Annotated in this window: 219 protein-coding genes, 6 tRNA genes and 2 riboswitches (2 of these 227 running past the window's edge); of the genes, 147 read left to right on the plus strand and 78 right to left on the minus strand. The window is 66.5% G+C overall.

Annotation, left to right across the window (positions count from 1 at the left end; genetic code table 11):
- A protein-coding gene (locus sphst_RS07575; protein WP_031395635.1) for a TetR/AcrR family transcriptional regulator crosses the window boundary here: on the minus strand, positions 1–79 show its beginning. Its footprint begins 536 nt before the window's first position; only the first 79 of its 615 coding nucleotides appear in the window; its start codon is at positions 77–79; its stop codon lies beyond the left edge, outside the window.
- A 22-nt stretch (positions 80–101) separates the two neighbouring features.
- Between sphst_RS07575 and sphst_RS07580 the strand changes: the two genes are divergently transcribed.
- Complete coding sequence (locus sphst_RS07580) at positions 102–1,103, plus strand: NAD(P)-dependent oxidoreductase (RefSeq protein WP_325049458.1); 1,002 nt, start codon at positions 102–104, stop codon at positions 1,101–1,103.
- Here the strand turns inward: sphst_RS07580 and sphst_RS07585 are convergent.
- The 5 genes from sphst_RS07585 to sphst_RS07605 form a co-directional block, all read right to left on the minus strand.
- Entirely contained in the window at positions 1,100–1,471 is a 372-nt protein-coding gene (locus tag sphst_RS07585; RefSeq protein WP_107045367.1) for a thiol-disulfide oxidoreductase DCC family protein, read from the minus strand. The two genes, sphst_RS07580 and sphst_RS07585, sit on opposite strands and share 4 nt — an antisense overlap.
- Positions 1,468–2,037, minus strand: a complete 570-nt coding sequence (locus sphst_RS07590) for a TspO/MBR family protein (RefSeq protein WP_107045368.1) — start codon at positions 2,035–2,037, stop codon at positions 1,468–1,470. Before sphst_RS07590 ends, sphst_RS07585 begins: the two co-directional genes overlap by 4 nt.
- 3 nt (positions 2,038–2,040) lie before the next feature.
- Positions 2,041–2,289: a glutaredoxin domain-containing protein gene (locus tag sphst_RS07595; protein WP_031394956.1), complete on the minus strand. Its 249-nt coding sequence runs from the start codon at positions 2,287–2,289 to the stop codon at positions 2,041–2,043.
- 94 nt (positions 2,290–2,383) lie between these two features.
- On the minus strand, positions 2,384–3,403 hold the full coding sequence (locus sphst_RS07600; protein WP_107045369.1) for a phytase: 1,020 nt from the start codon (positions 3,401–3,403) through the stop codon (positions 2,384–2,386).
- Complete coding sequence (locus sphst_RS07605; RefSeq protein ID WP_107045370.1) at positions 3,403–6,501, minus strand: TonB-dependent receptor; 3,099 nt, start codon at positions 6,499–6,501, stop codon at positions 3,403–3,405. The genes sphst_RS07600 and sphst_RS07605 overlap by 1 nt, the downstream gene beginning before the upstream one ends.
- A gap of 236 nt (positions 6,502–6,737) precedes the next feature.
- Between sphst_RS07605 and sphst_RS07610 the strand changes: the two genes are divergently transcribed.
- A tRNA-Gly gene (locus sphst_RS07610) sits at positions 6,738–6,811 on the plus strand.
- Between the two features lie 95 nt (positions 6,812–6,906).
- Here the strand turns inward: sphst_RS07610 and sphst_RS07615 are convergent.
- Both sphst_RS07615 and sphst_RS07620 read right to left on the minus strand, forming a co-directional pair.
- Complete coding sequence (locus sphst_RS07615; RefSeq protein ID WP_199848935.1) at positions 6,907–8,529, minus strand: OFA family MFS transporter; 1,623 nt, start codon at positions 8,527–8,529, stop codon at positions 6,907–6,909.
- Positions 8,530–8,652: 123 nt separating this feature from the next.
- The gene (locus sphst_RS07620; protein WP_031393742.1) at positions 8,653–9,327 is read right to left on the minus strand and encodes a fumarylacetoacetate hydrolase family protein; all 675 of its coding nucleotides are present in this window, start codon (positions 9,325–9,327) and stop codon (positions 8,653–8,655) included.
- 141 nt (positions 9,328–9,468) lie between these two features.
- Between sphst_RS07620 and sphst_RS07625 the strand changes: the two genes are divergently transcribed.
- Positions 9,469–10,560 carry a catalase family protein gene (locus sphst_RS07625; RefSeq protein WP_031393741.1) on the plus strand — a complete coding sequence of 364 codons (1,092 nt, stop codon included), beginning with the start codon at positions 9,469–9,471 and terminating at the stop codon, positions 10,558–10,560.
- 1 nt (position 10,561) lies between these two features.
- Positions 10,562–11,326, plus strand: a complete 765-nt coding sequence (locus sphst_RS07630) for a metallophosphoesterase family protein (RefSeq protein ID WP_031393740.1) — start codon at positions 10,562–10,564, stop codon at positions 11,324–11,326.
- Positions 11,327–11,439: 113 nt separating this feature from the next.
- Here sphst_RS07630 and rpoC read toward each other — a convergent pair whose 3' ends face one another.
- Together rpoC and rpoB are read right to left on the minus strand one after the other, a co-directional pair.
- The gene (gene rpoC / locus sphst_RS07635) at positions 11,440–15,726 is read right to left on the minus strand and encodes a DNA-directed RNA polymerase subunit beta' (protein ID WP_031393739.1); all 4,287 of its coding nucleotides are present in this window, start codon (positions 15,724–15,726) and stop codon (positions 11,440–11,442) included.
- 125 nt (positions 15,727–15,851) lie between these two features.
- Positions 15,852–20,033 carry a DNA-directed RNA polymerase subunit beta gene (gene rpoB, locus sphst_RS07640; RefSeq protein WP_031393738.1) on the minus strand — a complete coding sequence of 1,394 codons (4,182 nt, stop codon included), beginning with the start codon at positions 20,031–20,033 and terminating at the stop codon, positions 15,852–15,854.
- Positions 20,034–20,695: 662 nt separating this feature from the next.
- Between rpoB and sphst_RS07650 the strand changes: the two genes are divergently transcribed.
- Positions 20,696–21,883, plus strand: coding sequence for an EAL domain-containing protein (locus sphst_RS07650; RefSeq protein WP_031393736.1), 1,188 nt, complete (start codon positions 20,696–20,698; stop codon positions 21,881–21,883).
- Positions 21,884–22,009: 126 nt separating this feature from the next.
- Complete coding sequence (locus sphst_RS21175; protein WP_234387505.1) at positions 22,010–23,353, plus strand: hypothetical protein; 1,344 nt, start codon at positions 22,010–22,012, stop codon at positions 23,351–23,353.
- 210 nt (positions 23,354–23,563) lie between these two features.
- Here sphst_RS21175 and rplL read toward each other — a convergent pair whose 3' ends face one another.
- Together rplL and rplJ are read right to left on the minus strand one after the other, a co-directional pair.
- Positions 23,564–23,938, minus strand: coding sequence for a 50S ribosomal protein L7/L12 (gene rplL, locus sphst_RS07660; protein ID WP_031392842.1), 375 nt, complete (start codon positions 23,936–23,938; stop codon positions 23,564–23,566).
- 64 nt (positions 23,939–24,002) lie between these two features.
- Entirely contained in the window at positions 24,003–24,518 is a 516-nt protein-coding gene (gene rplJ, locus sphst_RS07665) for a 50S ribosomal protein L10 (RefSeq protein WP_031392843.1), read from the minus strand.
- A gap of 402 nt (positions 24,519–24,920) precedes the next feature.
- On the opposite strand from rplJ, the gene sphst_RS07670 reads away from it, so the two are divergent.
- Together sphst_RS07670 and sphst_RS07675 are read left to right on the plus strand one after the other, a co-directional pair.
- Positions 24,921–27,425, plus strand: a complete 2,505-nt coding sequence (locus sphst_RS07670) for a PhoX family protein (RefSeq protein WP_031392844.1) — start codon at positions 24,921–24,923, stop codon at positions 27,423–27,425.
- 95 nt (positions 27,426–27,520) lie between these two features.
- The gene (locus sphst_RS07675; protein ID WP_031392845.1) at positions 27,521–28,375 is read left to right on the plus strand and encodes an oxidoreductase; all 855 of its coding nucleotides are present in this window, start codon (positions 27,521–27,523) and stop codon (positions 28,373–28,375) included.
- Positions 28,376–28,460: 85 nt separating this feature from the next.
- Here the strand turns inward: sphst_RS07675 and rplA are convergent, their stop codons facing one another.
- Together rplA and rplK are read right to left on the minus strand one after the other, a co-directional pair.
- Positions 28,461–29,153: a 50S ribosomal protein L1 gene (gene rplA / locus sphst_RS07680; protein WP_031392846.1), complete on the minus strand. Its 693-nt coding sequence runs from the start codon at positions 29,151–29,153 to the stop codon at positions 28,461–28,463.
- 4 nt (positions 29,154–29,157) lie between these two features.
- Positions 29,158–29,589: a 50S ribosomal protein L11 gene (gene rplK, locus sphst_RS07685; RefSeq protein WP_031392847.1), complete on the minus strand. Its 432-nt coding sequence runs from the start codon at positions 29,587–29,589 to the stop codon at positions 29,158–29,160.
- 342 nt (positions 29,590–29,931) lie between these two features.
- Here rplK and sphst_RS07690 point away from each other — a divergent pair, with 342 nt between their 5' ends.
- From sphst_RS07690 to sphst_RS07700, 3 genes are all read left to right on the plus strand, one after another.
- Positions 29,932–30,426, plus strand: a complete 495-nt coding sequence (locus sphst_RS07690) for a hypothetical protein (RefSeq protein WP_234387506.1) — start codon at positions 29,932–29,934, stop codon at positions 30,424–30,426.
- A 122-nt stretch (positions 30,427–30,548) separates the two neighbouring features.
- Complete coding sequence (locus sphst_RS07695; protein WP_051916154.1) at positions 30,549–31,928, plus strand: sensor domain-containing diguanylate cyclase; 1,380 nt, start codon at positions 30,549–30,551, stop codon at positions 31,926–31,928.
- Positions 31,929–31,933: 5 nt separating this feature from the next.
- Positions 31,934–33,334, plus strand: a complete 1,401-nt coding sequence (locus sphst_RS07700) for a methyl-accepting chemotaxis protein (protein ID WP_107045371.1) — start codon at positions 31,934–31,936, stop codon at positions 33,332–33,334.
- A 33-nt stretch (positions 33,335–33,367) separates the two neighbouring features.
- On the opposite strand, the gene sphst_RS07705 is transcribed toward sphst_RS07700, so the two are convergent.
- The 3 genes from sphst_RS07705 to sphst_RS07715 form a co-directional block, all read right to left on the minus strand.
- Positions 33,368–36,367, minus strand: a complete 3,000-nt coding sequence (locus sphst_RS07705) for a TonB-dependent receptor plug domain-containing protein (protein ID WP_056406170.1) — start codon at positions 36,365–36,367, stop codon at positions 33,368–33,370.
- Between the two features lie 130 nt (positions 36,368–36,497).
- Positions 36,498–37,175, minus strand: a complete 678-nt coding sequence (locus sphst_RS07710) for a FadR/GntR family transcriptional regulator (RefSeq protein ID WP_056406405.1) — start codon at positions 37,173–37,175, stop codon at positions 36,498–36,500.
- Positions 37,176–37,214: 39 nt separating this feature from the next.
- Positions 37,215–38,561: a GntP family permease gene (locus sphst_RS07715; RefSeq protein WP_056406171.1), complete on the minus strand. Its 1,347-nt coding sequence runs from the start codon at positions 38,559–38,561 to the stop codon at positions 37,215–37,217.
- Between the two features lie 366 nt (positions 38,562–38,927).
- Here sphst_RS07715 and sphst_RS07720 point away from each other — a divergent pair, with 366 nt between their 5' ends.
- A complete protein-coding gene (locus sphst_RS07720; RefSeq protein WP_037529849.1) occupies positions 38,928–39,140 on the plus strand; it encodes a helix-turn-helix domain-containing protein in 213 nt (70 codons plus the stop codon).
- A gap of 85 nt (positions 39,141–39,225) precedes the next feature.
- A complete protein-coding gene (locus tag sphst_RS07725; protein ID WP_107045373.1) occupies positions 39,226–42,222 on the plus strand; it encodes a glycosyl hydrolase family 28-related protein in 2,997 nt (998 codons plus the stop codon).
- Between the two features lie 33 nt (positions 42,223–42,255).
- Here the strand turns inward: sphst_RS07725 and sphst_RS07730 are convergent.
- The 3 genes from sphst_RS07730 to sphst_RS07740 all read right to left on the minus strand — a co-directional run bounded on the left by sphst_RS07730 (position 42,256) and on the right by sphst_RS07740 (position 44,597).
- A tRNA-Thr gene (locus sphst_RS07730) sits at positions 42,256–42,331 on the minus strand.
- A 17-nt stretch (positions 42,332–42,348) separates the two neighbouring features.
- Positions 42,349–43,203 carry a hypothetical protein gene (locus sphst_RS07735; RefSeq protein WP_031396686.1) on the minus strand — a complete coding sequence of 285 codons (855 nt, stop codon included), beginning with the start codon at positions 43,201–43,203 and terminating at the stop codon, positions 42,349–42,351.
- Positions 43,204–43,277: 74 nt separating this feature from the next.
- The gene (locus tag sphst_RS07740) at positions 43,278–44,597 is read right to left on the minus strand and encodes a replication-associated recombination protein A (protein ID WP_056406173.1); all 1,320 of its coding nucleotides are present in this window, start codon (positions 44,595–44,597) and stop codon (positions 43,278–43,280) included.
- Positions 44,598–44,773: 176 nt separating this feature from the next.
- Between sphst_RS07740 and sphst_RS07745 the strand changes: the two genes are divergently transcribed.
- Positions 44,774–45,385 (plus strand): PadR family transcriptional regulator, encoded by a 612-nt coding sequence (locus sphst_RS07745; RefSeq protein WP_043157622.1) that lies wholly within the window; start codon positions 44,774–44,776, stop codon positions 45,383–45,385.
- Positions 45,382–45,672 carry a DUF2218 domain-containing protein gene (locus tag sphst_RS07750; RefSeq protein WP_031395273.1) on the plus strand — a complete coding sequence of 97 codons (291 nt, stop codon included), beginning with the start codon at positions 45,382–45,384 and terminating at the stop codon, positions 45,670–45,672. The genes sphst_RS07745 and sphst_RS07750 overlap by 4 nt, the downstream gene beginning before the upstream one ends.
- Before the next feature lie 37 nt (positions 45,673–45,709).
- Here the strand turns inward: sphst_RS07750 and sphst_RS07755 are convergent, their stop codons facing one another.
- Positions 45,710–46,861 (minus strand): glycosyltransferase family 4 protein, encoded by a 1,152-nt coding sequence (locus sphst_RS07755; RefSeq protein WP_031395274.1) that lies wholly within the window; start codon positions 46,859–46,861, stop codon positions 45,710–45,712.
- Positions 46,862–46,985: 124 nt separating this feature from the next.
- Between sphst_RS07755 and radA the strand changes: the two genes are divergently transcribed.
- From radA to sphst_RS07780, 5 genes are all read left to right on the plus strand, one after another.
- The gene (gene radA, locus sphst_RS07760) at positions 46,986–48,356 is read left to right on the plus strand and encodes a DNA repair protein RadA (RefSeq protein ID WP_031439611.1); all 1,371 of its coding nucleotides are present in this window, start codon (positions 46,986–46,988) and stop codon (positions 48,354–48,356) included.
- Positions 48,357–48,466: 110 nt separating this feature from the next.
- Complete coding sequence (locus sphst_RS07765; protein WP_031439610.1) at positions 48,467–49,033, plus strand: CvpA family protein; 567 nt, start codon at positions 48,467–48,469, stop codon at positions 49,031–49,033.
- On the plus strand, positions 49,030–49,518 hold the full coding sequence (locus sphst_RS07770; RefSeq protein ID WP_107045374.1) for an iron-sulfur cluster assembly scaffold protein: 489 nt from the start codon (positions 49,030–49,032) through the stop codon (positions 49,516–49,518). Before sphst_RS07765 ends, sphst_RS07770 begins: the two co-directional genes overlap by 4 nt.
- Positions 49,518–51,281, plus strand: coding sequence for a cation:proton antiporter domain-containing protein (locus sphst_RS07775; RefSeq protein WP_031439608.1), 1,764 nt, complete (start codon positions 49,518–49,520; stop codon positions 51,279–51,281). The genes sphst_RS07770 and sphst_RS07775 overlap by 1 nt, the downstream gene beginning before the upstream one ends.
- Positions 51,281–51,607 (plus strand): DUF423 domain-containing protein, encoded by a 327-nt coding sequence (locus sphst_RS07780; RefSeq protein WP_031395247.1) that lies wholly within the window; start codon positions 51,281–51,283, stop codon positions 51,605–51,607. The genes sphst_RS07775 and sphst_RS07780 overlap by 1 nt, the downstream gene beginning before the upstream one ends.
- Before the next feature lie 16 nt (positions 51,608–51,623).
- Here the strand turns inward: sphst_RS07780 and sphst_RS07785 are convergent, their stop codons facing one another.
- From sphst_RS07785 to sphst_RS07795, 3 genes are read right to left on the minus strand one after another with little or no spacing between them, the layout of a single operon-like run.
- Positions 51,624–51,764 (minus strand): DUF2256 domain-containing protein, encoded by a 141-nt coding sequence (locus tag sphst_RS07785; RefSeq protein WP_081874135.1) that lies wholly within the window; start codon positions 51,762–51,764, stop codon positions 51,624–51,626.
- On the minus strand, positions 51,764–52,864 hold the full coding sequence (gene aroB / locus sphst_RS07790; protein ID WP_031395246.1) for a 3-dehydroquinate synthase: 1,101 nt from the start codon (positions 52,862–52,864) through the stop codon (positions 51,764–51,766). The genes sphst_RS07785 and aroB overlap by 1 nt, the downstream gene beginning before the upstream one ends.
- The gene (locus tag sphst_RS07795) at positions 52,861–53,400 is read right to left on the minus strand and encodes a shikimate kinase (protein WP_031395245.1); all 540 of its coding nucleotides are present in this window, start codon (positions 53,398–53,400) and stop codon (positions 52,861–52,863) included. The genes aroB and sphst_RS07795 overlap by 4 nt, the downstream gene beginning before the upstream one ends.
- Before the next feature lie 103 nt (positions 53,401–53,503).
- Here sphst_RS07795 and sphst_RS21490 point away from each other — a divergent pair, with 103 nt between their 5' ends.
- Genes sphst_RS21490 through sphst_RS07810 form a run of 4 tightly spaced genes read left to right on the plus strand, consistent with a single transcriptional unit; the run spans position 53,504 to position 57,463 of the window.
- A complete protein-coding gene (locus tag sphst_RS21490) occupies positions 53,504–53,638 on the plus strand; it encodes a hypothetical protein (protein WP_260171443.1) in 135 nt (44 codons plus the stop codon).
- Complete coding sequence (locus tag sphst_RS07800) at positions 53,622–55,520, plus strand: hypothetical protein (protein WP_107045375.1); 1,899 nt, start codon at positions 53,622–53,624, stop codon at positions 55,518–55,520. Before sphst_RS21490 ends, sphst_RS07800 begins: the two co-directional genes overlap by 17 nt.
- Before the next feature lie 13 nt (positions 55,521–55,533).
- On the plus strand, positions 55,534–56,484 hold the full coding sequence (locus sphst_RS07805; RefSeq protein WP_056406179.1) for a tyrosine-type recombinase/integrase: 951 nt from the start codon (positions 55,534–55,536) through the stop codon (positions 56,482–56,484).
- Positions 56,485–56,515: 31 nt separating this feature from the next.
- Complete coding sequence (locus sphst_RS07810; RefSeq protein WP_031396232.1) at positions 56,516–57,463, plus strand: acetyl-CoA carboxylase carboxyltransferase subunit alpha; 948 nt, start codon at positions 56,516–56,518, stop codon at positions 57,461–57,463.
- Between the two features lie 76 nt (positions 57,464–57,539).
- Here the strand turns inward: sphst_RS07810 and sphst_RS07815 are convergent, their stop codons facing one another.
- A complete protein-coding gene (locus sphst_RS07815) occupies positions 57,540–57,713 on the minus strand; it encodes a Flp family type IVb pilin (protein WP_031396231.1) in 174 nt (57 codons plus the stop codon).
- 120 nt (positions 57,714–57,833) lie between these two features.
- Complete coding sequence (locus sphst_RS07820) at positions 57,834–58,049, minus strand: Flp family type IVb pilin (protein WP_414711882.1); 216 nt, start codon at positions 58,047–58,049, stop codon at positions 57,834–57,836.
- A gap of 31 nt (positions 58,050–58,080) precedes the next feature.
- Here sphst_RS07820 and sphst_RS07825 point away from each other — a divergent pair, with 31 nt between their 5' ends.
- Positions 58,081–58,491 carry a (deoxy)nucleoside triphosphate pyrophosphohydrolase gene (locus sphst_RS07825; RefSeq protein WP_031396229.1) on the plus strand — a complete coding sequence of 137 codons (411 nt, stop codon included), beginning with the start codon at positions 58,081–58,083 and terminating at the stop codon, positions 58,489–58,491.
- Between the two features lie 39 nt (positions 58,492–58,530).
- Here sphst_RS07825 and sphst_RS07830 read toward each other — a convergent pair whose 3' ends face one another.
- Positions 58,531–59,112, minus strand: a complete 582-nt coding sequence (locus sphst_RS07830) for a DUF1989 domain-containing protein (RefSeq protein ID WP_031439601.1) — start codon at positions 59,110–59,112, stop codon at positions 58,531–58,533.
- Positions 59,105–59,803 (minus strand): guanitoxin biosynthesis heme-dependent pre-guanitoxin N-hydroxylase GntA, encoded by a 699-nt coding sequence (gene gntA / locus sphst_RS07835; protein WP_056406180.1) that lies wholly within the window; start codon positions 59,801–59,803, stop codon positions 59,105–59,107. The genes sphst_RS07830 and gntA overlap by 8 nt, the downstream gene beginning before the upstream one ends.
- A gap of 122 nt (positions 59,804–59,925) precedes the next feature.
- On the opposite strand from gntA, the gene sphst_RS07840 reads away from it, so the two are divergent.
- The 4 genes from sphst_RS07840 (at position 59,926) to sphst_RS07855 (ending at position 64,429) form a co-directional block, all read left to right on the plus strand.
- The gene (locus sphst_RS07840) at positions 59,926–60,660 is read left to right on the plus strand and encodes a Crp/Fnr family transcriptional regulator (RefSeq protein ID WP_031394876.1); all 735 of its coding nucleotides are present in this window, start codon (positions 59,926–59,928) and stop codon (positions 60,658–60,660) included.
- A complete protein-coding gene (locus sphst_RS07845; RefSeq protein WP_042466584.1) occupies positions 60,657–60,875 on the plus strand; it encodes a hypothetical protein in 219 nt (72 codons plus the stop codon). The genes sphst_RS07840 and sphst_RS07845 overlap by 4 nt, the downstream gene beginning before the upstream one ends.
- 138 nt (positions 60,876–61,013) lie before the next feature.
- Positions 61,014–63,140: a M3 family metallopeptidase gene (locus sphst_RS07850; RefSeq protein WP_234387507.1), complete on the plus strand. Its 2,127-nt coding sequence runs from the start codon at positions 61,014–61,016 to the stop codon at positions 63,138–63,140.
- Positions 63,140–64,429, plus strand: a complete 1,290-nt coding sequence (locus sphst_RS07855; RefSeq protein WP_031395035.1) for an MFS transporter — start codon at positions 63,140–63,142, stop codon at positions 64,427–64,429. Before sphst_RS07850 ends, sphst_RS07855 begins: the two co-directional genes overlap by 1 nt.
- Positions 64,430–64,573: 144 nt before the next feature.
- On the opposite strand, the gene sphst_RS07860 is transcribed toward sphst_RS07855, so the two are convergent.
- The 5 genes from sphst_RS07860 to sphst_RS07880 form a co-directional block, all read right to left on the minus strand.
- Positions 64,574–65,890: a sensor histidine kinase gene (locus sphst_RS07860; RefSeq protein ID WP_081877652.1), complete on the minus strand. Its 1,317-nt coding sequence runs from the start codon at positions 65,888–65,890 to the stop codon at positions 64,574–64,576.
- A 52-nt stretch (positions 65,891–65,942) separates the two neighbouring features.
- Positions 65,943–66,662, minus strand: coding sequence for a response regulator (locus tag sphst_RS07865; RefSeq protein ID WP_031395033.1), 720 nt, complete (start codon positions 66,660–66,662; stop codon positions 65,943–65,945).
- 84 nt (positions 66,663–66,746) lie between these two features.
- A complete protein-coding gene (locus tag sphst_RS07870; RefSeq protein WP_234387508.1) occupies positions 66,747–67,397 on the minus strand; it encodes a hypothetical protein in 651 nt (216 codons plus the stop codon).
- 148 nt (positions 67,398–67,545) lie between these two features.
- Entirely contained in the window at positions 67,546–68,322 is a 777-nt protein-coding gene (locus tag sphst_RS07875; protein WP_031394438.1) for a thioesterase family protein, read from the minus strand.
- Positions 68,319–69,884, minus strand: a complete 1,566-nt coding sequence (locus sphst_RS07880) for a class I adenylate-forming enzyme family protein (RefSeq protein WP_031394439.1) — start codon at positions 69,882–69,884, stop codon at positions 68,319–68,321. Before sphst_RS07880 ends, sphst_RS07875 begins: the two co-directional genes overlap by 4 nt.
- 77 nt (positions 69,885–69,961) lie before the next feature.
- On the opposite strand from sphst_RS07880, the gene sphst_RS07885 reads away from it, so the two are divergent.
- From sphst_RS07885 to sphst_RS07895, 3 genes are all read left to right on the plus strand, one after another.
- Positions 69,962–70,576 (plus strand): glutathione S-transferase family protein, encoded by a 615-nt coding sequence (locus tag sphst_RS07885; RefSeq protein WP_031394440.1) that lies wholly within the window; start codon positions 69,962–69,964, stop codon positions 70,574–70,576.
- 682 nt (positions 70,577–71,258) lie between these two features.
- Positions 71,259–74,438, plus strand: a complete 3,180-nt coding sequence (locus tag sphst_RS07890) for a TonB-dependent receptor domain-containing protein (RefSeq protein WP_159043548.1) — start codon at positions 71,259–71,261, stop codon at positions 74,436–74,438.
- Between the two features lie 79 nt (positions 74,439–74,517).
- Positions 74,518–75,840 (plus strand): spinster family MFS transporter, encoded by a 1,323-nt coding sequence (locus sphst_RS07895; RefSeq protein WP_234387509.1) that lies wholly within the window; start codon positions 74,518–74,520, stop codon positions 75,838–75,840.
- Positions 75,841–75,903: 63 nt separating this feature from the next.
- On the opposite strand, the gene sphst_RS07900 is transcribed toward sphst_RS07895, so the two are convergent.
- Positions 75,904–77,133 carry a TetR/AcrR family transcriptional regulator gene (locus tag sphst_RS07900; protein ID WP_037527374.1) on the minus strand — a complete coding sequence of 410 codons (1,230 nt, stop codon included), beginning with the start codon at positions 77,131–77,133 and terminating at the stop codon, positions 75,904–75,906.
- Between the two features lie 156 nt (positions 77,134–77,289).
- Between sphst_RS07900 and sphst_RS07905 the strand changes: the two genes are divergently transcribed.
- From sphst_RS07905 to sphst_RS07925, 5 genes are all read left to right on the plus strand, one after another.
- Positions 77,290–78,573 carry an acyl-CoA dehydrogenase family protein gene (locus tag sphst_RS07905; RefSeq protein ID WP_031394444.1) on the plus strand — a complete coding sequence of 428 codons (1,284 nt, stop codon included), beginning with the start codon at positions 77,290–77,292 and terminating at the stop codon, positions 78,571–78,573.
- Between the two features lie 123 nt (positions 78,574–78,696).
- A complete protein-coding gene (locus sphst_RS07910) occupies positions 78,697–79,779 on the plus strand; it encodes a Zn-dependent alcohol dehydrogenase (protein WP_107045377.1) in 1,083 nt (360 codons plus the stop codon).
- Positions 79,776–80,855 (plus strand): phosphotransferase family protein, encoded by a 1,080-nt coding sequence (locus sphst_RS07915; RefSeq protein WP_107045378.1) that lies wholly within the window; start codon positions 79,776–79,778, stop codon positions 80,853–80,855. The genes sphst_RS07910 and sphst_RS07915 overlap by 4 nt, the downstream gene beginning before the upstream one ends.
- Before the next feature lie 35 nt (positions 80,856–80,890).
- Entirely contained in the window at positions 80,891–81,655 is a 765-nt protein-coding gene (locus tag sphst_RS07920) for an SDR family NAD(P)-dependent oxidoreductase (RefSeq protein WP_031394449.1), read from the plus strand.
- Between the two features lie 13 nt (positions 81,656–81,668).
- Positions 81,669–82,481, plus strand: a complete 813-nt coding sequence (locus sphst_RS07925) for an SDR family NAD(P)-dependent oxidoreductase (protein ID WP_031394450.1) — start codon at positions 81,669–81,671, stop codon at positions 82,479–82,481.
- A gap of 10 nt (positions 82,482–82,491) precedes the next feature.
- On the opposite strand, the gene sphst_RS07930 is transcribed toward sphst_RS07925, so the two are convergent.
- The 6 genes from sphst_RS07930 to sphst_RS07955 form a co-directional block, all read right to left on the minus strand.
- Positions 82,492–82,905 carry a BLUF domain-containing protein gene (locus tag sphst_RS07930; protein ID WP_031394451.1) on the minus strand — a complete coding sequence of 138 codons (414 nt, stop codon included), beginning with the start codon at positions 82,903–82,905 and terminating at the stop codon, positions 82,492–82,494.
- A gap of 76 nt (positions 82,906–82,981) precedes the next feature.
- The gene (locus sphst_RS07935; protein ID WP_031394452.1) at positions 82,982–83,869 is read right to left on the minus strand and encodes an acyl-CoA thioesterase; all 888 of its coding nucleotides are present in this window, start codon (positions 83,867–83,869) and stop codon (positions 82,982–82,984) included.
- Positions 83,870–84,025: 156 nt separating this feature from the next.
- Entirely contained in the window at positions 84,026–85,153 is a 1,128-nt protein-coding gene (locus sphst_RS07940; RefSeq protein ID WP_031394453.1) for an acyl-CoA dehydrogenase family protein, read from the minus strand.
- A gap of 90 nt (positions 85,154–85,243) precedes the next feature.
- Positions 85,244–86,425: an acyl-CoA dehydrogenase family protein gene (locus tag sphst_RS07945; protein ID WP_031394454.1), complete on the minus strand. Its 1,182-nt coding sequence runs from the start codon at positions 86,423–86,425 to the stop codon at positions 85,244–85,246.
- A gap of 46 nt (positions 86,426–86,471) precedes the next feature.
- A complete protein-coding gene (locus tag sphst_RS07950) occupies positions 86,472–88,502 on the minus strand; it encodes a 3-hydroxyacyl-CoA dehydrogenase NAD-binding domain-containing protein (protein ID WP_031394455.1) in 2,031 nt (676 codons plus the stop codon).
- A gap of 30 nt (positions 88,503–88,532) precedes the next feature.
- Entirely contained in the window at positions 88,533–89,762 is a 1,230-nt protein-coding gene (locus sphst_RS07955; RefSeq protein ID WP_031394456.1) for a serine hydrolase domain-containing protein, read from the minus strand.
- A gap of 187 nt (positions 89,763–89,949) precedes the next feature.
- Here sphst_RS07955 and sphst_RS07960 point away from each other — a divergent pair, with 187 nt between their 5' ends.
- From sphst_RS07960 to sphst_RS07975, 4 genes are all read left to right on the plus strand, one after another.
- Entirely contained in the window at positions 89,950–91,659 is a 1,710-nt protein-coding gene (locus tag sphst_RS07960) for a class I adenylate-forming enzyme family protein (RefSeq protein WP_107045379.1), read from the plus strand.
- Positions 91,660–91,902: 243 nt separating this feature from the next.
- A complete protein-coding gene (locus sphst_RS07965) occupies positions 91,903–93,051 on the plus strand; it encodes an AI-2E family transporter (RefSeq protein WP_107045419.1) in 1,149 nt (382 codons plus the stop codon).
- A gap of 55 nt (positions 93,052–93,106) precedes the next feature.
- A tRNA-Asp gene (locus tag sphst_RS07970) sits at positions 93,107–93,183 on the plus strand.
- Between the two features lie 89 nt (positions 93,184–93,272).
- Positions 93,273–93,349 (plus strand) — tRNA-Asp (locus sphst_RS07975).
- Between the two features lie 61 nt (positions 93,350–93,410).
- On the opposite strand, the gene sphst_RS07980 is transcribed toward sphst_RS07975, so the two are convergent.
- From sphst_RS07980 to sphst_RS07995, 4 genes are all read right to left on the minus strand, one after another.
- Positions 93,411–93,611 (minus strand): DUF2842 domain-containing protein, encoded by a 201-nt coding sequence (locus sphst_RS07980; protein WP_031396564.1) that lies wholly within the window; start codon positions 93,609–93,611, stop codon positions 93,411–93,413.
- A complete protein-coding gene (locus sphst_RS07985) occupies positions 93,608–94,141 on the minus strand; it encodes a 5-formyltetrahydrofolate cyclo-ligase (protein WP_031396565.1) in 534 nt (177 codons plus the stop codon). The genes sphst_RS07980 and sphst_RS07985 overlap by 4 nt, the downstream gene beginning before the upstream one ends.
- 216 nt (positions 94,142–94,357) lie before the next feature.
- Positions 94,358–94,666, minus strand: a complete 309-nt coding sequence (locus sphst_RS07990; protein WP_031440961.1) for a cell division protein ZapA — start codon at positions 94,664–94,666, stop codon at positions 94,358–94,360.
- Entirely contained in the window at positions 94,666–94,890 is a 225-nt protein-coding gene (locus sphst_RS07995; protein ID WP_031396567.1) for a hypothetical protein, read from the minus strand. Before sphst_RS07995 ends, sphst_RS07990 begins: the two co-directional genes overlap by 1 nt.
- A 144-nt stretch (positions 94,891–95,034) precedes the next feature.
- Between sphst_RS07995 and gap the strand changes: the two genes are divergently transcribed.
- From gap to sphst_RS08010, 3 genes are all read left to right on the plus strand, one after another.
- Positions 95,035–96,045: a type I glyceraldehyde-3-phosphate dehydrogenase gene (gap, locus tag sphst_RS08000; protein ID WP_031396568.1), complete on the plus strand. Its 1,011-nt coding sequence runs from the start codon at positions 95,035–95,037 to the stop codon at positions 96,043–96,045.
- Positions 96,046–96,208: 163 nt separating this feature from the next.
- Entirely contained in the window at positions 96,209–96,619 is a 411-nt protein-coding gene (locus sphst_RS08005; protein ID WP_051916703.1) for an MOSC domain-containing protein, read from the plus strand.
- Positions 96,616–97,806, plus strand: a complete 1,191-nt coding sequence (locus sphst_RS08010; RefSeq protein ID WP_031396570.1) for a phosphoglycerate kinase — start codon at positions 96,616–96,618, stop codon at positions 97,804–97,806. Before sphst_RS08005 ends, sphst_RS08010 begins: the two co-directional genes overlap by 4 nt.
- Here the strand turns inward: sphst_RS08010 and sphst_RS08015 are convergent.
- Positions 97,803–98,312, minus strand: coding sequence for a TlpA disulfide reductase family protein (locus sphst_RS08015; RefSeq protein ID WP_031396571.1), 510 nt, complete (start codon positions 98,310–98,312; stop codon positions 97,803–97,805). The genes sphst_RS08010 and sphst_RS08015 overlap by 4 nt on opposite strands.
- A 154-nt stretch (positions 98,313–98,466) precedes the next feature.
- Between sphst_RS08015 and relB the strand changes: the two genes are divergently transcribed.
- The 26 genes from relB to sphst_RS08145 all read left to right on the plus strand — a co-directional run bounded on the left by relB (position 98,467) and on the right by sphst_RS08145 (position 122,558).
- Complete coding sequence (gene relB, locus sphst_RS08020; protein ID WP_037527511.1) at positions 98,467–98,697, plus strand: type II toxin-antitoxin system RelB family antitoxin; 231 nt, start codon at positions 98,467–98,469, stop codon at positions 98,695–98,697.
- Entirely contained in the window at positions 98,694–99,023 is a 330-nt protein-coding gene (locus tag sphst_RS08025) for a type II toxin-antitoxin system PemK/MazF family toxin (RefSeq protein ID WP_081877811.1), read from the plus strand. The genes relB and sphst_RS08025 overlap by 4 nt, the downstream gene beginning before the upstream one ends.
- Before the next feature lie 13 nt (positions 99,024–99,036).
- Complete coding sequence (locus tag sphst_RS08030; RefSeq protein ID WP_031396574.1) at positions 99,037–99,957, plus strand: class I fructose-bisphosphate aldolase; 921 nt, start codon at positions 99,037–99,039, stop codon at positions 99,955–99,957.
- A gap of 75 nt (positions 99,958–100,032) precedes the next feature.
- A complete protein-coding gene (thiE, locus tag sphst_RS08035) occupies positions 100,033–100,719 on the plus strand; it encodes a thiamine phosphate synthase (RefSeq protein WP_031440955.1) in 687 nt (228 codons plus the stop codon).
- A 155-nt stretch (positions 100,720–100,874) separates the two neighbouring features.
- Entirely contained in the window at positions 100,875–101,885 is a 1,011-nt protein-coding gene (locus sphst_RS08040) for a L,D-transpeptidase family protein (RefSeq protein ID WP_031393849.1), read from the plus strand.
- Between the two features lie 4 nt (positions 101,886–101,889).
- Positions 101,890–102,498, plus strand: a complete 609-nt coding sequence (locus sphst_RS08045) for a M23 family metallopeptidase (protein WP_031393848.1) — start codon at positions 101,890–101,892, stop codon at positions 102,496–102,498.
- 73 nt (positions 102,499–102,571) lie between these two features.
- On the plus strand, positions 102,572–103,135 hold the full coding sequence (gene efp, locus sphst_RS08050; RefSeq protein WP_037527514.1) for an elongation factor P: 564 nt from the start codon (positions 102,572–102,574) through the stop codon (positions 103,133–103,135).
- A gap of 159 nt (positions 103,136–103,294) precedes the next feature.
- Positions 103,295–104,107, plus strand: coding sequence for an inositol monophosphatase family protein (locus tag sphst_RS08055; RefSeq protein ID WP_031393846.1), 813 nt, complete (start codon positions 103,295–103,297; stop codon positions 104,105–104,107).
- A gap of 251 nt (positions 104,108–104,358) precedes the next feature.
- Entirely contained in the window at positions 104,359–104,733 is a 375-nt protein-coding gene (locus sphst_RS08060) for an NADH-quinone oxidoreductase subunit A (RefSeq protein ID WP_031393845.1), read from the plus strand.
- Positions 104,724–105,293: a NuoB/complex I 20 kDa subunit family protein gene (locus tag sphst_RS08065; RefSeq protein ID WP_037527518.1), complete on the plus strand. Its 570-nt coding sequence runs from the start codon at positions 104,724–104,726 to the stop codon at positions 105,291–105,293. Before sphst_RS08060 ends, sphst_RS08065 begins: the two co-directional genes overlap by 10 nt.
- Complete coding sequence (locus sphst_RS08070; RefSeq protein WP_031393843.1) at positions 105,290–106,138, plus strand: NADH-quinone oxidoreductase subunit C; 849 nt, start codon at positions 105,290–105,292, stop codon at positions 106,136–106,138. Before sphst_RS08065 ends, sphst_RS08070 begins: the two co-directional genes overlap by 4 nt.
- Positions 106,139–106,158: 20 nt before the next feature.
- Positions 106,159–107,370, plus strand: a complete 1,212-nt coding sequence (locus tag sphst_RS08075) for an NADH-quinone oxidoreductase subunit D (RefSeq protein ID WP_197975229.1) — start codon at positions 106,159–106,161, stop codon at positions 107,368–107,370.
- Positions 107,370–108,038 (plus strand): complex I 24 kDa subunit family protein, encoded by a 669-nt coding sequence (locus tag sphst_RS08080; protein WP_031393841.1) that lies wholly within the window; start codon positions 107,370–107,372, stop codon positions 108,036–108,038. Before sphst_RS08075 ends, sphst_RS08080 begins: the two co-directional genes overlap by 1 nt.
- Positions 108,038–109,339 (plus strand): NADH-quinone oxidoreductase subunit NuoF, encoded by a 1,302-nt coding sequence (gene nuoF, locus sphst_RS08085; RefSeq protein ID WP_031393840.1) that lies wholly within the window; start codon positions 108,038–108,040, stop codon positions 109,337–109,339. The genes sphst_RS08080 and nuoF overlap by 1 nt, the downstream gene beginning before the upstream one ends.
- A complete protein-coding gene (nuoG, locus tag sphst_RS08090) occupies positions 109,339–111,333 on the plus strand; it encodes an NADH-quinone oxidoreductase subunit NuoG (RefSeq protein WP_031393839.1) in 1,995 nt (664 codons plus the stop codon). The genes nuoF and nuoG overlap by 1 nt, the downstream gene beginning before the upstream one ends.
- Positions 111,330–112,379: an NADH-quinone oxidoreductase subunit NuoH gene (gene nuoH / locus sphst_RS08095; protein ID WP_031393838.1), complete on the plus strand. Its 1,050-nt coding sequence runs from the start codon at positions 111,330–111,332 to the stop codon at positions 112,377–112,379. Before nuoG ends, nuoH begins: the two co-directional genes overlap by 4 nt.
- Positions 112,376–112,861 carry an NADH-quinone oxidoreductase subunit NuoI gene (nuoI, locus tag sphst_RS08100; RefSeq protein WP_031393837.1) on the plus strand — a complete coding sequence of 162 codons (486 nt, stop codon included), beginning with the start codon at positions 112,376–112,378 and terminating at the stop codon, positions 112,859–112,861. Before nuoH ends, nuoI begins: the two co-directional genes overlap by 4 nt.
- Positions 112,862–112,980: 119 nt before the next feature.
- Positions 112,981–113,592 carry an NADH-quinone oxidoreductase subunit J gene (locus sphst_RS08105; protein ID WP_031393836.1) on the plus strand — a complete coding sequence of 204 codons (612 nt, stop codon included), beginning with the start codon at positions 112,981–112,983 and terminating at the stop codon, positions 113,590–113,592.
- Positions 113,589–113,897, plus strand: a complete 309-nt coding sequence (gene nuoK, locus sphst_RS08110) for an NADH-quinone oxidoreductase subunit NuoK (RefSeq protein ID WP_031393835.1) — start codon at positions 113,589–113,591, stop codon at positions 113,895–113,897. The genes sphst_RS08105 and nuoK overlap by 4 nt, the downstream gene beginning before the upstream one ends.
- Before the next feature lie 5 nt (positions 113,898–113,902).
- Positions 113,903–116,011, plus strand: coding sequence for an NADH-quinone oxidoreductase subunit L (nuoL, locus tag sphst_RS08115; protein WP_031393834.1), 2,109 nt, complete (start codon positions 113,903–113,905; stop codon positions 116,009–116,011).
- Positions 116,011–117,543 carry an NADH-quinone oxidoreductase subunit M gene (locus sphst_RS08120; protein WP_031393833.1) on the plus strand — a complete coding sequence of 511 codons (1,533 nt, stop codon included), beginning with the start codon at positions 116,011–116,013 and terminating at the stop codon, positions 117,541–117,543. The genes nuoL and sphst_RS08120 overlap by 1 nt, the downstream gene beginning before the upstream one ends.
- Entirely contained in the window at positions 117,543–118,988 is a 1,446-nt protein-coding gene (gene nuoN / locus sphst_RS08125) for an NADH-quinone oxidoreductase subunit NuoN (protein WP_031440946.1), read from the plus strand. The genes sphst_RS08120 and nuoN overlap by 1 nt, the downstream gene beginning before the upstream one ends.
- Entirely contained in the window at positions 118,955–119,722 is a 768-nt protein-coding gene (locus tag sphst_RS08130; RefSeq protein WP_199848936.1) for a biotin--[acetyl-CoA-carboxylase] ligase, read from the plus strand. Before nuoN ends, sphst_RS08130 begins: the two co-directional genes overlap by 34 nt.
- A 72-nt stretch (positions 119,723–119,794) precedes the next feature.
- Positions 119,795–120,571 carry a type III pantothenate kinase gene (locus tag sphst_RS08135; protein ID WP_031393780.1) on the plus strand — a complete coding sequence of 259 codons (777 nt, stop codon included), beginning with the start codon at positions 119,795–119,797 and terminating at the stop codon, positions 120,569–120,571.
- A 63-nt stretch (positions 120,572–120,634) separates the two neighbouring features.
- Positions 120,635–122,272 carry a ribonuclease J gene (locus sphst_RS08140; RefSeq protein ID WP_031393779.1) on the plus strand — a complete coding sequence of 546 codons (1,638 nt, stop codon included), beginning with the start codon at positions 120,635–120,637 and terminating at the stop codon, positions 122,270–122,272.
- A 4-nt stretch (positions 122,273–122,276) separates the two neighbouring features.
- Complete coding sequence (locus sphst_RS08145; protein ID WP_031393778.1) at positions 122,277–122,558, plus strand: DUF1467 family protein; 282 nt, start codon at positions 122,277–122,279, stop codon at positions 122,556–122,558.
- A gap of 23 nt (positions 122,559–122,581) precedes the next feature.
- On the opposite strand, the gene sphst_RS08150 is transcribed toward sphst_RS08145, so the two are convergent.
- A complete protein-coding gene (locus sphst_RS08150; protein ID WP_325049460.1) occupies positions 122,582–124,777 on the minus strand; it encodes a hypothetical protein in 2,196 nt (731 codons plus the stop codon).
- Positions 124,778–124,959: 182 nt separating this feature from the next.
- Here sphst_RS08150 and sphst_RS08155 point away from each other — a divergent pair, with 182 nt between their 5' ends.
- The 4 genes from sphst_RS08155 (at position 124,960) to sphst_RS08170 (ending at position 129,095) form a co-directional block, all read left to right on the plus strand.
- Positions 124,960–125,253, plus strand: a complete 294-nt coding sequence (locus tag sphst_RS08155; protein WP_031394562.1) for an Hpt domain-containing protein — start codon at positions 124,960–124,962, stop codon at positions 125,251–125,253.
- Positions 125,254–125,333: 80 nt separating this feature from the next.
- Positions 125,334–126,515, plus strand: coding sequence for a hypothetical protein (locus tag sphst_RS08160; protein WP_031394561.1), 1,182 nt, complete (start codon positions 125,334–125,336; stop codon positions 126,513–126,515).
- A gap of 34 nt (positions 126,516–126,549) precedes the next feature.
- The gene (locus tag sphst_RS08165; RefSeq protein WP_031394560.1) at positions 126,550–127,680 is read left to right on the plus strand and encodes a DUF2336 domain-containing protein; all 1,131 of its coding nucleotides are present in this window, start codon (positions 126,550–126,552) and stop codon (positions 127,678–127,680) included.
- Positions 127,681–127,688: 8 nt separating this feature from the next.
- The gene (locus sphst_RS08170; RefSeq protein ID WP_107045421.1) at positions 127,689–129,095 is read left to right on the plus strand and encodes a sensor histidine kinase; all 1,407 of its coding nucleotides are present in this window, start codon (positions 127,689–127,691) and stop codon (positions 129,093–129,095) included.
- Here the strand turns inward: sphst_RS08170 and sphst_RS08175 are convergent.
- Genes sphst_RS08175 through gltX form a run of 3 tightly spaced genes read right to left on the minus strand, consistent with a single transcriptional unit; the run spans position 129,051 to position 132,067 of the window.
- Entirely contained in the window at positions 129,051–129,251 is a 201-nt protein-coding gene (locus sphst_RS08175) for a hypothetical protein (protein WP_031395754.1), read from the minus strand. The genes sphst_RS08170 and sphst_RS08175 overlap by 45 nt on opposite strands.
- 1 nt (position 129,252) lies before the next feature.
- Positions 129,253–130,536, minus strand: a complete 1,284-nt coding sequence (locus tag sphst_RS08180; protein WP_031395755.1) for a citrate synthase — start codon at positions 130,534–130,536, stop codon at positions 129,253–129,255.
- Between the two features lie 25 nt (positions 130,537–130,561).
- Entirely contained in the window at positions 130,562–132,067 is a 1,506-nt protein-coding gene (gene gltX, locus sphst_RS08185) for a glutamate--tRNA ligase (RefSeq protein ID WP_081877730.1), read from the minus strand.
- Between the two features lie 19 nt (positions 132,068–132,086).
- Between gltX and sphst_RS08190 the strand changes: the two genes are divergently transcribed.
- Positions 132,087–134,294, plus strand: coding sequence for a ComEC/Rec2 family competence protein (locus tag sphst_RS08190; protein WP_234387510.1), 2,208 nt, complete (start codon positions 132,087–132,089; stop codon positions 134,292–134,294).
- 504 nt (positions 134,295–134,798) lie between these two features.
- Here the strand turns inward: sphst_RS08190 and lexA are convergent.
- Both lexA and sphst_RS08200 read right to left on the minus strand, forming a co-directional pair.
- Positions 134,799–135,530 carry a transcriptional repressor LexA gene (gene lexA / locus sphst_RS08195; RefSeq protein WP_031394628.1) on the minus strand — a complete coding sequence of 244 codons (732 nt, stop codon included), beginning with the start codon at positions 135,528–135,530 and terminating at the stop codon, positions 134,799–134,801.
- A gap of 68 nt (positions 135,531–135,598) precedes the next feature.
- Positions 135,599–136,783 carry a molybdopterin molybdotransferase MoeA gene (locus sphst_RS08200; RefSeq protein WP_107045381.1) on the minus strand — a complete coding sequence of 395 codons (1,185 nt, stop codon included), beginning with the start codon at positions 136,781–136,783 and terminating at the stop codon, positions 135,599–135,601.
- Between the two features lie 237 nt (positions 136,784–137,020).
- Positions 137,021–137,233: riboswitch (cobalamin riboswitch) on the plus strand.
- A 179-nt stretch (positions 137,234–137,412) separates the two neighbouring features.
- On the opposite strand from sphst_RS08200, the gene sphst_RS08205 reads away from it, so the two are divergent.
- The 7 genes from sphst_RS08205 to cobJ all read left to right on the plus strand — a co-directional run bounded on the left by sphst_RS08205 (position 137,413) and on the right by cobJ (position 146,600).
- Positions 137,413–138,450 (plus strand): HoxN/HupN/NixA family nickel/cobalt transporter, encoded by a 1,038-nt coding sequence (locus tag sphst_RS08205; protein ID WP_442800389.1) that lies wholly within the window; start codon positions 137,413–137,415, stop codon positions 138,448–138,450.
- Between the two features lie 160 nt (positions 138,451–138,610).
- A riboswitch (cobalamin riboswitch) is annotated at positions 138,611–138,827 on the plus strand.
- A 137-nt stretch (positions 138,828–138,964) separates the two neighbouring features.
- Entirely contained in the window at positions 138,965–140,014 is a 1,050-nt protein-coding gene (cobW, locus tag sphst_RS08210) for a cobalamin biosynthesis protein CobW (protein ID WP_107045382.1), read from the plus strand.
- A 5-nt stretch (positions 140,015–140,019) separates the two neighbouring features.
- Positions 140,020–143,313, plus strand: a complete 3,294-nt coding sequence (cobN, locus tag sphst_RS08215; protein ID WP_107045383.1) for a cobaltochelatase subunit CobN — start codon at positions 140,020–140,022, stop codon at positions 143,311–143,313.
- Positions 143,310–144,434 (plus strand): cobalamin biosynthesis protein CobG, encoded by a 1,125-nt coding sequence (locus tag sphst_RS08220; RefSeq protein WP_107045384.1) that lies wholly within the window; start codon positions 143,310–143,312, stop codon positions 144,432–144,434. Before cobN ends, sphst_RS08220 begins: the two co-directional genes overlap by 4 nt.
- Positions 144,434–145,063 (plus strand): precorrin-8X methylmutase, encoded by a 630-nt coding sequence (locus sphst_RS08225; RefSeq protein WP_107045385.1) that lies wholly within the window; start codon positions 144,434–144,436, stop codon positions 145,061–145,063. The genes sphst_RS08220 and sphst_RS08225 overlap by 1 nt, the downstream gene beginning before the upstream one ends.
- Positions 145,060–145,839: a precorrin-2 C(20)-methyltransferase gene (gene cobI / locus sphst_RS08230; RefSeq protein WP_107045386.1), complete on the plus strand. Its 780-nt coding sequence runs from the start codon at positions 145,060–145,062 to the stop codon at positions 145,837–145,839. The genes sphst_RS08225 and cobI overlap by 4 nt, the downstream gene beginning before the upstream one ends.
- Entirely contained in the window at positions 145,836–146,600 is a 765-nt protein-coding gene (gene cobJ, locus sphst_RS08235; RefSeq protein ID WP_107045387.1) for a precorrin-3B C(17)-methyltransferase, read from the plus strand. Before cobI ends, cobJ begins: the two co-directional genes overlap by 4 nt.
- Here the strand turns inward: cobJ and sphst_RS08240 are convergent.
- Entirely contained in the window at positions 146,576–147,325 is a 750-nt protein-coding gene (locus tag sphst_RS08240) for a cobalt-precorrin-6A reductase (RefSeq protein ID WP_107045423.1), read from the minus strand. The genes cobJ and sphst_RS08240 overlap by 25 nt on opposite strands.
- Between sphst_RS08240 and cbiE the strand changes: the two genes are divergently transcribed.
- Genes cbiE through cobF form a run of 6 tightly spaced genes read left to right on the plus strand, consistent with a single transcriptional unit; the run spans position 147,315 to position 152,475 of the window.
- Positions 147,315–148,520 (plus strand): precorrin-6y C5,15-methyltransferase (decarboxylating) subunit CbiE, encoded by a 1,206-nt coding sequence (gene cbiE / locus sphst_RS08245; RefSeq protein WP_442800388.1) that lies wholly within the window; start codon positions 147,315–147,317, stop codon positions 148,518–148,520. The two genes, sphst_RS08240 and cbiE, sit on opposite strands and share 11 nt — an antisense overlap.
- Positions 148,517–148,882, plus strand: a complete 366-nt coding sequence (locus sphst_RS08250; protein WP_056406226.1) for a cobalamin biosynthesis protein — start codon at positions 148,517–148,519, stop codon at positions 148,880–148,882. The genes cbiE and sphst_RS08250 overlap by 4 nt, the downstream gene beginning before the upstream one ends.
- A complete protein-coding gene (gene cobM, locus sphst_RS08255) occupies positions 148,879–149,664 on the plus strand; it encodes a precorrin-4 C(11)-methyltransferase (RefSeq protein WP_056406227.1) in 786 nt (261 codons plus the stop codon). The genes sphst_RS08250 and cobM overlap by 4 nt, the downstream gene beginning before the upstream one ends.
- On the plus strand, positions 149,661–150,995 hold the full coding sequence (locus tag sphst_RS08260) for a cobyrinate a,c-diamide synthase (RefSeq protein ID WP_107045389.1): 1,335 nt from the start codon (positions 149,661–149,663) through the stop codon (positions 150,993–150,995). The genes cobM and sphst_RS08260 overlap by 4 nt, the downstream gene beginning before the upstream one ends.
- Positions 150,992–151,711, plus strand: coding sequence for a uroporphyrinogen-III C-methyltransferase (gene cobA / locus sphst_RS08265; protein WP_107045390.1), 720 nt, complete (start codon positions 150,992–150,994; stop codon positions 151,709–151,711). Before sphst_RS08260 ends, cobA (sphst_RS08265) begins: the two co-directional genes overlap by 4 nt.
- The gene (cobF, locus tag sphst_RS08270; protein ID WP_107045391.1) at positions 151,708–152,475 is read left to right on the plus strand and encodes a precorrin-6A synthase (deacetylating); all 768 of its coding nucleotides are present in this window, start codon (positions 151,708–151,710) and stop codon (positions 152,473–152,475) included. The genes cobA (sphst_RS08265) and cobF overlap by 4 nt, the downstream gene beginning before the upstream one ends.
- A gap of 3 nt (positions 152,476–152,478) precedes the next feature.
- On the opposite strand, the gene sphst_RS08275 is transcribed toward cobF, so the two are convergent.
- Entirely contained in the window at positions 152,479–155,637 is a 3,159-nt protein-coding gene (locus sphst_RS08275) for a helicase-related protein (RefSeq protein WP_107045424.1), read from the minus strand.
- Positions 155,638–155,728: 91 nt separating this feature from the next.
- Positions 155,729–156,484, minus strand: a complete 756-nt coding sequence (locus sphst_RS08280) for a Crp/Fnr family transcriptional regulator (RefSeq protein WP_107045392.1) — start codon at positions 156,482–156,484, stop codon at positions 155,729–155,731.
- Between the two features lie 114 nt (positions 156,485–156,598).
- Between sphst_RS08280 and sphst_RS08285 the strand changes: the two genes are divergently transcribed.
- From sphst_RS08285 to sphst_RS08320, 8 genes are all read left to right on the plus strand, one after another.
- Positions 156,599–157,720: an alpha/beta hydrolase gene (locus sphst_RS08285; protein WP_234387511.1), complete on the plus strand. Its 1,122-nt coding sequence runs from the start codon at positions 156,599–156,601 to the stop codon at positions 157,718–157,720.
- A 134-nt stretch (positions 157,721–157,854) separates the two neighbouring features.
- Complete coding sequence (locus sphst_RS08290; protein WP_031393591.1) at positions 157,855–159,888, plus strand: alpha/beta fold hydrolase; 2,034 nt, start codon at positions 157,855–157,857, stop codon at positions 159,886–159,888.
- Positions 159,889–160,070: 182 nt separating this feature from the next.
- A complete protein-coding gene (locus tag sphst_RS08295) occupies positions 160,071–162,065 on the plus strand; it encodes an HAD family hydrolase (RefSeq protein WP_234387523.1) in 1,995 nt (664 codons plus the stop codon).
- Complete coding sequence (locus sphst_RS08300; protein WP_056406234.1) at positions 162,062–163,174, plus strand: glycosyltransferase; 1,113 nt, start codon at positions 162,062–162,064, stop codon at positions 163,172–163,174. The genes sphst_RS08295 and sphst_RS08300 overlap by 4 nt, the downstream gene beginning before the upstream one ends.
- Positions 163,175–163,237: 63 nt before the next feature.
- Positions 163,238–164,158 carry a glycosyltransferase family 2 protein gene (locus sphst_RS08305; RefSeq protein WP_056406235.1) on the plus strand — a complete coding sequence of 307 codons (921 nt, stop codon included), beginning with the start codon at positions 163,238–163,240 and terminating at the stop codon, positions 164,156–164,158.
- The gene (locus sphst_RS08310) at positions 164,155–165,228 is read left to right on the plus strand and encodes a glycosyltransferase (RefSeq protein WP_056406236.1); all 1,074 of its coding nucleotides are present in this window, start codon (positions 164,155–164,157) and stop codon (positions 165,226–165,228) included. The genes sphst_RS08305 and sphst_RS08310 overlap by 4 nt, the downstream gene beginning before the upstream one ends.
- On the plus strand, positions 165,225–166,133 hold the full coding sequence (locus sphst_RS08315) for a polysaccharide pyruvyl transferase family protein (protein WP_234387512.1): 909 nt from the start codon (positions 165,225–165,227) through the stop codon (positions 166,131–166,133). Before sphst_RS08310 ends, sphst_RS08315 begins: the two co-directional genes overlap by 4 nt.
- Positions 166,130–167,056, plus strand: a complete 927-nt coding sequence (locus sphst_RS08320) for a glycosyltransferase family 2 protein (RefSeq protein ID WP_107045395.1) — start codon at positions 166,130–166,132, stop codon at positions 167,054–167,056. Before sphst_RS08315 ends, sphst_RS08320 begins: the two co-directional genes overlap by 4 nt.
- A 68-nt stretch (positions 167,057–167,124) precedes the next feature.
- Here the strand turns inward: sphst_RS08320 and nusG are convergent, their stop codons facing one another.
- The 3 genes from nusG to sphst_RS08335 all read right to left on the minus strand — a co-directional run bounded on the left by nusG (position 167,125) and on the right by sphst_RS08335 (position 168,584).
- Positions 167,125–167,661: a transcription termination/antitermination protein NusG gene (nusG, locus tag sphst_RS08325; protein WP_031393771.1), complete on the minus strand. Its 537-nt coding sequence runs from the start codon at positions 167,659–167,661 to the stop codon at positions 167,125–167,127.
- A 9-nt stretch (positions 167,662–167,670) separates the two neighbouring features.
- Positions 167,671–167,868, minus strand: a complete 198-nt coding sequence (secE, locus tag sphst_RS08330; RefSeq protein WP_031393770.1) for a preprotein translocase subunit SecE — start codon at positions 167,866–167,868, stop codon at positions 167,671–167,673.
- Positions 167,869–168,507: 639 nt separating this feature from the next.
- Positions 168,508–168,584 (minus strand) — tRNA-Trp (locus tag sphst_RS08335).
- A gap of 315 nt (positions 168,585–168,899) precedes the next feature.
- Here sphst_RS08335 and rpsL point away from each other — a divergent pair.
- The 38 genes from rpsL (at position 168,900) to sphst_RS08525 (ending at position 196,730) form a co-directional block, all read left to right on the plus strand.
- Entirely contained in the window at positions 168,900–169,271 is a 372-nt protein-coding gene (gene rpsL, locus sphst_RS08340) for a 30S ribosomal protein S12 (protein WP_010164594.1), read from the plus strand.
- 76 nt (positions 169,272–169,347) lie between these two features.
- Positions 169,348–169,818 carry a 30S ribosomal protein S7 gene (gene rpsG / locus sphst_RS08345; RefSeq protein ID WP_031393769.1) on the plus strand — a complete coding sequence of 157 codons (471 nt, stop codon included), beginning with the start codon at positions 169,348–169,350 and terminating at the stop codon, positions 169,816–169,818.
- Positions 169,819–169,941: 123 nt separating this feature from the next.
- On the plus strand, positions 169,942–172,038 hold the full coding sequence (gene fusA / locus sphst_RS08350) for an elongation factor G (RefSeq protein ID WP_031393768.1): 2,097 nt from the start codon (positions 169,942–169,944) through the stop codon (positions 172,036–172,038).
- Positions 172,039–172,144: 106 nt separating this feature from the next.
- Entirely contained in the window at positions 172,145–173,338 is a 1,194-nt protein-coding gene (gene tuf / locus sphst_RS08355; RefSeq protein ID WP_031393767.1) for an elongation factor Tu, read from the plus strand.
- Positions 173,339–173,448: 110 nt separating this feature from the next.
- A complete protein-coding gene (locus sphst_RS08360) occupies positions 173,449–173,889 on the plus strand; it encodes a hypothetical protein (RefSeq protein ID WP_159043549.1) in 441 nt (146 codons plus the stop codon).
- A 373-nt stretch (positions 173,890–174,262) separates the two neighbouring features.
- Positions 174,263–174,571 carry a 30S ribosomal protein S10 gene (gene rpsJ, locus sphst_RS08365; protein WP_007406109.1) on the plus strand — a complete coding sequence of 103 codons (309 nt, stop codon included), beginning with the start codon at positions 174,263–174,265 and terminating at the stop codon, positions 174,569–174,571.
- Between the two features lie 287 nt (positions 174,572–174,858).
- Positions 174,859–175,605: a 50S ribosomal protein L3 gene (gene rplC / locus sphst_RS08370; protein WP_031393765.1), complete on the plus strand. Its 747-nt coding sequence runs from the start codon at positions 174,859–174,861 to the stop codon at positions 175,603–175,605.
- A gap of 2 nt (positions 175,606–175,607) precedes the next feature.
- Positions 175,608–176,234, plus strand: coding sequence for a 50S ribosomal protein L4 (gene rplD, locus sphst_RS08375; protein ID WP_031393764.1), 627 nt, complete (start codon positions 175,608–175,610; stop codon positions 176,232–176,234).
- Positions 176,227–176,541 carry a 50S ribosomal protein L23 gene (locus sphst_RS08380; protein ID WP_031393763.1) on the plus strand — a complete coding sequence of 105 codons (315 nt, stop codon included), beginning with the start codon at positions 176,227–176,229 and terminating at the stop codon, positions 176,539–176,541. The genes rplD and sphst_RS08380 overlap by 8 nt, the downstream gene beginning before the upstream one ends.
- 4 nt (positions 176,542–176,545) lie before the next feature.
- Positions 176,546–177,385: a 50S ribosomal protein L2 gene (gene rplB, locus sphst_RS08385; protein ID WP_031393762.1), complete on the plus strand. Its 840-nt coding sequence runs from the start codon at positions 176,546–176,548 to the stop codon at positions 177,383–177,385.
- Between the two features lies 1 nt (position 177,386).
- On the plus strand, positions 177,387–177,662 hold the full coding sequence (gene rpsS / locus sphst_RS08390) for a 30S ribosomal protein S19 (RefSeq protein ID WP_031393761.1): 276 nt from the start codon (positions 177,387–177,389) through the stop codon (positions 177,660–177,662).
- Positions 177,662–178,039, plus strand: a complete 378-nt coding sequence (gene rplV, locus sphst_RS08395; RefSeq protein ID WP_037529220.1) for a 50S ribosomal protein L22 — start codon at positions 177,662–177,664, stop codon at positions 178,037–178,039. Before rpsS ends, rplV begins: the two co-directional genes overlap by 1 nt.
- Positions 178,039–178,746 carry a 30S ribosomal protein S3 gene (rpsC, locus tag sphst_RS08400; RefSeq protein ID WP_031393759.1) on the plus strand — a complete coding sequence of 236 codons (708 nt, stop codon included), beginning with the start codon at positions 178,039–178,041 and terminating at the stop codon, positions 178,744–178,746. The genes rplV and rpsC overlap by 1 nt, the downstream gene beginning before the upstream one ends.
- A gap of 15 nt (positions 178,747–178,761) precedes the next feature.
- Complete coding sequence (rplP, locus tag sphst_RS08405) at positions 178,762–179,196, plus strand: 50S ribosomal protein L16 (RefSeq protein WP_031393758.1); 435 nt, start codon at positions 178,762–178,764, stop codon at positions 179,194–179,196.
- 4 nt (positions 179,197–179,200) lie between these two features.
- Positions 179,201–179,407: a 50S ribosomal protein L29 gene (rpmC, locus tag sphst_RS08410; RefSeq protein ID WP_031393757.1), complete on the plus strand. Its 207-nt coding sequence runs from the start codon at positions 179,201–179,203 to the stop codon at positions 179,405–179,407.
- 10 nt (positions 179,408–179,417) lie between these two features.
- Positions 179,418–179,690, plus strand: coding sequence for a 30S ribosomal protein S17 (gene rpsQ, locus sphst_RS08415; RefSeq protein ID WP_031393756.1), 273 nt, complete (start codon positions 179,418–179,420; stop codon positions 179,688–179,690).
- A gap of 164 nt (positions 179,691–179,854) precedes the next feature.
- Positions 179,855–180,223, plus strand: a complete 369-nt coding sequence (gene rplN, locus sphst_RS08420) for a 50S ribosomal protein L14 (RefSeq protein WP_031393755.1) — start codon at positions 179,855–179,857, stop codon at positions 180,221–180,223.
- Positions 180,223–180,540 carry a 50S ribosomal protein L24 gene (gene rplX / locus sphst_RS08425; RefSeq protein ID WP_031393754.1) on the plus strand — a complete coding sequence of 106 codons (318 nt, stop codon included), beginning with the start codon at positions 180,223–180,225 and terminating at the stop codon, positions 180,538–180,540. The genes rplN and rplX overlap by 1 nt, the downstream gene beginning before the upstream one ends.
- Positions 180,533–181,147 carry a 50S ribosomal protein L5 gene (rplE, locus tag sphst_RS08430; RefSeq protein WP_042466294.1) on the plus strand — a complete coding sequence of 205 codons (615 nt, stop codon included), beginning with the start codon at positions 180,533–180,535 and terminating at the stop codon, positions 181,145–181,147. The genes rplX and rplE overlap by 8 nt, the downstream gene beginning before the upstream one ends.
- 65 nt (positions 181,148–181,212) lie before the next feature.
- The gene (gene rpsN, locus sphst_RS08435; RefSeq protein ID WP_031393752.1) at positions 181,213–181,518 is read left to right on the plus strand and encodes a 30S ribosomal protein S14; all 306 of its coding nucleotides are present in this window, start codon (positions 181,213–181,215) and stop codon (positions 181,516–181,518) included.
- 10 nt (positions 181,519–181,528) lie between these two features.
- Entirely contained in the window at positions 181,529–181,924 is a 396-nt protein-coding gene (gene rpsH, locus sphst_RS08440; protein ID WP_031393751.1) for a 30S ribosomal protein S8, read from the plus strand.
- On the plus strand, positions 181,924–182,457 hold the full coding sequence (gene rplF, locus sphst_RS08445) for a 50S ribosomal protein L6 (RefSeq protein ID WP_031393750.1): 534 nt from the start codon (positions 181,924–181,926) through the stop codon (positions 182,455–182,457). The genes rpsH and rplF overlap by 1 nt, the downstream gene beginning before the upstream one ends.
- Positions 182,457–182,813 carry a 50S ribosomal protein L18 gene (gene rplR / locus sphst_RS08450; RefSeq protein WP_031393749.1) on the plus strand — a complete coding sequence of 119 codons (357 nt, stop codon included), beginning with the start codon at positions 182,457–182,459 and terminating at the stop codon, positions 182,811–182,813. The genes rplF and rplR overlap by 1 nt, the downstream gene beginning before the upstream one ends.
- Before the next feature lie 3 nt (positions 182,814–182,816).
- Positions 182,817–183,608: a 30S ribosomal protein S5 gene (rpsE, locus tag sphst_RS08455; protein ID WP_043156692.1), complete on the plus strand. Its 792-nt coding sequence runs from the start codon at positions 182,817–182,819 to the stop codon at positions 183,606–183,608.
- A 6-nt stretch (positions 183,609–183,614) separates the two neighbouring features.
- Positions 183,615–183,791 (plus strand): 50S ribosomal protein L30, encoded by a 177-nt coding sequence (gene rpmD, locus sphst_RS08460; RefSeq protein ID WP_031393747.1) that lies wholly within the window; start codon positions 183,615–183,617, stop codon positions 183,789–183,791.
- Between the two features lie 117 nt (positions 183,792–183,908).
- On the plus strand, positions 183,909–184,451 hold the full coding sequence (gene rplO / locus sphst_RS08465; RefSeq protein ID WP_031393746.1) for a 50S ribosomal protein L15: 543 nt from the start codon (positions 183,909–183,911) through the stop codon (positions 184,449–184,451).
- Between the two features lie 324 nt (positions 184,452–184,775).
- Positions 184,776–186,140: a preprotein translocase subunit SecY gene (gene secY, locus sphst_RS08470; RefSeq protein ID WP_031393745.1), complete on the plus strand. Its 1,365-nt coding sequence runs from the start codon at positions 184,776–184,778 to the stop codon at positions 186,138–186,140.
- Between the two features lie 51 nt (positions 186,141–186,191).
- Positions 186,192–186,842 carry an adenylate kinase gene (locus sphst_RS08475; RefSeq protein ID WP_037529375.1) on the plus strand — a complete coding sequence of 217 codons (651 nt, stop codon included), beginning with the start codon at positions 186,192–186,194 and terminating at the stop codon, positions 186,840–186,842.
- A gap of 210 nt (positions 186,843–187,052) precedes the next feature.
- Positions 187,053–187,745 (plus strand): winged helix-turn-helix domain-containing protein, encoded by a 693-nt coding sequence (locus tag sphst_RS08480; RefSeq protein ID WP_031395241.1) that lies wholly within the window; start codon positions 187,053–187,055, stop codon positions 187,743–187,745.
- A 6-nt stretch (positions 187,746–187,751) separates the two neighbouring features.
- Positions 187,752–189,095 (plus strand): sensor histidine kinase, encoded by a 1,344-nt coding sequence (locus tag sphst_RS08485; RefSeq protein WP_031395240.1) that lies wholly within the window; start codon positions 187,752–187,754, stop codon positions 189,093–189,095.
- A 49-nt stretch (positions 189,096–189,144) separates the two neighbouring features.
- The gene (locus sphst_RS08490) at positions 189,145–189,378 is read left to right on the plus strand and encodes a hypothetical protein (RefSeq protein WP_031395239.1); all 234 of its coding nucleotides are present in this window, start codon (positions 189,145–189,147) and stop codon (positions 189,376–189,378) included.
- A gap of 215 nt (positions 189,379–189,593) precedes the next feature.
- On the plus strand, positions 189,594–189,962 hold the full coding sequence (rpsM, locus tag sphst_RS08495; protein WP_031395238.1) for a 30S ribosomal protein S13: 369 nt from the start codon (positions 189,594–189,596) through the stop codon (positions 189,960–189,962).
- 84 nt (positions 189,963–190,046) lie between these two features.
- Positions 190,047–190,436, plus strand: coding sequence for a 30S ribosomal protein S11 (gene rpsK / locus sphst_RS08500; RefSeq protein WP_031395237.1), 390 nt, complete (start codon positions 190,047–190,049; stop codon positions 190,434–190,436).
- A gap of 100 nt (positions 190,437–190,536) precedes the next feature.
- On the plus strand, positions 190,537–191,607 hold the full coding sequence (locus sphst_RS08505) for a DNA-directed RNA polymerase subunit alpha (protein WP_031395236.1): 1,071 nt from the start codon (positions 190,537–190,539) through the stop codon (positions 191,605–191,607).
- A gap of 252 nt (positions 191,608–191,859) precedes the next feature.
- The gene (rplQ, locus tag sphst_RS08510) at positions 191,860–192,282 is read left to right on the plus strand and encodes a 50S ribosomal protein L17 (protein WP_031395235.1); all 423 of its coding nucleotides are present in this window, start codon (positions 191,860–191,862) and stop codon (positions 192,280–192,282) included.
- Positions 192,283–192,376: 94 nt separating this feature from the next.
- Positions 192,377–193,933, plus strand: coding sequence for a glutamine-hydrolyzing GMP synthase (guaA, locus tag sphst_RS08515; RefSeq protein WP_107045396.1), 1,557 nt, complete (start codon positions 192,377–192,379; stop codon positions 193,931–193,933).
- 107 nt (positions 193,934–194,040) lie between these two features.
- Positions 194,041–195,657: a carboxylesterase/lipase family protein gene (locus sphst_RS08520; RefSeq protein WP_107045397.1), complete on the plus strand. Its 1,617-nt coding sequence runs from the start codon at positions 194,041–194,043 to the stop codon at positions 195,655–195,657.
- A 641-nt stretch (positions 195,658–196,298) separates the two neighbouring features.
- A complete protein-coding gene (locus tag sphst_RS08525; protein WP_107045398.1) occupies positions 196,299–196,730 on the plus strand; it encodes a c-type cytochrome in 432 nt (143 codons plus the stop codon).
- A gap of 5 nt (positions 196,731–196,735) precedes the next feature.
- Here the strand turns inward: sphst_RS08525 and sphst_RS08530 are convergent.
- Positions 196,736–196,812, minus strand: a tRNA-Arg gene (locus sphst_RS08530).
- A gap of 106 nt (positions 196,813–196,918) precedes the next feature.
- Between sphst_RS08530 and sphst_RS08535 the strand changes: the two genes are divergently transcribed.
- Positions 196,919–197,620, plus strand: a complete 702-nt coding sequence (locus sphst_RS08535; RefSeq protein WP_051916672.1) for a queuosine precursor transporter — start codon at positions 196,919–196,921, stop codon at positions 197,618–197,620.
- Positions 197,621–197,723: 103 nt separating this feature from the next.
- Here sphst_RS08535 and purQ read toward each other — a convergent pair whose 3' ends face one another.
- The 6 genes from purQ to sphst_RS08565 all read right to left on the minus strand — a co-directional run bounded on the left by purQ (position 197,724) and on the right by sphst_RS08565 (position 202,937).
- A complete protein-coding gene (purQ, locus tag sphst_RS08540) occupies positions 197,724–198,392 on the minus strand; it encodes a phosphoribosylformylglycinamidine synthase subunit PurQ (RefSeq protein WP_031396308.1) in 669 nt (222 codons plus the stop codon).
- Entirely contained in the window at positions 198,389–198,619 is a 231-nt protein-coding gene (gene purS, locus sphst_RS08545) for a phosphoribosylformylglycinamidine synthase subunit PurS (RefSeq protein WP_031396309.1), read from the minus strand. The genes purQ and purS overlap by 4 nt, the downstream gene beginning before the upstream one ends.
- Positions 198,620–199,399, minus strand: coding sequence for a phosphoribosylaminoimidazolesuccinocarboxamide synthase (gene purC / locus sphst_RS08550; RefSeq protein WP_031396310.1), 780 nt, complete (start codon positions 199,397–199,399; stop codon positions 198,620–198,622).
- 148 nt (positions 199,400–199,547) lie between these two features.
- Positions 199,548–200,651 carry an acyltransferase family protein gene (locus tag sphst_RS08555; protein ID WP_156360329.1) on the minus strand — a complete coding sequence of 368 codons (1,104 nt, stop codon included), beginning with the start codon at positions 200,649–200,651 and terminating at the stop codon, positions 199,548–199,550.
- Positions 200,652–200,791: 140 nt separating this feature from the next.
- Positions 200,792–202,006 (minus strand): kynureninase, encoded by a 1,215-nt coding sequence (gene kynU, locus sphst_RS08560; protein ID WP_056406244.1) that lies wholly within the window; start codon positions 202,004–202,006, stop codon positions 200,792–200,794.
- Positions 202,007–202,040: 34 nt separating this feature from the next.
- A complete protein-coding gene (locus sphst_RS08565; protein ID WP_082446785.1) occupies positions 202,041–202,937 on the minus strand; it encodes an alpha/beta hydrolase in 897 nt (298 codons plus the stop codon).
- A 222-nt stretch (positions 202,938–203,159) separates the two neighbouring features.
- Between sphst_RS08565 and parC the strand changes: the two genes are divergently transcribed.
- On the plus strand, positions 203,160–205,409 hold the full coding sequence (gene parC / locus sphst_RS08570) for a DNA topoisomerase IV subunit A (RefSeq protein WP_031396316.1): 2,250 nt from the start codon (positions 203,160–203,162) through the stop codon (positions 205,407–205,409).
- A 186-nt stretch (positions 205,410–205,595) separates the two neighbouring features.
- Entirely contained in the window at positions 205,596–207,272 is a 1,677-nt protein-coding gene (locus tag sphst_RS08575) for a putative bifunctional diguanylate cyclase/phosphodiesterase (RefSeq protein ID WP_037530078.1), read from the plus strand.
- Positions 207,273–207,276: 4 nt separating this feature from the next.
- Here sphst_RS08575 and sphst_RS08580 read toward each other — a convergent pair whose 3' ends face one another.
- The 4 genes from sphst_RS08580 to sphst_RS08595 form a co-directional block, all read right to left on the minus strand.
- On the minus strand, positions 207,277–208,470 hold the full coding sequence (locus sphst_RS08580; protein WP_107045399.1) for a CCA tRNA nucleotidyltransferase: 1,194 nt from the start codon (positions 208,468–208,470) through the stop codon (positions 207,277–207,279).
- Positions 208,461–209,057 (minus strand): CoA pyrophosphatase, encoded by a 597-nt coding sequence (locus tag sphst_RS08585; RefSeq protein ID WP_031395196.1) that lies wholly within the window; start codon positions 209,055–209,057, stop codon positions 208,461–208,463. The genes sphst_RS08580 and sphst_RS08585 overlap by 10 nt, the downstream gene beginning before the upstream one ends.
- The gene (locus sphst_RS08590; RefSeq protein ID WP_081877670.1) at positions 209,054–209,644 is read right to left on the minus strand and encodes a DUF1285 domain-containing protein; all 591 of its coding nucleotides are present in this window, start codon (positions 209,642–209,644) and stop codon (positions 209,054–209,056) included. Before sphst_RS08590 ends, sphst_RS08585 begins: the two co-directional genes overlap by 4 nt.
- A gap of 76 nt (positions 209,645–209,720) precedes the next feature.
- Positions 209,721–210,230 carry a GNAT family N-acetyltransferase gene (locus sphst_RS08595; RefSeq protein WP_031395198.1) on the minus strand — a complete coding sequence of 170 codons (510 nt, stop codon included), beginning with the start codon at positions 210,228–210,230 and terminating at the stop codon, positions 209,721–209,723.
- Positions 210,231–210,368: 138 nt separating this feature from the next.
- Here sphst_RS08595 and sphst_RS08600 point away from each other — a divergent pair, with 138 nt between their 5' ends.
- Positions 210,369–210,740, plus strand: coding sequence for a dihydroneopterin aldolase (locus tag sphst_RS08600; RefSeq protein WP_031395199.1), 372 nt, complete (start codon positions 210,369–210,371; stop codon positions 210,738–210,740).
- Between the two features lie 4 nt (positions 210,741–210,744).
- Positions 210,745–211,035 carry a Rossmann fold domain-containing protein gene (locus sphst_RS08605; RefSeq protein ID WP_031395200.1) on the plus strand — a complete coding sequence of 97 codons (291 nt, stop codon included), beginning with the start codon at positions 210,745–210,747 and terminating at the stop codon, positions 211,033–211,035.
- A 24-nt stretch (positions 211,036–211,059) separates the two neighbouring features.
- Here sphst_RS08605 and sphst_RS08610 read toward each other — a convergent pair whose 3' ends face one another.
- Positions 211,060–212,019 (minus strand): hypothetical protein, encoded by a 960-nt coding sequence (locus sphst_RS08610; RefSeq protein WP_234387513.1) that lies wholly within the window; start codon positions 212,017–212,019, stop codon positions 211,060–211,062.
- Positions 212,020–212,273: 254 nt separating this feature from the next.
- On the opposite strand from sphst_RS08610, the gene sphst_RS08615 reads away from it, so the two are divergent.
- The 5 genes from sphst_RS08615 to sphst_RS08635 all read left to right on the plus strand — a co-directional run bounded on the left by sphst_RS08615 (position 212,274) and on the right by sphst_RS08635 (position 215,415).
- Positions 212,274–212,954: an energy transducer TonB gene (locus sphst_RS08615; protein WP_056406249.1), complete on the plus strand. Its 681-nt coding sequence runs from the start codon at positions 212,274–212,276 to the stop codon at positions 212,952–212,954.
- A 51-nt stretch (positions 212,955–213,005) separates the two neighbouring features.
- Complete coding sequence (locus sphst_RS08620; protein WP_031395815.1) at positions 213,006–213,800, plus strand: MotA/TolQ/ExbB proton channel family protein; 795 nt, start codon at positions 213,006–213,008, stop codon at positions 213,798–213,800.
- Between the two features lie 92 nt (positions 213,801–213,892).
- The gene (locus tag sphst_RS08625; RefSeq protein WP_031395816.1) at positions 213,893–214,372 is read left to right on the plus strand and encodes an ExbD/TolR family protein; all 480 of its coding nucleotides are present in this window, start codon (positions 213,893–213,895) and stop codon (positions 214,370–214,372) included.
- Positions 214,373–214,405: 33 nt separating this feature from the next.
- Complete coding sequence (locus sphst_RS08630; protein WP_031395817.1) at positions 214,406–214,834, plus strand: ExbD/TolR family protein; 429 nt, start codon at positions 214,406–214,408, stop codon at positions 214,832–214,834.
- A 233-nt stretch (positions 214,835–215,067) separates the two neighbouring features.
- Positions 215,068–215,415 carry a tetratricopeptide repeat protein gene (locus tag sphst_RS08635; RefSeq protein ID WP_234387514.1) on the plus strand — a complete coding sequence of 116 codons (348 nt, stop codon included), beginning with the start codon at positions 215,068–215,070 and terminating at the stop codon, positions 215,413–215,415.
- 90 nt (positions 215,416–215,505) lie between these two features.
- Here sphst_RS08635 and dcd read toward each other — a convergent pair whose 3' ends face one another.
- A complete protein-coding gene (gene dcd / locus sphst_RS08640) occupies positions 215,506–216,060 on the minus strand; it encodes a dCTP deaminase (protein WP_031395819.1) in 555 nt (184 codons plus the stop codon).
- A 119-nt stretch (positions 216,061–216,179) separates the two neighbouring features.
- Here dcd and sphst_RS08645 point away from each other — a divergent pair, with 119 nt between their 5' ends.
- Positions 216,180–217,727 (plus strand): porin, encoded by a 1,548-nt coding sequence (locus sphst_RS08645; RefSeq protein ID WP_107045425.1) that lies wholly within the window; start codon positions 216,180–216,182, stop codon positions 217,725–217,727.
- Positions 217,728–217,734: 7 nt separating this feature from the next.
- On the opposite strand, the gene sphst_RS08650 is transcribed toward sphst_RS08645, so the two are convergent.
- Genes sphst_RS08650 through sphst_RS08660 form a run of 3 tightly spaced genes read right to left on the minus strand, consistent with a single transcriptional unit; the run spans position 217,735 to position 219,365 of the window.
- Positions 217,735–218,199, minus strand: coding sequence for a cytidine deaminase (locus tag sphst_RS08650; RefSeq protein ID WP_031395821.1), 465 nt, complete (start codon positions 218,197–218,199; stop codon positions 217,735–217,737).
- Positions 218,196–218,873 carry a GH25 family lysozyme gene (locus sphst_RS08655; RefSeq protein WP_031395822.1) on the minus strand — a complete coding sequence of 226 codons (678 nt, stop codon included), beginning with the start codon at positions 218,871–218,873 and terminating at the stop codon, positions 218,196–218,198. Before sphst_RS08655 ends, sphst_RS08650 begins: the two co-directional genes overlap by 4 nt.
- A 9-nt stretch (positions 218,874–218,882) precedes the next feature.
- Positions 218,883–219,365 carry a UPF0262 family protein gene (locus tag sphst_RS08660; protein WP_031395823.1) on the minus strand — a complete coding sequence of 161 codons (483 nt, stop codon included), beginning with the start codon at positions 219,363–219,365 and terminating at the stop codon, positions 218,883–218,885.
- Positions 219,366–219,508: 143 nt separating this feature from the next.
- On the opposite strand from sphst_RS08660, the gene sphst_RS08665 reads away from it, so the two are divergent.
- The gene (locus sphst_RS08665) at positions 219,509–220,999 is read left to right on the plus strand and encodes a replicative DNA helicase (RefSeq protein ID WP_031395824.1); all 1,491 of its coding nucleotides are present in this window, start codon (positions 219,509–219,511) and stop codon (positions 220,997–220,999) included.
- Between the two features lie 165 nt (positions 221,000–221,164).
- Here the strand turns inward: sphst_RS08665 and sphst_RS08670 are convergent, their stop codons facing one another.
- The 5 genes from sphst_RS08670 to cobA (sphst_RS08690) all read right to left on the minus strand — a co-directional run bounded on the left by sphst_RS08670 (position 221,165) and on the right by cobA (sphst_RS08690) (position 225,338).
- The gene (locus sphst_RS08670; RefSeq protein WP_031395825.1) at positions 221,165–221,917 is read right to left on the minus strand and encodes a phosphoadenylyl-sulfate reductase; all 753 of its coding nucleotides are present in this window, start codon (positions 221,915–221,917) and stop codon (positions 221,165–221,167) included.
- Complete coding sequence (locus tag sphst_RS08675; protein ID WP_031395826.1) at positions 221,910–222,350, minus strand: DUF934 domain-containing protein; 441 nt, start codon at positions 222,348–222,350, stop codon at positions 221,910–221,912. Before sphst_RS08675 ends, sphst_RS08670 begins: the two co-directional genes overlap by 8 nt.
- Positions 222,343–223,974, minus strand: a complete 1,632-nt coding sequence (locus sphst_RS08680; RefSeq protein WP_031395827.1) for a nitrite/sulfite reductase — start codon at positions 223,972–223,974, stop codon at positions 222,343–222,345. The genes sphst_RS08675 and sphst_RS08680 overlap by 8 nt, the downstream gene beginning before the upstream one ends.
- A 282-nt stretch (positions 223,975–224,256) precedes the next feature.
- A complete protein-coding gene (locus sphst_RS08685) occupies positions 224,257–224,553 on the minus strand; it encodes a DUF2849 domain-containing protein (RefSeq protein ID WP_031395828.1) in 297 nt (98 codons plus the stop codon).
- Complete coding sequence (gene cobA, locus sphst_RS08690) at positions 224,550–225,338, minus strand: uroporphyrinogen-III C-methyltransferase (RefSeq protein ID WP_031395829.1); 789 nt, start codon at positions 225,336–225,338, stop codon at positions 224,550–224,552. Before cobA (sphst_RS08690) ends, sphst_RS08685 begins: the two co-directional genes overlap by 4 nt.
- 199 nt (positions 225,339–225,537) lie before the next feature.
- Between cobA (sphst_RS08690) and sphst_RS08695 the strand changes: the two genes are divergently transcribed.
- On the plus strand, positions 225,538–226,513 hold the 5' portion of the coding sequence (locus tag sphst_RS08695; protein WP_031395830.1) for a DUF885 domain-containing protein. The gene runs 842 nt beyond the window's last position; only the first 976 of its 1,818 coding nucleotides appear in the window; it begins with the start codon at positions 225,538–225,540; its stop codon lies off the right edge, out of view.

Below are 226,513 nucleotides of genomic sequence, written 5' to 3' on the forward strand. Positions count from 1 at the left end.
GCGCGGCCGCGAGCGCTTCCTCGAGATCGAACTCGCGGGGGCGGCCCTTGGGGGCGGTGAGCGTGCACAAGCTATTCATACCAGTCGGTATATAGGCACAAGTGGAAAAACGTCCAGTATCCCGGACGTTCCGGGATCCAGCGACCGGATCGCGCACGTCGAACATCCGCGCCGCCCGCGCGTTGGGCGGGGCAGGACCGGCGGGTGATCCTGCTGCGGTCGGACAAGGTATTATGATCATGAGAATCGGGTTTATCGGTCTGGGCCAGATGGGGCATGCGATGGCCACCAATCTGGTCGAGGCGGGTCATGAGGTGACGGTGTGGAACCGCTCGCCGGACAAGGCCGATGCGCTGGTCGAACGTGGCGCGACTCGGGCCGCGACGCCCGCCGAAGCGGCGCAGGGCGACGTGGTGATGACGATGCTGGCGGACGATGCCGCGCTGGAGGCGGTGGTCTACGGCAATGACGGGATCCTCGGTGCGCCGGCGGTCCATGTATCGCACAGCACGATCAGCGTCGCGCTGGCGGAGCGGCTGACGGCGGACCAGAACGAGGCCGGTGGCTATGTCGCGGCCCCCGTCTTCGGTCGTCCGCCCGCGGCGGCGGCGGCGATGCTGTTCGTCGTCGCGGCGGGACGCGACGATCTGATCGCCCGGTGCGAGCCCGCACTGGATGCGATCAGCCAGCGCGTGTTCCGTGTCGGCGAGATGCCGTCCGCCGCCAATCTGGTGAAGCTCAGCGGCAATTTCATGATCATGGCGGCGGTCGAGGCGATGGCGGAGGCGATGACGCTGGCGGAAAAGGGCGGGGTCGAACCGGCGCTGCTGCTCGAGGTGCTGACGGGTACGCTGTTCAACGCGCCGGTCTACAAGACGTATGGCGAGATGCTGGTCGAACAGCGGTTCACGCCCGCAGGTTTTGCCGCGCCGCTGGGGCTGAAGGACATGAACCTCGTCGACACCGTAGCGGGGCGACTGCGTACGCCGATGCCGCTGCTCGGCGTGGTGCGCGATCATCTGCGCGCCGCGATCGCGCAGGAGGGGGAAGATGTCGACTGGTCGGCGGTGGGCGCCGCCGTCCGGCGCAACGCCGGGCTTTAACGCCGCCGCTCGCCCGCCTGTCGGCCGTGCAGTGCGGCCTGCAGGCGGGGTCGCACCACGAGAAAGCCGAGATAGGCGCGCTCGAGCAGGCGGAGCGCGGTGCGATTGCGCGCGAGCAGGCCGAGCGGCCGCAGGACCGGGATTGCGCGCCACATCGCAGCGAACGCCGCCGCGCCCGACAGCATCGTCCCGTCCTCACGGGCATGAAACCGCGCGAGTAGGTCCCGGCGGTCGATCGGGCAACTCGCATCGGGATCGGTGGCATCGACGAACGTGATCGCACCGCGCCGGTCGAGCCGCCGCATGAGCGCGATCTCGCGCCGGCATAGCGGGCAGTTGCCATCATGCCAGACGACCAGATCGGTCACCGGGCGTCCGCCGCGTCGGCGTCGGGATTGCGCGCGCTGATGCGCGTGGCGAGCAATGTCGCAAAGCCGAGCCAGCCCACGAACGGCACGCCGAGCAGTGCCGCGGGACGATCGACCTTCGCCGCCGCCGCAACATACGCGCCGCCGGTCGCGACCATCGAGCCTGCAACGACCGCGCCGGATCGCAGCGCTCGCTTGCGGAAGAAGATCTCGGTCCAGCCGCCGACCATCGCGGTGTTGAGCAACCAGAGCCCGACCGCACTCGTGCGACGTGGCCCTGAGGGCTGGCGGAGCAGACGATATCCACCGACGGCGAGCCCGGTCTCGAGCACCGGCCACACCGCGCCGAACACGGCATCGGGCGGCGTATAGCTGGGCTTGTCGAGCCGCTTGTACCAGCGGCGGGTGCGCGGGTGGGAGGGGTCGGGCGCATTGCGACGACCGATCGCGGCGCTGACGCCGAGGACCGACAGGACGATCAGCGCGGCAGCAGTCCGCGACAGTGCTGGCGATGGCGCAAGCGGCGGAACGGGCAGCGCGACGGGATGGTGATCAGGATGGGCCATCGCTCAGCGCTCCGCGAGATAGCGTTCGAGATCGTCGCAGCCACCGATCGTCTCGCCATCGATGACGATCAACGGGGTCGTCGCGATACCGTGCTCGGTCTTGAACGCCTCGACCGTGTCCCGATCGCGCAGAATCTGGTCGTCGACGTCATAGCCTTCGGCCTGAAGCAGCTGCTTGGCGCGGACGCCGAACGGGCAGGTGTGATCGGGCAGCACCATCCGGTGCAGCGTCGCGGTACGGGTCTGGGTCATCATCGTCCTCGGATCTGCGGCCTCTCGATACGCCGATCGATGCCAGATCCTATAGCGCGGGATGGCCCCAGACGTTCCCTGCGGACGTTGCGGGCTAGCGGCGCAGGGCGCGACGCACGGCGGTCCAGCTGACGAGCTTGAAGTTCTGCGTGTCAGGGGCATTGTCGCCGTCCTGCGCGACGAACAGGCCGCCCGGATAGGCCGGGCCGAAATCGCCGAGCATCAGGTCGATGCCGTCGGTATCGCTGGTCCCGTCGATCGCCCCGCCGCCGATCCGGAACCGCCCCGCATAGGTGACGCCGGGCAGGCGGTAGAGCGTATAGGCGTTGTCGCCCTGGCTCGAGACGACCAGATAGCCGCCGCGGCTACCCGAGGGCGCGAGCGCGAGGCCTTCCGCATCGGCGACGAGCGTCTTGCCGTCGACCTGCGCGATCGGCGTCGCGGTCCCCGGTGCCGACGGATCCGCGTCGAACCGCCAGAGCCCGACATCTTCCTCCGCGACGTAGAGCAGCCCGGTCCGGTCGTCGACGACGCAGCCCTCGGCCTGGCTCGCGAGCTTCATCGATCGGACGGTCGTGACCTTGGGGACGCCGCCCGAGACGTCGATCGCGACCTGATCGATCCGCCCGTCCTTCAGCACGACGAAGCCGAACAGCGCGTGATCGCGCGCGCGTGTCCACAGGCACATGCCGTAAGCCTCGCCCGGGCCGACCGGGAACCGGCCGAGCGGCACGAGCCTCGCCGCCGCGGTGTCGAGCGCGAACAGCGCCACATGCGCGACGTCGACATCGGCGCGGTCGCTCGCCGCCGCGATCACGCGCGTGCCGACGGTGCGAAGGTCGACATTGTTCAGCCGGTCGGCGGGCGTGAAGCTCAGCCGCTTGCCGGCCAGGCTGTAGACGTGGATGCCCGCCTTCTTGTCCGTCCCGATGACCAGGCTCTTCGCCGGGTCGGCGGGGTTGCGCCAGATGGCGGGATCGTCCGCCGCATCGGCCGCGGTATCGACCGGATCGGTTTCCGCGGTCGCCGCGACCAGCGGCGCGGTGGCCGTCTGGGGCACGCTCGTGGTCGCGCACCCGGCGAGGATCAGCGCGACGAGCGGCAGTCCGCGCATCAGAAGGTCACCCGCACGCCGCCGGTATAGCGCCGCCCGAACGTTTCATGCTCGATCGTATAGGCAGACGAGCCGGCATAGCGGCGGCCCGGGCCGTTCAGCAGATTGGCAAAATCGCCATAGATTTCGACATTGTTGTTGATCGCGTAGCGCACGCTGGCGTCGAGCTCATTGTCCTTCGCCCAGTAGAAATCGCCGCCGTCGATCCCGCGGACGACGCCGCCGATCGTGTCGGTGCCGCCGATCGCATCGAGCCATGCCGACCGGTTCTGGTAGGATACCCGCGCCGAAAAACCGTATTTCTCGTAATAGGCGATCAGATTGTAGATCGCGTCCGACGCGCCGGGCAGCGGCACCTTGCGCGAGGGCAGGGCAGCGGTCCCCGGCGTCTCGGCGCGGCTCTTGTTGATCGTCGCGTTGAACTGGACGCCGAAGCCACCCATCCATTCGGGCAGCCCGAGATCGGCGGTGAAGGGCTCGAGCTGCTGCTGGATCGCACCCTCGATGCCCATGATATAGCCGCTGCCGCCGTTGACGATCGTCGAATAGAGATAGCCCGATCGGTCGACGCCGCCGGTGTTCAGCGTCGTCCGCCCGAACGTCTGCGTCGAGTCGAACAGGACGTCGGTGACGTCCTTGTAATAGGCGCCGATCGACAGGAAGCCGCGCGGCATCGTGTAATATTCGACATAGAGATCGACGCCCTTCGCCTTTTCGGGCTTCGCATCGGGATTGCCGCCGGAGATGGTGGCGTTCGCATCGTTATAGCTGAGATTGGGGCGCAGCTGATCATAATCCGGACGCGCGGCGCCGGTGTTGAACGACAGTCGTGCCTTCATCCGGTCATCGACGTCCCAGTTGAGGTGGAGGCTGGGATAGACCAGCGTCTGGCTCGACTTCACGTCGATCGGGGTGGTGACCGTCGTCGCCGCGGTGCCGGTGCCGACCGTGCCGATCGAGAAGGCGCGTGCGTCATTGCGGATATGCTCGACGCGGGCGCCGCCGATGATGCTGCCCCAGCCGGTCGTCGCGGTCGCCATACCATAGGCCGAATAGACCTTTTCGCCGACGTCGTAGAAATTGGCGTCGCTACGGACATAGCTGCCGACCGCCTTGGCTTGATCGACCAGTCCGAGAACCTTGTCGCGGTCGAAATACTGGAAGGTGTAGCCGAGCGGGATCTCGCCCTGGAACCCGCCGGGCTTGGCGATCGCCGAATAGTTCGTCGCGATGCCCGCCGCGGCAAACTGCGCGGGCGTCGACAGGTCGAGCAGATATTCGTTCGACGTCTTGGTGCGGTCGTCATAGCGCACGCCGGCGGCGAGGATCGTCGAGGCGCCGAACACCGACGCCTCGCGGCTGATGTCTAGCTTGGCGGTATAGGCCTCGGTCACGTCCTGCGCCTTCAGCGAGCGCAGGCGCGACAGGGTGCGCGGGAAATCCTCGATCGCCGTGACCCGGTCGCCGCGCGAGAAGCTGCCATCGGCGTTGCGGATCGTCCGGTACAGCTGCACCTTGGCGAGCTGCGGATCGGTCAGGTCATAGCCGACGGTCAGGCGGTTGGCGGCATTTGCGCCATTGGTCCCGAACGAGGGGCTGTCATAGTTGAGCTGCGCAGGCTGCGACCGGTCGTCGATCGAGCGAGTGTAGTTGCCGCGCCACGCGACCTTCCAGTCGCCGAGTTCGTGATCGCCGCCGAGCGTGTTGGTGAACACCGACTGCTTGTACTTGCGCACCGTGAAGTTCGAATTGAGATCGATCCCGTACACCGTGCCGAGCAGGGGGGTATTGCCCGTGCAGACATCGGCATAGCCCGTGGTGCCCGAGGCGGGTCGCGCATTGACCGCGCACGCTGCGGTGCCGTTCGGGGTGCGCGACTGCTGGTCGTCGAGATCGAAGATGTAGTTGTTGCGCTGCTCGTCATCCTCGAACGCCGAATAGATCGTCTCGGCGAACAGCTTGTGGCCGGGGGCGGGGCGCCAGTCGAGCCGGCTCGACAGCGAATAGTTCTTGCGCGTCAGCCGGTAGAGCTTGTTCTCGGTCTCGCGCGCCCAGTTGCGCGTCTCGTACCCGGGGCGCAGGTCGCGGTCGACCGCTTCGAAATCGGTCTCGAAATTGTCGGTGACCATGCCGCGGCGATAGAGGCTGGCGGACGAGACGATGCCGAATTCGCCGATCCCCGTGTCGAATCGGTCGGACACGACGAGCGAGCCTTCATATTCGGTCTTCTTGCCGAGCTCGACATGGCCGAGGCCGCCCTTGGCCTGAACCTTCAGCCCCGGATAGTCGAACGCCGACCGGGTGATGATGTCGACATTGCCCGCGATCGTCTCGCCGGTCATGTCGGGGGTCACCGCTTTCCGCACGATGATCTGCGACGCGATCGCCGAGGGGATCGAATCGAACCGTGCGTCGCGACCTTCCGGGCTGACCACGTTGATCCCGTCGAACGACAGCGTCGTCCAGTTGATCGGGCTGCCGCGCAGCGTGATGTAGCGGGCCTGGCCCTGGTCGCGCTGGACGCCGACGCCGGGCAGGCGGCTGACCGCCTGCGCGACATTCTGGTCGGGCAGGCGCCCGATCGAATCCGACGCGATTACCGAGACAAGCGAGGGGCTGGTCCGCTGAATCTGCAGCGCTGCCGCTTCTGACTCGGCGATCGGGCGCGATCCCGAAACGACGATCTCGTCGCCGGCCGCGTTGGTCTCGATCGTCATTGCGACATCGAGCACGACCGCCGCGTCGGTGACCGTGACGCTGCGCCGGGCATCGGGAAAGCCGACATAGCGGACGACGACGTCATGCGTCCCGGCGGGGATCCCGGCCAGCGTAAACTGGCCCGCGCGATCTGCCGCGGTCGCGAGCCCCAGCGCGGGGATCGAAACCGATGCGCCGTCGAGATAGTCGCCGCTGCCGGCCTGCGAGATCGTCCCGGTGATGCTGGCATTGCCACGCGGGGCGGGGGCTGCGGCTGCGGCAGGGCCATCGACCGGTTCGGCGCGGGCGATCCCGATCGCGAGCGGGATCATCGCGCTGCCGATAAGAAGCGCGCGCAAGACAGCAGGGCCGCGTGCGCGGTGTGACAGGCCGATGATCATGATGGTCCCCCGATTGGTCCAGCTATGGGCTGGCTTGCCGGGGTGCCTATTGCAGACCAATGGCAGCGTGGTGACACGGGGGTGACAGTTTCGTTACGTCGTGCCCCGCGTCCCTCGACACAGCGCGCCATTCCGCGTCGAGAAGCATCTTGCGTCGCTAACGCCGAGCCGATAGACGCTCGCCATCGCATCGCGACCGCCGGCGCTCATCCGCCGCACGGACGTACAGTCGATATGCGGGTGTAGCTCAATGGTAGAGCTTTTGCTTCCCAAGCAAGTGACGAGGGTTCGATTCCCTTCACCCGCTCCACGCCGACACCGTCGGTGCCAACGCAAATCCCTTTCCACGCCGACCACCGGGTCGCGATCGCCTGTCCGGCGATGCGACCGCGGTGTCGCGTTCGTTCACTTGATCAGGATGACCGCCTTCGACAGCGTCATGTAGATCCCCCAGAGGATCGGCACGCCCACCGCCAGCCAGGCGAGGATGACGGTCGACCGCGATCCACCGCCATGCTGTGCGCTGGTGGTGGCCGTCGCGGCGTCGACGGCAGTCGTCGACGCCACACCCTCGGTAACCGGCATGTGGAAGCGGCTTGCCACCGGCTTGACGAACAGGTTGGCGACGAAGCCGACCACGAGCATCGCCGCTAGCATCAGGAAGATCGGCTGATAGACCTGATCGCGCGGGATCCCTGCGGCGATCCGCCCGTCGCGCATGTTGGCGACGAGCAGCGGCCCGACGACGCCCGCGGTCGACCAGGCGGTCAGCAGCCGGCCGTGGATCGCGCCGACGAACTTTGTCCCGAATATGTCCGCCAGATAGGCGGGCACGGTCGCGAAGCCGCCGCCATAGGTCGAGGCGAGGATGCAGAAGACGAGGATGAAGAGACCGAGGCTGGTGCCGGCGAGTGCGGGGGCGGCGATACCATAGAGCACAGCGCTGATCGCCAGGATCACCGCGTAGAGCGGCTTGCGCCCCAGCCGGTCAGAGAACCACGCCCAGAAGAAGCGGCCACCGATGTTGAACAGGCTGATCGCGCCGACGAACCCGGCACCGACCGCCGCCGCGGCGACCTTCTGACTGTCGCTGAATGCGGTGAAGAGCACGCCCGGCGCATCGATCAGGCGACCGCCGAAGATCTCCTGGAGCATCGGCGAGGCGACACCGATGATGCCGATCGACGCGGAGACGTTGAGCAGCAGGACGATCCAGATGAGCCAGAATTGCGGCGTCTTGTGCGCATCCTTCAGATCGACGTTGAACCGGCTGATCGTTGCCTTGGCATCGGTCGGCGGGGTCCAGCCGGCGGGCTTCCAGCCCTCGGCAGGCACGCGGTAGCCGAGCGCGCCGGCCATCATGAACACGAAATAGATGACTGCGAGGACGAGGAACGTCTGCCAGACGCCGACGCCGGTCGGGCCGGAGAAGTGCTTCATCAGAGAATTGGCGAGCGGGCTGCCGATCATCGCGCCGCCGCCAAAGCCCATGATCGCCATGCCCGTCGCCATGCCGCGCCGGTCGGGAAACCATTTGATCAGCGTCGAGACGGGCGAGATATAGCCGAGACCCAGACCGATGCCGCCGATCACGCCCGAACCGAGCCAGATAAGCCACAACTGGTGCATCGACACGCCGATCGCGCCGATCCCCATCCCGCCGCACCAGCAGAACGCGGCGACGACGCCGGCCTTGCGCGGACCGGCGCGTTCGAGCCAGCCGCCCCAGATCGCCGCGGCGGCGCCGAGGACGACGAAGAAGAGCGTGTAGGTCCAGACGAGGTCGCTGACCCGCCAGTCGCAGGTCGTGGTCGTCAGCGCCTGGGCCAGCGTCATGCTTTCGCAGAGCACCGGATCGGTGATTCCGATCGCGCGCGACAGCGGCAGCCAGAACACGCTGAAGCCATAGGCCATGCCGATGCACAGATGGATGGCGAGCGCGCAGGGCGGCACCAGCCAGCGATCAAAACCCGGCCCCGCTACCGTCCGTGCCCGGTCGAGCAGCCCGCCGGTTGATCCATCCGCCATCATCATCCCCTTTTTATGAAGGGGATGCATGCGGGCGGGCGGCGACAAAGGAAAGCCGACTAAGGTCGGGGACGACTATATTTATACAAAAACATCGTCCCCGCCACGTCGATCAGGGGTCGGTCAGGCGTCGAACAGGATCTCGAGCGGCTCGAGATCGGTGATCGTCGCGCGGACCTGTGCCCCGGGCAGGATCGGCCCGACGCCCGCGGGGGTGCCGGTGAAGATCAGATCGCCGGGGGCGAGCTCGACCTGACGCGACAGCGCGGCGACCACTTCGGCAACCGACCAGATCATCATTGACAGGTCGCCCGACTGGCGCGGTTCGCCGTCGATCGTCAGCCCGATCGCACCCGTTGCGGGCGGCGCGCCGGGCGTGAGCGCGGCGATCGGGGCGGACCGGTCGAACCCCTTGGCCATGTCCCATGGCCGCCCGGCCGCCTTGGCCGCCGCCTGCAGGTCGCGCCGCGTCAGGTCGATACCGACCGCATGACCGAAGATCTTCGCCGTCGCCTCCGTCGCATCGATGTCCCGCCCGCCCGCGCCCAGCGCGACGACCAGTTCGACCTCGTGATGCAGATCCTGCGTCATGCTCGGATAGGGCAGGGTGCCGCCTCCGGGCACGACGGCATCGGCTGGCTTGGAGAAGAAAAAGGGCTGCTGCCGATCGGGATCCGACCCCATTTCGCGCGCGTGGTCGGCGTAATTCTGCCCGACGCAGAAGATCCTGCGGACCGGAAACCGCGCCGAGGATCCGACGATCGCGATCGTGGGGGCGGTGACGACGGGAATCTGCATCGGTTTCTCCTTCGATGGGCGCCGACCGCGTGGACCGGGGCGCGGTGCTTTGCAACAGCGTGCGGGATCGTACCGATCGCCCGTGCAGCGGGAACGTCGCGGAGTTCGGCGGGTTTGGATCGGAAACGACAGGAGATCCGCATGTCCACCCAGCCCGTACGATTCGCCCCCTCGGTCGAAACCATCGCCGACGACGAGGCCGAGACGCTGGCGTCGCTCAAGGACAGCTTTCGCGAGATCCTCGAGACCACGTCGCAGGACTATGCGCATGCCGTGCGCGCGGTTCATGCCAAGGCGCATGGCATCGCGCGCGGCACACTCACGATCGCCGACGGCCTGCCCGAAACGCTCGCGCAGGGCATTTTCGCGCAGCCGGGGCGTCATGAAGCGGTGCTGCGCATCTCGACGAACGCGGGCGACATTCTGGATGACAGCGTCAGCCTGCCGCGGGGCGTCGCGCTGAAGATCTTGGACGTCCAAGGCGATCGCCTGCCGGGTTCGGAAGGCGAGACGACGCAGGACTTCATCATGGTCAACGCGCCCGTTTTCGCGGCACCCGATCCCAAGGCCTTCTCGAAGAACCTCAAGCTGCTCGCCAAGACGACCGACCGTTTCGACGGTGTGAAGAAGGCGATGTCGGCGACCTTCCGCGTCGTCGAATCCGCACTGGAGGCGGTCGGGGCGGAGTCCGCGACGCTCAAGACGCTCGGCGGCGCAAAACCCGTCCACCCGCTTGGGGAAACCTATTTCTCGCAGACGCCGCTGCGCTACGGCAATTATATCGCCAAGGTCGCGCTGTTCCCGGTCTCGCCCGCGCTGACGCGACTGACCGGCGATACGGTCGACATCACCGCGCGCCCCGATGCGTTGCGGGAAGTCGTGCGCGAGGAGCTGATCGAGCATGGCGGTGTCTGGGAACTGCGCGTCCAGTTGAACACCGACCTCGACGCGATGCCGATCGAGGACGCGACGGTCGAATGGGATCAGCAGGTGAGCCCGTTCGTCACGGTCGCCACGCTCGAGGTGGCGCCGCAAATCTCCTGGGAACATGGCGTCACCGATCATACCGACGATGCACTGTCCTACAGCGTTTGGCACGGGGTGGTCGACCATCAGCCGCTGGGCGGCGTCAATCGCGTCCGCAAGGAGACCTATGAGCTCTCGGCGGGATTCCGCGGGACGTTCAACGGGTGTCCGATGCACCAGCCCAAGACGCTGGCCGAACTTGCCTGACATGGCAGATGTTTCAGGACGCTCGCACACGCTGTTTCACGTCAGCGACGTTCATTTCGGGGCGGAGGATCCGGCAGCGCTCGCCTGGTTCTCCGCCTGTGTCGAGGCGGAGCGGCCCGACGCGGTGATCATGACCGGCGATCTGACGATGCGCGCCACGAAGGAGGAGTTCCAGCGTGGCGGCGACTGGTTGCGCAGCCTTGGCGTGCCCGTCACGCTCGAGGTCGGCAATCACGACATCCCCTATTACTGGGACCCGTTCCGCCGGTTCTTCTCGCCCTATCAGCGTTACGCTGCGGTCGAATCGATGATCGAGAAGCCCCTGGAACTGCCCGGGATCACGATCGTCCCGCTCAAGACGACGGCACGCGCGCAGTGGCGCTGGAACTGGTCGAAGGGGCGTGTCAGCCCGGGGTCGCTGTCGCGCGCGCTGGCGATGATCGAGGATGTGCCGAAGGATCACCTGGTCTTCGTCGCGGCGCACCATCCGCTGATCGAAGGCGGCACGACCGGGACAGCAAAGACCCGCCATGGCGACAGCGCATTGACCGCACTGGCCGATGCGGGAGCGCATGCCGTGCTGTCAGGTCATGTCCACGATCCCTTCGACATTCCCGTCGAACGCAGCGGCCGGGAAATCCGCATGATCGGTGCCGGCACCCTGTCCAAGCGGACGCGCGGCAGTCCGCCCGCGTTCAACGAACTGCGCGTCACCGGCCAGCAGCTCCGGACGATCCCGCGCACGATGGGCGAAAGCGCCGGCTGAAGCCGTGACGGGGCGCGCTTCGACCGGTCCGCCCCGCCATTCGCCTGAAACGACAAAGGCCGCCGCCCGGATATCCGGACGGCGGCCTTTTTATTGGCGTCTGATGCGCCCGATTACTCGGGCTTGTTCAGATACTCGCCGGCATCCGCATCGGTGCCGGTGCCCGACGTCACGACTTCGCCAAGCGCGTCGTCCCCCGTGCCGCCGGAATCGCGCGGCGAGCGGGCGAGTTCGGCGTCATGCTCTTCCTTCGCCGACTTCGGCGCGATGATCGAGGCTTCGGCCATCTTGCGCTGGGCGACGCGCATCGAGGCATCGCGGCTGTTCGCCACGACCCGCAGGCGGTTGAGGCCTGCGCCGGTGCCTGCCGGGATGAGCCGGCCGACGATCACGTTCTCCTTCAGACCCATCAGCATGTCCTGCTTACCCTGGACCGCGGCCTCGGTGAGAACGCGGGTGGTCTCCTGGAACGATGCCGCCGAGATGAAGCTGCGGGTCTGCAGCGACGCCTTGGTGATACCGAGCAGGATGGGCTTGCCCTGTGCACGGGTCTGCTTCTTGTCGAGCTTCTCGTTGGTCGCGTCCATTTCCTCGCGATCGACCTGCTCGCCCTTCAGCAGCGTGGTGTCGCCGCCGTCGGTGATCTCGACCTTCTGCAGCATCTGACGAACGATCGTCTCGATGTGCTTGTCGTTGATCTTCACGCCCTGGAGTCGATAGACCTCCTGGATTTCCGACACGAGATACTCGGCGAGGGGCTCGATACCCATCGTCTCGAGGATGTCGTGCGGATCGGGCGAGCCGCCGATCAGGTTGTCGCCGCGCTTGACGTAATCGCCTTCCTGCACGTCGATGACCTTCGACTTCGGCACCAGATACTCGACGACGTCGCCGCCATCCTCGGGCTGGATGCCGATCTTGCGCTTCGCCTTGTAATCCTTGCCGAACACGACGCGGCCCGAGATCTTGGCGATGATCGCCGAGTCCTTTGGGATACGCGCCTCGAACAGCTCGGCAACGCGCGGCAGACCACCGGTGATGTCGCGCGTCTTGGCGCTCTCGCGGCTGACGCGGGCCACGACGTCGCCGCCGAACACCTGTGCACCATCCTCGACCGACAAGGTCGCACCGATCGCCAGCATGTAGCGGCCGGTCTCGCCCGACGTCTCGTCGAGCAGGGTCATGCGCGGACGCAGATCCTCCTTCGACTTGGTCGCCGCACGATATTCGATCACGACGCGCTGGGCGATGCCCGTGGCTTCGTCGGTCTGCTCGGTGAGCGTCTTGCCCTCGATCAGGTCGACATACTTGATCGTGCCCGGGTTCTCCGTGATCACCGGCATGGTGAACGGATCCCACTCGGCCATCCGGTCGCCGCGCGACACGATGTGGCCATCGTCGAACAGCACATATGCGCCGTACGGGATACGATCGACCGAGAGCTCGCGGCCGTCCATGTCGACGATCGCGATTTCACCCGAGCGGCTGAGCACCACACGACGGCCACGCTGGTCGACGATGATACGCAGATCACGGAACTGCACCGTGCCGTCGGCATGCGCCTCGAGGTTCGACGTCTCGTTGAGCTGCGCTGCGCCACCGATGTGGAACGTACGCATGGTCAGCTGCGTGCCCGGCTCACCGATCGACTGCGCAGCAATGACGCCGACAGCTTCACCGATGTTTACCGGCGTACCGCGGGCGAGATCGCGCCCGTAGCACTTGCCGCAGACGCCGATCTTGGACTCGCAGACCAGCGGGCTGCGGATCTTGCACGACTGCGTGCCGAGGCCTTCGATCGTCGTGATCATCGGCTCGTCGAGCAGCGTGCCCGACGGGATGATGACCTTGCCGGTCTTCGGATCGGTGATGTCCTCCGCGGTCGTACGACCGAGGATGCGCTCGCCGAGGCTTGCGATCGTCGAACCGCCCTGAAGGATCGCCTTCATTTCGAGTGCGCGCGTCGTGCCGCAATCGGGTTCGATGATGACGCAATCCTGCGACACGTCGACCAGACGACGCGTGAGGTACCCCGAGTTCGCCGTCTTCAATGCCGTATCCGCGAGGCCCTTACGAGCGCCGTGGGTCGAGTTGAAGTACTCAAGGACGGTCAGACCTTCCTTGAAGTTCGAGATGATCGGCGTCTCGATGATCTCGCCCGACGGCTTGGCCATCAGGCCACGCATACCGGCAAGCTGCTTGATCTGCGCCTGCGAACCACGAGCACCCGAGTGGGCCATCATGTAGATCGAGTTGATCGGCTTTTCACGGCCGGTCTCCGTATCGACCTTCACCGCACGGATCTCGTCCATCATGGCGTTCGCGACCTGGTCGCCGCAACGGCTCCAGGCGTCGATCACCTTGTTGTACTTCTCCTGCTGCGTGATCAGACCGTCCTGATACTGCTGCTCGAAGTCCTTCACGAGCGCCTTGGTGTCGTCGACCAGACCGACCTTGGCGTCCGGAATGATCATGTCGTCCTTGCCGAACGAGATGCCGGCGCGGAAGGCGTGCCGGAAGCCGAGCGTCATGATCGCATCGGCGAACAGCACGGTCTCCTTCTGGCCGGTGTGACGATAGACCTCGTCGATCACGTCGCCCACGTCCTTCTTGGTGAGCAGGCGGTTGACGGTGTCGAACGGCACCTTGTGGCTGTGCGGCAGGCACTCGCCGAGCAGCATGCGGCCCGGCGTCGTCTCGTAGCGCTTGAGATACTGCTTGCCGTTCTCATCGGTCTGCGGAACGCGGCTGATGATCTTGCTGTGCAGCGTCACGGCCTGTGCGTTCAGCGCCTGATGCACTTCGGCCATGTCGCCGAGCAGCATGCCCTGGCCTGGCTCGTTCTCCTTCATCATCGACAGATAATAGAGACCCAGCACCATGTCCTGCGACGGCACGATGATCGGCTTGCCGTTGGCGGGCGACAGGATGTTGTTCGTCGACATCATCAGGACGCGCGCTTCCAGCTGCGCTTCGAGCGACAGCGGGACGTGGACGGCCATCTGATCGCCATCGAAATCGGCGTTGAACGCGGAGCAGACCAGCGGGTGAAGCTGGATCGCCTTACCCTCGATCAGCACCGGCTCGAACGCCTGGATGCCAAGACGGTGAAGCGTCGGCGCACGGTTCAGCATGACCGGATGCTCGCGGATCACCTCGTCCAGGATGTCCCAGACTTCCTTGCGCTCCTTCTCGACCCACTTCTTCGCCTGCTTCAGGGTCATCGACAGACCCTTCGCATCGAGACGCGCGTAGATGAACGGCTTGAACAGCTCGAGCGCCATCTTCTTCGGCAGGCCGCACTGGTGCAGCTTGAGCTCAGGCCCGGTCACGATGACCGAACGACCCGAGTAATCGACGCGCTTGCCGAGAAGGTTCTGGCGGAAGCGGCCCTGCTTGCCCTTGAGCATGTCGGACAGCGACTTGAGCGGACGCTTGTTGGCGCCCGTGATCGTGCGACCGCGGCGACCATTGTCGAACAATGCGTCGACGGCCTCCTGCAGCATGCGCTTCTCGTTGCGGACGATGATGTCCGGCGCGCGAAGCTCCATCAGGCGCTTCAGGCGGTTGTTGCGGTTGATCACGCGGCGATACAGATCGTTCAGATCCGACGTCGCGAAACGACCACCGTCCAGCGGCACCAGCGGGCGCAGCTCGGGCGGGATGACCGGCACGACCTCGAGGATCATCCATTCGGGGCGGTTGCCCGAATCGATGAAGCTCTCGACGACCTTCAGGCGCTTGATGATCTTCTTAGGCTTCAGCTCGGACTTGGTGACCGCGAGCTCTTCGAGCAGCGTGGTACGCTCACCCTCGAGATCGAGCGACTCCAGCATGATGCGGACCGCCTCGGCACCGATGCCGGCCGAGAACGCGTCCTCGCCATACTGGTCCTGCGCGTCGAGGAGCTCGTCCTCGGTCATCAGCTGATACTTCTCGAGCGGGGTCAGGCCCGGCTCGATGACGATGTACGCCTCGAAGTACAGCACGCGCTCGAGCTGCTTCAGCTGCATGTCGAGCAGCAGGCCGATGCGGCTCGGCAGCGACTTCAGGAACCAGATGTGCGCGACCGGGGCGGCGAGCTCGATATGGCCCATGCGCTCGCGGCGGACCTTCGAGACGGTAACCTCGACGCCGCACTTCTCGCAGACGATGCCCTTGTACTTCATGCGCTTGTACTTGCCGCACAGGCACTCGTAATCCTTGATCGGACCGAAGATGCGCGCGCAGAACAGGCCGTCACGCTCGGGCTTGAACGTGCGATAGTTGATGGTCTCGGGCTTCTTGATCTCGCCGAACGACCAGCTGCGGATCTTGTCCGGCGATGCGATGCCGATCTGGATCTGGTCGAACGTCTCGGCCTTGGCGACCGGATTGGCGAAGGGGGTCATCTCGTTCATATTTGAACTCCTTAGCCCCTCCCCTTCAGGGGAGGGGTTGGGGTGGGGCCTTTAATATCGGGCGAGGCGTGCGCGGCACGACCCCACCCCCAACCCCTCCCCTGAAGGGGAGGGGGGCATGACGGTTACTCCGCCGCGATCTGGATGCCGTCGCTGTCGAAGCCGGGCTCCGACTGCTTCAGGTCCACATTCAGGCCCAGCGAGCGCATTTCCTTGACGAGCACGTTGAAGCTCTCCGGAATGCCCGCCTCGAACGTGTCGTCACCCTTGACGATCGCCTCGTAGACCTTGGTGCGGCCGACCACGTCGTCCGACTTCACCGTGAGCATTTCCTGCAAGGTGTACGCCGCGCCGTAGGCCTGGAGAGCCCAGACCTCCATCTCGCCGAAGCGCTGACCACCGAACTGCGCCTTACCACCCAGCGGCTGCTGCGTGACGAGCGAGTATGGCCCGATCGACCGTGCGTGGATCTTGTCGTCGACCAGATGGTGAAGCTTGAGCATGTAGATGTACCCGACCGTCACCTTGCGATCGAACTTGTCGCCGGTACGTCCGTCGAACAGGTCCGACTGGCCCGACGGGTCAAGACCCGCCAGTTCCAGCATCGCCGACACGTCCGCCTCGCGCGCACCGTCGAACACCGGCGTCGCCATCGGCACGCCGCCCTTCAGGTTCTTGGCCAGCTCGATGATCTCGTCACCCGAACGGGCGTCGATCTCTTCGTGATACTGCTCGCCATAGACCGTCTTGAGACGATCGCGGACCGCCTCCGGCATCGCGCCGGCCTTGGCCTCCGGATTCTCCTCGCGCCAGGTTTCGAGCGCGTGAGTGATCTGCTGACCCAGACCACGTGCGGCCCAGCCCAGATGCGTCTCGAAGATCTGCCCGACGTTCATGCGCGACGGCACGCCCAGCGGGTTGAGCACGATATCAACCGGCGTCCCGTCGGCGAGGAACGGCATGTCCTCCGCCGGCAGGATGCGGCTGATGACGCCCTTGTTCCCGTGACGGCCAGCCATCTTGTCGCCCGGCTGTAGCTTGCGCTTCACCGCGACGAACACCTTGACCATCTTCAGCACGCCCGGCGACAGCTCGTCACCACGCTCCAGCTTCTCGCGACGATCGTGGAACTTGTCCGTGATCAGCTTGGCGGCATCGTCATACTGGATCTTGACCGCTTCCAGATCGCTCTGGATCTTGTCGTCGGCGACCGCGAACTTCCACCATTCGTGGCGGTCGACGCTGTCGAGCAGATCCATGTCGATCACGACGCCCTTCTTGACGCCCTTGGGCGCCGAGGTGGCCGTCTGGTCGAGCAGCATCTCGCGAAGACGCGACCAGGTCGCACGGTTCAGGATCGAACGCTCGTCGTCCGAATCCTTCTTCAAGCGCTCGATCTCCTCGCGCTCGATCGCCATCGCGCGCTCGTCCTTGTCGATGCCGTGGCGGTTGAAGACGCGAACGTCGACGACCGTACCCGACACGCCCGGCGGCAGGCGAAGCGAGGTGTCGCGCACGTCGCTGGCCTTCTCGCCGAAGATCGCGCGGAGAAGCTTCTCCTCCGGCGTCATCGGCGATTCACCCTTCGGCGTGATCTTGCCAGCGAGAATATCGCCCGGCTCGACCTCTGCACCGATGTAGACGATGCCCGCTTCGTCGAGGTTGCGAAGCGCTTCCTCGCCGACGTTCGGAATGTCGCGCGTGATGTCCTCAGGCCCGAGCTTCGTGTCGCGGGCCATCACCTCGAACTCGTCGATATGGATCGACGTGAACACGTCGTCCTTCACGATCCGCTCGGAGATCAGGATCGAATCCTCGTAGTTGTAGCCGTTCCACGGCATGAACGCGACGAGGCTGTTACGCCCCAGCGCCAGCTCGCCGAATTCGGTCGACGGACCGTCGGCGAGCACGTCGCCGGCACGGACCACGTCGCCCACCTTCACCAGCGGACGCTGGTTGATGCAGGTCGACTGGTTCGAACGCTGGAACTTCATCAGCGTGTAGATGTCGACGCCAGACTTGCCGGCATCGATCTCGCCGGTTGCACGGATCACGATACGGGCCGCGTCGACCTGGTCGACGATGCCCGCACGCTTTGCCGAGATGGCTGCACCCGAGTCACGCGCGACCGTCTCTTCCATGCCGGTGCCGACGAACGGCGCCTCGGCCTGGACGAGCGGCACGGCCTGACGCTGCATGTTCGAGCCCATCAGCGCGCGGTTGGCGTCATCGTTTTCCAGGAACGGAATGAGCGATGCGGCGACCGAGACGAGCTGCTTGGGGCTGACGTCCATCAGCGTGATGTTGTCGGGCAGCGCCATCAGGAATTCGCCCGCCTGACGCGACGAGACGAGTTCCTCGGTGAAGCCGCCGTCACCGGTCAGATCGGCGTTGGCCTGCGCGATCGTATGCTTGGCCTCTTCCATCGCCGACAGGTACACGACGTCGTCGGTCACCTTGTGGTCGACGACCTTGCGGTACGGCGTCTCGATGAAGCCGTACTTGTTGACGCGCGAGAACGACGCGAGGCTGTTGATCAGACCGATGTTTGGGCCTTCCGGCGTCTCGATCGGGCAGATGCGGCCGTAATGCGTCGGGTGAACGTCGCGGACTTCGAAGCCGGCGCGCTCACGCGTCAGACCACCTGGTCCAAGTGCCGACACGCGACGCTTGTGGGTGACTTCCGACAGCGGGTTGGTCTGATCCATGAACTGCGACAGCTGCGACGAGCCGAAGAATTCGCGGACCGCGGCAACCGCAGGCTTCGCGTTGATCAGGTCGTTCGGCATGACCGTCGACACGTCGACCGACGACATGCGCTCCTTCACGGCGCGCTCCATGCGGAGCAGGCCGACGCGATACTGGTTCTCGAGCAGCTCGCCGACCGAACGGACACGACGGTTACCGAGGTTGTCGATATCGTCGATCTCGCCCTTGCCGTCCTTGAGGTTCACGAGCGTCTTGATGACCTCGAGAATGTCCTCGGTGCGCAGCGTCGTGACGGTGTCCTCGACGTCGAGGTCGAGACGCATGTTCAGCTTCACGCGGCCCACGGCCGACAGGTCGTAGCGATCCGGATCGAAGAACAGACCCGAGAACAGCGCCTCGGCGGTCTCCAGCGTCGGCGGCTCGCCAGGGCGCATCACCCGGTAGATGTCGGACAGCGCCTGCTCGCGCTCTTCGGCCTTGTCGACCTTGAGCGTGTTGCGGATCCACGGGCCGGTCGCGACGTGATCGATGTCGAGCAGGTCGAGACGCTCGATGCCTGCCTGGTCGAGCAGTTCGAGGTTCTCGGCGGTCACTTCGTCACCGGCTTCGATGTAGATGCGGCCGGTCGACTCGTCGATCAGGTCGTACGCCGAATAGCGGCCGAAGATTTCCTCGGTCGGGATCAGCAGGTCGGTCAGACCGTCCTTGAACGCCTTGTTCGCAGCGCGTGGGGAGATCTTCTGGCCGTTCGGGAACACGACTTCGCCGGTCTTCGCATCGACGATGTCGAACATCGGCTTCTGGCCACGCCAGTTCTCGACCTGGAACGGAACGATCCAGCCACCCTGGCCGCGGACGAACGTCACGCGGTTGTAGAAATAGTTGAGGATTTCTTCCGACGTCATGCCGAGCGCGTAGAGCAGCGCCGTGACAGGCAGCTTGCGCTTGCGATCGATACGGACGTTGACGATGTCCTTCGCGTCGAACTCGAAATCGAGCCACGAGCCGCGGTACGGAATGACGCGGGCAGCAAACAGATACTTGCCCGAAGCATGAGTCTTGCCGCGATCGTGATCGAACAGAACGCCCGGCGAACGGTGCATCTGGCTGACGATGACGCGCTCGGTACCGTTGATGAAGAACGTGCCGTTCTCGGTCATGAGCGGCATGTCGCCCATGTACACGTCCTGCTCCTTGATATCGATGACCGACTTGGCCTCGGTATCGGGATCGACCTCGAAGGCGGTCAGACGCAGCGTGACGCGCATCGGCGCGGCATAGGTGATCCCGCGCTGGCGGCACTCCTCGACGTCGAACTTCGGTGGCTCAAGGACGTAATCGTCGAAATCGAGATAGGCGGTGCCGGCGAAATCCTGGATCGGGAACACGCTGCGCAGCGTCTTCTCGAGACCCGAGACATGGCCGATCGACTTGTCGGAGCGCAGGAACTGCTCGTAGCTCTCGCGCTGGACTTCGATCAGGTTCGGCATCTGCACGACTTCGTGGATGTTGCCGAAGACCTTGCGGATGCGGCGCTTTGCGGTGCCGCCGTCGCGACGCTGCTTGGCAGCGCCCTCGTTGATCGCCTTGGAAGCCATAGGTTATTTGCCCTCAATAAACTGACGGGTCAGCCGTAATTTCGTGCCCGGGAACCCCCGGACGGGGCGTGCCGTAACGCAAAAAGGCCGCGCGCAATCACATGCGGCGGCTTTCGGCGAATGAAACCCCGGCATCCAATACGATCGACATGCTGCGCGACGGCCTGTCATTTCCCGGATGCTGTGGTGAGTGGCTCATATAGGACGGTGGTCGGCGCTTGTCAAAGCGGTCCGGTCTCGCGCGGAAAATGTCGAAGGCGGGATGCCCTTGCGACCGGGCGGGCGCAGCGCAGCGGCTCGTGGAAAAATATTTGTAATAAAATCACAATGCCACGCAACGGCTTATTGGGCGACGAGCGACTTGGTGCGAATGCGGCGCGGTTCGCGGGGATGACAGTCCTGATCAGGATTAGTAGATACCAATTGGCTACCGGGATTGAATCCGCCGCACGGCGGGGCCTTGCCGGTGTCGTTCAGCCGTCAGTCGTCAGCGTCCACCCTATTGCCGAGTTCACGCCCATGTCGATAGCCGCCCGGTCGGACCCGTCCGCGTGAGCGCCGATCCCAGTCTGGCGCCCCAAACGGGTGCGGCAGCAGGCTTCGGCCCGGGGCTGGGAAGCCCGGCCTCCGCTTGTCTGCCTGTGTCGGGCGCTTGTCTGCCTGTGGCGGGGGAAGGGCGCGCGGTTCTGCCGCGACTGCTGTTCATCCATGCCGCCGACGCGGCATCGTGCCAGGCGCATGCCGAGCTCCGGTCGCGCGGCTATGCCGTCGCCTGGATCGGCCATGCGGCGGAGATCGCGGCGGGAACGGCGTTCGCGCCTGACGTCGTGATAGCCGACGCGCAATCGCGGGGCGACGATCTGATCACCGTGCTCGATCAGATCGGGCACGACGGCCGGATCTGCCCGGTGATCGAGTTGCGGCCGCCGGGCGAATATCCGTCCGCCGTCCTCGGCGAGGCGATGATCGGCGAGCATCCGCTCGTCGGGTCGCTCGAGCGGACCTACAAGATCGGCGCACTCACCGCGATCCTCGCGTCGCTCGCGACCGGAACGGGCCGGTCGGAAGACGCTGCGGGCGACCGGCGCATGATCGCGGCGCTGCTTGTGGAATCGCGGCTGCTGCCGAACCTGCATTACGAGTTCCTGCCCAAGATCGATCTGACCACCGATCAGGTTGCCGGCTATGAAGCGCTCGCCCGGCTGCGCAACATCCCGGGTGTGAACCCCGAATGGCTATTCGCCGCGATGACCGACGCGGGGATCGAGGCGGCAGCGACAATGAAGGCGGTCACCGCCGCGCTCGACCTCTGGCTTGCGCTGAGCGTCGAGCAACGGTCCGCGCCGGTCGCGATCAACTGCAGCCAGGCGGTGCTGGCCGATCCGCTGTTCCAGGCGGCGCTGGGCGATGAACTGCGCCGGCGGGGCGTCGCGTCGAACGGGCCGGGACGGGGCGTCCTGATCATCGAGATCACCGAGGATGCCCGGCCGGTCGATACCCAGCGGCTGGTCCGCGACATGAACGGGTTGCGCGATCTGGGCGTGGTGTTCTCGCTCGACGATTTCGGCAAGGGGGCGACGAATTTCGATCGCGTCTTCACGCTGCCGATCGCCGAGCTGAAGATAGACAAGGACTTTTTTGGCCATTGCGCACGCCACGTGCACGAACTCGGCATCCTGCGCGAGGTCGTCCGGTCCTGCCACGCGCGGGGGCTGAGCACGGTCGTCGAGGGGGTCGAGACCGAAGAGCATCTCGCGATCGCCCGCGATCTGGGCGCTCGCTGTGCGCAGGGCTTCTACTGGGGCCGGCCGATGGCGGCGGGGAGCTTCGCGCACGTCCGCGTGATCTGAAGGCCAGAGGTTCGCGATGCGGACGATCATCTGGTCGCCCTGGCGGCGCGGCTCATCGCATGGCGACTTGCCGCCGCGACCCGTTCGGCCTCCCCGCGCTAGCGTTGCAGGAGGGAATTTTCGACGATGAGCATACAATGGCGCCGCGCGCTTCTGATCGTGCCGGCTGGCCTGGCGCTAGCGCCGCCCGCGGTCGCGCAGGAGGCGGGCCAGACGTCGGACACCGCGTCGCAGCAGTCGACCCCACCGGCGCCCGCCGGGACGGTTCGCGGGCTCGAGCCGCTTCAGGCCCGCGACACGGGGACGGCAGCGGTTCCCGTACCCGATACGCCGCGGCTGGTTCTGCCGGCTCCGGCGACTGCGGAGGCGCCGCCGCGCGGCCGCACCCCCGCGCGGGCGCCGGCGACACGCACTGCAGACCCGGATACGCCGAGGGCCGGGCGGGTCGATGCCGCGACGACGTCCCGACGTGCAGCGGAGGCGGTGCCGTCCGCCGCACCGCGCGACGCGGCGGACGTTCGGCCGGATCCGGCGCCCGCATCGACCGCCACCACCGCGCCGACGGCTCCGGCACCAGTCGTTCCGGCAACCACCGCGAGCCCCGAAGTCGCCCCCGCCGCCGCGCCGTCCTCCGCTCCCGTCGAACGCACGATCGCCGCGCCGGAGCAGGGCAGGGCGATGCCGTTCTGGCTCTGGCTGGCGGTCATCCCGATCGTCGTCATCGCGCTGTGGTTGCTGCGCAGGGGGCCGCGTAAACGGCATGATCGGCTGGACTATCACGAGCCCGAACCGCTGATTGAAGCCGAGGCACCGCCGGCAAGACCGGTTCCCCCGCTACCCACGCCGGCGCCGGTCCCGCCGATCCCCGCGCGGGTGGTAGCGCCGACCCCGGCAATCGCACCGCCGTCAGCGCCTGAGCCTGCGACGACGGCAGCCCCGCAATTTCTCGACCGGCGCGCGCGCGAGCCGGAGCGGGCGCGTCTGTCGGTCGAGCTGCGCCCGCTTCGTGCTGGACTGAACCTCCTCAGCGCGACGGCTGAATGTGAGCTCGTGGTGACGAACGTCGGCGCGGGCGTCGCGGAGGCGATCCGCGTCCAGGCGGTCCTGCTGAGCGCGCATGCCGGTCAGGACGCCGATCTGACGGCGGTGAATGCGGGTCAGGTCCCGCGTCCGGCGACCGCGCCGTTCACGCTCGCGCCGGGCGAGTCGCGCACGATCCGGACGGTCTCGGCCATGTCGCGCGAGGCGATCCACAGCATGACCGCAGCCGACCGGCCGATGTTCGTGCCGATCGTCGCGGTCAACATCCGCTATGCCAGCGGGGCGATTGCCGGTCAGACCGCGCGTGCCTGGGCGATCGGTGTCGAGCGGGTCGACTCGGCCAAGCTTGCGCCGTTCTGGCTCGATATCCCCGCGCGCATGTATGACGGGATCGCCGCGCGCCCCCATGCGCCCGCGATCATAGTCTAGGCGCTCAGACGACAGGCCGGGTTGCATCGATCCGGCCCGGTCGCGTTCTATCAGGCACAAAAAAAGGGCGACCCCATCGCTGGGGCCGCCCTTTTTTTAGCTGCGGCCAGCAGGGGCGGAGCCCCTGCTTCGTCGGTCGGCATGAATGCCGCCGGCCGGCCTTGCGGGGAGTGCGCTTCAGCGTGGCTGAAGCGTCTCTCCCGCTGCGGCTTACTTGACCTCGACGGTCGCGCCAGCTGCTTCGAGCTGTGCCTTGATCTTGGCGGCTTCGTCCTTCGACACGCCTTCCTTGACGGCCTTGGGAGCCGACTCGACCAGCGTCTTGGCTTCGGTCAGGCCGAGCGACGTGATCGCGCGGACTTCCTTGATGACGTTGATCTTCTTGCCACCGTCGCCGGTCAGGATGACGTCGAATTCGGTCTGCTCTTCAGCGGCCGGTGCGGCTGCGCCGCCGCCAGCTGCCGGTGCTGCGACCGCTGCTGCGGCCGAAACGCCCCACTTTTCTTCGAGCAGCTTCGAAAGCTCAGCTGCTTCGAGAACGGTCAGTTCGCTCAGGCTCTCAACGAGCGCGTTCAGGTCTGCCATGATAAATCTCCATCTCGGGGCATGTGCCCCATCAGTTCAAAAAGTAACGAAAGAGCCTGCAAGATCAGGCGGCTTCCTTCTCCGCGTAGGCGGAAAGCACGCGCGCGAGCTGCGCTGCCGGAGCCTGCGTGATCGTCGCCAGCTTCGTGGCAGGTGCCACGATGAGGCCGAGGATCTTGGCACGCAGTTCATCCAGCGAGGGCAGCGTTGCGAGCGCCTTCACACCGTCGACGTCGAGGGTCGTCGCGCCCATCGCCCCACCCACGATTTCGAACTTGTCGTTCGTCTTCGCGAATTCCACGGCCACCTTGGCGGCCGCGACGGGATCGATGGAGCTGGCCAGACCGACCGGACCCGTGAGCATGTCGCCCAGCGAGCTGTAGTCGGTGCCGTCCATTGCGATCTTGGCAAGCTTGTTCTTCGAGACCTTGTAGGTCGCGCCGGCGTCGCGCATCTTGTTCCGCAGCACAGTGGACTGTGCGACGGTCAGGCCGAGGTTGCGCGTCACAACGACGACGCCGACCTCGGAGAAGGTGCGGTTCAGCTCGGCTACGGCCGCGGTCTTTTGATCACGATCCATGCCATTCTCCACGTTTTCAGGTTCACCATTTGCACGGTGGACCCGGTTACTAACCGGAGGCGCAGACAAGCCCGCGCTTCCGGGTGTCTCGTCGATGGGGCATGGGAGAGGGCAGGCGCCGGAGCGCTCCGCAAAATCTCATTCCCCGTCTAGGTGGGAGATTAAGCGCCGGCAAACCCGGTGCACCCACTGTCTCGGACGGAGTTCGGCAGGCAGACCCGCCGAACGAAGCCGCCGCATAGCCGAATCGGTCGCGAAGTCAATCGCCCAGATGCGGTCCGGTGCGTGTCGCGGAACCGTCACGCGACTGACGCGAAGGTGTCTCCGTTCCTTCACCGCACTGCCGCTTTACCCGGCCAAAGCTCAGTCCAGCGGTCAGATCGGCCGATCCCGGGGGGACGTATGAAAATTCCGACGAACATGACGATGGCCTATCACGATGGCGATATCGACACGAACACCAGCGCCAATCCGCATCTGAACGATCTGATCGCGGTGCGCTATTCCCGTCGCCAGACACTGATGGGTGGCCTGTCCGCCGCGACCGCCGCGGTGTTCGGCGGCATGTTGCTCGCAGGGTGCGACGAGGATGATCCGCGGCGTGCGGTCACCGTGCAGGCCGGTGCATCGGGCGCGACCTCGGCAGGCAAGACGGTCACGCTGACGGGCACGGTAGCGTCGGGCAGCGCGACGGGTGTCGCCTGGGCCCAGACCGGCGGCCCGGCCGTGACGCTCGCCAACGCGAACACCGCGACCGCGACCTTCACCGCACCCAGCGTCGCTGCCGACACCACGCTCACCTTCACCTTCACCGGCACCAGCACCGACGGCATCCGCAGCGAGACCTCGACCAGCGTCACCGTCAGCCCGGCGCGGCTCGACTTCACCGCAGTCCCCAAGAGCCTTGCCGACGTCGTCGCGGTGCCGGCCGGCTACAGTGTCACCGTGCTCTACCGCCTGGGCGATCCGATCGCGAGCGGTGTCGGCGCCTATGCCAATGACGGCAGCGATACAAACTTCGCACGCCGTGCGGGCGATCATCACGACGGCATGAGCTATTTCGGGCTGGCCGCGACCGGCAGCACCCCCGACGCCAACGGCAACACGCGCGGCCTGCTCGTGCTCAACCACGAGAATATCACCCAGGCCTATCTGCACCCCAACGGCGCGACCAGCACTGGCGGCGCGATCGGCGCGGGCGGTGTCCGCCCCGAGTCCGAGGCGCTGAAGGAGATGGAATGCCACGGCGTCTCGGTGATCGAGATCAGCCGGTCGGCCACCGCCTGGAGCTATGTCCCGGCCTCGGCGCTCAACCGCCGTATCACGCCGCTGACGCCGATGAGCTTCAGTGGTCCGGTCCGCGGCAATGCGCTGCTCAGGACGCGCTATTCGACCGACGGCACAGCGGGCCGCGGGACGATCAACAATTGCGCGAACGGCACGATGCCGTGGCACACCTATCTGACCAACGAGGAGAATTGGGCGGGCTATTTCCGTCGCCAGTTCGGTGACGTCGCCGCACGCGGCGGGTCGACCGCCAAGCAGAATGTCTCGCTCGCCCGCTACGGCATCCGCGAGACCGCCAACGCCACCACCTTCAACGGCAATTACGGCTGGGCCTCGGTCGTGCCGGCCGATTCCGCCAACACGCTCTATGCGCGCTGGAACGTCACCACGACCGCCGCGGCCGACGCCACCGGCGATTTCCGTAACGAGGCGTTCCAATATGGCTGGGTGGTCGAGATCGATCCGTTCGATCCCGCTTCGACCCCGCGCAAGCGCACCGCGCTCGGCCGCATGAACCATGAGGGTTGCGAGATCGGCCGGACGATCGCGGGCGTCAAGCCGGCCTTCTACATGGGCGACGATGCGCAGAACGAATATATCTACAAGTTCGTGTCCGCCACGCCCTGGTCGGCGGCAGACGCGACCGCGACCAACCGGCTCGCGATCGGCGACAAATATCTCGACTCGGGCACGCTCTATGTCGCCAAGCTCAACGCCGACGGTTCGGGCCAGTGGCTGCCGCTGGTGTTCGGTCAGGGGCCGCTGACCAGCGCCAACACGACCTATCCGTTTGCGGATCAGGCCGATGTGCTGATCAATGCGCGTTTGGCGGGCGACGTGCTGGGCGCGACCAAGATGGATCGTCCCGAATGGACCGCGGTGAACCCGGCGACGGGCGAGATGTACTGCACGCTGACCAACAACTCGTCGCGCACTGCGGCGAATGTCGATGCGTCGAACCCGCGGGCCTATACCGATCCCAAGACCACCGGTGGCCAGACCACGGGCAACGCCAACGGCCATGTCATCCGTCTGCGCGAGACCGGCGACACGTCGGAGGCGACCGCCTTTACGTGGGACATCTACGCATTCGGTGCGGGCAGCGATCTTGATGCGACCAACATCAACCTGTCGGGGCTCGACGCGACCAACGACTTCTCGTCGCCCGATGGCCTGTGGTTCGGCCTGCCGAGCAATCCGACCGGCAACGTCACGCCGGTGATGTGGATCGAGACCGATGACGGCGCCTATACCGACGTCACCAACTGCATGCTGCTCGCGGCGATCCCGGGCCGTGTCGGCGACGGTGGCACGCGCGCCGTGACGAGCACGCTCGGCGGGACCAGCAACACGGTCACGACGCGGATCGGCAAGGCACCGGCCACGACGCTGCGGCGCTTCCTGGTCGGGCCGAAGGAATGTGAGATCACCGGCATCCACTCGACCCCGGATGGCCGCTCGCTGTTCGTCAACATCCAGCATCCCGGTGAGAATGGTGGTCCCACCAACATCACCAGCAGCTGGCCCGCGAACCAGGCCGGCGCGGTTGCGACCCCGTCGCGTCCGCGTTCGTCGACGATCGTCATCACCAAGAACGATGGCGGTATCATCGGGCTGTAAGCAGGGCAGGGGGCGGGTCGCACAACGGACCCGTCCCCGGCTTTCGGCGTTACCTCCTGCGAACGCGTATCCAGCGTATCCGGAAAGGTTCGTCCATGACTCTCCCCGCATCGCCCGTCTGGTTCATCACGGGTTGCTCCACCGGCTTCGGCCGCGATCTCGCGAGGCTGGTGCTCGATCGCGGGTGGCGCGCCGTCGTCACCGCACGCGATGCCGACCGCGTAGCCGATCTTGTCGAGGGCCATGACGACACCGCGCTTGCCCTTGCGCTCGACGTCAACGACCAGGCGCAGGTCGAGGCGGCGGTGGCGGCCGCCAAGGCGAAGTTCGGCCAAATCGACGTGCTCGTGAACAATGCTGGCTATGGCTATCAGGCGACCGCCGAAGAGGGGGACGAGGCCGAGATTCGTTCCCAGTTCGACACCAATGTGTTCGGACTGTTCGCGATCACCCGCGCGGTCCTGCCGATCATGCGCGCGCAGGGCAGCGGCAACATCGTCAACTTCACCTCGGTCGCCGGGCTCATCGGGTTTCCGGGATCGGGCTATTATGCAGCATCGAAGCATGCGGTCGAGGGTTGGTCCGACGCACTGCTCGCCGAGGTCGGGCCACTTGGCATCGGCGTGACCTGTGTCGAGCCGGGCCCTTTCCGCACGGACTGGGCGGGGCGATCACTGCGCCAGACGCCAAGCCAGATTGCCGATTATGCCGATACCGCGGGCGCCCGGATGGCGGGAACGAAGGACGTCAGCGGGGCACAGGCCGGGGATCCGGTCCGGGCAGGTGAGGCGATCATCGCCGCGGTCGGCCAGGACGTGCCGCCGCGCCATCTGGTGCTCGGAGCGTTCGGCTATGAGGCCGTGACCGCAAAGCTGCGTGAACGGCTCGCCGCGATTGAGGCGGCGCGCGACATCAGCCTGGGTGCAGACTTTCCAGCCGAGGCGACCTGAGCGCATCAGGCGGCCGTGACGCAAAAAGGGGCCGGGAGATCGCTCTCCCGGCCCCTTTCCTAACACTCGAAAGCGCGAACGCCGATCAGGCGCCGGCGACTTCCGTCGTGTCGACCTTGATCCCGGCACCCATGGTGCTCGAAACCGCGATCTTGCGGACATACTTGCCCTTCGCGCCCGACGGCTTGGCCTTGACCACGGCGTCGACCAGCGCGTCGAAGTTCGCGCGCAGGTCTTCTGCCGGGAACGACGCCTTGCCGATGCCCGAGTGGATGATGCCGGCCTTCTCGACGCGGTATTCGATCTGGCCGCCCTTGGCGTCCTTGACCGCCTGCGCGACGTTCATCGTCACCGTGCCGAGCTTCGGGTTCGGCATCAGGCCCTTGGGACCCAGCACCTTACCGAGACGACCGACGATGCCCATCATGTCCGGGGTCGCGATGCAGCGATCGAAATCGATCGTGCCACCCTGGATGGTTTCCATCAGGTCTTCCGCGCCGACGACGTCTGCGCCTGCTGCGAGGGCCTCTTCAGCCTTCGCGCCGCGGGCGAACACGCCGACGCGGACGGTCTTGCCGGTGCCCTTGGGCAGCGTCACCACGCCGCGGACCATCTGGTCTGCGTGACGCGGATCGACGCCCAGGTTCAGCGCGACTTCGATCGTCTCGTCGAACTTCGACGTGGCGCCCAAGCGTGCGAGCGCGATCGCTTCGTCAATTGCGTGAAGCTTGACGGTGTCGACCGTGACGGCCTTCTGCTTCTTGGTCAGCTTTGCCATGATATCAGCCCTCCACCACTTCGAGGCCCATTGCGCGGGCGCTGCCTTCGATGATCTTCGTCGCAGCGTCGATATCGTTGGCGTTGAGGTCCTTCATCTTCGTCGTGGCGATCTCGCTCAGCTGCGAGCGCTTGATCTTGCCAGCGACGACCTTGCCCGGCTCCTTCGAACCCGACTTGAGACCGGCGGCCTCCTTGATCAGGTACGATGCCGGCGGGGTCTTCGTCTCGAACGAGAACGAACGATCCGCATAGACCGTGATGACGGTCGGGATCGGCATGCCCTTCTTCAGTTCGCTCGTGCCGGCGTTGAACGCCTTGCAGAACTCCATGATGTTCACGCCGCGCTGACCCAACGCAGGCCCGATCGGCGGCGCGGGCTTTGCCTCGCCTGCAGGGACCTGCAGCTTGATGTATCCGGTAATCTTTTTAGCCATGTCACTCTCTTGATAGGGGCCGCCCGCATAAGCGCGTACAGCCCGGTTTCGAGTCTAGCGGTACGAACGACGCACGCTCGACGCGCGTCTCCCGCAGGTTCCATCATCAGATGTTGGAAGCTGGCGCGCATAGCCGAGGCGTGCCGCTCGTGCAAGCCCATGCACCGACCAGTGGCTATTGCTGCGCAGGCGCCCGCCATTCCCAGGCGTCGGGACTACCCAGGCGGTCACAGCAACGGCCGACGCCAAGTATGCAACCGATTGCAGTCCGAAAGTCTCCACCTTCATCGCAATGATGCAGATCAGCAAATTTCAAGTTATTCGTACAAGATGATCTAAATCATGAGCGAAAACACAGTAAATGTGGCAAGTCCTGCACGAGGAGAGATTAGGACAGCCATGAGAGCGGCCTTTGATCATGACAGCGGAACATTGAGATTCCTTACAATGGCGCTCGGGCTAGCGCTTGGTTTAATGATCCCGCTTGGATTCATATTGGCATGCTCGCTTATACTTGATCGGCCGGTGACGATACTTATCGTCGGAATTATCTTTGGAATATCCGCAACCTATGCCCTGTCGGTGATCCTGATGCGGCCGTCGAAGCATGACGAGGAGCATGTCGGGGACGCCGTTCCCAAGGTTTCGCTTGCCATGATTTGCCTGGCAACGGCGCTGATCGTCTGCGGGTTCAGCATCTATGTGTCCGACCGGCCGCATTATCTTCTCTACCGGGACATGCCCCATATCGCCGCAGCGATGCTGTTCCTCCCCGGCATGCTCATCGGGTCTGGCTGTATCCTCTGCATGATCGCCGGGCGCGCCGTCTCGCGCTAGGCCGCACGGTTCGTAGCGCGGACCGCGCCAAAAAAGTGCCGACACGCCCGGGGCCCCATGGTGCCGGCCTATAATGGAGGCCGGACGTGTCGTTGCACGCCCGTCACTCCGAGAGTTTCGGCATGGATACGATGATCAACGTCGCGGACGGCGGCGGCAGATGGGATATGGCGAACGCCCCGTTCGTCGTCGACGCGCTGGCACGTTCGATCCCAACGGTGCAATTCTCGATGGAAGGCGAGGTGCTGGCGGTCAATGATCGCTATCTGCGCATTTTCGGTCGCGAGGCGCAGGACCTGATCGGCGGCCATCATAGCAGCTTCGTCCGGCTGACCGCGGCGGGGGCGGCGGACTATGCGACCGTCTGGAACACGCTGCGCAAGGGGCGGCTGATCCAGACCGAGTTCGGCAGCGTCGCCAAGGATGGTCGCGAAGTCTGGTTGCAGGCGACCTATATGCCGGTGCTGAACAGCAACGGCGTCCCGCAGCGCGTGTTCAAGCTCGCCAACGATATCACGCATGAGCATCAGCATGCCGCGGACAAACTCAAGATGATCGAGGCGATCTCGCGATCGACCGCGATGATCGAATTCGCGCTCGACGGGACGATCCTGTCCGCCAATCCGCTCTATCTCGCAATCACCGGCTATACCGAGACCGACATTCGCGGTCGGCATCACCGCATGTTCGTGACCCCCGAGGACGCCTGTGATCCCAGATATGAGCGATTCTGGGAACGGCTGCGCGAGGGGGAGTTCATACGCTCCGAATTCCGCCGGATCGGGCGGGACGGGCGGCCGATCTGGCTGCAGGCCAGCTACAACCCCATCCTTGACGCGTGCGGCAAGCCGACACGGATCGTCAAGATCGCGACCGACATCACCGAATCGGTCGAGCTGCGCCTCGAAAACGCGCATCACGCGTTCAGCGACGCGCTGACCCAGCTCGCCAATCGGCGACGGTTCAACCGGACGCTGGCGGAGGAGGTACGCCGCGTGATCCGGTCGGGTGACGACCTGTCGCTGATCCTCATCGACATCGATCATTTCAAGCGTTTCAACGATACCCATGGTCATCAGCAGGGCGATGCGTGCCTGCGGATCGTCGCGACCGCCATCCGGTCGGCGGTGCGGCGCGCCAACGATCTGGTCGCGCGTTTCGGCGGCGAGGAATTTGCGGTGCTGCTGCCCAGTGCCGGTGCCGATGTTGCGGCGACCGCGGCGGAAACGATCCGTGCGGCGGTCGAGACGTTGCGCGTCGACCATCAGGACGGGACACGCCCGGTGCTGACCGTCAGCGTGGGTCACGCATCGCTCAGCCGGGATCACCGCAGCGCCGACGTCCTCGCCGATGATCTCGTCGAGCGCGCGGACCGTGCGCTCTACCGGGCCAAGGAAGCCGGCCGCAACACCGTGTGCGACGACCGCGCCATCCACCCGAGGGGGTCCGCGACGCCGTCGTCCCGCGCCCCACTTTCCCGCTCGATCTCTCCCAAAGGATAACCCGAATGCTATGGTTCAAAGCCGACGCGCCTATCCGCCTGAAACTGCTGATCGCCTTTTCCAGTTTCGTCGTTCTGGTCGCCTGCACCGCGATTGCGGGATTGGTCCTTAAGGGCACCGCGCTGATCGGCGCGGGCGTCGCGGCAACGCTGATCGCGGTTGGGCTCGGCTATACCTATCGCGAGATGATCGCGGTGCCCTATGTCACCACCGTCGTTCGTATGGAGGCGCTGGCCGCGGGTGATCTCGAAAGCCCGATCGAGTTCACGAACTTTCGCGACTGCGTCGGCCGCATGACCAAGGCGATGGGAACGTTCCAGGAGAATGCGCGGGTGCAGATTGCACTGAACGTCGAGGCGTCGCGCAACGCCGATGTGGTCAACCGCATGGCGCAGAATTTCAAGCAGGTGGCCGAGGGCAATCTGACTGTCGACATCACCGAGGACTATCCGGCGATCTACGAGGACCTGAAAGCGAACTTCAATATCGCGCTTGCCAGCTTGCGCGACCTGATCCGCTCGGTCGCGCAGGGCGCCTCCAGGATCCAGATCGGCTCGGGCGAGATTGCGCAGGCGTCCGAGGATCTGGCGCGGCGAACCGAGAGCACCGCGGCGAGCCTGGAGGAGACGTCGGCGGCGATCCATCAGATGGACAATCGCCTAAAGGATACCGCGCAGGGCGCGACGCGGTCGGTGGCGACCTCCGAGCAGGCGCTGAGCGCGCTCGATCATGGACGCCACAAGACCGACACAGCGGTCCAGGCGATGGAGCGCGTCAGCGATAGCGCCAAGGGGATCGACAGCGTCATCGAGGGACTCGACAAGATCGCGTTCCAGACCCGCGTCCTAGCGATGAACGCGGCGGTCGAGGCGGGACGCGCAGGCGATGCCGGACGAGGCTTTGCGGTGGTCGCCGATCTGGTGTCCGCGCTGGCGATGCGCGCCGAGGAAGAGGCCAAGCGCGCGCGTAACCAGCTGACCGTGACGCAGGTCGATATCGGAGCGGCGGTCGACGCGGTGCAACTGGTCGATCAGGCACTGTCGGGGATCGTCGCCTCGGGGCGTGAGGCGGCGGATATTTCGCGGCAGATCGCGACCGACAACCAGGCGCAGGCCCTCGCGATCACCGAGGTGAGCGCCGCGGTCGGCAGCATGGACCAGGCGACGCAGAAGAACGCGGCGATGGTCGAGCAGACGTCCGCCGCGGCGCGGCAGCTCGCGCAGGAGGTCCAGCTGCTCGCGCAGCACGCGCAACGCTTCGTCGTCAATGGCGGCGGGGCCCGGCAGGCGGCACCGGCCTCGGCGGCGCAGCCGGCAACGGGCGGACGCGACCATTATACGCTGGCGAGCGATACCCGGCGGCTGCCCGCCTCCGCGATCACCGCGCTGACCCGGCCGAGCTGGTAGGATCGACCAGCCGGGTCGGGGGCGGGTCCCGGTCTAGAAGCGGGCTCGCATGCCGAGGCGGTAGATGCGGCCGAGCGTGTCGTAGAGCGCGGGGTTCACGTCGAGGCCGGTATTAGTCTGCGGCGCGGGTTCGGGATCGTGATCGAACAGGTTGTCGACCTTGAAGAACAGACTGACCTGTTTGGACAGGTTCACCGACCCGCCGAGATCGACGTAGAAGGCGCCTTTCATCGTGTTGTAATCGATCGTCGGGTTATTGGCGGTCGAAGCGGGGCAGGCGGTCGTGCACACGACATACTGGTTGCCGAAATTGCCGTCGGAGAACCAGCGTTCCTGCAACGTCAGGCTGAAGAGGTCATTGTCGTAGCTCTGCGTAGCGAGCCATTTCCAGTCGGGTGTCGCACCATTGTTGGCGCCCGCCTGGTCGACCGTCGCGACACCGGCGATGCCCGCCTTCACTAGGAACTCGCGAACATTGGTGCCGAGCGCGCGGAGGGTGAAATTGCCCGGCAGGCCGAGCGGCTGCTTCCACTGGTAGCTCGCCTCGATGTCGAACCCGCTGGTCTTCCACGAGGCGAGGTTGAACGGTTGGACGTTGATGAAGTTGCCGCCTTGGGTCGGGCTGTTCAGCACGAAGCCGCCGCAGAACGCCTGATTGCCCTCGAAGCAGAAGCGCACGATCTGGTCGGCCGACAGCGTCGAGATCACGCCGTCGAGCTTGATGCTGTAATAGTCGAACGACAGGCCGAGCCCGGGCAGCCAGGACGGGTGTGACAGGACGATGCCGGCTTCGGTATTGCGCGCGATCTCGGGCTTCAGGTCCGGATTGCCGATGGTGTTCTGGAACGCCTGGACGCCGCCGCCGGGGGGGAAGGGGTTGGTGAAGTTGGGCAAAGTCGTGACGGTCGGCGCGGCGAACAGTTCGGACAAATTGGGCGCGCGAACGTCGCGCGACGTCACTGCGCGCAGGCGGATGCCGTCGAGCGGCGTCTCCCAGGTGCCGCCGATCTTCCATGCCCAGATCGTCCCCGACGTGCTGTAATGCGTGACGCGGCCCGCGCCGTTCAGGTTCGCGCGGCCGATCGCGTCGCCCTTGAACAGCGGCAGGTTCAGCTCGAGAAAGCCTTCATAGACCTCGTATTTGCCGCCACCGTTCTTGTAGTTGCCCGCCGCCCAGTTGCTGCCCAGCGTCGAATTCAGCAGCGGGTCCGCGGGATAGTCGGCGCTGTTGGGGCTGAGCGCCGTGACCCCGGCGCCATAGGGATCGCCGTGGACGCGGTAATATTCCCGCCGATATTCGCCGCCGAACGCGACCGCGAGCGGCCCCGCCCACAGGCCGAGCGGCTCGCCCGAGAAGTTGAGGCTGGCGACGTCCTGCGTCAGCTTAGTGCGCTGCAACGGTCCGTTGACCGGCGTGACATAGGCGAGCGCCGCGGCGGAGGGGGGCGACCCGCCGAAGATGTTGATCGGCTGACACCCGGCAGCGCGAGCGGCGGCGTCGGCGCAGACGATCGCGCCGTTCAGCGTGATCGCGTTGGCAGCCGCGACATAGCGGTTCTGCAACACGGTGTTCTCGACATCGATATGCGCGATCGTGATGCCATGTTCGTAATAGCCGTCGTAATTCCAGTCGGTGCCGGCCAGATCGAACCGCCCCTTAAGCCCGCCCACGAACCGGTATTGGCGGCGGTCGGTCTGCACCAGCGGATCGGGGAAATTGCCGTTGCTCGTGCCGAAGCCGAACTGCGTGATCCCGGCGGTCGCGCAGCGATCGCGGATCAGCTGCGGCAGATACGGATTGGCGCACTGCACGGTCAGACTGGGGCGGTTATAGCCCGGGCTCGGTTGGTTGCTCGTCTTCACCTGCGCGAGGTTGACGGTGACATAGGCTTCGTTGTTCTCGGCAAAGTCGAAACCGACGCGGGTAAAGCCATTGAGGCGTTCGAGTGAGGACTTGAGCGACGCGCCCGACCCCGGCGCACCCGACAGGTCGCCGCCGACGCAGAAGCTGTTGCCGGGGAAGCAGCCGGTCACGCCACCCGTTCCGGTCGGGCGGCCGTTCGACCCGTAGTTGAAGTTGAACGGCGCGCCATTCTGGTCGAACGCGATCCCCTGCAAGGGGCCGTTGTTGATCAGCCCGAACCGCGCATATTGATAGGGCTGGGCATAGTCGCGATAGTTGAACTGCGGCAGGCCGTTGTTCGCCTGGCCGGTATTGACCAAAGTCGTCGCGCGGTACCAGTCGCGCCCCTTGGCGAGATCGGTGCCGAAATCGCCGGGCCCGACGCCGTCCTCATGATCATATTCGGCGCTGACGATCAGGTGCAGCCGGTCGCCCAGCAGCGATTTGCCGAACGCCGCCTGGACCAGCGCCTGCTGATCGTCGCCGTAATTGGTGATGCCGCCCTGGATATTGCCCTTGAACCCGGTGAACCGCGTGTCGGTGATGAAGTTCACCACGCCGCCGACCGCGTCCGAGCCATAGGAGGCGGACGCACCGCCCGTGACGACGTCGACGCGCTTGACGAGCAGCTGCGGGAACATGCTGATGTCCGGAACGCCCGTCACGTTCGCGCCGACGACGCGTTGCCCGTCGAGCAGGGTCAGCGTCCGGATCGGTCCAAGACCCCGCAGCGAAAACGAGCTGAGCCCCTGCGTTCCGCTCGACGTGCTGAACGTGCCGGTCGCCGCGCCGGTCGAGCCTTGCAGCGACGGCAACTGCGCGATCGCGTTGAAGATGTTCGGCTGGGCATTTTTGAGAATCTGTTCCTCGCCGATCACGGTCGTCGGCGTCGGCGCGTTGAACCCGCTGGTGGTGATGCGCGTGCCGGTGACGACGATGTCGGCCGCGGACGCCGGCGGCGGGCTGTCCTCGGCAAGCGGCGGCGCCGGCGTCACGGTCGGGGGCGGGGCCGGGGGGGCGGTCTGGGCGAGAACGGGTGTCCCGATCAGCGCGATCGCCGACACCATCATCCCGGTCGCGGTGCCGCCGATGCGTGCGGCAAAATCTCGGTCGTGCCTGGCCTTCGCCATGATCCCATCCCCTTTCGGTCATGGCCCAGACCGTCTGTCCGGTCCGGGTCCGCAATCCGTTATGCGGCGATCCTATCGTGGACCGGCGGGGGGAACATCTACGACCATCGTCGCAACGTTCGGGGGGCAATCAGGGCATGAGACGCTTGCGGCCCTGCGACAAATGCCAGCGCATCGCCAGCGCGGCACCGTCCGCGTCCTGCGCCCGGATCGCCTCGACGATCGCGTCATGCTCGTCCATCATCGCGCCGATCACCTCCGGCGCGCGCGATCGCGATATGTCCACACCGGCGCGCAGGATCCGCATCACCGCATCCTGGAGATGCTCGAACACCGGCAGGAACGCCGCGTTGGCGGTCGCCTCGACGATCGCGCGGTGGAGCAGCCAGTCCTCGTCATGCGCCGGGGCGTTCGACAGCAATGCCGCGCGCAACGCCTCCAGCGCCTGCTCGATCGCCGCAAGCTGTTCGTCCGAGCGTCGCTGTGCCGCCAGCCGCGCCGCCTCCGCCTCCAGCACGAAGCGGACCTCATAGGTGCCGAGCGTCGCGGCGAGCGCATCCATCGGCATGTGCGTGCCGAGCCGCGCGGACGGCCGCCGCTTGACATAGGAGCCCGCGCCAAGCCGTGCCTGGGTGATGCCGTCCGAAGCAAGCCGGGCCAGCGCCTCGCGGACGATCGTCCGGGACATGCCGAACATCGCCGCGAGCTTCGCCTCCGATGGCAGCCGGTCGCCGATCGCGAGTTCGTCATCGGTGATGATCCGCACGATCGCGGTATAGGCGCGATCCGCCAGCCGCCCCTCGCTCACGAGCACCCGCCCCCTCTCGTCACCGCATCCTGTCCCATCTCAGACGACATAGCTCAGCGCCAGGACGAGGACGAGGCCGACCACCGAGATCGCGGTCTCGAGCAGCGACCAGGTGCGGAAGGTGTCGGCAGTGCTCGTGCCGACATAGCTCTTAACCAGCCAGAAGCCGGGATCGTTGACATGGCTGAAGAAGACCGAGCCCGCGCCGATCGCGAGCACGACGAGTTCGGGGGAGACGCCCGAGTTCGCAACGACGCCGGGCATGATCCCGACCGCGGTGATCGTCGCGACCGTCGCCGACCCCGCCGCGAGCCGGATCGCGACCGCGACGAGCCAGCCCAGCAGCAGCGGGGAGATTGCGTACATCAGCACCGTCCGCGCGAGCAGGTCGGACAGCCCGGCGGTCACCAGCACCTGTTTCAGTGCGCCGCCCGCGCCGATCGCCAGCAGGATCGCCCCCGCCGCGCCCATCGTTTCATGCCACACCGCGTCCTGGATCGCCGCCTCGCGCAGCCGTCGCCCGAACAGCAGCGGCAGCGCGACGAGGTTGGTCAGCAGCAGCGCGACGACCGGGTTGCTCGCCGCGACGAGCCAGCCCGCCCCCTTCAGCGCGGGCATCATCTGCCCCAGCTCACCGGTCGCGATCATCAGCACCGGCAGCAGCACGATCAGCAGCGACCAGAGCTGCGGCGGCGGTGTGATGGCGAGCCCGGCATCGGTCGCAACCGGTGACGCAAGCCGGACGCCGCGCGTCGTGATCTTCGCCAGCAGCGGACCCGCGATCACCGCGGTGGGGATCGCGATCAGGATGCCGTACAGCATCGTCCGCCCCAGATCCGCGCCCAGCGCCTCGACCGCGAGCAACGGGCCGGGATGCGGCGGGACGAGCGCATGGACGACGCCGAGCCCCGCCAGCGCGGGCATGATCAGCCGGAGCTTGGCGGCATCCCGTACCGGGCCGTCCTCGCCCGTCATTTCCTCCGCGGCGGCGACGACGATCGGCAGCAAAAGGACGAGCCCGGTTTCGAAGAACAGCGGCAGGCCGACGACGATCGCAATGCCCAGCGTTGCCCAGGGGGCGGCGCGTGCGCCGGTCATCTGCAGCGCACCGCGGGCGAGCGACGCCGCGGCCCCCGACAGATGAAGCATCGCGCCAAGCGACAGGCCGAGCGCGACGACCAGCCCGGTCCCGCCGATGATGTCGCCGACACCCTTCTGCACCGCCTTGGCGACGTCGGGCAGCGGCAGGCCGGCCAGCAGCCCGACGGTGAACGCGCCGCACAACAGGCCGATAAAGGGATGCAGCCGGCCGCGGACGATCATCACGACGGCCAGCGCGATCCCCGCCAGCGCCGCGATCACGAGCCTCAGGTCGCCGCCGATCACGGATGGGTGCCGTTCGTTCGCATGCGACCGCGCTGTGACTGCATCATCGACATCACTCCCAATGATCCGACGACGCGTTCGCCTGTCGGTTTGGTGACAGCTGTAGGACAGGTTTCTGTCTGACGACACCGAAAAGGCTTGATCACCGCGAAAATGCGGAGGCATAGTGAGGACCTGTCCAACCGACTCCGCAAGAGAGATGGGTGGGCGGGCACTGAGAAGCCTTTGACCGCGGCGATCGACCGGGGCGTGAAAAGCCGACAGCAGAGGAGGATGACCATGGACGGGACTGCCCAGACCGCACGGCAAATCCAGCACGCCCCCACGACCTCGAACGCGATCTCGAACGCGGGCCAGGCGCTGGCGATGCGCGCGCCGCTGCCGCGGCTGACGCCGACGCAGATCAAGGTCCTGCGCGGGGTGCATTCGGGATTGCTCAACAAGCAGATCGCCTTCGATCTCGGCATAGCGGAAGCGACCGTGAAGGCGCACATGACGGCGTTGATGCGCAAGCTCAACGTGCGCAACCGCACGCAGGTCGCGGTGCTCGCGCATACGCTCATGCTGCAGGCGGCCTGACCGGACTACGACCTTTGTCGCGCCTGAAGCGATCAGCGGCCTTCGTTAGGCCGGCACCCGGGCGGCACTCACGGAGAGATGAATGATGGACGTGAAATGGCTGGCGGGCACAGCGCTGCTGCTGCTCGCGACCCCGGCGTTCGCCGGGACGACGTCGGTCTATCACACCGCGCCGGCCGATCCGCGGGCGATCACGGTCCGCGGTGTCGGCGATGGTCGTGCCGATGACAGCGCCGCGATCCAGCAGGCGATCGACGCGGCGGCGGCGGGCGGCAAGGGCGGCGTCGTCTTCCTGCCATCGGGGCGGTACCGGATCAGCCGGACGATCTTCGTCCGCTCGGCGGTTCGCCTGTTCGGGGTGGGACTGACCCGGCCCGAGATCCTGCTCGCGGATAACAGTGCAGGCTTCGCATCCGGGGTGGCCGCGATGGTCAGCTTCACCGGCGAGGATCAATATCGGGTCGGCAAGGCGCCGGTGCCGCCGCGGACCAGCGTGCCGTTCGATCCGAGCATCTTCGACGCGACGTCGAGCACCTTCTACTCGGCGCTGTCGAACATCGACTTCCGGATCGGCGCGGGCAATGCGGGCGCGGTCGCGGTGCGCTTCCGTGTCGCGCAGCATGGCTATCTGCGGCATGCCGACTTTCACATCGGATCGGGGCTGGCGGGCGTCTATCAGGCGGGCAATGCCTTCGAGAATCTGCGCTTCTTCGGTGGGCGCTATGGCATCATGTCGGAAAAGACGTCGCCCGCCTGGCAGTTCACGCTGCTCGATTCGGAATTTTCCGGGCAGCGCGATGCAGCGATCCGCGAGCATGAGGTCGATCTGACGCTGGTCAACGTCGTCATCCGCGACACGCCGGTCGGTATCGAGATCGATCGCGGCTATTCGGATTCGCTGTGGGGGAAGGACGTCCGGTTCGAGAAGGTGACGCGCGCCGGCGTCGTCGTCTCGAACGAGGGCAGCGTCTTCACGCAGATCGGGTTCGACAATGCGGTGGCGGTCGATACCCCGGTCTTCGTGCGGTTTCGCGATAGCGGCAAGACGGTGGCGGGATCGGGCGCGCGCTACCGGGTCAGCGATTTCTCCTATGGCCTGAAGCTGCCGGCACTGGGTGTGATCGGCGACTATGCGACCGACGTCGCGATGACGCCGCTTGCACGTACGCCCGCGCGGCCCGCGCGCGCAATCCGGGCCATGCCGCCGGTTCAGGACTGGGCCAATGTCCATGATCTCGGCGTCAAAGGCGACGACGAGACCGACGATACCGCCGCGCTGCAGCGCGCGGTCGACACGCACCGCGTGCTGTATTTCCCGACCGGGCGCTACCGGGTCACCGACACCATCCGCCTCCGGCCCGACACCGTGCTGATCGCGCTCCATCCCGGCCTCACGCATCTCTATCTGGCCGATTCGACACCGGCCTTCATGGGGGTCGGGGGACCCAAGGCGCTGATCGAAAGCGCCAAGGGGGGCGATGCGATCGTGTCCGGGCTGGGGCTGTGGACCGGTGGGGTCAACCCGCGCGCGACCGCATTGCTGTGGAAGGCGGGCGAGGCGTCGATGGTCAACGACGTCAAGATCCAGGGCGGCGGCGGCACCGCGCTGACCAAGGGAAGCCCGATCGGCTTCGGCGATCCGCGGGCGCGCTTCGACGGGCAATATCCCAGCATCTGGGTGACGGACGGCGGCGGCGGCACCTTTGCCGCCTTGTGGTCCCCCAACACGCTGGCATCGGCGGGGTTTCACGTGTCGAACACCAGCACGCCGGGCCATGTCTACCAATTGTCGGCCGAGCATCATTATCGCGCCGAAATCGTGCTCGATCATGTCGCGAACTGGGAATTCCTCGCACCACAGACCGAGCAGGAGGTTCGCGACGGCGTCGACGCGATCTCGACCGAGATCCGCCATTCGCGCAACATCCTGTTCGCCAATTATCACGGCTACCGCGTCACCCGCTCGATCAAGCCGATGGATGCGGCGATCAAGCTCTACGAGTCGGGCGATATCCGCTTCCGCAATGTGCATGTGAACGCGGAGAGCGGCTTTGCGAGCTGCGATGCCAAGGGCTGCGGCACCTTTCTGCGGGCGAGCAAATATCCGTTCGAAAACGCGATCAAGGACATCACCGGCGGACAGGAGGTCCGCGAGCGCGAATTCGCCCGGCTCGACGTGCCTGCGACTCCCGCGCCCAGGGTTCCGGCTCCGACGGCGGTCGAGAAGCTCGCCGACGGCTTCTATTCGATCGCCGGCGGTGCGGTCGACGCGAACGGCAAGCTCTACTTCATCGACCGCCATTTCCAGCGCATCCATGGCTGGTCGAAGCGCGAAGGGCTCTCGATCGTCGCGGAGGCACCGCTCGATCCGGTCAATCTGATGGTCGATCGATCGGGGCGGCTGCTGGTCCTGTCGTCGGCAGGACGCGATGCCACGGTCTACAGCATCGATCCGGCAAAGCCCGCCGATGTCCGGGTCATCGCGCCGACCGCGATCGCCGAGTCCGGCCCGGCGAACAGGGATGCCGCCACCGTGCTGCCCGTCAACGTCTGGGAAAACGGCGAATTCGCGGACCGGATCGATCCCGTCACCTATCAGTATCCGACGATGGCGGACCTGTTCGCGGCGAAGATGGGCGAGGCCAAGGCGGCGCACTATGTGTCGCCCGACGGTTCGCTCGCACTTCCTGCCTTTCGCGTGTGGAATCAGGGGCCAGACGATCATCAGGGATGGCGCTGGTCGGATACGCTCAACGCGAACGGCTTCGTCGCCGCGCGGCCCGGCGAGCGCGTCGTCCAGACCAACGCGTCGGAGAACCGCACCTATAGCGGCCTGGTCGGGGCGCAAGGCAGGGTCACCGACCTGAAGCCGGTGGCCGATCGCGGCGGTGAAAGCGTCGCCCGCGATGCCTCGGGCCGGCTCTACGTCGCCAATGGGCAGGTGTTCGTCTACGATGCCGGCGGCGCGCTGGTCCGGCGGATCGACGTGCCCGACCGTCCGCTGCAGCTGGTGATCGGCGGCCCCGACAATCACACGCTCTTCATTCTCTCCCACCATGCGCTGTACGCCACAGCGATCTGAGGGCGCGGGTGGTGGTGCGGTCGGGTGGAGGAGTGGTGCCGGTTGCAGGAATCGAACCCGCGACATCCAGTTTACAAAACTGGCGCTCTACCAACTGAGCTAAACCGGCAGCGGGCGCCTCATGCGTCAGGTGACGCCGAACGTCCAGCCTTCGGTTGCAGCAATAAGCGAAGTCATCGCTCGAGGACACCAGAAATCGGCGTTCTTCGCATTGGCGCGGAGCCAGGCTGCGGTAAGGATCGCGTCGGTCGCATGGTCGTCATAGCGCGCGAGGGGGTGGTGCGGTGCGGAGCCGAGCGCTGCGAGCGCGTCGTCGAGCGTCGCGCCGTCGCGCATCTTGCTGCGGCCGACGGGGCGCCCCGCGGCGCGTGCGGCGATGCTGGTATAGATTTCGACGATCGCGGCGCCCGATCGCGGCGGGGCATCGAACGGCCAGACCGGGATCCGCCCGTCGAGACGGTGCAGCAGGCGCATCCCGGCAAAGCTCGCCTTGGCGACCTGCGCCGCGCCGATCGCGTCATACACGGTCGAAGGTTTGCGGCTGCCGTCGTCCGGCATCTCGCACCGACGCCAGTGCAGGAAATCCGCCTTGGTCCCGTCCGCCGCGCCGAGATAGAAATGCGTGCCGCGGCGGCGCTCGATGAACGATGCCGCGCCGAGATCGGCATCGTCGCTCTGCGCGTCGACCATCGCCCAGAGCGCGCGGGCATCGGCGGTCGGCGGTTCACCGGGCAGATGCGCACCACGGGTCACGAAGGGGGCGGAAAAGCTGAAGTCGAAGCCGGCAAGCAACGGCAAATCGCGGCGTGCGACCAGCCAGTCGAGCACCGCCTGGCGTGACCAGATCCCGTCCGGCGCGGGGACAAGCGTCGGGGCGGCGTGATCACGGCCACAGATCGCAACGGCGATCCCCTTGTGCCGCTGTCCTTTCGCGCCGGACCAGTCGATCGCGACGAACTGCGTGAAGTGATCGGGGGTCATCGAAGACGCACGCAGCACACATCGACCCGGCGGGGCGCGGGCCGTCCAGTCGTCTCACAGGCGTTCATGCGGGGCTAGGCGTCCTTGGCCTGCCGGCGTTCGTCCCACCAGGCGAGGCGCTCGGCAATACGCTTCTCGAACCCGCGGTCGGTCGGCGCGTAGAAGGTCTGCGGCGTCATCTCGTCGGGCCAATAGTCCGACCCCGAAAAGGCGTTCTCGGCATCATGGTCATAGGCATAGCCCTTGCCATAGCCGATATCGCGCATGAGCTTGGTGGGGGCGTTGCGGATCGCGGCGGGCGGCATCAGCGACCCCGTCTCGCGCGCCGATTTCCAGGCCGCCTTCTGCGCCTTGTAGACCGCGTTCGATTTGGGCGCGGTGGCGAGATAGACACAGGCCTGGGCGATCGCGAGTTCGCCTTCGGGACTACCAAGGAAATCATAGGTGTCCTTGGCGGCGATACACTGGACGAGCGCCTGGGGGTCGGCGAGACCGATATCCTCGACCGCGGCGCGCGTCAGGCGGCGCAGCAGGAACAGCGGTTCCTCGCCCGCGGTAAGCATACGTCCGAGATAATAGAGCGCCGCCTGCGGATCGCTGCCGCGGATCGATTTGTGCAGCGCGCTGATGAGGTTGTAATGCCCTTCGCGATCCTTGTCGTACACCGCGACGCGGCGCTGGAGGAAGTTCGACAACCCCGCCGGATCGAGCGGTTCGGGCAGGTCGACCGAGAACAGCGTCTCGGCCTGGTTGAGCAGGAACCGTCCGTCGCCATCGGCACTGGCGATCAGCGCATCGGTCGCCTCGGGCGTGAGCGGGAGCGGGCGGTCCATCAGCGTCGCCGCGCGGGTCAGCAACAGCTCGAGCGCACCGCGGCCCAGTCGCTCAAGGATCAGTACCTGCGCACGGCTGAGCAGTGCCGCGTTGAGCTCGAAGGACGGGTTTTCCGTCGTCGCGCCGACCAGCGTCACCGTGCCGTCTTCCACATAGGGAAGAAATCCGTCCTGCTGCGCGCGATTGAAGCGGTGAATCTCGTCGACGAAGAGCAGCGTACGCTTGCCCAGTCGCGCGTGGTCGCGGGCTTCGGCAAACGCCTTTTTTAGATCGGCCACGCCCGAAAACACCGCGGAGATCGCGACGAACCGCAGATCGACCGCGTCCGCAAGGAGGCGCGCGATCGTCGTCTTGCCGGTGCCGGGCGGTCCCCAGAGGATGATCGACGACAGTCGTCCCGCCGCCACCATGCGCCCGATCGCGCCGCCTGCGCCGGTGATGTGATCCTGCCCGACAACCTCGTCGAGCGTCCGCGGACGCAGGCGATCGGCGAGCGGTGCGTTTTCGGGATGCGCGTCGGGTGGGGGGGCGGGTTCGAAACCCGCAAAAAGGTCGGCCATGCTCGCAATGTAGTCGATACGCCCGACTCTGCCACCCTGGGCCTAGCCTCGCGTTCCGCTGTCTGACCACGCGTCCTCTGCCCAAGACATGCGAAAGATATATCTTGGTAGATCTTGCGAAGCACAGCTGAAGATATATCTTGCACGTATCGGGATGCGCTCGACAGGAGATTCGAATGTTCATGCACATGCACGGCCGCGGATGCGGTCATCGTGACGGACACCATGCCGCGATGGGCGGCGGCTATGGCGGCGGTCGGGGCGGCGGGCGCTTCGCCTTCGCCTGGGGGCCGGGTGAGGGTGAGCGGCCGGGTGGCGGGCGGCAGCGGCGGATGTTCGACGGGGGTGAACTGCGCCTCGTCCTGCTCAGGCTGATCGCCGACTCACCGCGCCACGGCTATGACCTGATCCGCGCGATCGAGGAGTTGACCGGGGGCGCCTATGCGCCGAGTCCGGGCGTGGTCTATCCGACGATCACGCTGCTCGACGAAATGGGGCTGGTCGAGGAGCAGCAGTCCGAAGGCGCGAAGAAGCGCTTTGCGATCACGCCGGCCGGCACCACGCATCTTGACGAGAATGCAGAGCAGGTCGCGGCGTTGATGGCGCGGCTGGCCGCGGTCGGCGAGCACCGCGAACGCGCGGATCGGGCTCCCATCCGGCGCGCAATGGGCAATCTGCGCCATGCGGTGCAGGACCGGCTGCTCGGCGACGGCTTTTCGGAAGAGGCGGCGCACCAGGTGGCGGCGCTGATCGACGAGGTCGTCCAGAAGATCGAGCGCGTGAAGTGAGCGTGTCGGTCGCACGCGTGCCGACGCAGTCGGCGAGCCGATATCTTCAGCAGCTCGCCAAGCACTGGAGCCACAAGATGGAAGTGCGCTTCACCGAACAGGAGGGGCGTATCGCGTTTCCGGGTGGTGCGGTGCTCGAGATGCGCGCGGACAGCCAGACGCTCGACGTCGCGCTGACGGTGCCCGAGGGCGGGGATGTCGAACGGATGCGCGACGTGGTGTCGAGCCATCTCGACCGGTTCGCGTTTCGCGAGGCGCCGCTGACGTTCGATTGGGTGGACGCGTAACCTTACGGGTGCGCGTCGCCCGCAATTACTCCGACGATTATCGGTGCCGGCGCGCCGTCACCGCCAGATAGGTGTCGAGTACCGTCTGGTTGATCGTGTCCCAGCGATAGCCCGCGGCCTTGGCGTGTCCGGCTTCGCCCATCGACTGCCGCAGCGCGGGATCCGACACGATCCGACCGATCGCATCCGCATAGGCGCCGATATCGGTGGGTGGTACGAGGAAGCCGGTCGTGCCGTCCTCGATCAGGTCGACCGCGCCGGTCGCGCGCGCGGCGACCACGGGCACGCCCGCCGCCATCGCCTCGAGCGTCACGTTGCCGAAGGTCTCGGTGATGCTCGGATTGAAGAACACGTCCATCGACGCGACTGCGCGGCCGAGCGCGTCGCCCGACTGGAAGCCGGCGAACACGGCTTCGGGGACATGGCCCGCGAACCAGTCGCGTGCAGGACCCTGACCGACGACGACCACGCGGTGCGGCACGCCCCGGCGGCGCAGTTCGGTGACGACGTCGGCAAAGACGTCGAGGCCCTTTTCCTTCACCAGCCGGCCGAGAAACCCGACCACCATCTCGTCGTCCGCGATGCCGAGCGACCGGCGCCAGGCCGTGTCGCGCCGCGCCGGGTCGAACCGCGCGTGATCGATACCGCGCGACCAGATGCCGATCGACGACTTCACGCCCCAGCCGCGGAGCAGCTCGGCCATGCTGGTCCCGGGCACCAGGACCTCTTCCACGCGGTTGTAGAAGCGCGTCAGCCGCTTCTTTGCGATCGGCTCGAGGAAGCCAAGCCGGTAATAGCGAAAATAGGTCTCGAACCGGGTGTGGAAGGAGGCGACGGTCGCGATGTCGCGTTTGCGCGCATAGGCGACCGCGGCATGGCCGAGAAACTCGGGCGCCGAGACATGGACGATATTGGGAGCGAACGCGTCGATGTCGCGGCGGACGCGCGGCGTGATCCCGAGTGCGGCGCGATATTCGCCGCGTCCGCCGACCAGCGGGATCGCGGGCACGTCGACCAGATCGCCAATTGCGGGGAAGGCGGGCTCCGCGACCGTGGGCGAATAGACCCGCACCTTGACGCCGCGCGACAGCAAATGGCCGACGAGCAGGTTCAGCGACTGGTTCGCACCATCGCGGACGTAATTATAGTTGCCGCTAAACAGGGCCACGCGGAGGTCGGTCGGCTGCATCGCTCGGGCGGATAGCGTTGCCCGTCGGTTAGCGCCAGACAATCCTCCGTCGCCGAGGCGGTGGCGTTTTGCCGCGCGGGTGATCGCTGTTCCCTTATCGTTCCTATCTGGCTACACCGCGGCGATGGCGAAAATTCAGAAACGGTATGTGTGTCAGGCGTGCGGTTCGGTCGCATCGCGCTGGGCCGGGCAATGCGCCGACTGCCACGAATGGAACACGCTGGTCGAGGAGGCGAATACCGCCGCGACTCCGTTTCATTCGAAGCACAATCTGCAGACCGGCGGCCGCGCGATCCAGCTCGTCGGGCTGGATGCGGAGATCAAGCTGCCGGACCGGATGGCGACCGGTATCGCCGAGCTCGACCGTGCGCTGGGCGGGGGCTTTGTCGAGGGGTCGGCGACGCTGATCGGCGGCGATCCGGGGATCGGCAAGTCGACCTTGCTGTTGCAGGCGGCGGCGAAGATGGCGCTTGCGGGCCAGTCGGTGGCCTATGTCTCGGGCGAGGAGGCGGCGGACCAGGTCCGGCTGCGCGCGCGGCGTCTCGGGCTCGGCAATGCGCCCGTGCAGCTCGCGGCGGCGACCTCGACGCGCGACATCCTGACGACGCTGCAGACAAGACCGCCGGCGATGCTGGTAATCGACTCGATCCAGACGATGCATTCCGACCTGATCGAAGGCGCGCCCGGTACGGTCAGCCAGGTACGGGCATCGGCGCAGGAGCTGATCCGGTTCGCCAAGGAGCGCGGGACCGCGGTGGTGCTGGTCGGCCATGTGACGAAGGACGGCAGCATCGCGGGGCCGCGCGTGCTCGAGCATATGGTCGACACGGTGCTGAGCTTTGAAGGCGAGCGTAGTCATCAGTACCGGATCCTGCGCGCGATCAAGAACCGCTTCGGCGGCACCGACGAGATCGGCGTCTTCTCGATGCAGACCGAGGGGCTGGCGGAGGTCGGCAACCCGTCGTCGCTGTTCCTGACGACGCGCGACGACGCGATGACCGGCGCCACGGTGTTCCCGGCGCTGGAGGGGACGCGACCGGTGCTGGTCGAGATCCAGGCGCTGACGGTGCGGCTGGCGAGCGGCGCCACGCCGCGGCGCGCTGTCGTCGGATGGGATTCGGGGCGGCTGGCGATGATCCTCGCGGTGCTCGAGGCGCGGTGCGGGCTGAGCTTCTCGTCGGCCGAGGTCTATCTCAACATCGCCGGCGGGTACCGAGTGCAGGATCCCGCCGCCGATCTCGCGGTAGCTGCGGCGCTGATATCGGCGATGGCGGAGCGTCCCGTACCGGTCGATGCGGTCGCGTTCGGCGAGGTCGCCTTGTCGGGCGAGATCCGGCCGGTCGCGCACGGTCCGCTACGGCTGAAGGAAGCGAGCAAGCTGGGGTTCGAGCGCGCGCTGGTCCCCGCATCGATGAGCGACGAGAAGAGCGGGATGCGGCTGTCGGGGTTCAAGACGCTCGCTGCGTTCGTCGACCACATGCTCGGGCGGGGATAAGTCGGGGCGGGGCGTCCGGCGTCGGGGCGGGCGACCGCGGGGTGGCGATGATCGGGCGGTTCGCGCGGCTGCACTAGCGGTCCGCGGCGCTCGTCCCTATTCCAGACATCATGAACCTCACCGCCCTCGATGTCATCGTCCTGCTCGCGGTTGCCGGCGCCGCCGTACTCGGCCTGATTCGCGGGTTCGTGACCGAGGTGCTGTCGATGTTCGCCTGGGTCGCGATGGTCGCGATGCTCAAGCTGTTCCACATCCCCGTCGCGGCCGCGCTGACGCCGGTCATCGGGACGGTCAGCGGAGCGGCGGTCCTTGCCTTCGCACTTATCACCGGGCTGACCTATATCGGCGGGCGGCTCGTCGCCAACGCGATCGGCGCGCGGACGCGGACGTCGATCCTGGGGCCGGTCGACCGCGCGCTCGGGTTCGGGTTCGGGGCGCTGAAGGGACTGATCCTCGCCAGCCTCGTCTTCCTGCTGGCGACGCTGGTGATCGACACGATGAGTGGCGGGGCAGCGCGGCGGCCCGAATGGATGACCCGCTCGCGCACCTATCCGCTGCTCAATGCGACGAGCGCGAGCATCGCCGATTTCGTCGATCGCCGCCGTCGCGGCAAACCGGTGTTCGGCACGAAGCCGAACGTCTCCCGATCCGATACCGCAAGTGAGCCGACCCCATGAACGCCCCCCTCTACAATGCCGAGATCCTGCGTCTTGCCGCGTCGATTCCCCATCATGAGCGCCTGACCGCGCCGATGGCGACCGCGGAACGCCGCTCGCCGATCTGCGGCAGCCGCGTGACGGTGGACGTCGATATGGGCGCGGACGGCCGCGTCGCCGCGGTTGGGCTGCTGGTGCGCGCCTGTGCGCTGGGTCAGGCGTCCTCGTCGTTGCTCGCCTCGAGCATCGTCGGGCGGACGCCTGCGGAGCTGGCGGCGGCACGCGATGCGATCACCGCCTGGCTCGCGCGCACCGGCGAGGCGCCCGACTGGCCCGGGATGGATGTCTTCGCACCCGCACTCGACTATACCGCGCGGCATCCGTCGATCCGCCTCGCCTTCGAAGCGGCGGCGGAGGCGGCCGAGACGGCGGCGAACAGCGCGTCGGGTCATGCGGAAGTGTCGGTCACGGCCCCCGCGAGCGCATCTGCCGGGACCGATGTCTGATGCATGACGGCACGCCGACGTCGCTGTTGCGGGACGGGGTGGTCCTGCTCGGCTTCGGGCTGGTGTTCGTACTGCTGTTCCGAAGGATCGGCCTCGGCGCGACGCTGGGCTATCTCGTCGCGGGGGCGGTCGTCGGGCCGCATGTCCTGGGACTGGTAGGCGACGCCGAGGCCAAGCTCGGCTTTGCCGAACTCGGTATCACGCTGCTGCTGTTCATCGTCGGGCTCGAGCTCAACCCGAGCCGGCTGTGGCGGATGAAGCATGAAATCTTCGGGCTGGGCCTGATGCAGGTGGTTGCCTGCGGTCTCGCGATCACCGCGATCGTGTGGCTCGGCGCGCGCTTCTCGCTGCCCGCCGCGCTCGCCTTGGGACTGCCGCTCGCGCTGTCGTCGACCGCGCAGGTGTTGCCAATGCTGCAATCCTCGGGGCGGATGCGGACGCCCTTTGGCGAGCGCGCCTTCTCGATCCTGTTGTTCCAGGATCTGTCGATCGTCCCGCTGATCACGATCGTCGCGGCGATGAGCCGCAATCCCGCCGATGCGAATGCGCCTCCTGGATGGCTGCTAGCGCTTTACACGGTCGCCGCGGTCGTCGGGCTGATCATCGCCGGGCGGTTCCTGTTGCGGCCGTTCTTCCGGCTGATCGGCAATATGGGCGAGCGCGAGATGTTCGTGTTCGCCGGCCTGTTCACCGTCATCGCCAGCGCCGCGGTGATGGAATGGCTCGGCCTGTCGACGGCGCTCGGTGCGTTCATCGCCGGCGTGATGCTCGCGGACAGCCCGTATCGGCATGAGCTTGAGGCGGATGTCGAGCCGTTCCGATCGATTCTGCTCGGACTCTTCTTCCTCGCGGTCGGCATGCTGCTCGATCTCGGCGCGATCGCCGAGCGGCCGCTGTTCGTGCTGGCGATGGCCGCGGCACTGATCGCGACGAAGACCGGCGTGATCATGGCGATCGGCATGGCGTTCAAGATGACCTGGCGGCAGGCCTTCGCGCTCGGCCTGTTGCTGAGCCAGGGCGGCGAATTCGGGTTCGTGCTGTTCGCACAGGCACAGGCGGGGCTGCTGATCGATCCGGAAGCGGCGAGCCTGTTCGGCGCGATCATCACGCTGTCGATGGCGACGACGCCGTTCCTGATGGGGATCACCCGCCGGTTCAGGACCGAGCCGATCGCACCGGGCACGGATCGCGAGGGGCCCGTCGCCGATGGCGCCAATGCGATCATCGTCGGCTATGGCCGGTTCGGGCAGACGGTCGGTCAGATGCTCCTCGCTCAGGGCATCCCCGTCACGCTGATCGATACCGATATCGAGATGATCGACATTGCCGGCGAGTTCGGCGCCAAGGTCTATTATGGCGACGGCACCCGGCTCGACCTGTTGCGTCAGGCGGGGGCGGCGGACGCCGAACTCATCTGCATGTGCATCGACGGCGATCAGATCGAACCCGAGACGATCGCGGCGATCCACGAGGCGTTTCCCAAGGCGGAGATCTATGTCCGCGCGTTCGATCGCCGTACGCTGGTCAAGCTGAAGAACGGCCCGGCGACCTATGTCGTTCGCGAGGTTCTCGAATCGGCGGTAAAGATGGCGCGGCTGGCACTACGTGGGCTCGGCGTTGCGCCGGCCGAGATCGATCGTGCCGAAGAAGCGTACCGGGCGCGCGACAAGGAGCGGTTGCGCATCCAGATCGCAGCCGGCGACATCCGCGCGGCGCGCACCGAAACCGCGCAGCGCTTTCCATGGGGGAATGATCCACAATGATGCTCGTGGTTCTGGCGGCGCTGTCGGGCGCCATGGCAGTCGCGGCAGGCGCGTTCGGTGCGCATGGCGCAAGCGGTGCTGCTGTGGAGTGGTTGAAGACGGGCGCGCAGTATCAGTTGATCCATGTCGTCGCGGCGCTAATCGCGGTGCGAATGGAGGCGCGGGGGCCGGCATGGCTGTTCGTCATCGGTGCAGCGATCTTTGCGCTGACGCTTTACGCCATGGCGCTGGGGGCGCCGCGCTGGTTGGGTGCGATTACGCCGATCGGCGGCGCGCTGCTCATCGGCGGCTGGCTGTGGCTGGCGTGGAGCGCGGCGCGCAGCTGACTTCCTTGTTCATGCGCTAGCGTTTCTTGCGGCAGGCATCCGAGCAGTAGATCACCGAATCCCAGTCCCGCGCCCATTTCTTGCGCCAGGTGAACGGCCGTTCGCACGCCGGGCAAATCTTCGTCGGCAGGTTCTGCTTGGCGACGCCATTGGGCATCAGCGGGGCTCCGCATCGAGGAAGGCGGCGACATCGGCGAGGTCGACGGTCGTGTCGAGATAGGTCCGGCCGATCCCGTGGGCGAGCAGGAAGGGCAGGGTGCCCGCCGCCATCTTCTTGTCGTGGCGCATGTGATCGACGAGCGTCGCGCCATCCGCGGCGACATGCGCGCCGGCCAGTCCGTCGGGGAGCTGAACAGCGCGCCAGTGCGCCGCCACCCGATCGGCCTCGTCGCGCGAACAGAGCCCGTGGGCCGCGGAATAGCGGAACGCCAGCGCACAGCCCGCGGCGACGCCCTCGCCGTGGATCAGCGTCTGCGAAAAGCCCGTCTCGGCCTCGAGCGCATGGCCGAAGGTGTGGCCCAGATTGAGCAGCGCGCGCGTGCCGGTCGTCTCATGTTCGTCCGCCGCGACGATGCGCGCCTTGGCGGACACGCTGTGTATGATGGCGTATTCGCGCAGTGCGATGTCGCCGGCGAGCAACGCCGCACCGTTCGTCTCGCACCAGGCGAAGAAGGCGGGGTCGTCGATCAGCCCGTATTTCACCACCTCGGCATAGCCCGCGCGCAGCTCGCGGATCGGCAGCGTGTCGAGCACCTGCGGGTCGATCAGGACCATCGCCGGCTGGTGGAAGGCGCCGATCAGGTTCTTGCCCGCGCGCGTGTTGATCGCGGTCTTGCCGCCGACCGAACTGTCGACCTGCGCCAACAGCGTGGTCGGGATCTGGACGAAGCGGCAGCCGCGCTTGAGGATGGCGCAGGCAAAGCCGACAAGATCGCCGATCACCCCGCCGCCAAGCGCAACGACGTGATCGCCGCGCTCGATGCCGATGTCGAGCAGGCGGTCGCACAGCCGTTCCAGCGTCGCCCAGCTCTTCGATCCCTCGCCGGGCGAAAGCACGATCGCCTCGCTCGCGACACCGTGCGCCGTGAGTGACGCCTGCAGCGTCGCCAGATGGCCGCTCAGATTCTCGTCGGTGACGATCGCCATCGTCCGACCGCGCGCGAGCGGCGCCAGATGATCGCCGGCATCCTCGAGCAGCCCGGCCCGGATATGGATCGGATAGGTCCGTGCGCCCAGGTTCACGGTGATGACGGTCATAGGCCGATGGCTTTCAGGATGGAGGCGACGGTCGCCTCGTGCGGCGCCTTGTTGCTGGCGATATGGATATGCGCCTTGGCGTAGATCGGGTTGCGGACGCGCGCGAGCTCGGCAAGCACCTGGCCCGCGTCGCGGTTGCGCAGCAGGGGGCGGGTGTTGCGACGCCCGACGCGCTCGACAAGGATCTCGGGCGGCGCGCTGAGCCAGATCGCGGTGGCTTCGGCGAGGATCAGGCTGCGCGTCTCGTCGTTGATGAACGCGCCGCCGCCGGTCGCGATGACCTTCGGCGTGCCGTCGATCAGCCGCGCGATCACGCGGCGCTCGCCGTCGCGGAAATAGGCCTCGCCATATTTGGCGAAGATCTCGCTCACGCTCATGCCGGACGCCGCCTCGATCTCGTGATCGGCGTCGACGAAGGGCAGCCGCAAGCGGTGCGCGAGGCGGCGGCCGACGGTGGTCTTGCCCACGCCCATCAGGCCGACGAGCACGATCGGGGGGCCGCTCCAGGGGGCAATCGGGTTGTGGCTTTGCAACATCGCGGTCCGCGCTATACAGCGGCACTGCGCGGGGGGAAACGGCATCCGCATGCCTATTCGCATCCGTCAGCAATGTCCTATCAGTCATTACAAGGTTTTGCGTATGTCCCGCCTGATAGTCTCGGTCGTCGTTATCCTGGTCGTCGTCGTCGGTGGGTTGTTCCTGCTCGCCGGTCGCGCAACCGAGCGCCCGCAGACGCAAGTCGAGAAGGCCGTGACGCTTGCGAACCTGTCCTAAGGTCACGCTGGCGGCGCTCGCCGCCGCCTGCAGCCTTGCCGCGCTCGCGCCGGCGATCGGGCAGGACCGACCGGAATCGCTCCTGCCGCCCGGTTTCGGTGACACGACGCCAACACCGGCGCCTGCACCGCGGCGGACTCCCCCGTCCGCCAGCCCGGCGCAGTCCCAGCCGCCCGGACAGGCACCAGCCCGGTCCGCACCGACGACCCCGTCTCCGGGGCCGACCGCGTCCCCCGGCGCTCCCGTTCCGGCGCCGCCGGCCGGGATGGCGACGATCCAGCCGCTGCCCGCACCTGATGACAGCGTTGCGCCGCTGACGACGACGCCTGCCGCTGACACGCCGCCACCGATCGATCCGGCGGTGCTCGCGCAATATGAGATGCCGGCCTCGGCCCGCCGTTCGCTCGACCGTGTGGGGCCGATCGGTCCCGGCGAGGGCGGCCTTGCGGCCGACGCGTTCGGCGATGCCGAGGGCCCCTATCTCGAAACGCTGATGCGGCGGTTGAGTGCGCCGCTCCCGTCGCGCTGGATGTCGATCCTGTTGCGGCGAGCGCTCGTGTCGCGGGTCGAGACCCCGGTCGGCGTCAACGGCGCGGATTTCGCCGCCGAGCGCGCCTGGCTGTTGCTGCGCATGGGCGAGTCCGTCGCCGCGCGTGCGGTGGTGCAGGGCGTCGATACCGGCAATTACACGCCCAAACTCTATCAGGTGGCGATGAACGCCGGTCTCGCCGCGGGCGATCCGGGGGCGTTGTGCCCGCTCGTCGAGGGCGCGATGCAACGCGCGCCAGCGCGTGGCTGGATCATGGCGCAGGCGATGTGCGCGGGGCTGTCGGGATCGCCGACCCAGGCCGGCGCGCTGATCACCGCGGCACGGCGCCGCAACGTCGCGTCGGGCGTCGACATGCTGCTCGCGCAGAAGGTCGTTGGCGCGGGCGGGCAGGGGCGTCAGGCGGTCACGATCGAATGGGATTCGGTCGACCAGCTGACCTCCTGGCGGTTCGGCCTGGCGATGGCGACCGGCGTCGCCGTTCCCGATGCGCTGTACCGTACCGTGGGCGTGCAGGCGACCTATTGGCGCGCGCTGTCCCCTGCGATGACGATCGCCGACCGCCTGCCCGCTGCGGACGCCGCCGCGGCGCAAGGGGTGCTGTCGAGCGCAGCGCTGGTCGATCTCTACGCCGCAGCGGAGGCGGACGACAGCGTGCAGAGCGCGGTGGCCGCGACCGTGCAGGACCTGCGCACCGCCTATGCCGACCGCAATGCCGAAGGCCGGATGACCGCGCTGCGATCGATCTGGGGCAAAGCGGAAGATGCTTGGCCGTCCTATGCCCGGATGGTGCTGACCGCGCGGGCGGCGGCACGGATCCCGCCCGCAAATGGCGAACGCGATGCGGACCGGATGGTCGCCGCGATGCTGTCCGCGGGGCTCGACCGGACTGCGGCGCGCTGGCGCGGCACGGTCGCCAAGGGGGGCGATGGCTGGGCGATGATCGCGCTGACGGATCCCGATGCGACCGGTCGCCTGAGCTATGGCGATCTGGCGGCCTATAGCGGTGGCCGTGGCGATTCGGCCCTGAAGCAGCGTCTGCTGTTCGCCGGACTGGCCGGTCTCGGGCGTCTGAGCGCGGGCGATATCGAACGCGCCGCGCAGGCGCTGGCGGTTCCGATCGGCACCGAAAATGGCTGGACGCGTGCGCTTGACAAGGCAGCGCGAGCGGGCCAGCCGGGGACGGTCGCGCTGCTCGCGGCGACGGGCATGCAGACCGCCAGCTGGCACGGCATGCCGCCCGAGGCCTTGTACCGGATCGTCGCCGCGTTGCGCGCTGTGGGTCTTGAGGGCGAGGCGCGTATGATCGCGGCCGAGGCAATCGCGCGCGCGTGACGCGGGCCCGATCATGACCGATGCGGTCGCCGGGGCGGATGCGGTCGAGCGCGCGCCGCCGGCGGCGAGCGACCGGGCGCTGATCGAGCGGTTCCTCGAGATGATGGCGGCGGAATCGGGCGCTGCGCCGAACACGATTGCGGCGTATCGCAGCGATCTCATGCTCGCATCACGCGTTGCCGAGGGTGCGCTGGCGGGCGCGGACGGCGATGCGCTGGGGCGGCTGGCGGACAGCTGGAGCAGCCTGTCGCGCGCGACGGTCGGCCGCAAGTCTGCAGCCTTGCGCCGGTTCTTCGGATTTCTCGCGGACGAAGGGCATCGCAGTGACGATCCGGGCAAGGCACTGCCGCGGCCAGGGACGGCACGCCCCTTGCCGAAGATCCTCAGCCACGGCGATGTCGACCGGTTGTTCGCCGCGATCGTCGAGCGCGTGGCGCGCGATCCGATGGATCCGGTCGACCTGCGGCTCTCCGCGCTGATCGAACTTCTTTACGGATCGGGGCTGCGTGCGACCGAGCTCGTCAGCCTGCCACGCGCCGCGGTGCACCCCGACCGGCCGTTCCTGATCCTGCGCGGCAAGGGCGGACGCGAGCGGCTCGTGCCGATCTCGGACCGGGCGCGTGCCGCCGTCGCGCTGTGGCGCACGCACGTCGCGGCGGATCAGCCCTGGCTGTTCCCCTCAGGCAAGGGGCATTTGTCACGAATTCGCCTGTACCAGATCGTCAAGGCGCTGGCGGCAGAGGCGGGGGTGCCCCCCGACCGCGTCAGCCCGCATGTCCTGCGCCACGCCTTCGCGACGCATCTGCTCGCGGGGGGCGCCGATCTGAGGGCGTTGCAGGTGATGCTCGGGCATGCCGATATCGCGACCACGGAGATCTATACGCATGTCGAGGCGAGCAAACTCATCGAGCTCGTCAACACCCGCCACCCCCTGACCGATCCTGAGCACGCGACCTCACGTTGACGTTCCGGCGCGCGCCCCGTAACCGACGCGGATGCCAAGCTTCCTCGACTTTGAGAAACCCATCGCCGAACTGCAGGGGCGGATCGACGAACTTCGTGAGACCGCCAGCGATGGCAATCTCGATCTGTCCGCCGATATCATGCGGTTGCAGGCGAAATCCGACAAGCTGCTGAAGGACACATTCGCCCGGTTGACGCCGTGGCAGAAGACGCAGGTCGCGCGCCATCCCGAGCGGCCGCACTTCAAGGATTATGCGGCCGCGCTGTTCGAGGAATTCGTGCCGCTCGCCGGTGACCGGGCGTTCGGCGACGACCAGGCGATCCTGGGAGGCTTTGCGACGTTCCGCGGCCGCAAGATCATGGTGCTCGGCCATGAGAAGGGCGACGATACCGCGAGCCGGTTGCGGCACAATTTCGGCATGGGCAAGCCCGAGGGCTATCGCAAGGCGATCCGCCTCGTTGAACTCGCGGACCGTTTCGGCCTGCCGATCGTGACGCTGGTCGACACGTCGGGGGCGTTTCCCGGCATCCAGGCGGAAGAGCGCGGACAGGCGGAGGCGATCGCCCGGTCGACCGAAGCCTGCTTGAACGCAGGCGTGCCGATCGTCTCGGCGATCGTCGGCGAGGGCGGATCAGGTGGCGCGGTCGCGCTGGCGGCGGGCAACCGCGTGCTGATGTTCGAACATGCCATTTATTCGGTGATCAGCCCCGAAGGCTGTGCGTCGATCCTGTGGCGTACCGCGGACAAGGCGGCCGAGGCCGCGGAGGCGATGCGCATCACGGCGCAGGATCTAAAGGCGTTCGGCGTGATCGACACGATCGTCCCCGAACCGCTGGGTGGCGCGCACCGTGACCGCGCGGTGGCGATCGACGCGCTGGGCAGCGCGCTGACGGATGCACTCGACTCGCTCGTTCCTTTGTCGCCGGTCGAGCTGCGCAAGGAGCGCCAGGCCAAGTTCCTCAAGATGGGCCGTCTCTGAGCCCGACAACGAAAGGGCGGCGGATCCGAAGATCCGCCGCCCTATGCGTTTCGTTTCGATCCTGGGACCGAGCAGATCAGGTCGTCGAGCCGTTCAGCTTGGTCGAGACGTTGTTGAACGTCTTGTTCAGGCTGCCACCCAGGCCCTGCATCGCGGCGATGGCTGCGACGGCGATCAGCGCGGCGATCAGGCCGTACTCGATTGCGGTTGCGCCCTTGGTATTCTTGAAAATCTTCCGAAGCGTCTGCATTCCGGTCTCCATCGTTAAAAGCATCAGTCACCCGGCCGCCCGGGGCTACACCGGATCAGCAATTTCGTGACTAGACGTGACCCATTGAGAAAAGCTTAAACGGGCGGATTTTTGCTATGGTTAGCGCGCGTTAGCCACTCGGTTGTGCAGCATACCCCAGAGCGCCGTGGTGCCATCAGCAAGATAGACGAGTCCGGCAATCATGCCGAGAACGACCAGCGCAAGAATAAGGCCGTATTCGACTGCGGTAGCGCCGCGCCGATCGGTGATAAGCGCGGCCGCAGCGGCGCGGATCTTGCGACGCATGGTCTTTACGACGATCAGCTTCGGCCTCATGGCGTGCCTTATACAGCGCGGAGATTAACGAATGACCAAAGCCGCTTACCTATTGCCGGTCGTCGCCGCCGCGCTGGTCGATGCGGATGGCCGCGTCCTGTTGCAGCAGCGCCCCGAGGGCCGCTCGCTGGCCGGGCTGTGGGAGTTTCCGGGCGGCAAGGTCGAGCCAGGCGAAACGCCCGAAGCCGCCTTGATCCGCGAGCTTGAAGAGGAACTGGCGATCACCGTGCCGCAGGCCTGCCTTGCCCCCGCCGCGTTTGCCAGCGCGCCGCTCGACGACCGGCATCTGCTCCTGCTGCTCTATATCACGCGCAAATGGATCGGCGTGCCTCGCGCGCTCGAGGCATCCGCGTTGCGCTGGGTCCGCCCGGCGGACATGCACGACCTGCCGATGCCACCTGCCGACCGGCCGTTGATCGGACTGCTCGACGCCTTGCTGTAAGCGCACCCTCGGCGTTTCGGCGCCAAAGGGCACATTGCGTCAGTCGATCCGGTACTGGATCGGCTTGAACGCGCCGCCATTGGACTGGAGCGCGGAACAGGCGGTCAAGCCGATGATCAGGTCCATCTCCGCGCGGAACGTGACGGTGTCGCCGGCGCGGCTGAGCGGTGGTTCGACGGTAAACGCCCCCGTCGTGCCATCGATCGGCACGTTCATGAAGCAGTTGAACGCGACCGGGATCGCATCCGGCTCGATACCATAAGGCGCGAGCGCCGCCGCGAGATTGCCGAAGCAGCCCCGGTGCGGATCGGTGTCGCCGTAGATGATGGCGAAGGTTTCCTTCGAACACGGCGTGAGCAGGAAATCATGCCGGCCGACATCATCGGCGATGATGTCGAGCATCACGGTGCTGCGGTTCGAATAGAGCCGGTCGCCGGTGGTGAGATACAGCCGGCTGGCATAGTCCAGCGTCCGCCCCGACGAAATCACCTCGCGCGTGTCGGCGCGGCTATAAGCCAGAAGATCGGCGACCTGCCGACCCTCGGGATCGATCACGGTCAGCGTCTGGCCACGATCGAGCGTGAAGGCGGTCCCGGACCGGGGACTGATCGTCTCAACCATGCGCACTGCTCCGCTTGAACGGGCATTTCCAAGAATCGTCGACGGCCCGCCCGCTATACTGGCGTGCCTCGCTCGATTCGCCGTGCCGCGCAAGCATCGGGTTCATCGACCCCGCCAGCTCGAGATCGCGCGCCAGGATCGACGTGCGCAACTTGTCGTAGCGCTGTTGCGTCCGCAGCACCTCGAACTGATCGTGGAGGTTGAACACCATCGCCGGCGCCTCGAAACGACGCGCGGGGCGGCTGGCCTGCGGATGCAGGCCGACGACGAAAAACGCCTCGCCGGAAAAGCTCAGCGAAAAATGCGGATCGTCGGGATCGGCGCTGACCGAGGGATCGGGACGATGGCCTAGCCACGCGTCCTTGTCGCTCAGCGACTGGGCCCGCGCCCAGAGGTGCGATTCGAATTCCTCTTCGCTCAGGTGCGTGGCACTGTCGGCCGGGCCTTCGAACAACACCACGAGCGTACGGAAGATCGCGCGATCCTGGTGATATTTGCGGACCGTGTCGCCCAACATGGGCAGGATGCGCAGGTCGTCCCATGCCGATCGAAGGTCGCGCGCAACGATGATGTCCATCTGCCCCTTCGCCAGCGCCGACTTGGCGCCGACACACGGGAAGGCAGTGTCCTTGATCGTCGCGATGAACGCGCGTGCGAGCGGATGGTCGTTTTGGGATTGCGGCTGATACATGGTCGACGAGGAACAGATGGCCGGCGGCTTTGTTTCGCCTTCGACGCGATTGACTCATCTCGATCAATATGAATCCGCTGATGAGCGCGTCACGTGCGCGGTATTGCGGTGGGGAAACAGGCATGCTGACGGAAAAATTTTTGCTGGGCCGAGGCCGCGAGGACCTGAGCGCACAGGAAAAGCAGATCCTGGAGGACAGCGTCGCCGAGGTAAGGTCGCTGCCGCCGCGCCATCGCCTCGTGCGTGCCGGCCAGCCCGTCCAGACGAGCACCCTGCTGCTCGAAGGGTTCATCTGCCGTTACATGGATGATCGGGATGGTCTGCGGCAGCTCGTCGCCGTCCATATCCCGGGGGATTTTGTCGATCTTCACGCCTTCCCGATGAAGCGGCTGGATCATGACGTCGCCACATTGGGGCCGGTAAAGGTCGCGACGTTCGACCATGCGACGCTGAAGACGATTACGGAACGGCATCCGCATCTGACGCAGCGGCTCTGGTTCAGCACGCTGCTGGATGCAGCGATGCACCGCGAATGGATTTTCCGGATGGGGCGGCTCGGCGCCGAGGGCCGCGTGGCGCATCTGTTCTGCGAGATCTACGCAAGGCTGGCGATGGTCGGCTTGGCGAAGGACGGCTGCTACACGCTGCCGATGACCCAGCCCGATCTGGCGGAGGCCTGCGGCATCACCGGCGTCCATGTCAATCGCGTGCTGCGCTTGCTGCGAGAGCGCAAGCTGGTGACATTCCGGGCAAATACCGTCGAGATCATGGATCCAGCCGGGCTGGCGAGTGTTGGTGAATTTCAGCCCGACTATCTTTACGGGACGAGCGCCACCCCCGCCGGAGCCTTTGCATGAACGACAGGTTGAAGCCGGAGGATGAGCCGGGCGTAGCGGCGGCCGAGCAGGGGCAGGTGACGCTCGATGGTCCCAATGGCCTGGCGATCGCGATGACGCCCGCGGCGGCGGCCGAAACGGGCCGCCGGCTGATCGAGGCGGCACGTTTGGCTGAACAGCAGACCCCGCCTTTAAACGCTATGGATGGGCATTCAGAGGCGTCTGACGACGTCTAGTCCCGGGCAGCCTGACCGGTCCTTTGGCACCATGGACACGGCCTGCCAGCGCGGGCCGGGGGGTGCCGCCGCGGTACGCGGGGTTCCGCATCTGCACATTGTCTCTATGATGGCGTCAACATCGTCCGGGAGAACCATGTGCATTTTCTATCCCTCGCGATCAGTGCAGCCGCATTGATGGCGTCAGCATCTACCATGGCGCAGACCGCGGTCGCGCCCTCCGCCAATCCGCTGCTTGCCGACTGGACCGGCCCCGCCGGCGGGGTGCCGCCCTGGGACAAGGTTCGCCCCGAACTGTTCCCGCAGGCGTTCGAGACGACGCTCGCCGAGCGCACCGCCGAATATCGCAAGATCGCCGACAACCCGGCCAAGCCGACCTTCGCGAACACGATCGTGCCGATGCAGCTTGCGGGCAAGCGCTACGGGCAGGTGATGACGCTGTTCGGCGTGATGACGGGCAACATGAACACGCCCGCCTATCAGAAGCTCGACCGCGAATGGTCGCCCAAATTCTCCGCCGCGTCGGATGCCATCACGTTCGACAAGCCGCTGTTTGCGCGGATCCAGGCGATCTACGACGCGCGCAACTCGAGTGGGCTGGACGCGCAGCAGATCCGGCTCGTGACGCGGATCTATGACAGCTATGTGCGCCAGGGCGCGAAACTGAACGATGCGCAGAAGGCGCAGCTGTCTCAGTATAACCAGCAGCTCGCGACGCAGTTCTCGACCTTTGGCGAGAAGCTGCTCGCCGACGAGAGCAAGGCCATCTCGGTGACCGACGAGGCGCAGCTGGCCGGGCTTCCCGACAGCGTGAAGGCGGTCGCCAGGGCCGCGGCGGCCGAGCGCAAGCTGCCGGGCTTCGCGATCGTCAACACGCGCTCGGCGGTCGATCCGGTGCTGACCTACGCGACCGACCGCGCCCTGCGTGAGAAGGTGTGGCGCGCGTTCGTCAATCGCGGCGATAACGGCGATGCCAACGACACGAACGCGACGATCGCGCAGATCGTCAAGCTGCGTGCCGATCGCGCGCATCTGCTCGGGTTCAAGACGCATGCCGACTGGCGGATGCAGGACACGATGGCCAAGACGCCCGCCGCGGCGATGGACCTGATGATGCGTGTCTGGCCCGCCGCCAAGGGGCGCGTCGCCGAGGAAGTCGCCGACATGCAGAAGATCGCCGGCACGTCGCTGACGATCGAGCCGTGGGATTACCGCTTCTATCAGGAGAAGGTCCGCAAGAGCCGCTACGATCTCGACCAGGCGCAGCTCAAGCCGTATTTCGAGCTCGGCAACATCATCCAGGGATCGCTCTACGCCGCCAACCGGCTGTACGGGCTGAACTTCAAGGAGATCACCGGCACGGTGCCGGTGTTCGAGCCGAACATGCGTGTGTGGAGCGTGACGGACAAGGCCGGCAAGGATGTCGGGCTGTTCTACCGCGACGATTTCGCGCGGACCGGCAAGCGCTCGGGCGCATGGGCGAACACCTATCGCGGGCAGCGCGGGCTGGCCCCGGCGCAGCTGGTGCTGTCTTCGAACAACAACAATTTCGCCAAGGGCGCACCCGGCGAGCCGATCCTGATCAGCCTCGACGATGCGCAGACGCTGTTCCACGAATTCGGCCATGCGATCCACGCGATGCTGCAGAACGTCCAGTATCCGGGCCTTGCAGGGACGCCGCGCGACTTCGTCGAATATCCGAGTCAGGTGAACGAGCATTGGCTGCTGACCCGTGACGTGCTCGACAAATATGCGCGGCATTACCAGACCAAGGCGGCGATGCCGCAGGACCTGCTCGACAAGATCGAGAAGTCACGGACGTTCAACCAGGGCTTTGCCACCGCGGAATATCTGTCGTCGGCGATCGTCGACATGAAGATCCACACCGTGGCCAATGGCGTGATCGACCCGGACAAATTCGAGGCTGCGACGCTCGCCGAGATCGGCATGCCGAAGCAGCTGGTGATGCGGCACCGCGTGCCGCAGTTCCAGCATCTGTTCTCGTCCGACAGCTATTCGGCGGGCTATTACAGCTATCTCTGGTCCGAGACGATGGACGCGGACACGTTCGCCGCGTTCGAGGAGGCGGGCAGCCCCTGGGACAAGCCGACCGCGGACAAGTTCGCAAGGCTCCTGCTGTCGACGGGTAACGAGACCGATCGTGCCGAGGCGTACCGCGCCTTTCGCGGTCGCGACCCGGATGTGAACGCGTTGCTCAAGAAGCGCGGCTTCGCCCCAACTCAAGCCGCACAGGACGCGAAATAATGGCCCCCGATCAGAAAACTCGCCTGAAAGCGATCATCGGCGGATCGACGGGCAATCTCGTCGAATGGTTCGACTGGTACGTTTATTCCGCCTTCACGCTCTACTTCGCGCCGCATTTCTTCCCGTCAACGGATCGCACCGCGCAGCTGCTGAGTGCGGCGGCGATTTTCGCCGTCGGCTTCCTGATGCGGCCGATCGGCGCGTGGATCATGGGGGTCTATTCGGATCGCCACGGCCGCAAGGCGGGGCTGACAGTCGCGGTCACGCTGATGTGCGCGGGGTCGCTGATCATCGCATGTACGCCGGGATACGAAACGATCGGCGTGTTCGCGCCGATCATGCTGGTGATCGCACGCCTGATGCAGGGGTTGTCGGTCGGCGGTGAATATGGCGCGTCGGCGACGTATCTGACCGAGATGGCAGGCAAGGATCGCCGCGGGTTCTTCTCGTCGTTCCAGTATGTCACGCTGATCTCGGGCCAGCTGCTCGCGATCTGCGTGCTGCTGGTGCTGCAGTCGACGATGAGCGAGGCGGCACTCGATTCTTGGGGCTGGCGCATTCCGTTCGCGATCGGTGCGGTCCTGGCCGTGGTCGTGTTCTACATCCGTCGCGGGCTGGCCGAAACGCAGAGCTTCGAGAATGCCAAGTCCGAGGCGGGCGACGGCAAGCCCAAGTCGGGCTTCCTCCAGCTGATCACCAAGCATCCGCGCGAGACGATGACGGTGATGCTTCTGACCGCAGGCGGTACGCTCGCCTTCTATGCCTACTCGATCTACATGCAGAAGTTCCTGGTGAACACGAGCGGTTTCAGCCGCGAAGTGGCGAGCCAGATCAATGCCGCGACGCTGTTCGTGTTCATGCTGCTCCAGCCGATTGCGGGCGGGTTGTCGGATCGGGTCGGCCGCAAGCCGCTGATGATCGCGTTCGGCATTGCAGGCGTGCTGTTCACCTATCCGATCTTCACCGCGCTCGAGACGGCGACCAACCCGGTCTATGCCGGGTTGCTCGTGATGGCGGCGCTGCTGATCGTGACGGGCTACACCTCGATCAACGCAGTCGTGAAGGCTGAGTTATTCCCTGCGCATATCCGTGCGCTGGGTGTGGCCTTGCCCTATGCGCTCGCCAACACGCTGTTCGGCGGGACCGCCGAATATGTCGCGCTCAAGTTCAAGGATTCCGGGTTCGAGCGCGGCTTCTACTGGTATGTGACCGGCATGATCGCGGTGTCGCTGATCGTGTATCTGCGGATGAAGGATACGCGGACCAACAGCCAGATCGTCGAGGACTAGGGGCTTCGGCCCGCTCACCTCACAACCTCTGTCATCCTGACGAAAGTCAGGATCCAGAGCCCAATGTCGCAGCATGCGTGGCTCTGGATCCTGGGTCGAGCCCAGGATGACGGATTTGGGCAGGGGTGCGCGCCCGATTTGGCCTTAGCGCGGGAGTTCGATGATCGCGTCCAGGCCGCCGCCCGTGCGGTTGACGAGGCGTATCTCGCCGCCGGCCTCGCGGATGATGGCGCGGGCGAGCGCAAGGCCCAGCCCGATGCCCCCGGTTTCGCGGTTGCGCGACGTTTCCAGCCGGGTGAAAGCATCGAACACGTCGCCCATGCGATCCTCGGGGACCCCGGGTCCCTGATCGGCGACAACGATCGCGACGCGGCGCGCATCCGCCTCGACGCGGACCTCCGCCGACACACCATATTTGACCGCATTCTCGATCAGGTTGCGAACCGCACGCCGGATCAGCGACGGGCGCAGGTGCATCCGCAGCCGGCCCGCCTCGACGAAGGTCACGTTGTCACCAATATCGCGGAAATCCTCGACCACCGCGTCCACCAGCGCCGCCAGATCGACATCGGTCGGCGGCTCGCTCGGACGGCCGAGCCGGGCAAGCGACAGGATGTCGTCGAGCGTGCGGTTCATCTCGGCGATCGTGTCCGCCATCCGCGTGCGATCGGTGTCGTCCTCGACCGATTCGATACGAACACGCAGTGCTGCCAGCGGCGTGCGCAGGTCATGGCCGATCGCACCGAGCATCCGATCCTTCTCGTCGAGCATCGCGGTGACGCGCAGCCGCAGCGCGTTGAATGCGCCGACCAGCGCGGCGACGTCGTCGGGGCCGCGAACCGACAGCGCGATACCCGGCTCGCCCGGCCGGAACGACTCCGCCGCAGCGCGCAGATCGCGCAACGGGCGCGACATCCGCCGGACGATCCACAGCACCGGCAACAGCACGATGACGTACAGGATCGCGGTCTGGCTGAGCAGTGCGAACAGCAGCCGCCAGCCCGGTTGCGGCCACGGCGCGGTGATCGCCAGCCACCCGCGGCCCGGCTGTTCGACCGCGATCACCAGCGTGGGGCCCTGCAGGTCGCCCCGCCGGTCGGCGTTGCGACGACCCTCCCGCCGCCGGGACCCGGCATCGTCGTCGGAAACCGGGCGCAGACCGGTATCGATCCGGCCCACCGTCAGCCCCTGGTCGGCAAGCTGGCGACGGAGTTCTGCCGCGACCTCCGGATGCCGTTGATAGGCGAAAGGGGCAAGCGGATTGGCGGTGAGGCGACGGACCCGGCCGCGGTCGGCGGTCAGCGGTCGCCCGGCATGCGCCTCGCGTTCGAGCGCATCGGCAATCCGGGTCGCCACCGGTCGCGTCGCCTGGGCGAGACGGAATTCGGTCCGGTCGCGAAGGATGAGCCCGAAATTGATCGCCTGCGCGACGAACAGGGCGAGTGCGATCAGCAGAGCCATCTGCCCTGCCAGACTGCGCGGCCAGGGCCGGGACGCCGTCACGGGTGCGCGATCACAGACGGATGACCTCGGCCGCCAGCGTATAGCCGCCGCCCCAGACCGTCTTGATCAGTTCGGGCGTCTTGGCATCCGCCTCGATCTTGCGACGCAGCCGGCTGACCTGGTTGTCGATCGCGCGATCGAACGCGGCGGCCTCGCGCCCCTGGGTCAGATCGAGCAGCTGGTCGCGGGTCAGGACCTGGCGCGGTCGCGTGACGAGCGCGAGCAGCAGGTTGTACTCGCCGGTCGACAACGGCACCGACACGCCTTCACGGTCGACCAGCGCGCGTTCGCCCGATTTCAGAACCCAGCCGGCAAAGGCGTAGGAATTGGCCTCGGGCGCATGCTGACGTGCGCCGCCCGCGGTGGCGCGGCGCAGGACGACCTTCACCCGCGTCGCGAGTTCGCGCGGCGAGAAAGGCTTCACGACATAATCGTCGGCGCCCATTTCCAGCCCGACGATCCGGTCGGTTTCCTCGGCGCGCGCGGTCAGCAGGATGACCGGCACGTCGCTGGTCGCGGCGATGTGGCGGCACAGGCTCAGCCCGTCCTCGCCCGGCATCATGATGTCGAGGATGACGAGGTCGATCGCATAGGCGGTCAGCCGCGTCCGCGCGGCTTCCGCGTCGCCGGCCTGCGTGACGCGAAATCCCTGCTTGGTCAGATAGGCGGCCAGCGGCTCGCGGATCGAACGCTCGTCATCGACGAGCAACAGATGCGGCATGTCTCCCATGGGGGCGACGTCTAGCATGGTGCGTGTCCAAAGGAAGCGCCGGACGATCGCAGACCGTCCGGCACGCAGGGGCAGGGGGGCGGATTACTGATCGGTGTCGCCGCCCGGCCGGTCCATCCGGTGCCCGCGACCATGGCGCATCGCACGGCGATCGGGCCGCTCGCCCGCGTCGAGCCGTCCGTCATGATTGGCGTCCATCCGGTCGAAACGCTGCCCGGCACGGTCGATGAATTCGGCGCGTGTGAGCACGCCGTCATCGCCGCCGCGCCTGCCGCGCATCATCTGGCCCTTCCTGCCGTCCGCCATGCCTGCGCGCTCGGGCGGGAGCGTCTTGCCGCGTGCCGCCATCCGGGCCTCGCGACGGTCGCGCATCGCTTCGCGCGCCGCCTGGCGTTCGGCGGCGGTCACGATGCCGTCGCCGTCGGCGTCCAATCGGGCGAACTGGGCCTCTGCCTGCGCGACGACTTCGGCGCGGGTGAGGACACCGTCGCGATCGGTGTCAGCCTGCATCATCGGCCCGCCGCGCATCCGCCCTGCGTGCCGCGGACCGGGACCGCGGGGGGCCGGTGCGGGCGCCGCCTGCGTCTGGCCGGCGATGGTCGTCTGCAGCGCGGCGCGGTTGGCGGCGCTGGTGGCGGCGGCGTCGGCGCGGTCGGCGGGGGCGGACTGTGCGCCGCATGCCGTGGCGGCAAAGCTGCTGGCTGTCAGCGCCAGCGTGAGCAGGGTCTTGCGCATCGCGTATCTCCGGTCGGACGGGGCTGATCCCCATCGAATGTCCCGGTTATGACGATCGGCTGTCGCGACGCTTTGTCAGGTGAGGGATAAACTGTCGCAATCTGTATCGTGCAGGTCACATTCGCGCGCGGCCGACCTGACGTGGCGGTCAGGCGAAGATCGCGACGCTCTGCATCTGTTCAGCGATCGGCAGGCCTTGTGCGTTCCAGATCGCCATCGACTGGCTCGAACTGCCGTCGCGGACATAGTCGGTCGTCGCGCGCAGCAGCCACCAGCCATCGTGCGTCACCGGTTGCGGGCCGAGAATGTTGAGCAGCCAGGTCATCGAGCTGAGCGGTGCCGGCCCGCCGAGCAGCTTGAGCGCCGAGGGTGGCAGGCAGTCCGCGACCGCGATCAGTTCGACCATCGGATCGAGCCCGTCGCGCTCCGCCAGCCGGACCCAGCGCAGCCATTCGGCGGGGCCGACGCTGTCGTCGCGGCGGTCGAGCAGATCGAAATTGCGCGAGAAGGCGACCGCGCTGTGGCCGCGATAGGTCGCGGTGTCGGCGTCGGGTACCGCGAAGGCGGGCGCGGTGCCGGTGTGATGGTCGACGCGCGAGGCGATCGGCCCCATGAAGACGAAGGTCGCGCGCAGCCCGAGCCCTGCCGCGCTTTCGACGTCCGCCTGCACGAACGCGGCATTGCGGCCGCGCCGCAGCCGCGTCGCGCGGATCGTTATGTCGCCCGAGAGCGGGCCGATGAACGCGACCTGCGCCGAGCGGAGCGGTGGCAGGTCGGTGTCAGACATTTGCGCCGCATATAGTGCAAGCGCGGCCGAGAACCCGCCATAGGCGGTGCGCCCCTGCAGCCAGTTCTCCGGCACGGTCCCGCGCCAGCCGCCCTCGGTCGGGTGCAGCGCATCGATCGCCTGTCGGAGACTGGTCATGCCGCCGTGCCCGTCAGGGAATCGCGCAGTTCGCGTTTGAGCACCTTGCCGATCGCGCTGCGCGGGAGTTCGCTCACCGAATGGATGCCCGACAGGCGCTGGGTCTTGCCGAGCTGCGCGTTGGTCCACGCCATGATATCCGCCGGGTTCGCCTCGGGTGAGCGCGGCACGATGATCGCAACCGGAGTCTCGCCCCACGCCTCGGACGGCATGCCGATGACCGCGCAATCGGCGACGTCGGGATGTGTGGAAAGCACAGCCTCGAGGTCGGAGGGGTAGATATTAAACCCGCCCGAGATGATCAGGTCCTTCTTGCGATCCATCAGGATAAGAAAGCCGTCCTCGTCGAACCGACCGACATCGCCGTGGCGGATATAGCGGTTGCCCTCGGCGTCATACCATTCGGCGTCGCGCGTCGCAGCGCTCCGGCCGTGATAGCCGTTCATCATCGCGGGCGAGCGGCCGACGACCTCGCCCATTTCGCCCGGCGGCACCTCGACACCGTCATCGTCGATCAGCCGGATCTCGTGCCCCGGCATCGGCTGACCCACGCTATGCAGCTTGGTCGGATGCGCGGTCGCGTTGAGCGCGCAGCTCGCCCCGCCTTCGGTCATGCCGTAGAACTCGACGAGCAACCCTGGCCAGCGCGCGACGACGTCGGCCTTCAGCGCGGCGGAGAAGGGCGCGCTGGTACTCGTCTTGAAGCGGAACGCCGACAGGTCGAACGCGTCGAAATCGGGTAGCGCCATGATCCGCTGATACTGGACGGGGACGAGCATCGTGTGCGTCGCGCGGTATCGCTCGGCGAGCGTGAGATAGCCGCGCGCATCGAACTTGCCCATCAGCACGACGCTGCCGCCCCAGCCGAGCGTCGGCAGGACGCTGACCAGCGTGGTGTTTGAATAAAGCGGGGTCGCGATCATCGTGACCGCGGTGTCGAACCCCGCGGCGCTGTTGCGCGCGATATGCGCCCAACGCATCGCGTGGCTCTGGACGATTCCCTTGGGCGTGCCGGTCGTCCCAGACGAGTAGATGATGTTGAACGCATCGCCAGGCGCGATCGCCACGGGCGTGGGGCGTGCGGCATCGGGTGCGAGCCAGCTCTCCAACAGCTCGGCGTCGCCGGCCCCCTCGGGCGCCGGGGAGGCGTCCGACAGGAGCAGGATACGCGCGGTGACGCGTTCGTCGGCGAGAGCCTGCGCCATGACCTCGTCGAGAACGACGATCGGCGCGCCGCTGTCCGCGATCATCGCCGCGATCGCTGCGGGAGTCGCCGACGGCGCGATCGGGGTCGCAACACAGCCGGCCCGTACCGCGCCAAGGAAAACAGAAAGATAGCTGGTCGATGGCGCGGCGACGATCGCGATCGCCTGTCCCGCGGCGATGCCGTCGCGTTGCAGTGCGGCCGCGACGCGGTCCATCGTCCGGTCGAGCGTCGCATAGTCGATGCTGCCCTGCGAATCCGCGATGGCGGTCGAGGATCCGCGTTCGCGGGCGTGTGCGCGGATCAGATCCGGCAGGGTCGCGAAGTCGGTAGCGAGCAAATCGGAGGCGATCGTCATATCCGCGTGGCTAGGCGAAGTGTCCGGCGAATGCCATACGCGATATTCGAAAAGACGACTCGCGAAAGGACCAGCCGATGTTGTTCTACGGCAGTGCCTCGCCGGCGCCCAACCCGCGCCGCGTCCGGATCTTCCTCGCCGAAAAGCAGGTGCGCATTCCGATGGTGCAGGTGTCGATACCCAAGGCGGAGCACAAGGCGGCGCCGTTCCTCGCGGTGAACCCCTATGGCCAGACGCCTGCACTGGCATTCGACGATGGCCGCGTGCTGACCGAGAGCGTCGCGATCTGTCGATATTTCGAGGCGCTGCATCCGGAGCCCCCGCTGTTCGGGCACGGCGCGCACAATATCGCCGAGGTGGACATGTGGACGCGGCGGGTCGAATTGCGGCTGATGACGCCGCTGTCGCTGGTGTGGCAGCATACGCATCCCTGGACGGCGCGGATCGTGAAGCCGCAATATACCGAATTCGGCGAAACCCAGCGGCCCCGCGTCCGCGCAGCCATGGCGGAGTTCGACACTGCGCTGGCGGGCATCGAATGGCTCGACGGGGTGCGCTATACCATTGCCGACATCGTCCTGCTGACGACGATCGATTTTGCCGCGTTCGTCGGCATTCCTATTCCGGACGAGCTGACGCATCTCAGGGCCTGGCACGACCGTGCGTCGGGCCGCCCCAGCGCTCAGGCCTAGCGCCGCTGGCGTCCCGGGTCCTGGCCCCGGCCTCGTGCTCCGGACCGGCCCGACGTGGTCGGAGGGCTCTCAGGCCGGCATCCCCGACTTTAGTCCGGCATCCGCGACGGCCCCCGAACTTCCCTTTGCATCCCCCGGCGAATCATGCCAATAGCTGCCCATACCTGATGTTCAGTTTCGGAAAGAGACGGACTTAGGGTGGTTGAGCCTCGCAGCACTCTCGAAGTGCTCGGCATCACCAGGCAGGCAGTCCAACAGGTCGCCGCCTTGACGAGTTTGGAGAGGGGATAAGGCGGAAGGACGGCAAGGCCGTACCTTCCGCCGTCCTTCCTGAAGCCCCAGCATCAGCGAGCATCGTGCGACCTGGCCTGACGCCGCGTGCGCTGCCCCGTTTTGCGGAATCATCCGGCGTGACCTGACTGTGGCGCTTGAAGGCCGGCGGCGGCTGGTTTCCTTAGGTCGGACCGCTGCGGCAAAGGCCCTCTCCCCGGGGCCACATTATCGCAAGATCGAAAAATGGTTCTGGCCGATCCGGAACTGCCGAAAGCCGTCTACATGGCAGTATTGGCAGGAATTAGTAGCAATATGCTACGATTTTCCCGCTTGACGCGTAAGGCGTAGAAGAATCTATTCGATGATGCGGTACGGGCCAAAGTGCTTCGGCCGAACAGGGGAGAGTGATGTGGCCAAGCAGCGCTATTTCGTCGCGTCCGCGTTTTTCGTCATTGCATGGGCCCTTGCCGTTCCGGCGGCAGCGCAAATCGGGGGTGATCCACAACCAGTGGGAACGACGGGAGCGGGGCAGGTCACAGCGAATCCCGCGCAGTCTGCCGTCGCCCAGTCCGAAAATGCCGACATCATCGTCACGGGCTCGCTGATCCGCGGGTCGTCCGAGGATGCCGCCGCACCCGTCGACGTGATTTCGGGCGATGAACTCGCGAAGCAGGGCGCGCCGACCGCGGTCGAACTGCTCAAGAACCTGCCGACCTCGAACGGCGTGACCGGCGACGCGAACCAGTTCGACAGCCGCAGTCAGGGCAATGAGGGCGTCGCGTCGGTCAATCTGCGCGGGCTGGGGCCGCAACGTACGCTCGTGCTGCTCAACGGCAAGCGGCTGGTGCCCGTCGGTGGCGGTATTCCGATCGTCGATATCAACCTGATCCCCTCGGCCGCGATCGGCCGTGTTGAGGTGCTCAAGGACGGCGCCGCCGCCACCTATGGCTCGGACGCGATCGCGGGCGTGGTCAATTTCATCACACGGACCGACCAGCAGGGTTTCCTGGTGTCGGGCGACTACCGCTATATCGACGGGTCGAAGGGCGATTACGGCACGGCCATGAGCTATGGCCACAGCGGTAACGGCGTGCGGATGCTGGCGTCGTTCGGCTATCAGCACCGGTCCGAGCTCCGAACGACCGATCGGGACTTCACCATTCAGCCCTACGCCAACAATCCCCAGGGCGGGTGGACCGGCGGCGGCAACCCCGGCAACCTCGATTTCAACGCGACCGTCCCGTTTCTCGACCCGGTCAGCGGGCGTCTGTTCACCGGCTATGGCGCGAACGGCGTGTCGAACGGGGTAAATTTCGTTCGCGATCTGGGGTGTGAATCGCTCGGCGGATTCCGCAGCGTCGCGGGCTCGACGACACCGACGCCGACCGCGGTCGGGACGATCGCGGTGCCGACCGATCGATGCTTCAACAATTACGGTCAGTTCGGCAATCTGGTCGAGCCGGAAGACCGGTATCAGGCCTATGCCGAGGTCGCGATCGACCTCACCAGTTCGCTGCAATTCACCGCGACCGCGCTCTATGGAGCGACCTCGACGCGGATCACGACGTCGCCGACCTATCTGCCGACGCTGCCGCCATCGGCGAATGCGGCGGGCGGCGGTGCGGGCTTCTTCCAGGTACCGACCTATGCGCCGGCACTACGCGACTATTGCCAGGTCTATGGTACGGCGGCGGGCTGCCTGACCGCGAACGGCACGCCGCTCGCACCCGCGCTCGCCTTCCCCGTGCTCTTCCGTCCGGCACTGCTCGGTGGCAATCCGGTCATGCGGGGCGGGGACAATGACCGTGGATCGGCATTCTCCAAGCGCCAGTCCGAGGAAATGCGCTTTACCGCGGACCTGTCGTGGGATGTCACCGACCGGATCAACCTGACCGCGAGCGGGACCTATTCGCAATATGTCCGCGAGAATGAGGGGACCGACACGTTCGGTGACCTGCTGCAGAACGCGATCGCGGGTTTTGGTGGCCCCAATTGCGCCTATGCGACCACCGCGTCGCGCGCCGGGCTGACCGCTGCGCAGATCGCTTCGCTTGCCGGAACGAATGGCTGCACCTTCTTCAACCCGTTCTCGACCGCGGTGGCGGCCAATCCGGTCACGGGCCAGGTGAACCCCAATTACGCCGGGTCGCGGAGCACCAACGGGCTCAGCACCGCGCCCGGTGCGGGGCTGGTCAACGACATTGCGACGGTCGACAACTTCTTCCGGACGACGCGCACCGTCTACAACACGCAATTGTTCGTCGGCGACCTCGTGCTCGGTGGGCGGACCGGGCTGCGGCTGCCCGGTGGCGATGTCGGCTTTGCGATCGGCGGCCAGTATCGGCGCAATTATTATGCCGTGAACTATAATGCCGACAGCAATCTGGCGGTGAATCCCTGCCCGGGGACCCCGCTCAATCCACGTGCGACCTGTACGCCGCAGACGGGTGCGCTGGGCTTCCTCGGCACCAACCGGAACGCGTCCTCGGTGGGCGACGTGAAGGCGCTGTTCGCCGAGCTGCAGCTGCCGATCCTCGAGGCGATCAACGCCCAGCTGTCCGCGCGGTACGAGGATTATGGCGGCAATGTCGGGTCGACCTTCAATCCGCAAGGGCGGTTGCGCATCCAGGTGGCGCCGTGGCTTGCGTTGCGCGGCGGGGCCGGGACGACGTTCCGCGGACCGCCCGCGCAGCAGCTCGAAGGCAATCTGACCGCGCTGCAGATCATCGGCACCTCGTTCCGCGCGGTCGACATCAACGGCAATCCGGATCTCGAGCCTGAAAAGGCGACGACCTATAGCGGCGGCGTGATCCTCGACGCGGGCGGGTTCAATGCGAGCGTTGACTATTTCCGGTACGACCTGAAGGGGCCGATCGAGCAGGAGCCGACACAGGGCATCGTCAACGCATTGTTCGGTGCGAGCGGCGCGGCGAATTGCGGCAATGCCGCCTTTGCCGCTCTCCAGCAGCGTTTCACCTTCACCGGTGCGGGCTGCGGCGTCGGCAATGTCCAGCGGTTGCGCACCGTCTATGTCAACAGCGCCAATGTCACGACCTCCGGTCTCGACGTCCAGGCAAGCTTTCGCGGCGAACTCGGGCTGGCGACCGTCACGGTGGGCGCGACCGGCACCTATGTCATCGACTACAAGACCAAGGACGTGACGGTCGAGGGGATCGTCGTGCAGCCCGCATTCGACGGTGTCGGCCTGCTCAACTACCAGACGACGGCCTATCCGGTGCCCGAGATCAAGGGCAACTGGTATGTGCAGGGTGATTACGACGTCGCCAGCCTGCGGGTGCAGTTCAACTATATCGATGGCTATACCGATCAGCGCGGCGCGGCGATCTTCGGGCCGAACTTCGGTGCACTGGCGGGTGGATCGGTGACGGGCGGCAAGGAGATCGGCGCGTTCAAGACGATGGATGCCACGTTGAGGATCGCGTTGCCGACCGGATCGACGGTGTCGCTGTCCGCGCTCAACATCTTCGACCGCGCACCGCCCTTCGCACGGCTGGATCAGAATTACGATCCGTTCACCGCCTCGCCGCTCGGCTTCACCGCAAAACTCGGTTTGTCGCAAAAATTCTGATTGCTCTCGGCGCTGGCCTTGCTTTCAACGATTGGGTACGGTCCCAACAAGGTCGCAAGGCCAGCAACGATACGAGAGGATGACCATGGCGACAGCGTTGAAGACGCATTCCGACATCGCCGATTCCCTGGCCATGAAGCGCCGCGGCCTGACGCTCACCCTGCTCACGCTCACCTATTTCTTCAGCTATATGGATCGGCAGATCCTCGCGATCCTGCTCGAACGCATCAAGGCGGACCTCGTGCTGACCGACACGCAGCTTGGGCTGCTTTCGGGACTGGTGTTTGCGATCTTCTACGCCACGCTCGGCATCCCGGTCGCGCGACTGGCGGACCGGACGAGCCGTCGCAACATCATCGCGGTGAGCCTGACGATCTGGAGCGCGATGACCGCGATGTGCGGTCTGGCGCAAAACTTCACGCAACTCATGCTGTTCCGCATCGGCGTCGGGATCGGCGAGGCCGGATCCAGCCCGCCCAGCCATTCGATCATCGCCGATCTCTACCCGCCCGAAAAGCGCGCGGGCGCGATGGCGGTCTATTCGCTCGGCGTGGTGCTGGGGGCGGGGTTCGGGACGCTGATCGGCGGCGTCGTTGCGCACAGCTATGGCTGGCGGGTGGCGATGATGACCGTCGGGCTGCCCGGTATCGCGCTGGCGGTGCTCGTCCGGCTGTTCATGGTCGAGCCGCGTCGCGGCCTGTCCGACGCCGGCCCGGTCGCCGCGCCGGCGCCGATGCCGAGCGTCGCGCAGGGTTTCGCCTCGATGTGGGCGAGCGCGCCCGCGCGGCATCTCGTCGTCGGCGTGACCCTGACCTCGATGATCGGGTACGCGCTGACGGGGTGGGGGCCGAGCTTCATGCAGCGTTCGCTCGGCATCTCGATGCTCGACGTATCGCGCTATATCGCGCTGCCGGGTGCCCTGTTCGGGGCAATCTCGGCGCTCGCCGGCGGCAAGATCGCCGATGTGCTCGCCAAGCGCCACGGCCTTCACGTGCAGAGCTGGGTCGTGCTCGTCATGAAGGGGCTGTCGCTGCCCTTCGCGCTGGCCTTCTACCTCATCGACGTGCCGGCAATCGCGATCGGCAGCTATTTCGTCTACCTGATCTTCGCCAATTCGTACCTGGGGCCGAGCTTCGCGTTGATCCAGCATCTCGCGCCGCTGAAGACCCGTGCGATGTGGGCGGCGATCACGTTGCTGGTCATCAACCTGGTCGGCCTCGGCCTCGGCCCGACGATGGTCGGCTGGCTAAGCGACCTGTTGAAGCCGACCTTTGGCGAGGAATCACTACGCTATGCGCTGGTCATCATCGTGATGATGACGCCCTGGGCGCTCTATCATTACTGGCGTGCGGGCGTGCTGCTCAAGCGCGACGAGCATCAGGCCGCGTTCGCGACGGCCTGAGACATCGGGGCGGGGACCGGCGCGGCACGCAGCCTGTGCCGGTCCCCGCCGCCCCCCTGCCGATCAATCGTCGAACAGGCCGTACATCAGCGTCGAGGCATACATCGCCACGGCCCGTTCGCGCGGCATGGTCGACGCCCATTTGCGCATGTCGAAGGCGGCATTCTGGACCGCCATCAGCGCCTGTGCGGCGATGAGCGCATCGACCGCGCGGATCGAGCCTTCGCCGATCCCGTCCATCATCATCCCCGCATAGCGCCGCGCGATCCCGTTCGACCGCTCAACCATCGCGTCGCGGACGCTCGGCGGCAGGCCGCTGAGCGCGGTCGTGCGGAGCAGCGGACCGCGTTCGGCGAACTGGACGTCGAGCAAAGTCGCGACGGTGCTCGACAGCTTGTGCCAATAGCTGCCGCCCTCGGCCTCACCGCGTCCCTGCGCATCGGCGATCGTGTCGAAGCTGCGGCGATAGCAGGCGATGACCAGATCGTCCTTGGCATCGAGATGGTGATAGAAGCTGCCCTTGGTGACGTTCAGTTCGGACGCGATCTTCTGCACCGATGCGCCGCGATAGCCGAGTTCGTTGATCAGCCGCGTCGCCGCCAGCAGGAAAGCCTCGCGCCCCGGCTCGGCATCGTCATGGCTGAGGTCGAGCAGCGTCGGTGCCCAGCGCGCACCGGGTCCTGCGATGCCGTGCGCGAACACGTCCATCAGTCGCGCCTCGACACGGGCATATTGGTCGGGCTCGTATCGCGTCAGCCAGATCGGCAGCCAGAAGGTATTTTCGAGCAGGACGTGGGCACGCGCGCTCTGCATGTCGGTCTGCGCGCGACCGGTCGACGGGCCCCAGAGGAGGCGGGTGCGGCGGAACACCTCGCGCCAGCCGTTCATCAGCCGGCTGCGGATCGGGTCTTCGGTGGCGCGCAGATCGGACAGGACCGCGAACGCCTTTTCCTCGCCGCGTTGAATCCGGCCGAGCCGCGCCATGTTGAGCGCGAGATAGCGGGCGACGCGGGCCTGCGGGGTCGGCTCGACCATCGCCTCGTCAAGCATCCGCAGCAGATAATCGAGCGTGTTCTCGAACGCGGCGGCGGCGAGGTCTTCCTTGCGCTTGAAGTAATAGGTAACGCTCGTCGTGTTGAGCCCGACGCGCCGCGCAACGTCCGCGAAGGTCATGCCCTTGGCGCTTTGCTCGTTGATCGCCTCTGCGGCTGCGGCGAGGATGGCGTCACGCTTGGCACGGAAGCGCTTCGTGCCCTGTTCGCCGTCTTCGATCGCCTCTGCCGGAACCTTCATCAAAATACCCTAACAGCTTCGATTTGAAGTTACAGTGCTTTTTAGGCGCTTTCGTGACCGAGTGGAAAACCGGCTTTCGGCACGCTCCCGGATGCTTTACCGAATACGCGGTATGGTCTAATCGACCGCCAGACCGTGGACCGATGGAGAGCCCGCATGGATTTCAGCTTCAGCGACCGAGAGACCTATTTCCGAGATCGCGTGCGCGACTTCATCGACCAGAATATCCGCCCGCGTCAGGCCGATTACGACGCGCAGGCCCACCATGGCGAGCGCTGGAAGGTGATTCCGGTGATCGAGGAGATGAAGGAAAAGGCCAAAGCCGCGGGGCTGTGGAATTTCTTCATGCCCCCCCATTCCGGGCAGACCCACGTCGATGACAGCTTCGTGTTCGAGGGGACGCAGCTGACCAATCTTGAATATGCGTTATGCGCCGAGGAGATGGGCAAGGTCAGCTGGGCGAGCGAATGTTTCAACTGCTCGGCGCCCGATACAGGCAATATGGAGGTATTCCACCGCTATGGCACGCGCGAGCAGAAGGAAGCGTGGCTCGGCCCGCTGATGCGCGGCGAGGTCCGGTCCGCCTTTTTGATGACCGAGCCTGCGGTGGCGTCGTCGGATGCGACCAATATCGAGACGTCGATGGTCCGCGACGGCGATCATTACGTGATCAACGGGACGAAATGGTGGTCGTCGGGGGTCGGCGATCCGCGCTGCAAGATCGCGATCGTCATGGGCAAGACGAGCTTCGAGGGATCGCGGCATCAGCAGCAGAGCCAGATCCTGGTGCCGATGGACACCCCCGGCGTGACGATCAAGCGGATGCTGTCGGTCTATGGCTATGATCACGCGCCGCACGGGCATGGCGAGGTCGTGCTCGAGAATGTCCGCGTTCCGGTCGAGAACGTGCTGCTGGGTGAAGGACGCGGGTTCGAGATCGCACAGGGGCGTCTCGGACCGGGCCGCATCCACCATTGCATGCGGACGATCGGCGTTGCGGAGACCGCGATCGAGGCGATGGCGAAGCGGCTGCTGAGCCGTGTCGCGTTCGGCAAGCGGATCGCCGATTTCTCGGTCTGGGAGGAGCGGATCGCGACCGCGCGGATCGATATCGAGATGACGCGGCTGCTCTGCCTCAAGGCCGCGGACATGATGGACAAGGCCGGCAACAAATCCGCACAGATCGAGATCTCGATGATCAAGGTCGCCGCGCCGAACATGGCGCTGAGGATCCTCGACGATGCAATCCAGGCGCATGGCGGCGGCGGCGTGTCGGACGATTTCCGGCTCGCGCACGACTGGGCGGCAATGCGAACGCTGCGCTTCGCCGATGGTCCCGACGAGGTCCACAACCGGTCGATCGCGCGTAACGAATTCGGCAAATACGGGGACTTTCGCAAAGGCGGCGTGTCGAGCGGGGATGTCGGGGTGAGCCGCTAACCCTGTCCCGTTCGTCCTGAGCGCAGTCGAAGGACATGCCCCGAACGAGCCAGTCCTTCGACTTCGCTCAGGACGAACGGCATTTTTGATTGCGCGCCCGCCAAATCTGGAGCCAGACCACCCATGAAAGCCGCAGTCCTTTTTGAAGCCAATACGCCGCTCAGCATCGAGGACGTCACCGTCTCGAAGCCGGGTCCGCGTGAGGTGTTGATCCGTACCGTCGCGGTCGGGGTGTGTCGCTCCGACCTGCACTTCGTCGACGGCGCCTATCCGCATGCGATGCCGACCATTCCGGGGCACGAGGCGTGCGGCGTGGTCGAGGCGGTCGGTGACGAGGTCGCCATGGTCAAGGTGGGCGACCATGTCGTCACCTGCCTGTCGGCGTTTTGCGGCCACTGTGAGTTCTGCGTGACCGGCCGCATGGCGCTCTGCGTCGACAGTTCGGTGCGGCGTCCGAAAGGCGCGCCGCCGCGGCTGATGCTGGGTGACCGACCGATCGCGCAGATGCTCAACCTGAGCGCCTATGCCGAGATGATGCTGGTGCACGAACATGCCTGTGTCGCGATCGACCGCGACATGCCGATGGACCGTGCGGCGCTGCTCGGCTGCGCGATCACGACCGGGGCGGGCGCGGTGTTCAACACGACCGACGTGACGCCGGGCGAGACGGTGTGCGTGGTCGGGTGCGGCGGGATCGGGCTGGCAGCGGTGAATGCCGCGAAGATCGCGGGCGCGGGAAAGATCATCGCGCTCGATCCGGTGCCGGAGAAGCGCGCGATGGCGGAGAAGCTTGGCGCCACGCACAGCTTCGACGCGCTGTCCGAGACCGCCGCGGACGAGGTTGTCGCGCTTACCAGGGGCGGCGTCCATCATGCGATCGAGGCGGTCGGCCGGACGCAGTCGGCGGCGACCGCGGTCAAGGTGCTGCGGCGCGGTGGGACAGCGACGATCCTGGGGATGATGCCGCTGGGCGAGAAAGTCGGGCTGTCGGCGATGGACCTGTTGTCGGGCAAGCGGCTCCAGGGTGGGTTCATGGGGTCGAACCGGTTCCCGGTCGACATCCCGCGGCTCGTCGACTTCTACATGCGCGGGCTGCTCGATCTCGACACGATCATCGCGGACCGCATGCCGCTCGAACGGATCAACGACGCGTTCGACGAATTGCGCCGCGGCGACACGACGCGCAGCGTGATTACCTTTTCATGAGCGGCGACGCAGCCAGCACGATGGTCGGTACGATCCCGGTCGGCGAGCGGGACCGGCTCGATCTCGACCGTCTGACGGCATGGATGACGGAGGCTGTCGAAGGCTTTGCCGGGCCGCTCACCTATGCCAAATTCGCCGGCGGCCAGTCGAATCCCACCTATCGGCTCGACACACCGGCGCGCGCCTATGTCTTGCGCCGCAAGCCCTTCGGTCCGATCCTGCCCTCGGCGCATGCGGTCGAGCGCGAATATGCGGTGATCGCCGGGCTTCATCCGACGGGCTTTCCGGTGCCCCGACCGTACGGGCTGTGCGAGGATCCCGACGTCACCGGCGCGCCATTCTATGTGATGGAGATGGTCGAGGGTCGGACGATCTGGGACGGCGCGATGCCGGGTGCGACGCCCGCCGAACGCCGCGCGCATTATGACGCGATGATCGACGCGCTCGCCGCGCTCCACAACACCGATTTCGCGGCGGCGGGGCTCGCATCCTATGGCAAGCCCGGCAATTATTTCGAGCGGCAGGTCGGGCGCTGGACCAAGCAATATCGCGCGGCGGAGACCGAGCGGATGGAGTCGGTCGAGCGGCTGATCGACTGGTTGCCACGGACCTTGCCCGACCAGACGCGGACGTCGATCGTCCACGGCGACTATCGTATCGACAACATGATCTTCGCCCATGCGACGGACGGCGCGGGCGCGAAGGTGATCGCGGTGCTCGACTGGGAATTGTCGACGCTCGGCGATCCGCTCGCCGACTTTTCCTACATGCTGATGAGCTGGGTGACCGAGCCCGAAGGCCGGTCGGGGGTGCTCGGCCTGACCGGTCCGGAGACCGGGATTCCGACGATCGAGCAGGTCGTCGTGCGCTATTGCGCTGCGACCGGGCGGGACGGCGTCCCCGATCTGAACTGGTATTTCGCCTATAACCTCTTCCGCCTCACCGGGATCGTCCAGGGGATCAAGAAACGCATCATCGACGGCACCGCGTCGAGCGCGCAGGCCGAGGCGACGGTCGCCAAGGTGCACGCGCTGGCGGATGCGGCGTGGGGGTTTGCGGTGAAGGCGGGCGCGTGACGCACGTCCCGAATGCGGAAGGGGAGAGGCAGGGCATGACGCAGTTCGACCTGAGCGGGAAGGTCGCGATCATCACCGGATCGTCGCGCGGGATCGGCAAGGCGAGCGCTTTCGAGCTGGCGGCACATGGCGCGAGGGTGGTGATCTCCAGCCGGAAACAGGAGGCGTGCGATGCCGTCGCTGCGGAGATCAACGCGCGCTACGGCGAGGGCCGCGCGATTGCGGTCGCGGCGAACATCGCCGCCAAGGCGGCGCTCCAGCATCTCGTCGACACGACCCACAGCGCGTTCGGCCGTATCGACGTGCTGGTCTGCAACGCCGCCTCCAACCCCTATTACGGACCCCAGGCGGGGATCGGCGACGACCAGTTCCGCAAGATCCTGGACAACAACATCGTCTCCAACCACTGGCTGATCCAGATGGTCGCCCCCGGCATGACGGAGCAGCGGGACGGCAGCATCATCATCATCTCCTCGATCGGCGGGCTTCGCGGATCGCCGGTCATCGGCGCCTATTGCATCAGCAAGGCGGCCGACATGCAGCTCGCACGCAATCTCGCGGTCGAGTTCGGCCCGTCGGGCGTCCGCGTGAACTGCATAGCGCCCGGACTGATCCGCACCGATTTTGCGCGCGTGCTGTGGGAGGATCCCGAGCGGATCGCCGCGGCGAATACCCGCGTGCCGTTGCGACGCATCGGCGAACCCGAGGAGATCGCGGGCGCGGTCGTGTTTCTCGCTGCATCCGCGAGCCGTTTCATGACCGGGCAGACGCTGGTCATCGACGGCGGCGTCACGATCTAAAGGGGAGGGCATCATGCGGTTCGAGAACAGGTCGATCATCGTCACCGGTGCAGGGTCAGGTATCGGCCGCGCGGCGGCATTGCTGTTCGCGGCAGAGGGCGGGCACGTCGTTGTCGCGGACCGTACCGAGGGTGCGGACGAGACCGCGCATCTGATCAGCCAGGCCGGCGGCATCGCCACCCCGATCCGCGTCGACGCGGGGGAGGAGGAGGACGTGATCCGCATGGTCGCGCTCGCCTGCGATACCTATGGCGGGCTCGACGTGCTGTTCGCCAATGCCGGAATTTCCGGCGGCATGGCCAATCTCTTCGACACCGACGTCGCGCTGATCACCGAAGTGCTGCGGGTCAACCTGATCGGTCCGTTCCTCGCCATCAAGCACGCGGCACCACGGATCGTCGCGCGCGCGGCCGAGACGGGCAGGGGCGGCGCGATCGTTCTGACCGCGAGTGTCGCCGGGTTACGGTCGGGCGCAGGGTCGCCGGCTTATTCCGCGTCCAAAGCGGGAGTGATCAACCTCGCGGCGGTGTCGGCGCAGCAGCTGTCGGGTGCGAACGTCCGGGTCAATGCGATCTGCCCCGGGCTGACCGAGACGGGGATGACCAAACCGGTGTTCGATTACGCGCGCGAGGCCAACAAGATGGACCGCGTCGGCCGCCTAAACCCGCTCCACCGCGGCGCGCAGCCCGAGGAGCTTGCCCGGGTCGCGGTGTTCCTCGCCTCCGATGACGCAAGCTACGTCAATGGTCAGGCGATCGTTGTGGATGGCGGATTGTCGTCGAGCCATCCCGTGACGCGGCAGGACTATGGCAAGACCGCAGCCTGATGCAGTCCGCTCAGGCGGCTGAGAGATGCAGGTCGGCGAAACCGGTGAAATAGCCGCGTAGCGTCGGATCCTCGATCGGCGCGATCAGCGCTGCGATCGTGGCGGCGGGCGACGTCGCGCCACCGCCAGGCGCCGCGCCGCTGGCAAATCCCATCGACCAGCTGCCGAAGCTGCGCTCGGTGATCGTCTGTTTCGCGAGCTGCACCATCGCGAAATGCCGGTCGTCGCGCTGGATGCGATCGAAGGTGCGCGACACGGCGAGATCATCGCCTTCGAGCACCTGAAGGAACCTGTTGCCGCCAGCGATGAGCAGACCGGTCACGCCCGCGGCGGCATTGTTGCGCCGCGAGACCCGCAGGATCTCGTCGATGACCGGCTGTGTCACACGGCCACGCGACGTGCTGATATAGAGAAGGCGCTGCATGCCGATGATCCCGGAGAATGATCGCGCTGGACTAATCGGAATTTACGAAGACCGCGTTAACCCCCGTGAACCAAGGTTATTTTCGCATCCGGATCAGCCCCTCCTGCGCGACGCTCGCGACCAGCCGTCCGTCGCGGGAGAAGATCTTGCCGCGGTTGAAGCCGCGCGCATGGCCCGACCAGGGGGCATCGCAGGCATAGAGCAGCCAGTCGTCCGCGCGGAAATCCTCGTGCAGCCATAGCGAATGATCGAGGCTGGCGGTCTGCAGACCCGGCGTGATCCAGTTGATCCCGTGCGGCAGCAGCGCGGTTCCCAGCAACGCCATGTCGGAGGCATAGGACAGGACCGCGCGGTGCATCGCGGGGTCGTCGCCGATCGGCGCCACGATCCGAAACCAGTTGGCATGGTTCGGCGCCTGCGCGGGCGGATCGATCCAGCTGCGCGGGTTGACCGGGCGGACCTCGATCGGGCGCCAGCGCAGCATGTGTGCACGAAACTTCTCGGGAATGCCGTCGATATTCTCCAGCCGCAGGTCACGATCGGAGCGCAGGTCCTCGGGTGGCGCGACGTCGGGCATCGCGTCCTGGTGATGGAGCCCGTCCTCGGGGGTCTGGAACGATGCCGCCATGTTGAGGATCGGCTGGCCCTTCTGCATCGCGATGACGCGACGCGTCGCAAAGCTGCGGCCCTCGAAATCGCGGACGACGCGGTAGACGATCGGGTAGTCCTCGTTGCCCGGCCGCATGAAATAGGCGTGGAGCGAATGCGCCGCCTTTGGCGCCTCGGTCGAGCGCTGCGCGGCCTGGAGTGCCTGCGCGATCACCTGTCCACCGAACACGCGGCCGACACCGCCGGGCTGGCGCTTGCCGACATAGAGGTCGGTGTCGACCTCGTCGATCTCGAGCAGGTCGACGAGGCCCTGGGCGAGGGCTTGGGGGGACGTATCGGCAGTATCGGGAATCATATCGTCTTCACCTTGTGCCCCGGCGAGGGACGGGGCCGGCTGGGGGTTCCCCGGCGCAGGCCGGGGCCCAGTCGGGGAGGTCGCAGTAACGGAGTGCAGTGGCAGACCGCAAGCGCTGCCCAACTGGGCCCCGGCCTTCGCCGGGGAACGGAAGCGTCAATAGCCCGCGGCGATGGCCAGCCTGTCGGCATGGAAGTTGGCGTCGCCGAACAGTTCGGCCAGCACGCGCGCGCGCTTCATGTAGAAGCCGATGTCATATTCGTCGGTCATGCCGATGCCACCGTGCATCTGCACGCTTTCCTGCACGCTGAGCGTCGTCGCGAGCGCGGTCATCGCCTTGGCGACCGAGACGGCCTCGTCGGCCTTGTCGTGGCCCAGATCGAGCAGCTGCTGGGCCTTGAGCACCGCGGCGCGCGCGACCTCCATCTCCGAATAGAGATGCGCGGCGCGGTGCTGGAGCGCCTGGAAGCTGCCGATCAGCGCGCCGAACTGCTTGCGCTGCTTCATATAGCCGATCGTCATGTCCATCGCGCCGCCGCCGACGCCGAGAAGCTCGGCGGACGCGCCGGTGCGGCCCGCGCGGAGCAGCTGGTCGAGCGGCGCGCGGCCGGCGTCGACCTCACCGATCACCGCATCGGCATCGACCTCGACCCCGTCGAAGTCGAGGCGCGCGGCGAGGCTGGCATCGGCAAGCCGCTCGGCGTTCGCGCTAAGCCCGGCGGCGTCCTTCGGGACCGCGAACAAGGTGATGCCGTCGGCATCGTCCGCGCCGCCTGCGGTACGCGCGGCGACGATGATCAGGTCGGCGTTGTGGCCGTGCGCGACGAAGCGCTTGGCGCCGGTCAGCCTGAAGCCGTTGCCCGCGCGTTCGGCGGTCATCGCGATGCTGTCGCGGTGCTTGGCAACCTCGTCGATGGCGAGCGCTGCTACCGTTTCGCCCGCGATGATGCCGGGGAACCAGCGTTCGGCCTGGCCGGTGCCCTTGAGCGCCTCGACCGCGGCGACGGCGGTGGTCAGGAAGGGGGAGGGCGACAGGTTGCGACCGATCTGTTCGAGCACGACGCCCGCCTCGACATGGCCGAGGCCGAGCCCGCCCTGGTCCTCGCCGATCAGGATGCCGGTGAAGCCCATCTCGGCGAACTGCTTCCACAGGTCGCGCGAGAAGCCGGTGGCGTCCTCGGCATCGCGAAGCGCGCGCATGTGGCTGACGGGGGCGTGTTCGGCGACGAAGTCGCGGATCGTGTCCTGAAGGACGGTCTGGTCGTCATCGAGATAGAGTGGCATTTCTGTTCCCCCGCGGAGGCGGGGGCCCAGGAGCCCCGCGCGCAGCGTTCGTGATTCTGGGCTCCCGCTTGCGCGGGAGAACGGTAGAGCTCAGGCGGGCAGTTCGAGGATCCGCTTAGCGATGATGTTGAGCTGGATCTCGCTCGTCCCGCCCTCGATCGAGTTCGCCTTGGTGCGCAGCCACGAGCGCGGGATCGCACCCCCGCGCGAGCGGTCGCTCTCCCATTCGAGCGCGTCCGAGCCGCCCGCCGCCATCATCAGTTCGTAGCGCGACTTGTTCAGCTCGGTGCCGTAATATTTCATCATGCTCGGCTGCGCGGGATGGGCCTTGCCCGCCTTCAGTTCATCGATGAAGCGTTCGGACATCGCCCCGAACGCCTTGGCGCGCACCTCGAACAGCGCGATCGACGCGCGGAGCAGCGGGTCGGCGAGGCGGCCGTCATGGCCGAGCCCGACGGTGGCGATCGCCCCGTCGATCAGCGGGTTGCCACTCGACGAGGCGAGCCCCATCCCGGAGATCATCTCGCGTTCGTGACCGAGCAGATATTTGGCGACGTCCCAGCCCTTGTTCTCCTCGTACACCCGGTTGACCTTGGGGACCTCGACATTGTCGAAGAAGGTCTCGCAGAACGGCGAGTTGCCGCTAATCAGCAAGATCGGCTTGGTCGAGACGCCGGGGGTGGCCATGTCGAACAGCACGAAGCTGATCCCGCCCTGCTTCGACGTCTTGTCGGTGCGGACGAGGCAGAAGATCCAGTCCGCCTTGTCGGCATAGGACGTCCAGACCTTCTGGCCGTTGACGAGATAATGGTCGCCCTTGTCCTCCGCCGAGGTGGCAAGGCCGGCGAGATCGGAGCCCGCATTGGGTTCCGAATAGCCCTGGCACCAGCGGATCTCGCCGCGCGCGATCTTGGTCAGGTGATCGAGCTTCTGCTCCTCGGTGCCATATTTGAGTAGTGCCGGCCCGAGCATCGAGATGCCGAAGCTGTTGAGCGGGTTGCGCGCCTTGATCGCCGCCATCTCCTCGCGGAGGATCTTGGTTTCGGCAGGCGACAGGCCGCCGCCACCATAGGCCTTGGGCCAGTCGGGGACGGTCCATCCCCTGGCGGCCATCCGGTCGAGCCAGTCCGTCTGCGCGTGCGAGGACGGGGTGAAGTTGCGGCCGCCCCAGCAGACATCGTCCTCCGAGCGGACGGGCTTGCGCATCTCGGGCGGGCAGTTTTCCGCGAGCCAAGCGCGGGTTTCGGTGCGGAAGGTGTCGAGGTCGGTCATCGGGTCTTCCTTTCTCCCTCTCCCCCGAGGGGAGAGGGCGTAGAATTTACTTGATCTTCCCACCGCTCGCGGCGGCGTCCTTGAGCGACTTGGCAACCGGAAAGCCGTATTTCTCGAGCCCGGCGACGACCTTTGGCAAGCCTTCCGACTGCGCCCAGAACATCGGCCCGCCGCGATAGACCGGCCAGCCGTAACCGTAGATCCACACCACATCGACGTCGGACGCCCGCTGCGCCTTGCCCTCTTCGAGGATCAGCGCGCCTTCGTTGACCATCGTGTAGAGCGTGCGCGCGACGATTTCCTCGTCGCTGATCTCGCGCGGGGTGACACCCGACTTGGCGCGGAAATCGTCGATGATCTCGGCGACGCGGGGGGAGTTCGATGGCGTGCGCTTATCGTCATAGTCGTAGAAGCCCGCCTTGGTCTTCTGGCCCCAGCGATTTTCCGCTGCCAGCGCATCGCGGATATTCTCGATCCGGCTCGGGTCGCGGTGCCAGCCGATGTCGACGCCGGCGAGGTCGCTCATCTGGAACGGGCCCATCGGCATGCCGAACGCGACATGGACGCGGTCGATCTGCTCGGGGCTCGCACCCTCGAGCAGCAGCTTGGTCGCCTCGACCTGGCGCGGCATCAGCATGCGGTTGCCGATGAAGCCATAGGTGACGCCTGCGACGACCGCGACCTTCTTGATCTTTTTGGCGAGCGCCATGACAGTCGCAAGCACGTCGTCCGCGGTCTTGTCACCGCGCACCACCTCGAGCAGTTTCATGACGTTGGCGGGCGAGAAGAAGTGCATGCCCACGACGTCCTCGGGCCGCTTCGTGCACGCCGCGATCTCGTCGATGTTCAGATAGGAGGTGTTCGAGGCGAGGATTGCGCCGGGCTTGGCGATCGCGTCGAGCTTGGTGAAGATCTCCTTCTTCACCTCCATCGTCTCGTACACCGCCTCGATGATCAGGTCGCACTCGGCGAGGTCGGCGAAGTCGAGCGTGGGTTTCAGCGCGCCCATCGCCTGTTCGACCTGTTCGGGCTTCATCCGGCCCTTGGCGGCGGTCGCCTCGTAATTCTTGCGGACGACGCCGGTGCCGCGGTCGAGCGCCTCCTGCTGCATCTCGACGATCGTGACGGGGATGCCGGCGGACAGGAAGTTCATCGCGATGCCGCCGCCCATCGTGCCCGCGCCGATCACGCCGACGCGCTTGATCTCGCGCAGTTTCGTGTCGGCGGGGACGTCGTCGATCTTGGCGGCCTGGCGCTCGGCGAAGAAGATGTGGCGCTGCGCGGCGGACTGGACCCCCATCATGAGCGCCATGAACTGCTCGCGTTCGAACGCGACACCCTCGGCGAAGCTCGACCCATCAGAGGCCTTCTCGACGCAGGCAATGTTGGCGGCGGGGGCGTCGAAGTTGCGGAAGCGGCGGGCGTTCTCCTTCTTGAATGCGGCGACCGCGTCGGGATCGGCCTGCGCGGTCTTCTCGGACGCGCGGGGCAGGGGGCGCTTCGCCGCGATCTTGCGCGCGAAGGCGATCGCGTCGGCTTCCAGGCTGTCCTCGCCGACGATCTTGTCGATCAGGCCGGCGTCGAGCGCCTTCTTCGCGGAGATCGGATCGCCCTTGGCGGTCATCTCGAGCGCGAGCTTGACGCCGGCGATGCGCGGGATGCGCTGCGTGCCACCCGCGCCGGGGAGAAGGCCGAGCTTGACCTCGGGCGTGCCGATCTTGGCCGAGGGAACGGCGACGCGGTAATGGCAGCCGAGTGTCACTTCGCAGCCGCCGCCGAGCGCGGTGCCGTGGATCGCGGCGACGACCGGCTTGGACGAGGCCTCGATCATGTCGACGACGGTCGGCAGGCCGGGCTCGACCATCGGCTTGCCGAATTCGGTGATGTCGGCGCCCGCGAAGAAGGTGCGGCCGTCGCAGCGGATCACCATCGCGGTGATGCTCGCCTCGGCGACGCCGTCCTTGATCGCGGCCTCGAGCCCCTGGCGGACTGCGGCGCCGAGTGCGTTGACCGGCGGGTTGTTCGAGATGATGACGAGGACGTCGTCATGGCGTTCGGTGCGGATCGGGGTGGTCATTATTCTCTCCTGGTGACGGCCGCTGACGGGTCAGGTCATGGCGGCGTAGATCATCGTCTTGAGCTCGCGGCGGATGGGGTAGAGGCTGCTGGGCGAGACCTGGGTCATGAAGACCATCGACAGGCGTTCGACCGGATCGATGAAGAAGGCGGTCGAGAACATCCCGCCCCAGTAATACTCGCCCTTCGACCCCGGCATCATCGACCGGACGGGATCGATGGTCACCGCGAAGCCCAGTCCGAAACCGGTGCCGGCATTGGTCGCCTCGCTGAACATCGACCGGGACATCGTCGTCAGATCGGCGCCGCCGGGCAGATGGTTCTGCGTCATGAGTTCGAGCGTCTTGCGGCCGAGGATCCGCGCACCGTCGAGTTCGCCGCCGTTAAGGCACATCTGGCAGAAGCGCTGATAGTCGAGCGCGGTCGAGACAAGCCCGCCACCACCCGACAACAGCGTCGGCGGACGGCTCCACGCGCTCTTCTCGCCGCGATCGAGCATCGTGCGCCCCTTGCCCGGCGCGACCGTGTAGCAATCGGTCAGGCGATCCGTCTTGTCGGCAGGAACCTGGAATCCCGTGTCGTCCATCTTCAGCGGCACGAAGATTCGCGTCGTGAAGAAGGTGTCGAGCGTGACGCCCGAGACGCGCTCGACGACGGCACCCAGCACGTCGGTTGCCACCGAATAATTCCACGCGGTCCCCGGCGAGAATTCGAGCGGCAGCGCGCCCAGCGCGGCGACGAACCCGTCGAGATCGAGATTGCCGTGCCAGTTCTCGATCTTGCCTTCGCGATAGGCGGCGTCGACGTTCGAGCGATTCTGGAAGCCGTAGGTCAGACCCGAGGTGTGGCGAAGCAGGTCGATCATCCGCATCGGCTCGGCGGTCGGTTTCACCGCAAAGGGGACCCCCGCACCGCCGCCGTTATAGACGCCGATCCCCTTGAACGCGGGCAGGACGTGATGGACCGGCGTGTCGAGTGCGACGAGGCCCTGTTCGACCAGCATCATGAACGCGACCGAGGTGATCGGCTTGGTCATCGACGCGATCCGGAACAGCGACGTTTCGTCGATCGGCGCGCCGCCTTCGCGGGCGAGGCCCTGATGCGAGAAATGCACGGTTTCGCCGTCGCGCGCGATCAGCAGCTGCGCATTGGGGAGCTTGCCGGTGACGATATAGCGGTCTTTCAACAGCCTATCGATCGCGGCGAGCCGTGCCGGATCGAAGCCATGCCGTTCAGCCGCCCCAGCGAACGCGGCGGTCATCGCCAGCTTCCCCGCATGCACCATACCCCCGGTTCGAACATGGGCACTCCTATTGCCTTGAGTGGCGTGCAAATCAACTCTAAACGTGCATCCGGTTGGCGGATAAGCCAAACCCGAAATTCATATTTGGAGTAGGCTGGCCTTGGCTCATGAACCAATCATCGCCCTGGACCCCAACTGGCCGGTCATGTCGATGGCGGAAACCGAACGGCGTCTGACTGCGCCCGGCGGCAAGTTCGAGATGGAGACCGTGATGATCGGCGGGGTCGCGACGCGGGTGTGGAAGAATGCGCCGCCGTCGCTGCGCTACCTGATCGAGGCCGCGCGTGGTCATGGCGAGCGCGTCTTCACCATCTATGAAGACGAGCGCGTGACCTATGAAGCGACGTGGCGCGCGGTGACGACGCTGGCGGCGCATCTGCGTACGCTGGGCATCGGGCCGGGCGACCGCGTCGCGCTGGCGATGCGCAACCTGCCCGAATGGCCGGTCGCGTTCTTCGCAGCGACCGCGATCGGCGCGGTGATGGTGCCGTTGAACGCGTGGTGGACGGGCGCGGAGATGGCCTATGGTCTCGCCGATTCGGGTGCCCGGGTCCTGATCACCGACGATGAACGCCATCACCGGCTCGAGGATATCTACGCGACGATTCCGTCGCTAGAGCAGGTGCTGGTCAGCCGCGCGGTCGCGCCGCTGACCGGTATCGCAGCGCCGCTGGAGGACGTGATCGGGGCGTCGTCGCACTGGGCGACGCTGCCCGACCAGCCGCTGCCCGACGCGGTGATCGCGCCCGACGACGATGCGACGATTTTCTATACCAGCGGCACGACCGGTGCTCCCAAGGGGGCGCTGGGGACGCATCGCAACATGATGTCGAACATCCTGACCGGGGGCTACTCGGGCGCGCGCTCGGCCTTGCGGCGCGGCGAGGCGCCGCCCGAGCCGACCCCGCGCGTGACGCTGACGGTCATCCCGCTCTTCCACGTCACCGCCTGCTCGGCGGGCATGATGGGGGTGATCGCGACGGGGAGCACGATGATCTTCATGCGCAAGTGGGACACCGTCCGCGCGATGGAGATCATCGAACGCGAGAAGGTGAACGTGACCGGCGGCGTGCCGACGATCGCGTGGCAGCTGATCGAGCATCCCGACCGCGGCAACTATGATCTCTCGTCACTCGAATCGATCGCCTATGGCGGCGCGCCCTCGGCCCCCGAGCTGGTCAGGCGCATCCATACCGAGCTCGGCGCGCTGCCCGGCAATGGTTGGGGCATGACCGAGACGATGGCGACGGTCACGCATCACGGCGCGGAGGATTACCTCAACCGGCCGAGCAGCGCGGGGCCGCCAGCACCCGTCGTCGACCTGAAGATCGTCGCGGAGGACGGCGTCACCGACCTTCCGATCGGCGAGGTCGGCGAGCTCTGGGCGCGCGGGCCGATGATCGTGAAGGGCTATTGGAACAAGCCGGAGGCGACCGCGACGACGTTCATCGACGGCTGGGTGCGGACGGGCGATCTCGCGCGGCTCGACGAGGAGGGGTTCTGCTACATCGTCGACCGAGCCAAGGACATGATCATCCGGGGTGGCGAGAACATCTATTCGTCGGAGGTCGAGAACGTCCTCTATGCGCATCCCGCGGTCACCGACTGCGCACTGATCGGACTGCCGCACCGCACGCTGGGCGAGGAGCCGGTCGCCGTCGTCCACCTTGCCCCCGGTGGTCAGGCGAGCGAGGCGGAACTGCAGGCCTGGGTGCGCGAACGGCTCGCGGCGTTCAAGACGCCCGTCGCCATCCGCTTCGTGCCCGAGACCTTGCCCCGCAACGCGAACGGCAAGATCCTGAAAAAGGACCTGCAATCGCTTTTTGCGGATCGGATTCCGGCCACGGCATCATAGTTTAGGGCGATTCGTTCTGCATCGCGCAGGCGGAGCATCAACACCGCTTGAATGCCGCCCCGATTGTGACAAGGGGAAGGGCAAGCGAGGGGTAACGGCATGGCGAACGACGATTATACGGCCCAGGCGGGTACGGCGGACGTCCATGAGGGAGGGCCGCCGCCAGCCGAGGGTGGGGCGACCACGGCGACCAGCGCGGAAGGGGTGTTCGAACCCCCGCTCGGCGTTGGTGTCGAGGATGCGATGCGTATCGCGCAGCGGCGCGATCGCCTGCTCGCCGCGCTGACGCTGACCGCCGGAATCGGGCTGGTCATTGCATTGCCGTTCGCGTTGAAGGCAGGGGCGGAGTTCTTCCTGCCGCTGACGACCGCGCTGGTGATCGCCGTCGCACTGATTCCGGTGCTCGAATGGCTCGAACGGCGGGGCGTGCCGTCGCCGATCGCGGCGCTCGCGTGCATTCTGGTGTTCCTGGTCGCGGCCAATGTCGCGATCGCCGCGATCCTCGTGCCGGCAACCGACTTTTTTCGGCTGCTGCCGACACGGCTCGATCGGATCCAGAGCAATCTGGCGCCGCTGCTCGATCTCTATTCGAGCCTCGAGAAATATGTGAACAAGACGCTGCGGCAGGTCGCGTCGACGCCGATCAAGCAGCCTGCAACCGCGGGCGTCGCGGCACCGAGTTCGATTCTGGAATTCGCCGCGACATCCGCGCCGGCGGTCATCGTCCAGCTGCTGTTCGGGATCCTGATCGTGTTCTTCTTCCTGTCCGGCTGGACGGGCATGCGGCGGCAGACGATCACGGGTCGCACGAGCTTCGACGGGGCGATGGCGACCGCACGCGTGATTCAGGACGTGGTCGACGACGTCTCGGCCTATCTCGGCACGATCACCGTCATCAATGTCCTGCTCGGGATCGTGACCGGCACCGCCTTGTGGGCGATCGGCATGCCCTATCCAGCGATGTGGGGCGGGATCGTCGCCCTGCTGAACTACATCCCCTATTTCGGACCCGTGATCGGCGCGTTCCTGCTCGGGCTGGGCGGGTTGATGACCTTCTCGGATATCTGGATGGCGATGCTCCCGCCGGCACTGATGTACGGGCTGCATCTGGTCGAGGCGAATGCGATCACGCCGTTCATCGTCGGCCACCGGCTGACGATCAGCCCGCTGCTGATCCTGATCTCTCTGAGCTTCTGGGGCTGGGTCTGGGGCACTCTCGGCGCGTTGCTGGCGGTGCCGCTGTTGATCATCATCCAGACCGTGCTGGGCGCCGCGGGCAAGCCCGATATCGCGGGGTTCCTGTTCGAGCACGGCACGCTGGTGCAGCAGAAAAGCGGGCGGAATCGTCGCCGGGGGGACGCGTCCGACGACCAACGTGAAACAGGCGGCTGAATGGGGGTTGACGCTATCCCAACCCTCGCCTAGTTGCCGCCTCCACGCTGTTTCAGCGGGTGTAGCTCAGTTGGTTAGAGCGCCGGCCTGTCACGCCGGAGGTCGCGGGTTCGAGTCCCGTCACTCGCGCCATCGTTCGTCGATGGTGTGAGATAGTGTCTACGACGGTGACGACTGCCAGACCCGTTTGCGGGTGCTGTGCAGAGTTCGTCATTGGGAATGCGGGTGTAGCTCAGTTGGTTAGAGCGCCGGCCTGTCACGCCGGAGGTCGCGGGTTCGAGTCCCGTCACTCGCGCCACCCTAAGGGGTGGCCGAGCCCCCCTTTAAAATTTTAGCCGCCGTCCGGACAGCGACCGGGATCAGCGCCCCGTTTCCATCCAGCGCAGCACGGGTTTCAGCGGCGCTATCCAGATCAGCCCTGTGACGAGATAGAATGCCAGCTGGCCCAGCCAGTGCCAGCTGCCGACGATCGTCGACAGGCTGACGATTGCGACGCACCACAGCGTGATCAGCAAGAGGATGCCGAGCATCCCGGCGGGTTTGCGCCAGCTAGGTGTCATGGCGTGATCCAGTCCTTGTCTGTGGCAATGGCGTGAAGCGGCACGTCCCAGGCGTCGGGCGTCAGCGCGTCGACCTCCTGGATCGCCAGCGCGATGCCGATTCGCCATGCGTCGGGATGCGCGAGAAATGCGCGGTCGTAATAGCCTGCGCCCTGGCCGATGCGATTGCCGTGGCGATCGAACCCCACCAGCGGGGTCAGGATGATGTCGGGGGCGAGCGCGGCGGCATCGGCCGGGGGCTGGTGAAGCCCGAAGGGGCCTGCGATCAGCGCCGCCTCCGTCTCCCAGGCGAGAAACCGCATCGGCTGGTCGCGGCGCACGACGTGGGGAAGCGCGATGACGCACCCTGCCTCGACAGCGGCGCGTGCGAAGGGGGAGGGATCCGCCTCACCAGCCATCGGAAAATAGGAGGCGACGGTCAGGCCGGGCGAAAGCCGGGCCAGGAACGCGTCCGGGACGCGGATCTCGACCGGCGCGGCGGCCGCGCGGGCGGCCCGCAATGCGGTACGGAGCGCGGCCTTGTCGCTCACGGGTGCGGATCGATCATGCGGGTATCGTCCGATGACGGGAATGGTGATGTGGCGGGCCCACCATGGCCGTGTGCCGGGTTATCCACTGACGCACGGTACGTCAGGTGGGGACCATATGCTTCGGACCAGGGTCCTAACAGGGACAGCCCCCTATGGATGATGAATAGCCTCAGGGATAATAAAGGCTCGTACCGGGCAGAACCCGCCAAGGCCAATCTAGGCGCTCGGCGGGCTTTGCTCAAGGGCCTGTGCGAGTCCTTCGAGACGATCGGCGATGCGCGTCAGGGCGATCTCGCTGACCGCCGATCCCTCGGGCGGACGATGTGCAGCTTCGTCGAGATCATCGGCGAGCATCAGTGCGACGAACAGCATCGCGCGTTCGGCGCTGAGCCCCCCGGCGGCGCGGTCCGCGACCGGCCAGCGTTCGGCGAGCATCGCGCCGAGCAAACGCACGCGCGATTCCTCGCCGTCGCGACACGCAACCGCATGCGGGCGGCCACCGATATCGAGCATGACCTGTGCCATCAGTTGGGGCTCCCGCGGGTGATGACGTCGTCGAGCGCGGCGACCGCCTCCGCCATGCGCGCCTTGAGTGCGGCATGCCGCCTGGCGAGTGCGTCGCCGCTTTCGGCGCGTGCGTGGATCGCGGCTTCGATCCGGCCGATAGCGGCGTCGATCCTGTCGACCGCGGTTGGACCGTCGGGAGGCCTGTCGACGGCCGTCGGCGCGTCGGGAAGAGTATCTGGCATAGATTGCGAGATAGCATGGCCGGGGGGCGCGGCAAGCGGCTTTCGCCCGTGCCGTACACCGTCCATGGTGTTGACAGGGCGCCCCACCGCCCCGCAAAGGCAGCGCGCCCGGAACGGACTCACGGGCGTAGCGGAGATACAGCAATGACGGTCAAGGTTGCGATCAACGGTTTCGGGCGGATCGGCCGGCTCGTTGCCCGCGCGGTTCTCGAGCAGTCGAACGGCGCACTCGAACTCGTCGCGATCAATGATCTCGGCGACGCCAAGTCGAACGCCTGGCTGTTCAAGCGCGACAGCGTTCACGGCAAATATCCGGGCGACGTGTCGGCCGAGGGCAATGAACTCGTCGTCGACGGCAAGCGCATCCGCGTCACCGCCGAGCGCGACCCCGCCAACCTGCCGCACGCCGAACTGGGCGTCGACATCGTGCTCGAATGCACCGGCTTCTTCACCGACAAGGCAAGCTGCCAGAAGCATCTCGACGCCGGCGCCAAGAAGGTGCTGATCTCGGCACCGGGCAAGAATGTCGACCTGACGGTCGTCTACGGCGTTAACCACGACAAGCTGACGGCCGAGCACACGATCGTGTCGAACGCGTCGTGCACGACCAACTGCCTGGCCCCCGTCGCCAAGGTGCTGAACGACGCGATCGGAATCGAGCGCGGGCTGATGACGACGATCCATGCCTATACCAACGACCAGAAGATCCTCGACCAGATCCACCCGGACCTGCGTCGCGCACGCGCTGCGGCGATGTCGATGATCCCGACCACGACGGGCGCCGCGCGTGCCGTGTCCGAAGTGCTGCCCGAACTGAAGGGCAAGCTCGACGGCTCGGCGATCCGCGTGCCCGTGCCGGACGTCTCGCTGATCGACCTGACCTTCACGCCCTCGCGCGACACGACCCGCGAAGAAGTGAACGCGGTGCTGAAGGCCGCATCCGAGAGCGGTCCGCTGGTCGGCGTGCTCGACTGGTCGGACGAGCCGCTCGTCTCGATCGATCTCCAGCATACCCCGGCCTCGTCGACGATCGACAGCCTGGAGACCGCGGTGATCGACGGCAAGCTGGTCCGCGTCGTCAGCTGGTACGACAATGAATGGGGCTTCTCGAACCGCATGGTCGATACGGCCACCGCGATGGCGAAGTTCATCTGAACTTGCGATCTATGTACCCCCTCTTTCGTTCGCTTCGAGCGCAGTCGAGAAGTCGCCGTCCGTGAAAGATGGTGTCTCGACTGTGCTCGACACGAACGGGAAAGAGGCCGGGGCCGCAGGCACGATCGCCGGCATCGCGCGTCACGCTCGCGCGAAAGCCCCGATGGAGGTCATCGACCATGTCGAGATCACCATCGAGGCCGGCTTGCACGGTGACTTTCGCGGCTATGTGAAGCCCGGCGGCAGGGGGCGGCGTCAGGTCACGTTGCTCGAACGCGGCGACTGGGACGCCGCGATGGCCGAGGTTGGCTGTGATATTCCCTGGTACGAACGCCGCGCGAACCTTCTCGTCGACGGCTTCGACCTTCCCCAGATACCTGGCACCCGGCTTAGCATCGGCGCGGACGTGGTGCTGGAGGTGACGCGCCACACCGATCCGTGCGAACGCATGGAAGCCCTGGCGCCAGGATTGTTCGCCGCGCTCACGCCCGACTGGCGGGGCGGGGCGTGTACCCGCGTTTTGATGGGCGGCAGAATCGCCGTCGGTGACGAGATCAGGATCGAAGAACCATGAGCAGGCCATTCAAGACGCTCGACGACATGGGCGATGTGCGGGGCAAGCGCGTACTCGTCCGCGAAGACCTCAACGTGCCGATGGCCGAAGGCGCCGTCACCGACGACACGCGCTTGCGGGCGACCGTCGCAACGGTCGGCGAACTGGCCGACAAGGGTGCGATCGTCCTGATCCTCGCCCATTTCGGCCGCCCCAAGGGCAATCCGAGCCCGGAATTTTCGCTTTCGCAGGTCGTCCGGCCGTATAGCGACGTGCTGGGCCGCGAGGTTCGCTATGTCGACTGGGAGGGCGCGGACGACGCGGTCGCGATGCTCGAACCTGGTGACATCGCCGTCCTCGAGAACACGCGCTTCTTCGGCGGCGAGGAGACGAATGATCCGGCGGTGGTCACGCGCTTCGCCAGCCTCGGCGATCTCTACGTCAACGACGCCTTCTCCGCCGCGCACCGCGCGCACGCGTCGACCGAGGGGCTGGCGCATGTCCTGCCCGCCTTTGCCGGCCGCGCGATGGAGGCCGAGCTCGACGCGCTCCAGAAGGCGCTGGGCGCCCCGGAGCATCCCGTCGCCGCGGTCGTTGGCGGTGCGAAGGTCTCGTCGAAGCTCGACGTGCTGCGGCACCTGGTCACGCGCGTCGATCACCTGATCATCGGCGGCGGCATGGCCAACACCTTCCTCGCGGCGCGCGGCGTCGATGTTGGCAAGAGCCTGTGCGAGCATGAACTCGCTGCGACCTGCGAACAGATCATGGAGGCTGCCGACAAGGCGAACTGCACCGTCCATCTGCCCTATGACGTCGTCGTTGCGAAGGAGTTCAAGCCGAACCCCGCCACGCGCACGATCAACGTGCACGAGGTCGCAGCGGATGAGATGATCCTCGACGTCGGGCCGGCTGCGGTCGAATCGCTTGGTGACGTCCTGAAGAATTGCCGGACCCTGGTCTGGAACGGTCCGCTCGGCGCGTTCGAGACGCCGCCGTTCGATACCGCCACGGTCGCGCTCGCCAGGACGGCGGCGGCGCTCACCGAGGGTGGTTCGCTGGTCTCGGTCGCAGGCGGTGGCGATACGGTCGCGGCGCTCAACCATGCCGGGGTCGCGGATGCGTTTACCTTCGTGTCGACCGCGGGCGGTGCGTTCCTGGAATGGATGGAGGGCAAGGACCTGCCCGGCGTCGCCGCGCTGACCCGTTAAGGCGTCGGCGCCGGCTCGTTGAGCAGGGGCACGAGCAGCGTGTTCAGGTCGGCCAGGTCGAACGCGCCGGGTTTCGCATAGCGGACGACCCCGGCGCGATCGATGATGTAGTTGGTCGGCAGCGCGCCCATGACGCCGAACGCGCCCTTGATCCGCCGGGCCGATGGTATCGCCAGCGCCGCGAAGACCGGTTTCAGTTTGTATGCCGGGAGCGAGTCTTCGGTTGCGACCGCGAAGACGCGCAGGCCATTGTCCTTGCGCAGCCGGTAATAGGTATCGAGCAGCGGTAATTCCGCCTTGCACGGCCCGCACCATGTCGCCCAGAAATTGAGGATGACGACCTGTCCGTGCAGGTCGGTGCTGCTGATCCTGCTGCCGTCGATCAGCGTCATCTCGAATTTCGGCGCCCGGTCGCCGACCTTGATCGTCGCTGACGCGTGAGACGGCGTCATCGCGATCGCCAGCGCCAGAGCGCTCGCGATCACGCCCTTTATCGAAACCGTCATTGCCCGCTCTCCCCCCGGAGGTTTTCCCGACGCCAACCTCGGCGTCCGGGGATGGTGCGTCAATCCGTCCCTGGCGCGCGTTCGAGTACAGTCGAGCAGGGGTTGATCAAGCGCCGCCCCTTGCCTATGTTTAACATGTTAAACGGAGACTCGGATGCTGGGCGTCAGGCTCGATAGCGACCTCGAAGAACGACTCGCGGCGGTCGCCCGCACGCAAGGGCGCAGCAAGAGCGATATCGCACGTGAAGCCGTGCGCCGCTACGTCGAACGCCACGATGAAGCGTTCCTTGCGGAGGCAAAGCGGCAATCGCTCCTCGCTGCCGCACATGATCGACACGCGAAGGACGAAGACTGGGATGCCATGTTCGCGGAGTCCCTGACGTGAAAATTACACGGGGCATGGTCGTGATCGGGGCTGGCAAAGGGGAGTCTTCCCGGAAGCCACGACCGTTCCTCGTCGTTCAGTCAGACCTGTTCGCTGATCATGGCACGGTCTCGCTGTGCCCACTCACCAGCGTCATCACCGGCACCAGCCTCTTTCGCGTGTCGCTCGAGGCGTCGCCCGAGACGGGTCTTCTCTGCGACAGCGAGATTCAGGTCGACAGGCTCGACACGCTCGACCGCAACGCCATCGTCAAGATTATCGGTACGATACCCATCACCACCATGACCCGGGTCGACGACGCGCTGCGCCGCTGGCTCGAACTCTAAGACAGGAATGACCATGACCTCGACGATCACACCGCAAATCAAGACTATCCTCGACAAGTATGAGGCCACGAGTTCGGCGGTAAAGGCGAACCTTGCGCGCATCCTGATGCAGGGCAAGCTCGGCGGTACCGGCAAGCTGGTGATCCTGCCCGTCGACCAGGGTTTCGAGCACGGCCCGGCACGCAGCTTCTCGGTCAATCCGGCGGCCTATGACCCACACTATCATTACCAGCTCGCGATCGACGCGGGGCTCAGCGCCTATGCAGCGCCGCTCGGCATGCTCGAGGCGGGCGCGGACACGTTCGCCGGGCAGATCCCGACGATTCTGAAGTGCAACAGCTCGAACAGCTGGGCGACCACGATCGACCAGGCGGTGACCGCGACCGTGGCGGATGCGGTGCGGCTCGGCTCGGCGGCGATCGGCTTCACCATCTATCCGGGCGCGGACCAGTTCTTCGACCTGGTCGAGGAAATCCGCGAGCTGAGCGAAGAGGCCAAGTCGGTCGGCATCGCGACCGTGATCTGGTCCTATCCGCGTGGCGGCGAGCTGACCAAGGACGGCGAGCTCGCGCTCGACGTCGGCGCCTATGCCGCGCACATGGCGGCGCTGCTCGGCGCGCACATCATCAAGACCAAGCTGCCGACCGATCATATCGAGCAGAAGGAAGCTAAGCCGCTTTATGCCGGCACCGACTGGTCCAAGCAGGCCGATCGCGTCAAACACGTCGTCCAGTCGAGCTTTGCCGGGCGTCGCATCAACGTGTTCTCGGGCGGCGCGTCCAAGGGTGCGGATGCGGTCTTCCAGGATGCACGCGACATTCGTGACGGCGGTGGCAACGGCTCGATCATCGGCCGCAACACGTTCCAGCGTCCGCGCGACGAGGCACTGGCGATGCTCGACCGGATCATCCGGATCTACAAGAACGAGGAATAAGCGCGGCTTCGCCCGTCCGTCGTCCCGGCTCTGCGCCGGGGTGACGGGCGCGGCGCGACCCGCTAGGGGCGGGGAATGACCGAAGAAGATCCGCTGGGCCCGCTCGACCCGACATTCGCCGAGAATTTCCGCCGCGACATGCGGCGGCCGCCATGTCAGCTCTATCTCGTCTCGCCGCTCGACGTCGGCGGCGACTTTCCCGAGCGGCTGGCACGTGCGCTCGACGCCGGGCCGGTGGCGGCGTTCCAGTTCCGCGTGAAGGACATCGACCAGCACGCCGCTGCGGCGCTCGGCGCGCCGCTGCGCGCGATCTGCGCCGAGCGCGACGTCGCGTTCATCGTCAACGACGATATCGGGCTGGCGAAGCGGCTCGACGCGGACGGCGTGCATCTCGGGCAGAGCGATGGCGATCCGCGCGAGGCGCGCGCGCAGCTCGGCCCCAATGCGCAGATCGGCGTGACCTGTCACGGCAGCCGGCATCTGGCGATGGAAGCGGGCGAGGCCGGCGCCGACTATGTCGCGTTCGGGGCCTTTCATCCGACCACGACCAAGACCGTCGAGCATCTGGCCGAGCCCGTGCTCCTGTCCTGGTGGTCGACGCTGTTCGAGATGCCGTGTGTCGCGATCGGCGGGATTACGCCGGACAATGCCGCGGCGCTGGCGGCGGCGGGGGCCGATTTCATCGCGGTGTCGGGCGCCGTCTGGAATGGTGACGAGGTCGCTGCGGTCAAGGCATTTGGCGAGGTGCTCGCCAAGCGCTGATTAGGTTGTCCGTCGCCGGATGCTTCGGGCGGCGCGCTGCTTGGCTCTGGATCCTGACTTTCGTCAGGATGACGGGAGGGGTCTTGGGTGGCGCTACGGAAACAACCGTCGTTCTAACCGTTTGATGCAGTAGCGTAACGGTTGGGATGACGAGCATGACGGCATTTGTGACGAAAGCTTCGGTTCTTGCAGGTTGCCTGCTCGCGGCCCTGCCGGCGGTGGCGCAGCCTGTCCCTGCCAAGCCGGTACCGATCGACCGCAACGTACTGCATGTCCAGGTGATCCTCGATCATCTGGGTTTCGGTCCGGGCGTACTCGACGGACGCGGTGGTCAGTCGCTCGTCGCGGCGTTGAAGGGGTTCCAGGAGGCCAAGGGGTTGCCGATCACGGGCAAGCCCGACACGCAGACGATGCGCGCGCTCTATCCCTATCGTGCGGCACGGCCGACGGTCATGGTTGCGCTGACGCCCGAGATGCTCGCGGGGCCGTTCGTCAATCCGCTGCCCAAGGACCCGGCGAAGCAGGCCGAGCTTCAGACGATCGGCTACCGGACGGTCATGGAGAAGCTGGGTGAGATGTTCCACACCACGCCTGCGGTGATCATGGCCCTCAACTCGCCGTCGACCAAACTGTCGGCGGGGACAAAGGTGGTGTTCCCCAACGCTCTGCCGACGTCGCGCGACTATGATCCCAAGTTCCGCCCCGACTGGCGCGCGACGCTCAACATGCTGAACGTCGATGCGAAGCAGCCTCAGGCCGATCATGTCGTCGTCGACAAGTCTGACGGCGTGCTGCGGGTGCTCGACGCGAACGATAAGCTGATCGCGCAGTTCTCCGCGACGATGGGGTCGAGCCACGACCCGCTGCCGCTGGGGACATGGACGATCAAGGGCTCCGACTATAACCCCAAATTCCACTTCAACCCGGCGCTGTTCTGGGATGCGAAGAAGGGGCAGAAGAAGGAGATGCTGCCGCCGGGGCCGAACGGTCCGGTCGGCGTGGTCTGGATGGACCTTTCGAAGGATCATTACGGCATTCACGGCACCCCCAACCCCGAGACGATCGGGCGCGCCGAAAGCCATGGCTGTATCCGCCTGACGAACTGGGATGCGGCGCGACTGTCGATGATGATCAAGCCGGGGACCAAGGCGGTCTTCCAGGCCTGATCGCATGACGCGGACGTTCTGGGTTATTCTCGCGCTGATCGTCGCGGTTGGCGGCGCGTTCGCTTCGATGCTGTCGTTCGGCGACGGTGGGCGGCAGGCGGTGGCGTGGCGCACACCGTCGCCAGCCTCTCCGAAGGCTGAGGCAGAGGTCCAGAATGCTGATGCGCCGCGAGCATTGACGATGCCGGTGCTCGGCGTGAAGCGCACCGCGGTCGGCAACAGCTGGAACGATCCGCGCGGCGGCGGGCTGCGCGGGCATCACGGCACCGACATCATGGCGGCGGGCGGTACACCGGTCGTCGCCGCGGCGCCTGGACGAATCGAGAAGCTGTTCCAGAGCGCGCTTGGCGGGATCACCGTCTATGTCCGGTCACCCGACCGGCGCTGGACCTATTATTACGCGCACCTCGCGGGCTATGCGCCGGGCGTGCGCGAAGGAATGGCGGTCGCGGCGGGGGACCGCCTTGGCTATGTCGGCGACACCGGTGACGCGGGCGCGGGCAATTATCACCTGCATTTCGGGGTGAGCCGGATGCAGCCGGGCCAGCGCTGGTGGCAGGGCGAGGAGGTCAATCCCTACCCGCTGCTTGCTCGCGCGCGGCCATCTCGCTAAAGCGCGCGGCTTCGGGTTTCCGCACGGCCTTGCCTGGCGGACGGCCCCTAGCTCTTTCCAGCAGGAATCGGTCATGAAGATCAACGCGGTCGAGATTCGTCCCGGCAACATCCTTGAATATGAGGGCGGCATCTGGCGCGCCGTGAAGATTCAGCACACGCAGCCCGGCAAGGGCGGCGCCTATATGCAGGTCGAGATGAAGAACCTCATCGACGGCCGCAAGAGCAACACGCGCTTCCGCTCTGCCGAGAGCGTCGAGAAGGTCCGGCTCGACACCGTCGACTTCCAGTATCTGTTCCGCGACGGCGACGCGCTGACCTTCATGGACAAGGTCAATTACGAGCAGATCACGCTGGATGCCGACATCCTGGGCGACGCCGCGGCGTTCCTGCAGGACGGCATGGATGTCGTGATGGAGCTCTGGGAAGAGCGGCCGATCTCGGTCCAGTTGCCCGACACGATCGAGGCGCTGATCGTCGAGGCCGATGCCGTCGTGAAGGGGCAGACCGCCTCGTCGTCGTACAAGCCCGCGGTGCTCGAGAACGGCGTGCGCGTGATGGTCCCGCCGCATATCGGTGCCGGCACGCGGATCGTGGTCGATGTCTATGAGCAGACCTATGTAAGGCGTGCTGATTGAACGACTCCCCCTCCCGCAAGCGGGAGGGGGCTGGGGGGTGGGCGCCCGCCCTCCACGGCACGCACCGATAGTGGCGTTACCGACTGACGTTGCGCGACGACGATTGCGCGCGCCCACCCCCGGCCCCTCCCGCATGCGGGAGGGGGGAGATAGAAGACAATGCCCAGCCATTCCGGCATCATGACCGTCATCGAGCGCGCCGCCCGCAAGGCCGCACCGCGCCTGCGCCGCGATTTCAATGAGGTTCAGCAGCTGCAGGTCAGCCGCAAGGGTCCCGCCGACTTTGTCAGCCAGGCCGACCAGCGCGCCGAGCAGACGATCTTCGAAGAGCTGAGCCACGCACGCCCCGACTGGGGCATGTTGATGGAGGAGCGCGGCGAGGTCGCGGGTGATCCCAACAAGCCGCGCTTTATCGTCGACCCGCTCGATGGCACGTCGAACTTCCTTCACGGCATCCCGCATTTCTGCATCTCGATCGCGGTCGAGGAGCCGATGCCGAACGGCAAGCGCGAGGTCACCACAGCGCTGGTGTATCAGCCGCTCACCGACGAGAGCTTCTGGGCTGAGCGAGGCCGCGGCGCGTGGCTGACCGACCAGCGCCTGCGCGTGTCGTCGCGGCGCGATCTAGCCGATTCGCTGATCGCGACGGGTATCCCGTTCCTCGGTCATGGCGATTTCGCGCAGTGGAGCCGCATCTTCGGTGCGGTCGCACCCGAGGTGGCGGGGATCCGCCGTCTCGGCGCGGCGGCGCTCGATCTTGCCTGGCTGGCAGCCGGGCGGTTCGACGGCTTCTGGGAATCGAACCTGAAGCCGTGGGACGTCGCGGCGGGGATGTTGCTGGTCAAGGAAGCGGGCGGCTACGTGACCGACTTCCGCGGTGGCGACCGCGCGATGGAGCGCAACGAGTTCCTCGCGGCGAATGATGCGCTGCATTCGCGCCTGCATAAGCTGGTGGCCGGCGCGCTGCGCTGATGCATTTGGGTCGGTAGGCCGGGCCGGCCTGCCAAATGTCCGTCACCCCAGTTTTTGCTGGGGTGACGGTCTTGCTGGGGGCTACGACCGGCGCCTGGCGGCTGCCGTTGCTTGCAGAACCATGCAGGTAACGCAGGTTTCCCGCGGGGCTCATACAGCTCTTGCGAGTGATTCTCACGGGCTGCTAGCCTTGCCCCACGGGGCCCATCGGCCTAAAGGCTCCCCATCTGTTCGCATCTGCGAGAAGCCATTTGGTCGACCTGTCGCACTATCTTCCGATCCTCCTGTTCCTCGGGGTCGCCATCGCATTGTCGAGCACGTTCGTGTTCCTGCCGATGGCTGTCTCCAGGCTCACCGGGTCGCACAAGCCTACGCCCGAGAAGCTGAGCGAATATGAGTGCGGCTTCCCCGCATTCGAGGATCCGCGCAGCCAGTTCGACGTGCGCTTCTACCTAATCGCCATCCTCTTCATCATCTTTGATCTCGAGGCGGCGTTTCTGTTTCCCTGGGCCGTCTCGGTCTTCACGCTCGGCTGGACCGCGTGGATCTCGATGATGATCTTTATCGGCGAACTGGCCCTCGGCCTCGCCTATGCATGGAAGAAGGGAGCACTCGATTGGGAGTAGAGCTCACATCGCAGCCCGGTTCCGGTCTGCTGGCACCCGCCGGCGGTGGCGCGATCGTGCCGCCCGACCAGGGCTTTTTCGACGGCCTGAACGGTGAACTGACCGACAAGGGTTTCCTGGTCACCTCGACCGAGGAGCTGTTTCAGTGGGCCCGTACCGGCTCGCTGTGGTGGATGACGTTCGGGCTCGCCTGCTGCGCGGTCGAGATGATCCACGTCAACATGCCGCGCTACGATCTGGAGCGCTTCGGTGCCGCACCGCGCGCGTCGCCGCGTCAGTCGGACGTGATGATCGTCGCCGGCACGCTGTGCAACAAGATGGCGCCCGCACTCCGCAAGGTCTACGATCAGATGTCGGAGCCGAAATACGTGATCTCGATGGGATCGTGCGCGAACGGCGGCGGCTATTATCATTATAGCTACAGCGTCGTGCGCGGTTGTGACCGGATCGTCCCCGTCGACATCTACGTCCCGGGTTGCCCGCCGACTGCGGAAGCGCTGTTGTACGGCATCATGCAGTTGCAGCGGAAGATCCGGCGGTCCGGGAGCATCGAACGGTGAGGGCGCCCGCACCAGCCTATGCCGCCAATGACGGCGTGATCGACGCGGCTCGCGCCGCGCTCGGCGGCATGCTGCTCGACGCGGTCGACAAGGTCGGCGAGGTCGCTCTGCACGTCCGTCGTGAAGATCTGTACGACGCGATGATCGCGCTACGTGATACGCCGGGGCTTGCCTATCAGCAGCTCATGGAAATCGCCGGCGTCGACTATCCCGATCGTGCCGAGCGGTTCGAGGTCGTCTACTGCATGCTGTCGCTGACGCGGAACCACCGCCTGCGCGTCCATGTCGCGACCGACGAGGACAAGCCGGTGCCGTCGGTGACCGACATCTGGCCGGTCGCCGGCTGGCTCGAGCGCGAAGTGTACGACATGTACGGCGTGCTGTTCAGCGGCAACCCGGACCTGCGCCGCATCCTGACCGATTACGGTTTTCGCGGCCATCCGCAGCGCAAGGACTTCCCGCTGACGGGGTATGTCGAGCTGCGTTATTCGGAAGAGGCGAAGCGCGTCGTGTACGAGCCGGTGCAGCTTGCTCAGGATTTCCGCACGTTCGACTTCATGAGCCCCTGGGAGGGCGCCGAATACGTCCTTCCGGGTGACGAGAAGGGCGCGCTGCCACAGGCCAAGGGCGCGCAGACGCCGCTGTCGGCCGATACGATCGTCAAGGCGGATGCGGCGCAGAGCGCGACCAAGGCGCCCGACGCGCCGAGCGAGCCCTATGCGAAGAAGGACGTCCAGAACACCTCGCAGAGCGGTGCGGGCGAGCCCGATCCGGGCAACCAGAAGCAGGACAAGCCCGTGGAGTCGGACGTGATTCCGACCAAGGGCGGAGGACAGAACCAGTGAGTCTCTATGTAGAGGAGCTTCTGGGCGAGGGCGATGCGGCCGATCCCACGACCGGCGACGTCACGATCCAGAACTACACGATTAACTTCGGTCCACAGCATCCCGCGGCGCACGGCGTGCTCCGCCTGGTCATGGAGCTCGACGGCGAGATCGTCGAACGTGTCGACCCGCATGTCGGGCTGCTTCACCGCGGCACCGAGAAGCTGATCGAGTACAAGACCTACACGCAGGCGCTGCCCTATTTCGATCGTCTCGATTACTGCTCGCCGCTGTGCATGGAGCATAGCTGGGTGCTGGCGGTCGAGAAGCTGCTTGACCTCGAAGTCCCTGAGCGTGCGCAGTATCTGCGCGTGTTCTTTGCCGAGCTGACGCGCATCTCGAACCACATGCTCAACCTCGGCAGCCACGTCATGGACGTCGGTGCGATGACGCCGAACCTGTGGCTGTTCGAGATCCGCGAAGACTGCATGAACTTCTTCGAGCGCGTCAGCGGCGCGCGCATGCATTCCAATTATTTCCGTCCGGGTGGCGTGCATCAGGATGCGCCGCTCAAGCTGCTCGCCGATATCGGCGACTGGCTCGACACGCGCCTGCCGCGGCTGTTCGAGGATGCGATTTCGCTCGTCGCGGACAACCGCATCTTCAAGCAGCGCAATGTCGACATTGCGATCGTCAGCCGTGACGATGCGATCAAATGGGGCTTTTCGGGCCCGATGATCCGCGGCTCCGGCATCGCCTGGGATCTGCGCAAGTCGCAGCCCTATGACGTCTACGCCAAGATGGACTTCGACGTGCCGGTCGGCACGCGTGGCGACTGCTATGACCGGTTCATGGTGCGCGTCGAAGAAGTGCGTCAGTCGGCACGGATCATGAAGCAGTGCCTGCGCGACATGCCCGAGGGTCCGATTGCGTCGCTCGACCGCAAGGTCGTGCCGCCCAAGCGCGCCGAGATGAAGCAGTCGATGGAAGCGCTGATCCATCACTTCAAGCTCTATACCGAGGGCTTCCACGTGCCCGCCGGCGACGTCTATGTGGCGACCGAAAGCCCCAAGGGCGAGTTCGGCGTGTATCTGGTCGCCGACGGCAGCAACAAGCCGTACCGCTGCAAGATCCGCCCGACCGCGTTTTCGCATCTCCAGGCCTTCGACTTCATGGCGAAGGGTCACATGCTGGCAGATACGACCGCGATCCTCGGCGCGATGGATATCGTTTTTGGTGAATGTGACCGCTGATGGCTGAAGCTCCGAAAATTCCCGATGAGGCAGAGACCCGCGCACGCTGGGGCTCGTTCGCCTGGACGGACGAGAACCAGGTGAAGGCGAACGAGATCCTCGGGCGCTACCCCAAGGGCCGCGAGCAGTCGGCGTCGATCCCGTTCCTCGATCTTGCCCAGCGCCAGGTCGGTGCGGAAACGCAGACCCAGGGCTGGTTGCCGGTGCCGGTAATCGAGTTCGTCGCGCGTCAGATCGGCGTGCCGTACATGCGCGTCTATGAGGTCGTGACCTTCTACACGATGTTCAATCTCGCACCGGTCGGCCGCTATCACGTACAGGTCTGTGGCACGACGCCGTGCATGTTGCGCGGGTCGGACGACGTGCTGGCTGCGTGCAAGAACCGTGGCCTCGTCAAGGGCGGCACGACGCCGGACGGCATGTTCACGCTGACCGAGGTCGAGTGCCTGGGCACCTGCGCGAACGCGCCGATGGTTCAGATCAACGACGATAACTTCGAAGATCTCGACTACGACAAGACGACCGAGATCCTCGAGGCGCTTGCCAGTGGCGGCACGCCGACGCCGGGGCCGCAATTCGGTCGCCGCGCGAGCTGCCCCGAAGGCGGCCCGACCTCGCTCAAGGCGATGGTCGACGCGAACCACGATTACCGGGGGGAGTGGGCCTGATGCTCGCCGACAAGGACCGCATCTTCACCAACGTCTACGGTTTTCAGCCGTGGAATATCGACGCGGCGATCATGCGCGGCGATTGGGACAATACCAAGGACCTGATGGCGCTCGGCCAGGACGCGATCATCGACGTGATGAAGGCGAGCGGCTTGCGTGGCCGCGGCGGGGCAGGGTTCCCGACCGGCACCAAATGGTCGTTCATGCCCAAGGAGCCGAAGCCCGACCGGCCGAACTTCCTCGTCATCAACGCCGACGAATCCGAGCCGGGCAGCTGCAAGGATCGCGAGATCATCCGGCACGATCCGCACAAGCTGATCGAGGGCGCGCTGATCGCCGGGTTCGCGATGCGCGCGCGCGCCGCGTACATCTACATCCGCGGCGAATATATCCGCGAGGCCGAGACGCTGTTCGCGGCCGTTGCCGAGGCCTATGATCGTGGCTTCGTCGGCAAGAATGCGTGCGGGTCGGGCTACGACTTCGACGTGTTCGTTCACCGTGGTGCGGGCGCGTACATCTGCGGCGAAGAGACCGCGATGCTCGAGAGTCTCGAGGGCAAGAAGGGCCAGCCGCGCCTCAAGCCGCCATTTCCGGCGGGCGCAGGCCTCTATGGCTGCCCGACGACCGTCAACAACGTTGAATCGATCGCGGTCGCACCGACGATTCTGCGGCGCGGTGCTGCCTGGTTCTCGAGCTTCGGCGCAGAAAACAACCGCGGTACCAAGCTGTTCCAGATCAGCGGCCATGTGAACAAGCCGTGCGTTGTCGAGGAAGAGATGAGCATCTCGTTCCGCGACCTGATCGAGACGCATTGCGGCGGGATTCGTGGCGGCTGGGACAATCTGCTCGCCGTGATCCCTGGTGGCTCTTCGGTGCCGCTGGTGCCCGCCGCGCAGATCATGGACTGCGCGATGGATTTCGATGGCCTGAAGGCGGTCGGTTCGGGCCTCGGCACCGCGGCGATCATCGTCATGGACAAGTCGACCGACATCGTCCGTGCGATCAGCCGCATCTCCTACTTCTACAAGCATGAGAGCTGCGGCCAGTGCACGCCGTGCCGCGAAGGCACCGGCTGGATGTGGCGCGTGATGGAGCGGATGCGCACAGGCGATGCCGAGCTGTCCGAGATCGACATGCTCCAGCAGGTCACCAAGCAGGTCGAGGGTCACTCGATCTGCGCGCTCGGCGACGCCGCAGCCTGGCCGATCCAGGGCCTGATCAAGCATTTCCGCCCAGAGATGGAACGCCGTATCCGCGAACGTGGTGGTGACACCGCGCCGATGATGGAAGCCGCAGAGTAATGCCCTTAGTCAAAGTCGATGGCGTAGAGATCGAGGTGCCGCAGGGTGCCACCGTGCTGCAGGCGTGCGAGCTTGCCGGCAAGGAGATCCCGCGTTTCTGTTATCACGAGCGCCTGAGCATTGCCGGCAATTGCCGGATGTGCCTGGTCGAGGTGAAGCCCGGTCCGCCCAAGCCACAGGCGTCATGCGCGCTGCCGGCCGCGGACAAGCAGGAGATCTTCACCAACTCGCCGATGGTCAAGAATGCCCGCGAGGGCATCATGGAATTCCTGCTGATCAACCATCCGCTCGATTGCCCGATCTGCGATCAGGGCGGCGAGTGCGATCTGCAGGACCAGTCGGTCGCTTATGGCCGCGGCCATTCGCGCTATGACGAGAACAAGCGCGCGGTCACCGAGAAATATATGGGTCCGATCGTGAAGACGGTCATGACCCGCTGCATCCAGTGCACGCGCTGCATCCGCTTTGCCGAGGAAGTGTCCGGCGTCGAGGAGATCGGTGCGATCTTCCGCGGCGAGGACATGCAGATCACCTCGTACCTCGAGAATGCGGTCAAGAGCGAGCTGTCGGGCAACGTCGTCGATCTGTGCCCGGTCGGTGCGCTGACGTCGAAGCCGTACGCGTTCGAGGCGCGTCCTTGGGAGCTCCGCAAGACGCTGACGATCGACGTTATGGACGCGGTCGGCACCAACATCCGGCTCGACAGCCGCGGTCGCCAGGTGTTGCGCTGCGTGCCGCGGATCAACGAGGACGTGAACGAGGAGTGGGCGACCGACAAGACGCGCCACGCGATCGACGGTCTCGTGCGTCGTCGTCTCGACAAGCCGTATGTTCGCGTGAACGGCAAGCTCCAGCCCGCGACCTGGGACGAGGCCTTCGCGGCGATCAAGGCGGTTGACGCCGGGTCGAGCGTGGCCGCGGTCGCAGGCGACCTGGTCGATTGCGAGACGATGTACGCCGCCAAGGCGCTGCTCGCGAAGATGGGCTCGACGATGCTCGAGGGCCGCCAGACCGGCATGGCCTATGACGCGTCGAACATCGCCGCGGTCAATTTCAACACGACGATCGCCGGTACCGAGCGTGCTGACGCGATCCTGCTGGTTGGCACCAACCTGCGCTGGGAAGCGCCGCTGGTGAACACGCGGGTTCGCAAGGCGATCAAGAAGGGCGCGAAGGTCTTCGCGATCGGGCCTGAGACCGAGCTGACCTACAAGGTCGAGTGGCTCGGCGACGATCTGGCGCTGCTCGGCAATCTGCCCGACGCGGTGACCGAGGCGTTCGGCAAGGCTGAGCGTCCGATGGTGATCGTCGGTGGCGCGGCGCTGAAGGGTGGCCACGGCGCCGCGCTGAAGCTCGTCGACACGCTGGGCCTCGTCAAGGACGGCTGGAACGGCTTCAACGTGGTCCATATGGCGGCGTCGCGGATGGGCGGGCTGATGCTCGGCTATGCGCAGACGGGCGGCATCGCCGACGTGATGGGGGCGAAGCTCGGCTTCTTCCTCGGCGCGGACGAGGTCGATTTCAGCCAGTTCGCGGGTTTCAAGGTGTTCGTTGGTCATCACGGCGACAAGGGTGCGGCGGCTGCCGACGTCATCCTGCCGGGCGTGACCTATGCCGAGAAGTCGGGAACCTGGGTCAACCTCGAGGGTCGCGTCCAGCGCGGCGAGCGTGCGGTGTTCGCCCCCGGCGATGCGCGCGACGACTGGTCGATCTTCCGCGCGCTGTCCGACACGCTTGGCCACACGCTGCCGTTCGACAGCTTCGAGGGGCTGCGCGAAGAAATGTTCGCTGCCGTTCCCGCGCTGCGTCACCAGGCGCTCGCGACGTTCGAGTGGAACCCGCCGTCGCTCGGCGGTGCGGGCGAGGGGGTTCTGGCCGGCTATCCGATCAAGGATTTCTACCTGACAAACGCGATCTGCCGCGCATCGCCGACGATGCAGCGCTGCTCGGCTGAACTTCTCCACGGGGAAGACTTTGCGGAGGCAGCCGAATGATCTCCTGGTTCGAATCCTCGCTCGGTTACGACTGGGCGTTCTTCCTCGCGACGATCATCGACATTCTCGCGATCGCGCTGCCGGTGATGCTGGCGGTCGCGATGATCATCTATGCCGATCGCAAGATCTGGGCGGCGATGGCGCTTCGGCGTGGTCCGAACGTGGTGGGTCCCTTCGGCCTGCTGCAGAGCTTTGCCGACGGCCTGAAGGTGTTCCTGCAGGAGACGATCGTCCCGGCAGCCGCCAATCGCGCGCTGTTCCTGCTGGCGCCGATCATCACCTTCACGGTCGCGCTGATCGTCTGGGCGGTGATCCCGTTCCAGCCCGGCGTCGTGCTCGCCGACATCAATGTCGGCTTGCTCTACGTGCTCGCGGCGTCGTCGCTCGGCGTGTACGGGATCATCCTCGCGGGCTGGGCGTCGAATTCGAAATATCCGTTCTACTCGGCGCTGCGTGCGGCCGCGCAGATGGTCAGCTACGAAGTCGCGATCGGGTTCATCCTGATCTCGGTCGTGTTGTGGTCGGGCACGTTCAACCTGTCGGGCATCGTGACCGCGCAGCAGAACATGTTCGGGCTTCATATCAACGGCTACATCGTCAATCCGCTGCTGTTCCCGATGGCGGTGATGTTCTTCATCTCGAGCCTGGCGGAAACGCAGCGTGCACCGTTCGATCTGACCGAAGCGGAGAGCGAGCTCGTCGCCGGCTACCAGACCGAATATTCGTCGATGGCATTCGCGCTGTTCTGGCTGGGCGAGTACGCCAACGTCATCCTGATGTGTGCGCTCAACGCGACGCTCTTCTGGGGTGGGTGGCTGCCGCCGGTTGACTGGGCACCGCTCTATTACGTGCCGGGGATCATCTGGCTGTTCGCCAAGATCCTGTTCTTCTTCTTCCTGTTCAGCTGGGTGAAGGCGACCGTGCCGCGCTATCGCTATGATCAGCTGATGCGGCTCGGCTGGAAGATTTTCCTGCCCGTCTCGCTGTTCTGGGTTTTCCTCGTGTCGGGCGTGTTGATGCTGACGCGCGTTGGAGTGGGTTCATGAGCGTTGCTCAGATCATCAAGTCGTTCACCCTGTGGGAATTCGTGAAGGCGCACGCGTTGACGCTTCGCTATTTCTTCAAGGAAAAGGCGACGATCAACTATCCGTACGAGCGTAACCCGGTGTCCCCGCGGTTCCGCGGCGAGCATGCGCTGCGTCGTTACCCCAACGGTGAAGAGCGGTGCATCGCGTGCAAGCTGTGCGAGGCCGTGTGCCCCGCCCAGGCGATCACGATCGAGGCCGAGCCGCGCGACGACGGCTCGCGCCGCACGACGCGCTACGATATCGACATGACCAAGTGCATCTATTGCGGCCTGTGCGCCGAGGCGTGCCCGGTCGATGCGATCGTCGAGGGTCCGAATTACGAATTCTCGACCGAGACGCGCGAAGAGCTGATCTACGACAAGTCGAAGCTGCTCGATAACGGCGATCGCTGGGAAAGCGCGATCGCGGCGAACCTTGCCGCCGATGCGCCGTACCGTTAAGCGAGCGCCGCGATGACACAGATTAACTCCGTCATCCCAGCGCAGGCTGGGATCTCCCCGTTTCCGAGCGCGCCCGCGCGGCGTGAGACCCCAGCGTTCGCTGGGGTGACGAGGACCTCATGATCCAGGCCTTAGCCTTCTATATCTTCGCCTTCGTCGTCGTCCTGTCGGGCGCCATGACGATCGCGTCGCGCAATCCGGTCCATTCGGTGATGTGGCTGATCCTCGCCTTCTTCAACGCGGCGGGTCTGATGATCCTCGTCGGGGCCGAGTTCATCGCAATGCTGCTCGTCATCGTCTATGTCGGCGCGGTCGCGGTGCTGTTCCTCTTCGTCGTCATGATGCTCGACATCGACTTTGCCGAGATGCGCGCCGGCGTGGCGCGGTATTTCGGTATCGGGCTGGCGCTCGCGGTCGCACTCGCGGCCGAGGTCATGATCGCGATCGGCGCGTGGAGCACCGGGCCGATCCAGCTCGCGCGGCGCGCGGCGCCGATCGATGCGCGGGTGCCCAATATCCAGGCGATCGGCAACCTGCTCTACACGCGCTATCTGTTCGTGTTCGAGGCGGCCGGGCTCGTCCTGCTCGTCGCGATGATCGGTGCGATCGTGCTGACGCATCGCCAGCGTGGCGGCGTGAAGGCGCAGAACATCAGTCGTCAGAACGCACGCCGTCCGCAGGACGCAACGCGCAACACGCGCCCGGTCGTCGGGCAGGGAGTCGAACTGTGACGATCGGTCTCGTCCACTACCTCGTCGTCGCGGCGATCCTGTTCACCATGGGGGTGCTCGGCATCTTCCTGAACCGCAAAAACCTCATCGTCATCCTGATGGCGATCGAGCTGATCCTGCTCGCGGTGAACATCAATCTCGTCGCCTTCTCGGCCTTTCTGAACGATCTCGTCGGACAGGTGTTCGCGATGTTCGTGCTGACGGTCGCAGCGGGTGAGGCCGCCATCGGCCTGGCCATCTTGGTCATCTATTTCCGCGGTCGCGGCACCATTGCGGTCGACGACGTCAACCGGATGAAGGGGTAATACGGTTGATCCAGCTTATCGTCTTCCTGCCATTACTGGCCGCGATCGTTGCCGGGTTCGGCAATCGCGCGATCGGCAACGTGCCGGCGAAAATCGTCACCACGGCCGCGTTGTTCGCGTCGTGCCTGTTGTCCTGGCCGATCTTCCTCGGTTTCATGGCGGGCACCAGCAGCGCGACCGTCGAGCCGTTGCTCAACTTCATCCAGTCGGGCGACATGAACGTCGCGTGGTCGCTGCGCGTCGATGCGCTGACCGCGGTGATGCTCGTCGTCGTCACGTCGGTGTCGGCACTCGTCCATCTGTATAGCTGGGGCTATATGGACGAGGATCCCGACCAGCCGCGCTTCTTTGCGTATCTGTCGCTGTTCACCTTCGCGATGCTGATGCTCGTGACCGCGAACAACCTCGTCCAGATGTTCTTCGGCTGGGAAGGCGTGGGCCTCGCGTCCTACCTCCTGATCGGGTTCTGGTTCCGCAAGCCCTCGGCCAGCGCTGCCGCGATCAAGGCGTTCGTCGTCAACCGCGTCGGCGATCTGGGCTTCATGCTCGGCATCTTCGGCACGTTCCTCGTGTTCGGCACGGTCTCGATCCCCGAGATCCTGGCGGCTGCACCCGGCATGGCCGGTTCGACGATCGGCTTCCTCGGCTACCGCCTCGATACGATGACGGTGCTCTGCCTGCTGCTGTTCGTCGGCGCGATGGGCAAGTCGGCACAGCTCGGCCTGCACACCTGGCTGCCGGACGCGATGGAAGGCCCGACCCCGGTGTCGGCGCTGATCCACGCGGCGACCATGGTCACCGCAGGCGTGTTCATGGTGTGCCGCCTGTCGCCGATGTTCGAGATGAGCCCGGTTGCGCTGACTGTGGTCACCTCGGTCGGTGCCGCGACCTGCCTGTTCGCCGCGACCTGCGGTCTCGTCCAGACCGACATCAAGCGCGTCATCGCCTATTCGACCTGTTCGCAGCTCGGCTACATGTTCTTCGCGGCCGGCGTCGGCGCGTACGGCGCGGCGATGTTCCACCTGTTCACGCATGCCTTCTTCAAGGCGCTGCTGTTCCTGGGTGCCGGCTCGGTGATCCATGCGATGCACCACGAGCAGGACATGCGCTATTATGGCGGCCTGCGTAAGAAGATCCCAGTGACGTTCTGGGGCATGATGGCGGGTACGCTCGCGATCACCGGCGTCGGCATCCCCGGCATCTTCGGCAACACCGCATTCGGGTTCGCAGGCTTCCATTCGAAGGATGCGATCATCGAGGCGAGCTGGGCCGCGGGTCAGCCGGGCGTGTGGTTCGTCGGCGTGCTCGTCGCGCTGCTCACCAGCTTCTATTCGTGGCGCGTGATGTTCCTCACCTTCTGGGGCAAGCCGCGCTGGGCTGCATCGGAGCATATCCAGCATGCGCTCCACGATGCGCACGGTCATGACGACCATGCGCACGACGCGCATCATGCGGACGACCATCACGCGAACCCGGCCAAGGCCGAGGACGCAGGCCATGCGCCGCATGATCATCACGATGCCGTGCATGCGCCGGCAGAAGGCGATGGCGGGTATCACCCGCATGAGAGCCCGCTGCCGATGCTGATCCCGCTGATCGTTTTGTCGATCGGTGCGGTGCTCGCAGGCTTTGTCTTCCACGGCTACTTCATCGAGCCGAGTGCAGGCGAAGAGTTCTGGAAGGGCGCACTCGCGTTCCGCGAACATCTGATGCACGAGATGCACGGCGTGCCGCTCATCATCAAGCTGTCGGCGACGATCGCGATGCTGCTCGGCCTGCTGACCGCCTGGTACGCCTATATCAAGAACCCGTCCTTCCCGGGCAAGGTGATCGAACAGTTCGGCGTGCTCTACGACTTCCTGCTGCATAAGTGGTATTTCGACGAGCTGTACGACCTGATCTTCGTCCGCCCCGCCTTCGCGATTGGCCGCTTCCTGTGGCACCGCGGTGACGAGAAGACGATCAACCGGTTCGGCCCCGACGGGTCTGCCTGGCTGGTCCAGGTCGGCGCGCGCGTCGCCGGCCGCTTCCAGACGGGATATCTCTACACCTATGCCTTCGTCATGCTGATCGGCCTGACAGCCGCCGTAACCTGGGCGATCGGACTCTATTGATGACCGGCTTTCCTATCCTCTCCGTCCTGATCGCGGTCCCGATGATCGCGGCTATCGCGTGCCTGTTCGTCTCGGCGAACACGGCGCGGATGCTCGCGCTGGCGGCAACGCTGATCGACTTCGTACTCGGCATTATGCTGTGGATGAACTTCGACATCGGCGGCGCGCAGTGGCAGTTCGTCGAGCATGCCCCCGGCATCTTCGGGCCGTTCGGCTGGTCGCTCGGCATCGACGGCTTCGCGCTGATGCTGATCATGCTCAGCGTGTTCCTGATGCCGATCTGCATCGGTGCCAGCTGGCGCTCGATCACGACGCGCGTGCCGGAATATATGGCGGCGTTCCTGTTCACCGAAGTGCTGATGATCGGCACGTTCGCGGCGCAGGACCTGTTCCTGTTCTACGTATTCTTCGAGGCCGGCCTGATCCCGATGTACCTGATCATCGGTATCTGGGGCGGCGCGAACCGGATCTACGCGTCGTACAAGTTCTTCCTGTACACGCTGCTCGGCTCGGTCCTGATGTTCATCGCGATGCTGTACATGGCGAAGACCGCGGGCACGACGAGCATCCCAGCGCTGCTCAACTACGACTTCCCGGCGCATGTGCAGACCTGGCTGTGGCTGGCGTTCTTCGCGTCGTTTGCGGTCAAGATGCCGATGTGGCCGGTCCACACCTGGTTGCCTGACGCGCACGTGCAGGCGCCGACCGCAGGGTCGGTAATCCTGGCGGGCGTGCTGCTCAAGCTGGGCGGATACGGCTTCCTGCGCTTCCTGCTGCCGATGTTCCCCGAGGCGTCGGGCCAGCTCACCTGGCTGATCTTCGGCCTGTCGGCGGTCGCGGTGATCTACACGTCGCTGGTCGCGCTCGTGCAGTCGGACATGAAGAAGCTGATCGCCTATTCGTCGGTCGCGCACATGGCGATCGTCACGATCGGCCTGTTCGCGTTCAACCGCCAGGGCATCGAAGGCGCGATGATCATGATGCTGAGCCACGGGCTGGTATCGGGTGCATTGTTCCTGTGCGTCGGCGTGATCTACGACCAGCTCCATACCCGCGAGATCTCGCGCTATGGCGGCCTGGCGATCAACATGCCGCGCTATGCGATCTTCTTCCTGTTCTTCACCATGGCGTCGATCGGCCTGCCGGGCACCAGCGGCTTCGTCGCCGAGTTCCTGTCGCTGATGGGCACCTATCAGGTCTCGACCTGGACGGCTTTGCTCTGCACGACGAGCATCATCCTCGGCGCGGCGTACATGCTGTATCTGTACCGTCGCGTGGTCTTCGGCGAGATCAAGTCGGACGACGTTCGCGGTATGGTCGACCTGTCGGCGCGCGAATTCTGGTTGCTCGCGCCGATCGCAGCCGTCGTGCTGTGGATGGGCGTCTATCCCGAGAGCTTCCTCGCGCCGATGCGCAAGGATGTCAGCGTCCTGCTCGCGCGCGTCGACCGCGCCAAGCCGGCCAGCGATTCGAACCCAACTGCGGGGAAGCCCGCCACCGTGCATGAAGCCGCGCACGGGGAGGCACACTGATGGAATACGCCGCTAACATCGCAATGACGCTGCCCGAGCTGGTGCTGGCACTGGGCGCGATCGCGCTGATGCTCGTCTCGGCCTGGGGCGGGGACACGTCGACGCGCGCCGTGTCGATCGCCTCCGTGTTCGTTCTGGTCGGCGCCGGGATCGCGCTGGTCGGCCCGGCATCGTCGGGCGGCTATGCGTTCGACGGCCTTTACCGTGCCGATGCGTTCGGTGCCTTTGCCAAGGTGCTGATCTACATCGCCTCCGCGGTCGCGATCATGATGGCGCCGAGCTTCTTCGCACGGTCGCAGGGTGAGGATCTTCGTCCCGAATATCCGGTACTGATTCTGTTGTCGGCCTGTGGCATGGGCATCATGGTCTCGGCCAGCGACATGCTGACGCTCTATGTCGGTCTCGAGCTGCAGAGCCTTGCGGCGTACGTCCTCGCCAGCTTCATGCGGCGCGACGGGCGCTCGGCCGAGGCGGGTCTGAAGTATTTCGTGCTCGGCGCGCTCGCCAGCGGCATCCTGTTGTACGGCATCTCGCTGGTCTACGGGTTCAGCGGCACCACATTGTTCTCGGGCATCGCGGATGCCTATGCCGGGACCAAGTCGCTTGGCTTGCTGTTCGGTCTGGTGTTCGTGTTCGCAGGGCTCGCATTCAAGATCAGCGCAGTGCCGTTCCACATGTGGACGCCCGATGTCTATGAGGGCGCACCGACGCCCGTCACCGCTTTCTTCGCCTCGGCACCCAAGGTCGCGGCAATGGCGATGGCGGTACGCGTCGCGATCGAGGCAATGGGGCCGGCGACGGACCAGTGGCGTCAGATCGTGATCTTCGCGGCGCTCGCCTCGATCATCCTCGGTGCGGTCGCGGCAATCGGTCAGACCAACGTCAAGCGCCTGCTGGCCTATTCGTCGATCAACAATGTCGGGTTCGCGCTGATCGGTCTCGCTGCAGGGACGCCGGAAGGTGTGTCGGGCGTGCTGATGTATCTGACCATCTATGTCGCAATGACCTTGGGGTCGTTCCTGGTCGTGCTGCAGATGCGCGGCGATGACGGGCAGCCGGTCGAGACGATCGCGAGCCTGGCGGGCATGTCGCGGACGCGGCCGGGGCTCGCTGCCGCACTCGCGATCTTCATGTTCAGCCTTGCCGGCATCCCGCCGCTGTTCGGCTTCTATGCGAAGTTCGCGGTGTTCAGTGCGGCAGTCGATGCAGGCCTCTTCCCGCTCGCCGTGGTCGGCATCGCGGCATCGGTGATCGGCGCCTATTATTACCTGCGCGTCGTCAAGACGATGTACTTCGACGATCCGGCACCCGCCTTTGCGCCGATGGAGAACAAGGTCGAGGGCGGGTTGATTGCACTGGCGGCAGTGTTCGTCTCGCCGGCCGGCTATCTGCTCATCCCCGTGCTTGGAGCATGGACGATGGCGGCAGCGCGGGCGTTGTTCTGAGCATCATCCGTACCGTTGCGGAGACAGGATCGACCAATGCCGACCTGCTGGCGCTGGCCCGCACCGGTGCCGATGACGGCCTCTGGCTGAGGGCGGTCCGGCAGACTGCGGGGCGCGGCCGGCAGGGGCGGGAATGGTCGTCCCCCGACGGTAATCTCTATGCGAGCACGCTGGTGCGGCTGCGTCCGGGCGATCCGCCCGCTGCCAGCCTTGCGCTCGTCGCGGCGGTCGCGTTGTATGAGACCGTCTCGACCTTCCTCGTCGCCGGTATCCGCCAAGGGACGACGGACTCGAGCGCGACGTTGCTGCTCAAATGGCCGAACGACCTGTTACTTGCCGATGCAAAGCTGTCCGGCATCCTGCTCGAGCGGGCCGACGATGCGGTCGTCGTTGGTTTCGGCGTCAACATCGCGCACCATCCCGAGTTGGCCGATCGCAAGACGACTGATCTCACGGTGTACGGCGTCGTCGTTGAGCCCGCGTCGTTCCTCGACATCCTTGCCGACGGGTTTGCGCGCTGGGTCGCGCGCTGGCGGACGGAGGGGCTGGCGCCGATCCGCGCGCGCTGGCTCGATTGCGCGCATCCGGCGGGCACCGCGCTGACCGCGCGGCTCGCGGACGGCGACGCGATCGAGGGGCTGTTCGTGGGGCTCGATGTCGATGGCGCGTTGATCCTGCGCACCGCGTCGGGCGAGCGTCGTGTCATCCACGCCGCCGACATATTCCTGCTGTGACGCGGCGCGTCATCGCCATCGCCGCGGGTCTCGACTATGCACTATCCGCACGGAAAGGTTGAAGGTTCCCGCATGCTGCTCGCCATCGATGCCGGCAATACCAATGTCGTGTTCGCGCTCGTCGAGAAGGGCGTCATCGTCGCGCGGTGGCGGATCGCGACCGATCCGCGTCGTACCGCGGACGAGTATGCGGTGTGGCTGCGCCAGCTGATGCAGCTCGGCGGGCATGACCGGGGCGCGGTCGAGGGCGTGATTATCGCGACGGTCGTGCCGCGCGCGCTGCACAATCTGCAGGTGCTCGCGTCGAAATACTTCGCGACCGAGGCGCTGATCGCCGGCCGTGCACCGGTCGAATGGGGGATCGCGATCGATGTCGACGAGCCGGCATCGCTTGGTGCTGACCGTGCGGTCAACACGATCGCCGCGCATGCGCTGCACGACGGCGACCTGATCGTCATCGATTTCGGCACTGCGACCACGTTCGACCTCGTCGACTATCGCGGCGCGTATAAGGGCGGCATCATCGCGCCGGGGATCAACCTGTCGCTCGACGCGCTGGTCACCGCTGCCGCCAAATTGCCGCGGATCGCGATTGAGGCGCCCGCCGATACCAGCGTGATCGGGCTGAACACGGTCTCGCAGATGCACATCGGCATCTATTGGGGCTATGTCGCGATGATCGAGGGGCTGGTCGCGCGGATGAAGGCCGAGGTCGGGCGTCCGGTCAAGGTCATCGCGACCGGCGGACTTGCTACCCTCTTCGAAAAACAGACCGACGTGTTCGACGTCATCGAGGCCGACCTGACGATCCAGGGGCTGGCGATGATGTGGGACCGTCACCATATCTAGGGCCATTGGGCTCGCGCCAACCGGCCTGCGGGCCACATTCTCCTGTAATCCTGAAAGTAATCAATGACTCCGAAGAACGAACTCCTTTTCTGTGGCCTTGGCGGCTCCGGCGAAATCGGCATGAACGTCAACCTGTATGGCTGCCAGGGCAAATGGGTGATGGTCGATCTCGGCATTACCTTTGCCGATCCGCAATATCCCGGCGTCGACGTCATCCTGCCCGACCTGTCCTTCATCGAGGAGCGGATCGACGATCTGCTCGGCATCGTGATCACGCACGGGCATGAAGACCATATCGGATCGCTGCCCTATCTCGCCGAAGACCTGGGCGTGCCGATCTATGCGACGCCGTTCACGATGGGGCTGGTCCGCGGCAAGCTCGAGGAAGAGGGGATCGCCAACCGCGTGAAGCTCAAGATGATCCCGATGGGCGGCAACTTCCAGCTCGGGCCGTTCGGCTTCACCTTCGTCGAGATGTCGCATTCGATCCCCGAGGCGAACGCGCTGCTGATCGACACGCCCTATGGCCGCGTGTTCCACACCGGCGACTGGAAGCTCGACAAGAACCCGGTGATCGGCAATCCGACCAAGCCAGAAGGCTTCATGGCGATCGGCGACAAGGGCGTCGACGTGCTGGTCTGCGATTCGACGAACATCTTCAACACCACCGCGTCGGGCAGCGAGAGCACGGTCCGCAAGGGCCTGTTCGAAGAGGTCAGCAAGGCCAAGGGCCGGGTGATGATCACCAGCTTCGCGTCGAACGCCGCACGGCTTCACACGTTCGGCGAAGTTGCGAAGGAAACCGGGCGCAAGCTGTGCGTCACCGGACGCTCGCTCGACCGGATCATCAAGGTCGCGCGTGCGACGGGGTATCTGAAGGACTTCCCCGAGACGATCGATCCCGACACCGCGATGCGTCTGCCCAAGAACAAGGTGCTGATCATCGCCACCGGCGGGCAGGGCGAGGAGCGCGCTGCGCTCGCGCGGGTCGCCAATGGCAGCCACACGATCACGCTCGAGGCCGATGATACGGTGATCTTCTCGTCGAAGCAGATCCCCGGCAACGAGGTCCAGATCGGCCGCATCCAGAATACGCTGGCCGCCAAGGGCATCCGGATGGTGACCGAGCGCCAGGCGCACGTCCACGTCTCGGGCCATCCCGGCCAGCCGGAACTCGCGCAGATGTACGAGTGGCTGCGTCCCGACACGCTGATCCCGACGCATGGCGAGATGCGCCACATGATGGAGCATGCGCGCTTCGGGCTGGAGCAGGGGATTCCCCGTGCGTTGGTGCAGAGCAACGGCGACATCGTCCGGCTGGCGCCCAAGGGGCCGGTCAAGATCGGCAATGCGACGGTCGGCCGCCTGGTCCTCGACGGTGACGTGATCCTGCCGGCGGACGGCACGACGTTGAACGAGCGTCGCAAGCTGGCGATCAACGGCCAGATTTCGGTCGCGGTGGCGATCGGCAAGGACGGGCGGATGCTCGGCCAGCCGCAGGTCCGCGTCCAGGGCGTGCCGGTGGAAGAAGATCGTGCCGCGTTCGTCGCGGATGCGGTCCAGGCGGTTGCCGACACCGTGCGGGGCGGCAAGCGCGATATCGACAAGATGCGCGAGCAGGTCCGGCTTGCAGTCCGCAAGGTCTCGACGCGCTGGACGGGCAAGAAGCCGATCGTCGACGTTCTGCTGATCGAAGGCTGAGCCGATGCGCTGGACCTCGGCACTCGCGATCTACGTCCTGTTCTGGGCGTTCTCGGTGTTCCTGGTCCTGCCATTCGGTGTTCGGACGACGCGTGAGGTCGGGGGCGAAACCGTCCCCGGCCAGTCCGAGAGCGCGCCGCATGATTTCCACGCCGGCCGCGTCGCCTGGCGCGTGACGATCGTCGCTACGACGCTGTTCGTGCTGTTCCAGCTGAATTACGCCTATGGCTGGATCACGCCGCAGATGTTCGACCTGTTCGACACACGCGACATGGTCCGCCGCTAGCGCGACCGGGGCGGGCGCCCCCTTTACCGTAGGCGTTCTATCGCTTGTGCGAGCGCCACGTAGAGCTTGCCCATATCCGACGAGAGCAGGGTGACGCCGAGCGGTGAGCCGTCGCGCTGTGCCAGGATCGCGCGCAACATCGATTCGAAGTCGTGGATGTAGCGGTTCACCATCTCGCGGAAGCCCGCATCGTCGTCATACAGGTTCGCGATCGACCGGGCGTCGTTCGCATCGAGGATGCGCACCGCACGGCGGGTGAAGACGCCGCGATCACCCTTGAGATAGGCGGCCCAGGCGCTGTCGGCGACTTCGGGCGCGAAGGCCTTGGCGATATCGATCGAAGCAGAATTGAGCGATTCGATGAGCAGCGAGACCCGCCGCGCGAAGGTGTCGCGATCGGCGGTCTCGCGGTCGTTGCGCGCCTCTTCGAGCCGGGTTTCGACGACCGCGGTCTGTTGCGCAATCGCCTCGACCTGTGCCGCCAGCCGCTCGGTTGCACGCGTCGTCGCGTCGACCGCGGCGTCGGTCGCATCGCCGATCGCCTGGATCTGCCGATCGACGGTGTCGCCGGTCGCGCGGCGCAGTGCAGCACTGCTGGCGAGCTCAAGCGCCTGCGCGGCGTCGGGAATGACCTGAGCGAGCGTGTGGCGCGCGGTATCCGCCGCGGCGGTCGCGGTCTCGCGGACGCGCAGCAACGCCTCGACGAGACGCGGTGCGGCCTCTTCGGAGAAGCTGTTGGTGCGATCGATCGTCTCGTCGACCATCTGGCCGAGTGCGTCCGCCTTGGCGCGACCCGAGGCCAGCGTGTCGAGCAGGGTGTTCGACAGACGATCGAGCACGCTACGCTGTTCGGCGATGACACCGGCAATCGCCTCAATCGCGTCGTGCGTGCTTTCGGCCGCGGTGACGAGCGCGAGCAGTTCGGGCTTTGCCGCCACGACGATCGCCTTGCTGTCGGCAACGCGCCGGTCGAGCCGGGCCAGCGCATCGGGCAGGGTTTCGTCGATCTCGCGCGCCGCGGCGTCGAGGGCGATCAGCAGCGATTCGGTCGTGCCGATCGTCCGCCCCGCCATCGCCTCGCCCGAGCGCAGCGCCTCGGTCATCGCGTCCGCCGAGCCGCCCAGTGCGCTGATCGACGCAGCGAGCAACTGGGTCCGCTCGACACCATGATGGTGGAGCGTGTCGATCCGCATCTCGACCTGGTCGAGGCCTGAACCAAGCGAGCCGAGGATATCCTCCCCGGCTGTACGCTGATCCTCGAGGCGGCGGGCAACCTGGGCGATCGCCGAATCGACGCCGGCGATCCGGTCGGCGATTGCCTCGGCGCTCGCGCGCGTCGCGCCGTCGAGTGCAGCCTGATTGGCACTGACCATCGCCAGCACCGCGTCACCCTGCGCGGCGATGCCCTTGCGTGCCTCGTCGACCGCATCAGCGGTGCGCCCGAGCAGCGCGTCGACCGCTGCGGACATCGTCTCGGTGACGGCCTCAAGCCGCGCGCCCGCGGTTTCGCTGGTCGCCTCCATCCGGATGATATGTGCGGCCAGCCGCTGCGCCGCGCCGCTCGCCACCGCATCGGCCTCCCGCCCACGGGCCGCCAGCGCGCCGATCTGCGCGTCGAGGGCACCGGCATGCTCGCTGGCGGAAAGGCCGGCGCGCTCGAGCTGGTCCGCCATCGCTTCGGTCTCGGCATGCGCGCGCGGCAGCGCGGCGAGCAGGCCGCTGAGCGACGTCTGGGTCGCGTCGGCCGCGGCGACGAGGCTGCGCGTGTGCGCGTCGGCGCGTTCGATCTCGGTCGCGAAGCCTTCGCCGATCGCGCCGAGAAACTGGTGCGCGGTCTCGCCCATCGTCATCAGCGTGTCGACCTGGTCCGCCAGATGACGGCGATTGCGGTCGATCGTCTGGGCGGTCGCGGCGACCGCCTGCTCGAGCCGGGCGGATTCCGCCTGCATCGCGCGCGCCGTGACACCGAACCGCGCCGCCTCCGCCCGGCTCGTCCGCATCGCGAGCAACCAGATGATGCCGATCAGCGCCGGCACGACGCACAGCGCTGCGAGGAGCTGGACCAGCGCGACCGGTCCGATCGCACCGATTTCGCCGCGGACGAGCCAGAGCATGACGGCGAGCCAGAGCAGGACCGCGGCGATCGCCGCACCTGCAAAGATCCGGCCGCGATCGGCGCCGTCGTCGTCCGCCGGCAGGATATAGTCGTCGATAAACACGGGTGCGCGTTCCTTCAAAGGCGGTGGTGGGACGTCGCCAAGGTCCGGATCCCGGGCAGGGTCCGCGCGCAGGCCGATGATGGAAGAACCCCCGTTCATGCCCGGGTTTTACCATGAAATCGGCTTTGACAAAGCGAATAGCGCAACCTCCCGTTAAGTCGGTCGCGTGTACGCCCCATCTCATGGCCTATGATCCCGGAGCAATCGACGCCGCCCTGGCAGCCGCGGTCGGGGACGATCCGCTGCTGATTGCCGACCTGCACCTCGCCTTCACCCACAGCGCGGCCGACGCGCTGGACGCTATGGTGGACGCATCCGACGCCGAGGCGTGGCGCGCCGCGGCATGGCGGCTGAAGGGGCTGGCGGCGAGCTTTGGCGCGATGCCGCTCATGACGCTGGCGCGCGCTGCGGCCGACACCCCGCCCGGCGACGACAACATGCTGCGCCGGCTGCGCGGCGCGGTCGAGCAGCTTTGATGCGTATGGAGGGCGTCGATCTGCGCGCGCTTCCGACGCGCGGGCTTTGCATCCGCCGTTTCGACGCCTAACAGCCGCAGATGCTTGCCGGGCTTCTCTTTGCTATTCACGATGCCGACGATCGCCCCGATCGCCTGGCTGCCACTTTGCCGTTCAGCGGCGTCACGCTGATCGAGTATCAGGCGCGGTTGCTGATCGCAGCCGGCGTGCGTCAGGTGATCGTGGTCGTCGCGCGGCTGACGCCTGAGTTGCTGGGCGCGATCAACCGCATCAACCGCCGCGGCGTCGCGGTCGATACCGTCCGGACTGCGGCCGAGGCGATGGAAAAGCTCCATCCGCTGGCGCGCGTCTTGATGCTCGGCGACGGGCTGGTCACGACCGAGAGCATCGTCGCGGCGATGGCGAACGAGGGCGGCGATGCGCTGCTCGTCGTGCCGGAGGACGATGCCGGACCCGGGTTCGAGCGTGTCGGCGGCCAGATGGCATGGGCCGGGGTCGCCCGGCTGGAGCCCGCACGGATCGCCGAAGTCGCTGGCCTGCCCAATGATTACGACCTGCAATCGACGCTGCTGCGGATCGCGGTGCAGGCGCGCGCGGTGCAGATCCTGTTGCCGACCGATGCAATTCGCAGCGGGCACGGCATCGAGCGCGAGGCGCGGACGCTGGAAGAACGCGGTCGTGCGGTGCTGGCGACGATCGTGTCGGGGCGCAGCGGCTGGTTCGACCGTTTCGTGCTCGCGCCGATCGCCAGGCTCGGCCTGCCGTTCCTGGTCGATAAGAGCGTTGCTGGCACGACCGTCGGCGCGACGTCGCTGGGTATCGCCGCAGCCGGGCTTGGCGCCATGCTGTTCGGCTGGCTGGCGACCGGACTGGTGCTTGCCAGCACGGCCTGTGTCGGTCTGGCGATCGGCTCGGTGCTGAGCGGGCTGCGCGACGATGAGTCGGTCGCGACGATGCAGACGCGCGGGATCGGCGTCGTCAGCGCGCTCGCCGTGCTATTGTTTGCCTTTCTGTGGGCGGGCTATTCGGCGGACAACAGCGCGCTGGTCATGGCGGCCGCACTGCTCGCGATCGCGGCACTGGGGGAACGCGCGATCGTCGAGCGCGCGCGTCGCATGTGGTGGGGCAGTGCGCCGGCCTATCTGCTGATCGTCACGATCGTCGCGATCCTCGGATTACCGCTGTTGGGGCTTGCGATCGCCGGACTGTACGCGACGGTCACGCTGGCTGCGGCAATCGAGCATCTTCGTCTTCAGCCTTAGTACCGCCTTAATAATAAGGGGGTAGGCACGGCGCATGTCGGTTGGCTCTGAACCCTTGCCTGATCCCGCGCTGTCACGGGCGAGTGCGATCGCGCGCGCCGCGCGTGCGCGTCAGCGGGCCGACGACCGGCTGGAAACCACAATCACCGACTTTTTCCTGACCGCCGATGCGCGGCTGGAGGAACGTACGAGGTTGATGCTGGCGCATGTCCTGCGCGGGATCATCGGGGCGATCGAGGCGGATATCCGCCGCCATGCCGCCCGCGTTCTCGCCGGGCTGGGGGAGACGACGCGGGCGGAGGCGATCCTGACGCAGGGCGGCGCCTTGCTGCGGCTGACGCGGTCGGGGGTGTTGCGCGATCGCGATCTGATGAAGGACCTGATCGCACGCGTCCGGCATGACCTGATCGCCGATGCTCTTCCCGCCGCGATCGCCGGTCCCGAGGAGCCGAGCCTGTTGATCCGCCTGACGGGGGTGTCGGATACGACCGTCGCCACCGCGGCCGGCGCGCTGCTCGCGGCGGAAAGCCGGCGTCGCGCGGCCAATGAGTCGGGAATGATCGCGGGAAGCGACGTGCCCGCCGACCTGCATCGCCGCCTCGTCTGGTGGGTTGCCGCGGCGGTGCGCGACGGGCTTGACGATGCCTTGAAGGACGCTGGCGAGATGGTCGCGATGCAGGGCCGCGGCCAGAGTGATCAGGCAATCACCGAAGCGGCGCTGCGCAGCCTTGCCGCGCATGATGACGCGGAGCGCCCCGAGGCCGTCGCGATCCGCCTCGCCGCGGCGATCGATGCCCGTCGCGACGAATTGCCGGCGCTGCTGGTCGAGGCGCTCGGCGACCGGCGTCTGACCCTGTTCGTTGCGGTGCTGGCGCATGCGATCGGGATCGATGCCGAACAGGTCCGGGTGATCGTACTCGATCCCGACGGAGAGCAACTGTGGCTGGCGCTGCGGGCGGCGGATCTCGACCGGGAAACAATCGCGCGGATCGGGCTGGCGCTGGCCGATGCCGATCCACGCCGTGATATCGAAAGTTTCGCCGACGCGCTCGACAGCATCGCGAGCGTCGCGGTCGACGATGCACGAGCGGCGATCGCACCGCTGGCGATGCACCGCGAGTTTCGCGCTGCGTTGCGGGCGCTGGCCGGGGCAGACCGACGATGACGGGATATATGACAGGCGACACTGCGGTCGCACTGGCGGAAGTGGCAGGGGACGGCGTGTTGCTGTCGGCGGATCCGATCCTGCTTGCGCTCAACAGCCGCGCCGGGGGGGTGATCGGCGCGCCGATCGCGGTGCCGCAGCTCGCGATGATCGCCCGCCTGGCGCGCCGGCTGGGAATCGCGGTTTCGCGCAGCGTGGTGATCGCCGATGACGACGTCGATCTCGATCTGTGGGTCCGTGCGCAGCCCGAGGGCGATACGGTCGGCCTTGCGGTAAGTGGCTGGCGCGAACTCCAGCCGTGGCGTCCAGCGGCACCGAACCCCGGTGCAGGCGTCGATTTCCTGTCGAGTGGTGCCGACTGGCGTTGGGAAACCGACGCAGCACTTCGCCTGACATTCGTATCGCCCGACGCAGGGCCCCGCATGGGCGTCGACCCGCTCGCGTTGCTCGGCAAGCCGCTGACGAGCCTCGTCATGCTCGACAGCGGCGATGACGGCGCGCTGCCGATCCTCGACGCGGTCGCGCGCCGCCAGCCGCTCGACGCACAGCCCGCACGGCTGCGGGGGTCGGGCCGCGCGATCATGCTGAGCGCCGTGGTTCGCCGTGACGCGGAGCGGGCGTTTGCAGGGTTCATCGGCAGCGGGCAACTGATCGACGATCCCGCGGACGTGCCATCGCCGCCCGCCAAGCCCCGGCCGGCGGGGGCGGACCAGCTGTCGCCGACCTTCACCGCGGGGCTAGACCGCGCGTTGCGGACACCGCTGGCGCGCATCGTCGCGAACGCCGACAGTATCCATGCGCAGACCGATGGCCTGGTGCAGCCCGATTATGCCGATTATGCCGCGGATATCGCCAATGCCGGCCGCCATCTGCTGGCGCTGGTCGACGATCTGGTCGATCTTCAGGCGGTCGAGCGGCCCGACTTCGCGCTGCTTCTCGAGACGATCGATCTGGCCGATATTGCGCGGCGTGCTGCCGGGCTGCTGGCGGTGCGGGCGGGGAATGCGAATGTGACGATCACCCGTCCCGCCGCGGAAGCCCGCGTCGTCGCGCGCGGCGATTTCCGGCGCGTGCTGCAGATCCTGGTCAATCTGATCGGCAACGCAGTGCGCTATTCGCAGTCGGGTGGCGCGGTGCTGGTGACGGCGCATGCGGGGAGCGATCAGGTGACCGTCGTCGTCGCGGATACCGGCAAGGGCGTGGCGCCTGCGGATCATGCGCGGATTTTCGAGAAGTTCGAGCGGGTCGACTCGTCCGAACCGGGCGGCAACGGTCTCGGCCTCTACATCGCGCGGCGGCTGGCACGGGCGATGGGCGGCGACCTGACGATCGACAGCGCGATCGGCGAGGGGGCGCGGTTCGTGTTGTCGTTACCGACGCAGGCGGCGCGCAGCCAGGATCAGTACCAGGCCTAATACCGCGAGCGCGGCGCCGCGGTCCGCCCAAGGCCGCTGATCGAGCATGAAGCTCGATCGCGGCCAATGGACATAGCCAAGCCCCTGGCCGATCCACAGGAACCCCATCAGCGCGCACAGCACGCCGATGACCATCAGGATCGGCCGGAGCTTCATCTCAGCGCGACGCCATCGGCGTATAGTCGCGCTGCGTCGGGCCGCTGTAGAGCTGGCGCGGACGGCCGATCTTCTGGTCGGGATCGGTGATCATCTCGTTCCACTGCGCGACCCAGCCGACGGTGCGGGCAAGCGCGAAGAGAACGGTGAACATCGAGGTCGGGAAGCCGATCGCCGAGAGGATGACGCCCGAATAGAAGTCGACGTTCGGGAACAACTTCTTCTCGATGAAGTAGGGATCGCTCAGCGCCAGACGCTCGAGCTCGATCGCGACGTCGAACACGGGGTCGGTGACACCCAGCTCGCCGAGCACTTCCTTGACGGTCGTCTGCATGACGGCCGCACGCGGATCGTAGTTCTTGTAGACGCGGTGGCCGAAGCCCATCAGGCGGAACGGATCGTTCTTGTCCTTCGCGCGGGCGATGAACTCGGGGATCCGGTCAACCGTACCGATCTCGTGCAGCATGTTGAGCGCGGCTTCGTTGGCGCCGCCATGTGCTGGGCCCCACAGGCAGGCGATGCCGGCCGCGATGCACGCGAACGGGTTGGCGCCCGACGAGCCGGCGAGACGGACGGTCGAGGTCGACGCATTCTGCTCGTGATCGGCGTGGAGGATGAAGATGCGGTCCATCGCCTTTTCGACGATCGGGTTCACGACGTACTTCTCCGCTGGCACGGCGAACGTCATCTTCAGGAAGTTGCCGGTGTAGCTCAGCGTGTTGTCCGGATAGACGAACGGCTGGCCGACGCTGTACTTGTACGCCATCGCGGCGATCGTCGGCATCTTGGCGATCAGGCGATGCGACGCGATGACGCGCTGTGCCGGATCGTGGATGTCGGTCGAATCGTGATAGAAGGCCGACAGCGCGCCGACGACGCCGCACAGGATCGCCATCGGATGCGCGTCGCGACGGAACCCGCGGAAGAACTGCGCGAGCTGCTCATGCACCATCGTGTGGCGCGTGATCGTGTTCGAGAAGGTCGACAGCTCTTCTTCGCTGGGCAGTTCGCCGTTCAGCAGCAGATAGGCGACTTCCATGAAGTTCGACTGTTCGGCGAGCTCGCCGATCGTGTAGCCGCGGTGGAGCAGCGTGCCCGCATCGCCGTCGATATAGGTCAGCTTCGACTGGCACGAGGCGGTCGAGGTGAAGCCCGGATCATAGGTGAAATTGTCGGTCTGCGCGTACAGCTTGCGGATATCGATGACATCGGGGCCGACCGTACCGGACATGACCGGATAATCAAATTCCTTGCCGTCGACCTTGAGGTTTGCGGTCTCGCTCATGCTTGTATCCTTCCTCGAAATCTTATCAGTCTGCCATCCGGTCGGCGATCCGACCGAGGCTCTCGTCACGCCCGAGCAGGTCGAGCACATCGAATATTCCCGGCGACGTCTTGCGACCGGTCAGCGCGGCGCGAAGGGGTTGTGCAACCTGCCCGAGCTTTAGGCTTCGCGCTTCGGCCACGCGCCGTACCGCGCCTTCGAGCGCTTCCGTATCCCACTTGTCGAGCGCGTCAAGTTCAGCATGCGCGTTCGTCAGAATCGCACTCGCTTCACCCTGCAAAAGGCTCGCTGCGGCGTCATCCATCGCCAGGGGGCGCTGGCTGAACAGGAAATTCGAACCTTCGGCGAGTTCGTTCAGGTTCGCTGCACGTGGCTTCAGGACCGGCATTGCGCGAGTCAGAAGGTCGAGTCCGCCATCGGGCAGGGCATGGCCGAGCCGATCGGCAGCGAGCTGGGCCAGACGCGCATCATCGGCCTCGCGGATATAGTGGCCATTCAGGTTCTCGAGCTTCTTCAGGTCGAAGCGCGAGGGCGACTTGCCGACGCCCGACAGGTCGAACCATTCGACCGCCTGTTCGCGGCTGATGATCTCGTCGTCACCGTGCCCCCAGCCGAGCCGCAGCAGGTAATTGTCGAACGCCTCGGGCAGAATGCCCATCTCGTCGCGATACGCCTCGATGCCGACCGCGCCGTGACGCTTGGACAGCTTCGCGCCATCGGGGCCGTGGATCAGCGGGATGTGCGCATAGATCGGATCGGGCCAGCCGCCCTCGATCGCGTCCATCGCGCGGTAGATCGGCAGCTGGCGGAACGCGTTGTTGAGGTGATCGTCACCGCGGATGACGTGGGTAACGCCCATGTCGTGATCGTCGACGACGACCGCGAGCATATAGGTCGGCGTGCCGTCCGAACGGAGGAGGACGAGATCGTCGATTTCCTCGTTGCGGACCGTCACCGATCCCTGGACGCGATCCTCGATCGTGACCGCACCCTCCTGCGGCGCGCGCAGGCGGACGACATGGGGAAGATCGGGGGCCTCGCTTGCCGGACGGTCGCGCCACGGGCTGCGGATGCGGAGCGGCTTCTTGGCCGCCTGCGCCTCGGCGCGCATCGCCGCGATCTCGTCATTGGTCATGTAGCAGCGATAGGCGTGGCCGGCCTCGACCATCTGGTGCGCGACGCGGGCGTGGCGATCGGCGCCGGCGAACTGCATGACGACGTCGCCGTCCCAGTCAATCCCCAGCCAGCGCATGCCGTCGATGATCGCGTCGATCGCCGGCTGGGTCGACCGCACGCGGTCGGTATCCTCGATACGCAGCAGGAATTTGCCGCCATTCGCCTTGGCGAACAGCCAGTTGAACAACGCCGTGCGTGCGCCGCCAAGATGCAGGAACCCCGTCGGCGACGGAGCGAAACGAGTAACCACGGGTGCGGCCGAAACGACGGCATCCGTATCAGATATTGCGCCCAACCGCGGGTGCTCCCAGACTGTAGAAACGATGGCCGGATCAGCCGTCGCCGCCTCTAGCATGCGTCCCCGGCGGCGACAAATGGGCGTGCCGCCCTGGATGGCGGAGCCGGGCCGGGCGATCGAACGCTGGCTGGAGGCAGAGCGCGACCAGCTCATAACCTGGTTGCCGGTCGGGCTTGGCGGCGGCATCGCGCTGTGGTTCGTGCTGCCCGATCCCGTGGCATGGGGCACCGCGATCCTTTTGCTGGCCGCTGGCGGTTTGGCCGGACTTGCGGTGGGGCGCGGCGGGCGTGCGGCGCGGATGCTCGCGATCGGCGCGATTGCGGCGGCGCTCGGCATCGGGCTGATCTGGGTGCGATCGGACCGCGTGGCGGCACCGGTGCTCGCGGGGCCGACATTCGTGCAGCTGTCGGCGCGGGTCGAGACGATCGAACCGCTCGTCGCGCGTCGACTGGTGCGGTTGACGGTGCGGCCCGTCGGGCCGGGGCAGGACGCCGATGGCGCGCCGGTTGCGTTGCCAGGCCGCGTGCGCATCAACCTGGCAGAGGCGGATGCGCCAGCGGCGCTCGCGATCGGCGCGACCATAAAGCTGCGCGCGCGACTCATGCCGCCGCCCTTGCCGGCGGTACCCGGCGCCTATGACTTTGCGCGCGTCGCCTGGTTCAGCGGGATCGGCGCGACGGGGCGGGGCTTTTCTCCGGTCGAGGTGACGATGCCGGGGCGCGGCGGCGCTGGGGTCCGGGTGGCGTTGTCGCGGCATATCGTCGCGCAGCTCGACGGGAGCGCGGGCGGGATCGCGGCGGCGCTGGCGACCGGCGACGTCGGCGCGATCAGCGACGCGGATGCGGAGGCGATGCGCCGCGCCGGGCTGGCGCATCTCCTGTCGGTGAGCGGCCTCCACATCACCGCGGCGGTCGCGGCGACGATGCTGATCGTGCTGCGGCTGCTGGCGCTCAGCCCGTGGCTCGCGCTGCACACGCGGCTGCCACTGATCGCCGCGCTTGCCGGTGCGGCGGCGGCAATCGGCTATACCGTGCTGACGGGCAGCCAGGTGCCGACGATCCGCTCGTGCGTCGCGGCGTTGCTGGTGCTGATCGCGCTGGCGATGGGGCGTGAGGCGATAACGTTGCGGCTGGTCGCGACGGGGGCGGTAGCGGTGATGCTCGCGCTGCCCGAATCGCTCGCCGGGCCGAGCTTTCAATTGTCGTTTGCCGCGATCACCGCGATCATCGCACTGCACGAGCATCCCGTCGTCCGTGCCACGTTCGCGCCGCATGACGAGGGCCGCGGCAGACGCCTGTTGCGCGGCGCCGCGTCGCTCCTGCTGACCGGGCTCGTCGTCGAGGCGGCGCTGATGCCTATCGCGGTCTATCATTTCCATAAGGCCGGGTTGTACGGCGCGGTCGCCAATATCGTCGCGATCCCGCTGACCACGTTCGTCGTGATGCCGTTCGAGGCGCTGGCGCTGCTGCTCGACACGATCGGGCTCGGCGCGCCCGCCTGGTGGCTGGTGCAGCATGCGCTCGACGCGCTGCTGTGCCTTGCGCGCGCGGTGGCCCACGCACCGGGCGCGGTCCGCGCGCTGCCGGCGGTTCCCGACGGGGCGTTTGCGCTGATGGTCGTTGGCGGAGTGTGGATCGCGCTGTGGCGGACACGGTGGCGACGGATCGGGATCCTGCCCTTGGCGGTCGGCGCGATCTGGGCGCTGACGACGCCGTCACCCGATATCCTGGTGACGGGCGATGGCCGCCACGTCGCGGTCCGGACCGCCGCAGGGCTCGCGCTGCTCCGCGATCGGGCGGGGGATTATGTCCGCGATACGCTGGCGGAGAATGGCGGGGTCGATGGTGAGCCGCTGCTGCTCGCGGATCAGCCCGATGCGCGGTGCAGCCGCGACCTGTGCCTGACCGATGTCGTCGCTCACGGCCGGGCGTGGCGCGTGCTGGCGACGCGCAGCGTTTACCGGGTGCCGATCGCCGAAATGGTGGCCGCATGCCGGCGCGCGGACATCGTCATCAGCGAGCGCGGGCTGCCGCGCGGTTGTACGCCGCGATGGCTGAAGCTCGATCGATCGGTGCTCGCGCGTACCGGGGGGATCGCGCTGACTCTGACCACGGGGCGGATGATGACGGTGCTCAATCCGGGGGACCGGCACCCGTGGCGCGATCCGCCGACGCTGGCGCGGTCGTCGCGACGGTCCGGTGCGGGGGGCGATCAGCGCGGGGTGGCCGGGGGTGTGGCCGCGGTCCGGTTTCGGTTGCCGGGCCGGGGGTGGTCGGAGCGATAGGCCGCGACCGGAGTGTCGGGTTGTGATCCTGCGCGGCAGGGGCCCCCGACTGGCGCTCGCGCGATTCCGAAACCCGGACGTTTGTGCCTGGGCCCGTTGGCCAGCGCGTCGGATCGACATTTTCGTCGGTCCGCATTTTGCTGAGAGGTTTGCCTAGCCGATCGTCATCTGGGCCTCGATTAAAGCCCAAAGTCGTGGAGGGTGGCGTGCCTGGCTCTGGATCCTGACTTTCGTCAGGATGACGGAGGAGGTGGGACTGGGCCTGCTGGTTTAATGCGAGTGCGGCCTGCTTCCACCGTTAGCTCCGTCCGGGGATGCGGGACGGTGGCCAACGTTGGAGCTGGATTATACCGGTCTTATGCAAAGCAAGCGGCTACTAAGCCCGCCAATATTCGACGCTTGTCGGCGACGCGCTTTTCGTGGCGATGTCATTGGTCGCGGTTCATCGAACGCCACACCCGCCGGTTGCGCGGCGGTGATTATCGCCAGCGCCCCCAGCATTCGTCAGTCGTAGCGGCGCAGGATACCCGACAGCTTGCCCTGAACCCGGACCTGAGCGGGCGCATAACGCTGCGGGTCATAGGCGCGGTTGGCCGGGTCGAGCCGGACCATCGCGCCCTCGCGGCGGAAATATTTCAACGTCGCTTCGCTGTCCTCGATCAGCGCGACGACGATTTCGCCGTCGCGTGCGATCTCGGTACGGCGGATCAGCGCATAATCGCCGTCAAGGATGCCGGCTTCGACCATCGAGTCCCCCGAAACCTCCAGCGCATAATGCTCGCCAGTGCCGAGCAAAGCGGCCGGGACGGCAAGCATCGAACTGCCTTCAAAGGCTTCGATCGGCACGCCGGCGGCGATCCGGCCATGCAGCGGGATTTCGACGACATCGTTCGCCGCGATGCGGTCGGGCGATGCGGGCGTGGCGCTGGCCGTGTCCGGCGCAGATACGGTGCCGGCCGATGCCTTAGCCTCCGACTTCGGCCCCGACTTCGCCGCAGTCTGTGCAATTGCCGCCTCGGGACGCTCGGGCATCCTCAGCACTTCGAGCGCGCGCGCCCGGTTGGGCAGGCGTCGGATGAAGTTGCGCTCCTCAAGCGCGCTGATCAGACGGTGCACGCCCGATTTCGATTTCAGGTCGAGCGCGTCCTTCATCTCCTCGAACGAGGGCGACACGCCCGTCTCGGCGAGGCGGTCATTGATGAAGCAGACAAGCTCGTGCTGCTTGCGCGTGAGCATAACGGTTCTCCGTCCGGAACAGACGAGGAACTTCTATGGAACACCTGCAGCTTCGTCAAGCGGTGACGTCAAGCGATGACGAGGATTTCCGCCGAGTCGCCCGCCCTCGCCGCCGGCGCGTCGCCATCGCGGATGATCAGGCAGGACGAACGGGCGAGCGTCAGCAGCATTGAGCTGTCCTGGATAGTCGAGGCATAGGCGCGACCGTCGCGCAGTTCGGCGCGCATATAGTCGGTCCGCGACTGGTTGGGCGGAAGATCCTCGCCGAGCAGCGCGTGCGTCGTCTGCGGCAGGGGATCGCGCGCGCCGAGCATGTGCGCGACGACGGGGCGGACGAACAGGATCGCGGTGACGAAGGCGGAGACGGGATTGCCCGGCAGGCCGAGCAGCATCGTCCGGCCAAGCGTACCCGCCATCATCGGCTTGCCCGGGCGCAGCGCGATCCGCCAGAAGTCGATTGCCCCGCCGGCCGCCTCGATCGCGGGGCGGACGAGGTCGTGATCGCCGACCGACGCGCCCCCCGTGGTTACCAGCAGATCGGCGTCGACCCCGGCAAAGGCGTCACGCAGCGTGTCGAGCCGGTCGGGGAGGATTCCGAGATCGATAATGTCGACGGGCAGGTCGGCGAGCATCGCGGCGAGCATGATGCCGTTTGATTCCGGTAGCGGGACGGGGTCGCTGGTCGAGCCGGGCGGAACGAGCTCGTCCCCCGTCGCGGCGACCGCGACGCGCAGCCGGCGGCCGACCGACAGCGTGCCGTGTCCGCCGGTCGCAGCGACCGCGATGCGCGCGGGCGTCAGCCGATCGCCGGCCGCGATCAGCCGCGTGCCGGTCGCGAAGTCGAGCCCCTTGCGGCGTGTGTTGCGGCCTTCAAAGGCGGGGCCTTCGCCGTCGAGCATCAGCCGGTCGCCGTCGCGCGCGGCCTCTTCCTGAACAAGGACGGTATCAGCGCCGGGCGGCATCGCCGCGCCGGTGAAGATGCGCGTCGCCTCGCCCGGGGCGAGCGTGCCGGCGAAGGGGCGGCCGGCCGCGCTCTCGCCGATGACGGTCCAGGGGCCGGGCAGATCGGCGTAGCGGATCGCATAGCCGTCCATCGCCGAAAGGTCGGTCGCAGGCTGGGTGCGGCGGGCGAGAATGTCCTCCGCCGCCCAGCGACCCATCGCGGAGCGCAGCGGCACGGTTTCGGCCGGCACGCGCGATGCCATGGCGAAGAGGCGGGACTGGGCTTCGGCGACGGGGACGAGAGGGCGCATGCGGGCTCCGTTCAGCGGGGCGATGAAGGTCTGCGCTGCTCGCACGAATGCCGCGGGGCGGAAAGCGGGCAACGCCGCGACCGGCAGGACACCGGTCGGTTATGCGATCAACGTACGAGGTAAGGCAGACGTTGCGGTGAGATGGGACGACATGCCCGGCGGCGGCCCGCATGCAAATCCTGTCGTCAGCGTAGGCAAAACACGCTAGCCCTGTGGCGCAGGTCCGACGCAAGCCGGATCCGCACAGATCGCGTCGGTGCCCTTCGGGGCTTGAATGGGAATGCGGTGCGGGGTTCGCCCCAAGACCGCAGCTGTCCCTGCAACTGTAAGCGGCGAGCGACACGCACGCGCCCCCTGCGACGGGGGCAGCCACTGGGCCGATGGCCTGGGAAGGTGTGCGTCGAGCCTTGACCCGCGAGCCAGGAGACCTGCCGGCGTCTGGTCGCTCTTGTCCCGGTCCAGGGGGTGGCCGAGGCACGGTGAACGCCGTCTGAGCGACGACAATGCGGCGGGGGCCGCATCGGCGACGCATGCCGGCCGCTCATGGCGTCCGGTCGGCGCGCGTCCCGGTCGTTCGCGGCAGGCCCCCGTCCTCGTCGGACGCCGGGGATGTGCCAATGACCAAGATCATGACCGGGCGGACCGCCGGTCGTTCGACGCGACACCGGATCGGCTGGATGTTCGCGATGCTGGTGGCGGCCAATATCGCCGCCTGGGGATGGGCGTTCGCGCTGTTCCAGGCGCAGCCGCTGATGCTGGGCACCGCGATGCTCGCCTGGGGGCTGGGGCTGCGCCACGCGGTCGATGCGGATCATATCGCGGCAATCGACAATGTGACGCGCAAGCTGATGCAGGATGGGCAGCGGCCGATCGGGGTCGGCTTCTGGTTCGCGGTCGGCCATTCGGGGATCGTCCTGATCGCCGCGGTCGGAATCGCGCTGACCGCGAGCGCGCTGTCACAGTTCGAGGCGTTCAAGCAGGCGGGCGGGGTGATCGCGACGCTGATATCCGCGCTGTTCCTGTTCACGATCGCGGCGATGAACCTGATCATCCTGCGATCGGTGTGGCGGACCTTTGGCCATGTCCGCGGCGGGGGGCGCTATGTCGAGGAAGACCTCGACCTGCTGCTCGGCAATCGCGGGCTGCTCGCGCGGCTGTTCCGGCCGATGTTCCGGCTGGTCACGCGCAGCTGGCACATGGCGCCGCTCGGGTTCATGTTCGGGCTGGGGTTCGACACTGCCACCGAAGTCGCGATCCTCGGCCTGTCGGCGAGCCAGGCGGCGGACGGGCTGTCGATCGGCACGGTGCTGGTGCTGCCGGTGCTGTTCGCGACGGGCATGGCGCTGGTCGACAGTGCCGACGGGGTGGTGATGCTCGGCGCCTATGAATGGGCGTTCGTGAAGCCGATCCGCAAGCTCTATTACAACATCACGATCACGCTGATCTCGGCGATCGTCGCGATCGCGATCGGCGGGATCGAGACGCTCGCGCTGCTGGCGTCGAAGCTGGGGCTGAGCGGGGGCGTGTGGGACGTCGCTTCGGCGCTGGGCGAAAATTTCAACGGGCTGGGCTTTGCGATCATCGCGCTGTTCGTGGCGTGCTGGGTGCTGAGTTTCGCGATCTACCGGTGGAAGCGGTTCGACGAGATCGAGGTGGTGCGGGGCTAACAAACAGCGTCGTCATCCTGCGCTCGACCCGGCACCCAGAGCCAGGCACCGCATTTTGTTTGGCTCTGGGTCCTGACTTTCGTCGGGATGACGGAGGTCAGGTGCATTGGCACAACCGCCAAACTCCTCTAAACCCAACCCCGAGGTTTGGTTCTACCGAACCTCAACAGATCGCGCCGGTGCCCTTCGGGGCTTGAATGGGAATGCGGTGCGGGAGGTTTGCCTCCCAATGCCGCGGCTGTCCCTGCAACTGTAAGCGGTGAGCGAGACGCACAGGCCCCCGATGCGGGGGCAGCCACTGGGTCACGGGACCTGGGAAGGCGTGCATCGAGCTTCGACCCGCGAGCCAGGAGACCTGCCAGCGTCATGGTCGCTCTTGCCTTGATCCAGGGGATGGTCGCGGCACGGTACTCCGTCTGAGCGACGAACGCGTGCGGCCGTCAGGTCGTGCGCGCGTGTGGCTGCGGGCGTGCGTCCGTCCGTGGCTGTCGTTCCGACGCCCGGAGAGTATCGCATGACCGACCCCCAGCCGACCCTGGCCAAGATTCCCGTTACCATCGTCACCGGATTCCTCGGCGCGGGCAAGACCACGCTGATCAGTCATCTGATCCGCAATGCCGGCGGCCGGCGGCTCGCGGTGATCGTCAACGAATTCGGCACGCTTGGTATCGACGGCGACATCTTGAAGGGGTGCGCGATCCCCGATTGCCCGGCCGAGAATGTCGTCGAGCTCGCCAATGGCTGCATCTGCTGCACCGTCGCGGACGATTTCATCCCGACCGTCGAGACGTTGCTCGCGCTCGACCCGCGGCCCGACCATATCCTGATCGAGACGTCGGGGCTCGCTTTGCCCAAGCCGTTGCTCAAGGCGTTCGACTGGCCCGCGATCCGGTCGCGGATCACGGTCGACGGGGTGATCGCGCTGGCCGATGCGGAAGCGGTCGCCGCGGGACGGTTCGCGCCCGACCTCGCCGCGATCGAGGCGCAGCGCCGCGCCGATCCGAGCGTCGATCACGAGACGCCGCTCGCCGAGGTGTTCGAGGACCAGCTCGCCTGTGCGGATCTGGTGCTGCTGACCAAGGCGGATCTGGCGGGCGAGGCGGGGGTGGCTGCGGCGCGCGCGGTGATCGCGACGGAGTCCCCGCGTGCGTTGCCGGTGATCGCGCTGACCGACGGGGTGATCGATCCGCGTGTCGTGCTGGGGCTGAACGCGGCGGCGGAGGACGACATCGCGGCGCGGCCGTCGCATCATGATGGCGCGGACGACCACGAGCATGACGATTTCGACAGCATGATCGTCGACCTCGGCGAGATCGCGGACCCGGCGGCGCTCGCCGCGCGGATCGAGACCCTCGCGCGCGACGCCGACATCCTGCGCGTGAAGGGCTATGCCGCGGTGACGGGCAAGCCGATGCGGCTGCTGGTGCAGGCGGTCGGTGCGCGGGTGCGGACGCAATATGACCGGCCGTGGCGCGGCGACGAGGCGCGACAGACGCGGCTGGTGGTGATCGCCGAGCATGACCGGATCGACCCTGCAAGGATCCGGGCCGCGCTTCAGGGCTGACGGCGATGCACGTCGTCTTCCGCGAAAGCCACGGGCTGGAGGAGAGTGCGGTCCCGCAGGACCTCGCGCAGAGCCCGGCGGATCTTGTCGTCCTGTCCTTTTCGGACGGGGATCTCGGCGCGTTCGCGGCCGGGTGGCGGCGTGCGGCGGCGAACGGGAGCCCGCTGCCGTCGCTCCGGCTCGCCAACCTGTCCGCGCTCGCGCATCCGCTGTCGGTCGATACCTATGTCGAGCGAACGCTAGCGGGGGGTGAAGGGGCGAAGGGGATCGTGATCCGGCTGATCGGCGGGCGGTCCTACTGGTCCTATGGGTTACAGCAGGTCGAGGCGCTGGCGCGGGCGCGGGGGATCGCGCTGGCGGTGCTGCCCGCGGACGGGCGCAGCGATGCGCGGCTCGATGCGGCGTCGACGGTGCCGGTGTCGACGCTGCGCCGGCTCGCCGCGCTGTGCGACGATGGCGGCGCGGTCGCGGCGCAGGCGGCGCTGGCGCAGATGGCGCTGGCGGCGGGGCTCTATGCCGGGCCGGTCGCGGGGGTGAAGACGGTTCCCGAGGTCGGTGGCTGGCAGCCGCGCGACGGGGTGACGTGCCCGGCGGCGTTCGCGATGACCGCGACGCGGCCGCGAATCCTGCTGATCTTCTACCGCTCCTATCTGACCGCCGCCGATCTCGACCCGATCGAGGCGCTGCATGCCGGGCTGAGCGGGGCGGGGTTCGACGTCGTCGGGCTGTTCGCGCCGTCGCTGAAGGCGCCGGGCGCGGCGGGGTGGCTCAAGCGCTGGGTCGTTGCGCTGCGTCCGGCGGCGATCGTGAATGCCACCGCGTTTTCCGGCCGCGGCGCCGATGACAGCTCGCCGCTCGACGAAGCGGGGGTGCCGGTGTTCCAGGTCGCGCTGGCGACGTCGGACCGCGCCGCCTGGGCGGGGTCGACGCGCGGGTTGTCCCCCGCCGACCTGGCGATGCACGTCGTCCTGCCCGAAGTCGACGGACGCCTGTTCGCGGGCGTCGCAAGCTTCAAGGAGGACGGCGTCCGCGACGACGCTCTCGGCTATGCGCGCCGCGAGCACCGGGCCGACCCCGAGCGGATCGCGGCGATCGTCGCGCGCGTCATCGCGTGGGTGCGGCTGGCGACGCGACCGGTCGCTGAGCAGCGGCCCGCGGTTGTGCTGTCGACCTATCCGGGCAAGGATTATCAGATGGCGCATGCGGTCGGGCTCGACGCGCTGGCGTCCGCGGACGCGATCGTCGAGGATCTGGCGGCGGCGGGCTATGCGACCGGCGGCGCGGCGCCGCAAGCGCTGGCCGAGGCGCTGGAGACGGGGCGGATCGCGTGGCCGGTCGCGGCGTATCGCGCGGCGCTTGGAGCGTTGCCGGCCGTGTTGCGCGATGCGCTCGAGGAAAGCTGGGGCGCGCCCGAGGACGATCCGGCCTGTATCGACGGCGCGTTCGAGTTCGCGGCCGTCGAGCGGGGGGGCGTGGTGATCGCGCTCCAGCCCGAACGCGGGCGCAGCGCGGCGCGGGTCGGCGAGTATCACGACCTCTCGCGCTGTCCCCGTCATGCCTATGTCGCCTTCTATCTGTGGCTGCACGCGCGCAGGACCGATGCGCTGATCCATGTCGGCGCGCACGGGACGCTCGAATGGTTGCCGGGCAAGGCGGTCGCGCTGTCGGGGGAATGCTGGCCCGAGGCGCTGACCGGGGCGATGCCGGTGCTCTATCCGTTCATCGTCAACGATCCGGGCGAGGCGGCACAGGCACGGCGGCGGATCGGCGCGGTGACGATCGGCCATGTCCCGCCGCCGGCCGCGACGACGCGCAGCGGTGCGGGGCTGGGGCGGCTCGAATCGTTGCTCGACGAATTTTCGACCGCCGACGGGCTCGACCCCGCGCGTCGCGACCGGCTGCAGCGCGACATCGCCGACGAGGCGCGCGCGACCGGGCTGGCGGCGACGCTGCGGCTCGACGAGGAGGCGAGCCAGGCGGAGGCGATCACGCGGATCGACACGTTCGTGTGCGACGTGAAGGAGAGCCAGTTCGGCGACGGTCTGCACGTCTATGGGCGTGGTGACCAGGGCGAGGCCGAGCGCGACGGGCTGCTGAGCGCGTTGCGGGGCAGGCGGATCGCGGCGGGGCCGTCGGGGTCGCCGTGGCGCGGACGCAGCGACGTCCTGCCGACCGGGCGCAACCTGTATGCGACCGACGCGCGCGGCGTGCCGTCGCGCGCGGCGCATGCGCAGGGCGTGCGGCTGGCCGACGAGCTGGTCCGCCGGCATCTGCAGGACGAGGGCGACTATCCGCGCGCGCTGGTCGTCGACCTCTGGGCGTCGGCGACGATGCGGACCGCAGGCGAGGAGTTTGCGATGGCGCTCCACCTGCTGGGTACGGAGCCGGTCTGGGATCACGCGTCGGACCGCGTCACGGGGGTCGAGATCCTGCCGCTGGCAAGGCTCGACCGGCCGCGGATCGACGTGACGCTGCGCGTGTCGGGGCTGTTCCGCGATGCGTTTCCCGCGCTCGGCCAGATGTTCGGGCAGGCGGTGCGCGCGCTGGCGCTGCGCGACGAGCCCGGCGACTGGAACCCGTTCGTCGGCACTGCCGTCGGTGCGCGCGTCTATGGGCCCGAGCCGGGTCGCTACGGGCTCGGGCTCGGCGATGCGGGCGAGGCCTATGGCGAGGCGGCGCGGGCGGCGGCGGGGGCGGCATGGCTGGCGGCGTCGTGCCACGCGCTCGACGGGGCGGGCGATGACAATGCGACGCGGTTCGATCCGGCGGGGATCCGCGACCGGGTCGCCGCCGCCGACGCGTTCGTCCATGTCCAGGACCTGCCCGAAACCGACCTGTTGCTCGCCGCGGATTATGCCGCGCACGAGGCGGGGTTCGCGGCGGCGCAGGCGGGTGCCGGGGGTAAGGCCGCGGCGCTGTATCATCTGGACGCGCGGGACCCGGAACGGCCGCGTGCGCGGCCGCTGGACGAGGAGATTGCGCGGGTCGTTCATGCGCGGGCGGCGAACCCGGCCTGGGTCGAGGGGATGATGCGGCACGGGTTTCGCGGGGGCGCGGAGATCGCCGCGACGCTCGACCATATGGCGATGTTCGCGCAGCTGGCGCGGGTGGTGTCGCCCGAGCTTATCGATCTCTACTATGATGCGACGCTGGGGCGCGACGCGGTGCGCGCGTTTCTGGAGAGCGCAAACCCCGCGGCGCTGGCGGCGATGACCGCGCGGTTCGCGGCGCTGCATGCGGCCGGGCTGTGGCCGACGCGGCGCAATTCGATCCTCGCGCAGCTCGACCTGCCGGCATGAGCGCGTTCGTCGTCAAGGGATGGTGCCCCGATGCGTGGCGGCCGATGGCGGCGGGCGACGGGTTGCTGGTGCGGATCCGCCCGCCGCTCGGCCGGCTGACGCGCGCGCAGACACTCGCGCTGTGCGATGCGGCGATGGCGTGGGGAAATGGCGAGATCGACGTGACCAGCCGTGCCAATCTGCAGATCCGCGGCGTGACCGAGGCGGGCTGGCGGGAGCTGGTCGAGGCGTTGCTGGCGGTCGGCCTGATCGACCCCGATCCGGAGCGCGAGGCGCGCGGTGTGATTCTGGTCGCGCCCGACTGGCGGGACGGGGACGACACGCAGCATATCGCCACCGCGTTGCGCGAGCGATTGGCTGACCTGCCGGTGCTGCCCGGCAAGGTCGGCTTTGCGATCGATGCCGGCGCTGCACCGGTGCTGACCCGCGCGCCCGCCGATTTCCGGGTCGAGCGCGCGGTGGACGGCAGGTTGCTGGTGCGCGGCGAGGGGCGTGCGGCGGGGGTGGACGTGACGCGCGACACCGCCGTCGACGCGCTGGTCGCGCTGGCGCGGTGGTTCGTCGACAGCGGAGGTGCGGCGGCGGGGCGGATGGCGCGCCATGCGGCGGCCGTGCCGGGGGCCGCGACCTTGGTTCCCGCGCCCACCGCGCCACCGCCCGAAGCCGGGGCGCATCCGCTGGGCGCGGCGGTCGCGCTCGGCTTCGGGCGGATCGCGGCAGTCGAGTTGCGCGACCGGATCGCCGCAGACCCGGTCACGGCAATCCGCGTGACGCCGTGGCGGATGCTGATCCTCGAAGGCGGGGTGGCGGATGGCGCGCGCGACCGCAGCACCGTGCGCGCCGGGGTCGACGCCTGTGTCGGCGCGCCCGCCTGTCCGCAGGCGAGCGTCGCGACGCGCGACCTCGCGCGGCGGCTCGCTCCGTTGGTTGCTGGCAGTCTGCACGTGTCGGGATGCGCCAAGGGCTGCGCGCGGGCGCGGCCTGCGGACGTGACGCTCACCGGGCGCGCCGGGCGGTTCGATCTTGCCCTGCACGCGCGGGCGGGCGCGCCGCCGCTGCTCGGCGCGCTCGAACCCGCTCAGATTATCGCCCATTTCTCCCAGCCGTCCGGAGCCGCCTGATGCCCTATGCCTATGAGACTGACGGGGCCGCGATCTATCGCCAGTCGTTCGCGATGATCCGCGCCGAGGCGGATCTGGCGCGCTTCGATGCCGAGGAGGAGCCGGTCGCGGTGCGGATGATCCACGCTGCGGGGCTGGTCGCGCTGGCCAAGGATATTCGCTTTTCGCCTGGGTTCGCGCGTGCTGCGCGCGCGGCGTTACGGGCGGGCGCGCCGATCCTGTGCGATGCGCGGATGGTGACCGAGGGGATCACACGCGCGCGCCTGCCGGCGGACAATGCGGTGATCTGTACGCTGCACACGCCCGAGACGGTCGCGCTGGCGAAAGGGATGGCGACGACGCGCTCGGCCGCCGCGCTGGAATTCTGGCGGCCGTATCTGGCGGGCGCGGTGGTGGCGATCGGCAATGCGCCGACCGCGCTGTTCCACCTGCTCAATATGCTTGAGGATCCCGATTGTCCGCGGCCCGCGGCGATCATCGGCTGTCCGGTGGGTTTCGTCGGTGCGGTCGAATCGAAGGATGCATTATGGGCGGCGCAGCCGGTGCCGTGCGTGATCGTCGAGGGGCGGCTGGGCGGCAGCGCGATCACCGTCGCGGCGATCAACGCGCTGGCGAGCGCGGCGGAATGATCGGGGTGGTGGAGCCCGTGCCGACTTTGGTGCCGCCGCCGGGGCAGGCGGTCGTGACGGGCACGATCCACGGCGTCGGGTTGGGGCCGGGCGCGTGCGACTTGATGAGCGTGCGCGCGGACCGTCTGGTGCGCGGCGCGCGGCATATCGCCTATTTCCGCAAGGCGGGACGCCCGGGACAGGCGCGGCGGATCGTCGAGGGGATGCTGCGCGACGACGTGATCGAATATCCGATGGAATATCCCGTCACCACCGAGATTGCATTGTCCGATCCGCGCTACAACGACCGGCTGTCGGGCTTTTACGCGGGGTGCATCGATCACCTCGCGGCTTTGGCGCTGGGCGGCGAGGACGTGGTGGTGCTGTGCGAGGGAGACCCGTTCTTCTACGGATCGTTCATGCACCTCTATACGCGGTTGCAGGGGGTCGCGCCGGTTGCGGTCGTCCCCGGCATCACCGGCATGTCGGGCGCCTGGACCGCGAGCGGCGCGCCGATCACCTGGGGCGACGACGTGCTGACGGTGGTGATGGGGACGCTGCCCGAGGCGGATCTGGTGCGGCGGATCCGCGACACCGATGCGCTGGTGGTGATGAAGATCGGCCGGCACCTCGCCAAGCTGCGCCGCGCGGTCGCCGCGGCGGGGCGCGAGGAGGCGGCGTGGCTGGTCGAATATGCGGCGATGGCGGAGCAGCGCGTCACGCGGCTGTGCGAGGCGGATGCGGTCACGCCCTATTTCGCGATCCTGCTGATCCACGGGCAGGGGCGGCGGCCATGACCCTGAGCGCAGGGATTGGCTGGCTGGCGATCGCTGGGCTGGGGCCGGGGGATGCTGCGCTGGTGACGCCCGAGGTCAGCGCGGCGCTGGCCGCGGCAACCGACGTGATCGGCTATATCCCCTATGTCGCGAGGGTTCCGGCGCGCGACGGCCTGACACTGCATGCGAGCGACAACCGGGTCGAGATCGACCGCGCGCGCCATGCGCTCGAACTGGCCGCGAGGGGCGCGCGCGTCGTCGTCGTGTCGTCGGGGGATCCCGGCGTGTTCGCGATGGCGGCCGCGGTGTTCGAGGCGCTCGAGGCGGGACCGGCGGCGTGGGGCGGGATCGACATCCGCGTGCTGCCGGGGATCACCGCGATGCTGGCGGCGAGCGCGCGGGCAGGCGCGCCGCTCGGGCATGATTTCTGCGCGATCAACCTTTCGGACAATCTGAAGCCCCAAGCGCTGATCGAGCGCCGCGTGCGGCTGGCGGCGGAGGCGGATTTCGCGATCGCCTTCTACAATCCGCGGTCGAAGGCGCGACCCGACGGGCTGGTCCGCGCGTTCGAGATCCTTCGCACGACGTGCGGCGACGATCGCCCGGTGCTGTTCGCGCGGGCGGTGTCGACGCCCGAGGAAGCGCTGTCGATCGTACCGCTGACCGAGGCGCGGGCGGAGATGGCGGACATGCGGACGATGGTGATCGTCGGTTCGAGCCTGACGCGGATCATCGCGCGGGCGCAGGGGCCGATCCTCTATACGCCGCGGTCGGCGCCATGATCGAGCCAGTCGAGCACCGCGTCGACCGAATCGACCGCGTGTCGCGCGGGCAGCGGCGGGCGGTCGATCATGATCACCGGCAGGCCGAGCTTGCGCGCGGCGACGAGCTTGGCCGCCGCGCCGCTGCCGCCGGCATTCTTGCAGACGACCAGTTCGGTGGTGTGCTCCTGCATCAGCCGGGTGTCGCCGGCCGCGTCGAACGGGCCGCGGTCGACAACCAGGCGGTGGCGGGGCAGCGGCGGCGGATGGTCGGGCGTATCGACGAAACGCAGCAGATAGTCGTGCTGCGGCTGCTGCGCGAAGGCATCGACATGCATCCGGCCGAGCGCGAGCATCACGCGCTGCGGCGGGCCGGCGAGCGCCGCGACGGCGGCCGATATATCGGCGACGCGGTGCCAGCGATCGCCCGCGACTGGGGTCCAGGTGGGGCGGGCGAGCGCGACATGCGCGACGCCCGCCTGTGCCGCGGCGTCGACCGCATGGCGGTGCATCTGCGCGGCGAAGGGATGCGTCGCGTCGATCAGGTGCGTGACACGGTGCTCTTTGAGATAGGTAATGAGGCCTCCGACGCCGCCAAAGCCGCCGATGCGGATGAGGACCGGCTGCGCGCGCGGGCTGGCGACGCGGCCGGCATAGCTCAGCACGGTCGGATCGCCGCGCGCCGCGAGCCGTGCGGCGAGCGCGCTGGCTTCGGTGGTGCCGCCGAGAAGCAGGATGGTCGGAATGACTGAGGCTCCGTGGCTGACGATTCTCGGGATTGGCGAGGACGGGGTGGCCGGGCTGTCCGCCGCGGCGCGCACGGCGCTGGCCGATGCCGAGATCGTGACGGGCGCGACCCGCCATCTGGCGCTTGCCGGCGAGCTTAGGGGGGCGGTCGAGGCTTGGCCAGTGCCGTTCGAGAACGGGATCGCGCGGCTGATCGGGCATCGCGGCCGGCGGGTGGTGATGCTGGCATCGGGGGATCCGTTCTGGTTCGGCGCGGGCACGTCAGTGATGCGGCATCTGAGGCCGGGCGAGTGGACCGCGCATCCCGCACCGTCGAGCTTCGCGCTGGCGGCGGCGCGGCTCGGCTGGGGACTCGAGGACTGCATATGCCTGGGGCTGCATGCCGCGCCGTTCGGCCGGTTGCGGCCGCATGTCGCGAGGGGGCGGCGCGCGATCGTGCTGGTGCGCGACGGGGCGGCGGTCGGCGGGCTGGCGGCGTATCTGGATGCGGCGGGGTTCGGCGCGTCGGCGCTGCACGTGCTCGAGGCGCTGGGCGGGCCGCGCGAGCGGATCCGTCACACGACCGCCGCGACGATGGCGTTCGACGACATCGCGCATCCGGTCGCGGTCGGCATCGTCTTCGAGGGCGCGGGCGCGGTCATGCCGCAGGCGGGGCTGTCCGACGACTGGTTCGCGCATGACGGGCAGATCACCAAGTCGCCGATCCGCGCGGTGACGCTGGCCGCGCTCGCGCCGAAACCGGGCGAGAACTTGTGGGATATCGGCGCGGGATCGGGATCGATCGGGATTTCGTGGCTCCTCGCGCACGCGTCAATGCGGGCAATTGCGTTCGAGGCGGATCCGGTCCGCGCGCGGCGGATCAGCGACAATGCCGCGACGATGGGCGTCGACCGGCTGGTGGTGGTCGAGGGGCGGGCGCCCGAGTGTCTCGACACGCAGGCATGTCCCGATGCGGTGTTCGTCGGCGGGGGGCTGTCCGAGGCGCTGTTGCGCGCGCTGTGGCCGCGGGTCGAGCAGGGCGCGCGCATCGTCGCGAATGCGGTGACGCTCGAATCGGAGGCGCTGCTGACGCAGTGGCAGGTAGCGCAGGGGGGGAGCCTGATGCGGATCGAGGTGGCGCAGGCGGTGCCGATCGGGACGCGACGTGGGTGGCGCGCGCAGTTCCCGGTGGTGCAATGGGCGTATCCGGCATGATCGTCGCGGGTTTTGGCTTCAACACAGCCGCGGATGCCGCCGCGTTGCGGGCCGCGCTGGCCGCCGCGCAGCAGGGGCTGCCGCCGGTCGAGGCGCTGGCGGCGCCCGATGACAAGCACGGGCTGCCCGGCGAGATCGCGGCGCTGCTGGGTCTGCCGCTGATCACGGTCGATCCCGCCGCGCTGATTGCGGCCAGTCCCATCACCCGGTCCCCTGCGAGCCTTGCCGTGCGGGGGACCGGCAGCGTTGCCGAGGCCGCCGCGCTTGCCGGTGCGGGGCCGGGCGCGAGGCTGCTGACCCTTCGCCATATTTCGCCGTGCCGACGCGCGACCTGCGCCATTGCCCAAGGATTTCGACCATGACCGTGCATTTCATCGGTGCAGGGCCGGGTGCGCCCGACTTGCTGACGTTGCGGGGGCGCGACCGGATCGCGATGTCGCCGGTGTGCCTCTATGCCGGGTCGCTGATCCCGGAGGCGCTGCTGGAGCATTGTCCGCCCGGTGCGCGGATCGTCAACACCGCGCCGATGGACCTCGACCAGATCATGGCCGAGATCGTCACCGCGCACGCAGGGGGGCAGGACGTCGCGCGGCTGCATTCGGGGGATCTGTCGATCTGGTCGGCGATGGGCGAGCAGCTGCGGCGGCTGCGCGCGCTGGACATTCCGGTGACGATCACCCCCGGCGTCCCCGCCTTTGCCGCCGCCGCCGCCGCGCTCGAGGTCGAACTGACCTTGCCCGAACTGGCGCAGTCGGTGGTGCTGACGCGGACGCCGGGACGGGCAAGCTCGATGCCGCTGGCCGAGACGCTTGCCGCGTTCGCCGCGACACAGGCGACGCTGGCAATCCACCTGTCGGTACACAATCTGGCGCAGGTCGTCGCGGATCTGCTGCCGGCTTATGGTGGCGACTGCCCGGTCGCGGTGGTGTGGCGCGCGAGCTGGCCCGACGAGCAGATCGTCCGCGCGACTGTGTCGACGATCGAGGAGGCGGTGACGGGGCGGCCCGAGCGGACCGCGCTGATTCTGGTCGGGCGCGTGCTGGCGCCGGGCGATTTCGCGACGAGCAGCCTGTATGCGCAAGGCTATGACCGGCGGTTCCGGCCGCAATCGGCGGAGTCGCGGTTCGCAGGGGACACGCCATGACGCGCGACGCCACGCCGGGCCTGCTGGTCGCAGCGCCCGCGTCGGGGACGGGGAAGACGACGGTGATGCTAGGGCTGTTGCGCGCACTGCGCGACGACGGGATCGCGGTTCAGCCGTTCAAATGCGGGCCCGACTATATCGACCCGGCGTTTCACCGCGCGGCGAGCGGGCGCGCGTCGTTCAACCTCGACAGCTGGGCGATGACGGGGCCGCGGCTCGACGGGATCGCGGCGCGCGGCGACGATGCGGACATGACGCTGGCCGAAGGGTCGATGGGGCTGTTCGACGGCGTGGCGCACGCGGGCGCGACGGGCAATGGCGCGAGCGCGGACGTCGCGCGGCGGATGGGCTGGCCGGTCGTGCTGGTGATCGACGTGTCGGGTCAGGCACAGTCCGCGGCGGCGACTGCGCTAGGGTTTGCGCGCTATGATCCCGGCGTGAGGGTCGCAGGCGTGATCCTCAACCGCGTGGCGAGCGAGCGGCACGAACGGCTGGCACGCAGCGGGATGGAGGCGGTCGGGATCCGCGTGTTCGGCGCGCTGCCACGGCGCGGCGACCTGACGCTGCCCGAGCGGCATCTGGGGCTCGTACAGGCGATCGAGCACCCTGCGCTCGACGCGCAGATCGCGGCCTATGCGACGTTCCTGCGCGCGCATGTCGATATCGCCGCACTGCGCGATGCGGCCGCCGCCACGCCGCGGCCGGTCGCGCAGGGGACGGTCGTGCCGACCCCGCCGGCACAGCGGATCGCGCTGGCTCAGGATGCCGCCTTCTCATTCACCTATGCGCATGTGCTCGACGGGTGGCGCAGCGCAGGGGTGGAGATCCTGCCCTTTTCGCCGCTGGCGGACGAGGCGCCGGCGAAGGACGCGGATCTGGTCTGGCTGCCGGGGGGCTATCCCGAGCTTCATGCGGGTGCGCTGGCGGCGGCGGACCGGTTCCGTGCGGCGCTGGCGCTGCATGCCGAGACGCGACCGGTGCACGGTGAGTGCGGCGGGTACATGGCACTGGGCGAAGGGCTGATCGATGCGGACGGGACACGGCACCGGATGGCCGGGTTGCTCGGGCTGGTGACGAGTTATGAGAAGCGGCGGATGCATCTGGGCTATCGGCGGGCGACGCTGCACGCGCCGATCGGCGGGATCGCGGCGGGGGCAATGCTGGCGGGGCATGAATTCCATTATTCGACGATCCTCGACCAGCCCGACGCGCCGCTGGCGAAGGTGGTCGACGCGAATGCGCAAGCCGTGCCCGAAACCGGCTCGCATCGTGGCGGCGTGACGGGTAGTTTCTTCCACATGATTGCCCCCCTTGGCCCACCGGCTGCATGACCGGTTTCGTTTCGTTCGTCGGATCCGGCCCCGGCGACCCCGAATTGCTGACGCTGAAGGCGGTGACGCGGTTGCAGCGCGCCGACGTCGTGCTGTTCGACGACCTGTCGTCGGGCGCGGTGCTGGGCCATGCGCGCGTCGGTGCCGAGCTGGTCGCGGTCGGCAAGCGCGCGGGGCGGCCGTCGCCGCGCCAGTCACATGTCTCGCAACTACTGGTCGACCACGCGCTGACCGGCGCGCGCGTCGTCCGGCTGAAGTCGGGCGATGCGGGAATGTTCGGGCGGCTGGAGGAGGAGATCGTCGCGCTGCGCGAGGCCGGCGTGACGTTCGAGATCGTTCCCGGGATCAGCGCGGCGAGCGCCGCCGCCGCCGCCGCCGCGATACCGCTGACACGCCGGCTGTCCGCGCGGCGGGTGCAATATGTCACCGGCCATGACGTGACCGGGAAACTACCCCAGCAGCGCAACATGGCCGCGCTCGCCGATCCGGAGGCGACGACGGTCGTGTTCATGCCGCAGCGGACGTTTCCAGCTCTGGTTGAGTCGCTCGTCGCACACGGTCTGTCGGGCGACACGACCGCGCTGCTCGCGGAAAATGTCGGGCATCCCGACCAGAGCCTGACCTGGTCGACGATCGCGGGGCTCGCGGCGCGGCTGGCGGGGGGCGTGTCCGACAAGCCCGCGCTGATCCTCTACGGCTCGCTGATGGCACCATGAGCGGGGCCGACATCGCGATATCGCTGATCGGGATCGGCACGGGCAATCCCGATCACGTGACGCGCGCGGCGGTCACGGCGATGAACGCCGCCGACCTGATCCTGTTGCCGCGGAAAGGCGCGGGGAAGTCCGATCTGGTCGATTTGCGCCGGACGATCTGCACCGCGTTGCTGACCGGGCCTGCCAAGGTGGTGGAGTTCGACCTGCCCGAACGCGACGCGGACGCGCCGTACCGTGCCGCGGTGGATGCGTGGCACGATGATATCGCGGCGGTGTGGGCGGCGCAGATCGCCGAGCATCTGCCAGGCGGGGGGCGGGTCGCGTTCCTCGTCTGGGGGGATCCGTCGCTCTACGACAGCAGCCTCCGGATCGCTGACCGGCTGCGAGCGGGAGGGCGGTCGATCGGGGTCAGCGTGGTGCCGGGAATCACCAGCCTGCAGGCGCTGACCGCGGCGCATGCGATCCCGCTCAACACGCTTGCCGCGCCGGTGACGATCACCACCGGGCGCAGGCTGCGCGCGGAGGGGTGGCCAGCGGGGGTCGAAACGCTGGCGGTGATGCTCGACGGGGCGTGCGCGTTCGAGACGCTCGCACCCGAGGGAATCACAATCTGGTGGGGGGCGTATTTGGGGATGGCGCAGGAGGCGCTGGTCGCCGGGCCGCTTGCTACGGTCGGGGCGGACATCGTCGCGCGCCGTGCCGGACTGCGCGCCCGGCACGGCTGGATCATGGACGTGTATCTGCTCCGCCGCACGGGCGGCTGAGCGTCACTCCGACAGGTCGCTCAGCAGCTCGCGGACGCGGTCGAGGCGGGCGAGGGGATCCTCGATCCGTTCGCGGACCAGCCAGCGGCGCTTCGCCGGTTCGAACGGCGCCGGAAGGGCGGCGGTCGGATTCCCCGGGGTGAAGGCGATGGCGCCCGGGCCGACATCGATCTGGCGAATGTCGGCGGCGGCGGCGAGTGCGCGGATCCGCGCGCATTCGAGCAGGCGGACGGCATTGTCCGGCAGCGCGCCGAACCGGTCCTCGAGCTCGGCCTGGAACGCGTCGAGCGCGGCGATGTCGCACAGATGCGCGAGCTGGCCGTAGAGCGTCAGCCGCAAGTCGGCCTCGGGGATCCACTCTTCGGGAAGCATGCCGCCGACGCCGAGATTGAGCACCGGCTGGCACTGATCGACCGGTTCGCCGCGCGCGGCCTTCAGCGCGCGACCCAGCAGATGCTGGTAGAGGTCGATGCCGATCAGCTTCATGTGGCCGGCCTGATCCTCGCCGACCAGATCGCCCGCGCCACGCATGTCGAGATCACGCGCGCTGATCGCGAAGCCCGCGCCGAGCTGGTCGAACGCCTGGAGCGTGCGGAGGCGCTTCATCGTCGCCTCGGCGATCATGGCCTCACCGTCGGTCGACAGCAGGATCTGACCGCGCCGGCCGCCGCGCCCGACCCGGCCGCGCAGCTGGTGGAGCTGCGACAGGCCGAACCGGTCGGCATGGTGGACGATCATCGTGTTGGCGCGCGGCACGTCGAGCCCCGCCTCGATGATGTTGGTCGCCAGCAGCACGTCGCCGTCGCCCGCGGCAAAGCTCGCCATTGCGTCGTCGAGCTCGGCCGCCTCCATCTTGCCGTGCGCGATGACGAGGCCGAGTTCGGGAACGATCCGCGTGAGCGTTTTCGCGAGCGGGGCGATGTCCTCGATCCGCGGCACGACGACGAAGCTCTGGCCGCCGCGCGCGCGTTCGCGGCGGAGCGCCTTGCGGACCGCGGCGTCATCGAACGGCGCGACGATGGTGCGGATCGGCTGGCGACGCGCGGGTGGCGTCGCGATGACCGAGATCGCCTGGATACCGACCATCGCCGACTGGAGCGTGCGCGGGATCGGCGTGGCGCTGAGCGTGAGGACATGGCCCGCGCCCATGTCGCGCAGCGACGCCTTGGCCTTCGCGCCGAACCGCTGTTCCTCGTCGATCACGACCAGCGCGAGATCGGCAAAGGCGACGCCCTTGCCGCCGACAGCGCTGGTGCCGACGACGACCGCGATAGACCCGTCGGCGAGCCCGGCGCAGACGCGCTTGCGCTCGGCAGGCGTCGACAGCCGAGACAACGCAGCGACCTCCAGCCCGGTGCCGACAAAGCGCGTGCGGAACGTTTCGAGATGCTGGCGGATCAGCACCGTGGTGGGCGCGACGATCGCGACCTGGCGACCAGCCAGCGCGACAAGCGCGGCGGCGCGAAGTGCGACCTCGGTCTTGCCATAGCCGACATCGCCGACGATCAGCCGGTCCATCGGCTTGCCGCTGGCGAGGTCGCTGCGGACTGCGGCGATCGCGCGGGCCTGGTCGGGGGTCTCGGCGAAGGGAAAGCCCGCGGCGAACTGTTCGTAGAGTGCAACTTCGGGGACGATCGGCGGTGTCGTCCGTGCGTCGCGTTCGGCGGCGACCGCCTGAAGCGCACGTGCGCTTTCCGCGATCGCGGTGTCGATCGCGGCGCGACGCTTGGTCCAGCTTCCCCCGTCGAGCGTGTCGAGCGTCACCGCATCCGCGTCTGCGCCATAACGCCAGATGCGATCGGCTTCATGCACGGGTACGAGCCGGCGGGCGCCCTTGGCATAGTCGAGCACGATCGCGTCGGCCGCGACGCCATCAAGGTCGGGCAGCGCCTCGACCCCAAGAACGCGACCGATGCCGTGATCCTCATGCACGACGATGTCGCCGGTCTGCAGCGTCGCGCCTTCGGCGAAGGCCGCAACGCCGGCACCGGGACCGTCGTCCAGTCGTGCACGGCTGCCGAGCAGGTCGGCGGCAGCGACGATGGTGAGATCGGCATGGACAAAGCCCTGGTCGAGCGGAGCGCAGAGCAGTGACACCGAACCGACGGGTGCGGCCGCCGCCTCGGCAAGGCTGTCAACGTGTTCAGCGTCGACGCCGAGCCGCGATGCGAGGAAACGGAGGTCACGCGCGGACCCGGCGATCGCGAGCCGGCCGTCGGCGATCACCGAACGCGCGAAGCGGCGGAACGCGCGGACGGGATCGCGCCGCTCGATGAAGCGCGGGGTGCGTTCGACCGGGGTGTCGGTAGCGAGGATCTGGCGGCCGGCGGTCGCCTTGTTCCAGGCGCGGGTGTCGACCAGCGCGGCCTTGACCTGACGCGCCGCGGTGCCGTCGGCGGCAAGCGCGAGGAACCGGGTGCGGCGGTCGTCGACCAGGGGGTCAAAATGGAGCGCGGCGTCGGGTAGATGCTCGGTGATCGCGACGCCGTCACCCAGATCGGGTTCGCAGGCGCGACCGACGATCACCGCGTCGAGCGTTTCAAGGCTGCGCTGCGACACCGGGTCATAACTGCGAATTTCGGTGATGACCGAATTGTCGTCGAATTCGATCCGGGCGGGGTTCGTGCGATCGGCCGGAAAGAGGTCGACGACGCTGCCGCGGATCGCGATCTCGCCGGGTTCGTCGACGCGGTCGTCGATCGTGTAGCCGATCGTTTCGGCGAGCGCGGGCAGCGCGGCGATGTCGATCGTGTCGCCGATGCGGAACACCGGTGGTGCCTCATCGAACGCGGCAGGGGCGGGATAACGGACCGCGCTCGCCTCGGTGGAGAGGACGAGGAGGATCGGGTCAGTCGAGGTTGTAGCGGTCGCGGCGCGCAGACGGCGCAGCGCCTCGACCCGGCGGCCGACATTGGCGGCGCTGGGCGGCGCGGAGTCGCCGGGGAGCGCATCGCTCGCAACGAGATGGACGACGGTCATCGCAGGGGCGAACCCCTCAGCGAGACAGGCGATCGCCTCGGCGCGCGACTCGTCCTCGACTACCAGAATGGCACGGTCGATCCCGGCGGTCAGCAACTCGGCAACGACGATCGCCGCGGGCAGAGTCGCCGGTGCAGCGCGCGTGTCACCCGGCAGGTCGATATGGTCGGTACGCTTCAGCATGGCCCCTCCGGTCGGGCCGTTGGCGCCCATTGAATGAACGGTATGCGGGCCGGCTCGTTCCGTGATCCGTGCACGAAATGTTCCGACCGGCTCAGCCGAGCAGGCGGCGATACTCGGATTCCGCATGGCCATAGGTGTCGCCCGCCATCCGCATCAGCACGTCGCGGTCGCGGACCAGCACGCGGCCTCGGACCGAGCGAATCGCCTGTTCTTCCTCGAGCCGGTGCAGCGCTTCGGTCACGCTGCTGCGACGGACGCCGAGCATCAGGCGGAACTCCTCATGCGTCATGCAGATCGCGTCGTCGCGGATGCGATCGTGATAGAGCAGGATCCAGCGCGCCATGCGTCGCTCGATCGAATGCGCGAGCGACGATACGATCGTGCGGCCCATCTGGGTCATGAACACCTGGACGAAACGGAGCAGCGCGAGTCGCAGCGTGTCGCTCTGCGCGGCGGCGGCGTGGAAGCGGTCGAGCGGGAGCTGCAGCGCGAGGCCCTGTTCGGCGCGCATCACGATGTCATAGGGCGAGCGGTCATCGCCGAGCAGCGCGGACCAGCCGACAAAGCCCTCCGCGCCGATCAGCCCGACCGCGAACCGATGATCGCCCTCGAGCGCGTCGAGCACGCCGGCGATCCCCTCCTCGGGAAAGCAGAGCATCTCGATCCGGTCGCCCGCACGCGTCAGCGACTCGCCGACCGCAAAGGGGACGCGGTCGAGATGCGGCGCGATCAATGCGAAGTCGTCGGGGCTCAGACGCTGAAGCAGCCGGTTTCCTGTGCCGCGCGTCGACGACACCTCGCCAACTCCGTCCCGATCGATGGTCTCCAGTCGATTGTCGCCCGCCATCACGCCCCCTGAAACACTGCACGAATTCAATACGATCCGGTCTTCGTCCGGTTTCGTACAGCAACTCCCACGCCGCCGCCGGGGTTGCGCCTTTCAATGTTACAGGAGGCAATTTTGACACATTCCATTCGACGGACGCTGCTCGCCGGCGTGTTTGCATCGACGCTCGTACTTATCCCGGGCGCCGCGCTCGCCCAGTCGGCGCGTAGCGACACTGCGCCGCCGCCGCCCCCGCCGCCCGCCACGAAGATGGCGCCGGCCAAGGCTGCGCCCGACATGCAGGCCGTGCTCGACGCGCTGGCCGGTCTCGGCGGCAAGCCGATCGAGACGCTGACGCCCGCCGAAGCACGCCAGCAGCCCTCGGCTGCGGATGGCGCCAAGGCGGTGATGGCGCAGAAGGGCATGCCGACGACGCCCGACGCGTCGGTGACGACGCAGGACATCCCCTATGGCAGCGACGCCAAGCAGTTCGCCCGCGTGTACAAGCCGACGAGCGCGGCCAATGCCAAGGGCCTGCCGGTCGTGGTCTATTATCACGGCGGTGGCTGGGTGATCGCGGACGTCGCGACCTATGACGCGGCCCCGCGCGCGATGGCCAAGGCGCTGAATGCGATCGTCGTGTCGGTCGAATATCGCCATGCGCCCGAATTCAAGTTCCCCGCGCAGCATGACGACGCGGCAGCCGCCTATCGCTGGACGCTGGCCAATGCCGCGGCATGGGGTGGCAACCCGGCGAAGATCGCGGTTGCGGGCGAGAGCGCCGGCGGCAATCTGGCGGTCGCGACGGCAATCTATGCCCGCGACAATCGCCTGACCGCGCCGCTGCACATCGTCTCGGTCTATCCGATCGCCAACAGCAGCAAGACGCTGCCGTCGCGCAGGGATTCCGCGAACGCCAAGCCGCTCAACGGCGCGATGCTGCCGTGGTTCGGTTATTACTACCAGACCAGCAAGGCGGATGCGCAGGATCCGCGGCTGAACCTGGTCGGGGCGAACCTGCGCGGGCTGCCGCCGACGACGATCATCAACGCGCAGATCGATCCGCTGCGGTCGGACGGCGAGACGCTGGCCGCGGCGATGCGTGCGGCGGGCGACAAGGTCGAGCAGCGCACTTTCCCGGGCGTGACGCATGAATTCTTCGGCATGGGCACGATCGTGCGCGGCGCCAAGGATGCGAACGATCTCGCGGTCGCACGGCTGAAGGCGGCGTTCGCCATGGCTCCTGCGAAGCGCTGATGCGTTGGGAGGGGGATAGTTTCCCCCTCCCGATCCTGCAGCGAGTATCGCCATGACGTCGACGACCCACGCCTCTTCGCCCCGCTATCGCGCCCGCGCGCGGGTCGCGGCCCTGCCGATGGCGGAGCATTGAGATGCCCGTGATGACCACGCCGACGCTGGCAATCGCCTATACCGATACGGGCCCGCGCGAGGGCGATGCGGTGTTGTTGCTGCACGGCTGGCCGGATGATTCCTCGACCTGGGACGACGTCCTGCCCGCGCTTCATGCCGCGGGGCTGCGGACGATCGTGCCGAGCCTGCGCGGGTTCGGCGAAACGCGGTTCCTCGAAGGCGATACGCCGCGCACCGGCAACAGCGCGGTCCTGGCGATGGACGCGATTGCGCTGATGGACGGGCTGGGGATCTCGCGGTTCATGGTCGCGGGGCATGACTGGGGCTCGAACATCGCCGAGGCGCTGGCGGTGGGATGGCCCGAGCGGGTGCAGCGGATCGCGATGCTCGCGACGCCGCCGCGACTGGGCGGCATGCCGACGCCGCCGTTCGAACAGACGCAGCGGCAATGGTATCACTGGTTCATGGCCACCGCGCGCGGCGCGCAGGCGGTGCGCGATGACCCCAGGGGGTTCGCGCATGTCCACTGGACCAACTGGTCGCCGCCGGGCTGGTTCGACGAGGCGACCTTTGCGCGAGTGGCGCGCGCGTTCGGGAATCCGGACTGGGTCGACGTCACGCTGCACAGCTATCGCGCGCGCTGGGACGAAGCGGCGCCCGATCCCGCGAGCGTCTGGCTTGAGGAAGCGGTAAAGGCGAGCGAGACGCTGTCGCTGCCCGCGCTGTACATTCAGGGTGCGGAGGACGGGGTGAACCCGCCAAGCGCGACCACCGCGGTACCGGAGAAATTCTCGGGACCCTTCGCGTTCGTCACCTTGCCGGGCGTCGGCCATTTTCCACAGCGTGAGCGGCCCGAGGCGGTCGCCGACCTGCTCGTCACGCTGTTCACCGGCGATCCCGCCACCTTGTCCGACACGATTTACCGGAGCCAAGACATGTCCAAGTTCAAACCCCTTCTCGCAGGCGCCGCGCTGTTCGCACTCGCCGCCGCCGCAACCGCGGCCGGCGTCGCACAGGCCAAGACCGCGGCGAGCCCGCTGACTCAGGTGGCGACGTTCGACCACCAGGTGACCGGCGTCGCGGTGACCGCAGACGGACGACGGTTCGTCAACTTCCCGCGCTGGACCGACGATGCGCCGATCTCTGTCGCCGAGGTGCTGCCGGACGGAAAGCTCAAGGCCTATCCCGACGATACGTGGAACAGCTGGCGCAACGCGCGCGCGAACGAATTGCCGGTCGGCGACTATTTCGTCTGCGTCCAGTCGATCGTGCCCGATGGCCACGGCAATCTGTGGGTGCTCGATCCCGGCGCGCCCGGTAACGAAAAGCCGCTCGAGGGAGCACCGAAGCTGGTCAGGATCGACCTGGCGACGAACCGCGTGACCAAGGTGATCAACGTCGCGCCCGATGTTGCGCTGCAGGGTACGTACCTCAACGACATCCGCTTCTCGCCCGACGGCAAGACCGGCTATATCACCGATTCTGGCACGCGCGGCGCGATCATCGTAATCGACCTGGAGAGCGGCAAGGGGATGCGCGCACTCGACGGGCATGGCTCGACGCAGATCGACAAGAGCGTGACGGTCATGACCGACGGCAAGCCGCTGGTCCGCCCCGATGGCCGCCAGCCGGCCTTCTCCGCGGACGGGATCGCGATCTCAAACGATGGCAAAACGCTGTATTACCAGGCACTCACCGGCAAGACGCTGTACGCGATCGATACCGGGCTGCTCCGCGAGGGCGTGAGCGCAGCGCAGCAGGCGGCGGGGGTGAAGACCATCGCCGAGACGCATGTCGCGGACGGTTTGTGGATGAGCAAGGCGGGGGTGCTGTACATCACGTCGCCCACCGACGACAGCATCACGCGGCTGGTCGGCGATCATGTCGAGCCGGTGCTGACCGACAAGCGGCTGCGCTGGCCCGACACGTTTTCGGAAGGGCCGGACGGCCGGATCTATGTGACGGCGAGCCATATCCAGGACACCAACTGGTTCAAGCCGGGCGCGCCGGCCTCGCTGCCGACCGCGCTGTTCGCGTTCGACCCCGCGCGGTGACATGAACGGGCGCCCCGGGCATGCAGACATGCCGGGGCGGCTCTGCCCGGCAGCGGCAGAAAACGTCAGATTGCAACAGGGTTAACATAGCGCAACGCGATAACCGCGCACCCCGGGATCGAATGTCGTGGCGTGTCGTTTCGCCATACTAACGATACGGGGTCGCCTTGTTCATTCTGCATTTGGCCCTCGGGGGCTGCCTGAAAGCGCCGCCCATTGACTTCGGCATTACGGCCGACTCCGGGGGGCATCTTGCCTATGTGGTCGACGCAGCATTGGTTCAGGCAGAGCTTCCCGGTGTGGACCGGGTCTCGATCGTTACCCGTTTGTTCCGGTCTGCGGATCTGCCATCCGTGCATGGCCAGCGATCGGAGCGCGTCACCGACAAATTGACGATCGACCGGGTCGATAGTGGCGACGACCGCTATCTCGAAAAGGAGGCGCTCGCCGCCGACCTGCCCGCATTCACCGAGGCGTTTTGCCGTCACATCGCCGGACAGGCGGTCATGCCCAACGTCATCCATGCGCATTTCGCCGATGCCGCAGCGGTCGCGATCGAGGCACGCCGCCGGTTCGGCATTCCGTTCGTGTACACGCCGCATGCGCTGGCGATCGACAAGCGGCGGCAGGGCCTTGGCGGAGCCGAACTCGACACGCGGATTGCGGCGGAAACCACCGCGATCGCTGCGGCAGACGCGCTGATCGTATCGACGCGGGACGAGGCCGAACGGCAGGTCCCGGCCTATGGCGTCGAGGTCGCGGGCCGGATCCACTGCGTCCCGCCAGGCGTACCCCGCCGTCCCGATACAGGAGGCACGGTGACGCTGGTCGACAGCTTGGAAGACTGGCTCGATCGGCCGGATCTCCCGATCCTGCTGGCGATCGCGCGACCGGTGGCGAAGAAGAACCTCGCGGCCTTTGTCCGCGCGTTCGCGGCGGATCCGGTTCTGCACGAACGTGCGAATCTGGTGATCCTCGCCGGGCAACATGGGGGCCAGTCGTCAAGTGAGGAACGGGCGGTGCTGGGCGAACTGCAGGCGCTTGCCGCTAGTCCTGCGCTGCGTGGGCGCTTTGCCTTGCCGCCGCGGCACGATGCGGCGGACGTCACCGCGTTGTACCGGCGAGCGGCGGCAGGCGGCGTGTTCGTCAACCCGGCGCTGCACGAGCCGTTCGGGCTGACCCTGATCGAAGCGGCAGCGGCCGGCGTTCCGGTCGTTGCGACCCGCAACGGAGGGCCAGCGGAGATCGTCGCGCAGATCGGTCACGGCTTGCTGGTCGATCCGCGCGACGAGCCGGGAATTGCGGCGGCGTGTCGTGCGGTGATCGGGGATGCGGGGCTTCACGCGCGGTTGAGCCAGGCGGCACGTGTCGGAAGTGCGGCATATGACTGGCGGCGCTATGCCGATGCAGCGATCGACATCTACGCGGCGTTGCGGCGCCAGCCTGCTCTGCTGGCATGCGACATCGACAACACGCTGACCGGGTCGGTCGATGGTGCAGCGGCTTTCGCACGTTGGCGGCATGGCAGCAGCCTGCCGTTCGTGGTCGCGACGGGGCGCAGCTTCGCCGAGGCGCGCGCGGTGCTGGCGCAGTGGCATTTGCCCGAGCCGGACGCGTTCATTGTCGATGTCGGGACGCGGATCCTCCGTCCGGCGGCGCAAGGCGGGTGGCAGTCCTGCGCAGCGTTCACTGACGCGCTCGATAAGGACTGGGACCGGGCGGCGGTACGTGCGGCGATTGCCCCGCTCGGCATCTGCGCTCAGCCGGTCGTTACCGAGGGCGCGCACAAGCTCAGCTTCTTTGGCGACGCCGCCGACGTCGCAGCGATCCGCACGGCTCTGGCGCAGGCGGGGCTTGCAGCGCGGGTCGTGTTCTCGCACGGCCGGCTGATCGACGTGCTGTCCCCCGGTGGTGGCAAGGCGGCGGCGATCGCGGCCTATGCGGCCGGGTTGGGATTGACGCTCGACGACTGCATCGCAGCGGGCGACAGCGGCAATGACCTCGACATGCTCGACGCGTGCGGGTTCGCGATTGTTGTTGCCAATGCGAGTGATGAACTGGCGACACTTGCTGCGCGTCCCGGGCTGCATCGCGCCACGCGCAACCATGCCGCCGGGGTGGTCGAGGGGCTGGCGCGGCTCGGATTGACCACGCCGGCCGTGCAAGTCGCGGCATGACGCGTCCGTTCGGCTATTTCGTCCACCATCAGGGTCGCGGACATGCGGAACGCTGTGCCGCGATCCTGCAGGCGCTGCCGCCGTCGCGTCCCGTGACGATCTTCTGCGCGCGCGACGACATCTTCCCCGCGCTGCCGGCACAGGCGCGGATCGTAACGATCCCGTCGCTGTTCGAGCCGACCGGGCAGGAAGTGGCGATGGACTGGGTCGCGACGCCCGCGACGCTGCACTGCGCACCGCTCGGCTGGCCGGGGATCCGAAGCGCGATGGCGACGATCGCCGACTGGTTCGCGCAAGCGGACCCCGCGCTGATGATCTGCGACGTGTCTGCGGAGATCGCGCAGCTGGCGCGGATCTGCAGCGTGCCGCACGTCAAGGTGCTGCAGCATGGCGACCGCGGCGATGCCGGGCACCGCGCGGCCTATGACGGCGCCGCCGGGCTGCTCGCCGCGTTCCACCGCGATCTCGCCCAGCCCGACTGGGACGCGGCGATGGTCGAAAAGACCTGTTTCGCCGGAGGGCTGGGGGTCGATACGCAGGGCCCCGACCGGAGCGCGGCGCGGGAGCGGCTGGGGATCGGCGAGCGCGAGGAGATGATCCTCGTCATGGCCGGCGGCGGCGGCAGCGGGTTCGGGCAGGCGCCACTGGGCGTCGGCGCGCGCAGCCGGCCTGCCGCGCGCTGGATCACGATCGGGCCGGTCGTGCGCGACTGGCATGCGACCGAGCCCGCCAATATCGAACATCGCGGCTGGGTGGAGAATGCGGCGGACTATGTCGCGGCGGCGGATCTGGTGATCGCGTCGACGGGCAACACGACCTGCCAGCAGATCCTGGCGGCGGCGCGGCCGTGGATCGCGGTACCCGAGTGGCGCTATTTCGACGAGCAGCACCGCAAGGCCGACGCGCTGGGCGCGGCGGGGGTGGCGTGCATCCGGCCGCATCTGCCGTCGTCGGCGGACGCGTGGACGCAGGCGATCGACGCCGCCTATGCGCAGCACCGCCCCGAGCGGCAGCGCGCGATGATCGCCGAGGCCCCCGCCGACGATGCCGCGCGCTGGCTCGAAGCGCTGGCGGCAAGGCTCTGGGGCACGGCACCGCACCCGGCCTGATCCGTTCTGCCCCCGTCGTTACCCTGTTCCGTCCTGTTCCCAGATCCCATTGGAGCCCTGCCCATGTCCGCTATCTCGATCGTCACGCTGGCCAAGGGGCGGGCCGAGCATCTCTACAATCTGGTTTTGGGGCTCACGCGACAGACGACCCCGCCGCGCGAACTGATCGTCGCGGTGATGCAGGACGAGCCCTATGTCCTGCCCGAGACGGATTTTCCGGTCCGACAGCTGATGATCGCGGGCGAGGCGTTGCCGCTGGCCGCGGCGCGCAACCTGGCGGCGCGGACCGCGACGGGGGAGGGGCTGATCTTCCTCGACATGGACTGCATCCCCGCGCCGGGCCTGGTGGCGGACTATGCCGGGCATCTGGCCACCTATGACGGGTTGCTGATGGGCGAGGTGATGTACCTGCCGGGCGGCGCGACGAAGGGGGACTGGCGCAGCGAGGATTTCGCGGCAGTCGCGGTGCGGCATTCGGACCGGCGCGGCCCGCCTGCGGAGGGGATCGAGGCGTGCAACGACTATCGCTGTTTCTGGTCGCTCAACTTCGCGATGCGGCGCGCGACCTTCCTCGCGGTCGGCGGATTCCACGAGGGCTATAACGGCTATGGCGGCGAGGATACCGATTTCGGCAAGGTGCTCGACACCGCAGGCGTGCCGATCGCGTGGATCAAGGGCGGGCTGGCGCATCATCAATATCATCCGCATCACATGCCGCCGGTCCATCATCTCGACAGCGTGATCCGCAATGCCGAGCTGTTCGAGGCGCGCTGGGGCTATCGGACGATGGGGCACTGGCTGCACGCATTCCGGCTGATGGGGCTGATCGACGATCGGCCCGGCCAGCCGATCCGCGTGCTGCGCCGCCCCGATGACGCGGATCTCGCGCTGACCGGGCAGCAGAGCCACCAGCCCTATGCCAATACCGCAAGCGTCATCCGGCTGCTGGAAGAGCGTGTCGCCGCGAGTGCCGCGGCGGCGTGAGGATCGCCTTGCTCTCGCACGTCCGCCAGCGGATCGCGCAGCCGTTCATGGGCGGGATGGAATCGCACAGCTGGTATCTGGCGGAAGGGCTGCAGGCACGCGGGCACGACGTCGTGCTGTTCGCCAGCGGCGACAGCGACCCGCGCTTCGCGATCGATCCGGTGCTGCCCCAGCATTATGAGCGGGTGTTTCCCTGGGCCGAGCATCGCGGGTCGGCACCGCTGATCGCGCATGTCGACCAAGGCTATATCGCGGCGTGCGAGAGGATCGCGGCGGGCGGGTTCGACGTGGTACACAACAACAGCCTGAGCCGCTTTCCGATCGAGCTGCAGCGGACCGCGATCGTGCCGACCGTCACCTCGCTCCACGTGCCGCCCTATGACGCGCTGCACTGGTTCGTGAAGGCGAGCCCGTCACCGACGCACCGGCTGACGGTTACGTCGCAATCACAGTTGCGCGCCTGGTGGCCCGACGGTGCGCCCGCCGAGGCATCGGTGCTGCACAACGGCATCGACCCCGCGGCGTGGGGGTTCTCGCCCGCAGGGGACGGCAGCGCGATCTGGTCGGGACGGATGACGCCGAACAAGGGGCCGCATCTGGCGGTGCAGGCGGCACGGCGCGCGGGCGTAGCGATCACGCTGTACGGGCAGATCGAAGATCCGGACTATTGGACGGCCGAGGTCGCGCCGCATCTGGGATCCGACGTTCGGTATGGCGGACATCTGGACGGCGCGGCGCTGGCGTCGGCGCTCGGGCAGGCGTCGGTGTTCCTGTTCACGCCGTGCTGGGACGAGCCGTTCGGGCTGGTTGCGGCGGAGGCGATGGCGTGCGGCCTGCCAGTCGCCGCGTTTGACATGGGCGCGGCGCGCGAGGTCGTGGGCGAGGCGGGGTGCCTTGCAGCGCCGGGCGACGTCGAGGGGCTGGCGGCGGCGATCCCTGCGGCGATGGCGATCCCGCGCGATGTACCGCGTGCGCGGGTCGAACGGCTGTTCACGCGCGACCGCTGGCTCGACCGGTGCGAGGCACTGTATGCGGAGGTATGCGCGGCCAAGGCGGAGATGGTCGCGTGACTGTGTCTGCACGGATACGGGGCGATGACGTCATCGCGGCGCAGCAGGAGGCGCTGGCGGCGCTGTACCGGCAGCATGTCGGGCACGGCGACCGCTATGCGCTGCTCGACTTTCCCGATCACGCCAATGTCGGCGACAGCGCGATCTGGCTGGGCGAGATCGCCATGCTCCGCGCGATCACCGGGCGCGATCCCGATCATGTCTGTACCTGGGACGCGTTCGACGCGGACGCGTTTCGCCGCGACAGCCCGGCGGGGGTCGTGTTCCTGCACGGCGGCGGCAATCTGGGGGATATCTGGCCGCATCATCAGCGGTTTCGCGAGGCAATGCTGGCGGAGTTTCGCGACCGGACGATCGTCCAGCTGCCCCAGTCGATCCATTTCCGCGCTGGCGAGGGGCTCGACCGCTTCGCCGCCTGCGTCGCCGCGCACCCCGATTTCCACCTTTATGTCCGCGATGCGCAGAGCCTCGACCTTGCGCGGCCTCTGTCCTGCCCGGTCGCGCTGGCGCCCGATTCCGCGTTCGCGCTGGGGGCGCAGTCGCGTGGGCCGGCGGATTGCGACCTGCTGATGCTGATGCGGACCGATGACGAGCGCGTGGCGGGGGATCGCGGGCCGGTGCCGGAGGGGGCGGTGGTGCTCGACTGGCTCGAGGATGGCATGCTGCCGGCTTGGGAGGCGGGGGTGCCGCGTGCTGCGCACTATGAGCGGCTGGCTGGTGCGCGGGTCGCGCGCGGGCTGACGCTCCTGTCGCGCGGGCGGCAGATCGTCACCGACCGGCTGCACGCGCATATTCTCGCGCTGCTGCTGGGCATCCCGCACGTCGCGCTCGACAATGATTATGGCAAGCTGTCCGCCTATATTGCCGCCTGGACCGCGCCGTCGCCGCTGCTGCTGCGCGAATGATCGACGTCAGTGTGCTGATCTGCACGCGCGACCGTGGGGCGTCGCTGTCGCGCACGCTCGACTCGGTGACGCGCGCGGTCGGCGTTGCGGGGGATGTGGCGGTCGAGATGGTCGTCGTCGACAACGGGTCGAGCGACGATACTGCGGCGCGTCTGGCAGCCTGGCAGGCGGAGCAGGCGTTTCCCGTGATGCTGCTGGCCGAGCCGCGCGCGGGGCTGGCGCGGGCGCGAAATGTGGGGCTGGCGCATGTCCGCGGGCGGATCGTCGCGATGACCGACGACGATTGCGTGCTCAAGCCGGACTATCTGCTCGCGCTCGTCCGCCGGTTCGCGGGGGTCGCGACGCCGACGATCGTCGGCGGGCGGATCCTGCCGGGCGATGCCGCAGACCTGCCGGTGACGCTGAAGCTCGAGGATCATCCGATGGAGCCGGTGCCGGGGGCGTTTCCCGGCGGGTTCGTGATGGGCGCGAACCTTGCCTTCACGCGCGACGTCATCGTGCGGACGGGCCGGTTCGACACCCGGTTCGGCGCGGGCGCGCGGTTCGTGGCGGCGGAGGATACCGATTTCCTGTTCCGCGCGATCGCGGCCGGGGTGGTCGTCGCCTATGACCCGTATTTCGCCGTCGAGCATCATCATGGGCGCTGCCGGCCCGATCAGGTGATCGCGCTGCTCGCGGGCTATGGCTATGGCGACGGCGCGCTCTACGCCAAGCATATCCTGACCGACCGGCGAATCCTGGGGGCGATCCGCCGCGACCTTGGCGATGCGCTCGGCGAGATCCGCGCGGGGACGCGGCCCTTTCCCTATATCCGGCGCTTCCACAGTTTCCGCCTGCGCCACATGCTGCGCGGCTTTCTCGCTTATGCCGGGCACGGGCTTACGGCGCGGGTACGGCTCTCAAACGCACACGAAAAGGCCTGATGCCGCGGCGTCGCAGCATCAGGCCCCTCATCATTCGTATCGACTGAGCCCGCAGACTCAGGCGGTGATTACTTCGAGCGCTCGACCTGCTCGAACTCGAGCTCGACCGGGGTGGCGCGACCGAAGATCGACACCGACACCTTGACGCGGCTGCGGTCGAAATCGAGTTCCTCGACCAGACCGTTGAAGCTCGCGAACGGACCGTCGAGAACCTTGACCTGATCGCCGATCTCGTAGTCGACCTTGACCTTCTGCTTGGGAGCGGCCGCGGCCTCTTCCTTGCTGTTGAGCATCCGCGTGGCTTCCGCCTCGCTGATCGCCTGCGGCTTGCCCATGCTGCCGAGGAAGCCGGTCACCTTGGGGGTGTTCTTGACGAGGTGATAGACGTCGTCATTCATGTTCAGCTTGGCGAGAACATAGCCCGGCATGAACTTACGCTCGACCGCGATCTTCTTGCCGCGACGGGCCTCGGTGATCGTCTCGGTGGGGACTTCGATCTGCTCGACGAGCTGCTCGAGACCCATGCGGGTCGCCTCTGCCATGATCGAGTCGCGGACCTTGCCCTCGAAGCCCGAATAGGCGTGAATGATGTACCAGCGCGCCATGTGCGGACCTTATTGAGCGAGTTTCAGAAGGGCGGTGACGATCGCCTGAAGGATCGAGTCGACGCCGAAGAAGAAGAGCGCGAGGATCGTCGTCATGATGACGACCATCACCCCGGTCATGATCGTCTCGCGACGCGTCGGCCACGTAACCTTCGAGGTTTCGGTGCGGACCTGCCGGATGAATTCGAGTGGGGACGTTTTAGCCACGGTGCTGTTCGAACCCGCCTGATGGAGACATGAAAAGAAGCGAGGCATAGACCCATAACCCGCTCCCTGTGAAGGGTCGCCCCGTCAATAGGGCCCCGTCAAAGGGGTCGGGCATGCGTCCGTCTCGCTGTCGGATGGCGGCGCAGATAGCTTCCGCGCCGACGGAACGCAAGGGGTGGGGCGGCAGCGCTCGCCGGGCGGCCCCGTCATGATCCGACTCGGCAGCGCATGAGGCGCGCTGCACCAGCCTTTCGCGCATGATTGAAAGCATAAGGGGATGCGTGGGAGGCGGGACCGGAAGGCGCGGGGGCGGGCGTTTGCGCCCTCTCCCCCGCCGGCCGTCAACCGGTGCCGGTCTTGCCGGCGGCGCCTCTCCTGCGTTTCTGTTATGTTTGCCGGCGTGACGGACCGTCATCGGTATATCAGCGCGCAGACCAAAAAAAAGGCCGGTCAAAGACCGGCCGTAAAAGTTTTAGGAGAGGATGCCTGAAAGGCACAGTCTTTGTGCATCGCAGCAGCGAATACCACAACTGCGCAAATTGCATTATGAAATGCGTTTTATGCAATCGTGACAGGCGCAGTACGTGGGCCGCTGACCAATGGGTCACGGCAGCTGTCGATCGGCGATGTGGGAAGATCTGGCAGGAGTGCTCGGATTCGAACCGAGGGCCTTCGGTTTTGGAGACCGACGCTCTAACCAACTGAGCTACACTCCTGTGCGGTGGCGGGCTCTAGCGCCATGTCCGCGGCAGGGCAAGCACCTGTTCATGCCCGATGCACGATTGTGAAACGTGCAACCAATCCGGCGTCGGGTTCGGGGCAGGGTGGGGTGATCCCCGTGTTGACCGCGGCTGACTCCTGACCTATAGGCGCGCCCTGTTCTTCGGGAGTCTTTCCCGCTGGGCATGCTTGAACATTGCTGGATGCATTCCAGGGCCTGAGGAGCGTTTTGCGCTTCCTAGGGTCCTTTTTGTATTCTCAGGCGCCTCAATGGCTCCAGCAAAGTAACCATTTGAAAGGTGAAGGCTTCAATGCCGACGATCAACCAGCTGGTCCGCAAGGGCCGCGATCCGCAGAAGGCCAAGTCGAAGGTCCCTGCGATGGAAGCCAACCCGCAGAAGCGCGGCGTTTGCACCCGCGTCTACACGACGACCCCGAAGAAGCCGAACTCGGCTCTGCGCAAGGTGGCCAAGGTTCGCCTGACCAACCAGCGCGAAGTCATCAGCTACATCCCGGGCGAGGGCCACAATCTTCAGGAGCATTCGGTTGTCCTGATCCGTGGCGGTCGTGTCCGCGATCTTCCCGGTGTTCGCTATCACGTCCTGCGCGGCGTGCTCGATACACAGGGTGTGAAGGACCGGCGTCAGTCGCGTTCCAAGTACGGCGCCAAGCGTCCGAAGTAAGCCGATCAATGCCAACCGACGCAAGTCGGCACTGGTATGTTTGATCACACAGGCTGAAGTTTAGAAGGAATATAAAATGGCACGTCGTCGTCGTCCCGAAAAGCGGGTCATCCTGCCTGATCCCAAGTTCGGGGATGAGGTTCTGTCGAAGTTCATGAACAGCGTCATGCTGGACGGCAAGAAGTCCGTCGCAGAGCTGATCGTGTACGGTGCATTCGAAACCGTCGAGAGCCGCGCCAAGCGCGACCCGATCGGCGTTTTCCACGATGCGCTGAACAACGTGAAGCCGGGCATCGAAGTCCGTTCGCGTCGCGTCGGTGGTGCAACCTACCAGGTTCCCGTCGAAGTGCGTCCCGAGCGTGCACAGGCGCTGGCGATCCGCTGGCTGATCGGTGCGGCACGTTCGCGCAGCGAGAACACGATGGCCGCACGGCTGTCGGGCGAGCTGATGGACGCGGCGAACAACCGCGGCAACGCGGTCAAGAAGCGCGAAGACACGCACCGGATGGCAGAAGCCAACCGTGCATTCTCGCACTACCGCTGGTAACAGCGGGCTTCGAAGCCTAGCATTGGTAACCGTGTCACGGGCGGCCTTTCGCCCGTAACGCAAACACCTATATATTGGGGAGCCGGCACGTTCGGCTCCCCATATCCTTAAGGAAGCACGATCATGGCCCGCAGCCATCCGCTCGACCGTTACCGCAACATCGGCATCATGGCGCACATCGACGCCGGCAAGACGACGACGACCGAGCGCATCCTCTATTACACCGGCAAGTCCTACAAGATCGGCGAAGTGCATGAAGGCACCGCGACGATGGACTGGATGGAGCAGGAGCAGGAGCGCGGGATCACGATCACGTCGGCTGCAACCACCTGCAAGTGGCGCGCCGAGGAAGGTAAGGGCGAAGAGCACCTTATCAACATCATCGACACCCCGGGCCACGTCGATTTCACGATCGAAGTCGAGCGTTCACTGCGCGTCCTCGACGGCGCGGTCGCGTGCTTCGACGGCGTTGCTGGCGTCGAGCCACAGTCCGAGACCGTGTGGCGTCAGGCCGACAAGTACGGCGTGCCGCGCATGTGCTTCGTCAACAAGCTCGACCGCACCGGTGCCGACTTCTACTTCTGCGTCGACTCGATCATCGAGCGTCTCGGTGCGCGCCCGGCGGTCCTGTACCTGCCGATCGGCATGGAAGGCGGCTTCAAGGGCCTGGTCGACCTCGTCGAGAACCGCGCGATCATCTGGCTCGAAGAGAGCCTGGGCGCGAAGTTCGAATATCAGGACATCCCGGCGGACATGGCCGACAAGGCCGCGAAGTATCGCAGCGACCTGATCGAGATGGCTGTCGAGCAGGACGATGCTCTGATGGAAGCCTATCTTGAGGGTAACGAGCCCAGCGTCGCCGACCTCAAGAAGCTGATCCGCAAGGGTACGCTCAGCATGGCGTTCGTCCCCGTGGTCTGCGGTTCGGCGTTCAAGAACAAGGGCGTCCAGCCCCTGCTCGACGCCGTGGTCGACTATCTGCCGTCGCCGCTCGACGTTCCCGCGATTCAGGGTCTGAAGCTCGACGGCGTGACGCCGGACGAGCGTCCTTCGTCGGACGAGGTTCCGTTCTCGGCACTGGCGTTCAAGATCATGAACGATCCGTTCGTCGGCACGCTGACCTTCGCCCGCATCTATTCGGGCAAGCTGGAGACCGCATCGCAGGTCACCAACTCGGTCAAGGACAAGAAGGAAAAGGTCGGCCGCATGTTGCTCATGCATGCGAACAGCCGTGAGGACATCCAGGAAGCGTTCGCGGGCGACATCGTCGCTCTCGCAGGCCTCAAGGACACGACCACGGGCGACACGCTCTGCGCGATGAACGCACCGATCATCCTCGAGCGGATGGAATTCCCCGAGCCCGTGATCGAGCTGTCGGTGGAGCCGAAGACCAAGGCCGATCAGGAGAAGATGGGCGTCGCGCTCAATCGTCTCGCACGCGAGGATCCGTCGTTCCGCGTGTCGTCGGACCCCGAGTCGGGCCAGACCATCATCAAGGGCATGGGCGAGCTCCATCTCGAGATCCTGGTCGACCGCATGAAGCGTGAGTTCAAGGTCGAGGCCAATGTCGGTGCTCCTCAGGTCGCGTATCGCGAATATCTGAAGAAGCCGGTCGACGTCGACTACACGCACAAGAAGCAGTCGGGCGGCACCGGCCAATTCGGTCGCGTGAAGGTCAAGGTCACGCCGGGCGAGCGCGGTTCGGGCATCACGTTCAAGGACGAGATCAAGGGCGGCAACATTCCGAAGGAATATCTGCCCGCGATCGAGAAGGGCTTCCGCGAGACCGCCGCGTCGGGTTCGCTGGTCGGCTTCCCGATCATCGATTTCGAGATCGTGCTGTATGACGGCGCGTATCACGACGTCGACTCGTCGGCTCTGGCGTTCGAAATCTGTGCCCGTGGCGCAATGCGCGAAGTGGCGCAGAAGTCGGGCATCACGCTGCTCGAGCCGGTCATGAAGGTTGAGGTCGTTACCCCGGAGGACTATCTGGGCGACGTCATCGGCGACATGAACAGCCGTCGGGGTCAGATCCAGGGCACCGACAGCCGCGGCAACGCGCAGACGGTCGAGGCGATGGTGCCGCTGGCCAACATGTTCGGCTATGTGAACTCGCTCCGCTCGTTCACGCAGGGCCGCGCGCAATACTCGATGCAGTTCTCGCATTATGATGAAGTGCCGCAGAACGTCGCTGACGAGGTGAAGGCGAAACTGGCCTAACCCTTTAAGGGGGTAGGGCTAGCGTCAGGCTTTAACAGCCGCTATGGGGCCGCGTTCGCGCGGTTCCCGGTGTGGCACCGGAATACGAATCAGAAGGTAGGAAACAATGGCCAAGGCAAAATTTGAGCGGAACAAGCCGCATCTCAACATCGGCACCATCGGTCACGTCGATCATGGCAAGACGTCGCTCACCGCTGCGATCACGAAGGTTCTGGCAGAGACGACTGGCGGTACCGCTGTCGACTTCGCAAACATCGACAAGGCTCCCGAGGAGCGCGAGCGCGGCATCACGATCTCGACCGCACACGTCGAGTACGAGACGGCCAACCGTCACTACGCACACGTCGATTGCCCGGGCCACGCCGATTATGTGAAGAACATGATCACCGGCGCAGCCCAGATGGACGGCGCGATCCTCGTCGTTTCGGCGACCGATGGCCCGATGCCCCAGACCCGTGAGCACATCCTGCTCGCACGCCAGGTCGGCGTGCCTGCCATGGTCGTGTTCATGAACAAGGTCGATCTGGTCGACGACGAGGAAATCCTCGAGCTGGTCGAGATGGAAATCCGCGAGCTGCTCAGCTCGTACGACTTCCCGGGCGACGACATCCCCGTCATCAAGGGTTCGGCAACCTGCGCGCTGTCGGGTTCGAACCAGAAGCTCGGCGCCGACGCCGTCACTGAGCTGATGCAGGCTGTCGACGACTACATCCCGCAGCCCGAGCGTCCGCTCGACAAGCCGTTCATGATGCCGATCGAGGACGTGTTCTCGATCTCGGGTCGTGGTACGGTTGTCACCGGCCGCGTCGAGACCGGCATCGTCAAGGTTGGCGAGGAAGTCGAGATCGTCGGTATCCACCCGACCGTCCGCAAGACGACCGTCACGGGCGTCGAGATGTTCCGCAAGCTGCTCGACCAAGGCCAGGCTGGCGATAACGTCGGCGCGCTGATCCGCGGCGTTGCACGTGACGAAGTCGAGCGTGGCCAGGTGCTCTGCAAGCCAGGCACGATCAAGCCGCACACCGACTTCAACTCGGAAGTCTACGTGCTGTCGAAGGAAGAGGGTGGCCGTCACACGCCGTTCTTCGCCAACTACCGCCCGCAGTTCTACTTCCGTACGACGGACGTGACCGGCACCGTCGAGCTGCCTGAGGGCACCGAGATGGTCATGCCAGGCGACAACGTGTCGCTCGGCATCAAGCTGATCGCACCGATCGCCATGGACGTGGGCCAGCGCTTCACGATCCGCGAAGGCGGCCGTACCGTCGGTGCAGGCGTCGTCAGCCAGATCGACAAGTAAGCATTCGCTCCTTCGGGAGTAGATCGAAGAGCCCGGCTTCTCGCGAGAGAGGCCGGGCTTTTTCGTGTTTGGTAAATCGGGGCAATGTGGTCAGGTGCGATATGTCCGCAATGAACCGCCTCACCCTAAAGTATGCGTACGATCGGAGCTTTTTCGATCCAAAACTTACGCGTGACGATTTCGGTTACCTCTCGATATCTGCGCGAACGGATCGCTTTTCCGGGCGCGGAGGATTTTGGGTACAGTGGCAGGATGTGCTGGAATTTAGCGAAGCACTTGCGACGTTTCCCATAGCCACAGATGCGCCGATCTCCGCGCAGTGGGGCTACGAGATGCAGGAAGGTGACGACCTCATTCTGCGAATCGAAATTGCGGCGGCGAACAAGCAGGGCGATCTTCTTGCTAGCTTCGTGATCGCCGATCTACACCGTCGGAGTAGTCGGGTTAGCGGGTCGTTTCAGACAAACTATCCGGACGTTGAGGATTTCCGTTTAGGCATCGCTCGGATGATGGACAGTGAAGTCGGAGAAGCTGTTCTAGAAAGCCGGTAGCTTAGGCACGGCCCCGCGCGGCCCCGGGCTGCGATCCTCCCCCGCTAGGGGGAGGTGGCGCCGGGGCGTTGGAGGGGAGAGCGGGGGCCGCGGCATGATGGGGCTCTTGCGGTTATTGCTGCTCAACCTGGGGTGAGGTGACGGGGATGAGCTGCGGGCGCGGTGGTGCCACCCCCTCGGTCACGCTTCGCGTGCCACCTCGCCCTGGCGGGGGAGGTCCGATGGGTAGGCATGGTGTTCGACAGATCGAGCCGGAAAACGCTCTCGCCCTGGTTGCATTTCAACCGACTCTCCCGTAATGGCCCGCCTTCGGTTTAAACATCAACCAGCAAGAGCCCGGAAACGGGCCCGCTCTTTCGCATCGGTAGGGACTATGGACAGCAATATCCGCATTCGTCTGAAGGCGTTCGATCACCGTGTGCTCGATCAGGCCACCGGCGACATCGCCGACACCGCACGCCGCACCGGCGCGCTCATCCGCGGTCCGATTCCCCTTCCGACGCGCATCGAAAAATTCACCGTGAACCGCGGCCCGCACATCGACAAGAAGTCGCGCGAGCAGTTCGAGGTGCGCACGTACAAGCGTATGCTGGATATCGTCCAGCCGACGCCGCAGACGGTCGATGCGCTGATGAAGCTGGACCTCGCCGCTGGCGTTGACGTCGAGATCAAGCTCGCCTAAGGGCGAGCGCGGCGCGGTCGACCGGTAACGGTCCCGCGCCGTTCGACATTGGGATACCGCCGTCGGTGCAAACCGACGGGGCAGCGTCCCCCGTCACGTTCCTGCGCTCGCAGGAACACCAGCCCGGGACGGGGCGCGTTTCGTATTTACCGGGTTGATCCGACTCCATTCAGGGCTTTTGCCGGGGATGGGGTCAGGTGGATGCATCATGGAGCTCGCTCCGGACATGGTCCGCAAGCCCCCGAGGAATAGTCCGACGGGGCCTCTGTCTAGGAAGGGACAAGATCATGCGTACTGGCGTGATCGCGAAGAAAATGGGGATGACCCGCCTGTTCCAGGAAGATGGTCGGCACGTGCCGGTCACCGTTCTGGCACTCGAAGGCAATCAGGTCATTTCCGTTCGCGAAATGGATCGTGACGGCTACACCGCCGTCCAGCTTGGTGCAGGCGTTGCCAAGTCGAAGAATGTCGCAAAGCCGCAGCGCGGCCATTTCGGCAAGGCCGAAGTGGAGCCCAAGGCTGTCGTCCATGAGTTCCGTGTGAACGCAGACGGCCTGCTCGACGTTGGCGCCGAGATCTCGGCCGACCATTATGTCGCAGGCCAGATCGTCGATATCCAGGGCAAGACCCAGGGTAAGGGCTTCCAGGGCGGCATGAAGCGCTGGGGCTTCGGCGGTCTGCGGGCAACCCACGGCGTGTCGGTCTCGCACCGTTCGCTCGGTTCGACCGGTCAGCGCCAGGATCCGGGCAAGGTCTTCAAGAACAAGAAGATGGCCGGCCACATGGGCGACAAGTATCGCACCCAGCAGAACCTCGAGATCGTATCGACGGACGTCGAGCGTGGTCTCCTGTTCGTCAAGGGTTCGGTTCCTGGCTCCAAGGGCGGCTGGCTCTTCGTCAAGGACTCGGTGAAGGTCGCGCGCCACGCCGACGCACCGTTCCCCGCCGGTCTCAAGACCGTCAACAGCAACACCGCAGCAGACACGCCGGCCGAAACGACCGACGCACCTGCAGCCGACGGCCAGGAGGGCTGAGCGTGAAGATCAAGCTTTCATCTTTCGCCGGCACCGAGGGCGCGGACATCGAGCTCAACGACGAGATCTTCGGTCTCGATCCGCGCGCCGACATCCTGCACCGTGTGGTCACCTGGCAGCTCGAGAAGCGTCGCGAGACGGCTCGTGGCACCCGTGAGCGCGCAGACGTCGCTCGCACCGGCAAGAAGTTCGGTCGCCAGAAGGGCGGCGGTACGGCACGTCACGGCGATCGCCGCGCGCCCGTGTTCATCGGTGGTGGTAAGGCTCACGGCGCTCGCGTCCGTGACTTCAACCCGTCGCTGAACAAGAAGGTTCGCGCGCTCGGTCTGCGCATGGCGCTCAGCAGCCACGCCAAGGCGGGTTCGCTGGTCATCATGGACAGCCTGGCTGTCGAGGGTGGCAAGACCAAGACGCTGCAGGGCGATCTCGCCAAGCTCGGCTTCGGCAAGCGTGCGCTCGTCATCGACGGCGACATGGTCGACACCAGCTTCGCATTCGCTGCGGGCAACCTGTACGAAGTGAACGTGATGCCGGCAGCCGGCGCCAACGTTTACGACATCCTGAAGCATGACACGCTGGTGCTGACGCGCGCCGCTGTCGAAAAGCTGGAGGCGCGCTTCCATGGCTAAGAAGCAGAAGGCGGGCATCGATAATCGTCATTACGACGTTATCCTGGCCCCGCACATCACCGAGAAGACGACGACCCTGTCGGAGCACAACGCGGTGGTGTTCAAGGTGTCCAACGACGCCACGAAGCCCGAGATCAAGGCGGCCGTAGAGGCGCTGTTCGACGTGAACGTCGTCGGCGTGAACACGCTCGTCCAGAAGGGCAAGACCAAGAAGTGGAAGGGCACGAACTACTCGCGCTCGGACATGAAAAAGGCAATCGTGACGTTGAAGGACGGTCAGTCCATCGACGTGACGACGGGGATCTGAGGCGATGGCACTCAAGCATTATAATCCGACATCGCCGGCACGCCGCGGTCTCATCCTGGTCGACAAGTCGTCGCTCTGGAAGGGCAAGCCCGTCAAGGCGCTGACCGAAGGCAAGCACAAGACCGGCGGTCGTAACAACAAGGGTCACGTGACCTCGCGCGGCATCGCCGGTGGTCACAAGCAGAAGTACCGCTACATCGACTTCAAGCGTCGTAAGTGGGACGTCGAAGGCACTGTCGAGCGGATCGAGTATGATCCCAACCGCACCGCGTTCATCGCCCTGGTCAAGTACCCGGACGAAGAGCTCGCCTACATCCTGGCGCCGCAGCGTCTGGCCGTCGGCGACAAGGTCCTCGCGGCCAAGAAGACCGACGTGAAGCCAGGCAATGCCATGGAACTCGGTCAGATGCCGGTCGGCACCATCGTCCACAATGTGGAGATGAAGCCGATGAAGGGTGGCCAGATCGCCCGTTCGGCCGGCACGTATGTGCAGGTCGTCGGTCGCGACAAGGGCATGGTGATGGTCCGCCTGAACTCGGGCGAGCAGCGCTACATCCGCAGCGATTGCATGGCGACGGTTGGCGCGGTTTCGAACCCCGACAACCAGAACCAGAACCTGGGCAAGGCAGGGCGTTCGCGCTGGCTTGGTATTCGTCCGCTGACGCGCGGCGTCGCCAAGAACCCGGTCGACCATCCGCACGGCGGTGGTGAAGGCCGCACCTCGGGTGGCCGTCATCCGGTCACGCCGTGGGGCAAGCCGACGAAGGGTGCGCGCACGCGTCACAACAAATCGACCGACAAGATGATCATCCGGTCGCGTCATTCGACGAAGAGGAAGGGCTAACATGGCTCGTTCAGTCTGGAAGGGTCCGTTCGTGGACCTTCATCTGCTCAAGAAGGCAGAAACCGCCCAGGACACCAACGCGCGTTCGCCGATCAAGACCTGGTCGCGTCGCTCGACGATCCTGCCGTCGTTCGTGGGCCTCACGTTCAACGTCTATAACGGCCGCAAGTTCGTGCCGGTCTCGGTCAACGAGGACATGGTCGGGATGAAGCTGGGCGAGTTCGCGCCCACGCGCTACTTCCCCGGCCACTCCGCCGACAAGAAGGGCAAGCGCTGATGTCTAAGCAAGTCAGCCCGCGCAAGGTCGCGGACAACGAGGCGCTTTCGGTCGGTACGCAGATTCGCGGTTCCGCACAGAAGCTCGGCCTCGTGGCTGCGCTCATCCGTGGCAAGAAGGTCGGGGATGCGATGAACATCCTCGCCTTCTCGACCAAGGGCATGGCGATCGAAGCCCGCAAGGTGCTGGCCTCGGCCATCGCCAATGCGGAGAACAACCACAACCTCGACGTCGACTCGCTGGTCGTCGCCGAGGCATCGGTTGGCAAGTCGATCACGATGAAGCGCTTCGCGACCCGCGGCCGCGGCAAGTCGACCCGCATCCTCAAGCCATTCAGCCGTCTGCGCATCGTCGTGCGCGAGCAGGAAGAAGCATAATGGGTCAGAAGAGCAACCCCATCGGTCTGCGTCTGCAGATCAACCGTACCTGGGATAGCCGCTGGTACGCCGAAGGCGCCGACTATGGTCGGCTCCTGCTCGAGGATCTCAAGATCCGCGCATATATCATGAAGACGCTGCCGCAGGCCGCGATCTCCAAGGTTGTGATCGAGCGTCCGGCCAAGCTGGCCCGCATCTCCATCTTCGCTGCACGCCCCGGCGTGATCATTGGCAAGAAGGGTGCGGACATCGAGAAGCTGCGTTCGACGATCGGCAAGATGACGTCGTCGACCGTGTCGCTGAACATCGTCGAGATCCGCAAGCCGGAAGTCGATGCGCGTCTCGTCGCGCAGGGCATCGCCGATCAGCTCGAGCGTCGTATCGCCTTCCGTCGCGCCATGAAGCGTGCGGTCCAGTCGGCGATGCGTCTCGGTGCCGAAGGCATCCGCGTGAACTGCGGCGGCCGTCTTGGCGGCGCCGAGATCGCACGGTCGGAGAGCTATCGTGAGGGTCGGGTTCCGTTGCACACGCTGCGCGCGAACATCGATTATGCCGAGGCTACGGCTCATACGTCTTATGGCGTTTGCGGCGTGAAGGTCTGGGTCTTCAAGGGCGAGATTCTCGGCAACGATCCGACGTCGTACGACCGCATCATGATGGAGGCTCAGACCTCCGGCGTGCGGCCGCAGCGCGACGATCGTCGCTAAGGGGCAGGAACAGACATGCTGCAACCAAAAAAGACCAAGTTCCGGAAGGCCTTCAAGGGCAAGATTTCGGGCGACGCCAAGAGTGGCTTCTCGCTCAATTTCGGCTCCTACGGCCTGAAGGCCATGGAGCCCGACCGGATCACCGCACGCCAGATCGAGGCGGCCCGCCGCGCGATCACGCGTCACATGAAGCGCCAGGGGCGTTTGTGGATCCGCATTTTCCCAGACCTTCCGGTCTCGGGAAAGCCAGCCGAAGTCCGCATGGGTAAGGGCAAGGGTGCGCCGGAATATTGGGCCGCTCGCGTCAAGCCGGGTCGGATCCTGTTCGAGCTCGACGGCGTCGACGGCAAGATTGCCGCCGAGGCATTCGAGCGGGCGGCCATGAAGCTGCCGATCAAGGTAAAGGTCGTTGCCCGTCTGGGCGACACCTCGCATCTGGGAGGCGAGTAAGATCATGGCTCGTATCGACGACATGAAGGCCAAGAGCGACGACCAGCTGTCGGAGTCGCTTGGCGAACTGAAGCGCGAGCAGTTCAACCTGCGCTTCCAGGCCGCCACGAACCAGCTCGAAAAGCCGAGCCGCGTTCGTGAGGTCCGCCGCGACATCGCTCGCATCAAGACCCTGCAGGCTCAGCGCACCAGCGCTGACGCCGCGAAGTAAGGAACACATCATGCCGAAGCGCGTGCTGACCGGTCTGGTCGTGTCCGACAAGGGCGACAAGACGGTGGTCGTGAACGTCGAGCGTAAGGTGAAGCACCCGCTCTACGGGAAGATCATCCGTCGCTCAAAGAAGTATCATGCTCATGACGAGAGCAACGAGTTCAAGCAGGGCGAGACCGTGCGGATCGAAGAGACCGCACCGATCTCCAAGCTGAAGACCTGGAAGGTGATCGAGCGGGTCAACACCCACGCGACGCCGGAGCGGGCTTCGGCCGAGGGCTGAATCAAACATGAGGGCAGGGGGGCAACTCCCTGCGCTCTTGTTTTCGTAAACGGGAACGGCTAAGCGGCCGCTCCTCCCCGTTGCGGATTCGTCCGCGGCGGGGTGATTTTTTAGGCGGGGTTCGGTCGGTATCGACCCCAGAGACAGAGAAGGGATACGGATCCATGATCCAGATGCAGTCCAATCTCGACGTCGCTGACAACAGCGGCGCGAAGCGGGTGCAGTGCATCAAGGTGCTTGGGGGTTCCAAGCGTCGTGTTGCAGGCGTTGGCGACATCATCGTCGTCAGCATCAAGGAAGCGCAGCCACGGGGCCGCGTGAAGAAGGGCGACGTTCACCGCGCGGTGATCGTTCGTACCGCCAAGGATATCCGCCGTGCAGACGGTACGGTCATCCGCTTCGACGGCAACGCCGCGGTGCTGGTCAACAAGAACGAGGAGCCGATCGGCACCCGTATCTTTGGCCCAGTCGTTCGCGAGCTGCGGGGCAAGAAGCACATGAAGATCATCAGCCTTGCGCCGGAGGTGCTGTAATGGCGTCGCAGCGTATCAAGAAGGGCGACAAGGTCATCATCCTGTCCGGCAAGGACAAGGGCAAGACCGGCGAAGTCACGATGTCGATGCCGAAGACCGACAAGGTCGTCGTCTCGGGCGTGAACATCGCCGTGCGCCACACCAAGCCGACCCAGGGTGACCCACAGGGTGGCCTGGTCCGCAAGGAAGCACCGATGCACGTCTCGAAGGTCGCGCACGTGACCGCCGACGGCAAGCCGACCCGCGTCCGCTTCGAGGAGCAGGATGGCAAGAAGGTCCGCGTGGCCGTCAAGACCGGGGAGAAGATCAATGGTTGATCAGAACACCGCCGCTGGCACCGAGGCCGCCTACACGCCGCGCATGCGGAAGATGTATGATGAGACGATCATCAAGGCGATGACCGAAAAGTTCGGCTACAAGAACGTCATGGAGATCCCCCGGATCGACAAGATCGTGCTGAACATGGGTGTCGGCGAGGCGACGCAGGACAAGAAGAAGGTCGACCAGGCAGCCCAGGAAATGGAGCTGATCGCCGGCCAGAAGCCCGTCGTGACCAAGGCCAAGAAGTCGATCGCGCAGTTCAAGCTGCGTGAGGGCATGCCGATCGGCGTGAAGGTTACCCTTCGCCGCGAGCGCATGTACGAGTTTCTCGACCGTTTCATCACGATCGCTCTTCCCCGCGTCCGCGATTTCCGCGGTCTCAACCCGAAGAGCTTCGATGGCCGTGGCAACTATGCCTGCGGTATCAAGGAGCAGATCGTGTTCCCAGAAATCAGCTATGACCGGGTCGACAAGGTCCGCGGCATGGATGTGATCGTGACGACGACCGCCAAGACCGACGACGAGGCTCGCGAGCTTCTCCGTCTCTTCGGCTTCCCGTTCCCGATCGAAGACGACGCTGCCGACGAGAAGAAGGCAGCTTAACTACCAACCGCCGCCCCTGACCTCGTGTCACGGGCGGCGCTTCAGGAAAGAAAGAACTTAAGTCGATGGCGAAACTGAGTTCAGTCAACAAGAACGAGCGCCGCAAGCGCATGGTCAAGCAGTATGCCCCGAAGTACGCGGCACTGAAGGCAATCGCAGCGGACAAGACGCTCGACGATGGTGAGCGTCTGATCGCTCGCCTCAAGATGGCGGCAATCCCGCGCAACGCGAACCCGACCCGCATCCGTAACCGGTGCGAGCTGACCGGTCGCCCGCGCGCCTATTACCGCAAGTTCCGGCTCTGCCGTATTCAGCTGCGCGATCTGGCCAACAAGGGCCTGATCCCCGGCGTCACGAAGTCGAGCTGGTAAGGACTACATCATGGCAGTGACCGATCCCCTGGGTGATTTGCTCACCCGTATCCGTAATGGCCAGCGCGCGAAGAAGGACTCCGTCCTGACTCCGGCGTCGAAGCTGCGCGTCCGCGTGCTCGACGTTCTGCAGCGTGAAGGCTATATCCGTGGCTATAGCGAAGAGCAGATGGGCCCCGCGGCCGGCCTTCGCATCGAGCTGAAGTATTTCGAGGGCCAGCCTGCGATCAAGCATGTCGCGCGCGTCTCGAAGCCCGGCCGTCGCGTCTATTCCGGCTCGCAGGAACTTCCCCGCGTCCGTAACGGCCTCGGCATCACCATCGTCTCGACGCCCCGCGGCGTGCTTTCGGATTCCGAAGCACGTGAGCAGAACGTCGGCGGCGAAGTCCTCGCGGAGGTGTTCTGATGAGCCGTATTGGTAAGAAGCCGGTCACCGTACCGGCGGGCATCACGCCGACGATCGAGGGTAAGCAGCTGACGATGAAGGGCCCCAAGGGGACCCTGAAGATGCCGCTTCGCGACGAGATCAGCTACACGATCGAAGACGGCGGCATTTCGGTGCAGCCGGCCAACGACACCAAGCGCGCTCGCGCGTTCTGGGGCATGCAGCGGACCATGGTGCAGAACCTGGTCACCGGCGTGTCGGAAGGCTTCACCAAGAAGCTGCTGATCAGCGGCGTCGGCTATCGTGCCGCAGCCCAGGGTCGCAACCTCAAGCTGCAGCTTGGCTACAGCCATGACGTCAACATCGACGTGCCCGAGGGCATCGAGGTGAAGACGCCGGACAACACGACGATCGAGATCTCGGGTTCGGACAAGCAGATGGTTGGCCAGCTGGCCGCGGAGATTCGTCAGTGGCGCAAGCCCGAGCCGTACAAGGGCAAGGGCATCAAGTACGACGGCGAGTTCATCTTCCGCAAGGAAGGGAAGAAGAAGTAATGACCAAGGGACTTTCTCTTTTCGCCAAGCGGCGTCGCCGCAACCGTACCGCGCTGCGCGCACGCGCCGGCACCCGTCCGCGCCTGTCCGTGCATCGCTCGGGCAAGCACATCTATGCCCAGGTGATCGACGATGCCGCCGGCACGACGGTGGCTTCGGCCTCGACGCTGGAGAAGGACGTGCGCGGCACGTCCGGCGCCAACATCGACGCGGCGACTTCGGTCGGCAAGCGGGTCGCCGAGGCTGCCAAGGCAGCGGGCGTGACCCAGGTCGTGTTCGATCGCGGCGGCTTCCTCTACCACGGTCGCGTGAAGGCTCTTGCCGATGCCGCGCGCGAAGCCGGATTGGAGTTCTAAGACATGGCTGACGAAAACAACACGCCAGCGGTAATCGCACCCGAGACGACCGCACAGGACGTCACGGCTCAGAACGTGCCCCAGAGCACCGGATACCAGGGCAACAGCGGCGGTGGCCGTGGTCGTCCGGGTGGCGGCGGCGGTGGCGGTCGTGGTGGCCCCGGCGGCAACCGTGGCGGTGGCCCCGGTGGCAACCGTGGTGGTCGCGATGGCGGTCGTGGCGGTCGTGACAATCGTGGCGGTCGTCCGGGTTCGGACGATGGCGGCGAAGAGCTGATCGAGAAGCTGGTGCACATCAACCGCGTCTCGAAGACGGTCAAGGGCGGCAAGCGCTTCGGCTTTGCAGCACTCGTCGTCGTCGGCGACGGCAAGGGCCGTGCAGGCTTCGGTCATGGCAAGGCACGCGAAGTGCCGGAAGCCATTTCGAAGGCGACGGCAGCTGCCAAGAAGAAGATGGTTCGCGTTCCGCTCAAGGACGGTCGCACGCTGCATCATGACGGCAACGGTCACTTCGGTGCCGGCAAGGTCACGCTGCGGTCGGCGCCTCAGGGTACGGGCATCATCGCCGGTGGCCCGATGCGCGCCGTCTTCGAGTCGCTGGGCGTTGCAGACGTCGTGACCAAGTCGGTCGGCACGTCGAACCCCTACAACATGATCCGCGCAACGTTCGAAGCCCTTGGCGAGCAGACCTCGCCCAAGGCCGTCGCACAGCGTCGCGGCAAGAAGATCGCCGACCTGCTCGGCCATGGTGGTTCGAAGACCGCCGAGGCCGATGCAGCTGCGATCACGGAGTAAGCGATCATGGCTACCATCAAGATCACGCAGACCGGTTCGCCGATCCGCCGCGAGAAGGACCAGCGCGCAACGCTGGTCGGTCTCGGCCTGAACAAGATGCACAAGACCCGCGAGCTGGAAGACAGCCCAGAGGTCCGCGGCATGATCCGCAAGGTGCAACACATGGTGTCGGTCGAAGGCTGAGCCTTCACGACCCACGTGACAAATACGGGAAAGGGGGCTAACGGCCCCCTTTCTTATTCCAGAATCCAACCCCGGTTTTTCAACCAGCGCGTAACAAGCGAAAGCGAGTGCATTACCATGAAGCTCAACGAACTCCGCGATAACGAAGGTGCCCGTAAGTCCAAGATGCGCGTCGGACGCGGCATCGGCTCGGGCAAGGGCAAGACCGGCGGCCGCGGCCAGAAGGGCCAGAAGAGCCGCGAGGGCGTGTCCATCGCCGGCTTCGAAGGCGGCCAGATGCCGCTCCACATGCGTCTGCCTAAGCGCGGCTTCAACAACATCTTCCGCAAGGACTTCGCAGAGGTCAACCTCGGCGCGATCCAGCTCGCGGTCGATGCCGGCAAGATCGAGGCGAACGCCACGCTCGACCACAACGCGCTCAAGGCCGCTGGCCTGGCACGTGGCGGCAAGGACGGCGTCCGCCTCCTCGCCAAGGGTGAGCTGACCACGGTCCTTTCGTTCACCGTCGACGGCGCGTCGAAGGGTGCGATCGAGGCGGTCGAGAAGATCGGCGGCAAGGTCGAGGTGATCCACTTCGTCCCCGCAGCCGAGAAGGCTGCCGCCAAGAAGGGCGTGAAGTACAAGGAGCGTGCGGCGCACAAGGCGTCGTTCAAGGCCTGAGCCGAACAAGAAAGGGGGCGGGTGCGAGAGCGCCGGCCCCTTTTTTTATTTGCCTGACCTGGCGGCTTCCTGTCGCCCGCTTCCGACCCGCCCGTTTTTCGGGACCACCCTTCCTCCGTTCGCCCTGAGCGTAGTCGAAGGGTACGTCACCTGGGGCAACGTCCTTCGACTTCGCTCAGGACGAACGGGGCAGGGGGCGACCGAGCGCCCCTCGGGCTCGCATAACGCACCTAGGCATTAGACAAGCGCGCTCCTGCGCCTATATGAGCGGCGGGGGCGGTCACAACGCTTCCCGCCTTCTTTGTTTCCAGGACGATCACACGTATGGCATCCGCAGCCGACCAGATGGCGCAAAGCGTCAGCCTGTCCAAATTCGCCAAGGCGACCGATCTCAAGAAGCGGTTGTGGTTCACGATCGGCGCCCTGATCGTCTTCCGCCTGCTCAGCTATGTCCCGTTGCCGGGTGTCGACCCGACCGCGCTGGGGCTGCTGTCGCAGCAGACGCAGGGCGGCGTGCTCGACTTCTTCAACACCTTCTCGGGTGGTTCGCTCAGCCGCATGTCGCTGATCGCACTCGGTGTGATGCCCTACATCACCGCCTCGATCGTGGTGCAGCTCGCGACCTCGCTGAGCCCCACGCTCGCCGCGATCAAGAAGGACGGCGAATCGGGCCGCAAGCGCCTGAACCAGTATACCCGCTACGGCACGGTCGGCCTGACCGCGGTGCAGGGCTATTTCATCGCCGTCGGGCTCGAGACGCTCGGCGCGAACCAGGGCATCGCCGCGGTGATCGAGCCGGGCATGACCTTCCGTATCGCGGCGGTCATCTCGCTGATCGGCGGCACGATGTTCCTGATGTGGCTCGGTGAGCAGATCACCAGCCGCGGCATCGGCAACGGCGTCTCGTTGATCATCATGGCGGGCATCGTCGCGCATCTGCCGACGACGCTGGTCAACCTGCTCGAGGGCGGCCGTTCGGGCAGCCTCGACCCGATCAAGCTGATCGGCATCATCGTCGCGGTTGTCCTGCTCGTCCTGTTCATCTGCTTCATGGAGCGCGCACAGCGCCGCATCCTGATCCAGTATCCCAAGCGCCAGACGCAGCGCGGGATGCAGGCGGATCGCAGCCATCTGCCGCTGAAGATCAATACCGCGGGCGTCATCCCGCCGATCTTCGCCTCGTCGCTGCTGCTGATGCCGCTGACGATCTCGCAGTTCGCCGGACAGCGCGTTGCGGGTGAGTCGCAGTGGGGCGATTTCATCATCACGCTCAACCAGTATCTGCAGCACGGCAGCCCTGTTTACATGCTGCTCTACGGCGCCGGCATCATCTTCTTCTCGTTCTTCTACACCGCGATCGTGTTCAATCCCGAAGAGACGGCGGACAATCTGAAGCGGCATGGCGGGTTCATCCCCGGCATCCGTCCGGGCAAGAACACCGAGAACTACTTCGATTATGTTCTGACGCGCATCACCGTCATCGGTGCCGCCTATCTGACGATCATCTGCCTGCTGCCCGAATATCTGGTCACGGCGCTGTCGATCCCCTTCTATCTCGGCGGGACCAGCCTGCTGATCGTCGTCAACGTGACGATGGATACGGTGACACAGATCCAGAGCCATCTGCTCGCGCATCAATATGGCGACCTGATCAAGAAGGCGAAGCTGAAGGGCGGTCGACTTCGCTAAGTTGCGGGGTTACCGGTTTATAATCCTGCACGAACGAGGGGAGTGCGTTTCGTGAATATCATCCTTCTTGGCCCGCCCGGCGCGGGCAAGGGCACGCAGGCCGCGACGCTCGTGGCCGAACGCGGCATGGTCCAGCTGTCGACCGGCGACATGCTGCGCGCTGCGGTCGCCGCGGAATCGCCCGTCGGCCTTCAGGCGAAAGCCGTGATGGCCGCCGGGGGCCTGGTCAGCGACGACATCGTGTCGGGCATCATCGGTGAGCGGCTCGACCAGCCCGATACCGCAAACGGCGTGATCTTCGACGGCTATCCGCGCACCGCGGCCCAGGCCGAGGCGCTCGACGGGCTGCTTGCGGCTCGCGGTCGCACGCTCGACTACGTGATCGAGCTTGGCGTTGACGAAGCCGCGCTGATCGACCGTGTGGTTGGGCGGTACACCTGCGCGAACTGCGGCGCCGGTTATCACGATCGGTTCAAGCAGCCGGCGGTTGCCGGGGTCTGCGACGTGTGTGGCTCGACCGAGTTCAAGCGCCGTCCCGACGACAATGCCGAAACCGTCAAGACGCGGATGGCCGAATATCGCGCCAAGACCGCGCCGATCCTGCCGATCTACGATGCGCGCGGGCTTGTACGTCGCGTCGACGGGATGGCGGACATCGGCCATGTCGGTGTCGCGATCGCGGCGATCCTCGACGACCGCTGATTAGACGTTCACCGACCCGAACATGACAGGTTTGTCATGTTCGGGTCATCCCCCTGTCGAGTGCCCGATCCTAAGAGACGCGTGTCGCCCGAAAGAGCGGCACGAGTTTCCAGAGATCGGTGCCCGTCACTCCCGGGGGTACCGTGGGGGCCGGCGGGAAGTGATTTCCGCCGGCCTTTCCGTTATGGGACAGGGGAAAGCGATGACGCCGTGAACCGCAAGATCCTGATTGTCGAAGATGATGTCTCGACCGCGAGCTATCTTGCCAAGGGGCTGACCGAAGCGGGTTATGCCGTCGAGACCTGTGGCGATGGGCGTGACGGACTGTTCCTCGCGAGCGAGGGGATCTTCGACCTGATCATCGCCGACCGGATGCTGCCGGGGCTGGACGGCCTCGCCATGGTCAGCGCGGTCCGCGCGGCCGGCATCGTCACCCCGGTTCTCATCCTCTCCGCGCTCGCGGCGGTCGACCACCGCGTCGACGGGCTGAAGGCCGGGGCCGACGACTATCTGTGCAAACCCTTCTCGTTCGCGGAACTGTCGGCGCGCGTCGAGGCACTGGTGCGCCGGTCGGACCGCCTCGCGAGCGATCCGCAAAAAACCAAGCTGTCGGTCGGCGATCTCGAGATCGACCTGCTTTCACGCGTCGTGTCGCGCGGCGGGCACACGATCCCGCTGGGCGCGCGTGAATTCAACCTGCTCGAATTCCTCGCCCGGCATGCGGGGCAGGTCGTGACGCGGACGATGATGCTCGAGAAGATCTGGAATTATCATTTCGATCCGGGATCGAACGTCGTCGACGTCCATATCGGGCGGTTGCGGCGCAAGCTCGAGGACGGGTTCCCGACGCCGATCCTCCATACGGTACGCGGGGCAGGATACCGGCTCGCCGTGGAGGGCTGAACCGCGATGCGCCTGTCGGTCACCGCGCGGATCGCGCTGCTCGCGATCATGCTGTCGCTGGTGTCCAACCTCGCGCTGATCGGCTTCGTTTGGAAACAGACCAGCGCCGATGCAATCGATGCGATCCGGCGCGAGACCACCGAACAGTCCGATGCGCTGCGCACCGTCTGGCAAGTTGGCGGTATTCCCGAACTGCGCCAGGCGATCGGCGAGGCGGTGAGCCCCGGCGACGTCTCGCTGGTACTCGCGCTCGTCGACGCGGACGGACGAACCGTCCAGGGAGTCGCGCCTGCGAGGCTGGCCGTGCCGCTGCGGATGACCCGCTTCAGGATCGCCCGGCTTGGCGACGACGCGTTGTGGAACGCGCGCGAGACGGGGTACGCCCTGTACCCGATCGGCCGGCAATGGCTGCTGACGGGCCGCAACCTCGATCTGATCGCGGCGGAGGAACGTGCGATGGAGCGCGCGCTGGCCTTCGCCATCACCCTCTCGCTCGCGCTTGGCATCGTCGGGGGGCTCGTGCTCGCGCGCTATGTCGGTCGGCGTCTCGACGGGATAGCGAGCGTCGTCGAGGCCGCGGGCGAGGGGGACCTGTCACGCCGTGTGGCCGTGGTCGCGGGTGGCGGTGACGCGTTCGACCGGCTGGCCGCGCGGCTGAACGTTATGCTCAGCAAGCTTGAGGGGGTGATGGCCGAGCTGCGCGTCGTGACCGACAGCCTGGCGCACGACCTGCGCTCGCCGCTGGCACGGTTGCGGACCAAGACCGAGCAGGCGGTGCTGATCGCGGACCCCGACGCGCGTGAAGTGGCATTGGGCGGGCTGCTGACCGAGACCGACCTGGTCATGCGGATGCTGACGATGGTGATCGAGATCAGCCGGTCGGGCTCGGTATCGCGCGACCGGTTCATCCAGGTGTCGCCTGCGAACCTGCTCGAGGAGATCGGTGAGCTCTATGCCCCGGTCGCCGAGGATGCCGGCCTGAGCTTCGTCGTGGCGATCGACGATCGGCCACCGGCCATGGCACTGCACCGCGAACTGCTGAGCCAGGCGATCACCAACATGATCGACAACGCGCTGCGGCATGGTGCCAGTGGCGGAACGGTGACGCTGCGCCTGATCGAGCGCGGTGATGGCGTCGTGATCCAGGTCGAGGATCGCGGGCCAGGGATCGCGGTGGCGGACCGTGCACAGGCGCTCAAGCGATTCGGGCGACTCGACAGCGCACGCACGACCCCGGGGGCGGGGCTGGGCATGGCGCTGGTCGAGGCGGTTGCGCGGCTGCATGACGGGCGGTTCGAACTGGGGGACAATGCGCCCGGCCTCGTCGCGCGGATCGTCCTGCCGGTCTGACCGCGCGCGGGGATGGCTTTGTGTGTGCGGACGCGGCAAGAGGCGGCCGATGGACGCACTTTCGCTCTTCGGGCTTGCCGCAGTCTCCTTCACCCTGCTGTGCTATGCCAAGGAATCGGGATCGCATTGGTGGACGTTCGGCTTCGCCGTTGGATGCTTGTTCGGATCGGCCTATGGCTTCCTGCAGGGGGCATGGCCGTTCGGGCTGGTCGAGCTGATCTGGTTCGTCGTCGCGCTGCGGCGCTGGATCGTGATGCGACGGGTGGCCGAGCCCCGGCCCTGACGCGGTCGCACTTCACGCATCGCAGGGGCGCATCACGCGGGCGGCGGAACCCGCGGCTTGACAGTTCGTTAGCGCGCGCCTAATTCGACCTCCCCGATACGACGGTTCCCGGCGGCGCTCTTTTGCGTTCGCCGTTATCGTGCGTTTCGGATCATCGCTAGGAGATGAGGGCCGTGCAGCCATGCCGGACCTCGTGGAGCAGGAGAACCAAGTTCATGGCACGTATCGCGGGTGTTAATATCCCGACCAACAAGCGCGTGGTGATCGCGCTGACCTATATTCACGGCATCGGTTCGACCAAGGCCAAGGAAATCGTCGCGAAGCTCGGCATTGCCGACACCGCACGAGTTCAGGACCTGACCGACCAGGAAGTGCTGCACATCCGTGAGGCGATCGACGCCGACTACACCGTCGAAGGCGATCTGCGTCGCCAAGTGTCGATGAACATCAAGCGCCTGATGGATCTCGCCTGCTATCGTGGTCTTCGTCACCGTAAGGGCCTGCCGGTCCGCGGCCAGCGTACGCACACCAATGCGCGCACCCGCAAGGGCAAGGCTAAGCCGATCGCCGGCAAGAAGAAGTAATCCGACTCAACACCGGATTACTCCGCCGGCGCTGGTCCCGAGGGACCGCCCGGCGTCACGCAGATACAGGTCAGGAAATACACCATGGCACGCGAACCTCAGCGCATTAAGCGGCGCGAGCGCAAGAACATCACCTCTGGCGTCGCACACGTGAATGCCAGCTTCAACAACACCATGATCACGATCACCGATGCCCAGGGCAACGCGATCTCGTGGTCGTCGGCCGGCGCAATGGGCTTCAAGGGCTCGCGCAAGTCGACTCCGTACGCGGCGCAGGTCGCAGCGGAAGACGCGGGCAAGAAGGCCGCCGAGCACGGCGTCCGGACGATCGAAGTCGAAGTGAAGGGCCCCGGTTCGGGCCGCGAGTCGGCACTGCGCGCGCTGCAGGCGGTCGGTTTCCAGATCACGTCGATCCGCGACGTGACCTCGATCCCGCACAACGGCGTTCGTCCTTCGAAGCGTCGTCGCGTCTGATTTCTCCGACGTTGCCCGTGCGCGGTTGATCGCGCGGCACGGGTGCATATTCATGGCCGGTGGACGTCCTGTCCGCCGGCCCCCAAATTAGGGGAAGCAAGTGTCTGTCAACGCAAAGAACTGGCAGGAACTCAAGAAGCCCAGCGGCCTGGAGAAAAAGGCCGGTGGCGACACCAAGCGCAAGGCGACCTTCATCGCCGAGCCGCTCGAGCGTGGCTTCGGCCTGACGCTCGGCAACGCGCTGCGTCGCGTGTTGCTTTCGTCGCTGCAGGGCGCGGCCGTGACCTCGATCAAGATCGAGAACGTGCTGCATGAGTTCTCGTCTCTGGCCGGCGTCCGCGAGGACGTGACCGACATCGTCCTCAACGTGAAGCAGATCGCGATCCGCATGCAAGGCGAGGGGCCCAAGCGCCTCCAGCTCTCGGCAACGGGTCCGGGTGAAGTCAAGGCCGGCGACATCGCCGTCTCGGGCGACATCGAGATCATGAACAAGGATCTCGTGATCTGCCATCTCGATGAGGGTGCGACGCTCAACATGGAGCTGACCGCCGACATCGGTAAGGGTTACGTGCCCGCGACCGCAAACCGCCCGGCCGACGCGCCGATCGGTCTGATCCCGGTCGATGCGCTCTACTCGCCGGTACGTCAGGTGTCGTACAAGGTCGACCCGACCCGCGTCGGTCAGGACCTGGATTACGACAAGCTGACGCTGACGATCGAAACCGACGGCACGATCACCCCGGAAGACGCAGTCGGCTATGCCGGTCGCATTCTCCAGGACCAGCTCGCGCTGTTCGTGCACTTCGACGATTCGTCGGTCACCCGTTCGTCGGCCCCGATCGGCCAGGCAGCACCCGCTGCCGGTGGTGCGGAGCCCGCAGGCGACACGCAGCAGATCAATCGGTACCTTCTCAAGAAGGTCGACGAGCTCGAGCTGTCGGTGCGTTCGGCGAACTGCCTCAAGAACGACAACATCATCTATATCGGCGATCTGGTCGGAAAGACCGAAGCCGAGATGCTGCGCACGCCTAACTTCGGCCGCAAGTCCTTGAACGAGATCAAGGAAGTGCTGTCGTCGATGGGTCTTCGCCTGGGCATGGAAATCCCGGGCTGGCCGCCTGAGAACATCGAAGAGATGGCCAAGAAGCTCGAGCAGGAAATCATGGGCTGATCTGGCACCGGGGCAGCCATGCTGCACCGGAGACCAGACAGCCCGGCCGGCGGGTCGGTTTCGACCGACCCGTTCGACGACACGGCTTTGCCGGGTCGCCACACGGCTGAAGACAAAATGGGCAAGGTGCGGGTTTCGTGATTGACGAAACCCGTCCTTGCCGTCTTTACGAAGGCAACGGTCGCCGGCCTTAACGGCGACCAGCTCCCGGGTACCTCATACGGCCCCTGAACGAACGAAAAGGTATTAAACATGCGCCATCGCGTAGGCGGCCGTAAGCTTCAGCGGACCTCGGCCCACCGTCTTGCTCTGTTCCGCAACATGAGCGCCGCGCTCATCAAGCACGAGCAGATCACCACCACCGTCGCCAAGGCGAAGGAACTGCGTCCTTACATCGAGAAGCTGATCACGCTCGCGAAGAAGGGTGGCCTGTCCAACCGTCGTCTCGCGCACGGCAAGCTGCTCGACGACGCCCAGCTGGTGAAGCTGTTCGACGTTCTGGCGACCCGTTATGCGGATCGCAACGGCGGCTATACCCGCGTCATCAAGGCCGGCATCCGCATGTCGGACGCCTCGCCGATGGCCGTCATCGAGTTCGTCGACCGCGACGTCTCGGCGAAGGGCCAGGATTCGGGTCCGGTGATGTCGGACGAGGATTACAACGAAGCGGCATAATTCCCGCCTCTCGTTAGTCGAATTGCAGGCCGCGTTTCCCATCCGGGAGGCGCGGCCTCTTTCGTTACGGGTTCCATCCGGCTATGCGCCCGACATGGAGCACCCAGACAGCATTCTCATCGTCGATTTCGGCAGCCAGGTAACCCAGCTGATCGCCCGCCGCGTGCGCGAGGCGGGCGTCTATAGCGAGATCGCCCCCTTCCAGTCCGCCGCGGCCGCGTTCGAACGGATGCAGCCAAAGGGGATCATCCTGTCGGGTGGCCCCGCCTCGGTCACGACCGAGAACAGCCCCCGGGTGCCGCAGCATTTCTTCGAGGCGGGGATCCCGATCCTCGGCATCTGCTACGGCCAGCAGGTCATGTCCGCACAGCTCGGCGGCAACGTGATCGTCTCGGGTGACGGCGGCGAATTCGGCAGCGCGTTCGTCGAGGTGAAGTCGCCTTGCGCGTTGTTCGACGGGCTGTGGGCCGAGGGCGAGCGGCATCAGGTCTGGATGAGCCATGGCGACAAGGTCGACACGATCCCGCCGGGCTTCACCCCCGTCGCGGTATCGACCGGTGCCCCCTATGCGATCGTCGCGGACGAGGCGCGGCGCTTCTACGGCGTGCAGTTCCACCCCGAGGTCGTCCACACGCCCGATGGCGGCAAGCTGATCGCGAACTTCGCGCGGCACGTCTGCGGTCTCAGCGGCGACTGGACGATGGCCGAGTTCCGCGAGACCAAGATCGCCGAGATCCGCGCGCAAGTGGGTAAGGGCAGGGTCATCTGCGGCCTGTCGGGCGGCGTCGATTCGGCGGTGGCGGCAGTTCTGATCCATGAGGCGATCGGCGAGCAGCTCACCTGCGTCTATGTCGATCACGGGCTGATGCGCGCGGGCGAGAGCGAGCAGGTCGTCAGCCTGTTCCGCGGCGCCTACAACATTCCGCTCATCCATGTGAACGTCGAGGAGCTGTTCCTCAGCGGCCTCGCCGGGATCACCGACCCCGAGCTGAAGCGCAAGTTCATCGGCAAGACCTTCATCGACGTGTTCGATGCCGAGGCCAAGAAACTGGGTGGGGCCGAGTTCCTGGCTCAGGGTACGCTCTATCCCGACGTGATCGAGAGCGTCAGCTTCACCGGCGGGCCGTCGGTAACGATCAAGAGCCACCACAATGTCGGCGGTCTGCCCGAGCGGATGAACATGAAGCTTGTCGAGCCCTTGCGTGAGCTGTTCAAGGACGAGGTCCGCGCGCTTGGTCGCGAGCTCGGGCTGCCGGAAATCTTCGTTGGCCGTCATCCGTTCCCCGGACCCGGCCTCGCGATCCGCATCCCCGGCGAAGTCACCAAGGAACGCTGCGACATCCTGCGCAAGGCGGATGCGATCTACCTCGAGGAAATCCGCGCGGCGGGGCTCTACGACACGATCTGGCAGGCGTTCGCGGTGCTGCTGCCCGTGCGCAGCGTCGGCGTGATGGGCGACGGTCGAACCTACGATAACGTCCTCGCCCTGCGCGCCGTGACCTCGACCGACGGGATGACCGCGCAGGCGTTCCAGTTCCCGGGAGATTTCCTGCCGCGCGTGGCGACCCGGATCATCAACGAGGTCAAGGGCATCAACCGCGTCACCTACGATTATACGTCGAAGCCACCCGGCACGATCGAGTGGGAGTGAGCCCCATGGGCGGCGTGCGCCTCTTCGCCTGAGCGGTTTCCCCGATTGCAGGATGGGCGCGGGTGCTCCATTCCCTCGTAGACAAGCAGGACCGGGGGAGAGCGGTGATGAGCATGCAGAGGGCGTCGACGGCGCTGGCGACCGTGATGACGTGTGTTGCCGCGATGGTCCCGGGCACAGGTGCGGCGCAGGGCGTGACGCCCGCGGTCCAGGTCGAGGGCGGGTCGGTGACCGGCACGACGGCCGCAGGCGTCGCGGTCTTCAAGGGCATAGCCTTTGCAGCGCCGCCGGTCGGCCCCTTGCGCTGGCGGGCGCCGCAGCCGGTGCAGAAATGGTCGGGCGTGCGCGCCGCGGACCGTTTCGGGCATGACTGCATGCAACTGCCCTTTCCGAGCGATGCGGCGCCGCTCGGCACGACGCCGGCGGAGGATTGTCTCGTCCTCAACGTCTGGCGTCCGGCGGCGTCAGCGGCGCCTAAACCCGTGCTGGTCTGGATCTATGGCGGCGGGTTCGTGAATGGCGGGTCGTCGCCTGCGGTCTATGACGGGTCGGCGTTCGCACGGCAGGACGTCGTGTTCGTCAGCTTCAACTACCGGCTCGGACGGTTCGGCTTTTTCGCGCATCCCGCGCTGAGCGCGGCGAACGAGGGACCGCTCGGCAACTATGCGCTGCTCGACCAGATTGCGGCGTTGCAATGGGTGCGGGCGAACATCGCAAAATTCGGGGGCGATCCGGCGCAGGTCACGCTGATGGGTGAATCGGCAGGGGGCGCTTCGGTTTTGAACCTGATGGCGTCACCGATGGCGAAGGGGCTGTTCGCGCGGGCGATCGTGATGTCGGGCGGCGGGCGGACATTGATCGGTGGCGTGCCGCTTCGCGGTGAGGCGGGCGGCAGGCCTTCGGCCGAGACGATCGGCGTCAACTTTGCGACGGCCCAGGGCATTACGGGACGATCTGATGCGGAAACGCTCGCGTCGCTTCGCGCCTTGCCCGCCGAGCAGGTGCGCGGCGAGTTGAACCTTGCCTATCGGGGCCCGGTGGATGTGCCGACCTATGCCGGCGGACCGATCGTCGATGGCCGCGTCGTGGTCGGCACGACCGACGGAGCGATGCGGCGGGGGACCGCGATGGCGGTACCGATGATGGTCGGGACCACCGATGCGGATATTGCGGGCTTTGGCGAGACGTCCAAGCAGGGGCTGTTCGCCAGCTTCGGTGCGCAGGCCGACGCCGCCCGCGCCGCCTATGATCCCGCGGGCGCGCAGGAACTTGCCGCGGTCGGTCCCGAGGTAGGACGCGACCGCCTGATGCACGAACCCGCGCGGCTCGTCGCGCAGGAGACGCAGCGCGCGGGGCAGCCCGCCTATCTCTATCGCTTCGGTTATGTCGCGCAATCGATGCGCAAGGACTGGTCGGGCGCGCCGCATGCCACGGACATCCCGTATTTCTTCGACACGGTTGCCGCGAAATACGGCGCGGCGCTGACCCCGCAGGATGCCCGCGCCGCGCAGCTCGCCAACCGCTATGTCGTCAATTTCGTGCGGAAGGGCGATCCTAACGCGCCGGGACTACCGCGCTGGCCGGCCTTCGACGCACGCCGGGGCGCCGTGCAGCTGCTGCAAGCCGATGCGAGCGCGATCAACGGCGTGGATCCGCTCAAGGCTCGGCTGGATGCGGTACAAGGGGCCGCCGACGCCGTGGTAGCAGGTCCCGAACTGCACTGAGGCACGCCGCGCAGCGCTCACGCACATAGCTCGTGCGTCCGTGTCTTCTGTCGCTCTCTGAAGGAATCGGCCCGCTCGAGAAAAGGGGATAACTCGTGCGGGCCGCAGTCCAGCGCCGACGCTGCTGTCTTGGGGAAGCGCGTCGGACAGATCGGATATGGGCGGAATGCCGCGATGTATCAAGACTTTTGAAAGGAAGGTGTGCTGACCGATTGCGGGACAGACCTGGAGATCGAGTTGCGATTCGGCGATCCCGATTGCGCTCTGTGTGGTCTGCACCGAACGATGCCGACAAAGCGGGGAGGGATGGTGCTGCGCGCCCCGCCGGCCCGTGTGACTGAAAACTGGCGGGGCGCTGAAGGTTACGCGATACTCGGCAACGCCTCTGCCCATGGCTTATGCCAAGCAGTCGTGAATTGAAAATGAACGGGGCGCCCCGCCCGTCCGTGCGACACTCTCGTATCCGGGCGGGGCGCCGAGGACGCGATGCCGTTTCGGCACTGCGTCGCTGACGACAAGCTAGCATTGGCGGCGAAACTTGACAGCACCGCTCGTCACGCCGCTGCCTCGTTTCGCCCGAAAATCTGCGCTAGGCGGGGGGCGCGGCCGTTCGGACGGGCCGGTGGTATCGGAGCGAAGGCATGCGGAGGATCGGGGCAACACTGGGGCTGATGCTCGTCGGCGCATGCCAGCAGACGGGCGATGGCCGGGATGCCGCCGCTGTGGAACGCCGGGTGGTGGTCGGGACGCTGACGGGCGACCCCGTGGCGGGTGCCCGCGTGTTCGTTCAGTGCAAGGCCTGCCACACGATCGGTGCGGACGCCCCCGATACCGACGGTCCCAATCTCTACGACGTGGTCGACGGCCCGGTCGCGCAACGCCGACCACGTTTTGCCTATACCGCGGCGTTGCAGGCGATGGGCGGGCGCTGGGATGCAGCGCGGCTCGATGCGTGGCTTCGGGCACCGCAGGGCCTGGTGCCGGGGACGACGATGCGCTTTGCCGGTCTGTCCGATGCGCAGCAGCGCGCCGACGTGATCGCCTATCTCGCGACCTATCGCCGAGACCGTTAGGAAATTGGCGCGCCCGGAGGGAGTCGAACCCCCGACCGAGGAGGTAGAAGCTCCTTGCTCTATCCAACTGAGCTACGGGCGCGCACGGCTTCCGATTAGCGTGCATTGCACGAGCTTGGAACCGTCATCATAACGACGTGATGAATATCGTGGATCACGACGCGCCCGAACCCGTGGTGGCCACTGCCATGCGCAGCGAACAGTTCCGCTATTTCGATTTCGTGATGGCGGCGTTCGTCACCATCCTGCTGCTGTCCAACGTCATCGGCGCGGGCAAGCGGGCGGTGATCGACCTGCCGTTCATCGGTGCCTGGCCGTTCGGCGCGGGGATCCTGTTCTTCCCGGTCAGCTATGTGATCGGCGACGTGCTGACCGAAGTCTACGGCTATGCGCGCGCGCGCCGCTGTATCTGGGCCGGGTTCGGCGCGATGCTCTTCATGGTGTTCATGTCGACGGTGGTCGTCGCGTTGCCGCCGGACGCGGGGTGGACGGGGCAGGCGGCGTATGAGTCGGTGTTCGGACAGGTGCCGCGGATCGTGCTGGCCTCGATATGCGCGTTCTGGGTGGGCGAGTTCGCCAACAGCTTCGTGCTCGCGCGGATGAAGATCTGGACCAAGGGGCGCATGCTGTGGACGCGGACGATCGGCAGCACGGTGGTGGGGCAGGCGTTCGACAGCCTGATCTTCTATCCGCTCGCCTTTTACGGCGCGCCCGACTGGCCGGTTGAAGCGATGCTGATGGTGATGGTCAGCCAGTTCGCGCTGAAGGTGTCGTGGGAGGTGCTGCTGACGCCGCTAACCTATGTCGCGGTGGGGTGGCTCAAGCGGCGCGAGGGGGTCGATGTGTATGACGAGGGGACGGACTTCTCGCCGTTCCGGACACGGGTGTGACACACATCCCCAACCGTTCGTGCTGAGCGAAATCGAAGCACCTGGGTCTCAGGCCCTTCGACTTCGCTCAGGGCGAACGGATGGGGTGGGGTGATGAACCCGATTAAGCGCTGACGGCTTCCATCAGGCCTTCGAACAGCCGCCGGCCATCCGTGCCGCCATGCGCCGCTTCGATCCGGCGTTCGGGGTGCGGCATCATGCCAAGTACGTTGCCCTTGTCGTTGAGCAGGCCGGCGATGTTGCGCGCCGATCCGTTGACGCTCTCGGCATAGCGGAAGGCGACGCGGCCTTCGCCCTCGAGGCGGTCGAGCGTCTCGGTGTCGGCAAAGTAATTGCCGTCGTGATGCGCGACCGGAAAGGAGACGCGTTCGCCGGCGCCATAGCCAGACGTGAAGCGGCTCGAAGACGTCTCGACGGTCAGCGCGACGTCACGGCAGACGAAGTTCAGCCCCTGGTTGCGCATCAGCGCGCCGGGCAGGAGCCCCGCCTCGGTCAGCACCTGGAAGCCGTTGCAGATCCCGAGCACGGGCAGGCCCTTGCCAGCCTGCTCGACGACTGCGCGCATGATCGGCGAGCGTGCGGCGATCGCGCCCGAGCGCAGGTAATCGCCGTAGGAGAAGCCGCCGGGCACCGCGACCAGCCCGACATCGCCCGGCAGGTCGGCGTCGCCGTGCCAGACCATGGTCGGCTTGACGCCGGTCACCGTTTCCAGCGCGACGGCGATGTCACGGTCGCAGTTGGAGCCGGGGAAGACGATGACCGCGGTCTTCATGCCTTCTCGACCCGGTAATTCTCGATCACCGTATTGGCGAGCAGCTTGCGGCACATGCCGTCGATCGTCGCGTCGTCGGTATTGTCGGCGACCTCCAGCTCGATCAGCTTGCCCTGGCGGACGTCCTGCACGCCGTCGAAGCCGAGGCTGCCGAGTGCGTGATGGATGGCGCGGCCCTGCGGATCGAGCACGCCGGGCTTGAGTGTCACGAAAACCTTGAGTTTCATTTACTTGCCCCGGTTCTTGCGATGCTTTTCGAGGTCGAGGACCGAATTGTCGCCACCTTCGGGCAACAGGCCAAGACGGCGTGCAACCTCCTGATAGGCCTCGACTTCGCCGCCGAGATCGCGGCGGAAGCGGTCCTTGTCCATCTTCTCGTTGGTTTCCATGTCCCACAGGCGGCAGCCATCGGGGCTGATCTCGTCCGCGAGGATGATGCGGCCATAGTCGTTGTCGAAGATGCGGCCGAATTCGAGCTTGAAGTCGACGAGGCGGATGCCGACGCCGGCGAACAGCCCGCACAGGAAATCGTTCACGCGGATCGCGAGGTCGGCGATGTCGTGCATCTCCTCCTGGCTCGCCCAGCCGAACGCGGCGATATGCTCGTCGGAGATCATCGGATCGCCGAGCGCATCGTCCTTGTAGTAATATTCGATGATCGTGCGGGGCAGCTTGGTGCCCTCCTCGATCCCGAGGCGCTTCGAGATCGAACCCGCGGCGACGTTGCGCACGACGACCTCGATCGGGACGATCTCGACCTGGCGGATCAGCTGCTCGCGCATGTTGAGCCGACGGATGAAGTGCGTCGGCACGCCGATATGATCGAGCAGCGTGAAGATGTGCTCGGAAATCCGGTTGTTGAGCACGCCCTTGCCGTTGATCGTGCCCTTTTTCTGGGCATTGAACGCGGTCGCGTCGTCCTTGAAATACTGGATCAGCGTGCCGGGCTCGGGACCCTCGTAGAGGATCTTGGCCTTGCCTTCGTAGATCTGGCGGCGGCGAGCCATGCGCGGTCCCCTGAAAATTGAGCGGCCCCGACCCCCACGATAATCTTCGCGGAGCCGAGGCCGGAATAGGCCGCGCCTATAGGCGAAGGGCGCGGGCGGTGCAATCGGATCGGCGTGCCGGTGTGAACGGAATGCAGGGCTGTCGATGCTATCCGGCGACTTCGGGAAGCGGCTGGTCCACCGGCGCCGCCCGGGCGGGGCGGGCCGGGGTCAGTCGGCGAACGAGACCGAGCAGCGGTTTCTCGACCAGCAGATGGGCGAGCAGGCCGATGATGATCGCGATGATGACGATCAGGACCACGACGGGTTGCTGCGGCAGTCGGCTGACCGCGGGAATCTTCACCAGCCATCCATAGCCCATCATCACGAAGGCGTGGGTGAGATACAGCGCATAGGAGGCATCACCAAGCAGAACGAGGAACCGCGCCACCGCGGTGCGTGGTGCGCCGATCGTCAAGACGCTGGCGACGACGACGACTGCGGGAAGGCCCCACGCCGCGATGCGCGGCAGTTCGGGCAGGCTGGTGGTGGCGTCGTGCGCGACGAACAGCGGCACGACGGCCATAACCGCCATTGCGACAAGTGCCATGACGGGCGGCACGGGCCAGGCCCGTTCGCGGCGAGTCCAGGCGGCATAGCCATATCCCAGGACGAGGCCGAAGCAGAATTCGAGCGATAGCGGGCTTGCGAGAAACTTGGCGGTGGCGGTCGCAGGCATCAGCGATCCCGCGACCTGCAGGCACAGGATCGCCGCGATCGTCGCGATCACCGATAGCGTCGCCGAGCGCGCCCAGAGCGTGGCCGCGAAGAGAAGGTAGAAATACATTTCAAAGACAAGCGTCCACGCGGTTCCGAGCAGCGCATTGCCCGGCAGCAGGATCAGCGCGCCGGCGATCGTCCGTGCGGGATAATGGTTGGAAGCAAGGAATCCCATCGCCGAGATCGTCAGGACGGCGAGGCAGCACAACCAGTAGAAGGGGTAGATGCGGGTGGCGCGGCGAAACAGGAAGGTCCCGGGTGTCGGCGGGCCGCGGCGATCCCTGAACGTGACGTGGAACATGATGAAGCCGCTGATGACGAAGAATATGTCGACGCCCGATGCGCCCGATGTCGTCAGCCAGTCGGGGCTGAACTTTCCGATCGCACCCCCCGACTCCTCCAGCGCGTGATGGACGACGACGGCCAGCGCCGCGATCGCGCGCAGCATCTGTACGCCGTATAATTCGACATGACCCGACTGTTTGATTGTCACTGTTACGCCCCCGCGGCGCGACGCTCCCCATGCGCCGCGCCTATCGGCTAACAGATCGTACAGTGAAAGTCAGGGCTGGTTCGTCGGACGTGAAGCCGCGTTATTTTACAACTCTTGGCCGTTAGCGAAGGATGCTGTTCTCAGGTAACGGCAAGTCGTTCCGAATACTGCGGATTCTGCCATTCTCCGGTTTCGACGATCTTTTTCAGCATCTCGCCCGCGCACCAGACGTCTTCATGACTGAGATAGAGCGGGGTCAGGCCGAGGCGGAGGATGTCGGGGTCGCGGAAGTCGCCGATGACGCCGTGCGCGATGAGCGCCTGCGTGATCGCATGGGCATGGGGGTGGCGGAAGCTGATATGGCTGCCGCGCTGGGCGGGATCGCGCGGACTGACGCAGTCGAGGCCGAGCGCGTCGCCGGCGGCGGCGAGGATGTCGAACAGACGCGCGCTCTTGGCGGCGACGGCGTGCTGGTCGATATCGGCCCAGAGGTCGAGCGCGGTTTCGAGCGCGGCGGTCGACAGCATCGCGGGCGTGCCCGCGAGCCAGCGCTTCATCCCCGGCGCGGGGCGATAGGCGTCCTCGAACGCGAAGGGCGCGGCGTGGCCCATCCAGCCGGACAGCGGGCTGGCGAGCCTGTCCTGCCAGCGCGTCGCGACATAGATAAAGGCGGGCGCGCCGGGGCCGCCGTTGAGATATTTATACGTGCAGCCGACCGCCAGATCGGCGTCGGCGCCGTTCAGGTCGATCGGCACCGCGCCGACGCTGTGGCTGAGGTCCCAGAGCATCAACGCGCCGGCATCGTGCGCGCGGGCGGTCCACGCGGTCATGTCGAACCGCTCGCCGGTCTTGTAGTGGACATGGGTGAGCAGCAGCACCGCGGTGTCCTCGTCGAGCGCCTCTGCGAGATCCGCGCGCGCGACCACCTTCAGCCGGGCGCCGGGGACGCAGGCGACCGCGCCCTCGGCGATATGGAGGTCGGTCGGGAAATTGCCGGCCTCGCTCAGCACCGTGTGGCGGTCGGGGTTGGCGCGTAACGCCGCGACCAGCGCTTTGAACAGATGCGTCGAGGTCGTGTCGCCGATGATCACCTCGTCCGCGGCGGCGCCGATCAGCGGGGCGATCTTCGCGCCGATCCGCTGCGGTGCGTCGATCCAGCCCTCGTTCCAGCTGCGGATCAGCCGATCGCCCCATTGGCGGGTCGCGACGTCGGCGAGCGCGGCGGGCGTCGCCTTGGGAAGCGCGCCGAGTGAATTGCCGTCGAGATAGATCACGCCTTCCGGCAGCGCGAACTGCTCCCGGTACGCTGCCAGAGGATCGGCGGCGTCAAGCGCGCGGACTTCGTCGAGGGTCATGGTCGGGCCTTTGTCGATACGGGCGGGTTCAGGGTCATTTCAGGGCAGCCGCGATCAGCCGTTTCGCGTCGGCCCAGGCCGCTGTCTCGGGTGCGACGAGTTCGACATGGCCGGTCGCCGGGATGGTGTGGAGGACGGCGGTGTCGCCTGCGGCTTTCGCCCTGGCGACATAATCGGTGGCGAAGGGGAAGGGGATGATCCGGTCCTCGCGACCGTTGACGAGGTCCTGCGCGATGCCGAGCGGGAGGAGGCGCGGCACCGATGTGTCGGCGTACACATCCGCACGGGCCGCGCTGGGCGTCCCGACGAGCTTGGCGACGACCTCCGTGCCGCAGCCATTGGCGGGGGTGGCCGCCGTCGCCTCAAGATCGGGCAACCCGCCGAGGCTGATGACATGGTCGATGTGCAGCGGCGCGCTGCTGTGGAGCGGGCTGGCAGCAGGAAGCTTCGCGCGGGCGGCGAGCCAGAGCGCGAGATGGCCGCCGGCGGAATGGCCGATCGCGACGATGCGGCGCGTGTCGAGACTGAAGGTCGCCGCGTTCGCAGTGAGCGCGTCGGTCGCCTTCGCCGCGTCCTCGAACGTCCCCGGATAACCCCCGCCGGCGCGGTCGACGCCGCGATAATCGATGTTCCAGACCGCGATGCCGTTCTTGCGAAGATCGTCCGCGACCCAGTTCATCAGGCTGCGATCGGCGATGCTCGTCGTCCAGCAGCCGCCATGGACCATCACCACGACCGGGAAGGGGCCTTTGCCCTTCGGCCGCCAGACATCGACCTTCTGCATCTGGTCGGGACCATAGGCGATGGTCGCGTCTGGGCTGGGCTTCGGGCGTTTGACGAGGTCGGGCCAGGTCAGGAGCTTGGGTGCGGGCGGTTCGGCGGTCACCGGTGTGGAGATGGCGGCGAGCGCAAGAAAGGCAAGGCGGATCATGGGGTTGCGGGGCCTTTCGGGGAGCAGGTGACGAACGCAGCAGCGGTCATGGTCTGACGGTGGCGGACGTTGCGGGTGGACGCAATATCGGTGGGAGGCTTGGCTCGTGGGTCCTGATGTTCGTCAGGGTGACGGGCAGGGGATGAGGACCGGGCGGCCTGGTCGGGGTGTTGAGAACAACAGTGGAACCTTTGGGCCGCGCTTGCTATCCACAAGGCAACTATGGTCACCGATTTCAAAGATCCCTTCGATTCCATCGTCGACGCCCCCTTCGACAGCGCGCTGAGCGAGCGGTATCTCGTCTATGCGCTCTCGACGATCACCGCGCGGTCGCTGCCCGATGTGCGCGACGGGATGAAGCCGGTGCACCGGCGGCTGCTCTGGGCGATGCGTCTGCTGAAGCTCGATCCGAGCCAGGGCTACAAGAAATGCGCGCGCGTCGTCGGCGACGTGATCGGCAAATATCATCCGCATGGCGACCAGTCGGTCTATGACGCGATGGTCCGGCTCGCGCAGACCTTCTCGCTGCGCTATCCGCTGGTCGACGGGCAGGGCAATTTCGGCAATATCGACGGGGATAACGCCGCCGCGTACCGCTATACCGAGGCACGGCTGACACAGGTCGCGGTCGACCTGATGGACGGGCTCGACGAGGATGCGGCCAATCTTCGCCCGACCTACAATGGCGAGGACGAGGAGCCCGAGCTGTTCCCCGGCATGTTCCCCAATCTGCTTGCCAATGGCGCGAGCGGGATCGCGGTCGGGATGGCGACGAGCATCCCGCCGCACAATGCCGCCGAACTGATCGAGGCGGCGATCCTGCTGGTCGATCAGCCCGATGCCGACAATGACGCGATCCTGGCGCATGTGACGGGGCCGGACTTTCCGACCGGCGGGCTGGTCGTCGATCCGCCAGCGGTGATCCGCGAATCCTATGCCAGCGGGCGCGGCGGGTTCCGGGTGCGCGCGCGCTGGGAAATCGAGCGCGAAAAGGGCGGGATGTGGACGCTGATCGTGTCCGAGATCCCGTATGGCGTGCAGAAGGGCAAGCTGATCGAGCAGATCGCCGACCTGATCAACGCCAAGCGCCTGCCGATCCTGGCGGACGTGCGCGACGAATCGGACGCCGAAATCCGCATCGTGCTGGAGCCGCGGAGCCGGACGGTCGATCCGCAGGTGCTGATGGACGGGCTGTTCCGGCTGACCGATCTCGAGACGCGGGTCAGCCTCAACCTTAACGTGCTCGACAAGGATCGCACGCCGCGCGTGATGTCGCTGCGCGAGGCATTGTCGGCCTGGGTCGAGCATCAGTTCGTCGTGCTGACGCGGCGGACCCAGCACCGGCTGGAGAAGATCGCCGACCGGATCGAACTGCTCGACGGCTATCTGATCGCCTATCTCAATCTCGACCGCGTGATCGAGATCATCCGCACCGAGGACGAGCCGAAAAAGGTGATGATCGCCGAGTTCAACCTGACTGATCGTCAGGCGGAGGCGATCCTGAACATGCGGCTGCGGTCGCTTCGCCGGCTCGAAGAGTTCGAGATCAAGACCGAACGCGACAAGCTCGATAAGGAACAGGCGACGCTGACCGCGTTGCTCGCCGATCCCAAGCTGCAGAAGAAGCGGATGAAGGCGGACCTGCGCAAGATCCGCGACCGCTATGGCGCCGAGACGCTGCTCGGCAAGCGGCGCACGACGATCGAGGAGGCGGCGCCGACTCGCGACATTCCGCTTGAGGCGATGATCGAGCGCGAGCCGATCACGGTGATCCTGTCGCAGCGCGGCTGGATCCGGGCGATGCGCGGGCATAATGATCTGGCGAGCCCCGAGGCGCTGAAGTTCAAGGAGGGCGATGGCCCGGCCTTCGCCTTCCATGCGCAGACGACCGACAAGCTGTTGCTGGCGGCGGAGAATGGGCGATTCTTCACGCTGGCGGCGGACAAGCTGCCGGGCGGGCGCGGCTTTGGCGAGCCGGTGCGCGCGATGATCGACCTCGACGGCAGCGTCGGGATCGTCGCGTTGTTGCCGGCGGCGCGGCAGGCCAAGCTGATGGTCGCGGCGACCGATGGCCGCGCGTTCATCGCGACCGCAGCGGACGTGATCGCGGAGACGCGCAAGGGCAAGACGGTGATGACGCCGCGGATCGGCGAGAAGGTGAAGCTGGTCCGTCCGGTCGACCCCGCGGACGATTATGTCGCGGCGATCGGCGACAACCGCAAGCTGCTGGTGTTTCCGATCAACGAGCTGGTCGAGATGAATCGCGGGCAGGGGGTGCAGCTCCAGCGTTACCGCGATGGCGGGCTGGCGGATGCGATCACCTTCGTCTTCGCCAACGGCTTGAGCTGGGCGATGGGCGGCGAAACCAAGCGCACGCGGACCGAGGCGGATCTGGGGCCGTGGCGTACGGCGCGCGGCGCGGCCGGGCGGATGCCCCCCACAGGTTTTCCCCGCGACAACCGATTCGGCTGAAATTCGTCTATGCTAAGGCGATGCGTGCTGACCATCGCGATCTGGCTCCAGGGTAAACCGGGGGCCAGCGGCCGGGTCGTTACAGACTGGTGCCGGGCTGTCTGAACCGGCGTTGAAATAATCGTACTCGTTTTGGGTCTTTTGTAAATTTCACGCGGCCTTAACGAAGCCGGGTTAGGCAGGACTATGGAATGGGTTCTTCACGAGGCCGAACAACCGGCAACCGTCTCGGCTGAACTCGTCGCGCGGGGCCTCGAGCTGAGCCCGATTCCGATGGTCCACCTGACGCTCGAGAACGGTGGGCTCGAGCTGTTCGCGATGAACCGGGCCTATCGCCTCGCCGGGCTGGGCGTCGTCGCGACGCGGTCGCCGATGATCGCCGATCTGGGCGATCGGATCATCGCCTTTCTGCTGACGTCGCAGACCCGACTCGACTTCGACTGGGCCTTTGGCGACACGATCGATTGCCGGCATTACCGGGTGACGATCGCGCGGAGCAGCGCAGCGATCCACGACCGGTGCACGCTGAGCTTCGTCGACCGGACCTCGCAGATCCATACCGAACGCAGCATGCGGCGCGAGATGACCACTGACAGCCTGACCGGGCTGCTCAACCGCGAAGGGTTCGAGGATCTGGTCGAGGCGGTCGAGGATCACGCCGCGCGCGCGGTCCTGGCGATCGATATTGACCGGTTCGGGCGGCTGAACGCGTGCCTGGGATCGCTGGTCGGCGACGAGATGCTGATCACCGTCGCGCGGCGGATCAAGGGCGCGCTGCGGGTGCGCGATACGCTGGCGCGGGTCGGCGGCGGGCAGTTTGCGGTGCTGATGACGATCGACGAGGATCCCGCAGAGGCACTGCGTCTCGCCGACCGGATTCAGCGCGCGCTGATCGCGCCGTTCCGCCTGACCGATTACGAGATCCGGGTCGAATGCTCGATCGGCATCGCCTATGGCCGGGATGAGACCGGCGACACCGCCGAGATGATCCGCCACGCGCAGTTCGCGGTAAAGCGCGGCAAGGCGACGGGGCGGACCGAATGCTATCAGCGCCAGGAATTCGTGATCGCGCGCGAACAGTTCGGCATGGAGACCGCGCTGCGTCGCGCGATCGAGAATGACCGGCTGCGGCTCGCCTATCAGCCGATCTGCGATCTTGCGACCGGGCGTATCGTCGCGTTCGAGGCGCTGGCGCGGTGGACCGACGAGGATGGTCGCGAGATCCCGCCGACACAGTTCATTCCGGTTGCCGAGGAATCGGGGCTGATCGTTCCACTGGGGCGCTGGGCGATCGATGCGGCGGCGCGGACGCTGGCGGCGTGGGACGTACGTGCCGGCGGGCATTGCGGCGTTCGCGTCGCGGTGAACCTGTCCGCGATCCAGCTGCAGCGCGACGCGATCGCGCCGGTGGTCGAGTCGGCGCTGTCTCGCTCGCGGCTCGGCGGCGATCGGTTCACACTCGAATTGACCGAAAGCGCGATCGTGTCCGACCCGGACCGGATCGCGCAGGCGATGCATGCGCTGAAGGATCTCGGCACGACACTCGCCATGGACGATTTCGGGACCGGCTATTCCAATCTCGCCTATCTCCAGAAACTGCCGATCGATGTGCTGAAGATCGACCGGAGCTTCGTGACGGGGATGCTGGCGGACCGCGACAAGGTGTCGATCGTCCGCGCGATCCTCAGTCTCGCGCAGGCGCTTAACATGCAGACGACCGCGGAGGGGATCGAGACGGGCGACTTGGCCCAGACGCTCGCGGCGCTCGGATGCACCTATGGCCAAGGCTATGTCTTCGCGCGGCCGCTCGAGGCGGCTCAGGCGTTCGAGTCGATCTTCAGCCGGGTCCCGATCCTGGCCTGAAGGCTCAGGCGAGCGTTTCGGTGACCGCCTTGTCTGCGATCGCATCGACCCGGGCCTGATCGGGAAAGCCCTCCGCGATCCACTGAGTCTCGATCCGCCGACGCATTGCGGCGACGTCGGGGCCCTTTCGCAGGCCGCGTTCGACCAGCGCGCCGCCGCTGATCGGAAATGCCGGCGGCGACCAGTCGGCAATCGGCGCGACGTCTGCACCTGCAATCAGCAACCGGTCGATCGCGCCAGCCACGCCGTGGCGATAGGCGAGTGCGCGAGGACCCTCCTCGCCAATCCCCTGCGTCGCCGCGACGACGCGTTTGCGATTGGTGTTCGACAGTTTTAGCCGTGCAGCGACCACATCGCCGTCGCGGGCGGGGATCAGTGCGGCCAGACGCCGGATCGGATCGGGCGCAATGCCGGCGGCATGTTCGTGATCGACCAGCGTGGCCAGCCGGTCGACCCCGGCGGCGTCGATCTCGGGCAGCACCGCGCGCCAGATGCCGCGCTCGACCATCAGCGCGATCACCGCAACGGCGCGCGCCGCGACGAGAAGCTTGAGCAGTTCGGCGGCGATCCGCTCGCGGGACAGCGCCATCAGGTCGTTCGCGCGGGCGGTGCACGCATCGAGGCCGGCGGCGTCGATCTCGCTGCCGAACCGCGCGTGAAAGCGGAAGAAGCGCAGGATCCGCAGATGATCCTCCGCAATCCGCTGCAAGGGATCGCCGATGAAGCGAACACGTCCTGCCGAAAGATCGTCCAGTCCGCCGAAATAGTCGAAGATCTCGCCGCTGTCGGGATCGGCATAGAGCGCGTTGATCGTGAAATCGCGGCGCGCCGCATCCTCGCGCCAGTCATCGGTATAGGCGATCGTCGCATGCCGCCCATCGGTCGCGACATCGCGGCGCAGCGTCGTGATCTCGACCGTTCCCCCCTCGGTCACCGCGGTGATCGTGCCATGCGCGAGCCCGGTCGGTACCGCGCGGATCCGCGCATCCTCGAGCCGTTCGAGCACCTCCTGCGGGGGAAGGCTCGTCGCGATGTCGATGTCGATCGCGCCGGTATCGGCTGGTGCCAGGCCGAGGAGCGTGTCGCGCACCGCCCCGCCGACGAACCGCGACTGCGCCGACGCGCGGCCCAGCACGGCGGTCAGCGCGGCGAGTCCGGGGCGCGTCCGCCAGGCGGCATCGGGAAGGCTCATGCCCATTGCAGTCGTCGCCTCAGATTGACGATCATCGCCGCGGTCGCGCCCCAGATGCGGCGGTCGTTCCAGATGATCTCGTAATAATGCCGCTCATGGCCCTGCCACTCGACGCTGGCTTCGACATGATTGCCCGAATCGAGCAGGAATTCGAGCGGAACCTCGAACACGTTCGCCACCTCCGCCTCGCTCGGGTGAAGCACCAGGTCGGGGGGGATGACGCCGATCACCGGCGTCACCTGAAAACCGGTGACGGTGCGATAGGTATCGGCCTGGCCAATGACGGTCACGCGGTCGCGCGGCAACGCGATCTCTTCCTCGGCCTCGCGCAGCGCGGCGGTGACGATATCCTCGCCGGGATCGATCCGGCCGCCGGGAAAGGCGATCTGGCCCGCATGCTTGCGCATCGTCTCGGTACGCTGGGTCAGGATCACCCCGGGTTCGGCACGATCGGTCACCGCGATCAGAACCGCCGCGGGCAGCAGCGTATCGCCGGGCGGCAGATCGATATCGTCACGGTCGCCGGTCAGCAGGATCATGCCCGGCTCGACACCCCGCGACAGCGCGCTGCGCAGCCGATCGGCGAGCGTCACGCGGCGATGTCTTCGGGCGACGGCATCGCGGGTTCGAGCGGGAAGAACTGGCCGTCGCTCCACAGCCCAACCGGCGACTCGCCGCCCGCGATCGCGCGGTCGGCGAGCTCGTAATAGACCGGGCGTGCGACCACCGCCTCCATCCCGCCGCGGACCATCAGATAGGGTCGCGGGCCGTCTTCATCCTCGACGAAGCGGATCGGGTGCGCGGCGCCCGCGGTGACGAGATCGCCGGTGTTGAGCCGGAAGGTCAGCCTGGTCGCCGGACCCTCGCCATCGATCTTCACCTCGACCGCGACGAACGGGACGTCCTCGACGACGATGTCGAGCTTCTCGACCGGGGTAACCAGGACATAGCCGCCCGAGGGCTCGCGCCTGAGGATCGTCGAGAAGAGCCGGACCATCGCCTCGCGGCCGATCGGCGTGCCCTGATGATACCAGGTCCCGTCGCGCGCGATCCGCATCTCGCTGTCGCCACAATGCGACGGATTCCATTTGTCGACCGGCGGCAGTTTCTGCTCGTCGGCGAGCCGGGCGATTTCGGCGAGGCTCAGCGAGGCAAGATCGGGGAGGGGGTCCATAGGCATGAGCGCGAGGTAGGGTGCGCATGGCCTCTCGTAAAGTCTCGCGGCAGGCGAAGCGCCAGGCCGCGCTGCGGCGTCGTCAGCCGGCTGCGCCTGGGCGCGGGCCAAGCATTCCAGCGTCGTCGGGTACGGCCCCCCCTAGTGCAAGAAGCCGGTGACGTTCGACCGGACCCGGTGCCTGCCACGCGGCTGTGCGGTCAGCGGAAAAGCCGAAGAACCGGCCATAATAGTCCGGATCGCCGATCAGCATCAGCGCGTCGCCCAGATCGCTCGCCGCAGCGACCTCGAGCGCGCGCGCTACCAGCGCCCGGCCAATGCCGTCGCCCTGATGCCCCGGCGCGACCGCGACCGGGCCGACCATCACCAGCGGCAGCGCCGCCTGCGCGGTCATGAGTGCGATCGGCCAGCACTGGATCGAGCCCAGCAGCACGTCGCCCGACACGGCGGCGAAGCTGAGCGAAGGGATCGCGATTCTATCGCCGCGGATCATATAGGCGGTCCGGCCATGACGATCCTGCCCGAACGCGCGGTCGAGCAGCGCCTCGACCTCGGCATCCGGGACGGCGTTCAAGGGGACGAGTTCGAACACCGGCTTCTCCAGCGCCGGCGCAGGAACGTCCGGGGCCGCGCGCTTTACGCAGCACGTCGCCGAACGCAAGCGGAACCGGCGCAACGCCGCGTCCGCCCCGGGCCTTCCCTACGGTCGCGGCTCTGCTAGAGCGCGGCGATGCAAGACAGTCTTCAGCTCGAAGTGCACGACATGGAAGTGCAGGTGCTCACCGGAATCTATTCGGAGGAGACGCATCTGCCCCAGCCGCTGCGGATTTCGCTCACCGTCGATCTCACCTGCCCGAGCCGGTTCGACCCCGACACGCCCTTGTCGGCGTCGAAAAACTATCTCGATCTGAAACATGCCGCGACCACGGCCCTGCCGACGGGCGTGCATTTCACGCTGATCGAGGCGGTCGCCGACCATATCTGCGAGACGCTGTTCCTGCAGGATGCGCGTGTTCAGCGGGTCGCGGTGAAGATCGTCAAGCTGGCGATCGCCGAAGCGGGCGAGGCGATCGGCGTAACGCTCGTGCGACATCGTCGGTGAGATCGTGCGGCTGATCCTGAGCGAGCGTGACGATATCGCGGCGTGCGTGCGCGATGCGCGCCCGCGACTGGGCACCGACGACAGCCTGGTCGTCGTGATTCGCGAAAGCGGCGATTCGCTTTTTGCCGCCCAGGCCCGCGCCGCGATCGCGCCGCTCGCGATCGAGGCGGCGCCGGTGACACGAATCAACGCCGTCCTGTCCCATAATGGGGCGCGGGCAGCCGATGTCGAGGCGGCGATCAGCTACCTAGAGACCGCCCTGTCGACGACCGGGCAGATCCTTGAGATCCGCTGAGCGGACCCTTGATCGGCGGTCCGGTCAGCGCTGCGGGCTGCGTCCGCAGGGGCCGAGCGCACGCAGAACGAACTGATAATCCTCACGCGCGATCACCGCATCGGTGACTGCCATCGACGCGACGCTGCGATCGGGCATGGCGGCCGGAAGCGCGCAGGCTAGCCGGTACCACAACAGCGAACCACGCGGCGGGGGGGCTGCGGCCTCGTCGACGATCTCGCTCAGCGCAACCGCCCAGCGGGGTTGCTCGCCGGGCCGCCGGAGGATCGACAGCGAGACGGGGCGCTGATCCGAAGTGGTCAGGAAGATCTGCGTTTCGCCTTCGCCGGGCAGGGCGCCCGGCACGTGAAAGGCGTTGCCGATCCCGGTGATGACGGGCGGCGCGTCGGCGGCGAGCACCTCGCGGGCGATGCGGCGGACCTGCGCGTCGAGTGCCGGCGTCCAGTCGCGTTGCGCGTCGCGCGCGACGAGCTGGATCTGGGCGGTCGATGTTCCGGCGGTACGTGCAAACAGCAGCACGCGCGCCTTTTTCAGCTTTGGCAGTCGACCGTTGGAATCCGGTGCAACATCAAGCAGATAGCCGAGTCTTGGGGCCACACCACCACTGCCGCGAATCAGCGCGGTCACGTCGGCCTCGACATAGAACCGGACGAGCCCGGGTGCGACATCCGCCGCCTCTGCGCCCTTGATCCGCGCGGTCGAGCGAATCGTCGCGTCGGCGATCACCGGCGCGGCGAGAACGAGATCCGCGAGGTCCGCATAGCCCGCGCCCTGGTCGGGCGCCGCGGGCTGCGCCGGACCCGTGCCAGCCGCTCCAGCGGGCGCTGCATCGCGCGCGCCTTCCCATTGCCGATCAAGCTGTTCGGGGGTCAGCGTCGTCGAGTCGCCGGCGCTGTTTTGCTGCGGCGCGGTCGGCACGGATTGCGGCGGGGGGGCCGTCTGCGCAACGATCGGGGCTGCCGCGATGACGGCGAACAGGGTCATGAGCGGTGGGATGGAACGTGGGGATATCATCGCCATGGGCTACGCGATGGCGCATGAACGTTACAGAAATAAAATTGCCATCATACGCTTGTACGTTTGTTGCGTCCGACAAAGCGTTTGCGTGTCGCATGGCGTGGCGATAGACATTGCGCACTGCCGCGTGGAATTTTTGCTTCACGGCACACGTTTGCGTTGCGCCTGCCCCCATGCGCGACTGCGTGAAGGCAGACAGAATAAGGGAGTGTCGTTGCTGAATGGCCTATGTTGACCAGAAGATGTCCTCAGGCAAAATCGTCGCGATCGTCATCGTCGCGCTGATTCATGCTGCCTTGGGCTATGCTTTCGTCACCGGCCTCGCGTTTCAATACGTGAAAAAGGCCACCGAAAAGTTAAACACGTTCGACGTGGAGCCGCCGCCACCGCCGCCTCCGCCCGACGAGCCCCCGCCGCCGCCGCCTGACCAGCCCAACCTGCCGCCGCCGCCGACCACCGTCGTCGTGCCGCCGCCGGTCGTTGTTACGCCGTCGCCCGCTCCGGCGATCACGACGTCGAACATCATCCCGCTGAGCCAGCCAACGGCACCGCCGGCGCCTCCCGCGCCGCCAGCGCCGCCGGCCCCGCCAGCAGCACCGACGGTCAGCAAGGCCGCGGGCGCCAAGGGTAATCCGGCTACGTGGGTGAGCCAGGACGACTATCCGCCGAGCGCGATCCGTGCCGGCGAACAGGGTGCGGTCGCGATGCGCTGGGACATTAATGCCCAGGGTCGTGTCGAGAACTGCACCGTGACGTCGTCGAGCGGTTCGCCTGCTCTCGATCGGGCAGCCTGTGCTGCGATGACGCGACGTGGTCGCTACTCGCCGGCGCTCGATCAGGCCGGGAACCCGATGCGTTCGAGTGCGACGCAGCGTATCCGGTGGACGTTGCCGGAAAATTAATCTGCGTCTCGGCGCACTTAGACCAACGAATCTTAAGAGGATCATCCGACCATGTTCACCACTATCCTTGCCGCGGCGGCGCCCGCAGCAGCCGAAGCCAACCCGTACGGCCTCGAAGCGGCACTTCGCGAAGGCGGTCTCATCTCCCAGACCGTGTTCGGCATTCTGGTGCTGATGTCGGTGGTTTCGTTCTACATCCTGTTCTCCAAGCTGTTCGAGCAGCAGAAGATTATCGGCCAGGGCAAGCGCGTTCGTCAGGCCTTCTGGTCGTCGAACAGCCTTCGCGAAGGTTCGGCCAAGCTCGAGAAGAACTCGGCCTACAAGCAGATCGTCGACGACGGCCTGGCCGCTCAGGAGCAGCATTCGAAGCTGACCGATCCGGTCGAGGCGCATGACTGGCTGCACGGTTCGCTCGCGCGTTCGGAAGCTGCGATCAACTCGAAGCTGGGTGGCGGTCTCGCCTTCCTCGCAACGGTCGGTTCGGTTTCGCCGTTCATCGGTCTGTTCGGTACGGTTATCGGCATCTACCGCGCACTCGTGAAGATCGGTGCATCGGGTCAGGCATCGATCGACAAGGTCGCAGGGCCGGTCGGTGAAGCACTGATCATGACCGCACTGGGTCTCGTCGTCGCGGTTCCTGCCGTGCTGTCGTACAACTGGCTGCAGCGTCGCAACAAGTCGATCGCAGAGGACCTGTCGGCCTTCTCGAACGACGTGCTCGGCTTCCTGGCATCGAACGGCGCCGTGCGTCCGATCACCGCTTCGGGCGTCAAGCCGGTTGTGGCCAAGCCTGCCACGGCGACCACGACTGCCGGTCAGACCGGTGGCGTGCCGCGCGCTAACTAAGACGCGAGAAAGGCGGGGCTGCCGTTCGCGGCAGCTCCGCTTCCTTCCCGCCGGCGGTGCCGGTGGCGATAAAAGAATAGGATAGTTCGCACATGGCGATGAGTGTTGGTGGCGATTCCACCGAGAAATCGATATCGGACATCAATACGACGCCGCTGGTCGACGTCATGCTCGTGCTCCTGATCATCTTTCTGGTGACGACGACCGTCGCGGTCCAGGCGGTGCAGCTGAAGCTCCCCGAGGTCAAATTTGATCCGACCACGACCAAGCCCGAAAATGTCTCGCTGTCGGTGACGACAAATGGCGATGGCAGCTGTGCAGTGTATTGGAACATGACCCCGGTCACCTCGACCGAGCTCCTCGATCGCGCGGTCGCCAAGCTGAAGACCGAGATCGATCGTCAGGGTGGCGTGAATGCCGCAGGTCTTGAGCTGCCCGAGGCGCATATTCGCGGCGACGTGAACACGCCGTACAAGTGCATCGGCGGCACGATCTACACGATGCAGCGCGCCGGCTTCGCCCGCGTCGGCTTCATCTCCGAGCCGCCCCCCGGCGGCACCACCGAACGCTGACGATCGCTCGGACGTATTTAGGAGTAGTATAGAATGGCAATGGGCGGCGGCAAAGAAGATGACGGGCCGATGATGGAAATGAACATGACGCCGTTGATCGACGTCCTGCTCGTTCTCCTCATCATGTTCATCATCACGATCCCGATCCAGACGCACGCGGTCAAGGTTGACCTTCCGGTCAACAGCAAGAACCCGCCGCAGAACCCGATCGACCCCGAGAAGAACAAGATCTCGATCGACGCATCGGGCACGGTGGCCTGGAACGGGTCGCCGGTCGACGAGGTGACGCTGCGCCAGTATCTGGACCAGACCGCGGGCATGAACCCCGAGCCGGAACTTCACTTCCAGCCGGACCCGCAGGCGCGGTACGAAGTCGTCGATCGCACGCTGGCCGTCGTGAAGCGGTCTTCGATCACGAAGCTCGGCTTCATCGGTAACGAGCAGTATCGCAACGACTTCTAAGTCACGCGACACGATCGATACGATGCCAGGGGCGGTCCGCAAGGGCCGCCCCTTTTGCATGTCCGACGTCCATGACACTGGGGGCGAAAAGAGCGTCGGCATACCGCGCGCGCACCTCACGGCCTTACCAGGGCGATATCCGTAAAAATGCCATATTGCGCTCCAGTCATCGAAGTGACACAACAGTGTCACAAAAGTGAAACCTTTCGACTCAGAAGGGCGATGGAGACGGGATGATGCGCAAATTCGGCTTTGTAGTTCTTGCCCTTGTCGGCGCGGCAGCACCGGCGCTCGCGGCGGATCAGAATGGCTATCAGGCGATCGTGTCGGGCGATCTGGCCGCGGCCGAACGTCATATTCTGGCGGAACAGGCGGTCTATCCGGGTCGCCCCGAACTGATGCTCAACCTTGCCGCGGTTTATCGCCGGACGGGCCGCGAGGCGGACGCACGGGCGCTGTACAAGCGCGTACTCGAACGCCGCGACATCGCGATAGACCTTCCCTCGGGTGCGGTGGCCTCGTCGCATGACCTGGCACGGCGCGCGCTCGGCGTGGCCCCGGTGCAGATCGCCACGCGCTAAACGAAGGCCGTCGCGCTCGTCCGGCGCCGGTTCTGTGGTTGCGGTAGTGAGGCAGAGGCGTCGACCTCGCGCGGTCGACGCCTGAGGCGGTCAGAGCCGGGGCAGGGTGACCCCGCGCTGGCCCATATATTTGCCCGCGCGGTCGGCATAGCTGATCTCGCACGGCTCGTTGCCGCGCAGGAACAGGAACTGGCAGGCGCCCTCGTTCGCGTAGATCTTCGCGGGGAGCGGCGTGGTGTTGGAGAATTCGAGCGTCACATGGCCCTCCCATTCGGGTTCGAGCGGGGTGACGTTGACGATGATCCCGCAGCGCGCATAGGTCGATTTGCCCAGACAGATCACCAGCGTATCGCGCGGAATGCGGAAATATTCGACCGTCCGCGCCAGCGCAAAGCTGTTCGGCGGGATGATGCAGACATCGGTCTTGCGGTCGACGAAGCTGTTCGCGTCGAAATTCTTCGGATCGACGATCGCACTGTCGACATTGGTGAAGATCTTGAACTCGTCGGCGACGCGCGCGTCATAGCCGTAGGAGGACAGGCCGTAGCTGATACAGCCGTCGCGGCGCTGCGCCTCATGAAATGGCTCGATCATCGCATCGCCCAGCGCGCGTTCGCGAATCCAGCGGTCGGACATGACGGACATGAGACATTCCCCTTTTCGCCGCTGCTTTCGCGCGGATGGTCGATGGCGGCAAGAGCGCGCGCACGCAGAGAGCGTTTTTGCCGTTGCAGCCGGCGTGCCGGGCCGTCATGGGGCGCGGCATGAACCAGATTCGGCAGCCTTTTCCGCGCGGTACGTCCGTCGAGCCACAGCTTCCGGACCATGATGGCGAGCGGGATCGCGCCGCGGTCCGCGCGCGCCGTGCCAGCCGCTATGTGCGGATCGCGCTGGCCGGATCGATCGCGCTGTCGGGCGGCGCGGCGCAGGCGCAGTCGGTGCAGGACCTGCAACGTCAGATCGACGAACTGAAGGCTACGATCGCCGAGCTCAAGGCCGCGCAGAATGGGCCGATTGCCCAGGCCGCGCCAGTCGCTGCACCAGTCCCCGCGCCCGTTACCGCGCCGGTCGCGATTGCAGCAACGCCTGCACCCGCTCCCAAGCCGGCACCAGCGGCCGCCCCCTCGACGCAATTGGCCGCGGCAACGCCCGAGCCGAAGCGCGCCTGGTATGATCGCATCGCGATCCGCGGCTATACGCAGATGCGGTTGAACGAGATCGTGTCGGGCGATCGCACCGCGCCGGACGGCCAGTCGCGGTTGCGGTCGGTGCATGACGGCAGCATCGGCGACAATACCGGCTTCTCGCTCCGGCGCGTCCGGCTGGTCCTGCAGGGCGATCTGACCGACCGTGTGTCCTTCTATCTCCAGCCCGACTTCGCGGTGAACGTCAGCAACCAGTCGGGCGGCGAGCGACGCGAGGGCTTTGCCCAGCTGCGCGACGCCTATGTCGACACGTTCCTCGACGCGGATCGCCGCTTCCGGCTGCGGTTCGGGCAGTCGAAGGTGCCCTTCGGGTGGGAGAATATGCAGTCCTCGTCGAATCGCATCACGATCGATCGCAGCGACGGGATCAACAGCGGGGTTCCCGGGGAGCGCGATCTCGGCATCGTCGCCTATTACACGCCCACCGGCGTGCAACGGATCTGGGATCGCCTCGAGGAGGACGGCCAGAAACTGTTCGGCAATTACGGCGCGTTCGCGCTCGGCGTGTATAACGGCCAGGGGATCAGCCGCGCCGAGACCAATGATGGCGCGATGACGGTGGCGATGGCGACGTGGCCGTTCGCGCTGGACGGGCTTGGCGGGGCGTTCAGCGGACAGGTGTTGGAGGTCGGCGGGGCGGCCATCCGTAATCGCGTCCAGCCCGAATTGCGCAGCGGCGGGGTCAGCGACACGAGCTTTGCCGATGAGCGGTTCGGCGTCCACGCGATCCTCTATCCGCAGCCCTTCGGGTTTCAGGCTGAGTGGAACTGGGGTCGCGGCCCCGAATATGACGACGCGTCGCAGTCGATTACGACCAAGCGGCTCAACGGCGGCTATGTTCAGGCGATGGCGCGCGTGCGATCGTCGCCGCTCGGTCCGTTCATGCCCTATGCCCGCCGGCAATATTATCGCGGCGGGTGGAAGGCGCTGCCCAACGCGCCGCGGCTCGAGACCGACGAGTTCGAGCTGGGAATCGAGTTCCAGCCGACCCCGCCGATCGAGCTGACCATCGCCTATGCGCGGATGACGCGGCGCGAGGCCGACGAACGCCGCGAGGGCCGGGCGGAGGGCGATCTGATCCGCACACAGTTGCAGTTCAACTACTGACCGCGGATCAGCCGATCCCGAGGTCCGCCGGGCCGAACGCATCGGGGAGAAGCTCCGACAGGCGGTAGCTGCGGACAGCGTCGCCCTGCGCCGCGCCGCAATGCACGGGGAGATCGCGCCCGCCCATCTGCGCCGCCTCGTTGATCACCTGGCGGCACCGTCCGCAGGGGCTCACCGGGGAGAGGCCGGTGGCGATGCCGTCCGCATCCATCGCGCCGCCGATCACGCCGATCGCGACGACGTCACGCAGGCGGCCCTGCGCGCTTGCGGTCGCCAGCGCGACGGTTTCGGCGCAGAGCGACAGGCCGTAACTCGCATTCTCGAAATTGGCGCCGGTGATCACGCTGCCGTCGTCGAGCAGCACTGCGGCGCCGACCGCGAATCGTGAATAGGGCGCATGCGCGTGACGTGCGGCATCGCGCGCCGCGGCGATCAGGCGGGTTGCCTGATCGGTGTCGAAACCATCGTTCATCCTGCCACCACGTCCCAGTTCACCGGTCCCTCGATTCCCTCGACACGCCGAAAATTGCTCGCGCGCCACATGCGCCATGGCCGTGCCGCATAATCGGGCTTGAGCAGATTGGCCATCGCCCAGACCGGCCGCGGCAGTGCCGCCGACAACGCATAGCTGCCCTCGACCGACTTGCCGATCCGCAGCAGGACGGGCTTGCCGGTATGCGTCTCCACCATCGTCACGAAGCGCGTCAGATCGGCGACCAGCGCGGCCTTTTCAGGGCGGGCGACGCAATCATCACGGAACTGCACGTCTACGGCGACGGGCAGCGCATCGGCGGCGGCGGGCACGAAGGTATTGAACGCGTTCGCCTGTTCGACCGCAGGCTGGCACAGCGAATAGATATGCACCGCGCCGCGCCGCAGCCCGGCTTCGGGAAGCGCCGCCCAGTTCGCCTCGAACGCGGGATCGCGGCGATCCTTGCCCGAGGTCGCGACGATATAGGCGAAGTCGACGCCGCGCGCGCGCACCGTTCCCCATTCGACCGGCGCGGGATTTTCACCCAGGTCGACGCCTTGCAGCGGATAGGTCTCGGTCGCGGGATGCCACTGCGTCGCATAGGCCCAGCCGCCAATCGCAATGCCGCCCGTGCCGAACAGCAGGGTCGCAAGCTTCAGCAATGTTGTCGCCATCAGCGTTGCTCAGCCACGCAGATGCAGGACGCAGATAAGCGTGAACAACCGGCGGGCGGTGTCGAAATCGACCTCGATCTTGCCCGACAGCCGGTCCTTGAGCAGCTCGGCGGCCTCGTTGTGGACGCCGCGCCGGGCCATGTCGACGGTTTCGATCTGCGCGGGCGAGGACTGGCGAATCGCCTGGTAATAGCTGTCGCAGATCGCGAAATAGTCCTTGATCGGTCGGCGGAAACGGCCGAGCGCGAGCACCAGTGTCTCAAGATGCGTGTCGTCCTCACGATGGATGTGAATGCCGAGACGGCCTTCCTCCGTCTCGAGCCTGATGCGGTACGGGCCGGCATAGCCATCGGCATGCTGGCGCTGCGGCGCGAAATAATTGCCCTCGATCAGGTCGAAGATCGCGATCCGGCGTTCCTGCTCGATATCCGCGGAACGCCACGCAATCGTGCGCTCGTCGAGCTGTATGTCGATGATCCGCGGGTCGGCCATGCCATGTGCGATAGCGATGGTCGTAACGCGTGTCACTTGTCGCCTGCACCGGCGGCCGCCGATCGCGGCTGGCTGGTCGACTTATCCCCATCATTCTGGCGCAGTTGGCTTGGAGCGATCGCGCGCAGTGCGTAGAACGCAGTATGGCAACCCTCGCATTCCCCGTCCCCGCCGTGGCCGAACCACAGCAGCTTCCCCGCAACGTCGAGGCCGAAGCCGCGATGCTCGGCGCGATGATGATCGATAACCGGCTCGCCGACGATCTGGTCGACAAGCTCGAACCCACGCATTTCTTCGAACCCGTACACGGGCGCATCTTCGCCGCGATCAAGACGCTCCGTGGCAACGACATGCTGGTGACGCCGGTCACGCTGCGGCCGATGTTCGACGCGGACGAGGGCATGCGCGAGCTGGGCGGCCCCGCCTATCTGGCCGGCCTCACGGGCAGCGGCGCGGGGCTGATCGGTGCGCGCCAGTTCGCGCAGCAGATCTATGACCTGGCGATGCTGCGCGCGCTCGTCTCGGTCGGCCGCACCCTGGTCGACCGCGCGATGGATACGTCCGAGGAGGTTAATCCGCGTGCGCAGATCGAACTCGCCGAGGAGGAATTGTTCAAGGTCGCCGCCGATGGCGGGGCGGAGAACTCGGTCAAGACGTTCGCGCAGGCGACCACCGCAGCGGTCAAGATGGCCGAGCGGGCGCTCAACTCGGGCGGCAATTTGTCGGGCGTGACGACGGGTATCGATTCGATCAACGCCAAGATCGGCGGCATGCATCACAGCGATCTCATGATCCTCGCCGGGCGTCCGGGCATGGGCAAGACGTCGCTCGCCACCAACATCGCGTTCAACGCCGCGCGGCGCTGGATGCGCGACATGGCCGACGGGATCGCCCCGAAGGATTCGGTCGGCGCGAAGGTTGCGTTCTTCAGCCTCGAAATGTCCGCGGATCAGCTGGCGACGCGTATTCTTGCCGAGCAGTCTCAGATCAGTTCCGAATCGCTCCGCATGGGCAAGATCAGCCGCACCGAGTTCGCGCAGCTCGCGGCCGCGGCGGCCGAGCTTGAGAACCTGCCGCTATTCATCGACGACACCGGCGGCCTGTCGATCGGCGCGCTGCACACGCGCGTCCGCCGGCTGCAGCGTCGCCACAATAACGAGATCGGGCTGGTGGTGGTCGACTATCTCCAGCTGCTGTCGGGGTCGGGCAAGAGCAAGGACGGCAACCGCGTCCAGGAAATCTCCGAGATTTCGCGCGGGCTGAAAACGCTGGCGAAGGATCTGAACGTGCCGGTGCTGGCACTGTCGCAGCTGAGCCGCGCGGTCGAAAGCCGCGAGGACAAGACGCCGATGCTGTCAGATCTTCGCGAATCGGGGTCGATCGAGCAGGACGCGGACATGGTCTGGTTCGTATACCGCGAGGACTATTACGTCGCCTCGAAGGAGCCCAAGCGGCCGGCCGAAGGCGACAGCGCGAAGATCTTCGAGGATCACGCGTCCTGGGCAGCCGAGATGGAGCGCGTCTATGGCCTGGCCGAGCTGATCATCGCCAAGCAGCGTCACGGTGCGACCGGCAAGGTGCGGATGAAGTTTGATCCGACGATCACGAAGTTCTCGGATCTGGCGGAATATTGAGGCGCTCATCTCCCTCTCCCCGCGGGGGAGAGGGAAGGGGCCCGCGGCACTTGCCGTGGGAAGGGTGAGGGGTGTGAGACGCGGGACGGTTGATCCCAACGCCCCTCTCCCTTCCGTCGCCTACGGCTCCTCCCTCCCTCTCCCCAAAGGGGCGAGGGAATTCAGTCAGATGATCGGGTCGTAGCCGCCGGGGGCGTGGATGCCGCATTCGACCTTGTCGAAGCTGCGCCAACGCCCCGCGCGCGGATCCTCGCCGGGGGCGACCTTGGTCGTGCAGGGCGCGCAGCCGATCGAGAGATAACCCTGCGCCTCGAGCGGATGCCGCGGCAGGTCATGCTCGGCGAAATAGGCATCGAGCCGCGCCTTGTCCCAGTCGGCGAGCGGGTTGATCTTCAACCGGCCCTCATCTTCCTCGAACCGCGGCAGCGCGGTGCGCGTGCCCGACTGGAAGCCCTTGCGCCCCGAGATCCACGCGTCGAACGGCGCGAGCGCGCGGCGCAGCGGCTCGACCTTGCGCAGGTCGCAGCAGCCATCGGGGTCATAAGACCAGCGCTCGCCCGCCCGATCCTTGATCGCCAGCAGCCGCGGATCGGGTCTGAACACGCGCAGGTCGGTGAGGCCCAGCCGTTCGGCGAGCGCATCACGATAGGCGAGCGTCTCGCCGAACATCTTCTGCGTGTTGGTGAAGACCACCGGCACGTCGACATCGACCTGCGCGACCATGTGCAGCAGCACCGCCGATTCGGCACCGAAGGACGAGACCGACGCGATCCGCCCGGCCAGCTCGCCGGTCAGCAGCTCGCGCAGCATCTGCGCCGCAGGAACGCCGGCGAACCGGTCCTGCATCGCCTGTGCATCCGCCTTCGTAAAGGCGGGGGTGACGTCGATCGTGTCGATCCGGCGGAGCGCTTCACCCATGGCGCAGCTTCCAGACCGGCACGGCGCCGTCCGCCGCCTTCTGATAGGGCGTGTCGTAGCGCGCGAGGCTGGCGCGCAGCACGTCGATATCGATCGGGGCCTCGGGCGCGAAGCTGTCGAAGCCGCAGCGGCGCATCAACGGAATCTGGTCGACAAGCACGTCGCCCGCCGCACGCAGCTCGCCGGTATAGCCCGCCTCGCGCAGGATCCGCGCCGCCGAATAGCCGCGCCCGTCGCGATAGCCGGGAAAGCTCACCTCGATCAGCGCGAGCTGGTCGATCTGCGGCAGCAGCGCGCGCGCATCGTCACCCGCTTCGAGGCGGACGGCGGCGGCGTTGCTCTGGCCGATGAACGAATCGAGCGTCACCGCAGGCTCGTCATGCGGCTCGTCATCGCGGAATCGGAGCAGCGTCTGGTCCGGATACTCAACCATAGATCGCCTCCTTGAACGTCTCGAAGCCGACGCGGCGATAGGTGTCGAGGAAGCGCTCGCCGGGGTCACGGACCTGGAGATAGCGGTCGGTAACGCGTTCGATCGCGTCGACGACGCCATCCTCCGAGAAGCCGGGGCCGGTGATCTTGGCGAGGCTCACATCCTCCGCGCCCGATCCGCCGAGCGAGAGCTGGTAATTCTCGGTGCCCTTCTTGTCGACGCCGAGGATGCCGATGTGGCCGGCATGGTGATGCCCGCAGGCGTTGATGCAGCCGCTGATCTTGAGCTTGAGCTCACCCAGCTCGCGCTGACGGCCAAGATCGCCGAAGCGCGTCGCGATCTTCTGCGCGAGCGGGATCGACCGCGCATTGGCGAGGCTGCAATAATCGAGGCCGGGGCAGGCGATGATGTCGCTGATCAGGTCGAGATTGGCCTCGGCCAGCCCCGCCTCGCTGAGCGTCGACCACACCGCGTGTAGATCGGCCATGCGGACGTGCGGCAGGACGATGTTCTGCGCATGCGTGACGCGCAGTTCGTCGAAGCTGTAGCGCGTGCCGAGATCGGCCATCACGTCGATCTGGTCCGCCGACGCGTCGCCGGGGATGCCGCCGACGGGCTTCAGGCTGATGTTGACGATCGCATAGCCGGGCTGCTTGTGCGCCTTCACATTCTGGTCGAGCCAGACCGCGAAGTCGGGATCGCTGCGGTCGATCTCGGTGGACGCGTTTTCCTCGAATGCGGGCGCGCCGAAATGGCTCGTGATCCGCTCGAGTTCGGCGCGCGGCGGATCGAGGCCGAGGCCCTTCACCGCGGCGAATTCCTCCTCGACCTGGCGACGATATTCGTCGGGGCCGATCTCGTGCAGCAGGATCTTGATCCGCGCCTTGTAGATATTGTCGCGGCGGCCGTAGCGATTGTAGACGCGCAGGCACGCCTCGAGATAGCTCATCAGGTCGTCGGCGGGGACGAAATCGCGGATCTCGTGGCTGATCATCGGCGTGCGGCCCATGCCGCCGCCGACATAGATCTTCGCGCCGAGTTCGCCGTCGCGGACGTGCAGACCGATGCCGATATCGTGCAGCCGCATCGCCGCGCGATCCTCGTCCGCCGCGATCACGCAGATCTTGAACTTGCGCGGGAGGTAGGTGAATTCGGGATGGAACGTGCTCCACTGACGGATCAGCTCGGCCCAAGGGCGCGGATCGGCGACCTCGTCCGCGGCGGCGCCGGCGAACTGGTCGGAACTGATGTTGCGGATGCAGTTGCCCGAGGTCTGGATGGCATGCATCTCGACCGTCGACAGCTCCTGGAGGATGTCCGGGGTCTGATCGAGCTGGATCCAGTTGAACTGGATGTTCTGCCGCGTCGTGAAATGGCCGTAGCCGCGATCATATTTGCGCGCGATGTGGCCGAGCATCCGCATCTGCCGGCCGTCCAGCGTGCCATAGGGCACCGCGACGCGCAGCATGTAGGCATGCAACTGCAGATACAGGCCGTTCATCAGGCGCAGCGGCTTGAACTGGTCCTCGGTCAGCTCGCCCGAAAGGCGGCGGCGGACCTGGTCGCGGAATTCGTCGACGCGCTGGTCGACGATGGCCTGGTCGTATTCGTCGTACTTATACATGGGGGGTTCCCGGTAGAATTTGGTTCACGCGGAGCCTGTCCTGAGCGAAGCCGAAGGGGCGCGATGGCGCGAAGAGATTCAGAAGAATTTTGTTCACGCGGAGGCGCGGAGGCGCGGAGGAGAAAGACGAGGAAGGAACTCCCGCGCCAGCGGGCATCGAATCTGCCTCAATCAGCGAGTGTGAGGGCCGCTGCGCGGCAAGGGAGACACCTCCGCGCCTCCGCGCCTCCGCGCGAACCATCTTCTCATTGCTCTCGTCGCGCCTTCGCGCCATCGCGTGAATCATATAACCCAACTCCCCGCAGCCGGATCGGCCGGCTTGAGCGTAAGGTCGGGCCGCATCGTCGGACCCAGCGCACGGATGCGGTCCTTGATGTGCGCAGGGCGGGGGCCGTCTGCGGTCGCGGTCGCCTCGATCAGATAGGGGACATTGACGCGGCGTGCGCCTTCCTCCGCCTGGAGGATCGATTCACCCGCGACGCCGACATCGGCCGCATCCTCGATGTGACGCGACCAGCCGTCGCCGGTCCACCAGATCACGTCGCCGGTGGGAAGGTCGTTTCCGGTCAGGAGCTTCATGCGGCGGCCTCTGCAATTCGTGCCCAGCGGGCGAGCTTGTCCTGCGCGTCGGAGAGTTCGACGACCTCGCCGACGACGATGATCGCGGGGCTCTTTACCGCCTCGCGCTGCACCATCGGGCCGAGATCGGCGAGCAGGGTCCGCATCGCACGGCTGCCCGATAGCGTGCCGCGCTCGAGCACCGCAACCGGCATGTCGGGCGCGACGCCATCGGCCATCAGCTTGTCGGCGATATCGGTCGCGGTCGCGATCCCCATGTAGATGACGAGCGTACGGCCCTGGCCGGCGAGCCCCGACCAGTCCTGTTCGGTCAGACCCTTGCACTGGCCCGCGACGAAGCTGACCGCGCTCGAATGATCGCGGTGAGTGAGCGGGAGCATCGCCTCGGCCGCGCAACCCAGTGCTGCGGAGACGCCGGGGATCACCTCGACCGGCAGGCCCGCCGCACGTACCGCCTCGACCTCCTCGCCGCCGCGACCGAACACGAACGGATCGCCACCCTTCAGCCGGACGACGATCGCGCCGGTCTTCACATGCGCGATGATCAGCGCGTTGATCGCCTCCTGCGGCAGCGTGTGGCGCGCGCGCTGCTTGGCGACCGAGATGCGCTGGGCGGCAGGCCGCGCAATGTCGAGCACGCGCGGATCGATCAGCCCGTCATGGACGACGACGTCGGCGATCTCGAGCGCGGCGACCGCACGTACGGTCAGCAGTCCGGGATCGCCGGGCCCCGCCCCGACGAGGATGACGCGCCCGCGGGCACCGGGGTCTAGCAAGCTTACCATGTCAGGAAGATGGGCGCTGGGCGGGCGATTGGCGAGCCCAGCATTATTTGCCCCGGGGCTAGTCCTGCTTTCCCACGCGGCGCGGGTGCCAACGCCGGAAACGTTCGCAGGCCCCGGTCACGGGCTGGTGGTGGTGGAGTCCGCGCTATAGGAAGGCGCGACGAACCGGGTAACCCGGACGCGATGGGGAACTTCGATAATGCGCCTGACCTGCCTTGCCGCCATGTTGCTGGCGACCACCTTCATCGGCGCGGTGCCGGTGTCGAGCCAGGCGCTGCCGCCGCCCGCGCCGATCGCCGGCGACGGCCCAGAGGATGCAAAGCTCAAGCAGCTTTTCTATGCAAGCGACGAGCGCGATCTGAAGAACGATCCGCTGCAGGCCATCTTCCGCGGCGACATGCGCTATGCCGATCGCTTCGGCGAATATCTGACCGATGCGCGCACCGCGCAGGACAAGCGCAACGTCGAGCAGGACCTGTCTGCGATCGCCGCGATCGACCGGGCGAAGCTGACGCGGGTCGACCAGATCGCCTATGACGTGTTCCGCAACGGCCGCGAGGTCGCGCTGCGCGGGTTCGCGCCGAACCTGGTCGCGATCGACCGGTTGCTGCCGCTCAGCCATTTCGGCGGGTTCCAGACCTTCTATCCCGATTTCGCGTCGGGCAAGGGCGGCGCGCCGTTCAAGTCGGTCGCGGATTACGAGAACAATCTGCGGCGCAATGCGGGCTATGCCGCGGTCTATGACCGGGCGATCGCGCGGTTCCGCGAGGGCATGGCGAAGGGCGTGACCCAGCCCAAGCTGGTCGTGCGCAACATGATCGGCCAGTTCGACAATCTGATCGCCGAGGGTGTCGAGAAATCGACCTTCTACGCGCCGGTGACGATGTTCCCCGCGTCGATCCCGGCGGCCGACCGCACGCGCCTGACCGCGGCCTATGCCAAGCAGGTGCGCGAGGTGATCAATCCCGCGCATGTCCGGATGCGTGACTTCCTCGCGAATGAATATCTCGCCAAGGCGCGCGATACGGTCGGGCTGTCGGCGCTGCCGGGCGGCGCCGCGCTTTATGCGCAGCGGATCGAGGATAGCACGACGCTGCCGCTCGAGCCCGAGGCGGTGCATCAGCTCGGCCTGTCGGAGGTCGCGCGGATCACGCAGGCGATGGAGGCGCAGAAGA

It is taken from the genome of Sphingomonas sp. STIS6.2 (assembly GCF_000732685.2).
GTDB classification, from domain to species: domain Bacteria; phylum Pseudomonadota; class Alphaproteobacteria; order Sphingomonadales; family Sphingomonadaceae; genus Sphingomonas; species Sphingomonas aerolata.

Bases quoted from the DNA above. Each gene is read 5' to 3' on its own strand.
- cobW (WP_107045382.1), top strand. From the start codon at position 138,965: ATGACCGACCCCCAGCCGACCCTGGCCAAGATTCCCGTTACCATCGTC.
- sphst_RS07675 (WP_031392845.1), top strand. From the start codon at position 27,521: ATGACTCTCCCCGCATCGCCCGTCTGGTTCATCACGGGTTGCTCCACC.
- cobA (WP_107045390.1), top strand. From the start codon at position 150,992: ATGACCGGTTTCGTTTCGTTCGTCGGATCCGGCCCCGGCGACCCCGAA.
- sphst_RS08105 (WP_031393836.1), top strand. From the start codon at position 112,981: ATGATCCAGGCCTTAGCCTTCTATATCTTCGCCTTCGTCGTCGTCCTG.
- sphst_RS07780 (WP_031395247.1), top strand. From the start codon at position 51,281: ATGCTCGTGGTTCTGGCGGCGCTGTCGGGCGCCATGGCAGTCGCGGCA.
- nuoH (WP_031393838.1), top strand. From the start codon at position 111,330: ATGATCTCCTGGTTCGAATCCTCGCTCGGTTACGACTGGGCGTTCTTC.
- gap (WP_031396568.1), top strand. From the start codon at position 95,035: ATGACGGTCAAGGTTGCGATCAACGGTTTCGGGCGGATCGGCCGGCTC.
- rplF (WP_031393750.1), top strand. From the start codon at position 181,924: ATGAGCCGTATTGGTAAGAAGCCGGTCACCGTACCGGCGGGCATCACG.
- sphst_RS08290 (WP_031393591.1), top strand. From the start codon at position 157,855: ATGCCCGTGATGACCACGCCGACGCTGGCAATCGCCTATACCGATACG.
- sphst_RS07885 (WP_031394440.1), top strand. From the start codon at position 69,962: ATGTTGTTCTACGGCAGTGCCTCGCCGGCGCCCAACCCGCGCCGCGTC.
- sphst_RS08680 (WP_031395827.1), bottom strand. From the start codon at position 223,974: ATGTATAAGTACGACGAATACGACCAGGCCATCGTCGACCAGCGCGTC.
- rplV (WP_037529220.1), top strand. From the start codon at position 177,662: ATGTCTAAGCAAGTCAGCCCGCGCAAGGTCGCGGACAACGAGGCGCTT.
- sphst_RS08590 (WP_081877670.1), bottom strand. From the start codon at position 209,644: ATGCCTATGGACCCCCTCCCCGATCTTGCCTCGCTGAGCCTCGCCGAA.
- sphst_RS07935 (WP_031394452.1), bottom strand. From the start codon at position 83,869: ATGATTCCCGATACTGCCGATACGTCCCCCCAAGCCCTCGCCCAGGGC.
- sphst_RS07600 (WP_107045369.1), bottom strand. From the start codon at position 3,403: ATGCGCGGACTGCCGCTCGTCGCGCTGATCCTCGCCGGGTGCGCGACC.
- kynU (WP_056406244.1), bottom strand. From the start codon at position 202,006: ATGACCCTCGACGAAGTCCGCGCGCTTGACGCCGCCGATCCTCTGGCA.
- rpoC (WP_031393739.1), bottom strand. From the start codon at position 15,726: ATGAACGAGATGACCCCCTTCGCCAATCCGGTCGCCAAGGCCGAGACG.
- sphst_RS07775 (WP_031439608.1), top strand. From the start codon at position 49,518: ATGCATGACGGCACGCCGACGTCGCTGTTGCGGGACGGGGTGGTCCTG.
- sphst_RS07820 (WP_414711882.1), bottom strand. From the start codon at position 58,049: ATGAGGCCGAAGCTGATCGTCGTAAAGACCATGCGTCGCAAGATCCGC.
- rplJ (WP_031392843.1), bottom strand. From the start codon at position 24,518: ATGGATCGTGATCAAAAGACCGCGGCCGTAGCCGAGCTGAACCGCACC.
- tuf (WP_031393767.1), top strand. From the start codon at position 172,145: ATGGCCAAGGCAAAATTTGAGCGGAACAAGCCGCATCTCAACATCGGC.
- sphst_RS21490 (WP_260171443.1), top strand. From the start codon at position 53,504: ATGTCCCGCCTGATAGTCTCGGTCGTCGTTATCCTGGTCGTCGTCGTC.
- sphst_RS07895 (WP_234387509.1), top strand. From the start codon at position 74,518: ATGACCATGGCGACAGCGTTGAAGACGCATTCCGACATCGCCGATTCC.
- sphst_RS08145 (WP_031393778.1), top strand. From the start codon at position 122,277: ATGCGCTGGACCTCGGCACTCGCGATCTACGTCCTGTTCTGGGCGTTC.
- rplB (WP_031393762.1), top strand. From the start codon at position 176,546: ATGGCACTCAAGCATTATAATCCGACATCGCCGGCACGCCGCGGTCTC.
- sphst_RS07995 (WP_031396567.1), bottom strand. From the start codon at position 94,890: ATGCCAGATACTCTTCCCGACGCGCCGACGGCCGTCGACAGGCCTCCC.
- sphst_RS08155 (WP_031394562.1), top strand. From the start codon at position 124,960: ATGGCCTATGATCCCGGAGCAATCGACGCCGCCCTGGCAGCCGCGGTC.
- sphst_RS08220 (WP_107045384.1), top strand. From the start codon at position 143,310: ATGAGCGCGTTCGTCGTCAAGGGATGGTGCCCCGATGCGTGGCGGCCG.
- sphst_RS08250 (WP_056406226.1), top strand. From the start codon at position 148,517: ATGATCGTCGCGGGTTTTGGCTTCAACACAGCCGCGGATGCCGCCGCG.
- rplK (WP_031392847.1), bottom strand. From the start codon at position 29,589: ATGGCTAAAAAGATTACCGGATACATCAAGCTGCAGGTCCCTGCAGGC.
- sphst_RS07795 (WP_031395245.1), bottom strand. From the start codon at position 53,400: ATGTTGCAAAGCCACAACCCGATTGCCCCCTGGAGCGGCCCCCCGATC.
- rpsE (WP_043156692.1), top strand. From the start codon at position 182,817: ATGGCTGACGAAAACAACACGCCAGCGGTAATCGCACCCGAGACGACC.
- rpsM (WP_031395238.1), top strand. From the start codon at position 189,594: ATGGCACGTATCGCGGGTGTTAATATCCCGACCAACAAGCGCGTGGTG.
- sphst_RS08630 (WP_031395817.1), top strand. From the start codon at position 214,406: ATGGCAATGGGCGGCGGCAAAGAAGATGACGGGCCGATGATGGAAATG.
- sphst_RS07755 (WP_031395274.1), bottom strand. From the start codon at position 46,861: ATGCAGCCGACCGACCTCCGCGTGGCCCTGTTTAGCGGCAACTATAAT.
- sphst_RS08045 (WP_031393848.1), top strand. From the start codon at position 101,890: ATGACGCGGACGTTCTGGGTTATTCTCGCGCTGATCGTCGCGGTTGGC.
- sphst_RS08200 (WP_107045381.1), bottom strand. From the start codon at position 136,783: ATGCGCCCTCTCGTCCCCGTCGCCGAAGCCCAGTCCCGCCTCTTCGCC.
- sphst_RS07705 (WP_056406170.1), bottom strand. From the start codon at position 36,367: ATGGCGAAGGCCAGGCACGACCGAGATTTTGCCGCACGCATCGGCGGC.
- sphst_RS08645 (WP_107045425.1), top strand. From the start codon at position 216,180: ATGAACCAGATTCGGCAGCCTTTTCCGCGCGGTACGTCCGTCGAGCCA.
- cbiE (WP_442800388.1), top strand. From the start codon at position 147,315: ATGGTCGGAATGACTGAGGCTCCGTGGCTGACGATTCTCGGGATTGGC.
- sphst_RS07595 (WP_031394956.1), bottom strand. From the start codon at position 2,289: ATGACCCAGACCCGTACCGCGACGCTGCACCGGATGGTGCTGCCCGAT.
- rpsJ (WP_007406109.1), top strand. From the start codon at position 174,263: ATGGACAGCAATATCCGCATTCGTCTGAAGGCGTTCGATCACCGTGTG.
- rplO (WP_031393746.1), top strand. From the start codon at position 183,909: ATGAAGCTCAACGAACTCCGCGATAACGAAGGTGCCCGTAAGTCCAAG.
- aroB (WP_031395246.1), bottom strand. From the start codon at position 52,864: ATGACCGTCATCACCGTGAACCTGGGCGCACGGACCTATCCGATCCAT.
- rpmD (WP_031393747.1), top strand. From the start codon at position 183,615: ATGGCTACCATCAAGATCACGCAGACCGGTTCGCCGATCCGCCGCGAG.
- sphst_RS07590 (WP_107045368.1), bottom strand. From the start codon at position 2,037: ATGGCCCATCCTGATCACCATCCCGTCGCGCTGCCCGTTCCGCCGCTT.
- rpsG (WP_031393769.1), top strand. From the start codon at position 169,348: ATGGCACGTCGTCGTCGTCCCGAAAAGCGGGTCATCCTGCCTGATCCC.
- sphst_RS08360 (WP_159043549.1), top strand. From the start codon at position 173,449: ATGAACCGCCTCACCCTAAAGTATGCGTACGATCGGAGCTTTTTCGAT.
- sphst_RS08685 (WP_031395828.1), bottom strand. From the start codon at position 224,553: ATGAAGCTCCTGACCGGAAACGACCTTCCCACCGGCGACGTGATCTGG.
- rpmC (WP_031393757.1), top strand. From the start codon at position 179,201: ATGGCTCGTATCGACGACATGAAGGCCAAGAGCGACGACCAGCTGTCG.
- rpoB (WP_031393738.1), bottom strand. From the start codon at position 20,033: ATGGCTTCCAAGGCGATCAACGAGGGCGCTGCCAAGCAGCGTCGCGAC.
- sphst_RS08625 (WP_031395816.1), top strand. From the start codon at position 213,893: ATGGCGATGAGTGTTGGTGGCGATTCCACCGAGAAATCGATATCGGAC.
- sphst_RS08660 (WP_031395823.1), bottom strand. From the start codon at position 219,365: ATGGCCGACCCGCGGATCATCGACATACAGCTCGACGAGCGCACGATT.
- sphst_RS07925 (WP_031394450.1), top strand. From the start codon at position 81,669: ATGCGGTTCGAGAACAGGTCGATCATCGTCACCGGTGCAGGGTCAGGT.
- sphst_RS08670 (WP_031395825.1), bottom strand. From the start codon at position 221,917: ATGGGTGAAGCGCTCCGCCGGATCGACACGATCGACGTCACCCCCGCC.
- sphst_RS08615 (WP_056406249.1), top strand. From the start codon at position 212,274: ATGGCCTATGTTGACCAGAAGATGTCCTCAGGCAAAATCGTCGCGATC.
- cobF (WP_107045391.1), top strand. From the start codon at position 151,708: ATGAGCGGGGCCGACATCGCGATATCGCTGATCGGGATCGGCACGGGC.
- sphst_RS08260 (WP_107045389.1), top strand. From the start codon at position 149,661: ATGACGCGCGACGCCACGCCGGGCCTGCTGGTCGCAGCGCCCGCGTCG.
- rpsH (WP_031393751.1), top strand. From the start codon at position 181,529: ATGGCAGTGACCGATCCCCTGGGTGATTTGCTCACCCGTATCCGTAAT.
- sphst_RS08600 (WP_031395199.1), top strand. From the start codon at position 210,369: ATGCAAGACAGTCTTCAGCTCGAAGTGCACGACATGGAAGTGCAGGTG.
- rplE (WP_042466294.1), top strand. From the start codon at position 180,533: ATGGTTGATCAGAACACCGCCGCTGGCACCGAGGCCGCCTACACGCCG.
- sphst_RS07830 (WP_031439601.1), bottom strand. From the start codon at position 59,112: ATGGTTGAGACGATCAGTCCCCGGTCCGGGACCGCCTTCACGCTCGAT.
- rplX (WP_031393754.1), top strand. From the start codon at position 180,223: ATGGCGTCGCAGCGTATCAAGAAGGGCGACAAGGTCATCATCCTGTCC.
- sphst_RS07880 (WP_031394439.1), bottom strand. From the start codon at position 69,884: ATGACGATCGCCTCCGATTTGCTCGCTACCGACTTCGCGACCCTGCCG.
- sphst_RS07695 (WP_051916154.1), top strand. From the start codon at position 30,549: ATGGATACGATGATCAACGTCGCGGACGGCGGCGGCAGATGGGATATG.
- sphst_RS08490 (WP_031395239.1), top strand. From the start codon at position 189,145: ATGGACGCACTTTCGCTCTTCGGGCTTGCCGCAGTCTCCTTCACCCTG.
- sphst_RS08665 (WP_031395824.1), top strand. From the start codon at position 219,509: ATGGCAACCCTCGCATTCCCCGTCCCCGCCGTGGCCGAACCACAGCAG.
- rplC (WP_031393765.1), top strand. From the start codon at position 174,859: ATGCGTACTGGCGTGATCGCGAAGAAAATGGGGATGACCCGCCTGTTC.
- nuoN (WP_031440946.1), top strand. From the start codon at position 117,543: ATGGAATACGCCGCTAACATCGCAATGACGCTGCCCGAGCTGGTGCTG.
- lexA (WP_031394628.1), bottom strand. From the start codon at position 135,530: ATGCTCACGCGCAAGCAGCACGAGCTTGTCTGCTTCATCAATGACCGC.
- sphst_RS07960 (WP_107045379.1), top strand. From the start codon at position 89,950: ATGTCGATGGCGGAAACCGAACGGCGTCTGACTGCGCCCGGCGGCAAG.
- sphst_RS08300 (WP_056406234.1), top strand. From the start codon at position 162,062: ATGACGCGTCCGTTCGGCTATTTCGTCCACCATCAGGGTCGCGGACAT.
- rplR (WP_031393749.1), top strand. From the start codon at position 182,457: ATGACCAAGGGACTTTCTCTTTTCGCCAAGCGGCGTCGCCGCAACCGT.
- sphst_RS08040 (WP_031393849.1), top strand. From the start codon at position 100,875: ATGACGGCATTTGTGACGAAAGCTTCGGTTCTTGCAGGTTGCCTGCTC.
- sphst_RS08305 (WP_056406235.1), top strand. From the start codon at position 163,238: ATGTCCGCTATCTCGATCGTCACGCTGGCCAAGGGGCGGGCCGAGCAT.
- sphst_RS07745 (WP_043157622.1), top strand. From the start codon at position 44,774: ATGTTCATGCACATGCACGGCCGCGGATGCGGTCATCGTGACGGACAC.
- sphst_RS08575 (WP_037530078.1), top strand. From the start codon at position 205,596: ATGGAATGGGTTCTTCACGAGGCCGAACAACCGGCAACCGTCTCGGCT.
- dcd (WP_031395819.1), bottom strand. From the start codon at position 216,060: ATGTCCGTCATGTCCGACCGCTGGATTCGCGAACGCGCGCTGGGCGAT.
- sphst_RS07605 (WP_107045370.1), bottom strand. From the start codon at position 6,501: ATGATCATCGGCCTGTCACACCGCGCACGCGGCCCTGCTGTCTTGCGC.
- sphst_RS08610 (WP_234387513.1), bottom strand. From the start codon at position 212,019: ATGACCCTGTTCGCCGTCATCGCGGCAGCCCCGATCGTTGCGCAGACG.
- rpsK (WP_031395237.1), top strand. From the start codon at position 190,047: ATGGCACGCGAACCTCAGCGCATTAAGCGGCGCGAGCGCAAGAACATC.
- sphst_RS07910 (WP_107045377.1), top strand. From the start codon at position 78,697: ATGAAAGCCGCAGTCCTTTTTGAAGCCAATACGCCGCTCAGCATCGAG.
- cobM (WP_056406227.1), top strand. From the start codon at position 148,879: ATGACCGTGCATTTCATCGGTGCAGGGCCGGGTGCGCCCGACTTGCTG.
- sphst_RS07990 (WP_031440961.1), bottom strand. From the start codon at position 94,666: ATGGCACAGGTCATGCTCGATATCGGTGGCCGCCCGCATGCGGTTGCG.
- guaA (WP_107045396.1), top strand. From the start codon at position 192,377: ATGGAGCACCCAGACAGCATTCTCATCGTCGATTTCGGCAGCCAGGTA.
- sphst_RS07875 (WP_031394438.1), bottom strand. From the start codon at position 68,322: ATGACCAGTCTCCGACAGGCGATCGATGCGCTGCACCCGACCGAGGGC.
- parC (WP_031396316.1), top strand. From the start codon at position 203,160: ATGGTCACCGATTTCAAAGATCCCTTCGATTCCATCGTCGACGCCCCC.
- sphst_RS07670 (WP_031392844.1), top strand. From the start codon at position 24,921: ATGAAAATTCCGACGAACATGACGATGGCCTATCACGATGGCGATATC.
- sphst_RS08165 (WP_031394560.1), top strand. From the start codon at position 126,550: ATGTCGGTTGGCTCTGAACCCTTGCCTGATCCCGCGCTGTCACGGGCG.
- sphst_RS07620 (WP_031393742.1), bottom strand. From the start codon at position 9,327: ATGCAGATTCCCGTCGTCACCGCCCCCACGATCGCGATCGTCGGATCC.
- sphst_RS08055 (WP_031393846.1), top strand. From the start codon at position 103,295: ATGCCCAGCCATTCCGGCATCATGACCGTCATCGAGCGCGCCGCCCGC.
- sphst_RS08180 (WP_031395755.1), bottom strand. From the start codon at position 130,536: ATGAGCGAGACCGCAAACCTCAAGGTCGACGGCAAGGAATTTGATTAT.
- sphst_RS08380 (WP_031393763.1), top strand. From the start codon at position 176,227: ATGGCTAAGAAGCAGAAGGCGGGCATCGATAATCGTCATTACGACGTT.
- sphst_RS08135 (WP_031393780.1), top strand. From the start codon at position 119,795: ATGCTGCTCGCCATCGATGCCGGCAATACCAATGTCGTGTTCGCGCTC.
- sphst_RS08320 (WP_107045395.1), top strand. From the start codon at position 166,130: ATGATCGACGTCAGTGTGCTGATCTGCACGCGCGACCGTGGGGCGTCG.
- sphst_RS07855 (WP_031395035.1), top strand. From the start codon at position 63,140: ATGGCCCCCGATCAGAAAACTCGCCTGAAAGCGATCATCGGCGGATCG.
- nuoI (WP_031393837.1), top strand. From the start codon at position 112,376: ATGAGCGTTGCTCAGATCATCAAGTCGTTCACCCTGTGGGAATTCGTG.
- sphst_RS08205 (WP_442800389.1), top strand. From the start codon at position 137,413: ATGACCGGGCGGACCGCCGGTCGTTCGACGCGACACCGGATCGGCTGG.
- sphst_RS08170 (WP_107045421.1), top strand. From the start codon at position 127,689: ATGACAGGCGACACTGCGGTCGCACTGGCGGAAGTGGCAGGGGACGGC.
- thiE (WP_031440955.1), top strand. From the start codon at position 100,033: ATGACCGAAGAAGATCCGCTGGGCCCGCTCGACCCGACATTCGCCGAG.
- cobN (WP_107045383.1), top strand. From the start codon at position 140,020: ATGCACGTCGTCTTCCGCGAAAGCCACGGGCTGGAGGAGAGTGCGGTC.
- sphst_RS08005 (WP_051916703.1), top strand. From the start codon at position 96,209: ATGGAGGTCATCGACCATGTCGAGATCACCATCGAGGCCGGCTTGCAC.
- sphst_RS08080 (WP_031393841.1), top strand. From the start codon at position 107,370: ATGGCTGAAGCTCCGAAAATTCCCGATGAGGCAGAGACCCGCGCACGC.
- rpsN (WP_031393752.1), top strand. From the start codon at position 181,213: ATGGCGAAACTGAGTTCAGTCAACAAGAACGAGCGCCGCAAGCGCATG.
- sphst_RS08280 (WP_107045392.1), bottom strand. From the start codon at position 156,484: ATGGCGGGCGACAATCGACTGGAGACCATCGATCGGGACGGAGTTGGC.
- sphst_RS07870 (WP_234387508.1), bottom strand. From the start codon at position 67,397: ATGCGCAAGACCCTGCTCACGCTGGCGCTGACAGCCAGCAGCTTTGCC.
- sphst_RS08120 (WP_031393833.1), top strand. From the start codon at position 116,011: ATGACCGGCTTTCCTATCCTCTCCGTCCTGATCGCGGTCCCGATGATC.
- sphst_RS08275 (WP_107045424.1), bottom strand. From the start codon at position 155,637: ATGCTGAAGCGTACCGACCATATCGACCTGCCGGGTGACACGCGCGCT.
- sphst_RS07720 (WP_037529849.1), top strand. From the start codon at position 38,928: ATGCGCGCGCCGCTGCCGCGGCTGACGCCGACGCAGATCAAGGTCCTG.
- sphst_RS07865 (WP_031395033.1), bottom strand. From the start codon at position 66,662: ATGGGAGACATGCCGCATCTGTTGCTCGTCGATGACGAGCGTTCGATC.
- sphst_RS07940 (WP_031394453.1), bottom strand. From the start codon at position 85,153: ATGCCACTCTATCTCGATGACGACCAGACCGTCCTTCAGGACACGATC.
- cobJ (WP_107045387.1), top strand. From the start codon at position 145,836: ATGACCCTGAGCGCAGGGATTGGCTGGCTGGCGATCGCTGGGCTGGGG.
- sphst_RS08525 (WP_107045398.1), top strand. From the start codon at position 196,299: ATGCGGAGGATCGGGGCAACACTGGGGCTGATGCTCGTCGGCGCATGC.
- sphst_RS07955 (WP_031394456.1), bottom strand. From the start codon at position 89,762: ATGACCGCCGCGTTCGCTGGGGCGGCTGAACGGCATGGCTTCGATCCG.
- sphst_RS07905 (WP_031394444.1), top strand. From the start codon at position 77,290: ATGGATTTCAGCTTCAGCGACCGAGAGACCTATTTCCGAGATCGCGTG.
- nusG (WP_031393771.1), bottom strand. From the start codon at position 167,661: ATGGCGCGCTGGTACATCATTCACGCCTATTCGGGCTTCGAGGGCAAG.
- sphst_RS07920 (WP_031394449.1), top strand. From the start codon at position 80,891: ATGACGCAGTTCGACCTGAGCGGGAAGGTCGCGATCATCACCGGATCG.
- sphst_RS08650 (WP_031395821.1), bottom strand. From the start codon at position 218,199: ATGAACGATGGTTTCGACACCGATCAGGCAACCCGCCTGATCGCCGCG.
- gntA (WP_056406180.1), bottom strand. From the start codon at position 59,803: ATGTATCAGCCGCAATCCCAAAACGACCATCCGCTCGCACGCGCGTTC.
- sphst_RS07615 (WP_199848935.1), bottom strand. From the start codon at position 8,529: ATGGCGGATGGATCAACCGGCGGGCTGCTCGACCGGGCACGGACGGTA.
- sphst_RS07785 (WP_081874135.1), bottom strand. From the start codon at position 51,764: ATGCCCAATGGCGTCGCCAAGCAGAACCTGCCGACGAAGATTTGCCCG.
- sphst_RS07930 (WP_031394451.1), bottom strand. From the start codon at position 82,905: ATGCAGCGCCTTCTCTATATCAGCACGTCGCGTGGCCGTGTGACACAG.
- sphst_RS08225 (WP_107045385.1), top strand. From the start codon at position 144,434: ATGCCCTATGCCTATGAGACTGACGGGGCCGCGATCTATCGCCAGTCG.
- rpsQ (WP_031393756.1), top strand. From the start codon at position 179,418: ATGCCGAAGCGCGTGCTGACCGGTCTGGTCGTGTCCGACAAGGGCGAC.
- sphst_RS08160 (WP_031394561.1), top strand. From the start codon at position 125,334: ATGCTTGCCGGGCTTCTCTTTGCTATTCACGATGCCGACGATCGCCCC.
- sphst_RS07840 (WP_031394876.1), top strand. From the start codon at position 59,926: ATGCTGACGGAAAAATTTTTGCTGGGCCGAGGCCGCGAGGACCTGAGC.
- gltX (WP_081877730.1), bottom strand. From the start codon at position 132,067: ATGCTAGAGGCGGCGACGGCTGATCCGGCCATCGTTTCTACAGTCTGG.
- efp (WP_037527514.1), top strand. From the start codon at position 102,572: ATGAAGATCAACGCGGTCGAGATTCGTCCCGGCAACATCCTTGAATAT.
- sphst_RS08620 (WP_031395815.1), top strand. From the start codon at position 213,006: ATGTTCACCACTATCCTTGCCGCGGCGGCGCCCGCAGCAGCCGAAGCC.
- sphst_RS07950 (WP_031394455.1), bottom strand. From the start codon at position 88,502: ATGACCACCCCGATCCGCACCGAACGCCATGACGACGTCCTCGTCATC.
- radA (WP_031439611.1), top strand. From the start codon at position 46,986: ATGGCGAAAATTCAGAAACGGTATGTGTGTCAGGCGTGCGGTTCGGTC.
- sphst_RS07630 (WP_031393740.1), top strand. From the start codon at position 10,562: ATGGCAGATGTTTCAGGACGCTCGCACACGCTGTTTCACGTCAGCGAC.
- nuoG (WP_031393839.1), top strand. From the start codon at position 109,339: ATGCCCTTAGTCAAAGTCGATGGCGTAGAGATCGAGGTGCCGCAGGGT.
- rpsS (WP_031393761.1), top strand. From the start codon at position 177,387: ATGGCTCGTTCAGTCTGGAAGGGTCCGTTCGTGGACCTTCATCTGCTC.
- sphst_RS07860 (WP_081877652.1), bottom strand. From the start codon at position 65,890: ATGGCTCTGCTGATCGCACTCGCCCTGTTCGTCGCGCAGGCGATCAAT.
- rplN (WP_031393755.1), top strand. From the start codon at position 179,855: ATGATCCAGATGCAGTCCAATCTCGACGTCGCTGACAACAGCGGCGCG.
- sphst_RS07690 (WP_234387506.1), top strand. From the start codon at position 29,932: ATGAGCGAAAACACAGTAAATGTGGCAAGTCCTGCACGAGGAGAGATT.
- rplP (WP_031393758.1), top strand. From the start codon at position 178,762: ATGCTGCAACCAAAAAAGACCAAGTTCCGGAAGGCCTTCAAGGGCAAG.
- cobI (WP_107045386.1), top strand. From the start codon at position 145,060: ATGATCGGGGTGGTGGAGCCCGTGCCGACTTTGGTGCCGCCGCCGGGG.
- sphst_RS07740 (WP_056406173.1), bottom strand. From the start codon at position 44,597: ATGGCCGACCTTTTTGCGGGTTTCGAACCCGCCCCCCCACCCGACGCG.
- sphst_RS07825 (WP_031396229.1), top strand. From the start codon at position 58,081: ATGACCAAAGCCGCTTACCTATTGCCGGTCGTCGCCGCCGCGCTGGTC.
- sphst_RS07980 (WP_031396564.1), bottom strand. From the start codon at position 93,611: ATGACACCTAGCTGGCGCAAACCCGCCGGGATGCTCGGCATCCTCTTG.
- sphst_RS08190 (WP_234387510.1), top strand. From the start codon at position 132,087: ATGGGCGTGCCGCCCTGGATGGCGGAGCCGGGCCGGGCGATCGAACGC.
- sphst_RS21175 (WP_234387505.1), top strand. From the start codon at position 22,010: ATGAGCATACAATGGCGCCGCGCGCTTCTGATCGTGCCGGCTGGCCTG.
- rplA (WP_031392846.1), bottom strand. From the start codon at position 29,153: ATGGCAAAGCTGACCAAGAAGCAGAAGGCCGTCACGGTCGACACCGTC.
- sphst_RS08520 (WP_107045397.1), top strand. From the start codon at position 194,041: ATGAGCATGCAGAGGGCGTCGACGGCGCTGGCGACCGTGATGACGTGT.
- sphst_RS08030 (WP_031396574.1), top strand. From the start codon at position 99,037: ATGACCTCGACGATCACACCGCAAATCAAGACTATCCTCGACAAGTAT.
- purS (WP_031396309.1), bottom strand. From the start codon at position 198,619: ATGAAACTCAAGGTTTTCGTGACACTCAAGCCCGGCGTGCTCGATCCG.
- sphst_RS07805 (WP_056406179.1), top strand. From the start codon at position 55,534: ATGACCGATGCGGTCGCCGGGGCGGATGCGGTCGAGCGCGCGCCGCCG.
- sphst_RS07725 (WP_107045373.1), top strand. From the start codon at position 39,226: ATGGACGTGAAATGGCTGGCGGGCACAGCGCTGCTGCTGCTCGCGACC.
- sphst_RS07770 (WP_107045374.1), top strand. From the start codon at position 49,030: ATGAACGCCCCCCTCTACAATGCCGAGATCCTGCGTCTTGCCGCGTCG.
- sphst_RS07625 (WP_031393741.1), top strand. From the start codon at position 9,469: ATGTCCACCCAGCCCGTACGATTCGCCCCCTCGGTCGAAACCATCGCC.
- fusA (WP_031393768.1), top strand. From the start codon at position 169,942: ATGGCCCGCAGCCATCCGCTCGACCGTTACCGCAACATCGGCATCATG.
- sphst_RS07815 (WP_031396231.1), bottom strand. From the start codon at position 57,713: ATGCAGACGCTTCGGAAGATTTTCAAGAATACCAAGGGCGCAACCGCA.
- sphst_RS07945 (WP_031394454.1), bottom strand. From the start codon at position 86,425: ATGACCGACCTCGACACCTTCCGCACCGAAACCCGCGCTTGGCTCGCG.
- cobA (WP_031395829.1), bottom strand. From the start codon at position 225,338: ATGGTAAGCTTGCTAGACCCCGGTGCCCGCGGGCGCGTCATCCTCGTC.
- secY (WP_031393745.1), top strand. From the start codon at position 184,776: ATGGCATCCGCAGCCGACCAGATGGCGCAAAGCGTCAGCCTGTCCAAA.
- rplL (WP_031392842.1), bottom strand. From the start codon at position 23,938: ATGGCAGACCTGAACGCGCTCGTTGAGAGCCTGAGCGAACTGACCGTT.
- sphst_RS07965 (WP_107045419.1), top strand. From the start codon at position 91,903: ATGCGTATCGCGCAGCGGCGCGATCGCCTGCTCGCCGCGCTGACGCTG.
- sphst_RS08130 (WP_199848936.1), top strand. From the start codon at position 118,955: ATGGACGATGGCGGCAGCGCGGGCGTTGTTCTGAGCATCATCCGTACC.
- sphst_RS07900 (WP_037527374.1), bottom strand. From the start codon at position 77,133: ATGAAGGTTCCGGCAGAGGCGATCGAAGACGGCGAACAGGGCACGAAG.
- sphst_RS08675 (WP_031395826.1), bottom strand. From the start codon at position 222,350: ATGGTTGAGTATCCGGACCAGACGCTGCTCCGATTCCGCGATGACGAG.
- sphst_RS07735 (WP_031396686.1), bottom strand. From the start codon at position 43,203: ATGACCCCCGATCACTTCACGCAGTTCGTCGCGATCGACTGGTCCGGC.
- sphst_RS07810 (WP_031396232.1), top strand. From the start codon at position 56,516: ATGCCAAGCTTCCTCGACTTTGAGAAACCCATCGCCGAACTGCAGGGG.
- sphst_RS08015 (WP_031396571.1), bottom strand. From the start codon at position 98,312: ATGACGGTTTCGATAAAGGGCGTGATCGCGAGCGCTCTGGCGCTGGCG.
- rpsC (WP_031393759.1), top strand. From the start codon at position 178,039: ATGGGTCAGAAGAGCAACCCCATCGGTCTGCGTCTGCAGATCAACCGT.
- sphst_RS08175 (WP_031395754.1), bottom strand. From the start codon at position 129,251: ATGAAGCTCCGGCCGATCCTGATGGTCATCGGCGTGCTGTGCGCGCTG.
- sphst_RS07845 (WP_042466584.1), top strand. From the start codon at position 60,657: ATGAACGACAGGTTGAAGCCGGAGGATGAGCCGGGCGTAGCGGCGGCC.
- sphst_RS08485 (WP_031395240.1), top strand. From the start codon at position 187,752: ATGCGCCTGTCGGTCACCGCGCGGATCGCGCTGCTCGCGATCATGCTG.
- nuoF (WP_031393840.1), top strand. From the start codon at position 108,038: ATGCTCGCCGACAAGGACCGCATCTTCACCAACGTCTACGGTTTTCAG.
- sphst_RS08580 (WP_107045399.1), bottom strand. From the start codon at position 208,470: ATGGGCATGAGCCTTCCCGATGCCGCCTGGCGGACGCGCCCCGGACTC.
- sphst_RS08655 (WP_031395822.1), bottom strand. From the start codon at position 218,873: ATGGCGACAACATTGCTGAAGCTTGCGACCCTGCTGTTCGGCACGGGC.
- purC (WP_031396310.1), bottom strand. From the start codon at position 199,399: ATGGCTCGCCGCCGCCAGATCTACGAAGGCAAGGCCAAGATCCTCTAC.
- relB (WP_037527511.1), top strand. From the start codon at position 98,467: ATGCTGGGCGTCAGGCTCGATAGCGACCTCGAAGAACGACTCGCGGCG.
- sphst_RS08565 (WP_082446785.1), bottom strand. From the start codon at position 202,937: ATGATCCGCCTTGCCTTTCTTGCGCTCGCCGCCATCTCCACACCGGTG.
- sphst_RS08010 (WP_031396570.1), top strand. From the start codon at position 96,616: ATGAGCAGGCCATTCAAGACGCTCGACGACATGGGCGATGTGCGGGGC.
- purQ (WP_031396308.1), bottom strand. From the start codon at position 198,392: ATGAAGACCGCGGTCATCGTCTTCCCCGGCTCCAACTGCGACCGTGAC.
- sphst_RS07915 (WP_107045378.1), top strand. From the start codon at position 79,776: ATGAGCGGCGACGCAGCCAGCACGATGGTCGGTACGATCCCGGTCGGC.
- sphst_RS08635 (WP_234387514.1), top strand. From the start codon at position 215,068: ATGATGCGCAAATTCGGCTTTGTAGTTCTTGCCCTTGTCGGCGCGGCA.
- sphst_RS07700 (WP_107045371.1), top strand. From the start codon at position 31,934: ATGCTATGGTTCAAAGCCGACGCGCCTATCCGCCTGAAACTGCTGATC.
- rpsL (WP_010164594.1), top strand. From the start codon at position 168,900: ATGCCGACGATCAACCAGCTGGTCCGCAAGGGCCGCGATCCGCAGAAG.
- sphst_RS08140 (WP_031393779.1), top strand. From the start codon at position 120,635: ATGACTCCGAAGAACGAACTCCTTTTCTGTGGCCTTGGCGGCTCCGGC.
- sphst_RS07765 (WP_031439610.1), top strand. From the start codon at position 48,467: ATGAACCTCACCGCCCTCGATGTCATCGTCCTGCTCGCGGTTGCCGGC.
- sphst_RS08535 (WP_051916672.1), top strand. From the start codon at position 196,919: ATGCGCAGCGAACAGTTCCGCTATTTCGATTTCGTGATGGCGGCGTTC.
- rplQ (WP_031395235.1), top strand. From the start codon at position 191,860: ATGCGCCATCGCGTAGGCGGCCGTAAGCTTCAGCGGACCTCGGCCCAC.